This window comes from Micromonospora chersina (genome assembly GCF_900091475.1).
GTDB classification, from domain to species: Bacteria; Actinomycetota; Actinomycetes; order Mycobacteriales; family Micromonosporaceae; genus Micromonospora; species Micromonospora chersina.
On record NZ_FMIB01000002.1, the window covers coordinates 4,229,381 to 4,453,822 of the forward strand.

A 224,442-nucleotide genomic window follows, 5' to 3' on the forward strand; every position below is an offset into this window, starting at 1 on the left:
CTGCTGCCGGCGGAGCCGTACCGGACCAGCGGGCGGTGGACGGAGTACGGCGACGACATCTTCACCCTCGAAGACCGGAAGGGCGCCGAGCACCTGCTCGCCCCGACCCACGAGGAGATGGCCGCGCTGCTGGTGAAGGACCTGTTCAGCTCGTACCGGGACTTCCCGGTGACGCTGTTCCAGATCCAGACGAAGTTCCGGGACGAGGCGCGGCCCCGGGCCGGGCTGCTGCGCGGGCGCGAGTTCCTCATGAAGGACGCCTACTCGTTCGACCTGGACGAGGCGGGGCTCCAGGCCGCCTACGACCGGCACCGCGACGCGTACCAGCGGATCTTCACCCGGCTCGGGCTGGACTTCACCGTGGTGCGCGCGATGTCCGGGGCGATGGGCGGCTCGGCGTCGGAGGAGTTCCTGGCCGCCACGCCGGTCGGCGAGGACACCTACGTCGGCTGCACCACCTGCGACTACGCCGCCAACACGGAGGCCGTGGTGACCCGCGCGCCGGCGGCCGGCGACCCGGACGCGCACCCGGCCCTGGAGGTGCACGACACCCCGGAGACGCCGACCATCGCGTCCCTTGTCGACCTGGCCAACGCCCGCGCGCTCGGCGGCCGGACCGGCTGGACCGCCGCGGACACCTTGAAGAACGTCGTCCTGGCCGTGCGCCGGCCCGGTGCCGAGCAGGCGGAGCTGCTGGTGATCGGCCTGCCGGGGGACCGGGAGGTGGACCTGAAGCGGGTCGAGGCGGCGCTGCACCCGGCCACCGTGACGGTCTTCGAGGACTGGGCGGCGCATCCGGAGCTGGTCCGCGGCTATCTGGGGCCGCAGATCCTGGCGAAGCACGGGGTCCGCTACCTGGTCGACCCGCGGGTGGTCACCGGCACCGCCTGGTTGACCGGGGCGAACGAGCCGGGCCGGCACGCCACCGACGTGGTGTGCGGGCGCGACTTCGTGCCGGACGGCACCATCGAGGCGGCCGAGGTGCGCCCGGGCGACAGCTGCCCGGCCTGCGGCGACGGGGAGCTGACCATGCGACGCGGCATCGAGGTGGGCCACATCTTCCAGCTCGGCCGCCGGTTCACCGATGCCTTCGCGGTCGACGTGCTCGGCCCGGAGGGCAAGCCGGTCCGGCCGACCATGGGCTGCTACGGCATTGGCGTCTCACGGGCCGTCGCGTCGGTGGCCGAGCAGCACCACGACGACCGGGGGCTGGTGTGGCCGGCCGAGGTCGCGCCGTGCGACGTACACCTCGTGGCGGCCGGGAAGGGTCCGCAGCTCGACGCGGCGCTGGACCTCGGCGGGCGCCTCTCCGCGGCGGGCCTGCGGGTGCTGGTCGACGACCGCACCCACGTCTCGGCCGGGGTGAAGTTCACCGACGCGGAGCTGATCGGCATCCCGCGCGCCGTCGTGGTCGGTCGCCGCCTGGCCGAGGGGTACGTCGAGCTGCGCGACCGGGCCTCCGGCGAGCGGATCGAGTTGCCGGTGGACGGCCTGGTCGAGCGCCTGCTCGACGAGGCGCGCGGGGCGCGCCGCGGCGGGGTGTAGCGGACGCGCCACGGGGTACCGCAGTCGGATCGACCGAGGTGTTTCGGAGGCTCTCATGTACCGGGTCAGTGACGTGATGACCAAGCAGGTGGTCTACCTGCCCGCGGAGACTCCCCTGGACGAGGCGGCCAGGGTGATGAAGGAGTCCGACATCGGCGACGTGGTGGTCACCGACGGGGCCACCCTCGCCGGCATGCTGACCGACCGCGACATCGTGGTCCGGGCGGTGGCCGAGCGGGCCGACCCGACGAGCACGACGATCGGTTCGATCGTCACCCGCGAGGTGGTGATGATCGAGCAGCACTGCACCGCGGGCGAGGCGGCCGCGCTGATGCGCGAGCGCAACATCCGGCGGGTGCTGGTCTGCGACAACGAGCGCAAGCTGGTGGGCATCGTCTCCCTCGGCGACCTGGCGATGCAGCTCGACCCGAACTCCGCGCTGAGCGACATCAGCGAGGCCGCCCCGAACCTGTGAAAGCAGGGGCCCCTTCTTAACGCCTGCGGTAGAGGAGGGGCCCCTTCTTAACCGGCCGGCTCGGACGGCGACGCTGCGCTGCGGATAGCCTCGGGGAATGTCCGAGATGCCGAGCAAGCTGGCCGAGATCGTCGACGAGTTCGCCGCCGCCCCACGTGACCTGGTGCTGGAGATGCTGCTGGAGTTCTCCGACGTGATCCCGCCGCTGCCCGAGGGCGTGGACCGGGAGGACCTGGAGCAGGTCCCGGAGTGCCAGACCGCGTTCTTCCTGCGCGCCGAGGTCAACCCGGACAAGACGGTGAGCACGATCTTCGACTGCCCGCCGGAGGCGCCGACCACCCGGGCGTTCGCCGGCATCCTGGCGGAGGGGCTGGCCGGGGCCAGCGCCGAGGAGGTGCTGGCCGTGCCGGACGACCTCTACCAGCGGATGGGCCTGGCCCAGGCGATCAGCCCGCTACGCGTACGCGGGGGCACGGCCATTCTGGCGCGGTTGAAGCGCCAGGTCCGGGAACAGATCTCCTGATCGACGGGTTGTCGCTGGTCATGGAGATCGAGATCTACGCCGACGTGGTCTGCCCCTGGTGCTGGATCGGCAAGCGCCGGCTGGAGCAGGCCCTCGCGGGCTACGACGGCGAGGCGACCGTCCGGTTCCGGCCGTTCCAACTCGACCCGACGCCGGTGACCGAGCCGAAGCCGCTCATCGAGGCGCTGGGCGCGAAGTTCGGCGGCCGCGACAAGGCCGAGGGCATGGCCGCCCACGTCACCCAGGTCGCCAAGGGCGCGGGGATCGACATGCGGTTCGACCGCGCGGTGGCCGCGAACACCTTCGAGGCGCACCGGCTGGTCCGGTTCGCCACCGAGCGGGGCCGGGCCGCCGAGCTGGTCGAGCGGCTCTACCGGGCGCACTTCCAGGACGGGATCGACGTCGGGTCGACCGACGCGCTGGCGAAGCTCGCCGGCGAGGTGGGCCTGGACGAGGCCGAGGCCCGGGACTACCTGGAGTCGAACCTCGGCCGGCGGGAGGTGGCCGCGGACCTGAGCGCCGCACACCAGCTCGGCGTCTCCAGCGTGCCGACCTTCGTGCTGGCCGGCAAGTACGCCGTGACCGGCGCCCAGGAGCCGGAGACCCTGCTGGCCGCCCTGCACGAGGTGGCGCAGCGCGAAGCCGCCGCGTGATGTTTCACGTGGAACAAGATCGATGCGAGTGATGGCCTAGGCCGGTCGGGCCAGGTCCTCCACCACAGTTGCCCCGGGCAGGGCGCCCAGCGCCGGCCCGGGCAACGCGATCTTGCTGTGCCGTACGCCGGACCCGATGATCACGTGCGGCACGGCGATCACCCGCGAGTCGACAAGGATCGGCCAGTCCTCGGGGAGCCCGATCGGGGTGATCCCGCCGTACTCCATCCCGGTCAGCTCGACCGCGTCGGCCATCGGCGCGAAGCTCGCCTTGCGCACGTCGAGCATCCGGCGGACCACGCCGTTCACGTCGGCGCGGGTGGTGGCGAGCACCATGCAGGCCGCGTACCGGATCTCGCCGCCCCGCTTGCCGGCGACCACCACGCAGTTGGCCGACTCCTCCAGCCCCACCTCGTACGCCGCGCAGAACGCCGCCGTGTCGGCCAGCTCGGCGTCGATCGGGGCGACCAGCACGTCGTCCACGTCCACCGGCGCCTCGGCCGGCCACCGCTCGATCGCCGCGGCGACCGGCGCCGCCAGCAGGTCCAGCCGGGTACGGGCGGGCTCGGTCTTCAGCGTCCCCATCACGGGTGCGATCCTCGCACCCGCCGGGCGGCGCCGCTCGCCGACGTCCCGGCCGGCCCGGATGCCGGACGTCAGCTGCCGGTGAGGAAGGCGTTCTCGCGGGCGAAGGTGCGGTCCTGGTGGGCCGCCAGCTCCTCGGCCCGCACCTGGTTGACGCGGTGGGTCTCCACGTCCTCGATGCCGTGCCGGACCCCGAGCCGGATCACGCCGTAGAGGAAGACGAAGCCGAAGACGTACAGGATCACGGTGGTGACGAAGACCAGCATGCGGCCACGGTAGGGCGGCCCGGAACCGCAGAAGGTTTCATCTCCGGCCGGTTCCCCCGTACGTGTCGGCCAGGTGGTCGGCCCAGGTGCGGGTGCCGGTCGGCGTGGCGGTGGTGGTGAGCCCGCCGGCACGCAACTCGCGGCCGAGCCGCCCTGGGATCCGGACCGGCAGGAGTGGGCGTCGCGATCCTCTGGCCGCGCGCCAGGCGCGGACCGCCTCGTCGTAGCGCAGCACCTCCGGGCCGCCGAACTCCTCGATCCGGCCGGTCGGGCCGGCGGCCAGCATCGCGGTGAGCCGGCCCGCCACCTCGCCGGGGTCGACCGGCTGGGCGAGCACCGCCCGGTCCCCGACCACCGGGCCGAGCCGGCTCGCGGACCGCAGCAGCTCGTCCAGGAACTCCGGGAACTGCGTCGCCCGCAGCACGCTCCACGGCACCGGCCCGGCCGCCACCACCTGCTCGGCCGCCAGCTTGTGCCGGTAGTAGCCGAGCGGCACGCGGTCGACGCCGACGATCGAGACGTACACGAGGTGGCCCACCCCGGCGTGCCCGGCGGCCAGCACCAGCCGGCGGGTGCCCAGCACGTCGATCTGGTGGGTGCGCCGGTCGGGCGAGGAGGCCAGGTGCAGCACCGCCTCGACCCCGTCGACCGCCGCGGCCAGCCCCTCACCGGTGGCCAGGTCGGCCGCCACCCACTCCACACCCGCGTCGCTCCGGGCCCGGCGGCTCACCGCTCGCACGGTGTGCCCCTCGTCGCGCAGCCGCGGCAGCGCCACCCGTCCGAGCCGTCCGGTCGCCCCGGTCACCAGCACCCGCACAGCGTCCTCCTTCTCCACGCACTCACACCCCCGTCGACGGGGACCCCCGGCCCGACGTGACCGGCTGTGCGCCGGTTCACCCCCGGCGGCTCGACTCCACGAGGTCGAGGACGGTCACCAGCGCGAAGAACGCGATGACCACCTCGCTGACCACCCAGCCGTGCCTGTCGGTCCAGGCCCGAAGGCGGGGCAGCGCCGTCGCGGCCCGCCCGCGGGCCAGCAGCAGGATGAGCAGGGGCACGGCGAGCAGCCCGAGGGTCAGCAGGACGAACGGCAGCAGGTGCCACCACGCCAGGTCGTGCCGGGCCACGCTGGCGCCGACGGCAGCCATCGTGAGGTCGTCGGTCGGAGCGGTGGCGACGAGCACCACCCCGAGCCGCAGGGCGTATCCGGGATCCGCCCGCCGCAGCCGGCCCATCCAGCGGGGCGGGCCGGTCCGGTGCCGGCGCAGGTAGACGATCACCGCCAGGACGGCCAGCAGCGCCAGCACCGCCCAGTCGATCCGGCTCGCGGTCCGTTCGAACCGGACGACGTCGGTCTCCGCTCTCGCCTCCGGACCACGGAGCGCCCTGGTCAGCAGCCAACTCAGCGTCACCCCTGTGACGACCACCGCTCCCGCACCGGCCAGGTACCCGAGCGACGCGGCCCGAGGCTGCTCGGCCGAGGCGAGGAGCACCGCGGCGACCACCTGCGTACCGGCCACCATCACCACGGCCAGCGGCAGGATGGTCAGGAAGTTCATCGCCCGCCCATCCTCCCGGCGCGTCAGCCGGCCCGGGCCGCTTTCGCCCGATCACCGGTCAGCACCACCCGGCCGGCGAGCAGCACGCCGAGCAGCCCGCAGCCGGCCGCCACGGCCAGGGTGGTCGCGTAGCTCGCCCGGCCGGGCGCCGAACCGGCGGCCAGCACGGCCCCGGTCAGCGCCAGCACGGTGGCGGCCGAGAGCGAGTCGCCCAGTTGCAGCGCCGAACTGTTCCGGCCCTGCTCGGCGGGGGCGGACAGGTCCAGGGTGAGCACCGACAGCGACGGGTAGAGCAGCCCCATGCCGAGTCCGGCGACCGCCCAGGCCAGCACCGCGAGCGCCACCGGAAGGGCCGGCAGGAGGGCCAGCGCCACGCCGGCCGTGCCGACGGCGATGCAGGTCAGCCCGACCCGGGGCAGCGTGGCGGCCGAGCGCGGCGCGGCGATCCGGCCCTGGATCCAGGAGCCCACCGACCAGGAGAGCGCGCCGACCGTCAGCACCAGCCCGGCCGCCGTCGGCGAGAAGCCCCGCTCCCGCGACAGCATCAACGGGATCACCACCTCGGCCCCGGCGAACGCCGCCGACGCCAGGCCACGCAGCCCGATCACGGTCGGCAGGCCGCGCGCGGCCCGCAGGAACCCGGCCGGCAGCAGCCGCGGCACGCAGGCCAGCAGCCCGACCAGCGCCGCGGCGATCAGCCCGGCGGCGAGCACGCCGCGCTGCTGCCCCCCGTAGTGCAGCAGTGCGGCGCTCGCCCCCGCCCCGCAGGCCCAGCCGATCCGGGCCAGCGCGCCGGCCGGCGGCCGGGTCGGCACCGCCGCGCCCAGCGCCCGCAGGCCCGGCTGGATCAGCAGCACCGCCGGCACCGCGACCGCCGGCACCGCGAGGAACACCCAGCGCCAGCCCAGGTGCTCGACGATCAGCCCGGCCACGGCCGGACCCACGAGCGACGGGACCACCCACGCGGCGGCGAACGCGGCGAACACCCGCCGCCGCAACTCCTCCGGGTACGCCTGCGCCACGATCACGTAGAGCGCCACGGAGAGCAGGCCGGAGCCGAAACCCTGCACGACCCGCCCGACGACAAGTACCTCCATGGTGGGCGCGGCGCCCGCCACCAGGAGGCCCGCCACGAACCACGCCACGCCGTGCCACATGGCCGGGCGGGGACCCCGCGCGTCGCACCAGATGCCGGAGGCGACCATGGCCACGACCCCGGAGGCGAACGGGCCGCCGAAGGCCAGGGCGTAGAGGCCGAGCCCGTCCAGGGTGCGGGCGACCGTGGGCATCGCCGTGCCCACCGCCAGTGCCTCGAAGGCGAGCAGCGACACGAGGGCGACGCTGCCCACGGTCATGGCCCGCAGGCGCGGCGACCAGAGGTGTGCGGGCGGGGCCGGCGGTGCGGCGGTGGCGGTCGACATGGGCTCAAGCCTCGGGCCTCAACCGGGGTTGAGGTCAACGGTGAGCCCCGTCTCGTCAGGCCGACTCCAGCGCCTCGCCCACGCCCTTCACCAGGCCCGAGTAGTGCTGGTCGGCCAGGAGGTGCCCGGCGGTGACGACCAGGGCCAGCGGCCACTCGATGACCTGGAACGCGGCCAGCACGCCCAGCCCCGCGTAGTAGGCCAGCTTGTCCGGCGGGGGCACCGCCACCTCGCCCAGGACCGGGATCTCCACCCGCCGGCAGTACGTCTTCATCATCTCCCGCGACCCGCTGAGGTTCCGTGTCAGCGTGCTCATGGGGCCTCCCGGTTCCGACGACGACATCGCTGTCCGTGCGGCATTCCACCGGCCTGCCCGTCCATGCCCCGGGCAGTGCGGAAACTTCCCCCGCTCGAGGGGCATAACGGACGCCGCGCCGGGAAGTCGGGCCGCCGGGACGAGGCCGCGGGAGGCGAGATGGCGTACGGCTACGACGACGGCGGGAGCACCGGGGAGCGGGGCCGGCAGCCCGGCCGTACGCCTCGATGACCTCGCTGGGCCGTGTCGCCGGCCTCCTCCTGTCGCCGGCCGCCGTGCCGGACGCCGTGGCCCGGGTCGCCCGCGGGGTCGCCACCGCCCTGCCGGACACCGCCCGTACCGTCGGATCCGCCCTGCCGGGCACGGCCCGGAACGCCGTGCCGGGAAGCGTGGCCGAGGCGGCGGGAAGCGTGGGCGCGGCGGCGACCCGGCTGGCCCGGCTGGCCGGGCTGACCCGGCGCCGGGTCTGGTCCCGCGACGGCCGGCACCACATCGAGGTGCACGGCGTCTGCCAGGACGGCGGGGACCGGCTGGCCCGGCAGGTCGAGGCGGCGCTGGAGGCGCTGCCCGGCGTGGCGTGGGCCCGGGTCAACGCGCCGTCGGGCCGGGTGATCGTGGCGGTCGAGGAGCCGAAGCCGAAGCTGCGCGACCTGATCGCCACCGTGGCGCGGACCGAGCGGGTGTGCCCGCACGAGCCGGACCCGGAGATCCCGCCGCCGCACCCGCCCGAGGAGGGGCCGCGCACGCCCCGTGCCCTGGGGGCGCTGGCGTCCGACGCGCTCGGCCTGACCATCTCGGCCGCCACCCGGATCCTGCCGTTCACCCCGGTGCCCGGCGAGGTGGCCGGCTTCCTCGCCGCGGTCGACCTGCACCCGAAGCTGCACGCGCTCGCCGACCGGGGCCTGCGGGCCGACCCCCGCGCCGAACTGATCTTCCCGCTCGCCGAGGCGGTGGTCCAGGGGCTCACCGGCGGCTGGGCGGGCATCGTGCTCGACGGCGCGCAGCGGGTGGTGCGGTGGGGCGAGGCGCAGGCCCAGCTCGCCGCCTGGACGAAGGCCGAGCCGAGGTTGACGGGCGACCCGGACCGGGCGGTCGCCCGGGTGCCGGACGGCGAGCGGCCCTGCCCGGTCCCGGACGGTCCGGCCGAACGCTATGTGAGCCGGATGCTGGCCGCGGGCGCGGCGGCCGGGGCGGCCGCGGTGCCGGTGGCCGGCGGGAAACGGGCCGCCGCGCTGGCCCTGTCGTCACTGCCGAAGGCGCCGGGCAGCGGCCGCGAGGGGTACGCCGCCCAGCTCGGCCGGATGCTCGGCCGGCGGGGCGTGATCGCCATGGACCGCAGCGTGCTGCGCGAGCTGGACCGGATCGACACGGTGCTGCTGGACGCCGCGGTGCTCGGCTCCGACCGGGGCGTGCTGGCCGACCTGGCGCCGCTGGCCGGTGCGGACACCGGTCAGGTGGCCGCCCGGTCGTTCGCCCTGTTCGACCCGGCCGCCCCGGACGCGGTCCGGAACGCGGACGGCTGGCGGCTCGGTCCGCTGGACCGGATGGACGTGACGGACCCGGGGGACACCCCGGACAGCGCGCGGCTGCGCTCCGACGGCGGGCGGCTGCTCGGGCTGGCCGAGGGCGGCCGGCTCGCCGCCGTGCTGCGGGTCGAGCCGGAGCCCGTCCCGGGGGTGGACGCCCTGGCCACCGCGGCCCGCCACGCCGGCCTGCGGCTCGTGGTCGCCGGTGACGACGACGGCCGGTACGACTTCGCCGACGCCCTCGTGCCCGGCGGTTCCCGCCTCGCCGAATCGGTCCGTGAGCTGCAACGCGAGGGCGCGGTGGTGATGGTGGTCTCCGGTGACCGGGCCGCGCTCGGCGCCGCGGACTGCGGGCTGGGGGTCTCCGGCCCGGAGGACCTGCCACCCTGGGGCGCACACCTGCTGGTGGGTGACGACCTGCGGATTCCCGCGCTGCTCATCGACGCGACCGGGGTGGCCCGGCGGATGACCCGGCAGAACATCCGGATCTCCATGGCCGGCACGGGGCTGGGAGCGCTCGGCGCGTTCACGGCCGAGCGGGAGCGGCTGCCCGGCCGGGCCCTCGGCGCGGTGAACGGCGCCGCCGCCCTCGCCTTCGCACACGGCGTCTGGCGGGCCCGGCGGCTGCCCGACCGGACCCGTACGCCGGCGCCCGCACTCACCGCCTGGCACCTGATGCCGGTGGACACCGTCCTCGACCAGCTCGGCACCCACGCGGAGGGGTTGACCGGCGAGGAGGCGGCCCGCCGCCGGCGTGCCGTCACCGGCGACGGCCAGGGCCCGCCCGGGCTGCTCCGCGCGTTCGTCGACGAGCTGTCGAACCCGCTCACCCCGGTGCTCGCCGCCGGGGCGGTGCTCTCCGCCACGTTCGGCTCGCTTGTCGACGCCGCGCTGGTCGGCGGGGTGGTGGGCGGCTCGGCGCTGATCGGTGCGGTGCACCAGCACAACACCGAGCGGTCGCTGGCCGAGTTGCTGTCCCGCTCGGCGGTGACCGCCCGGGTGCTGCGCGACGGCGCGGAGCAGGTGGTGGCCGCGGAGGAACTGGTGGCCGGCGACGTGGTCGCGGTGGGGCCGGGCGACGCCATCCCGGCCGACTGCCGGGTGCTGACCAGCGACGGGCTGGAGACCGACGAGTCGTCGCTGACCGGCGAGTCGCTGCCGGTGGGCAAGACCGCCGAGCCGGTGGTGGCCGCCGCGGTGGCCGAGCGGCACTCGATGCTCTACGAGGGCACCACTGTCGCGGCCGGCCACGGCACCGCCGTGGTGGTGGCCACCGGCCAGGAGACCGAGGCGGGGCGGAGCCTCGCCCTGGCCCGGGAGGCGCCCCCGGCCAGCGGGGTGGAGACCCGGCTCGGGAAGCTGACCAGCGCCGCCGTGCCGCTGGCCGCCGGCTCGGCGATCGCGGTGGCCGGGGCGGGACTGCTCCGGGGCGTACCCCTGGCGGAGACGGCGGCGACCGCCGCGAACCTGGCCGTGGCGTCGGTGCCGGAGGGGCTGCCGTTCCTGGTCAGCGCCGCGCAGCTGGCGGCGGCGCGGCGGCTCGCCGAGCACGGCGCGCTGGTCCGCAACCCGCGGACCATCGAGGCGCTGGGCCGGGTCGACGTGCTCTGCTTCGACAAGACCGGCACCCTCACCGAGGGGAAGCTGCTGCTGGCCGGGGTGGGCGGCGGCGACGACCGGTACGCCCCACCGGACCGGCTGGACGAGCCGCTGCGGCTGACCCTGGCCGCGGCGCTGCGGGCCACTCCCGCGGCGACCGACCCGGACGAGCTGCCCCAGCAGACCGACCGTGCGGTGCGCCGCGGCGCGGGCACGGCCGGCGTGCTGGAGTGGACCGGCGCACCGGACTGGACGGCGGTGGGCGGGCTGCCGTTCGAGCCGTCCCGGGGCTACCACGCCACGGTCGGCCGGACCGCCGGCGGGCTGCTGCTCAGCGTGAAGGGCGCGCCCGAGTCGGTGCTGCCGCGCTGCGCGGCGCGGCGGACCGCCCAGGGCGACATGCCGCTGGATCGGGCCGGCCGGGACGCGCTGCACGCGATGCTCGCCGAACGCGCCGGGGCCGGGCACCGCATCCTGGCCGTGGCCGAGTGCCCGGTGGGCGCCGAGTCGGTGACCGACGAGCAGGTCGACGGGATGGTCTTCGTCGGCTTCCTGGCCCTCGCCGACGGGGTGCGGGAGAGCGCCGCGCCCGCGGTGCGGCGGATCCGGCAGGCCGGCGTGCACACCATCATGATCACCGGGGACCACCCGGCCACCGCCGAGGCGATCGCCGCCACCATCAGCCCCGACCACGGCGAGCAGCGGGTGGTCACCGCCACCGAGCTGAACCGGCTCGACGACGAGGCCCTCGCGGAACGGCTCATGGCCACCGACGTGGTGGCCCGCTGCACCCCGGCGCACAAGGTGCGGATCATCCAGGCGCTGCAACGCCGGGGGCGGACCGTGGCGATGACCGGCGACGGCGCCAACGACGCGCCGGCCATCCGGCTCGCCGACGTGGGCATCGCGCTCGGCCAGCGGGGCACCCCGGCGGCCCGCGCCGCCGCCGACCTGGTGGTCACCGACGACCGGCTGGAGACCATCATCGCGACCCTGGTGGAGGGTCGGGCCATGTGGTCGTCGGTCCGCCACGCGCTGAGCATCCTGGTGGGCGGCAACCTCGGCGAGATCGCGTTCAGCGTGCTGACCGCCGCCAGCACCGGCCGGTCGGCGCTCACCGGCCGGCAACTGCTCCTGGTCAACCTGCTCACCGACCTGGTGCCGGCGCTGGCCATCGCGGTCCGCCCGCCCGCCGCCGACGGGGCCGACCACCTGCTGCGGGAGGGACCGGACACCTCGCTCGGCGAGACGCTGACCCGGGAGATCGCGCTGCGGGCCGGCGCCACCACGCTGGGGGCGACCGCCGGCTGGACGCTCGCCCGGTGGACCGGCCGGGAGCGGCGGGCGGGCACCGTCGCGCTCGCCTCGCTTGTCGGCACCCAGCTCGGGCAGACCGTGCTGGCCGGCGGCACCAGCCCCACCGTGCTGGCCTCCACGGCCGCGTCGATCGGCGTCCTGGTCGCCGTCGTGCAGACGCCCGGGGTCAGCCAGTTCTTCGGCTGCACCCCGCTCGGCCCGGTGGGCTGGACCATCGCCGCCGGCTCCGCGCTGGGCGCCACCTTCGCCAACGGCGCGCTGACCCGGCTGGTCGACCGCCTCCCGCAGCGCGGCGCCGCTCTGCATGGGGAAACCGATCAGGGGTACGGCGAGGAGCATGACGCCTGAGGTCACCTTCATCGGTACGGCCACGACGGTCCTGCGGCTCGGCGGGTTCACGCTGCTCACCGACCCGAACTTCCTGCACCGGGGCCAGCGGGCCTACCTCGGCAAGGGGCTCTGGTCGAAGCGGAGCACCGACCCGGCGCTGACGATTCCCGAGCTGCCCGCGCTGGACGCCGTGGTCCTGTCCCACCTGCACGGCGACCACTTCGACCGGGTGGCCCGGCGCGGCCTGGACCGCGCCCTGCCGATCGTCACCACGCCGCAGGCGGAACGGAAGCTGCGGCGCTGGGGTTTCCGGGCGGCGGAGGGGCTGCCCACCTGGCGCTCGCACGAGCTGCGCCGCGGGGACGAGACGCTGCGGCTGACCGCCCTGCCCGGCCAGCACGGGCCCGGCGTGCTGGACCGGCTGCTGCCCGACGTGATGGGCACCCTGCTCGACCTGGAACGCGCCGGCGAGCGCCGGTTCCGGCTCTACGTCACCGGGGACACCCTGCGCCGGCCGCAGCTCGCCCAGATCCCCGAACGGTTCCCGGACATCGACGCCATGCTGATCCACCTCGGCGGCACGAAGGTCGCCGGCATCCTGCTCACCATGGACGCCCGGCAGGGCGCCGACGTGGTGGAGCTGATCCGGCCCCGGCTCACCGTGCCGATCCACTACGACGACTACCCGGTGTTCCGCTCCCCGCTGCGGCACTTCGTCGAGGAGGCCCGGCGGCGCGGCTTCGTCCGGCAGGTCCGCACCATCCACCGGGGCGAGACCGTGCCGCTGACCCCCTGACGCGGCTCGCCGCCCTCCCCGGCGCGGGCCGGAGAGGACGGCGAACGGTCGTCGGCGGCTACGGTCAGGAGCGCTCGGAGATCGCCTCGATGAGGTCGCCCACCGGGCGTTCCGGCAGCGACCGGGCCACGTCGGCGACGGCCACGATGCCGACGAGGTCGTGCCCGTCGATCACCGGCAGCCGGCGTACCTTGTGCTGGCCCATGGTCCGCAGGATCTCGGCCGCGTCGTCGTCCGCGCCGATGGTCACGGCCTCACCCTGGGCCAGCTCACCGGCGGTCACGCTGGCCGGGTCCTTGCCCTGGGCCAGCACCTTCACCACGATGTCGCGGTCGGTCACCATGCCCTTGAGGCGGTTGTCGTCGCCGCAGATGGGCAGCGAGCCCACCCCGAGCTCGGCCATCCGCCGGGCGGCGGTCCGGAGGTCGTCCTGCTCCCGGACACAGCTCACGTCGCTGGTCATGATCTCGCGTGCGGTCGGCATTGGCATGACACCTCACTTTCGGGGGGTTGTTACCCGTACCTCCTACCCCCGGCGGCCGGCGCCATGCCGCCGACATGGACGGCGGACCGGTGGGAACACGGCCGGTGGAGGTGATGGAGATGCCGTTCGTGCAGGTCGTCGAGTACCAGACGGACCGCCCCGACGAGGTGCGCCGGCTCAGCGAGGAGTGGACGCGCGAGCACCCGTCCCCCGGGCCCGCCCGGGTGACCTTCGCCGAGGACCGGGAGCGGCCCGGCCATTTCGTCATCGTCGCCGAGTTCGACAGCTACGAGCAGGCCATGGCGCACAGCGGCCGCCCGCAGACCGGCGAGTACGCCGAGCGCATCCGCCAACTCGCCAGCGGCGAACCGCGGTACCTCAACCTGGACGTGACGCAGCAGCAGACGTGACCGGGCGGGCCGGCCGGCAGCGCGCCGGCCGGCCCGCGGTACGGCCGCCGAGCGACGGATTGACTACCTTGTGTGGGTGGTCCACGACGAGCAGCACCCGCTCCCGTCTCCCGCGCCCGGTGTGGGATCGGGCCCGGCTGGAAAAGGTGACGTCGTGTCGCGACGTCTGCTGAGTGGCCGGTACCAGTCCGAGGAGCTGCTGGGCAGCGGCGGCATGGGTGAGGTGTGGCGGGGCCGGGACCTGCGGCTGGACCGGCCGGTCGCGATCAAGGTGCTCACGGCGGCCGGCGTGCGGGAACCGATGGCCGCGGAACGCTTCGACCGCGAGGCCCGCACGGCGGCCCGGCTGACCCACCCGCACATCGTCGGCGTCTACGACTTCGGCACCGAGGACGACCACTCCTACCTGGTCATGGAGCTGGTGGAGGGTCGGACGGTCGGCGACCTGGTCGCCGCGGGCCCGCTGCCGGTCGACCAGGCGCTGTCGATCGCCGTGCAGACCTGCGACGGGATCGCCGCCGCGCACGCCGCCGGGGTGGTGCACCGGGACATCAAGCCGGGCAACCTCATCGTCACCCCGGCCGGCACCGTGAAGATCTGCGACTTCGGCATCGCCCGGCTGCCCCGGCTGGCCGGGCAGAACACCCTCACCGGCCCGGCGACCAAGCTCGGGACCAGCTCGTACATGTCCCCGGAGCAGGCGCTCGGCGGTCCCGTGGACCCCCGCACCGACCTGTACGGCCTGGGTTGCACTCTCTACGCGATGCTCACCGGCGCCCCGCCGTTCGCCGGCGACCCGCTCAGCGTGCTGCACCAGCACGTCAACGAGCCACCCCCGCCGCTGCGGGACCGCCGGCCGGACGTACCTGTGGAACTCGACGCCCTGGTGTCCGAACTGCTCGCGAAGGACCCGGCCGACCGGCCCACCGACGCCGGCGTGGTCCGGGAGCGCCTCGCGGCCCTGCTGCCCCGCGCCGGCACGCCGCTCGCGGTCGTCGCGGTGGACGCCGCGCCGGCCGGGCCTGAGCCGCCGCCCGCACCCGGACCGGCCGCGCCGGTCGCGGCTCCCGGCGACCGGTCGGCCCGGTCCCGACGCAACCCGCTGCTGGTGCTGGCCGGGCTGGTCGGCCTCGCGCTGCTCGCCCTGGCCGGTGTCACGCTGCTGGACCGGGACGGCGGGAAGCCGCTGGCCGCACCGACCGCCCCGGCCACCACCACCACCGCGGCCGCGCCGAGCGCGCCCGTGGTGCCGGTCACCGTGGCGCCGACCACGCCCCGCCCGCGGACGGTGGCGCCCACGACCCGCAGCCCGGTGGCCACACCCGAGCCCAGCCCGTCGCTCGCCTCGGCAACGCCGAGCGCCGTCCCGCCCCGGGACCCGATCGTCGCCCTGCGGCTGTCGATCCAGGAGCAGGTGGACGCCGGGCAGCTGAACCCGGACGCGGCCAAGGACCTGCACGCCAAGGTGGACGCGATCGCCAAGGAGACCGCCGAGGGCGACACCGATCAGGCGCAGGAGCAGATCAAGAAGCTCCGCGACAAGCTGAGCGAGTTGCTCCGGGGCGGCAAGCTCACCGCCGGCGGCTACGACGCGCTCAGCGCGGACGTCGACCGGGTCGCCGCCGAGCTGACCTGAAACCGGTCGAGTCCGGTGCGGCCCGGCGGCCAGGGTGCCGCCGTGCCGTCACCACGTCTCGAAGAGATCACCCCCGACAACGTCCTGGCCGCCTGCGCGATCGCCGTCCGTCCCGACCAGGAGGGGCTGGTCGCCCCGGTGGCCCGGTCGCTCGCCGAGGCGTACGCCCAGCCGGCGGTCGCCTGGCCCCGGCTCATCGTCGACGGCGACCGCCCGGTGGGCTTCCTCATGGGCTTCCTCGACATCAAGTGGGGTCAGGACCCGGCGGACGTCCGGTCCGGCCTGTGGCGGCTGAACATCGCCGCGGACCAGCAGGGCCGGGGCTACGGGCGGTTCGCCGTGGCGGCGCTCGCCGACGAGTTGCGTCGCCGGGGTGCGGACCGGATGTTCGTCACCTGGGCGCCCGGCCCGCACGGCCCGGAACGCTTCTACGGCCGCCTCGGCTTCCGGCTCACCGGTGAGCGCAGCGGCGACCAGGTGGTCGGCGAACTGGCCCTCTGACGGGTCAGCGCCAGGTGGCGGCCGCCCGCCGCAGCCGGTCGTTTATCGCCCGGCCCACGCCGACCTCGGGAACGGGCTCGGCCACGATCTCGGTCACCCCTGTCGCGTCGAGCCGGTGCAGGGCGTCGAAGAGCCGCGCGGCCGCCGCCGTCAGGTCACCCTCGGGCGACAGCACCTCCACCGCCGCCCAGTCACCACCAGCGGGCCGCTCCCGGAAGGCCAGGAATCCCCGCCGGCCGCCGTCCCCCTCGGCCGCCGCGCCCAACCGCAGAGGGGTACGCGGGGCGTAGTGCGCGGCCAGCGTCCCGGGCGCCACCGGCTGGCCCGAGTTGCCCTGGCGTACCTCCACCGGGCCGACCGCGTCGACCAGCGCCTCCACCGGCAGCGCGCCCAGCCGGAGCACCACGGGCCGCTCGCCGCGCGCGTCCACGATTGTCGACTCGATCCCGCACCGGGTCGGCCCGCCGTCGAGCACCACTTCCACGGCCCCGCCCAGCCCGGCCACCACGTGCTCGGCGCGGGTGGGGCTGAGCTGCCCGAACCGGTTGGCGCTCGGCGCGGCCACCGGCACCCCGGCGGCGGCGATCAACGCCCGCGCGGACGGCTCGTCCGGCACCCGGACCGCCATGGTGTCCAGGCCGGACGTGACGATCGGCGGGATCACCGCCGGCCGGTCCACGATCAGCGTGAGCGGGCCGGGCCAGAAGCGCTCCACCAGCGCGGCCACCGCCGGCGGCACCGCGCCGACCAGACCGGGCAGGTCGGCGGCGTCGGCCAGGTGGCTGATCAGCGGGTCAAAGCTGGGTCGGGCCTTCGCCTCGAAGATCCGGGCCGCGGCGCGGGCGTCCAGCGCGTTCGCGCCCAACCCGTAGACCGTCTCGGTGGGGAAGGCGACCAGCCCGCCGGAGCGCAGGACGGCGGCGGCCTCGGCGATGCCGCTCTCGGCCGGCAGGACGCGCGGGGATCCGGTGCTCACGCACCCGACGCTAGCCTGCCGGGGACGCCGCCCCGGCACTACCCTGCCCCACGTCGACCGTCACCGCCCCGGCCGCCGGCAACTACCGCCTCACCTGCCGGCTCGATCCCGACGCGCCCGGCCAGCAGCAGGCCGTGACCCGGGAACCGGACCGCCGGCTCGCCCTGCGCCTGCGGCTGGCCCGGTGGCGGGGCCCGCCACCGGCAGGCGCCGCCACCGGCTGGCCCGGTGGCGGGGCCCGCCGGTGGCGGCGCTGCCGGGCGGCCTGGTGCTCTCGGCATGACGCTCACCTGGCGCCGCCGGCCGGACTGAACTCGTTTGCGGCCCGTGCCGGGGCCGATCCAGGATGGTCGCCGTGATCCGGACGAAGATGCACGCCGACGAGGTGCTGACCGACGCCGACCTGGTCCGGCGGCTGCTCGCCGGGCAGTTCCCGCACTGGGCCGACCGACCGCTCCGCCTCGTTCCCTCGTACGGGACGGACCACGACATCTACCGGCTCGGCGACGACCTCGCGGTACGGCTGCCCCGGATCGGCTGGGCCACGAGGCAGGCGGCCCGGGAGGCCGAGTGGCTGCCCCGGCTGGCCCCGCACCTGCCGCTCGCGCTGCCCGTGCCGGTGGCCATGGGCCGCCCCGCCGAGGGCTACCCCTTCGACTGGTCGGTCTGCGAGTGGCTGCCGGGAGAGAACGCCAGCACCGCCCGGTTCGACCCGGACACGGCGGCGGTCGACCTGGCCGCCTTCGTCGCCGCGCTGCGGCGGATCGACACCACCGACGCGTACCCCCGGCCGCCCCGCGCCCGGGGCGCCGACCTCGCCGAGTTGGACGACGGGGTCCGGGACGCGGTACGCCGGCTCGGCGACCGGGTCGACGGCGGCGCGGTGCTGCGGGCCTGGCAGGAGTCACTGGACGCGCCGGCCTGGGACGGGCCGGGGGTCTGGGTGCACGGCGACCTGCTGCCCGGCAACCTGCTGGTGGTCGACGGCCGGCTCTCGGCGGTCATCGACTTCGGCGGGCTGAACGTGGGGGACCCGGCCTGCGACCTCCAGCCGGCGTGGAATGTCTTCGCCGGTCCCAGTCGCGCCCGGTTCCGCACGGAACTGGCGGTGGACGACGCCTCCTGGCTGCGCGGCCGGGGCTGGGCGCTGCTCCAGGCGGTGATCGCCCTGCCCTACTACTGGGACACCAACCCGGGGATCGTCCGGCAGACCTCCCACGCGCTGCGCGAGGTGCTGGCCGACGCGGCCGGCGGCTACTGACCGCCGTCCCGGTCGGCCGGATCCCGGTCGGCCGGGTCACGGGCGGCCGGGTCGCGGTCGGTGTCCGGGAGGGTGGGCGCGTCGGTGGGGTAGAGGCCGGCGACGAAGCCGTACACCTGGTCTCCGGACCGGGGGATCTGGGCGAAGCGGCGGGCGAGCGCCTGCACCTCCGCCCAGAACGTCCGCACCTCCTCGATGGGGATGCGCGCGTGGACGAGCGTGCACCGCAGGTCGTCGGCGGCGTGGGCCGGCGCGGCCTCGGCGGCCGCCTCGGCGAGGCCGTTGATGCGCGCCACGACCTGCTTGTCCTCGGGCCGGTTGAGCACGCCGACGTAGAAGGTGCGGGCGACCCGGCCGTAGAACCGCTCCTCGATCGCGCGGACCCGCCGGGTCCGCACCACCTGGAGCAGGCCGGCGTCGACCAGCAGGTTCACGTGATAGGCCACGCTGCTCTTGGGGCGCTCGACCGCCCGGGCCATCTCGTTCACCGTGGCGGCCCGCTCCAGGAGCAGCTCCAGGAGGGTGGCGCGCAGCGGGTCGGCCAGCGCCCGCAACTGTTCGGGCGCGGTGACCACGAGCATTTCGTCGAGGTCGTAGTCCGGGATCTGCTGATTGACCGACATTTCTCGACCGTTCTAGAATTCTGGATCATTCGATCGCTCTGGTTCGTTGACAGGAGTCTAGAGATGGCCGACGTCGTTCTCTTCCACCACATCCAGGGGCTCACCGACGGCGTGCGGGCTCTGGCCGACCAGTTGCGCGCCGGCGGGCACACCGTGCACACCCCCGACCTGTTCGACGGCGAGCGGCCGTCGACCATCGACGAGGGTGCCGCGCTGACCCGGCGCATCGGCGGGGAGGTGCTCGACGAGCGCGCCGACCGGGCCGTGGCCGACCTGCCGACGGACCTCGTCTACGCCGGCGTCTCCTGGGGTGCCGCCACCGCGCAGCGGCTCGCCCAGACCCGGCCCGGCGCCCGTGGCGCCCTGCTCTACGAGTCCTGCCTGCCGGTCACCGGCGAGTGGGCCGTCGGCCCGTGGCCCGAGGGCGTCCCGGTGCAGATCCACGGCATGGACAAGGACCCGTTCTTCGCCTTGGAGGGCGACATCGACTCCGCCCGCGAGCTGGTCGGGATCGTCGGGCCCGAGCGGGGCGAGCTGTTCGTCTACCCGGGCGACGCGCACCTGTTCACCGACAGCACCCTGCCGTCCTACGACGCGGACGCGACGGCACTGGTGGTACGGCGTTCCCGGGAGTTCCTCGACCGGCTGGGCTGAGCCGTCAGCGCCAGCGGCCTCTTCCCGGTCTCAGCACACGAGGACGGCTGCGGCGACCGGCGTCTCCTGGTTCCTGACCGGCCTGCTCACCTGCTTCGTCACGCACGGCGGCATGCCCGTCGCCACGCCCGCCGCCCGGCGCCGGTAGGCGCTGGGTGGCACACCCACCAGCTCCGTGAAGCGGCTGCTGAAGGTGCCGAGCGACGAGCAGCCGACCGCGAAGCAGACCTCGGTGACGCTGAGGTCGCCGCGACGCAGCAGCGCCGCCGCGCGCTCGATCCGCCGGGTCATCAGGTAGGCGTACGGCGACTCGCCGTAGGCCAGCCGGAACTGGCGGCTGAGGTGCCCGGCCGACATGTTCACGTCGTGGGCGAGCGCCTCGACGTTCAGCGGCTCGGCGTACTCCCGGTCGATCCGGTCCCGGACGCGGCGCAGCCGGGTGAGGTCGTTCAGGCGCTGCGCGTGCGCGCGTGCGCGCCCCCACGAGGGGTGACACATGAGGGGAGGTCCTTTCCTCGGTGCCCGAGGCGCCGGCCTTGGACGGGCGGGACGGATGACCGGACGGGTCAGCGAAGCTCCTGGATGCGGACCAGATTGCCGGCCGGGTCGCGGAAGGCGCAGTCGCGGATGCCGTACGGCTGCTCGGTCGGCTCCTGGACGACCTCGGCGTCGCTGGCCTGCACCTTCTCGAAGGTGTCGTCGAGGTTGCGGGTGGCCAGCAGGATCCAGCCGTAGGTGCCCTTCGCCATCATCTCGGCGATGGTGCGGCGCTCGTCGTCGGTGATCCCGGGATCGACGGCCGGCGGCGCCAGGAGGATGGACGTGTCGGGCTGGCCGGCGGGGCCGACCGTGATCCAGCGCATCTTGCCCCGGCCGACGTCGTTGCGGACCTCGAAGCCGAGGACGTCGCGGTAGAAGGCCAGCGACTCGTCCGGGTCGACGTGCGGCAGGAAGCTCGTGTGGATGGTGATGTCCATGACGATCATGCTAGGCACGGCGTCGTGCCCGGGCTTCTTGATTCCTGATCGATCCGCCCCGGTGTTTCGCCGAACGGCCCGACGGAACCGCCCTGCGGACGGCTCCTCCCGCCGGCCCTGGTGACGCGAATGGTGGAGCCCCGGAGACCTGACCGCCTCCCGCGCTCCGGATCCCTATTCTCGGAACGTGGCGGATGACGACGCGGAGCTGCTGACCCTGTTCCGGAACGCCGTTCGGCGGGTCCGCCAGGCCGCGGTGCGACACGAGGACGAGGAGTTGCACCGGGCCGCCGCGGAGATCGGCTACGCGGTGTGCACCGTACGGCGCGGTCATGGGCAGCCCTGCCTGGCGCCCGAGGACATGTGCGACTGCCCGGTCTGCGGCGCTCACCCGGGCCAGAACTGCGTCTCCCTCCCGGGCCATCCCCTGGGTGACCGGCCGTTCCACACCGAGCGGCAGCACCAGTGGGAGAAGGATTAGGCCCTCCCGCGGCAGCGGCGGCTCAGCGGTCCGGCACCAGTGCCGCTCGCGGTCGATCCGACGGCGCTCCGGCCGAGGCGCGCCACCAGCGGCGCGACGCCAGCGAGGCCAGCCCGGCGCCGGCGGTGTTGAGCAGCACGTCATCCACAGAGGACACCCGGCCCAGCCGCAGGGCGTACTGCGCGACCTCGACCAGGACCGAGCAGCCGGCCGCGAGCGCCAGGATCCGCGGCACCGACGCCAGCGCCGCGAACCGCAGCGTGGCGAGGAACCCCAGCGCCGCGAACACCAGCAGGTTGCCGACGATCTGGACCGTCACCGTCAGCGGCCCGGCCCCGAGGATCGTGAACAGATCCCGCCCGTTGAACGTGCCGAGCCAGCCGTGCCAGCCCCGGACCATGCCACCCCCGCTTGCGGTGCCCGTCTGCACTCGGATCGTACTGGTTGATCTAGCAGCCGTACTCGGCCTGACCGTGGCGCACCTCTGGTTGTTGCAAGCGCGGGCCACAATCCAGCACGTGGCACCGTCGCGCTCCCACCCCGGCACCGCGCGTCGCCACCGGCTTTCCCTGATCGCATGCTTCACGGCGCCCGGCGCGGTCGCGGCGCTCACCAGCCTGTTCGCCTGGTCGGGGTGGCTGGCCATCATCTCGTCGGTCGTAGCACTGGTGATTGCCAGCCAACTCGTGTTGACCCAAACCATGTGGCAGCGGGCCTCGCTCGCGGTGAAGGCCGTGGCGATGGCCGCCTTCGTCGCGTCGCTCTTCTGGGTCATCGCCATGATGTTCGCCCCTCGGCTCACGGTGCTGGATCTGCGGGGGCAGCCGGTGGTGGCGACAGTCGTGGACCACGACGTCAACCGCTACCACGGCCGTGGGGGCAAACAGGAAGAGCACTGCTACCGCCTACAGCGCACCGATGCCAGCCCCGTCTTCGGCAAGATCTGCCGGGACTGGGATGAATTCGCCGTAGGCGAGACGCTGACGGTGCTGGTCGACCCCAGCGGCCTCATCGCATCCGAGACCCCGGGCGAGGTTGCCGCCGCGCGCTTCTGGCAGATCCCCGGGCTCGTGAGTCTCGTCGCGACCCTCGTCCTGTGCTGGGTGACCGGCGGACTCACACCCCGTGTGGCCAACGGTCACCTCGTTCGACGGCGACTCCCTCGTCCACCACGATCCAGGCATCGCAGCAGGTACGAGCTCTGATCAATCACTGCTCGCACAGAGTCTGGTGGATGTCCGCGACGATGCTCTGACCCTCGCGCTTGCCCGCGATCGTTACCGTCCAGCCTGTGGTCGACGTCCAGGAAACCTACCGGCGGCTGGAGCCGGTGCATCTGGTGTTCGCCCTCGTGTGGGGCTTGGGCATGTCGTTGCCGATAGCGGCCCACTGGTCCACGGGACCTGCCATGGTGGCCTCCTTGTTCGCCCTGGACGCTGCCGGCCTCGCCCTGGTGCACCTGAGCGGCCCAGCGGCCTCGATCGTCGTCACGCCGAGACACGTGATCGTCAGGAACCCCTTCCGGCGATACGTCATCCCCCGCTCCCTGGTCGAGGGCGTGGACACCGACACCCACTTCACCCCGCATCTTCTGGTGCGCGACGCACGTTCGATCCGGCTCGCAGCTCTCAACCTCAACCTGCCCCGGGGCTACCAGATGAACGCAGGGCGCCACCAACGGCAGGGGGTGACGTCCATGCTTGACCGAGTCCCCGAGGAGCCGAACGGCGGCCCGGTGGAGCGCTGCATCCGCTACGGGTACCTCGTCCTGGCCGTAGCCGCAGTGGGTTCCGCAGTAGCCGCATGTCGCTACCTGCTGTCGATCGACCCGATGTAGGACCGAACCGCAGGTGCGGAGTGAAGATGGTGGAGCCCAGGGGACTTGAACCCCTAACCCCTGCCTTGCAAAGGCAGTGCTCTGCCAGTTGAGCTAGGGCCCCGAGACGGGCGGAGTCGCCCGGTGCCGGCAGTCGGAGGAGGCGCGGTCAGCGCAGGTCGGGCGCGGTGGTCGCCTCGTGCCAGAGAGCGCGCTCGTCGTTCGAGGCCTTGATCTTCTTGGCCACGACGGCGGCCACGCCGACGACGCCGACCAGGATCAGGAGCTTCTTGAACATGGGCTTGACCCCTCGCGCTCGACTATCGTCGGACGATGTGCGGTGGGGCTAGCTGGAATCGAACCAGCGACCTCAGAGTTATCAGCTCTGCGCTCTAACCGACTGAGCTATAGCCCCGCGTAGCGACGAGCAAGGTTAACCCATCGCCGCCGTGGCTCCCAAATCGGGGGGCCCGTGGCGGCGCGGCTCACCCACGCCACCTTCGAACCTACCCGGACACGCGACGCCGGGGCGACCGCTTTACGCGGTGCCCCGGCGTCGTCGGGTTCAGTCGCGCTCGGCGAGCGTCAGCTCGATCCCGCCGACCAGGTCGGCGCAGACGTTGTAGACGAACGCGCCCAGCGTGGCCAGCGCGGTGAAGAGCACCACGTTGACCAGGCCGATCAGCGCCGAGCTGAGGATCACGCCCTTGGCGGTGATCCGGAAGCCGCCGCCGCCCTGCCCGCCGCCGGCGTTCACCAGGTCGGTGAGGCTGTCGTTGACGCTCTTGAACACGCCCATGGCGTCCAGCGCCAGGTAGAGCACGGAGGTGGCGACGACAACCACGATGAAGAGCACCACGGAGACCGCGAACGCGAACTTCATCACGGACCACGGGTCGATCCGCTTGAGGTTCAGCCGGGCCCGGCGCGGCCCGCGCGACGCGGCCGAACTGACCGAGGTACGCGCGGCGCGTACCGCCTCACCCACGCGGGCGGCCCCGACGGCCGCGGCACCGCTGATGCCCGGCGGCAAGCCGCCCCCGTTGGCGGGGCGGCCCGGGGTGCCGGGACGCGCGCCGTCCGGCGACGGCTTCGGTGCCGTGCCGAGGCCGGCGCCGACACGCGGCTGGGTACCGGTGGTGCCGGTGGACGGCCGGGCGGCCGCCGCCGGCTTGGCCGGCTGCGGGGTCGTGGCGGTCGTGGCGGGCTTCGCCGCCGCCGGGGCGGCCAGGCCGTCGGCCGACGTCGGGGCGTCGACCTTCGTCTCGGCCTGGTCGGACGGCCGCGAGTCCTCGCCGGGCTTGTCCGGTGGCGGTGCCATGCCGGGGGCCCGGGTGAACTTCGGGGCAGGCGCGTCGGCGGGGACGGTGGCCCGGCCCACGGCCGCGCGGCCGGTCGCTGGTGTACCGCCCTGTGCGGCCTCCTCGTCGACCGGGTTGGCCGAGGTCCCCTTGTTCCCCGACTTCGCCTGTGTCTCCGTCATCAACTAGTCCTGTTCGTCAGGCTCGTCGGCATTGCGAGCAATCGCCACGATAGTCACGCCGTCCGGGAGGTCCATCAGCTTGACCCCCATTGTGTTCCGGTCCCGCGTACGGCGTACAGGCTTCACCGGAGTCCGGATGACGCCACCGTTGCTGGTGATGGCGAACAGCTCGTCGTCCGGGCTGATCACCACGGCACCGACCAGACCACCGCGTCGCTCGGTGATCTTCGCAGTCAGCACGCCCTTACCTCCCCGGCCCTGGACCGGGTATTCCTCGATCGGGGTACGTTTCGCGTATCCCCCGTTCGTCGCGACCAGCACGTCCATTTCCATGCCCTCGCGGACGACCTCCATCGCGAGCAGGACATCCTCCTCGCTGAACCGCATGCCGATCACACCCGAGGTGGCCCGGCCCATCGGGCGCAGCGCCTCGTCGCTGGCGTTGAAGCGGATCGCCTGGGCGTTCTTGGAGACCAGCAGCAGGTCGTCGGTCGGGGCGACGAGGGCAGCACCGACCAGCTCGTCCTCATCGCGCAGGTTGATCGCGATGACTCCGCCGGAACGGTTGGAGTCGAACTCCTCGAGCCGCGTCTTCTTCACCAGGCCGTTCTTCGTGGCCAGTACCAGGTAGGGCGCCACCTGGTAGTTCGGAATTTCGATGATCTGCGCGATCTGCTCGTCCGCTTGGAAGGCGAGCAGATTGGCCACGTGCTGGCCCTTGGCCACCCTACTGGCTTCGGGAAGCTCGTAGGCCTTGGCCCGGTAGACCCGGCCCTTGTTCGTGAAGAACAGGATCCAGTCGTGGGTGGAGCATACGAAGAAGTGGCTGACGATGTCGTCCTGCCGCAGTGTCGCCCCGCTGACGCCCTTGCCGCCGCGCCGCTGCGAGCGGTAGAGGTCGACCTTGGTGCGCTTGGCGTATCCGGTGCGCGTGATCGTGACGACCACGTCCTCGCGGGCGATGAGGTCCTCCATCGAGACCTCGCCGTCGAACGGCACGATCTTGGTGCGCCGGTCGTCGCCCCACTTGGCGACGATCTCGCCCAGCTCCTCGGAGACGATCCGCCGCTGCCGCTCCGGCTTGGCCAGGATGTCCTTGAGGTCCGCGATCTCCAGCTCCAGCTTGGCCAGGTCGTCGAGGATCCGCTGGCGCTCCAGGGCGGCCAGCCGGCGCAGCTGCATGTCGAGGATCGCGGTCGCCTGGACCTCGTCGATCTCCAGCAGCCGGATGAGGCCCTGGCGGGCGTCCTCGACCGTGGGCGAGCGCCGGATGAGGGCGATCACCTCGTCGAGGGCGTCCAGCGCCTTGGCCAGACCCCGCAGGATGTGCGCCCGCTCCTCGGCCTTGCGCAGCCGGAACGCGGTCCGCCGGCGGATGACCTCGATCTGGTGCTCGACGTAGTAGCGGATGAACTGGGCCAGGTTGAGCGTGCGCGGCACGCCGTCGACAAGCGCCAGCATGTTGGCGCCGAAGGTCTCCTGGAGCTGGGTGTGCTTGTAGAGGTTGTTCAGCACCACCTTGGCGACCGCGTCGCGCTTGAGCACGAGCACGATCCGCATGCCGGTGCGCCCGGAGGACTCGTCGCGGATGTCGGCGATCCCGCCGAGCTTGCCCTCCTTGATCAGCTCGGCGATGCGCTCGGCCAGGTTGTCCGGGTTGACCTGGTAGGGCAGCTCGCTGACCACCAGCGCCGGGCGGCCGCGCTTGTCCTCCTCGACCTCGACCACGGCGCGCATCCGGATCGAGCCACGCCCGGTCCGGTAGGCGTCCTGGATGCCGGCCTGGCCGACGATCAGGCCGTGGGTCGGGAAGTCCGGGCCCTTGACGATCTCCAGCAGCGCCTCGAGGGTGGTGGCCTCGTCGGCCTCCGGGTTCTCCAGGCACCACTGCACGGCCGCGCCGATCTCGCGCAGGTTGTGCGGCGGGATCTTGGTGGCCATGCCGACCGCGATGCCCTCGGAGCCGTTGATCAGCAGGTTGGGGATGCGGGACGGCAGGATGGTGGGCTCCTTGGCCCGGCCGTCGTAGTTGTCCTGGAGGTCGACGGTGTCCTCGTCGATGTCCCGGAGCATCTCCATGGCCAGCGGGTCGAGCTTGCACTCGGTGTACCGCATGGCCGCGGCCGGGTCGTTGCCCGGCGAGCCGAAGTTGCCGTTGCCGTCGACCAGGGGGTAGCGCAGCGACCAGGGCTGCGCCATCCGCACCAGCGCGTCGTAGATGGCCGAGTCGCCGTGCGGGTGGAACTGACCCATGACGTCGCCGACGACGCGGGAGCACTTCACGTAGCCGCGGTCCGGCCGGTAGCCGGAGTCGAACATGGCGTAGAGGATCTTGCGGTGGACCGGCTTGAGCCCGTCCCGGACGTCCGGCAGGGCCCGCCCGACGATCACGCTCATCGCATAGTCGAGGTAGGAGCGCTGCATCTCGACCTCGAGCCCGACCGGCTCGATCCGGTCGTGCGCGACGACCGCGGCGAGTGTCTCCGGGGTCTCCGGCTCGTTCGGCGTGGACTCGGGAGTATCGGTCACTGTTAACCCTTATCAGACTCAGAGTCGTTTTCGTGCTGTGGATAACCGCTGTGGAAACCGGCCAGACTGTGGATAACTCTGTGGACCGCCGGGCCGGCCGGTGGATCTCCGGCCGACCCGGCCCGGTCCGTCAGATGTCCAGGAACCGCACGTCCTTGGCGTTGCGCTGGATGAACGACCGGCGCGCCTCGACGTCCTCGCCCATCAACACGCTGAACAGCTCGTCGGCGGTTGCGGCGTCGTCGAGGGTCACCTGGCGCAGGGTGCGGGTCGCCGGGTTCATCGTGGTCTCCCACAGCTCGGGATAGTTCATCTCGCCGAGACCCTTGAACCGCTGGATGTCGTCCGGCCGGGCGTTGGGCTTCTTCTGCTGGCGCAGCGCGATGAGCCCGTCCCGCTCCCGGTCCGAGTACGCGTACTGCGCGTCGTCGCCCTTCTTGTTCCACTTGATCTTGTAGAGCGGCGGGGCGGCCAGGTAGACGTGCCCCAGCTCGACGAGCGGTCGCATGAAGCGGAAGAGCAGGGTGAGCAGCAGCGTCTGGATGTGCTGGCCGTCGACGTCGGCGTCGGCCATCAGCACGATCTTGTGGTAGCGCAGCTTCTCGATGTCGAAGTCGTCGTGGATGCCGGTGCCCAGGGCGGTGATGAGCGCCTGGACCTCGTTGTTCTTCAGCACCCGGTCGATCCGGGCCTTCTCCACGTTCAGGATCTTGCCGCGGATCGGCAGGATCGCCTGGGTACGCGGGTCACGCCCCTGCTTGGCCGAGCCGCCGGCGGAGTCACCCTCGACGATGAACACCTCGGACTCGCGCGGGTCGGTGGACTGGCAGTCGGCCAGCTTGCCCGGCATCGAGCCGGACTCCAGCAGCGACTTGCGCCGGGCCAGCTTGCGGGCCTGCTGGGCGGCGATGCGGGCCCGGGCCGCCTGGGACGCCTTCTGGATGATGGTCTTCGCCTCGGCCGGGTTCCGGTCGAACCAGTCGACCAGCCGGTCGTTGCAGACCCGCTGCACGAAGCTCTTCACCGGGGTGTTGCCCAGCTTCGTCTTCGTCTGGCCCTCGAACTGCGGGTTGGTCAGCTTGACCGAGATGATCGCGGCGAGGCCCTCGCGGATGTCCTCCCCGGAGAGCTTCTCGTCGCCCTTGAGCAGCTTCTTCTCCGCGCCGTAGCGGTTGACCACGCTGGTCAGCGCGGCCCGGAAGCCCTCCTCGTGGGTGCCGCCCTCGTGGGTGTTGATGTTGTTGGCGAAGGTGTAGACCGACTCGCCGTACGACTCGTTCCACTGCATGGCGATCTCGACCGACATGCCCTCCTCCTCGGCGCCGAACTCGACCACCGTCTTGTGGATCGGGTTCTTGGAGGCGTTGAGGTGCCGGACGAAGTCGGCGATGCCGCCCTCGTAGTGGAAGGTCACCTCGCGCGGCTTGCCCTCCTCGTCCTCGGCGACCCGCTCGTCGAGCAGGTGGATGGTGAGGCCACGGGTGAGGAAGGCCATCTCCTGGAGGCGCCGGTAGATGGTCTGGAAGTCGAAGTCGACGGTCTCGAAGACGTCGGCGTCGGGCCAGAAGGAGACCGCCGAGCCGGTCCGGTCGGTCGCCTCGCCCTTCTCCAGCGGGGTGGGCTTGGAGTTGTGGTATTCCTGGCGCCAGACGAAGCCGTCCTTGTGGATCTCCACGGCCATCTTGGTGGACAGCGCGTTCACCACCGACACGCCGACGCCGTGCAGGCCGCCGGAGACCGCGTACGCCTTGCCGTCGAACTTGCCGCCCGCGTGCAGCACGGTCAGCGCGACCTCGACACCCGGCTTCTTCAGCTTGGGGTGGAGGTCGACCGGGAAGCCGCGACCGTTGTCGGTGACCCGGACGCCACCGTCGGCCAGCAGCACCACGTCGATGGTGTCGCAGAAGCCGGCCAGCGCCTCGTCCACCGCGTTGTCGACGACCTCCCACACGAGGTGGTGCAGGCCGCGTTCACCGGTGGACCCGATGTACATACCGGGCCGCTTCCGGACCGCCTCCAGGCCCTCGAGAACGGTGATCGACTCGGCGCCGTACTTCTTGTTGTCCTCCGCTGCCACCCTCGGCCACTTTCTCGCACCGGCCGCGCCAGGGCGCGGGGCGCGGGTTCGGCGGACAGGACGCGACGTCGGCGCGCACGGACCGGTCCCCGGATGTCCAGGTCACGGATCGCGTACGCCGGTCGCCGCGGTTGCCCGCGGATCGCGATCGGCTCGACCCGATGCGGGACAATGATCAAGGGCCCTGGGGCCCTTGTCCGCCGCTCCGTGTCGGGTCTTTCGTCTCGCGGTCAATCTTACTCTGCGCAGCCGACCAAACCGCCACTCGGCACCCCCTCCGGGGCGGCTGAGAATGCCGTAGCGGCCCGAACCGCTCTGTCCGCGACTCCCCCTACACGCGACCGAGGGCTTCCGGTCGCGGCGCGGCATCAGACCCGTCGAGCTGAAGTCGTCGTTGCCCTGATCGAGGGCGCGGCCGGCACGGATCGGTACCGGCCGGTGACCGACCGGGGGTCGCGGTGGGACCTGCCGTGCCGTACCTTTTGCGGCGCCGCCGCCTGCGGTCTTGATCTTTCGGGGACGGAACCGGGACGATCGACCCGACCGGTCGGACAACGTGCTTGCTGAGAGGTGACGCCAGATGGGGCTGGACAACGTCGCGGTGCACTGGCCGCGGACCGGCCGCTTCTACGACCCGGTCGCTCCGGCCGAGTTCGTCGACTTCGGCGAGATCGTGGACATGCCACGCATCTCGGCACCGACCGCCGCGCTCGCCGAGCTGATCGCGAAGACCGGCACGGTGCGGGCGACCGCGTACACCGAGCTGGTCGACCTCATCCTCGGGCTGGAGAATGTGCTCTACGCCACGGAGAACTCCGCCGAGGACGAGGACCCGGTGATCGACCCGGACGGCTGCTCCTGGATCGCCGAGGGTGTGGAGAAGTTCGTGGCCCGGCACCGCCCGTTCGGCGAGGCGGTCACCTTCGAGTCGGTCAGCGAGGTGCTGCGCTCGCTGCTCGGCGACGGGCGCCTGGCCGAGCAGCAGCTCCGCTGGCTCGACAGCCGACTCGACAAGCTGCGCGACGAGAGCGGCGAGCCGCCGCAGTGGAACTTCACCTGCGCCGAGCTGAGCGTGCTCGCCGCCTTCTACCGGCGCTGCGCCGAGCGTGGCTTCGCGGTCTACGCCGACGCCTGACCCGGCTGCCCGGCGGCGCCGGGCTCGGCCGTCGCGGCCCGGTTGGCCGCCGCGATCACCTCGGTGAGCACCGTGTGCAGGTGCCGCAGGTCCGCCAGCGGCAGGCCGAGCCGCTGCACGATCGCCGGGGGGATCCGCTCGGCCTGCTCCCGGAGGGCCTGCCCGCTGGCGGTGAGCGAGACGGCCAGGCTGCGCTCGTCCGAGGCGTCCCGCTCGCGCCGCACGTAGCCGGCCGCTTCGAGGCGCTTGAGCAGCGGCGACAGCGTGCCGGGGTCGAGCTGGAGCAGGCGGCTCAGCTCCCGCACGGACAGCGGCGCGTACTGCCAGAGCGCCAGCATGACCAGGTACTGCGGATGGGTGAGCCCCATCGGCTCCAGGAGCGGCCGGTAGACCGCGACGACGCCGCGCGCGGCCACGGAGAGCGCGAAGCACACCTGCTGCTCCAGCGCCAGGGGATCGCCCTCGAGCTGGTCGGCCACCCTCGTCCTCCTCGTCGTCGTTGCGATCGTAGCAACGATTGGTGTACCAATTATTGGCGTACCAATCATGCCTGGTCGGTGAGGGAGAGTGCGGGCGGATGAGCGACGACGAGCAGGTGGGCGACGCCTCCGGCAAGGGCGGCCGCCTCATGGGCTGGGTGTTCCGCAACCTCGCCGGCCCCTCCCAGGTGCAGGGCGCCGTGCAGGGCGGCTCGCAGCTGGCGCGCGAGGCGTGGAAGCAGGACCTGGAGCGGCGCAAGCAGTGGAGCCGCGAGCAGCGGGAGCTCAAGCGCGCCCAGCGGGAGGCACGCCGCGGCGACCGGTGACGGTCAGCCGTAGGTGTCGCGGGGGCCGCGGCCGCGCACCCGCCGTGGACCGCGCGACCAGGACGGCGCGGCCGGGCCGTGGATGTGCAGCTTGCGCACCACGTTGTGGCCCACCTCGCTGGCGATCTGCTTGAGCAGCGAGCCGGCGAGCAGCCGCAACTGGGTGGCCCAGGCCGTCGAGCGCGCCTCCACGGTCAGCTCACCGTTCTCCAGCTTCACCGGTCGGCTGTGCTGCGCCACCTCGGGCCCGACCACCCGCTCCCAGGCGCCGAAGACCGTCGCCTCGGCCGCCGGCTGCTGCCAGCCACGGGCCTTCACCAGCTTGTCCAGCACGGCGCCGAGCGGCTGCGGGTCGCGCGGGTCCGGCCCCGGGCCGGAGTAGCCGCGCAGCCGCTTCTCACCGTCGCCCCGCACCGCGCTGCGCCGCCGGGTGCCGGCGGCCGCCTGCCGCCGGGCCTTCGCGGCGTCCAGCACCGCCCGGGCCAGCTCCGGCCCGGCCGCACCCTCCGGCAGGCCCGCACCGGCCTCACCGCCCGGCTTCGCCTCCGGCCCCTCAGGGGTACGCCCACCGCGTCCCGGCCCCAGCCGTGCGGGCGGGAGCTGCACCTCATCCGACACGGCGTACCGTCCCCTCGCCCACCGCGTACCGGGTGCCCCGCAGGGTCGCCGGCACGTCGTCGTCCACCGCGCACGTCACCAGGAGCTGGCTCGCGCCGCCCACCAGCTCGGCCAGCCGCTCCCGCCGGCCGGCATCCAGCTCGGCGAAGACGTCGTCCAGCACCAGCACCGGCTCGATACCGTCGGCGCGCAGCAGGTCGTACCCGGCCAGCCGCAGCGCCAGCGCGTAGGACCAGGACTCGCCGTGGCTGGCGTAGCCCTTGGCGGGCAGCGGGCCGAGGCTGAGCGCCAGGTCGTCGCGGTGCGGGCCGACCAGGGTGGTGCCCCGCTCGATCTCCGCCGACCGGCTCGCGGTCAGCGCCGCGGCGAGCGCCTCCACCAGCGCCGCCCGGTCCGTGGTCGACTCGGGCAGCTCCACCGACGGCCGGTACGCGATCCCCGCCGCGCCCCGGCCCGCCGCCACCGCGTCGTACGCCTTGGCCACGTGCGGGGTGAGTGCGGCGACCAGCTCCAGCCGGCCGGCCAGCAGCTCCGCCCCGTGGTGCGCCAGGTGGGTGTCCCAGACCGCGAGGGTGGACAGGTCCCCGCCCCGCGAGCCGCCCGTCTTCCGGGCCAGGTACGCCGTCCGCAGCAGCGCGTTGCGCTGCTTCACCACCCGCTCGTAGTCGGCGCGCACCCCGGCGTACCGGGGCTGGCGGGTCACCAGCAGGTCGTCCAGATAGCGGCGGCGCTCCGCCGGGTCGCCACGGACCAGCTCCAGGTCCTCCGGGGCGAAGAGCACCAGCCGCAGCGCGCCCAGCACGTCCCGGGCGCGGCGGGCCGGGGAACGGCCCAGCCGGGCCCGGTTGGCCTTGCCCGGGACGATCTCCAGCTCGATCAGGAGTTCCCGGCCCTCGTGCACCACCGCGCAGCGGATCACCGCCGAGACGGCGCCCATCCGAACCAGTGGGGCGTCCGTGGCGACCCGGTGCGAGTCCAGGGTCGCCACGTAGCCCAACGCCTCGACCAGGTTGGTCTTGCCGACGCCGTTCGCGCCGACCAGCACGTTCGGGCCCGGCTCCAGGTCGACGCCGACCCGCTCGTACGAGCGGAAGTCGACAAGTTCGAGCCGGCGGACGTACACAGGCTGTGGATACCGGTCAGCGCTTGTGGACGGCGTGGCCGCCGAACTGCTGGCGCAGCGCGGCGACGGCCTTCATGGCGGGCGAGTCGTCCTGCCGGGAGGCGAACCGGGCGAACAGCGAGGCGGTGATGACGTTGAGCGGCACGGCGAGCCGGACCGCCTCGTCGACCGTCCACCGGCCCTCGCCGGTGTCCTCGGTGTAGCCGCTCAGCTCGGCCAGCTCCGGGTCCTCGTCCAGCGCCCGGTCCAGCAGGTCGAGCAGCCAGGACCGGACCACCGTGCCCTCGCGCCAGGACTTGAAGACGCCCGGCACGTTTGTCACCAGCTCCGAGGCGGCCAGCAGCTCGTAGCCCTCGGCGTAGGCGTGCATCAGGCCGTACTCGATGCCGTTGTGCACCATCTTCGCGTAGTGGCCGGCGCCGACCGGGCCGGCGTGCACGAAGCCGAACTCGCCCGCCGGCTTGAGCGCCTCGAAGATCGGCATGAGGCGCTCGACGTGCTCCTGGGCGCCGCCGACCATCAGGGCGTACCCGTTCTGCTTGCCCCAGACGCCGCCGGAGACGCCGACGTCGATGTAGCCGATGCCCTGCTCGTTGAGGCGCTCGGCGCGCGGGGCGTCGTCGCTGAACCGGGAGTTGCCGCCGTCGATGATGATGTCGCCCTCGCCGAGCACGCCGGCGAGCTCGTCGATGGTGGCGTCGGTGACACCGGCCGGGACCATCACCCAGACCGCGCGGGGCGACTCCAGCTTGTCGGCCAGCTCCGCGAGGCTCGCGACGTCGCTCAGCTCCGCGTTGCGGTCGTAACCGACCACCTCGTGACCGGCGGCGCGCAACCGCTCGCGCATGTTGCCGCCCATCCGGCCGAGTCCTACCAGGCCGAGCTGCATCTGCTCCTACCTCCGTACGTCTGGGTGGTGCTGCCGTCGATCAGCGGGACACGCGGATCGGCATGATGAGGTACCGGTACCCCGGGATGACCTCGCCATCCTCGCCCGCCGGGGAAATCACCGCGGGCTTGAAGGCGTCGACGAACGCCAGCTGGGCGAACTGGGCGCCCAGGTTGCTGAGGCCGTCGATCAGGTACTGCGGGTTGAAGCCGATGGTCAGCGGGTCGCCCGTGAAGGTCGCCTCCATGGCCTCGCTGGCCCGGGCCTCCTCGGTGCCGCCGGCCTCGACCACCAGGCCGTCGGAGCTGAAGCTGAGCAGCACCGGGGTGGTGCGCTCGGCGACCAGGGCCACCCGCTTGACCACCTCGATGAGCGTGGCGACCGGGACCCGGGCCTCGGCGTTGTGGCTGGCCGGGAAGAGCGAGCGCACCGGCGGGTAGTTGGCCCCGTCGAGCAGCCGGCTGGTGGTCCGGCGGGTGCCGCCGGAGAAGCCGATCATGCCCTCGCCGGCGCCGCCCTGAGACAGCGCCATGGTGACGTGGCCGCCGAGCGGGCCGAGGGCCTTGGCGGTGTCGTGCAGCGTGCGGGCGGGCACCAGCGCGTTGAGGCTGATCTCCGGGTCGTCCGGGTTCCACTCCATCTCGCGCAGGGCCAGGCGGTAGCGGTCGGTGGCGAGCATCGCCAGCGTGCTGCCGGACAGCTCGATCCGGACGCCGGTCATCATCGGCAGCGTCTCGTCGCGGCCGGCGGCCACGGCCACCTGGGCCACCGCGGCGGCGAACGCGGCCGCGTCGACGGTGCCGGCGCTCTCCGGCATCTCGGGCAGGGTCGGGTAGTCCTCGACCGGCATGGTCGGCAGGGTGAACCGGGCGCTGCCGCAGACCAGTTCCAGGTGCGCGCCGACGGCGGCGATGTCCACCGGCTTGGCCGGGAGCGCCTTGGTGATCTCGGCGAGCAGCCGGCCGGAGACCAGGGCGGCGCCGTCGGCGTCACCCTGCACCTCGACGGTGACCTGGCTGGAGACCTCGTAGTCGAAACCGGAGACCTGGAGGTTGCCGTCGGTGACGCGGAGCATCACCCCGGCCAGCACCGGTACGGAGGGTCGGTTGGGCAGGCTCTTGGCGGTCCACGCGACCGCCTCGGCGAGCGCGTCGCGCTCCACTCGGAACTTCATCAATGCCTCCGCGTCGACGTCAGCGACAACTCTCTCATGCCGACCGCTGCCACCCGTCCCGCCCGACCGTGCGGGTACCCATCGCACCTTAGGGCGCGTGGGCATCGGCTGTGCGCCCGACCCCGTGGATCCAGGTGCCCGGGCGACTGCCGGCGGCAGTGCTCCGGCCCGATCCACAGGAAGTCCAACGGTGATGATTGGTTTTTGTTGTTTAGAAGAGATAACTCATCGTCTTCATCGCACCTGTGCAAACTGTGGAGAACCAGCGTCCGCCCAGGTCAGACAGGTTATCCACCGGTGGTTTCGCTGTGGAGAACCAGGGGTACAACCCGTGTCCGGGTCCACAGCCGTCGCCAGCCGCCGGGTTTTCCACGGCTGTCCACCGGTTGTCCACCGCTAATCCACCGGGTTTCTCCCCAGTGTTGTGGACAGCGCCGACGCCGTCGACCGTCGTCGTCCCCAGAACCTTCAACAGGCCACCCACAGGCCGACCGTCGTCGGTGGACAACCCGACCGTCGTCCCCAGGCGTCCACAGCCTCGTCCCCAGGGGTTGTCCACAGTCTGTGGGTAACCGGACCGGAACCGAGCGTGGTTATCCACCGCCTGTGACACAGGGGATGTGGACAAGCGGACCGAGTTGTGGATGAACACGACTCTGATCGTGGGCCCTGAACCGGGTCGAGGGTCAAGCCCCGGCTGTGCACAGGCACGAAAAAGCCCGGCCGGTGAGCCCGGCCGGGCGTCGTGTCGGCGTACGGATCAGGTGGTCTGCTTGATCCGGTTGGTCAGCTCGGCGATCTGGTTGTAGAGCGAGCGCCGCTCCGCCATCTGCTGGCGGATCTTCCGGTCGGCGTGCATGACCGTCGTGTGGTCCCGACCGCCGAACGCCTGCCCGATCCGGGGCAACGACAGGTCGGTCAGCTCCCGGCACAGGTACATGGCCACCTGGCGGGCGTTGACCAGCACCCGGGACCGGGAGTGGCCGCGCAGGTCCTCCAGGCTCACTCCGAAGTAGTCCGCGGTGGAGACCATGATCTGGTCGGCGGTGATCTCCGGGCCGGCGCCGTCCGGGATGAAGTCCCGCAGCACCTCCTCGGCCAGCGACAGCTCCACCGACGAGCGGGTGAGGCTGGCGAACGCGGTGACCCGGATCAGCGCGCCCTCGAGTTCCCGGATCGAGTTCGACACCCGGGAGGCGATGAACTCCAGCACGTCCGGCGGGGCGAACAGCCGCTCCTGCGCCGCCTTCTTCTGGAGGATCGCGATCCGGGTCTCCAGGTCCGGCGGCTGGATGTCGGCGAGCAGGCCCCACTCGAAGCGGGTCCGCAGCCGGTCCTCCAGCGTCGCCAGCTGCTTGGGCGAACGGTCCGAGGTGATCACGATCTGCTTGTTGGCGTTGTGCAGGGTGTTGAAGGTGTGGAAGAACTCCTCCTGGGTCCGCTCCCGGTTCTCCAGGAACTGGATGTCGTCGATCAGGAGGATGTCCACGTCCCGGTAGCGGCGCTGGAACGCGCTCGTCTTGTCGTCCCGCAGCGAGTTGATGAAGTCGTTCGTGAACTCCTCGGTCGAGACGTACCGGACCGAGCGGGCGTTGCCCAGCGTCGTGGCGTAGTGCCCGATGGCGTGCAGCAGGTGGGTCTTGCCCAGCCCGGAGCTGCCGTAGATGAACAGCGGGTTGTACGCCTTCGCCGGCGACTCGGCCACCGCCACGCTCGCCGCGTGGGCGAAGCGGTTGGACGAACCGATGACGAACGTCTCGAACATGTACTTCGGGTTGAGCCGGTTGCCACCGCTCTCCGCACCGCCGGGCAGCCGCCGGTCGGACTGGCCGCCGGGACGGTGGTCGGGGGCGCCGCGACCCGGGCCGCTGTCCGTGGCGCCGTCGCGGGGCAGGCCGCGCAGCGGCGGGGCGTCGGCCGGGCCGGCCGCCTCCCGGTAGCGGGGCTCGTAGCCACCGGCGTCGGGGGCGGGCGCCTCGACCCGGGCCCGCTCGTCGAAGGCCCGGCGCTCGGGGGCGGCGCGCAGCGGTTCGGCGAAGGCAGCGCTGAAGAGCGTGTCCTGCCCGTCGCGGCTGGCCGGGATGAGCTGGGGGCGGGCGCCGTCGGCGGTGCGCTGCCGGGGGGCGGGCTCCTCGGCCGGCGGCTCCGGGCGCGGGTCGGCGTACGCGGGGGCCTCCGGCCGGGCCGGCGGGAAGCCCAGGTCGGGGAAGCCCGGAGCGGTGTCCGCCGGAGCGGGCTGCTCGAAGCCGGCGAGCAGGTCCGCGGGGCCGGCCAGGGGCTCCGGGCCGCTGCGGTAGACGGTGCCGGCCGGACGGCCGCCCGGATCCTCGGCGACGCGCACGGTGACGGCGACCTGGATGGGCCGGCCGAGCCGGCGGCTCAACGCCTCGGTGATGGCCGGGCGGAGGCGGGACTCGATCACGTCCCGGGTGAACGCGTCCGGTACGGAGAGGAGCGCGGTGTCCTCGACGATCGCCCGGAGCCGGGTCAACCGGAGGTACGCCCGCTGCTGCGCGGAGATGATCTCGTCGGCGAGCTCGTCGGTCGTCGCCGTCCACACCGCGGCAAGGTCGTTCGATCCGGTCACCGTCGTGCCACCCCCTCGCCTCTCCTCACGCCCGCCCGGACGGCTGACCGGTCGTCATCCACAAGTTATCCACAGCCTGTGTGTACCGACCGATTGTGGCCGCCCACCGGACGCGGGTCGGACCTGCCCCCCTGGTTTCCGGAGGCGCTGAAGCGGGTTCACCGTGCCGAACGATTCACTACCTTGTCCGGTCTTGCCGGTCAGCGACAAACTCGGACCCCCCGACGCTGACCGCAATCGGGCACGCTAACAGCGCGGACCCCGCGCCATCAACCGTCGACACCGGGGCAGCCTTGTCAACATCAGTGAAAACCGCCCCTTCGGTCGCGCTTCCCGCGCTGGTCGGGGCCCGGGTGTGAGGTTTGACGGTCATTGCCGCCCTGCGTAGGCTGGAGCGGCTGCTCTCTCGCCCTCTGCTAGGGTGATGGGTGCTTGCTGTCCGCGGTCGCTTCCCCGCATCGCCGAGGTCCCGCGCCGCCGGGCAGCACCGATCGGAGGCCACCCCCGAGGTGGCCTGGACCACCACACGACCCCGGGCGATCCCCCGCGCGGGGCGTACGACAACGGAGAGCCTGACGTGAGCAAGCGCACCTACCAGCCGAACAACCGCCGGCGCGCGAAGACCCACGGCTTCCGGCTGCGCATGCGCACCCGTGCCGGCCGCGCCATCATCTCGACCCGTCGCGCCAAGGGCCGCGCCCGCCTGTCGGCCTGAGGCCGACCGGTCCGGTCCGGGGACGTGGGCAGTCGTGCTGGCCGCCGCGCAACGACTGCGGCGCAGTAGCGACTTCGCCGCAGCGGTTCGGGGTGGCCGCCGCGTCGGCCGTGGCGCCGTCGTGGTCCACCTGACGCTCCCCACGCAGACCGGATCCACCGCGACACCCTCGCCGGAGCCGGCGCGGAGAAGCGGTGCGGATACCTCCGCACCCCGCCGCGCCGGCTTCGTCGTGTCCAAGGCCGTCGGCAACGCCGTGGTCCGGAACAAGGTCCGCCGCCGGCTCCGCCACCTGGTCCGCGAGCGGCTGGCCGACCTGCCCGCCGGCAGCACCCTCGTGGTACGCGCACTGCCCCCGGCCGCCGACGCGTCGTACGCCCGGCTCGGCGCCGACCTGGACGCCGCCCTCGCCGCCGCGCGCTCCCCCCGGGGTCGGCGGTCCCGGTGACCGAACACACTGCCGCGCCGCGGCCCACCACCGGTGCCCGCATGCTGCTGGCGCCCATCATCGCGTACCGTCGGTGGATAAGTCCGGCACTGCCGGCCCGCTGCCGGTTCTACCCGTCGTGCAGTGCCTACGCCGTCGAGGCGGTGTCCCGGCACGGTGCGCTGCGGGGAGCCTGGCTGACGGTCCGGCGGCTGTCGCGCTGCCACCCCTTCCACCCAGGTGGACACGACCCGGTGCCGGAGCCGGGCGACCGCCGCCGTTCCGACGTGACTGGAGCCTGAGTGTTTAGTCTCGACTGGATCTACTACGCGATCTCGTGGATCCTGCTGACCTGGCACTCGGCCTGGGACGCCATCGGGGTCTCGGTCGACGCCGTGATCGGCACGAACTGGGCCTGGATCCTCTCCATCATCTTCCTGGTGGTGACGGTCCGGGTGATCCTGTTCCCGGTCTTCGTCAAGCAGATCAAGTCGCAGCGGGCCATGCAGGCGCTCCAGCCCAAGGTCAAGGAGCTGCAGGAGAAGCACAAGGGTGACCGGGAGACGCTCCAGAAGGAGATGATGGAGCTCTACCGGAAGGAAAAGGCCAACCCGCTCATGGGCTGCCTTCCGATGTTCCTCCAGATCCCGGTCTTCCTCGGCCTGTTCCACACGCTCAAGCGGCTCAACCCCGACAACCAGGGCAAGACCCTGTACGGCTGGACCGTCGAGCAGTTCAACAGCGCCTCGAACGCGAAGCTCTTCTCCGCCCCGATCTCCGGGAAGTTCGGCTCCACGGCCGCCGAGATGGCGTCGCTCGGCGCGAACCTCACCACCGTGAAGATCGTCGCCGGCGTGCTGGTCTGCATCATGATCGCCACGACCTACCTGACCAGCCGGCAGATGATCCTCAAGACCGGTTGGGCGGAGGACCCGCAGCAGCGCATGGTGCAGCGGCTGATGCTCTACGGCATCCCGTTCTCGCTGCTCATCTCCGGCGCCATCTTCCCGATCGGTGTGATCATCTACTGGGTCACCAACAACCTCTTCACCCTCGGCCAGCAGCAGTGGGTGCTGCGGAAGTTCCCGCCGCTGGTGCCGCCGAAGAGCAGCACCGCCGGGAAGGCCACGGCCGGCAAGACCGCCCAGCCGGCCAAGGCCGGTGGCCTGCTCGGCCGCAAGACCGCCCAGCCGGCCGTCAAGGCCCCGGCCGCCGCCCCCAAGGTGGCCGGCCCGAAGCCCGGCGCCAAGCCGGTCAACCCGAAGAAGAGCGGCGGCCGCCCCGCCAAGCGACAGGGCTGAGCCCACCGGGCCGCCGCCGGAGATCCGGTGGCGGCCCGTTCCGGCCCCCGAGCTGCCACCGAGAGGTCGGCGCCGGGCCGGAACCGCCGCGCGGAGCGCGGTCACGGGCGAAACTGGCCCGTACAGACGTGCCCGAGGGCACCGGCGAAACCTCCCGCCGGCCCCGGGAGACCAGCGGACCCGACGGTCCGGCCGAGCGAGTACGGAGATGAGACCGTGACCGACACCAGCATCCCCAGCGCCGACCAGTCCCTGGACGAGGAGAACGCGCCGGCCGCCACCCCCGAGGAGGCCGAGGAGACCCAGGGCGAGGCCCGGGAGAAGAAGGCCCCCGCCGACAGCGACCTGTTCCGCCAGAGCGAGATCGCCGCCGACTACGTCGAGGGCCTGCTCGACATCCTCGACTACGACGGGGACATCGACGAGCTGGTCTCCGGCGGCCGCCCGGTCGTCGAGGTGGTCGGTGGCCGCCTCCAGAACCTGGTCGGCCAGCGCGGCGCCACCCTGGAGGCGCTGCAGGAGCTGGCCCGGCTCGCGGTGTTCCGGCAGACCGGTTCGCCGAGCCGCCTGCTGCTCGACGTCGGTGGCTACCGCGCCGCCCGGCGCAAGGAGCTGGCCGCCGTCGCCAAGAACGCGGTGGAGAAGGTCAAGGAGTACGGCGAGCCCGTCCGCCTGGAGCCGATGTCCGCCTTCGAGCGCAAGTGCGTGCACGACGTGGTCAACGCGATGAGCGGCGTGGAGAGCGAGTCCGAGGGCGTCGAGCCGAACCGCCGGATCGTGGTCCGGCCGGTGGCGGACTGAGCGGGTGGCTTCCGACGAGACGACGGCGGATGCCGTGACCGGCCCGGGCGGCGCGCCGCCCGGGCCGTCGCCTGTTCATCCCGACCCGGCCGTCGACCCCGTCTTCTCCGCCGGCGAGGTCGCGGCCGATCCGTCGGTGCCGGCGGGACCCGCGACCCCGGCGGATCCGACCTTCTCCGGCGAGTCCGGTCCGGAGCCGGTCGTGGCGGCGGACCCGGCGGTGGAGGTGACTCCGGCTTTCCTCAGCGAGCCCCTGCCGGCGGGTGGGACCCCGGCACCGGAGCCGGCCGCACCGGGCGGACCTGTCGACCCGGTGTTCGCCGAGCCGACCGCCGCCGCTGGGCCGCCCTCCGGTGACCGGGGCGCCGCAGCGGGACAGTCCTTCATGGACGGTGCGGACCGGTCCGCCGGTGAGCAGCCATCCCCGGCGGGGGCGACGTTGCCGCCCGAGTTGGCGGACGCCGCCCGTACCCTCTTCGGCGACCGGCTCGACCTGGCCGCCGCGTACGCCGAACTGCTGGCCACGGACGGGGTGGTGCGCGGCCTGATCGGCCCCCGCGAGACGCCCCGGCTCTGGGACCGCCACCTGCTCAACTGTGCGGCCATGGCCGAGCGGATCCCGGAGGGCGCCAGCGTCATCGACGTCGGCTCCGGGGCGGGCTTGCCCGGTCTGGTGCTGGCCATCGCGCGCCCCGACCTCACGGTGACCCTGGTCGAGCCGCTCGCCCGGCGGACCTCCTTCCTGATCGAGGCGGTGCAGCACCTCGGGCTGACCCGATCGGTCCGGGTGTTCCGCGGACGTGCCGAGGAGGCCGCCACGGGGTCGCGCGACCGGGAACCGCTGAGCGCCGACATCGTCACCGCGCGAGCCGTGGCGGCGCTGGACCGGCTCGCCGCCTGGTGCCTCCCGCTGGCGGTGCCCGGCGGCCGGTTGGTGGCGCTCAAGGGCGCCTCCGCCGCCGAGGAGATGGCCGAGCACGCCGCGGCGGTGGCCCGGCTCGGTGGCGGCGAGCCGGAGTTGCACCGGTGCGGGGCCGACGTGATCGATCCGCCCGCCACGGTGATCGAGGTGGTCCGCGAACGGGTGGTCGGCCCGGCCAGGAAGAAGGGGCCGAAGCGCTCGCGGGGCGGGCGCCGCCGCGGCTCCCACGGTCGGGATCGCTGACGCGGCAAGGCTTTCCGCGCGCCCACCCGGTCGTTGGACCGGGTGGGCGTGAGCTGATCGATCAGAACCCGACGTGGACCCGCTGCGCCCGTCGGCCGTAGGCTGGCCGCGCGTCGATAGTGTGGAGCGGCGGTGCCGGGCGGCACCCGAACCCGACCGTTCCCACCGGGCCGGTGACGCCGCGCGGTGAGCGTGGGGGCCTGAATGACGGGGTGCGGACCGACCATCCGGAGCGGGCAGGGATGACAGGTGCATGACGACGGCAGGTACGACGATCGACGGGTGACCGGGCCTGGAGGGCAGCCCTCCGCCACCGGCCCCGTTTCACGTGAAACCACCTACCAGGGCTGGCCGGCGAGCGGCGAGCCCGACGACCCGTCCACGCGTCCCCCGGACTGCGATCCGGTGGTGCGCCGGGAGGCGCCGTCGACGGGTGCCGTGCGACCGGTCTCCTCCGTACCGGCGAACGTGCCGCTCGCCCGGGACCCGCACGACCCGAACGGCGGACCGGCGAACGCGCCCACCCCTCGTCCCGCCGCCGCGCGCGGGAACGCGGCGGTTCCCGCGCGCTACGAACCGCAGCCTCCGGTGGTAGCCGTGCCGCAGCAGCCCACCCCGGAAGCCGCGCCGGACGTGGCCGCGGGTGTGGCTGCCCCTGCCGACACGCCACCGGCCGCCGGCTACGACGACGAACCCACCGCGAGCACGTACGTTTCACGTGAAACCCCGACGCGCGAAGAGGATGACCCACCGTTGGCTATGGAGGCTATGCGCGCCGTGCAGATCCTGAATCCCAGTGGTGAGGTCACCATGCCCCGCCCCGAACGGACCCGGGTGATGTGCGTCGCCAACCAGAAGGGCGGCGTGGGCAAGACCACGACCACGGTGAACCTGGCGGTGGCGCTCGCCCTGCACGGCAACCGGGTGCTGGTGGTCGACCTCGACCCGCAGGGCAACGCCTCCACGGGGCTCAACGTGCCGCACCACACCGGGGTGCCGGACGTCTACGACTGCCTCATCGACAGCGTGCCGCTGGAGGAGGTGGCGCAGGCCGTCGAGGGCATCCCGAACCTGTGGTGCGTACCGGCCACCATCGACCTGGCGGGCGCGGAGATCGAACTGGTCTCGGTGGTCGCCCGGGAGTCCCGGCTGGCCCGGGCCATCGCCGCGTACCCGGGGCACTTCGACTACGTCTTCATCGACTGCCCGCCGTCGCTCGGCCTGCTGACCGTCAACGCGCTGGTCGCCGCGCAGGAGGTGCTGATCCCCATCCAGTGCGAGTACTACGCGCTGGAGGGCCTCAACCAGTTGATCCAGAACATCAACCTGGTCCGGCAGCACCTCAACCCGAAGCTCGAGGTCTCCACCATCCTGCTCACCATGTACGACCGGCGTACCCGGTTGGCCGACGCCGTGGAACAGGACGTCCGGAACCACTTCGGGGACAAGGTGCTCCAAGCCGTGATCCCCCGGAACGTACGAGTCTCCGAGGCACCCAGCTACGGGCAGTCCGTGATGACCTACGATCCCGGTTCGCGGGGGGCCACGAGCTACTTCGAGGCCGCCCAGGAAATCGCCGAGCGAGGCGTCATGGAGCCGGTGAGCCGGAATGCGTAGTGCGGAGAAGTCGCTGGGAGGCGTCGCATGAAGAACCGTCCTCGCGGCGGACTGGGCCGGGGGCTCGGTGCCCTCATCCCCACCGGACCCGTGCCGGGCAGCACCCCGGCAGCCGCCGAGACCGAGAACGGTACGGCGACAGCCGTCCCGGTAGCCCCCGCCAGCGGTGCGGCGGCAGTCACGACCGGAGCCCTCGGCGCCGGTGAGGTGACCACCTCGGGTGCCCCGCCCGCGGAGCCGGAGCCGCAACTGAGCCCCGTCCCGGGTGCCCGCTTCGCCGAGATCCCGGTCGACAGCATCGTGCCGAACCCGAAGCAGCCCCGGCACGTCTTCGACGAGGAGGCGCTGGAGGAGCTGAAGACCTCGATCCAGGAGGTGGGTTTCCTCCAGCCGATCGTGGTCCGCCAGCTCGACAGCGAGAAGTACGAACTCGTCATGGGCGAGCGGCGCTGGCGTGCGGCCCAGGCGGTCGGCCGGGAGAACATCCCCGCCATCGTCCGGGACACCAAGGACGACGCGATGCTCCGGGACGCGCTGCTGGAGAACATCCACCGGGCCAACCTCAACCCCCTGGAAGAGGCGGCCGCGTACCAGCAACTGCTGGAGGAGTTCGGCGCCACACACGAGGAGCTTGCCCGCCGGATCGGCCGGAGCCGGCCGCAGATCTCCAACACCATCCGGCTGATGAACCTGCCCGCCCAGGTGCAGCGGCGGGTCGCCGCAGGGGTGCTGTCCGCCGGCCACGCCCGTGCCCTATTGAGCCTCGACGACGCCGACGCGCAGGAGCAGCTCGCCAAGCGCATCGTCGCCGAGGGCATCTCCGTACGCGCCACCGAGGAACTCGTCGCGCTGGCACTCGCCGACGGCCCGGCGAAGACCCCGGCCGCGAAGCGCCGACCCAAGGCGCACGCGCCCGCGCTGACGGACCTCGCCGACCGGCTCTCCGACCGCTTCGACACCCGGGTGAAGGTCGACATCGGCCGGAGCAAGGGGAAGATCACGATCGAGTTCGCGACGGTCGACGACCTCGAGCGGATCGTCGGGATCATCGGCGTGGGCCAGGAGGAGCAGCCTGGGGAGTGACTCCTTCCTGTCGGTCTCGGCCGCGTGGTCCCTGCGGGGGCGACGCGGCCGAGCCGTTTTGAGGGGCTCGCCGGCCGCTGCGGATCTCGTGGCCGGACCTCTCCCAGATGGTGCCGGGGCTCGGACTGTTGAGGCCCGGTTTGGAGGCCCGGGGCGCGAGCGGACGGCAGGGGCCGGGCGGGAGTCCTCCCGGCTTGCTCCCCCGTCGCGGTGCCGGGCCGAACGAGTGCTGTGTCTGGACCTACCTGGTGGTGCTGATGGGTTGTCGCGCGGGCTGCATGGTCGCGCGGCCCGATGCCGCTAAGAGTGCTGGCGCGCGGTGTGTTTCACGTGAAACGGTGGCGGGGCGCTGGACTCGGTTCCACGAGGAATCCCCGCACCGGTCGTTCCGGCCGCTTCTCACTGCTGGTCATGGGGTGGCCCGCCTTCCCGGTCGCTGGGGGGTTGGCCGCTCATCGGCCAGGCCGGTGTCGACGGCCCCGTGGCGGCCTTCCCCGTTCTGCCGCCAGGCGGGGGTCCTGCCCCGGTGGCGCCGTTTGCCCGGCGGCGCGCCGGCTCGATGAGGCTCTCGCCAGGGCGACACCGCGGTCTCTCTGGTGGCGCCGTTTCTCCGGTGGCCGTCCGTTCTCTGATGGCGTCGTCCTTCTGATGGCGCCGCCTCCGGTGGGACCGCCTGTTCGGTGGGACCGCCTCTCGGGTGGGACCGCCTGTCCGGTGGGACCGCCTCTCGGGTGGGACCGCCTGTCCGGTGGGACCGCCTGTCCGGTGGGACCGCCTGTCCGGTGGGACCGCCTCTCTGGTGGGACCGCCCCTCCATGGGACCGCCCCTCCGGTGGGACCAATGCGCCGGGCACTGTTACCTCCCCGATCCGCACTGCTGCCCCGGTGGTGTCCCCTGGCCGGCGGTGTCCCCTCCGCCGGCGGTGGCCCTTGCGCGGGTGTCAGTCGGCGCTCGGCGTCCTCGCCCTGGGCCGCAACCCACCGCGAAGGCTCATGACGATGTCGTCCGCTGGCGGGCGCCCGCTCGCTCGGGTCGCCGTCGCTCCTCCGCAGCTTCCGGGAATCGCCTCGTGTTCAGCAGACCACTCTTCCCGGGGCTGTGTGACCTTCTGAAGCCGTCCGTCGTCAGCCTTGGTGTCTGGCGAGTCCGTTCCCATCTGGAGCCGGCTCTGGGGCTCTGGACGGGCGCGAGGGCTCATCCCATGTCACCGCACTGCTCCGGCCTTTCGTTCGCGGTCCCGATGAGGCCGGGCCCGAGTCAACGCGCCGAAAGGCCACGCGCCGCTTCATGCCTAGAAGGAGTCCGAACCGTGAGCCGAGACGGTGTGGCAGGTCCGCGGTCGACTTCCCGTCGCAAGCAAGGCGGCCGGTCCGGGTCCGAGGGATTCCCCGAGTGCACGGTGGATTGAGGCCGGTCCGCCGCCTTCGGATGATCCGGCCTCGATGAGCAGAAGAGGCGTCTCGGTCCATGAACAGAAGAGAGGTCTCGGTACCGGCGCCCCGGAGCGGGGTGGGCCTCTGGCCAACAAACCTCGCTGCCGCCTCGCTGTTTCACGTGAAACACCGGAACCGCGCCTCCGCCAGCCGGTGAGCGGTCCTTCTGCTCGACGTGACCATCCGAGGCTGGACGGTCCGGACCGTGACCGGAGGGGGCGGCTGCCCGCTCGGACGAGCCTAGGAAAATCCGCTCCCCGGGAAGCCTCGCGGTTCGAACCGGTGGGTGTCCGCGGGTGCCTCACGCGGCTGCCCCGACTCCCCGCAACCGCCCTGCCCGTCAGAGACGCCCGTCCCCCGGCCGGCATCGCGGGCCACGTGGGGTCAGGCCCTGCGGAAGATGTCTGCGCCGGAGGCCGCCCCGCCGGTCTGCGCCGGCCCGGAGGAGTCGCCGGTCGAGCAGTGGGCCGGTGAGGAGTCGGTCGGTCAAGGAGCGAACCAGTCCACCGGCGGGTTCGCCGAAAAGCGGCTTGGCCAAGCAGCGAGATCGGTCTGGTAGCGAGTCGGTCCGGTGGCAAGGGTCCATCGGGTGGCAGGTTCGGTCGGGTGGCAGGTTCGATCGGGTGGCCACCTCGGTCGGCAGCGGGCTCGGTCGGGTGGCGGGCTCCGTCGGCAGCGGCTCGGTCGGGTGGCGCGCTCGGTCGGCAGCGGGCTCGGTCGATAGCGGATCCGTCGGACAGCGAGGTCGGTCGGACAGCCGAGGGCCGGGTCGAGAGCGGGGTCGATCGTGGGCCGGCCGAGGGTCGGCCGAGAGCGGATCGGTCGACAGACAGCCGGTTCGGCCGGCTGGGACGCGGCTGTTCGTCGGGATGCCAAGCGCACCGGAATTGCGGTCACCGCCGTCGACCGGGCCACCGCACCGCCGTCAACCAGGCCGCCGCGAGGCACGCACGGGCCGACGGCGGCCGGCGCGGTGACGACCCCGGAGCGGTGCGGGAGGGCTGAGACGAGCGCTACGGATTGCCTCCGCTGGAGTCCCGTCGATCCGCTCCTAGGCGACGAAGGACAATCGGCTGACGGCGACCCGGCGCTCCCACGAGCCCACCCCGGGAGGAACCGTTTCACGTGAAACCGGCCCGCACCGCGGCGTTCCGATCCCTCCCGACGAGCGCCTCAATAAGAAGCCGGAGAGCCGAGAAGCAGGCCGGTGCGGATGGCCGGCTCGCTCGTTAGGAAGGAAGGACCGAGCCACCCCGCCCCCCCTGCACAGCCACCCGTCGTTATCCACAGCTGTTTTCCACAGGCCCTCACCGTTTCACGTGAAACAGCGCGCGAAAACCCTTGCTGAGCAGTGGATGACGCCGTGTGGTGGTGATCTCAGCGCCCTGTGGACAACGCGGTGGACAACCCGTTGTGGATCGACGAGGAACGCTCGCCTGCCCGGCGGTCAGGTAGGGACAGGCGTCGCCAACTCGGTTAGGGTCAGCGTCGTGCAGGACACCCCTCCCTCAGTCCCGGACTTCACCCAGTGGCCCTCCTTTCCCTTCGAGGGCGATCTACGAGTCAAGCAGCTCGACGAGCCGGTCCCGGTCGAGCCTCCCCGCCGCGGCGAGGGGCACCGGGAATGCACCGCCTGCAACGCGCCGGACGAGGCGTACATCTGGGTGGGTGAGCGATGGCGGGTCCGGGCGATGGACCGACCCACCGGCCTCCCGATGGTGCTGATCCTGGAGTCCCGGTCGCACCTCGACCTCGGCGACCTGCCGAACCTGCTCGCCGCCGAGTTGGGCGTGATGACGGTGCGCCTGGAGCGGGCCATCCGCTCACTGGACGGTGTGGCCCGAGTGCACGTCAACCGCTGGGGTGACGGGTCGGCGCACCTGCACATGTGGTTCCTGGCGCGGCCGTACGGGCGGCTGCAACTGCGGGGCACGTTCCTGTCCCTGTGGGACTCGATCCTGCCGCCGATCTCCGAGGCGCAGTGGCGGGAGAATCTGGCGATGGTCGCCGCGTGGCTCGCCGAGTTCGGTGGCCGTCCGCTGGCCGAGCCTCCCCGCATCCAATGGCAGGCGCCGTCGAGCCTTGCGGCGCAGTCGGCCGGCGAGGCCGTCGAGGAGCCGGAGGAGGAGACCGCCTCGGTGATCGAGGCAGCGGACGAGATTCCGGAGGCCGAAGTGGCGGAGGCGCCCGCGACCGAGGATCCGGCGAAGGCGAGCACACCGGGGGAGCCCGAGGAGCCGGAGGAGGCCGAGGAGCCGCGGCGGACCCAGGCGCCGACGTAGGCCGCACGGGTGGTTGCCGGCGGCGGGACAGCGGTGGCGGTCGTCGGTGCCGCGACGGCGGTCAGCCGGACGTCAGGGGCGGCGGGCGGCGGCGCGGGTGACGAGAGTGCCGAGCGCCCGCCCGAAGTCCAGCCCGGCCGCCTGGACGGCGAGCGGGAGCAGTGAGGTCTCGGTCATCCCCGGGGAGACGTTGACCTCCAGCACGTGCGGCTGCCCCTCCGCGTCGACGATCAGGTCGACCCGGGAGAGGTCGCGCAGGCCGAGTGCGGTGTGCGCGGCGAGCGCCACCTCGGCCACCCGCTCGGTCGTCGCGGGGTCGAGCCGGGCCGGCGCGTGCCAGGTGGTGCGGCCGGCGGTGTAGCGGGCCGCGTAGTCGTAGACGCCGTTGCGGGGCACGATCTCGACCGGCGGGAGCGCCTGCGGGCCCTCGCCCAGGTCGAGCACGGAGACCGCCACGTCCATCCCGGGCACGTAGCGCTCCACGAGCGCGGTCTGGTCGTACGCGAAACAGCCGACCATGGCGGCCGGCAGCGACGCGGCGTCCCGGACCACGGCGGCGCCCAGCCCGGAGCCGCCCTGCGCGGGCTTGACCATCAGCGGCAGGCCGAGCCGGTCGGCGATCCGGTCCAGGACGGCCACCGCGCCGAGTTCGGAGAAGCGGTCGTGCGGGAGCGCCACCCAGTCGGGCGTGGGGATGCCGGCCTCGCGCAGCACCGTTTTGGCGGAGGGCTTGTCCCAGGCGAGCCGGGACGCGCGGGCGTCACAGCCCACGTAGGGCACGTCGCAGAGGTCGAGCACGCCGCGCAGCGAGCCGTCCTCGCCCGTGGCGCCGTGCAGGGCGATCACCACGGCGTCCGGCGGGTCGGCGGCGAGAGCGGGCAGGAGCGCCACGTCGGCGTCCCGCAGTTCGGCCTCCACGCCGACGGCGCGCAGCGCGTCGAGCACCCGCCGGCCGGACCGGAGCGAGACGTCCCGCTCGTAGGAGAGGCCGCCGGCGAGCACCAGCACGTGCAGTTCGTCGGTGGCGGCGGATCCGGTCACGGGAGTGTGTGCGGCAGGGCTGACGGCCATGCGGGAATCATGCCAAGTCGGGACCGGGCGCGTCCGAGCCGCCCTGCCGACGCCGCGGACCCGCGCCGCCGACCGCCCCGAAGACCTTGCGCATGGCGATCTCCTGCTCCATCACGCCGGCCAGCCGGCGGACGCCCTCCCGGATCCGCTCCGGGGGCGGGAAGGAGAAGTTGAGCCGCATGTTGCCGCTGCCGGTCCCGTCGGCGTAGAAGCCGGTGCCCGGCACGTACGCGACCCGGGCGGCGATCGCCCGCGGCATCATCGCCTTGGAGTCCAGGCCGTCGGGCAGGGTCGCCCAGACGAAGAGGCCGCCGGCCGGGGTGGTCCAGGTGGTGCCGTCCGGCATCAGGTCCGCGAGCGCGTCGAGCATGGCGTCGCGGCGCTCCCGGTAGACCTCCCGGTAGACCTTGAGCTGCTGCCGCCAGGGCATGGTGCCGAGGTACGTCGAGACGGCGGCCTGCGCGTAGCCGCTCGGGCAGAGGATCTGCGCCTCGCTGGCGATGACCAGCTTGTCGCGGACGGCGTGCGGGGCGAGGATCCAGCCGACCCGCAGGCCGGGCGCGAACGTCTTCGAGAAGGTGCTCAGGTAGAAGACACCGTCGCGGCGCCGGGCCCGCAGCGGCGCGGGCGCCTCGCCCTCGAAACCGAGCTGGCCGTACGGGTCGTCCTCCACCACCAGCAGCCCGGCGCGCTCGCAGATGTCGAGCACCCGCTCGCGCCGCTCCTCGCTCAGCGTCACGCCGGTCGGGTTCTGGTAGGTGGGGATGGTGTAGAGGAACTTGACCCGCCGGCCGGCCCGGGCCAGGTCGGCGATGGCCGTCTCCAGCGCCTCCGGGATGAGCCCCTCGTCGTCCATCGGCACGTGCGCCACCTGGGCCTGGGCGGCCTGGAACACCCCGAGTGCGCCGACGTACGTCGGGCCCTCGGCGAGCACCACGTCCCCCGGGTCCAGGAAGAGGCGGGCCACCAGGTCGAGCGCCTGCTGGCCGCCGACGGTGACCACCACGTCCTCGGGCGAGGCGCCGCACGACGCGTCGATCCCGGAGAGCGCCATCACCTCGCAGATCCGCTCGCGCAGCTCCGGGGTGCCCTGGCCGATGCCGTACTGGAGGGTGGTGGCGCCGTGCTCGGCGCCGAGCCGGCCGAGCATCTCGCCGACCGCGTCGAGCGGCAGCGCCGCGATGTAGGGCGCCCCACCGGCGAGCGAGACGACCTCCGGCCGGCTGGCCACCGCGAACAGTGCCCGGATCTCGGAGGCCGTCATCCCCCGGACCCGCCGGGCGTACCGGTCGGTGTAGTCGTCGAGCGTCGTGCCGGTCATGACATCACCTCGATCGGGTGTCGGCGGGGCTGCCGCCCGGTGTGGTACCCGCGATGCCGGCATCCATGGCGGCGCGCGGGACGCCGGTTGGTCGATCGTAGTCGCCGCCGTCCAGGACCGGGCCCACCATGTGGGTACGTCCACATCCCGGACCGGCCGGCTGCCCGCCACGGGTGGGCGTTCGCGCGTCCACTCCCGTAGCGTCAGGTGGGGGCGTACGATCGCTCGTCGGGGGCAGGAAGGCGGCGGGTGACCGCGGTGGTGCCCGCTGGCGAGCCATTGGTGGGGTGCTCATGTCGCGACGTCTGGTCAGTCTGACCCTGGACACGCTGGAGGACCTGCCCCGCTCCTGCCGGCAGTGCGTCTACTGGGAGCTGGACCCGGTCTCCGCCGAGCGCGCGTGCGCCGCCGGCGACCCGGGCCTGGAGAAGGAGGCCTGGGTCTCCCAGACGCTCCTGGAGTGGGGTTCCTGCGGCAAGCTCGCGTACGTCGACGGCATGCCGGCCGGTTTCGTCATGTACGCCCCACCGGCGTACGTCCCGCGGTCGATGGCCTTTCCCACCTCGCCGGTCTCCGCGGACGCCGCGCTGCTCATGACCGCCCACGTGGTGCCCGCCTTCGCGGGCGGTGGGTTGGGCCGGATGCTGGTGCAGGGGGTGGCCCGGGATCTCACCAAGCGGGGCATCAAGGCGATCGAGGCGTTCGGCGACGCGAAGTTCGGCGACGACGGGGACGACCCGACCCGGGCCTGCCTCGCACCGGCCGACTTCTTCCTGTCGGTGGGCTTCAAGACGGTCCGCCCGCACCCGCGCTACCCCCGGCTGCGGCTAGAGTTGCGCACCGCGCTGAGCTGGAAGTCCGACGTCGAGTACGCGCTGGAGAAGCTGCTCGGCTCGATGAGCCCGGAGACGCTGCTCCGCCCGGTCCGGCCGGCTCCGGCCACCCGCTCGACCAGCTGACGGGGCCCGGCGGGCTCAGTCCACCACCGTGCCGGCGGCCACCACCGCCCGCAGCTCGCTCACGTCGATGGAGCCGGTGGGCACGTCCCGCTCGATCGGGAAGTACATCCGCTGCACGGCGGCGACGATGGCCTCGACCACCCGGTCCCGGAACCGGGGGTCCACGAGCCGGCCCCGGTCGGCCGGCGAGGTCAGGTAGCCCACCTCGACGCGTACCGCCGGCATCCGGGTCAGCCGCAGCAGGTCCCACGCCTTGGCGTGGGTGCGGCAGTCCCGCAGCCCGGTGCGCGCCACGATCTCCCGCTGGACCAGCCCGGCCAGCCGCTCCCCGGTGGCCGAGGTGACGCCGTTGTCGGTGCCGTAGTGGTAGGTGGCCACCCCGTCGGCCTCCGGGTTGGCGTGCCCGTCGGTGTGCAGCGAGATGAAGACGTCGGCGCCGAGGGAGTTGGCCAGTTGGGCGCGGTCCGCGTCCGGCAGGCAGGTCCGCGGGGACGGGCCCCGGGTGAGCTGCACCCGTACGCCGGCCGCGGCGAGCCGCCCCTCCAGGCGGCTGGCCAGGTCGTGCACGATGTCCGCCTCGCTCCAGCGCAGCGGGCCGTCGGGCACGACCACGCCAGGGTCGGTGCCGCCGTGCCCCGGGTCGATCACCACGGTCCGCCCGACCAGTGTGGGCCCGGCCTGTCGGATGGCGTCGGACTCGCGGAGCCACTGCGGCCGCCCGCCGACCACCTTGCGGCCGAGGCGGCGGAGCGCGTTGATGGTGTGCGGCCCGCACGCCCCGTCCGGTTTCAGCCCCATCTCCCGCTGGAACTGGGCGACGGCGCGGGAGGTGCGGACGCCGTAGATGGCGTCGGCGCGGCCCACGTCGTACCCCATCTCCAGGAGCCGTTCCTGGAGCGACCGGACGTCCTCGCCGATGAGCGGCTCGGGGACCGCGTGGTAGAGGGTGCGCGCGCCGAACCGCCAGCGGGCGGCGTCCAGCGCCTGCCAGGTCTCCGCGCCGACCCGCCCGTCCACGCTGAGGCCGCGGGACTGCTGGAACGCCCGGACCGCGCGTTCGGTCTCCGGGTCGAACTCGTCGCCCCCGCCGCCGGCCGGGAGCAGTTCCAGGCCGGTGAGTACGGTGCGGATCTCGGCAACGGCGGGTCCCCGGTCACCGGGTCGGATGGGACGCACGACGACCCCCCTCTGCACGGACGCTGGCTGGCCGGGCACCCCGACGGGGGTTGCTTCCCGCCGCCGAACGCCTAACGGAGCGTACCGTGGCCGGTCACCGAGCGGCCCGGGTTCGGGGCAGGTCAGGAAAGGCGGAACCCCCGTCACCCGGGGCGGGTGGACGGGGGTTCCGGCGGTGTCGGACGTCGGCTCAGAGCGCCGACTCGATGAGCTTGACCAGCTCACCCTTCGGCTTGGCGCCGGCGATGGACTGCACCGGCTCGCCGTTCTTGAAGATGGTCAGGGTCGGCACGGACATCACCCGGTAGGTGCGCGCCGTCTCGGGGTTCTCGTCGATGTTGAGCTTGACGATGGTGACCTGGTCGCCCATCTCGCCCGCGATCTCCTCCAGCAGCGGCGAGACCTTGCGGCACGGACCGCACCATTCCGCCCAGAAGTCGACCAGAACCGGCTTGTCGGACTTCAGCACGTCGCTCGCGAAGCTCGCGTCCGTGACCGCCTTGGTTGCTCCCACTATGAACCCTCCTCCGGGACCTTTTCGTACGTTTTTTCAGCCTTGCAGGGTGGCGATGAAGCGCTCGGCGTCCAGGGCGGCGGCACACCCCGTGCCGGCCGCCGTGATCGCCTGCCGGTAGGTGTGGTCGACCACGTCACCGGCGGCGAAGACACCCGGGATGCTCGTCCGGGTGCTGGGCGCCTGCACCTTCACGTACCCCTCGTCGTCGAGTTCCACCTGGCCGCGGAACAGCTCACTGCGCGGGTCGTGGCCGATCGCCACGAAGACGCCGGTGACGTCGAGCACCTTGGTCTCGCCGGTGTGCACGTTGCGCACCCGTACGCCGCTGACCTTGCCGTCCTCGCCGAGGATCTCCTCGATCACGCTGTTCCACTCGACCTTGATCTTCTCGTTGCCGAGGGCGCGGGCGGCCATGATCTTGCTGGCGCGGAACGAGTCGCGGCGGTGGATGATCGTCACCGACTCGGCGAACCGGGTGAGGAAGCTGGCCTCCTCCATCGCCGAGTCGCCGCCGCCGACCACCACGATGTGCTGGTTGCGGAAGAAGAAGCCGTCACAGGTGGCGCAGGACGACACGCCGTGGCCCAGGTACTCCTGCTCGCCCGGCACGCCCAGCGGGCGCCAGGCCGAGCCGGTGGAGAGGATGATCGCCTTGGCCCGGTAGGCGGTCTCGCCGACCCAGACGGTGCTGACCGCGTCGGAGCCGGTCTCGCCGGTGTCCTTGAGCTCGACCCGGGTCACGTCGTCCGTGAGGAACTCGGCGCCGAACCGCTCGGCCTGCTTGCGCATGTTGTCCATCAGCTCGGGGCCGAGGATGCCGTCCGCGAACCCGGGGAAGTTCTCCACCTCGGTGGTGGTCATCAGCGCGCCGCCGGACTGCACGCCCTCGATGACCAGCGGATTGAGGTTGGCGCGCGCGGCATAGACCGCCGCCGTGTAACCGGCCGGCCCGGAGCCGATGATGATCAGGTTGCGGACCTCGTCCACTGCCGTCTCCCGATGTGTGTGTTCGTCACCGGCGCGCACCGATGTCGATCCCGAGTGCCGACGGCTCAGCGGCGCCGGCGCCTGACTTGCAGAACGTCATCGTACGAAGCGGGGATTCCCGAGCCGGTCATCCGGTGGGTCACGTCACGTGGCGGGACACGACGGGGTGACCGTGACCTCACCCTACCCGCGTGGTGAACCGGGTGTCCGCGCCGGATCCGGGAACCCCGCACTCGGGTCCGCTCACCCACGCCCACCGTGCGCCGCCCGCGTCCGTGAAGGTGACCACCAGCGCCGGGCTGCCCCGGAACCGGGCGTAGTCGACCAGGTCGACGGTGAGCGGGGCTGCGCCGTGCTCGGCGCCGATCTCCGACAGGCAGGCGGCCAGCGCCTCGGGGCGGGCGAGCCGCTCCAGCCCGAACGCCTCCGAGAGCCGCCCTCCGTCCTGCCCCTCGGCGGAGTTCGCCTTGCCGCTCTCCAGCGTCGAGGGTCCGGTGACCCCGGTCCGCATCCCGAGGAAGCTGTCAACGGTGTAGTCGGTGCCGCTGTGCCGAGCCGGCCCGGTGGTCCGAAACGGCGCGGCGGCCAGCGGGGCGGCCTGGTCGTCGGCCCGGCTGCCCGCGTTGTCGGCCGCACCGGTGACTCGGCCGGCCCCCGCGTCGACCAGGTGGCTGACCCCGAACCCGACAGCGGTCACCGAGGCGGCGGCCAGCACGACCGGACCGGCGATCCGGGCCCAGCGCCGCGAACGGCGCCCCGGTCCGGTGTTCCGGCCCGGCCGGTCGGTCACGCCGGTCGGATGGGTGTTCCGGCTGGGCTGCGCCGGCACGACGGCCGGCGCCGGGCCCGGCTCGGCCGGGTCGGACGCCGGTTCGCCGGTCGGGGCCGGCCCGGCGCCGGCGAGCGCCGCGTTGATCCGGTCCGCCACGGTGGGCGGCAGCTCCGGGGCGGGCTCGGCGGCCCACGCGGCCAGGTCGGCGTCGACCAGCTCGACCGCCCGGGCCAGGGCGCTGTACGCCTCGGCCCAGGTCGGGTCCTGCTCGACCAGCCGGGCGACGGTGGCCTGCTCCGGGGTGCCGTCCAGCGCACCGCCGAGGTAGTCGGCGAGCAGGTCGTGGTCGACCTCGCTGAACTCCCGGGAAGTCACGTCTCCTCCTGGCTGGCGTCCCGCCGGGACCAACCCGACGTGGATCCGACGCCCTCGGGCGGCCGCGGGTTCCCGCTGGTGACCGGGGGCACGTCCGCCGGCTCGTCGGAGCCGGTCCGCAGGTGCCCCAGGAGTACGGCCAGCCGGGCCCGCCCCCGCGCGCACCGGCTCTTCACCGTCCCCTCGGCGACGCCGAGCATGCGGGCCACCTCGGCCACCGGGTAGCCCTGCACGTCCACGAGGACCAGCGCGGCGCGCTGCTCGGCCGGCAGCGCGGCGAGGGCCTGCCGGACCACCAGGGCGGTGTCGTGGTCCCGGGCCGGCGCGGCCGGCTCCACCCCGCCGGTGTGCCGGCCGGGCTCCCCGTCGGTGTGCACCCCGTCGGGCAGCGGGACCGTGGCGTGCGTCTGGCGCCGCCGGATCCGGTCCAGGCAGGCGTTGACCACGATCCGGTGCAGCCAGGTGGTGACCGCCGAGTCGCCCCGGAACCGGGCGGCGGCGCGGTGCGCCGACAGCAGGGCGTCCTGGAGGGCGTCGGCCGCCTCCTCGCGGTCGCCCACCGTGCGCAGGGCCACCGCCCAGAGCCGGTCGCGGTGCCTGTGGAACAGCTCGGTGAAGGCGTTGCGGTCGCCGGCGACGTGCGCCCGCAGCAGGTCGAGGTCGGACACCCCGGCCGGCGGGCCGTCCCCGGTCGCCGGCCCGGGCGTACGCCCACCGCGACCCGCCATCACCACGTCCGACGGAGGCGGTGCACCGGGTGCGGCGAGCGGCTCACGAGCCCTGGACCGTGATTTCCTGGACGCCGAGCTTCCAGCCGCCACCGCTGTCCTTCTCCGGCAGCTCGGTGATCCAGAAGAGGAGGTACTGGTACTTCGCCTCCGGGTTGAACCCGTCGAAGGTCATCGTGGTGCCGTCGTGCTCCTCGAACGGCTGCCCGATCCGCTCGGTGTAGGCGGCGACCAGCTGCTTGTCGCCCGAGGAGCTGGACGGGAACTCGTTCTTGCCCGCGCGCAGCTCCGCGGAGGCGCCGGTGGACGACAGGGTGGCCTGGATCGACTTGACCGTGCGCGGGGCACCGAGGTCGATCCAGATCCCCATGCCCTTCTTCAGGCCGCCGAACTTGCCGTTGTTCCGGTAGCTGGCGGTCTCCCAGCCCTCGTTCGGGTCGCCGTCGATCACCTTCTCGGCGTTCCGCACCTCGGCGCGGTCCCGGCTCTCCGGGTCGATGATCCGGACGTCCTGGATGGTCAGCTTTCGGACCGGCGCGGCCGGGGCGCTGGTGCCGCCGCCGGCGGGGGCGCTGCTGGTCGGCTGAGAGACCGGCTCCTTTGTCTTGTCCTTGTCGTCGCCGCCGAGGGCGCTGATCCCGATGAGCAGACCGACCAGGGCCACCGCCAGCAGGCCGGCGATGCCCAGGGCGACCTTGCGGCCGCCGGCCGCGGCCAGCGGTGAGGGCTCGTCCTCGGTGTCGGCGGTGAAGCGCAGCGGACCGGCCTGCTCCAGGAAGTGCTCGTCGGCGGGGATGTCGAGCCGGTTGAGCTCGGCCGACAGCACGTCCGACGAGGGCGGGGCGATCTCCGGGTCGAGCAGGTCCATGGTGAGGTCGTCGAGGTACGCCGGCACCCCGGCCCGCACCTGGCGGGGCGCGGCGATGGCGCCGCCGGCGTCGCGGACCGCGTCGGGGAGGGCGGCGCGGCCGTGCCCGGCGGTGGCGCCGTGCAGCGGGGCCTCGCCGTGCGGCCAGTGCCCGGTCAGGGCGAAGTAGAGCACGCCGCCGACCGCCCGGAGGTCGTTCTCCTGGCTGTCCGCCCCGTCGGTCCGGGCGTCGGCCAGGACCACGCGGGCGTCGTCGCTGATCATCACGGTGCCGGGGTGGACGTTGCCGTGCACCATGCCGGTGGCGTGGACGGCGGCGAGGGCGCTGGCCACCGCGCTGCCGATGGCGGTGGCCCGGGCCGGGTCCAGCGGACCGTCGGCGGCGACCAGTTCCCGCAGCGACTGGCCGTCCACCCACTCGCGGACCACGTAGGCCCGGTCGTCCTCGTCGATCGCGTCGTAGACGCCGACCAGGTTGGGGTGGATCACCCGGCTGGCGGCGACGGCGGCCTGGAGCATCTCGGTGGCGGAGTCGCCACCCGGGTAGCGGAGGACCACCGCGACGGGACGGCGCAAGATCACGTCGACCCCGCGCCAGACGAGCCGGCCCGCGCTGTCGTTGTTGATGTGCTCGACCAGCTCGTACCGCTCGGCAAGGACCTCACCGGCCGTGGGAGCACCGAAGGTCACGACCGGAGGAGAGGTCTCCTCCGCCTCCTGACCCTCGCCGACCTGGGTCACCCGTCCTCCCTCGGTGATCGTGTCGATCGATGGACCCGTGCTGCTGGGCATGTGGCTTCCCGCTCTGCCTTGGATGGAACCGGCAGACCGGTGTCGACGCCCACGTCGGCACCTGCCGTGCCCGTCGAGAGCGACCTTACCCGGGATGCCCGGTTCTCCGACATGTCATCTTCCCGCCGGAGCCGTCGGGACACCAGTGACGCCGGGCATCGGCCGGGTAACGGCCGCGTCCGGCCAGGTCGCCGGGACATGCACGCCCAATCTAGAGGTTGACGGCAAGTAGTCGGCGCAGGGGCGACCGGTGTGGCGGCCGCCCGTGAGCCGGCGTGGGTTTCCCCGGCTCCGGCCTGGCCACCCTCAGCCGTACGGTTGGTTGTCCACAGGCCGAGAGGCCCATTGGGCGGCGGAACCCGGGGTTATCCACAGCCGTATCCCCAGGCTGGTGATCCTCGTTCACCGTCCGTCATCGGCGCCGGTCGAGGTCAGCGCCCGAGCCGGCGCCGGACCATCCCGACCACCTCGGTGATCTCGCCGATCCGCAGCGCCATGGCCAGCCCGAGGTAGGTCACGCCGATCACCGCGCCACCGATCACCAGCTGGACGGCGGCGGCCAGCCAGCTCAGGTGCGCCGGATCGCCGGGGAGCAGCTTCACCACCAGGAGGCCGACCAGGGCCGCGCCCAGCGCGGCGATCACCACCCGGCCCATGGTCCGCATGATCCCGCCCAGCCCGATCCGGCCCACCCGCGGCCGCAGCAGCATCGCCGAGATGATCGCCGCGGCCACGTAGGAGATCGCGTTGCCGAGCATCATGCCGGCCGCCGCGAAGGTGGCCGAGAAGGCGAGGAAGAGGCCGACCTGGAGGAGCACCCGCAGCGCCACCACCGGGATGTTGACAAGCGCCGGGGTGCGGGTGTCCGGCAGCGCGTAGAAGGCGAAGGTGAAGAGCTGGCTGATCGCGAACGGGACCAGGCCGAGCGCCGCGACCAGCAGCACGGTCGAGGTGGCCACCGCGTTGTCGCCGGTGAAGGCGCCGTACCGGAAGACCACCACGGAGATCGGGCCGGCGAGCACCGCGTAGCAGACGGCGATCGGGGCGAGCACCGCGGTGACCATCCGGGTGCCCCGGGACAGGTCGGCGGTGACGTCGCGGAACCGGCCCTCGGCGGCGGCGGCGCTCATCCGTGGCATCAGCGCCGTGATGATCGAGACGGCGATGATGCCGTGCGCCATCATCAGCAGGAGGAAGACGTTGTTGTAGATCAGCAGGCCGGCGTTCTTCGACCCGGCGGCCCGGGTCAGCAGGTTGACCACCACGAACAGGCCGAGCTGGTTGACCCCGACGTAGCAGAACATCCAGCCACCGAGCCGGGCCAGCTCGCGAAGGCCGAGTTCGCGGAAGTCGAACCGCCACTTCCACCGGAAGCCGACCTTGCGCAGCGCCGGCAGCAGGCCCAGCGTCTGCACCGCCACGCCGAGCAGGGTGCCGCCGCCGACCAGCAGGATCCGGCCCGCGCCCATCTGGTCCGGCTGGAGCGCCCGGGCGCCGTACAGGGCGACGTACAGCCCGAAGGTGCCGATGACCACGAGGTTGTTGAGGATCGGCGCCCACATCGGGGCGGCGAAGTGCCCCCGCGTGTTCAGTACCGCGGCGATCAGCGCGCTCACGCCGGTGAAGAACAGCATCGGCAGCATCAGGTAGGACAGGTCGTTGACCAGGCCCTTGTACGTGTCGTCCTTGCCGGCCGCGTAGATCGCGGTGAGCACCGGGGCGGAGACCATCGCCAGCAGTGCGGTCACGGCCAGGGCGAGCACCGCCAGGGAGAGCAGCCGCTGGGCGTACGCCTCGCCCCGGTCCGGGTCGACCTTGCGGCGGCGGACCAGCACCGGGATCAGCACGCTGGTGAGCACGCCGCCGAGGAGGAACTCGTACACCTGGTTGGGCAGGAACTGCGCCGTGGTGTACACGTTGCCGACCGCGTTGCCGAGGGCGGCGCCGATCATCAGGTTGCGGATGAAGCCCGTACCCCGGCTGACCAGGCTGCCGATCGCCATCACCGCGCTGTTCGCCGCGGCGCTGGTCTCCGCGACCACCTCCTGCGGCGGCGCGGTGGCCTCCACGGCCGGCTGGTTGAGCGGCTCGGCCGAGATGAATGTCGCCTCGTCGTCCGGCGGCTGGCTGCCGCCGTGCGCGTTGGCGCTGCGGTACAGGCCGCCGCTCATCTCCAGCCTCCAAGGGGTACGTCGCAGCCGGACCTCCGGGCCCGTACACCCGAGACCTTAGTCAACCTCGGTGGCATACCCGCGCCCGGCGCAGTTGATCGGGCCCCGGCCCGATAGGCTGGCGGTCCCATGTCCGAAGTCTCCGCCTCCCACGCCGCCGAACGCCGCGAGCTGACCGCCGCGCAGCGCAACGCCGTCGCCGAGCTGCTCCGCGTCTCGCCCGTCGCCGACGAGCTGGGCCGGCGTTTCGCTCAGGCCGGTCACGAACTGCACCTGGTGGGCGGTTCGGTCCGGGACGCCCTGCTCGGCCGCCTCGGTGACGATCTGGACTTCTGCACCGACGCCCATCCGGACGAGACCATCCGGATCATCCGGGGTTGGGCCGAGTCGATCTGGGAGACCGGGCGGGAGTTCGGCACCATCGGTTGCCAGCGCGACGGGCTCCGGCTGGAGATCACCACCTTCCGCGCGGAGGCGTACGACCAGGTCAGCCGGAACCCGATCGTCGAGTACGGGACCAACCTCGTCGACGACCTGAAGCGCCGGGACTTCACCGTCAACGCGATGGCGGTAAGCCTTCCCGACCACCGGTTCACCGACCCGTACGGCGGCCTGGCCGACCTGGCCGCCAAGATCATCCGTACCCCCGGCACGCCGCAGGAGTCGTTCCGGGACGACCCCCTGCGGATGCTGCGCGCGGCGCGGTTCGCCGCCCAACTCCGTTTCACGGTCCACCCGGACGTCGGCGAGGCGATGGCCCGGATGGCCGCCGACCTGGACCGGATCACCGCCGAGCGGATCCGGGACGAGTTCACGAAGCTGCTCTGCGGCGCCGACCCGATCACCGGGCTGCGCCTGCTGGTCGACACCGGGCTGGCCGACCGCTTCCTGCCCGAGCTGACCGGGCTGAAGCTGGAGATCGACGAGCACGCCCAGCACAAGGACGTCTACGAGCACACGCTGACCGTGGTCAGCAACGCCATGTCGATGGAGGAGGACGGCTGCGACTTCGTGCTGCGGATGGCCGCGCTGATGCACGACGTCGGCAAGCCGGCCACCAAGGCGGTCGGCCCGGACGGCCGGGTCAGCTTCCACCACCACGAGGTGGTCGGCGCCCGGCTGACCAAGGCCCGTATGAAGGCGCTGCGCTACCCCAAGGACGTGACCTCGCAGGTGGTCAAGCTGGTCGGCCTGCACCTGCGCTTCTACGGCTACGGCCGGGGCGAGTGGACCGACTCGGCGGTCCGCCGCTACGTCACCGACGCCGGTGACCTGCTGTCGCGCCTGCACAAGCTGACCCGCTCCGACTGCACCACCCGCAACCGGCGCAAGGCGGCCCAGCTCGCCGCCGACTACGACGCGCTGGAGGAGCGGATCGCCCGGATCGCCGCCGAGGAGGACCTGGCGCGGGTCCGTCCCGACCTCGACGGCAACGCGATCATGGAGCTGCTCGGTGTGCCGCCGGGCCCGGTCGTCGGGCGGGCCTGGCAGCACCTCAAGGAGCTGCGGCTGGAACGCGGCCCGCTGGAGCGGGACGAGGCCGAGGCCGAGCTGCTGCGCTGGGCCAGGGAGCAGGGCGTCGTCGGCTGACGGCTGACGGCGATACGCCGGCGTTTCGACCGAACGGTTGACGCGCATGATCGATCTGTCCCCCATGATGTTGGTCATCACCGGCCTCCCGCTTCGAGGGTGAGGCTGTTCTGATCGCATCCGCCCGTCCGATCCGGACGGTCCCTGGAACGGGGAGAACACTTCGTGACACGCCACGGCGCGCTGCGCCGATCCGCGCTGGTGGGGCTCGCCCTCACCTCGGCCACCTCGATCCTCTGCGCCGCCACCGGCGGCCCCGCCCTGGCCGACCCGACCGACCCGCCGCGGGCCGAGGTCCGGGGCGCTGGCACCGCGGACGCGGTGCCGGACCGCTACATCGTCGTCCTCAAGGACGGCAAGGCCACCCCCGCCGAGGTGCGGGCCAGCGCCTCGGCGCTCACCGACGAGCACGGCGGGTCGGTGCGCCGGGTGTTCAGCAAGGCGCTGCACGGCTACTCGGCCAGCATGAACCGCCGGCAGGCGGAGAGGCTCGCGGCCGACCCCGACGTCGCGTACGTCCAGCCGGTCCAGCGCTGGTCGGCCACCGGCAGCCAGAGCGGCACGCCGTCCTGGGGCCTGGACCGGATCGACCAGACCACCGCGAAGGCCGACGGCGTCTACACCTACCCGGCCACCGGCGCCGGGGTGACCGCGTACGTCATCGACACCGGCATCGACATCGAGCACCAGGACTTCGGCGGGCGGGCCAGCTACGGCTACGACGCCGTCGAGCAGGACACCGTCGCGCAGGACTGCGACGGCCACGGCACGCACGTGGCCGGCACCATCGGCGGCACGAAGTACGGCGTGGCCAAGGACGTCAAGCTCGTCGCCGTACGGGTGCTGGACTGCGAGGGCGGCGGCACCACCGAGCAGGTGCTGGCCGGCATCGACTGGGTCACCGCGAACGCCGTCAAGCCGGCCGTGGCGAACATGAGCCTCGGCTTCGGCGGCACCGACCAGGCCGTCAACGACGCGGTCAACCGTTCGATCTCGTCCGGCGTCACGTACGCCGTCGCGGCCGGCAACAGCATGCAGGACGCCTGCGGCGTCTCGCCGGCGAACGTGCCGGCGGCCATCACGGTGGGCGCCACCGACCGGGTCGACTTCCGGGCCTGGTTCTCCAACTACGGCCGCTGCCTCGACACCTTCGCGCCGGGCACCGGCATCGTCTCCGCCGCCATGGGCACGACCAGCGGCTCGGTGGCGATGAACGGCACCTCGATGGCCTCGCCGCACGTGGCGGGCGCCGCCGCGCTGCTGCTCGAGGCGCACCCGGCCTGGACCCCGCAGCAGGTGCGCGACTCCATCGTGACCACCGGCGTGGGCGGCGCGGTGCACGACACCATGGGCTCGCTGGACCGCCTCCTGCACGTCGGCGCGGTCCCCACCGCCCGCGGCTCGTACGGGCTGAAGGCGCGGGTCAACGGCCGTTACGTGACCGCGGAGACCGCGGGCACCAAGCCGCTGATCGCCCGGGGCACCGGCGTCGGGGCGTGGGAGAAGTACGACGTTGTCGACGCCGGCAGCGGCCTGGTCGGGCTGCGCGCCCGGGTCAACAACAAGTTCGTGACCGCGGAGAGCGCGGGCGCGAAGCCGCTGATCGCCCGCTCCACCGCGATCGGCGCCTGGGAGAAGTTCCAGATCATCGACAACACCGACGGCACGATCAGCCTGAAGGCGGCCGTCAACGGCCGGTACGTCACCGCGCCGAGCACCACCACCCCGCTCATCGCCAGCAAGACCGCGATCGGCACGGCCGAGAAGTTCGACTTCGACGCGGCGGCCCCCGTCGTCGGCATCAAGTCGCTGGCCAACGGGAAGTTCGTCACCGCGGAGAGCGGCGGCAGCCTGCCGCTGATCGCCCGGTCCGCCACCGTCGGGGCCTGGGAGAAGTTCGAGATCGTCAGCGTCGGTGACGGCTTCTTCGGCCTCAAGGCGCTGGTCAACGGCAAGTTCGTGGCCGCGGAGAGCGCGGGCGCGAAGCCGCTGATCGCCCGGTCCGCCTCGATCGGCACGTGGGAGACGTTCGACTTCCTCGACTACAACCCGGACGGCTCGATCTACCTGCGGGCGTACGTCGACGGGCAGGCGGTCACGGCCGGCAGCACCGGCGCCAGCCAGCTCATCTCCAGCCGTACGGTCGACTGGAACAGCCCGACCCTGGGCCTCGGCACCGGCGAGAAGTTCGTCGTCGCGGTCATCTGACCCGCCCACACGAGAGCGCCCGCCGGAATTCCCCGACGAGGGGATCCGGCGGGCGCCGTCGTTTCGTCCCGGATCAGTGCTCCACGGTGCTGCCGTCCACCGCGGTCCGGCCGTTGCCGCTGCCGCCGGCCGCGCCGCCCAGCTTGGCGAGCAGCCCGGCCAGGTCGATGCCGGTCAGGTCGCTGCCGAGCTGGAGGCCCTGTGCCACGTTGCCGGCGACCGACTTGGTCAGCGACGAGGCGCCGTCGGTGGAGATCACCGTCATCTTGTCGATCGCGCCGATCGGGGCGCTGGCCGCCTCGACCACCTGCGGCAGCACCTTGACCAGCAGGTCCAGCACCGCGGCCTCGCCGTACGCGGCGAACGCCTCGGCCTTGCGCGCCATCGCGTCGGCCTCGGCCTGGCCCTTGGCCAGGATGGCCGCGGCCTCGGCCTGGCCCTCGCGCTCCACCGCCTCCGCGATCGCGGAACGCCGGCGCTGCTCCGCCTCACCCTCCTTGGCGCCCTCGATGGCGTTCGCCTCGGCCAGCGCGGCACGCCGGGCCCGCTCGCCCTCACCGGTGAGCCGGGCCTGCTCGGCGGCGGCCTGGGCGGCCGCGATGGTGGCCTGCCGCTGCGCGTCCGCGTTGAGCACCGCCGCGTTGCGGGCCGCCTCGGCCTCCTGCTCGACCTTGTAGCGGGCCGCGTCGGCCGGCTTGCGCACCTCGGTGTCGAGCTGGCGCTGCTTCAGCTCGGCGTTGCGCTCGGCCACCTTCTGCTGCTCGGAGAGGATCGCCTGGTCGCGCTCGGCCTGGGCGAGCGGGCCGGCCGCCGCCGACTTCGCCTTGGCCGCGTCGATCTCGGCCTGGATGGCGGCCTGCTTGAGCGACAGGTTGCGGTTCGCCTCGGCGATCGCCTCCTCGGCGAGCAGCCGCTCCTGCTCGGCCTGCTGCCGGGCCCGCGCCTCGGCGATGGCCGCGTCCTTGAGCACCCGGGCCGCCTCGGGCCGGCCGAGGTCGGACAGGTAGGACCCCTCGGCCAGGATGTCCTGGAGCTGGAAGGTGTCGAGCACCAGACCCTGGTTGGTCATCGAGTGCTCGGCCTCCTCGGCAACCGCGCTCGCGAACGCGGCCCGGTCCCGGATGACCTCCTCGACGGTGAGCCGGCCGACGATCGAGCGCAGCGCGCCGGCCAGCACCTCCCGGGTGAAGTCCTCGATCTCGTCCTGCTGGTGCAGGAACCGCTGGGCGGCCGCGCGGATGGCGTCCTCGGTGCCGCCGACCTTGACGATCGCCACGCCGTGCAGGTCGGTGCGGATGCCCTGCTTGCTCACGGCGCCCTTGATGCCGACGTCGATGCGCCGGCTGGACAGGTCGAGGGACTGGAGCTTCTGCACCACCGGCAGCACGAAGACCGACGCGCCGAGCACGACCTTCTGCCCGGACATGTCGGTGGAGCGTCCGCCGTCGGCGGTCTGGGTGGTCCGGCCCTTGCGGCCGGTGACGATGAACGCCTCGTTCGGGCCGGCCACCTTGATCCGGGAGAGCACGAAGAGGACGAGGACGACGGCGAGGAGGACCGCGCCGCCGATGGCGACGAGCAGGGGCATGGGAGTTCCCGTCTGTGCTGGGGGAATCAGTAGGTCTCGACGTGCACGCTGGTCTCGCTGAGCGCTTCGACCACGAAGATCCGGGCGCCGACCGGGATGGGATGGTCGGCGCGGGCGTTGAGTTTGACCGGCTGGCCGGCGAGGCGTACCCGGACCTCGCCGTAGCCGGCGGCGGGGACCGGGGTCACCACCAGGCCGATCGCGCCGACCAGGTGGTCCCGGGTCGGCGTGGCGTCCGTGCGCATGTTCCGGGCCGCGCGGCTGAGCCGGGCCGCCAGCCAGCCGGTGGGCACGGCGGCGAACGCGCCGCCGGCCACCGCAGCCGCGATCATTCCGGGGGTACGCCCACCGAGCAGTTCGTTGACTATCGCGGCGCCGAAGCCGAACGCCCCGGTGAACCCGGCGACCGCCTCCAGCGACACCGGCCCGTCGACGTCCGGATGGCCGAGGTGGAGCACGCCCGACCCGAGCAGGGCGAGCGTCAGCACGCCGACCCCGGCCCCGCCGATGATCAGGAAGATGAGCGTCCCCGTGGCCACGACCTGCACGGTATCGACGTCGCGCAACATCAACGACCGCCCGAACGGTCAGCGGGGAGCGACACTCACCTCAAGATCGACCAGCTGCTTCGGCAGCGGCTGGCGGACCAGTTCGCGGCCGGACGTGTCGGCGAGCACGAAGTCCCGCGACCCGTGCGGCCGCCGGTAGAGCAGCCGGTCGTCGGTGACCCAGACGACGTCGGCGGCGGGCAGCGGGTTCACCACCCGGCCGGTCGCCGCCTCGACCAGCAGCGGCTCCTGCTGGCCCTGCACGACCACGAGCCTGCCGTCGGGCGACCACGCCCACGGGCCGGCCGGGTCGCCGGGCACGGGAAGCAGCCTGGTGGGCCGGCCGTCGTCGGCGGAGAAGAGCTGCACCCCCCGCCGCTCGTCCCGCACAGCCTCGTTGTGGCCGCTCCCACCGGTCTGCGGCAGCGCGACCTCCCGGGCGTCCGGCATCCAGGTGAAGTCGCAGTGGTCGGTGCAGAAGTACGCCCGCCGATCCACCCGGTAGGTGTGCTTCGTGCCGTCCACCTCCAGCACGATGAAGCCCTCGTGGTCGAGCTGGGTCGTGGTGAACAGCAGCCGCCGTCCGTCCGGCGACCAGCGCGGCACGGAGAGCGCGCGGCCCACCTCGTGCCAGCGGGTCTTTCCGCTGGCCAGGTCGAACAGGCCGATCTCCCGGGGCCGGTCGTCCTCCCGCACGGCGACGAGGGAGCCGGTCGGCGCCGGGAAGATGCCGTCGTAGCGGTCGGTGCTGAAGTAGCGACCCCGTTTCCGGTCGAGCAGGACCCCGTTACCGGAGCCACCGGTGCCCTGCGCCCGGGTCACCACCCAGTCGCCGGGCAGCACCAGCGGTCTCCCGGCCCAGTCCGCGCCGGGCGTCGGCCGCATCGCCGGCGACGGAACAGCGGTCACCGGTGGCGTCGTCGGTGGCGGAGCCGGCCGGGGCCGGAGCAGCACGAACGGCAGGGTGACGGCCACGACCGCGACCACTGCGGCGCCGGCCGCGGCCATTCTCCGCCGGCGGCGCAGCCGCCGACCCCGGCCGAGCGCCCGGGCGGCCAGGTCCGGCGCGGGGCCGGCGTGGTCCGCGAGCTCGCGTACGGCCGCCCGGAGGGTCTCGTCCAGCGACGTGCTCATCGGGTCACCTCCGTTCGGCTGGTCCGCTCGTCCAGCCCCGGCACCAGCTGGCGGAGCTTGGCCAGAGCCTTGGCGCTCTGGCTGGCCACCGTGCCGGTCCGGCAGCCGAGCAGCGCCGCGGTCTGTTCGACGCTCAGGTCCTCCAGGTAGCGCAGGGTCAGCACGGCCCGCTGCCGGGGAGGCAGTGCCCGCAGGGCGTCCCGGAGGAGCAGCCGCAGGTCGCTGTCGTCCTCGCCGGTCACCGCCCGCTCCGGCAGCTCCGCCAGCGGCACCTCCGGGCGCCGCGCCCGGCGCCGCCAGCCGGAGACCTGGTCGTGGTAGAGGATCCGTTTCACGTACGGCTCGGCGTCGCCGCGGATGCGGGGCCAGCGGGCGTACGCCTTGGCCAGCGCGTTCTGGAGCAGGTCCTCCGCCGCGTGCTGGTTCCCGGCGAGCGCGTACGCGACGCGCAGCAGGGCCGCTCCCCGTTCGTTGACGAACGCGGTGAACTCCCCGTCGACCTCTGCCACCGCCCACCTCCGTAGCTCAGACGCCCGGGGCGGGAGGAACTTTGCCTCATGGCGCGGGACAATGGGCGACATGCGTTGGACCGTGCTCGACTCGCCCATCGGGGAGTTCTCCGTCGGCACCGACGCCGACGCCGTCCGCGGGGCGCACTTCGGCCGGGTGGCGTCGGCGACCGAGGAGCCCGGCGACGAGGTCGCCCGGCTGGCGGTGGCCGAGTTGCGGGCGTACTTCGCCGGTGAGCTGACCGGGTTCACCGTGCCGGTGGTGGCGCCGCGCGGCTCGGAGTTCGAGCGCGCGGTGTGGCGGGAGATGACCCTCATCCCCTACGGGGAGACGAAGACCTACGGCGAGGTGGCGAAGGCGGTCGGCGATCCGGGGGCGGCCCGGGCGGTCGGGGTGGCCTGCAACCGCAACCCGATACCCGTGATCGTGCCCTGTCACCGGATCGTCGGGGCGGGCGGCAAGCTGGTGGGCTTCGGCGGCGGGCTGCCGCGCAAGGTGACCCTGCTGGAGTTGGAAGCCGCCGTGGCGCTGCGGCACGCCTGGTCCTGACGTACACACAAAAAGAAGGCCGGGTCCGTGCGGACCCGGCCTTCCTTCCGTTGCTCAGCGCGTCAGCGCTCGACCTCGCCGGCGATGAACGCCTCGACGGCGGCGTGCGCGTCGTGGTCGGCGTACTGCTGCGGCGGGGACTTCATGAAGTACGAGGACGCGGAGAGGATCGGGCCACCGATCTTCCGGTCCAGCGCGATCTTCGCGGCCCGGACGGCGTCGATGATGACACCTGCCGAGTTCGGGGAGTCCCACACCTCGAGCTTGAGCTCGGCGTTGAGCGGGGTGTCACCGAAGGAGCGGCCCTCCAGGCGGATGTACGCCCACTTGCGGTCGTCCAGCCACGGCACGTGGTCGGACGGGCCGATGTGCACGTCGCTCTTCTGCATCTCGTGCGGGATCTGGGAGGTCACCGACTGGGTCTTCGAGATCTTCTTCGAGACCAGGCGGTTGCGCTCCAGCATGTTCATGAAGTCCATGTTGCCGCCGAAGTTGAGCTGGTACGTGCGCAGCAGCTCGACCCCGCGGTCCTCGAAGAGCTTCGCGAGGGCGCGGTGCACGATGGTGGCGCCGACCTGGCTCTTGATGTCGTCACCGACGATCGGCAGGCCCGCGTCCTCGAACTTCTTGGCCCACTCCGGGTCGGAGGCGATGAAGACCGGCAGGGCGTTCACGAACGCGCAGCCCGCGTCGATCGCGGCCTGGGCGTAGAACTTGTCGGCCTGCTCGGAGCCCACCGGCAGGTAGGAGACGACCACGTCGACCTGCGCGTCGCGCAGCGCCTGGGCCACGTCGACCGGCTCGGCGTCCGACTCCTCGATGATCTCGCGGTAGTACTGGCCGAGACCGTCGAAGGTCGGGCCGCGCTGCACGGTGACGCCGGTCGGCGGCACGTCGCACAGCTTGATGGTGTTGTTTTCGCTGGCCACGATGGCCTCGGCGAGGTCCATGCCCACCTTCTTGGCGTCCACGTCGAACGCCGCGACGAACTTCACGTCCGAGACGTGGTAGTCGCCGAAGGTGACGTGCATGAGACCCGGGACGCGGTCGTTCGGGTCGGCGTTCCGGTAGTACTCCACGCCCTGCACGAGGGACGAGGCGCAGTTACCTACACCGACGATGGCGACGCGGACGGAGCCCATAACGTCTGCCTCCTTCTTCTTCATCACGGCCGCTTCGTCCTGGACTCTCCAGGCGGGGGCGGGCTGTCGTTTTCTCCTCGGCCGCCGGTCGTCCCGGGTTGGGGGACCGTCGGGGCTCGGCCGGAGCGCTCGTTGGCGATGAGCTCCTCCAGCCAGCGGACCTCGCGCTCACAGGCGTCGAGCCCGTGGCGTTGCAGTTCCAGGGTGTACGCGTCGAGCCGCTCGGCTGCCCGGCCGAGCACGTCACGAAGGCCCTCGCGACGCTCCTCGATCTTCCGGCGACGACCTTCCAGGATCCGGAGCCGGGTGGCCTGGTCGGTCCGGGCGAAGAACGCGAAGTGCACGCCGAAGCCCGTGTCGTCGTACGTCTCGGGTCCAGCCTGCGCTATGAGCTGGGCGAAGCGTTCCTTGCCCTCCGCGGTAATGGTGTAGACCACCCGACCGCGTCGGCTGGTCAGCGCGGGAACCTCCTCGGCGGTCGCGGGTGTCTCGGCGGCTTCGATGATCCATCCCGCCGCCTGCAGCCGGCGCAGGGTCGGGTAGAGCGAGCCGTAGCTGATCGCCGCCCGGATCGCGCCGAGCTTGGCGGTCAACTCCTTACGCAGCTCGTAGCCGTGCATCGGAGCCTCCTGCAGGAGGCCCAGGATGGCGAGTTCGAGCACGGGCCATCCCTTCTTACCCCCGGCGCGGAGTGGTAACCGCCGCGATGTATCGAACCGATACATCGCACGTTAGCGGAGACGCATGATCAGGGCAAACCCCCGATTACGCGGTTCTGTCGTCACGGATCGTGACGGTGGTCGCCTCGTCCCGCCGGACCGCGTACCCTTTGCCGCATGCGTACGCAGCGCCAGGTGGTCGACTACTCGCTCCAGAAGCGAGCGGTGCTGCGTGAACTCCTCGCCGGGCGGATCGGCACGTACGACGTCTGCGACGCCTCGCCGTACCTGAAGAACGCCGCCCGCTTCCACGGCGAGCCCACCGACCAGCGCTGCCCGATCTGCCGCAGTGAGAACCTCATCCACGTCCACTACATTTACGGCGACGAACTCAAGCAGTCGGCCGGCCAGGCGCGTACCCGGGCGGAGTTGCCCGTCCTGGCGATGACCCTGCGTGAGTTCCAGGTGTTCGTGGTGGAGGTGTGCCCCGGCTGTGACTGGAACCATCTCGTCGAGCAGTTCCTGCTCGGCCGGGACGGTCTGGCCGGCGGCACGGAGGATGCGGTGGAGCAGGAGACCGCGACCGGCTCCACCCCTCGGCGAAGGCGAGAGGCCCAACGGTGAACCCGGCTGTCCCGATCGATCCCGACCTGATCCATGGGCGGGGCGAGCGACAGCTGCTAGGTCTGATTGGTCCGAATAGGTCGGATTTGACGCCTGCGCCCCGGCACGCCCGGGGTGTAGCGTCTCGTGTTCCATCTCACGGCAACCCGGTGGCGGCGCGTCCGCGCCCCACCGCGACCGGCAGGGTGTGAGGAATGAACTACGGCGATCCCAGTTCTTCGCGTGGGCGGGCCCAGATCCCGGGCCCGAACGGCGACCCGCACGGGAACGGCTGGTCCTCCGGGTCCGAGGGCGCTGCCTCGGCCCGGGCCTCCGTGACGCCGCGCGGCTCCGCGTCCGGCGGCCGGGCCTCGGTCGGCGGCGCGGCACCGGCACCCCGCGGTGCCGCGGGCTCGGCCTCCGTGGGCCGGGCCGGCCCGGGACGCGCCTCGGTGCCCGTCTCGCCAGCACCCGGCGGGCGGGCTTCCGTGCCGGTGTCCCCGGGAGCACCGGCCGGGCGTGCGTCCGTCGGCGCGGCGAGCGTCGGCACGGCCGGGCGGGCGAGCGTCGGCTCGGCGGCCGTGGGCGGCCGGGCCACGGTGGCCCGGGCCGGCGTGCCCGGCATGGCCGGTGGCGGCCCCGGTGGGCCCGGCGGTCCGACCGGCCCCGGCCGGGGTGGTCGCGGCGGGCGCGGGGACGACCCGGCGTCGCGGGCCCGGGCGAAGAAGCGCCGGCGCATCAACATCATGATCGCCGGGTTCGCCGTCTTCATCATGCTCGCCGGCATGGGCGTGGTCGGCTTCACCTGGTACTCGCAGAAGGTGCCGCTGCCCGAGGACACCATCCCGCCGCTGTCGACCACCATCTACGACAGCACCGGCAAGACGGCCATCGCCAAGATCGGTGACCAGAACCGGCAGCTGGTCACCATCGAGCAGATCCCGGAGTGGGTCCAGCACGCCGTCGCCGCGGCCGAGGACCGGAACTTCTACCGGCACTCCGGTGTGGACTACAAGGGCATCGCCCGGGCCGCCTGGAACAACATCAGCGGCGGCGACAAGCAGGGCGCCTCGACGATCACCCAGCAGTACGCCCGCAACGCGTTCGACAACCTGAACCAGGACACGTACGGCCGCAAGGTGAAGGAGGCGATCCTCGCCTCCAAGCTGAACGACAAGTACGACAAGCGCACGATCATGCAGCACTACCTGAACGTGATCTACTTCGGCCGCGGCGCGTACGGCATCCAGGCGGCGGCGCAGACGTACTTCAAGAAGGACGTCTCCAAGCTGACCGTGGCGGAGGCGGCCGTGCTCGCCGCGCTCATCAAGCAGCCCGAGCCCGACACGAGCACGGGTCACAAGGGTTACGACCCGGCGATCAACCCGCAGGCCGCGCTGGACCGGTGGAACTACGTCATCAACGGCATGATCACCGAGAAGTGGCTCGACGCGCCGAACATGCCGCAGCATCCCACCGAGTACCCGACCAAGACGCTGCAGAAGCCCACGAAGAACAACGGCGGCGGCTTCGGCATCGACACCCCGTACGGCAACGTCGTCAACTATGTCTCGCAGGAACTGCGCGAGATGAAGCTCTGCACCGACAACGAGGCCGAGGTGACCGACAAGAAGCCGCTCTGCGCGAAGGCGTTGAGCCGGGGCGGCTACAAGATCACCACCACCATCAACAAGAAGATGCAGGAGGCGGCGCTCGACGCCGCCCAGCGGGCCAAGAAGGGCTCCGAGCTCTACGGGCAGCCGAAGAACCTGATGGCCGCCGTGGTGTCGATCGACCCGAAGACCGGGCGGGTGCTCGCCTACTACGGCGGAGACAACGGCACCGGCACCGACTACGCCGGCAAGAACAACGAGAACGGCGTGGTCAGCGGCGGGCACTCGCCGGGTTCAAGCTTCAAGATCTACACGCTGGCCGCGGCGCTCAAGGCGGACATCTCCATCAAGTCGCGGTGGAAGGGCTCGGCGTTCACCCCGGAGGGCACGAAGTTCAAGGTCAGCAACGCCGGTGCCGACAAGGTCTCCTGTGGCGACTCCTGCACCCTTGAGCAGTCGACCCTCAAGTCGCTGAACGTGCCGTTCTACTACATCACCGAGCAGATCGGCCCGGACAAGGTAATTGACATGGCCAAGCAGGCCGGCGTGACCACGATGTGGCAGACCGACACCAATCCGGCGACGCCGCACGACCTCACCAAGGCCGACCCGAAGGACCTGGCCCCGGCACCGTTCTTCCACGTGGTCGGCTACGGCCAGTACCCGATCACCGTGCTCGACCACGCCAACGGCGTGGCGACCTTCGCCAACCAGGGTGTCTACAACAAGGCGCACTTCGTGAAGCTGGTGCAGAAGCAGAACACGGTCACCGGCAAGTGGGACACGGTCGGCGGGGAGAAGCTCAAGGGACAGCAGCGGATCGACAAGGGCATCGTCGCCGACGTCACCTCCGTGCTCGAGCAGTACCCGGGCCACGTGAACCGCCGCCTGGACGACGGCCGCAAGGCCGCCGAGAAGACCGGTACCTGGGAACTCGGTGACGGCAGCACCCGCAACGGCGACGCCTGGATGATCGGTTACACGCCGCAGCTCGCCACGGCCGTCTGGGTGGGTAACGTCAAGGACCGCAAGGCGATCAAGGACAAGAACGGCAACGACATCAGCGGTGCCAGGATGCCCGGCGCGATCTTCCAGCGCTTCATGAACGAGGCGCTCAAGGGCCAGGAGCAGGTGGACTTCCCGCCGGCCGCGCACGTCGGCAAGGACGACGCCGGCAACGGCGAGCCGCCGCCGCCGGACCCGACGCAGCCGGGCCAGCAGCCGGGCTGCGACCCGCTGGGCCTGTTCTGTCCCGGCGGCACCCCCGGCGGTGGCACCCCCGGCGGTGGCGGTCCGGGTGGCGGCGGCCCGGGTGGCGGCGGCCCCGGTGGGGGCGGTGGCGGCCTGCTGCCGAGCACACCACCGACCCGGCAGGCCTACTGACGCCCACGGCCTGACGACGGCGGCCGGACCAACCTGGTCCGGCCGCCGTCGGCGTTCCGCGTACCGGAATTTCTGCGCGCGAGGCGCGACGGCGGGGCCCGGCGTACGGCAGGATGCCTCTCCATGAGCACCGAGTCGACCGCAGGCATCGACGAGAACGGGTCCGACCGGCAACTCCAGCTCGGCACGTCCGCGTCCGCGGGACGACCTGGAGCCGTCGTGGACCACCCGTCCCGCTCGGACGGCTTCGTCCGCGGCGCCGCCGGGCTGATCGGCGGCCCGCTGGGTGACCACGCCGTCGCCCTGGACCGGCCCGCCGGCCGGGAGGGCCGGTTCTGGACCGCGGCGCGGATCGTGCTGGCCCTGGTCTGCCTGACGCTGGCCCTGCACTGGGTGCAGAAGTCGCCCTGTCAGGACGGCGCCTGGCAGAACAACGTCCAGTACACGCGGATGTGCTACACCGACGTGCTGGCCCTCTACTACGCCGAGGGGCTCAACGAGGGCAAGGTCCCGTACGCCGACCACCCGGTGGAGTACCCGGTGCTGACCGGCTACTTCATGGGCGCGCTCGGCCTGCCGGTGCACGCCCTCGGCGTCGACAACCCCGGCATCAACCAGGGGCAGTGGTTCTACAACCTCAACGCGCTGGTGCTCAGCGCGTTGGCCGTCGCCACCGTCGCCGTGATCCTCAGCCTGCGGCGCCGACGACCCTGGGACGCCGCCCTCTTCGCGCTCTCACCGGCCCTCGTGCTCACCGCCACCGTCAACTGGGACCTGCTCGCCGTCGGGCTGGCCGCCTTCGGGCTGTGGGCCTGGGCGCGCACCCGACTCGACCTCGCCGGTGTCCTGCTCGCCGGTCTGGCCGGGGTGCTGCTCGGACTCGGCGGCGCGGCGAAGCTGTGGCCACTGTTCATCCTCGGGCCGATCCTGGTGCTCGCGGTCCGCGCCGGCCGCATCCTGCACGCCGTCGTGTCCGTCGGCGCGGCCGCGCTGACGGTCGTGGTGGTGAACCTCCCGGTGGCGATCCCCTACCCCGAGAGCTGGGGCAGGTTCTTCGACCTGAACACCACCCGGCCGATCGACTGGGGCACGCTCTGGTACATCGGCCGCTACCTCGACGGCCGGGTCAGCCCGTCCGCGCCCGGCGACCTCGGGCCCTTCGAGTGGCTGAACGTGCACATCTCCACCCTCAACTGGGTGTCGTACCTGCTCTTCGGCCTGGCCTGCGCCGGCGTCGCCGCGCTGGCGCTGCTCGCACCGCGCCGGCCCCGGCTCGCCCAGCTGGCCTTCCTGGTGGTCGCCGCCTTCCTGATCTTCAGCAAGGTCTGGTCCCAGCAGTTCGTGCTGTGGCTGCTCCCGCTGGCGGTGCTCGCCCGGCCACGCTGGGGCGCCTTCCTGGCCTGGCAGGTCGCCGAGGTCTGCTACTTCGCCGCCTTCTACGGCGAGCTGCTCGGCGCGGCCACCACCCGGCCGGTCTTCCCCGAGGGCGTCTTCGTGCTGGCCGCCAGCCTGCGCCTGATCACCGTGGCGGTGCTCTGCGGCTTCGTGATCCGGGACATTCTGCGCCCCGAGCGGGACGCCGTCCGGGACACCTACGCCGACGACCCCGACGGCGGCGTGCTCGACGGCGCCGAGGACGCGCCCTGGTACCAGCGCTGGCGGCACCGCCCCGCCGCCGTCGACCGACCCGCCGAGCCGGTCACCGCCTGACCGGGGACCCGGTCAGAGGCGGTAGACCACCGCGTCGCCGACCTCTTCCCGGGTCACGCCCAGCCCGTCGACCGGCCGGTCGAGCATCCCCTCCCACGGGGTGCCGCCCAGCCGGTCGCGGAGCACCACCACGTTCTTCACGCCCCGCCGGCGCAGGTAGTCGACGCTGGCGAAGTCGGGGAAGCTGACCGTGAACTCGCGTGCCTGGGCCTGGGAGTCCGGGGTGAACCCGCTGCCGCCGTTGACCATCCGCTGGAACCGGTCGGTCGACCAGAGCATCACCGGCTGGTCCAGGTTCTGGCTGCTCGGCAGCACCAGCATCGGGCCGTCCACCGTGCGCATCACCGCGGGCTGCCGCGGCACCACCGGGTGCGGGGTGACGTTCAACCCCTCCACCACGACCAGCAGCAGCGGCACCAGGGTGGCCAGCCGCAGCCACGGGCCCGGCCACGGCGGGACCCGCTCGGCGGCGAGTTCGCGTACCCGGGCGCAGAACGCGGTCACCGCGCCGGCCGCGAGCAGGCCGAGCAGGAGGGTGGCCCAGAGCATCATCCGGCCCGGCGTGCGCAATCCGTTCCAGCCCGGCAGGTGCTCGAAGAGCGGCACGTAGGTGAACCGGCCGCCCAGGAACCGGGTGCCCATGGCCAGCGCCATCGTGACCAGCACCCCGGCCAGCAGGAAGAGCCGGTGGCGGACCCGCCAGACCGAGAAGAACAGCCCGCCGGCGGCCAGCGCGTAGAGCACGAAACCCGGCAGCAACGTCATCTCCGGGTGCCAGGGCAGCGCGGCCCGGGCCCCCTCGTGCAGCTCACCCCAGATCCGCGACTCGGCCGGAGCGGTGAAGAACCCGCTGGCCGGCGGCGAGTAGAGCTGGATGTCGCCCAGCGTCCGCGCGGCGTTCGGGTGCAGCTCCGCCACCTTGAAGTACGGCACGGCCAGCGCGGCGCCCACCGCGGCGAAGACCAGCCCGCCGAGCAGGTCGGCCAGGAACAGCCGCCGGCCGAACGGGCGCTTCACCCGGCGCCGCACGAACCAGACGACCGCCGAGACCAGCACGACAGCGGCCAGCAGGTACGCGAACGGCAGCCCGATGCCGAAGCCGAGACTGAGCTGCCACGCGGCCACCAGCCAGCCGGCGAACGCCCAGCCGGCGTGCCGGCGCCGCGGCCGGTAGCCGTGCCGCAGCGACCAGCCGTGCCCCCGGGCCAGCATGGCCAGCGCCAGCGGGATGCCGCCGTTGGAGAGGATGTGCAGGTGCCCGGCCTGGGCCAGCAGCCACGGGGCGTAGGCGTAGCTCGCCCCGGCCACCGCGCTGCCGATCCGGCCCGCGCCGAGCTGCCGCGCCAGCGCGTACGCCCCGAACGTGGCGAGCGCGTGGGCCAGCACGAACAGGATGTTGTAGCGCAGCAGGGCGTCCTCGGGGCCGACCCCGATCATGCCGGCCGGGGCGTACCCGAGCAGGGTGTCGGAGAAGGCGAAGCTCCACGGCTCCGGGAAGAACGTGTTCGAGCTCCACAGCTGCCCCGGGTCGGTCAGCAGGATGTGCCCGGACCAGGCGACCTGCCAGGACTGGAGGCTCGGGTCCCAGTAGTCCTGCGGCAGGGTGTAGCGCGGGTAGCGCAGCGTGGGCCAGGTCATCAGCACGGCCAGCGCCAGGGAGCCCACGGCGGCCAGGGTCCACTCGTGCACCAGGAACCGGCCCACGGCGCGGACGGCCCGGCGGGGCCGGGTGAGCACGGGGTCGGGGGCCGGACCGAACGCGGTCCAGGGATCCCCGGCCTCCTCCCCGTCCTTATCGCCGCGTTTGGCCGCGTCGCCGGCCTTCGCCTTGTCGCCGGTCCCGGACCGGCCCGCCTTCGCCTCGTCGCCCGCCTCGGCCTGGTCGCCCGTCTCCGCCTTGCTGTCGGTTCGGGCCTTGCCGTCGGTCCCGGCGCTCGCGATCTCGGCCTTGCCGGGCTCGGCGCGGCTGTCCGGGGTCGTGTCGGGCGGGGTGTCGCCGGCCGCCGGTCGCGGGGCGCTGCCGGCCCGGCCGCCGGCCGCGTCGGACTGCTCGGTGGTCATGCCGCGGCGCCCAGCTGTCCGCGCAGGAAGGCGATGTCGGCGGCCTGGCCCTCGACGCCGCCGGGGGTCTCCACGATCACCGGCGCGCCCGCCGCCCGGATCACCGCGACGACCAGCTCCGGGTCGATCGTCCCGCCGGTGAGGTTGTCGTGCCGGTCCTGGCCGGAGTTGAACGTGCCCTTGGAGTTGTTCGCGTGGATCAGGTCGATCCGGCCGGTGATCGCCTTCACCCGGTCGACCAGCCCCAGCAGCTCCTCGCCCCCGGCGTGGGCGTGGCAGGTGTCGAGGCAGAAGCCCACCTCGTAGTCGCCTAGCGCGTCCCAGAGCCGGGCCAGCGCGTCCAGGTGCCGGGCGCAGGCGTTGTCGCCGCCCGCGGTGTTCTCGATCAGGATGGGGAGCGGGAAGCCGCCGGAGTCCGCCGCGTACGCGAAGGTCTTCCGCCAGTTGTCGAAGCCGGCGGCGAGGTCGTCACCGGCGTTGACGTGCCCGCCGTGCACGATCAGCCCCCTGGCGCCGACCGTCGCCGCGGCGGCGGCGTGGCTGAGCAGCAGCTTGCGGCTCGGGATGCGGATCCGGTTGTTCAGGGTGGCCACGTTGATGACGTACGGCGCGTGCACGTAGAGGTCGACGTCGGCCGCGCGCAGGCGCTCGGCGTCCTCACGCGGCTTCGGGGCCTTCCAGCCCTGGGGGTCGGCGAGGAAGAACTGCACCGCCTCGGCGTCCCGGGCGGCCGCCTCGGCCAGCGGGTCGGTCGGATCGACGTGGGCTCCGATTCGCATGCAGGGCAGCCTACGTCGCGCCTCCGACGCACGGGGCTCGCGCACGCGGGGGTTGCGGGAACGGATCGCGTCACCACCCGGCCCGGCGGTCGTTGTCCGAGGTGGGATCGATGGTCGACGCTCCACCCGGACGCGGGTCCACAGCGCGTACGGGTGAAGGGGAGGCCCCCGGCAACGGGACGCCCCGCCGTGCGGCCCGGCACGACGGGGCGGGATCCGGCTCGTCAGACCCGACGGCTCGTCCGCGAGCCAGCTGGGGCGAATTCCTCCATTTCCCCCAAGAGGTGACGAGAGCCGTTGTATGGTCAGACCAGGTAACAACACGATAAAGCTCCGCGGGGCGTCCTCGATCCAACCTCATCGGTGTGGTCGTTCCTCCCCAGGTCCCACCCAAGGAATGCGGACGGGACGCCCCGCGGCCCTGTGGACAGGGGTCCACCTTCCGGTACGCGAGCCGGAGGTGGGCCCCTGTCGCCGCGCCCGGACCCATGGACGACCGGCCCCGGGCATGATCGTCCGGACCGGGTATCCTGGTCCGGTTGTCCGCGTCCGGCCGGGTTCCCCCGGCACCGGTCACGGGCAGCGACGCACGACCTCCTGCCACGGAAGGACCGTGGCCGCTTAGCCCACAGGAGGTGAGCACGTCTTGCGTCATTACGAAGTCATGGTGATCCTCGACCCCAGCCTCGAGGAGCGCACCGTCGCCCCGTCGCTCGACACGTACCTGAACGTGATCCGGACCGCGGGTGGCTCGGTGGAGAAGACCGACGTGTGGGGCCGCCGGCGCCTCGCGTACGAGATCAACAAGAAGGCCGAGGGCATCTACGCCGTCATCGACCTCCAGGCGTCGCCTGAGGCCGTGGCTGAGCTGGACCGTCAGCTCCGACTCAACGAGTCGGTGCTGCGCACCAAGGTCATCCGCCCGGAGATGCGCTGAGCATCTAGACCCGGCACGTCCGGATCAAGCCTCATCGACGCTGTCGGAGGGCTCTGAGAGCCTGTACGGCACAGAGATGAGTGCGCGAGGAGATGGTCATGGCAGGAGACACCACCATCACGGTCATCGGCAACCTGACCGATGACCCCGAGTTGCGGTTCACCCCCTCCGGGGCGGCGGTCGCCAAGTTCCGGGTCGCTTCGACGCCCCGCTTCATGGACAAGGCGTCCGGCGAGTGGAAGGACGGCGAGCCGCTGTTCCTCTCGTGCACGGTCTGGCGGCAGGCCGCCGAGAACGTCGCCGAGTCGCTGCAGCGCGGCGCCCGGGTGATCGTGTCCGGCCGGCTGCGTCAGCGGTCGTACGAGACGCGTGAGGGTGAGAAGCGCACCGTCATCGAGCTGGAGGTCGACGAGATCGGCCCGTCCCTGCGCTACGCCACGGCGAAGGTGCAGAAGATGTCCCGCTCGGGCGGCGGTGGCGGCGGCTTCGGTGGTGGTGGTGGCCAGGGTGGCGGCGGAGGCAACTTCGACGACCCCTGGGCCTCGGCTGCCCCGGCCCCCTCGCGCGGTGGTTCGGGCGGAAACTTCGACGAGGAGCCCCCGTTCTAATGGCGCCGAGCGCCCGCGATCGCAAACCAGGAGCAAGAGCAATGGCCAAGGCTGCGGCACTTCGCAAGCCGAAGAAGAAGGTGAACCCGCTCGACAAGGACGGGATCACCTACATCGACTACAAGGACACCGCGCTGCTGCGCAAGTTCATCTCCGACCGCGGCAAGATCCGCGCTCGGCGGGTGACCGGTGTGACCTCGCAGCAGCAGCGGCAGATCGCCCGTGCGGTCAAGAACGCCCGCGAGATGGCGCTCCTGCCGTACACGGCCACGACCCGCTGAGAGGAGGCACCGACATGAAGATCATCCTGACTCAGGAGGTGTCCGGCCTCGGTGCCCCGGGCGACATCGTCGAGGTGAAGGACGGCTACGGCCGTAACTACCTGCTTCCGCAGGGCTTCGCGATCGCCTGGACCAAGGGCGCGGAGAAGCAGGTCACGGTCATCAAGCGGGCCCGCTCGGCCCGGGAGATCCGCGACCTCGACCACGCCAACGAGGTCAAGGCCCAGATCGAGGGTCTGAAGGTCAACCTGAAGGCCCGCGCCGGCGACGGCGGCCGGCTCTTCGGCTCGGTCACCTCGGCCGAGATCGTCGACGCCGTCAAGGCGGCCGGCGGCCCGACCCTCGACCGTCGTCGGCTGGAGCTGCCCAGCCACATCAAGTCGCTCGGCGCCTACCCGGTCAGCATCCGGCTGCACCCCGAGGTGACCGCCAAGTTCGACCTGAACGTGGTCAAGGGCTGACACCCGCACAGCACGACGGAAGGGCCCGCACCGGCATCCGGTGCGGGCCCTTCCGCATGTCGAGCGACGACGCCGGTCGCCGCGTCACCCGATCGGCTGGCCCGTCACCGCACTGATGATCACCGTGGACAGGCCGCCACCCACCACGGCAGCCGCCAGCGCCACAGTGGCCGACCGCCAGGTCGTGCCGACCCGGCGCAGCACCACCGCCACCACGAGACTGCTCAGCAGCGCCAGCCCGAACCGCGGCGCGCCCGCCACCAACGAGGCGACGGCATGCGCCCGCGGTGAGTCACAACCGCCCCCGGTGATGTCCGTGACACACCCCGCCGGCGGCTGCCCGTCGAGGAACAGCAGCCCGACGAAGAGCAGCAGGGCCGGCACCAGGTAGCACGCGGCCGTGTAGGCCAGCGGCCGCAGCGGCCCACCCGGATCCGGGTCGAGCAGGTCGTCCTCCAGCCGGCGGCTCCACGAACCGCCGCCGATGGTCTCCACCCGCTGCCGCAGCGTCGACGCCCCGGCCCGTCCCGCCCGTACCGGCTCCACCGGCCGGCGGCGCGGCGCCGGCCGCGGCGCCGTGTAGGCGACCATCGGCGACCGGGGGGCCGACGACGGGGTCTCCGTCCAGCGGGGATCGTCACCCGCCAGCCGCGTCCCCGACCAGAAGCCCTCGGCCTGCTCCGGCGACGCCCAGCCCTCCCGGGTCGGCACCGGCGGCGCCGTCCGGTCCCACGCGTCGACCTCCGCGTACCGGTCCCAGGCCCCGGTCTCCCGGACCCGGTCCCACTGGCCCGTGTCGGCGTGCCGGTCCCACTGGCCGGTGTCCGTGAACCGGTCCCACTCGCCCGTCTGCTCCGTGCGGTCCCAGCGGCTCCCCGCCTGCTCCCACCGGCGGTCGGCGGAACGGCCCCACGCGTGCACACCCGACGCGTCCCACGGGTCGACCGCCGGCTGCTCCGCCGGATCCGGCTCGGCCGCCCGGCCCCGCTGCCACGGGTCGACCGCCGGACGCGACCACGAATCCGCCGCGCGCCGGCCCCGCCGGGTCGGCCGCTCGGCCGCCCACCGGTCACCGTCGTCACCCGACGCGGGCGCCTCCTCCAGGCCCGACCAGGTCACCTGCGGGCGCCGGGTCGCCGCGCGTCGCGGCCGGCTCCGCGGGCCCACCCCGGAGACCGGCTCGCCCTCGATCCCGTCGGCCCGCCGGCTCCCGACGTACCCCTGGTCCTGCGGGGTCTCCAGGGTCCACTCGGCGGTGTGCTCCGACACCGGGCCCGCGCCGATGGCCCGCAGGTCGCGGCGATCGTCCTCGCGGCCCCAGCCGGCGTCCGCCCGCCAGCCCCCACCCGGGGGGTACGACGGCTCGACGTCGGCGCCGTCGTCCGGCGCGGCGTGCCGACCCCCACCGTCCGCCCGGCGGATCCCGGACTCCAGCGCCCACCGGGGAAGATAGCTGTCGACCGGCTCGCCCTGGCCGCGCTCGACAGCGCGCCGGCGGCTCGGTGTGCGGTAGCCCTCGGGAGCTGACGACTCGACCGGGAGCGGATCGGCGGAAGCGTCCCAGGAGGCGCTAAGCCGGCGCTCGCGCGGGCTGTCCTCCCCGCTTCCCCAGTCCCGGTGTCTCACGGCCGGAGCGTGACCCTTCTCAACCGAAAGTGCAATCCGCTGTCCAGGTGTAGCCGTTCGCAGAGATAGTACGGGACGAACGTCGCCAAGGCTCGACCCGAAATCTTCCGTCCACAGGGTGGGGATCGTAAAACTGCAGGTCAGCGCCGTGGGGCCCGGAATTCCCCATCACTTATCCACACCCTGTGCACACCCTGCGCACATGACTGTCCACCGGTGTCCACAGGTTGTCCCGAGGCTCGTCCACCGGTGCTGTTGAGCGGCTGACCTCGGGTTCCGTATCGTGGTCCCCCGACCGTCCGGCCGATGGCCCCCGATCGACCGGAGGGTCGTCGGAAGTTGTCACACCCCGGCGGTAGAGCTGGAACCGATCCGACGCAGCAAGGGGGGACCCGTGTCGGTCACCGACGAGACGCGCTCGGAGCGGGCCGGGGGGCAAACGCCCGCACCCGCGCCGCGGGACGGCCAGTTCGAGAAGACCCCGCCTCAGGACGTGGCCGCCGAGCAGTGCGTCCTCGGCGGCATGCTGCTCTCCAAGGACGCCATCGCGGACGTCGTCGAGATCCTCAAGTCGAACGACTTCTACCGCCCGGTGCACGCCACCATCTTCGACGCGATCCTCGACATCTACGGCCGGGGCGAGCCCGCCGACCCCATCACCGTGGCCGCCGCGCTCGCCGACTCCGGCGACCTGGCCCGGATCGGTGGCGCACCCTACCTGCACACGCTCATCGCCAGCGTCCCCACCGCGGCCAACGCCGCGTACTACGCCCGCATCGTCGGTGAGCGGGCGGTGCTGCGCCGGCTGGTCGAGGCCGGCACCCGGATCGTCCAGTTGGGCTACGGCACCGGCCAGGGTGGCAGCCGGGACGTCGACGACATCGTCGACCTCGCCCAGCAGGCCGTCTACGAGGTGACCGAGAAGCGCGTCAGCGAGGACTTCGCCGTCCTGGCCGACATGCTCCAGCCGACGCTCGACGAGATCGAGGCGGTGGGCGCCCAGGGCGGGGTCATGACCGGTGTGCCCACCGGGTTCAGCGACCTCGACCGCCTGCTCAACGGCCTGCACCCGGGTCAGCTCATCATCGTGGCCGGCCGGCCTGGCTTGGGCAAATCGACCGCATCTATGGATTTTGCCCGAAATGCCGCTATCCGCTTCAATCAGGCGTCGGCGATCTTCTCGCTGGAAATGAGCAAGGTCGAGATCGTCATGCGACTCCTCTCGGCCGAGGCGCGCGTACCGTTGCACGTGCTGCGCAGCGGCCAGCTCTCCGACGACGACTGGACCAAGCTGGCCCGCTGCATGGGCGAGATCAGCGAGGCGCCGCTCTTCGTCGATGACACGCCGAGCATGAACCTGATGGAGATCCGGGCGAAGGCCCGGCGGCTCAAGCAGAAGCACGACCTCAAGCTGATCGTGGTCGACTACCTCCAGCTGATGACCTCGCCGAAGCGCACCGAGAGCCGGCAGCAGGAGGTCGCGGACCTGTCCCGTGGCCTGAAGCTGCTGGCCAAGGAGGTCGAGTGCCCGGTGATCGCGGTGAGTCAGCTGAACCGTGGCCCGGAGCAGCGCACCGACAAGCGCCCACAGCTGTCCGACCTGCGTGAATCGGGCTCGATCGAGCAGGACGCCGACGTCGTCCTGCTGCTGCACCGCGACGACTACTACGACAAGGAGTCGCCGCGGGCGGGCGAGGCGGATTTCATAATCGCCAAGCACAGGAATGGCCCGACCGACACGGTCACCGTGGCGGCTCAACTCCACCTGTCGCGCTTCGTGGACATGGCCATCGTATGACCAGGGTTGGTCGCCGGCTGACTCCCGCCGAACGGGAGGAGATCCTTGCCCGGGCGACCAGCGGTGACAGCATCACCGCCATCGGCGTGCGTTACGGGGTGACGAGGCAGGCGATCCGGGGCCTCCTCCGTCGCAACGGAGTGCCGCCCCGCCGCGCGGGCACATTGACGGACGCCCAGAGATCCGAGGTCGTCCGCAGATTTCTCGGTGGAGCGTCGCTCAGCCAGATCGCTGCGGACTTCGGTGTGACAGCCCCGTCCGTTCGTGGTCTTGTCCTTCGCCGAGGCATCCAGATCCGGTCGGTGTCTGAGGGTCTGCGGCACGATGCCTTCGACAGCTTCGAGCCGGACACCTGTTACTGGATCGGGTTCCTGTTCGCGGACGGATGTGTCAGCTACCGCCCGGGTCACATTCCCCAGATCTCCGTCGGCCTGGCCGAGCGGGACCGAGACCACCTGGTGGCCCTCCGGAGCTACCTGGGCTGCGACAACAGCATCTCGCGTACGAGCCCGACTCACGGGTCGTGCCAGTTCTCTGTGCGCTCACACCGGCTGGCGGACCGCCTCGTCGAGTTGGGTCGGTACAAGCAAGCGATCGACGAACGGCTGGTCGCCTCTCGCGACTTCTGGCGTGGCGTTGTGGACGGCGACGGATCGCTGGGCATCTACCGGCGCCCTGCCCCGAGCACTCGGTCCTTTGCCCAGTTCAGAGTGGTGGGCCGGCGCCACGTGCTGGATGCGTTCGTAGCGTTCCTCGAAAACGAAGGGATAACCGGCCTGTCGGTGCGGCCGCACCGGAGCATCTTCACGGTGGGGACCACCTGTGGGCCGGCCGAGCGGATTGCCGCGCTGCTCTACGCCGGTGCCGCGACAGCTCTTGCCCGTAAGGCCGAGACCGCCGCGCGGATGATTGGGCGGCAGCGCGAGGGCGCGTGAATCGAACGTCCGAGGTCAGCCGAGCAGGGGGAACCAGCCGGCGGCCTCGCCCAGTTCCAGCCGGTCGCGGTCGGTGAGCGGCACCCGGCCGGTGGCCTTGAGCAGGTAGTCCCGGTCGTCCCAGCCGGTCGGCCGGACCGCGTCGTCGCTGAGCAGCCCGTCCACGGTGGCCACCGCCACCCGCGTGGGCGCCGCGGCGGGGAGCGGGGCGTCGGGCAGGTCCACGACCAGGTCGAGGTGGTGGATGACCGCCTCGGTGGTCAGGGTGGCGAGGAGATCGGGTACGCGCAGGACGTGCCCCTGCGTGGTCACGTACCCGTCGGGGTCCGCGGCGGCGGCGGCCCGGGCGGCGGCGGGCGCGGTGTCGGACCAGATCCGTACCACGCCGCTGGGCCGGTCGAAGGCGGCGGCCGAGCGGCGGGCCCACCAGGCGTGCTTCACGCTCGCGTCGTCGTCGCCGCCCGGGGTGAACGCGCGCCAGTAGCTGACGTCGTCGACGTCGGCCGGGCCGGTTGCGGGGCTGGCGAGGGCGACAAGTGCCCGTTGCGCGTCGCAGAGCACGTGGAAGAGCAGGTCGGCGACGAGCCAGCCCCGGCAGCGGGTGGGTCGTTGCAGGCCGGCGTCGTCGAGTGGGGCCACGACGGCGGTGATGCCGTCGTACGCCTGCGCCAGCGCCTCGTGCTGCCGGATCGCGGTCATGTCGTGCAGCCTGCCACGGCGTGGCGGGGTCGGCACGACGGCGACGCCGGGCCGGTGGGTCGCCGGCCCGGCGTGGCGTCGGTCAGTCGAACAGTTCGCCGAGGAAGCCGTGGTGCTTCTTCTTCCGCCGGTAGTGGCCGTGGTAGCCGTAGTGCTGCTGCCCGTAGGCGGGCTGCGGGTAGCCGTGGCCGGGCGGCGGCGGAGGGGGCGGGGGGACGGCGCCGTAGCCGGGCTGGTGCGGTGCCGCGGCGGGCGGGGGCGGCGGGGGCGGGGTGTAGCCGGCACCGGCCGGGGCGGCCTGCCGCGTGCCGTGCTGCTGGTTCCAGTTCGCCTCGGCCTCGAACAGCTTCTCGAGCTCGCCGCGGTCGAGGAAGATGCCGCGGCATTCGCCGCACTGGTCGATGATCACTCCGCTGCGCTCGTACTGGCGCATCTCTCCGTGGCATTTGGGACAGGTGAGCTGCATGACACCGAAGGTACCCGGTGGATTCACGCGGTGGCGGTGAGCGCCTGCGTCACCTCGTCGTCGGAGACCTCGTGGAAGTCGTCGTAGTACGCCCCGACGGCGGCGAAGTCGGGTGGGACCTGGGGGCAGATCACCTGGTCGGCTTCCTGGGCGAGCATCTCGTACGCCTGGTCGGAGCCGACCGGGACGGCCACCATCACGCGGGCGGCGCCCAGGTGCCGGGCGACCTGCACGGCGGCGCGGGCGGTGGCGCCGGTGGCCAGTCCGTCGTCGACGATGACGGCGGTGCGTCCGGTCAGGTCGAGCTGCGGGCGGCCGCCCCGGTAGAGCCGTTCGCGGCGGTCGAGTTCGGTCTGCTCGTTCCGGCGTACCTCGGCCCGCTCGTCCTCGCCGATCCGGCCGGCGACCATCTCGTTGAGCACCTGCACGCCGCCGGGGCCGAGCGCCCCGTACGCCACCTCGGGGGCCCAGGGCACGCCGAGCTTGCGGACCACGAGCACGTCAAGTGGCGTGCCGAGCCGTTCGGCGATCACCCGGGCGACGGGTACGCCGCCGCGCACCAGCCCGAGGACGATGACGTCGGGTCGGCCGGCGAGGTCGCCGAGCCGGTCGGCGAGCATCCGTCCCGCCTCGGCCCGGTCGCGGTAGGTGGTCATTCCTCAGGTCTACGCCTTCGGGCCGGGCCGTGCCGGCGAGTTGCGCGGAAAGCCGGTCAGGGTGCGACGTCGGGGCGGCGTTCGGCGAGCGCCAGGGCGGGGGCGGTGACCAGCAGGGCGAGGGGGTAGAGCAGGTAGCCGAAGCGGGTCGAGGGCATCAGCAGGATCGCGGCGAGCAGCCCGTACCCGCAGATCAGCGCGGTGGCGGCGGCGGTGCGCGGCGGGCGGCGCAGCAGCCGGGCGGCGATCGCCACGGCGACGGCGACGAGCAGCGCGGCGGCGATCAGGCGGCCGGCGGGCAGCGCGGCCGCGATGAGGTGGCCGGGGAACGGGGACTGCGCGGGGCTGGTCACCAGCCCGTGCCCGAGCGGGAAGCGCAGGACGTTCTCCACGAGGGCGTCGCGGTCGACAAGCAGCACGGGGAGGAGCGCGAGGACCGGCAGGCCGAGGGCGCCGAGGGCGGTGCGCAGGCCCGCCCGGCGGGTGACGGCCCAGCAGACCAGCACGACGGCCACGGGCCAGGCGAAGAGCTTCAGCGCGCCGGCCGCGCCGACCGCGATGCCCGCGCGGCCGGGCCGGCCGGCGGCGGCGAGGGCCAGGGCGAGCAGGCAGAGCGCGAGTACGGGCAGGTCGTCGCCGCCGGTGGCCAGGGTGAGCGCGCAGATCGGCAGGACGGTGGCGGCCTGGACGGCGCGCAGGACGGCGGCGTCCCGCCGGGGTGCGGCGGGGCCGGCGGTGGTCCGCAGGGTGAGGACGGCGGCGGCCAGCGTCAGCGCGGTGACCAGGGCGAACCAGACCCGCGCGTCGGTCCACCAGGCGTCGGTGGCGGCCCGGGGCAGCCCGAACAGCGCCATTCCGGGCTGGTAGGGGGTGTAGCCGAGCAGTTGCTCGGCGGGGGGCAGGGCGGCGATCGCGTCGTGGCCGAGGTAGGGGGTGCCGTGCTCGGCGAGCCGCGCGCCGGCGTGTTCGACAACGACCACCTCCTCCTGCGCCCGGTCGGTCCGCCCACCGGCCCGTTGGATGCTCTGCGCGACGACCGGCAGGAGGGCGGTGGTGGCCCAGGCGAAGCCGGTGACCGCCCAGCGGGCGGGCAGGCCGGTGAGGGGGGTGCCGGCGCGCCGGCGTCGGGCCAGGAGCTGGCCGGCGGCGGCGAGGGCCGCCAGCGCGTACCCGATGGTGGCGAGCGTGCCCCAGGCGCGGTGCGGCAGCAGCGTGGAGGTGGCGGCGGTGACCGCGGCGAACAGCGCGGAGACGGCGTAGAGGCCCAGGTCGAGGGGGAGGCCGCCGCCGGCGGTGTCGACCGCCTGCCAGCGGCGGGCGGCGGGGGTGGTCCGGTCGGCGTCGGCGGTCACGCCGGCCAGTCTGGCAGACCCGCGGATCTTGGTGGGTCGCCGTGGTCAGGGAGCGGGGGTGGCGGTGCGGTTGCGGCCCCCGCCGGTGCGGCGGCCGGGCAGGCGGATCACCGCGCCGGCGTCGTGCAGCGGCGGCGCGAGGGCGCCCGGGCGGCCGCCCGCGCCCCGCTGGAGGGCGGCGAGCAGCGTGCCGGACGGCAGCGGCCGGGCGAACAGGTGGCCCTGCCCGGCGGCGCAGCCCAGCTCCCAGAGGGCCCGCCGCTGCGGCTCGCTCTCCACGCCCTCGGCCACCACGGTCAGATCGAGGCTGCGGCCCAGGTCGAGGGTGGAGCGGATCACGGCGGCGGCCTCGGCCGTGCTCTCCATCGCGGTGACGAAGCTCCGGTCGATCTTCAGTTCGTGCACCGGGATCCGGGAGAGCAGCGAGAGGGAGGAGTAGCCGGTGCCGAAGTCGTCCAGGGCCAGCCGTACGCCCGAGTCGCGCAGCCGGCTGAGCACCCGGTCGACCACGTCGAGCTGGCTGAGCGTCAGGGTCTCGGTCAGCTCCAGCACGAGCCGGTCGGGCGGCAGGTCGTGCGCCCGCAGCCGGGCCAGCACCGCCCCGGGGAAGCGGGCGTCGAGGAGGCTGCGCGGCGACACGTTCACCGAGACGGGCAGGTCGAAGCCGGCGTCCCGCCAGGAGCCGGCGGCGATCAGCGCCTGGTCGAGGATCGCCTCCGCGAAGGCGGGCAGCAGCCCGGAACGCTCGACCGCCTCCAGGAACCGCAGCGGGTCGATCATGCCGTGCGTCGGGTGGTGCCAGCGGGCCAGCGCCTCCGCGCCGATCACCTCGCCGCTGCCCAGGTCGACGATCGGCTGGAAGTTGACGGTGAACTCGTGGTCGGCGACCGCCCGGGGCAGTTCGCCGCCGAGGGTGAGCCGGCCCAGGTCGGCGGTGTCGTGGGTCGGGGCGTACGTGGCGATGCGCTGGCCGGCCCGCTTGGCCTGGTACATGGCCACGTCGGCCCGGCGCAGCAGCTCGGGCATCCCGCCGCTGGCCGGGGCGACCGCGATGCCGCCGCTGGCCTCCACGCTGATCCGCATGCCGTCCAGGTCGAGCGGCTCGTGCAGCGCGGCCAGCAGCGCCTCGGCGCGGTGCGCGGCGACCGCCGGGGCGGGCAGGCCGCGTAGCAGGACGGCGAACTCGTCGCCGCCGAGCCGGGCCACCAGGTCGTCGGGGCGGGCCGCGGCGCGCAGCCGGTCGGCGACCTGCGTCAGCACCCGGTCGCCGGCGCCGTGTCCGAGGGTGTCGTTGACCTCCTTGAAGTGGTTGAGGTCGATCAGCACCAGGGCGGTGACGCCGTCGGCGTGCCGGTTGGTGAGCTGCTCGGTGCCCTCGTCGAGGAGGTGCCGCCGGTTGGAGAGCCCGGTGAGGGCGTCGTGGGTGGCGGCGTACGCGTGCTCGTCGGCGATCCGGGCCAGCTCGGCGTACGCCTGCGCGTTGCGGACCGCGGTGCACAGCGCAGAGGCGAAGGTACGCAGGGTGTACTGCTCCCGCTCGGACAGCTCCACCGGCCCGGCGAACCGCAGCCGCAGCACCCCGATGTCGGCGGTCTGGTCGTGCCCTTCGAGGCGGGTGGTGAGCACCGAGCCGTCGATCGCGCTGGGCGTGCCGGCCGGTCCGCGGAAGGTGATGAGGCCACCGGCGCCCCGCACGACCCGCCCCTCCTCGCGAAGCTCGATGTCGACCTCGTCGGCGGAGAAGAGTTCGGTGGCCTGGGTGACCGCCGTGGTCAGCACCTGGTCGAGGTCGACCACGTTGAGCGCGTCCGTGGTGCGCGCCAGGCGTTGCCACGCCTCCCGCTCCGCCCTGTTGCGTACGCGGCTGGAGTAGGCGAGATGCAGGCTCAGGATGAGCGGTGGAACGACGATGAGGAAGCTCGGGTTGCTGCGAAGGATCAGGAGCGTCGAAAGGATGACCACAAAACGGGCGACCATGCTGGCGACCCGTAGGTCGACATGTTCCCGGAAGAGGTGGACGAGACGCGTCCCGGTCGCGAGAGCGATGACCGGCAGGGTGAGCAGTTCATCCAGGACCACGACAGCCAGGTAGGCCAGCGCGAGGGCCGGAAGTGAGCGCGTGATCGGGCCGGTCCACGGCCAGCTCCACCCGGCGACGATCAGCACGGCCCCGCCCACGGCGGCGAGCATGGTGTCCTTGGCGACGCCGAACGCCAACTTGATGGGGGGCAGCCGGGGTATCGCCCGAGCTATCCCGACCCCCAGACCGGTAGCGATGATCACCCACGGGACGGGTGCGACCGCAAGGCCGACCACGGAGGCCACCTCGGTCCACGACACTCCGTGGTTGGTTGCGCGGATGCGAATGCGCACATTGACCGTCGCACCGACCGCGACCAGGAACGTCACGGCTGCTGCTCGTGCAAGATCACGTGGCGTCGTCAGGCCGCTCAGCAGAACTGATCGGAAGCTGAGGAGGACGGCAATCGCGGCCGCAAACACGACGAGACCGACAAGCAGCACGAGCCGCCGATCGGTCCCATTGTCGCGTGCGATGGCCTTGGTCACCCTGCCTCCAGCGCGCTCATTCGGTAGCGCTGTGTGTCCCGGTACTCTACGGCCCGCTGACGGGTACCGGGAAGGCTGCTCACAACCAGTCGTGGGTACGCATCCGTCTCACCTTTCGATGGCCACTTGCCGGGCGCTTCAGCCCTGAGGACGTAGCCATCTTATGGCGTTTAGCCAACGTTGGTACCGTTAGATGTCCATATGCGCATATTGCGCTAATGCTGCCGCGTGATGTCACGGTGTGTCTTTGACTGGAAACTAAATGCGTATTCAGTCATGTCGTCTCGTGTGATTATCGGATCCTGACGAGAAGGTGTCTCTCCCCGCTTTGGCGCGGCCTTGGCTTCCTACGCCCCGTTGCCACCGACGGCCGTACTGCAGTTCGACGCACCGGAAAAATGTCGTCGCTCTCTGATATCTTTTGAAGTCGTGCGGCGGATCGCGCACTATCTTCCTTTAGGGATGCTTACGCATATCCTGGCTGTAAATGCATCGGTTATTCGATATCAGCGTCACGGCGGAGGAAGGATTGGCGGAGGTCCGGCTCCTGGGGGCACCCGAGGCGTGGTGCGGGTCGTCCCGGCTACCGCTGGGGACACCGAAACAGCAGCTCGTGCTGGTGATGCTCGCCCTGCACGGCGGGCGTGTCGTTACGACCGACGCTCTCGTCGACGAGCTGTGGCCGGAGCAGCCGCCGCGTTCCGCGCTGGCCAACGTGCGGACGTACGCCGGCAATCTCCGGCGGGCGTTCGAGAGGCAGGGCGGCCCGACCATAGTCCGGCTCCCCGGCGGCTACCGGATCGACCTGACCGACGAGCAGGTGGACGTACCTCGCTTCGAGCATCTTGTCGACGCTGCGGCGACCGCTTGGTCGCGCGGTGCCGTCGAGAATGCCGGCGCGCTGCTCGCGCAGGCCGAGCGGGTGTGGCGCGGGTCCCTGGCGGCCGGGCTGCCGACGGGCCCGGTCCTCACCGCACGCCGAGCGGCCCTAGACGAGCAGCGCCTGTCCGCGATCGAGCTGCGGGCCAGGCTGGAGCTCCAGCTCGGCCGGACCAGAACCGCGGTCACCTTTCTTACCGACCATGTGGTGGCCCACCCCTACCGCGAGCAGGCGCACGCCCTGCTCGCCCGTGCCAGGTACGCGGACGGCGACCCCGTCGGGGCGCTCGCCGCGGTCCGCCGGGCGGAAGCCGTACTCGCCGAGCAGCTCGGCATCGAGCCGGGCATCGAGTTGCGCACGCTCCACCAGGCCCTGCTCGACGGGGAGCCGATCGTCACCGTGCCGCCAGCCGACGACGCGGGTGCCGCCCGGGCGGCCGGGCGGACCGAACCGACGGCGGGGACGCCGGCGTCCGGCAACCACCTGCCCCGGATGGTCAGCGACTTCGTCGGTCGGCGGGAACTCGCCGAGCGCTTGATGGCCGAGATCGCGGCCGCCGACGCACGTACGTCACCGGTCCGGGTGATCGACGGGATGGCGGGCAGCGGCAAGACGACGCTCGCCGTTCACCTGGCCTACCGGCTCGCCGGGCGGTACTCCGACGCGCAGCTCTTCATCGACCTGCGTGGTCACGCGGAAGGCGTCCCGGTTGATCCGGCGGACGCACTGACCGCCCTGCTGCGGCAGCTCGGGGTGCCCGCCGGCCGGATCCCCACCGACCACGACTCCCGGGCCGAGCTGTGGCAGCGCGAGCTGAGGGGCCGCCATGCCGTCATCGTGCTGGACAACGCGGCCGGTGGGGACCAGGTACGACCTCTTCTGCCCGCCGGGCCCGGGTCGGTCGTGCTGGTGACCAGCCGACGGCGGCTGTCGACCGGGGACGTCGGACCGCCCGTCCCGCTCCCGGTGCTCACTCCTGCCGAGGCGGTCCAGCTGCTGGCCCGGACCGTCGGCGAGGAGCGGGTCGGCAAAGAGCCGGAGGCGGCCGCCGAGGTGGTCCGGCGCTGCGGTCACCTGCCGCTGGCCATCCGGCTGGCCGGCGGGCGTCTCGCGCACCGACCGGCCTGGCAGGTCGCCGACCTGGCCGACCGCCTGAGCGCCGGGGGCACGGTGCTCCGGCAGCTCGCGGTCGAGCAGCAGACGGTCGCGAGGGCGTTCACCGCCTCCTACGAACCGCTTGCGGAGCCGGTCAAGCGACTGTTCCGGCTCGTGAGCGTCCACCCCGGCGACCGGTTCGACGCGCCGATGGCGGCCGCCCTCGCCGACCTGCCGCTGGATCGCACCGAGGGGATGCTGGACGACCTCCTCGACCAGCACCTGATCGAGGAGATCGGCCCAGGGCGTTACCGGCTGCACGACCTGATGCGGCAGTACTCGGCCGAGCTGTCCCGCGAGCCGGCCGAACGCCGCGACCGGGACGAGGCGGCCGGGCGGCTTCTCGACCACGTGCTGCACGAGGTCGCGAGGCGTGCGCAGTCGTTGGATCCGCTGGCTCTGCGCGCTCACCTCCGTCTGGATCCGCCGCGTCGCCCCGACCTGCTGGGCCCCGGACCGCCGGACGTCGAGTGGTTGGAGCAGGAACGGTCCGACCTCGTGGCCCTGGTCCGCTTCGCCGAGCAAGCGGACCTGTACGGGTACGGGTGGCGGCTGGCCCGCGCCCTGTGGCGGTTCTGTTACATGCGCGGATACTTCGACGAAATCCTGGTCACCCATCGCGCCGGGCTGACCGCCGCGGAGCGGAGCGGCGACCGGGCGGCGCAGGCGGTCATGCACAACTATCTGGCCTCCGCCTACACCCGCACCGGGAGCTACCTGGACTCGCTGCGGCACCTGGAGGTGGCGGTGGCCATCTCCCGGGAGCTCGGCGACCACGGCAACGAACACCGCTACCGGGCCAACCTCGTGGTCGTCCACTGGCTGACCGGCGATCCCGCGCGCTCGGTCAGCCTCGGACGGCAGCTCCTCAGGGACTGGCCGGGCGGCGTCGACCCGGTCCCGTCACTGCCGAACCTCGGCTACGCCCTGACCACACTGGGTCGATACGCGGAGGCGCTCCGGGCGCACCGCCAGCACCTGTTCCTCGGGCGCTGCCAGGGCAGTGGCTACCACATCTCGAACGCCCTCGGTCACATCGCTTCCGTCGAGAACCGGCTCGGTCACCACGCCAAGGCGGTCCGGCTCATCACGGCGTCCCTCCGGCTGCGCGACCGCACCGGGCACCGGTTCGGTGAGGCGGAGGCGCGCAACGACCTGGGCATCGCGTACCGGCACCTGGGCCGGCTCGACGCGGCCCGGGAGCAGCACGAGCTGGCCCTCGACCTCGCGCGGGACTCCGGGGAGCGTCATGTGCAGGCCGCCGTCCTCAACGATCTCGGCCTGACGCTGACCGAGTCGGGACGCACGGGCGCGGCGGTCGCCGCCCATCGGAGCGCCCTCGCGCTCGCCACCCGCATCGCGCATCCGTACGAGCAGGGCCGGGCGCTGGCGGCGCTGGCCGACCACCTCGGCGACGACGAGCGCGATGAGGCGTTGCGATTCCGGCGACGCGCCCTTGCGATCTTCCGCCGCATCGGGGCACCCGAGCGGAGGGACCTGGAGCGGCGCCTGTCGCCAACCGCCACCGACCCGGACTGAGCCGGTTTATCGATTTCTTATCGCCGGGCCCGTTAGCGTCGCCGGCATGTCGACCAACGGGGGCGGTCCACTCCACGGGGGACCCGGTCGACGAGGCCCCCGCCGTCAGATTTCCCCCCAGCGAGTCGACGGTGGGCAGGTGAGGGAGGGGTGTCGTGTCGACTGATCGGCACCGGACGCGACGCCCCTCCCCGCCGACGGCCCGGAGCGCGCGCCCGGTCGTACCCGACGGATAGGCTCGCGCCGTGACCGAACCCGCGCAGCTCACCCACGTCGACCAGGCCGGCGCGGCCCGGATGGTCGACGTCTCCGCCAAGCCGGTGTCCGGCCGGCTCGCGGTCGCCGCCGGCCGGCTCCGCACCACCGCCGAGGTGGTCGACCTGCTGCGCCGCGACGGCCTGCCCAAGGGGGACGCCCTGGCGGTCGGCCGGCTCGCCGGGATCATGGGGGCCAAGCGCACCCCCGACCTGATTCCGCTCTGCCACCCGATCGCCCTGCACGGCGTCGCCGTCGACCTGCGTCTCACCGACGACACTGTCGAGATCACCGCCACGGCGCGGACCGCCGACCGGACGGGGGTCGAGATGGAGGCGCTCACCGCGGTGGCCGTCGCCGGGCTCGCCCTCGTCGACATGGTGAAGGCTGTCGACCCGGCCGCCTCGGTGGACGCCGTCCGGGTGCTGCGCAAGGAGGGTGGCAAGACCGGCGAGTGGGTCCGGCCGGAGAACCGGCCGTGATCCGGGCCCGGGTGATCGTCGCCTCCAACCGGGCCGCCGCCGGGGTCTACGCGGACACCAGCGGCCCGCTGCTCGTCGCCGGCCTGCGGGACCTGGGCTGCGAGGTCGACGAACCGGTGGTGGTGCCCGACGGTGCGCCGGTCGGCGAGGCGCTGCGGGCGGCGCGCGACGAGGGCGTCGACGTGGTGTTGACCAGCGGCGGCACGGGCGTCACCCCGACCGACCGCACCCCCGAGGTCACCCGCGCCCTGCTCGACTACGAGATCCCCGGCATCGCCGAGGCGATCCGGGCGTACAGCCGCGACGCGGTGCCGACGGCCGCGCTGTCCCGGGGGCTGGCCGGGGTGGCCGGCCGGATGCTGGTGGTGAACCTGCCGGGCTCGCGCGGCGGGGCGAAGGACGGGCTGGCCGTGCTCGGGCCGATCCTGCGGCACACCGTCGACCAGCTCCGCGGCGGCGACCACTGACCACGCGCGGCCACCGGGCCGGCGATAGGCTCGGTCGATGAGCACGGAAACCGCCGCCGCCGCCGAGGTCGTCGCGCTGCCGCCGGCCGGGTGGGAGGAGGCCCGTTCCCGGGTGTACGCGGTGGGTCTCGCCGCCGCGCTCCCCGCGGTCAGCCGGCCGCTCGCCGACGCCGACGGGCACACCCTGGCCGAGCCGCTGACCCCGCGGACCGACCTGCCGGCCTTCCCGACCTCCAGCGTGGACGGCTGGGCGGTGCGCGGGGACGGCCCGTGGCAGGTGGTCGGCCGGGTGCTCGCCGGGCACACCCCGCCCCCGCTGGAGGCCGACGGCAGCACGGTGGAGATCGCCACCGGCGCGATGGTCCCCGAGGGCACGACGGCGATCCTGCGCATCGAGGAGTCGACCCGGACGGCCGACGGCCGGGTGGCCGGCACGCCCCGCCCGGCGCCGGAGTGGCGGGAGCCGGGCGAGGAGGCGTACGCCGGGGAGGAGCTGTTGCCCGCCGGCACGCCGGTCGATCCGGCGGTGCTCGGCCTGGCTGCCTCCTGCGGGCACGACACCCTGCGGGTCCGCCGCCGGCCCCGGGCCGCGCTGCTGGTCTTCGGTGACGAGCTGCTGACCTCGGGCCCGCCGGGGGCCGGCCGGGTCCGCGACGCGCTCGGTCCGTCGGTGCCGGCCTGGCTGCGCCGGTACGGCTGCCAGGTGCGCCCCGCCGACGTGGTGGGTCCGGTGGCCGACACGCTGCCCGCCCACGTGGCCGCGTTGCGCGCCGCCCTGGCCGACGCCGATCTGGTCTGCACCACCGGCGGCACCATGCACGGCCCGGTCGACCACCTGCATCCGACGCTGGAGGCGCTCGGCGCCGACTACGTGGTGAACACCGTGGCGGTCCGGCCGGGCTTCCCGATGCTGCTGGCCCGGCTGGTCGACGACGACGGCCGGGTGCGCTTCGTGGCCGGGCTGCCGGGCAACCCGCAGTCCGCGGTCGTCGCGCTGGTCTCGCTCGTCGCGCCGCTGCTCGCCGGCCTGCAGGGTCGGCCGATGCCGGTGCTGCCGCAGGTCACGCTCGCCGAGCCGGTCGCGGGGCGGGGCGATTACACCCACCTCGCGCTGGTGCGTTTGGATCGGGTCGCGGGCACCGCGCACCCGGTCCGGCACGTCGGCTCGGCGATGCTGCGCGGCCTGTCCGGCGCGGACGGCTTCGCGGTCATCCGGCCGGGCACGAGCGGCGCGGCCGGCGACCGGGTGCCGGTGGTGCCGCTGCCGCTGACCCCCGGGGAGCGGTCGTGGTGAGCGCGAGGAGTGAGCCGGGGTTGCGAGCCCCGCAGTCGCGAACGGAAGGCGGCGTGGTGAGCGCGAGGAGTGAGCCGGGGAAGGTGGGCGTGGTCCTCGGTGCGGTGACGGACCGGCCGTTGGACCTGGCCGCGCACGAGGCGGCGGTCGCCGACCGCCGGGCCGGCGCCGTGGTCTCGTTCCAGGGCGTGGTCCGCGACCACGACCACGGCCGCACGGTCGATCTGCTGGAGTACGAGGGCCACCCGACCGCCGAGGCAGTGCTGCGCGAGGTGGCGGCCGAGGTCGCCGCCGACCCGGAGGTGTACGCGGTGGCCGTGTCGCACCGGATCGGTCCGCTGGAGATCGGCGATGTGGCCCTGGTGGCGGCGGTCAGCACGGCGCACCGGGCGGCGGCCTTCGCGGCCTGCGCGCGGCTGGTCGACGAGGTGAAGGCGCGGCTGCCGATCTGGAAGCGGCAGGTGTTCGCCGACGGGACCGAGGAGTGGGTGAACTGCCCCTGACGGTCAGCGTCGGGCGGCGAGCTGTGCCGTCCGGGCGAGCCTGTCGTGGTAGAACGCCGGCTCGGCGCCGGGCCGCCACGGCAGTGCCGCGACAAGCACGATCAGGGCGATCGCCAGGGAGTTCTCCATGAGCGCGCCGAACAGGCCGTCCTGGTAGTGGGACACTTCGGGGAGCTGGTGCTCGTACGGCCAGATCGGTGAGATCAGGAAGAGCAGGTAGAGCCCGAGCGCGCCGACCCCGTGCCGGAGCCCGGTCAGGGTCGGGTACCAGATGGGCGGGCGCAGGGCCGGCACTCCGGTGGCCGGCGGCGTGGCGGTGGCCCGGGGCAGCAGGCCACGGGTGGCCTCGCGGCGGCGTACCGCGGCGTCGGCCAGCACGATGACGGCCGGGATGACCCAGACCAGGTGGTGTGACCAGGAGATCGGGCTGATCACGTTGGCGGTGAGCCCGACCAGGGTGAACGCGGTCAGCTCGTCCCCGTCGGCGCGGGCACTTGCCGCCCGGGACAGCCCCAGCGCCAGCATCAGCACCGAGAACGCCAGCCAGAGCAGGCCGGGCGTGTCGATCGAGTCGTACAGCCGGGCCAGCAGGCCGGCGAGCGACTGGTTGGCGGTCATGTCCGCCGCGCCCACCCGCTCGGTCTGCCAGAGCACGCTGGTGAAGTAGGTCCGCGACTCGGCGCCGACCAGCCCGAACGTCGCGATGGTGACGCCGACGGCGGTGCCGACCGCGGTGAGGGCGGCCCGCCACTGCCGGGTGATCACGAGGTAGCCCACGAACAGTGCCGGGGTGAGCTTGACCGCGGTGGCCAGCCCGATGCCGACCCCGGCCCAGGCGCCGCTGTAGACGAACCGGGCCAGCGCCGAGTCGGCGGTCTCGTAGTGGGTGCCGCGGCGGGCCCGCCAGCGCAGGCCGACCAGGTCCGCCATGATCAGCGCGAAGAGCAGCAGGTTGACCTGGCCGTAGCCGAGGGTCTCCCGGGACGGCTCGATGGCCGCGGCAAGCGGGGTGGCGATGCCGACGGTGAACCAGAGCGACCAGCCGAGCCGGTCGACGATCGGGCGCAGCAGCGCGGCCAGCACGACGGCGAGCGCGGCGATGCTGGCCAGCGCGTTGAGCCAGCCGGCGGCGTCGACCGGCAGCCAGGACATCGGCAGCATGGCCAGGCCGGCGAAGGGCGGGTACGTGAAGCCCAGGGTGGTCGACGGTGCGATGAAGTCGTACAGCTCGTTGCCGCTCGCCCAGTACACGACGGCACCGTGGTAGATCTTCATGTCGAAGAAGTTGTACGGTCGCCCGAAGGCGCCGACGGCGAGCCAGGCGGCGTAGGCCACGGCGGCCACGATGCCGGTCCGGGTGGCCGTCCTGCGGTCGATCCCCCGCGTCACGCGCTGGAGGGGAGCGAGGCGGTCCGTCCGTCTACCGACTGTCGTCGGCATGGCGTGGCCACCCCCGTACCAAGGTCGTCGTCCTGCCCGTCCAGGTCCAGCACGGAGCCTAGAACGGCGCCTCACGTCACTGCCTCCCGCGTTATGCGACCGTGTCCGATCCCACACGTGTTTTTGACATTTCCGCCGGGTTAACGGGTCTCGGACGGTTCAGGTGATTGGTGGCCTTGCGGGGGGTGGTGGCCGTATAGATGCAGGTCAGCCTGGGATTCGACGGGCGGTGGCCGCCGAGCGTACGGCGATCTTCGCCTCGCGGCGGGCGGTGCGGACCGCGCGCTGCACCGAGCGGCGCGAGTGGTTGATCCGGTGGCCGGTGCGCCAGCGGAGCCCCGGCTTGCCCTCGGTGTCGGCGGCGGCGAGCAGGAGACCGCCGAAGAGCCCGAGGTTCTTCAGGAAGTGGATCTGGTTGTTGTTCCGTGCCGCCGGGTCGTCGTTGTTCCAGAAGGGATGGCCGGCGGCGGTGGTCGGCACCAGGGTGGCGGCGAGGACGAGCGCGGCCGGCCGGGTGAACTTGCCGGTCGCCAGCATCAGCCCGCCGATCAGCTGGGTGGCCGAGTTGGCCCGGACCAGCGTCGCGGTGTCGGTGGGCAGGCGGGGGTTGAGGTTCTGGATCAGCGGCGTGACCTTGTCGGTGATCGGCTGCGCGGCCGGGACGAGCCGTCCCGGGTTCCGCAGGTTGCGGGCGCCGCTGACCACGAAGATGCCGCTCAACATGACGCGGGCGAGGGAGCGCACGGGCTTCATGGCTCAGTCATACCCCGTCGCGGCGCTCGGCACCCCTGCAACACCCGAAAGGGATCGGCCGACGTGGACGTCCGCGCGGTATTGATTTCAGCGACCGTCGCGGATGGACGGCCTCCGCGCGGTAAGGTCGCGCGGGTGACGACCCTGCGACTCCGACCGGAGGACCCGGCAGACGAGGCGCCGGTCGCCCGGGTGCTGGCCGCCGCGTTCGCCCGCCCCGAGGTGACCACCCCGCCCGAGGTGGGGCTGGTCGAGGACCTGCGGCGCAGCGACGCCTGGATCCCGGAGCTGGCCATGGTCGCCGAGTACGGCGGCGAGGTGGTGGGCTACGCGCTGCTCACCCGGGTGCGGGTGCGCACCGACGGCGGCACCTGGCCCGCGCTGGCGCTCGGCCCGGTGGCGGTCGCCCCGCACCGGCAGCGGATCGGGCACGGCGCGGCCGTGGTGCAGGCCGCCCTCGACGCCGCGACCGAACTGGGCGAGCGGCTGGTGGTGGTGCTGGGCGACCCGGCGTACTACCGCCGGTTCGGGTTCGGCCCGGCGGACCGGCTGGGGCTGACCAGCCCGTGGTCGGGGCTGGGGGAGCCGTGGCAGGCGCTGGTGCTGCCGCCGTCCACCAGCGACGAGCCGCCGCCCCCGTCCGGCGAGGTGGTCTTCCCGGCGCCCTGGTCCAAGGTCTGACCGGCGGTCAGGCCGGCTGGGTGCGCAGGTAGCGGCCGAAGTGCGGGACGGTGAACGCGACCGTCCCCCGCTCGCCGGAGTAGATCAGCCCCTTCTTGATCAGCGCGTCCCGGGCCGGCGAGAGGCTGGCCGGCTTGCGGCCGAGCGCGCGGGCGATCTCCGCGGTCGGCACGGCCGCGTCCATGTCGTCGCGGCCGCTCTCCTCCCCGTCCACAAGCGCGAGCGTCGCCATGGCGCGCATGTACTCGCGTTCGGCCGGGGTGGCCCGTTCGAACCGGGAGCCGAAGAAGCCCACCGCCAGCTCGGCCTCCGCCTCGGGCGCGGCGACCCGGACGTCCGCCGCGGTGATCGGCGAGCGGGGCGCATGGTCCCAGGTGGCCTTCCCGTACGCCTGGACGAAGTACGGGTAGCCGCCGGACTTCTCGTAGAGCAGGTCGAGGGCCTTCTGCTCGTACTCGACCTCCTCCCGCTCGGCGGGGGCGCAGAGCGCCTGGTCGGCGGCGATGCGGTCCAGCCGGTCGATCCGCTGGTAGCGGAAGAGCCGCTCGGAGTACGACTTCGCGGCGCTCAGCACGGCCGGCAGGTGCGGCAGCCCGGCGCCCACCACGATGAGCGGCGCGCCGAGCTGGGACAGCTCGTGGCAGGCGGCGCAGAGCGCGGAAACGTCCTCAGGGCCGAGGTCCTGCATCTCGTCGATGAAGATCGCGATGCCGGTGCCCACGTCGGTGGCCACCGCGGCGGCGTCGGTGAGCAGCTCGACCAGGTCGATCTCGATGTCCCCGGAGTCGGCGCGGCCGCTGCTGGCCGGCACGTCGATGCCGGGCTGCCAGCGGTCGCGCAGCTTCGGGGCGGCCCCGCCGCGCCCGGCCGGCGCGGCCCGCTGGGCGAACGCCTTGAGCACGCCGAGGAAGGCGTCGATCCGGTCGGGGGCGCGGTGCCGGGGAGCCAGTTCGCGGACCGCCATGTGCAGGGCGGCGGCGACCGGCCGGCGCAGCGACTGGTCGGGCCGGGCCTCGATCTTGCCGGTGCCCCAGAGATGGTTGATGGCCTGTGAGCGCAGCGTGTTGAGCAGGACGGTCTTGCCGACGCCGCGCAGCCCGGTGAGCATGAGGCTGCGTTCCGGCCGGCCGCGGGCGATCCGCTCCAGCACCACGTCGAAGACGTCCAGTTCCCGCCCCCGCCCGGCGAGTTCGGGCGGGCGCTGGCCGGCGCCGGGGGCGTACGGGTTGCGGACCGGATCCACGAATCGCACAGTATCGGGCCGTCTAGCGGCGGGGCTAGACATGCGTAGATGCGACTACCGCGTGTCGGGACCGTCGAGACAAAACTAGGGCTGTCTAGCGTTCAAGCTAGACAGCCCTAGTTTTGGCTACCGGTCCTATCGCCGCTTGAGGCAGAGCACGAAGTCGAGCGTGTCGAGCTGGCTGTCGAAGAAGTACCAGTCGGTGTAGCCCTCGACCTTGGCGCACTTCGCCTCGGCGTCCTTCTTGCCGCTTGTCGACCCGTCGATGCGGCGCAGGACCTGGTAGGTCTTCGCGCCGCACTCGGTGATCACCAGCTTCGGCTGGGCGGAGCCGCCCTCGTTGGCCACGCACTGACCCGCCTTCACGAACCGCGGGTCGGTCGAGGACGCCGGGGCCGGCGGGGTGGTCGCCGCGTCGGCCGGCTCGCTCGCCGCCCCGGTCGGCCCGGCGGCCGGCGCGGAGGAGGACGCCGTCCCGCCCGTCGGGGTCGCGTCGTCCCGGCCGAGCACCCAGTACGCGCCGGCGCCGCCGAGCAGCAGCACCGCCAGCACGACAAGCACCACGAGCAGCGGCCCCTTGCCGCGCTTCGGCGGCGTCGGCTCGGCGTACGGCGGCTGCCCGGCGTATCCCGGGTCGGCCGGGTAGCCCTGGTAGGGCGGGGCGGCGGGCGGCGGGCCGGCGTTCCAGGCGGGAGCCGGGTCGTAGCTCTGGGTCGGCTGGTCGTAACGCTGGGCGGGCGGCTCGTAGTGCTGCGTCGGTGGCTCGCCCCAGCCGCCCGGCTGTCCGCCGTACCCCGGGTCGTAGCGCGGATCGGCCGGCGGCGCGTACCCGTCGTCGGGGCGCCGCCCACCCCACGGCTCGGGGGAGCCGCCGCCCGGTGGTCCGAAGTTCGACATGAACGCCCTCCTGCGTACGCCAGTGCTGAGAGGCCGGCCACCAACGGGGGACGCCGACGCCGTGGTCACCGTAGCGTGGTCCACCGATGAGCTCACGCCCCACGAGTGCGACGTCCGCACCCGACCGCCCCGCCGTCCCGACCCGCCCGGCCCTGATCTGGACCGCGCTGGTCCTCGTCTACGTGCTCTGGGGCTCGACCTACCTGGGCATCCGGGTCGCCGTCGAGTCCCTGCCGCCGCTCACCTCCGCCGCGCTGCGGTTCGCCGCCGCCGGAGCGGTGCTCGCCCTGGCGCTGCGGCTGCGCCGGGGGCCCGGCGCGCTCCGCGTCGACAGGCGGCAGCTCGGGTCGGCCGCGCTGGTCGGCGTGCTGCTGCTGGCCGGCGGCAACGGTCTCGTGGTGCTGGCCGAGTCCGGCCCCGAGGGCACGGCGCTGCCCTCCGGCATCGCCGCGCTGCTGGTGGCGACCGTCCCGCTCCTCGTGGTGCTGCTGCGGACGGCCGGCGGCGACCGGCCCCGGCCGTGGACCTTCGCCGGTGTGGCCCTCGGCTTCGTCGGTCTCGTGCTGCTCGTCCTGCCGAGCGGCGGGTCGGGGAGCGTGCCGCTCGTCGGCGCGCTGACCGTGGTCGCGGGGGCGGTCAGCTGGTCGGTCGGTTCGTACCTCTCGAACCGGATCCGGATGCCGGACGACCCGTTCGTGGCCACGGTCTACGAGATGGTCGCCGGCGCGGCGGCGCTCGCCGTGATCGCCACGGTCCGGGGCGAGCTGCACGGCTTCTCCCCCGCCGAGGTGACCGGCCGCTCGTGGGCGGCGCTGGTCTACCTCATGGTGGCGGGCTCGCTGGTGGCCTTCACGGCGTACGTCTGGTTGCTGGCCCACGCCCCGATCTCCCTGGTCTCCACCTACGCGTACGTGAACCCGGCGGTCGCGGTGGCGCTCGGCGCCCTGCTCGCCGCCGAGCCGGTGACCGCGCAGGTGCTGCTCGGCGGGGCGGTGATCGTGGCCGGCGTCGCGGTGGTGGTGAGCACCGAGCGGCCCCGCCGGTCCGCGGCACCAGCCGTCGACGGGGCGGCCCCGGAGGCGGCCCGCCGGTAACGTTCCGGCCCGTGTCGGCCTGGCTGGTGACGGGTGTGGCGCTCCTCGGCGCGCTGGCCGGCCGGGCCGCCGTCCCGCTCGCCCGGGTCTTCACCACCGCGACGCCGGCCGTCCGGTCCGCCGGGCCAGTTGGTCCCGTGTCCGGCCATGAGCTGGCCAGTGTCGCCTTCGGCAGCGGGCGCCCCGACGACGACCTCCGGACCGGCCGGCTCGGGGCGGCGGCGCTGGCCGGAACGCTGGTGTTCGGGGGGCTCGCGGTCGCGCGGGGCGGTGACCCGGCGCTGCCGGCGTTCCTGGCGGTGGCCACGGTCGGGTTGGCGCTCGCCCTCGCCGACCTCGCCTGCCTGCGGCTGCCCGACCCGCTGGTGGCCGCCTCGGCGGCGGCCGCGCTCGGCCTGGTCCCGGTCGCGCTGGCCGGCGGCACCCCGCAACGACTGCTCACCGCCCTCGCCGGCGCGGCCGTCTCCTTCGCCGCGTACGTGCTGCTCGCCCTGCTCCCCGGCTCGCGCCTCGGCTTCGGCGACGTCAAGCTCGCCGCCGCGCTCGGCCTGCCGCTCGGCTGGCTCGGCTGGCCGGCCCTGGGCCTCGGCCTGCTCCTCCCGCACCTGCTGAACGGGGTGGTCGTCCTCGTCCTGCTGGCCACCCGCCGGGTCCGCCGGGACACCCCGCTCCCGTTCGGCCCGGCGATCCTGGCCGGCGCCTGGCTGGCGGTCCTGCTCGCGTGACCGGGGTCGGTCCGGCCGCGCCGGCTCGGCGCCGTGAGGTCGGGATGCCGCCGGCTCACCAAGCTGAATCGGGATCCCGACCCCCCGGCGAGCCGGCGTCGAGGCTCAGATCAGCCGGAGCTGGCGGTCCTTCGGGCGGCGGGGTTCGGTGTCGCCGAAGCGCTCGAACAGCCCCGGGTCGATGACGTCGAGGAACGGGGAGGGGCGGCACTCGCGCTCCGACCCGTGCCGCGTGCGCCGGGCGGCGTGGCTCACGTAGAGCCGGTCCTGGGCCCGGGTCAGCCCGACGAAGAACAGCCGTCGCTCCTCGGCCACCGCGTCGTCGTCCGGCTCCTGGCCCGGCCAGCGCAGCGGCAGGAGCCCGTCCTCGGCGCCGACCAGGAAGACCACCGGGAACTCCAGCCCCTTTGCCGCGTGCAGGGTGAGCAGGGTGACCGCCTCGGCGCGCGGGTCGAGGGCGTCCACCTCCGCCCCGGTCGCGAGCTGGGCCAGGAACAGCCCGAGGTCGTCGCCGCAGCGCCGGGCCAGCGGGGTGAGCAGGTCGACAGCGGCGCGGACGTCCTCGGGGCGTACCGCGCCGGAGCCGTCGAGGGTCGGCACGGCGAAGCGCTCCGCCACGAGCTGGCCGGCCAGCCGTACCCGGGCGGGCAGGGAGCCGTCGAGCCCGGCGTGCCGCAGCTCGCGGGCGATGGCCGTCACGCCCGGCCGGTCGCGCAGCCGGTCGTGCGAGCGCTTCTGCACGGGGATGTTCGCCCGGGCCAGCGCGTCCACGATGGGCGCGGCCTGCGAGTCGGTGCGGTAGAGCACCGCGATGTCGGAGAAGGACAGCGACGTGGCCCGCCCGTCGATCCGCCCCGAGTCCAGCGAGCGGTGGGAGAGGCCGCCGACCAGGTCGTCGATGGTTCGTACCAGGAAATCGGCCTCGTCCGCGACGGAGGTCGCGGCGTAGCGACCGACAAGCGGGGCCTCCGGGTCGAGCCGGGCCGGGTCGAGGCGCCGGCCGCGGACCAGCGACGACGGCGCGATGGCCTGCACGGCGGCCGCCAGGATCGGCGCCGACGACCGGTAGTTGCGGTTCAGCCGGACCAGCCGGGCGTCGGTGAAGTCCTGGGAGAAGCGCAGGAAGTAGCCGACGTCCGCGCCCCGGAACGAGTAGATCGCCTGATCGGGGTCGCCGATCGCGCAGAGGTTGCCGTCGGCGGGGCTGAGCAGCCGGAGCAGGTCGTACTGGACGGCGTCGACGTCCTGGTACTCGTCGACGAAGATCCACTTCCAGCGCTCGCGGTACTCCTTCACCAGCTTCCGGTCGCCCTTCAGCAGCGCCACCGGAAGGGTGAGCAGCTCGTCCAGGTCGACCAGGTCCCGCTTGCGCAGCAGCGCGGCGTACCGCTCGTCGTCGTCGCCGGCCTCCGCGCGGGCGGCGGCCCGGTCGGCGTCGTCGGCGATCCGGAAGTCCGCCGGCAGCCCGGCCGCCTGCGCGTTCTCCCGCAGGATGGTCAGGCCCAGCGAGTGGAAGGTGCCGACCGTGACGTCCTCGGCCACCGGGCCGAGCAGCCCGTCCAGCCGGTGCCGCAGCTCCTCGGCGGCCCGCCGGGTGAAGGTGATCGCCAGGCACTGCTCCGGGAAGACGTTCAGCTCCGCGCAGAGGTAGGCGATCCGGTGGGTGAGCGTGCGGGTCTTCCCGGTGCCCGGTCCGGCCACGATGAGCAGCGGACCGCCCGGCGCGGAGGCCGCCACCCGCTGCATCGCGTCGAGCCGGTCCAGCAGGCCCGTGCCGACCTCCTCCATCCCGGCGAGCATCGGCTCGAACGGCTCGTGCGGGGAGGGCGCCGGCGCGATCGGTGGCGGGGGCGGTGGGGCCGGCTTGCGCTTCGGCTCCGCCTTGGCCGCCGCCGGGCGCCGGGCCTTCGGCTTCGGCGCCGGCTCCGCGGGCTTCCGCTGCGCGGGCACGGGTACGTCGAAGAGCGCGTCCTGGCCGCCGCCCCCGGCCGACGAGCCCAGCTCGGCCGGGTCGAACAGGGTGATCACGCCGTACTCGCCGTCGTAGCCGGGAACCCGGCGCACCTCGCCGCGGCGCAGCCGGCCGATGCCCTCGGCGAGCAGCTCACCACCGACCCGGCCGATCTCGTCCAGCGGGGTGCGGGTGAGGATGTCCAGCTCCGGGCCGAGCGCGGCGATCAGCTCGTGGAGCTTCCCCTCGACCTTCTTGGAGCGCGCGCCGACCCGGTTGAGCTCGCCGAGGATCTCGGCCAGCGGCACGAGGTGGGTCACCTCCCGGGCGTGCGCCGGCCGGTGCCCCTCGGGCCGGTCGGCCAGTTCCGCCACCCGGCTCAGTACGCCCACCGTCAGCGGCTTGCCGCACTCCGGGCAGCGGCCGCCGGCCTCCCGGGTGCGCTCCGGGGACCAGTTCACCCCGCAGAGCCGGTGCCCGTCGGCGTGGTACTTGCCCTCCTCCGGGAAGAACTCGATGGTGCCGGCCAGCCCGTCGCCGGTGCGCAGCGCCTCGCGGATCGCGAAGTAGTCGCGGGCCGAGTTCAGGACGGTGGCCTCCCGGGCCAGCGCCGGCGGCGAGTGCGCGTCCGAGTTCGACACCAGCTGGTAGCGGTCCAGGCTGCCGACCCGCCAGTTCATCTCCGGGTCGGAGGACAGGCCGGTCTCCACGGCGAAGATGTGCTCGGCCAGGTCGGCGTAGCAGTCGGCGATCGCGTCGAAGCCGGACTTCGAGCCGAGCGCGGAGAACCAGGGCGTCCAGATGTGCGCCGGCACCAGATAGCCGTCCGGGCTGGCCTCCAGGGTGATCTCCAGCAGGTCGCGGGAGTCCAGCCCGAGGATCGGGCGGCCGTCCGAGCCCAGGTTGCCGATCCGGCCCAGCGCGGCGTTGAACCGGGCCACCGCGTCCAGGTCCGGCAGGTAGATGAGGTGGTGCACCTTCCGGGTCCGGTCGTCCCGCTTGTAGATCGTGGAGATCTCCACGCTGAGCATGAACCGGACCGGGTCCGCCTCCGCCTCGCTCGCCAGCCGGGGCGGCAGCCGCCGGGCGATGTCCCGCTCCGCCTCCGGGCTGAGCCGGTAGAGGCCCGGCTCGGCCGGGTGCAGGGTCTCGCGCAGGTGGTCGTACCAGGCGGGATGCGTGAAGTCACCGGTGCCGAGCACGCCGATGCCCTTGCGTCGGGCCCACCAGCCGAGGTTCGGCAGGGTCAGGTCACGGCTGCACGCGCGCGAGTACTTCGAGTGGATGTGCAGATCCGCGACGAATGGCGGGAGGCCACCGGGGGGTGCGGCGCTGAACGGAGGCACGCCGCATCCTGTCACGGCCGGTCCCCTGCCCGCCCGCCGCCACGCGTACGCGTGACCTGAGCAATGCGGTGCTGGACCGGGCGGCCGGGACGCGCTATGGGGCGCGCAGCTCGACCAGGGTCACCTGCGGTGGCGCGCCCACCCGGACCGGCGGGCCCCAGAAGCCGGCGCCGTTTGTCACGTAGACCTTGGTGCCGTCCACCTCGCCCAGCCCGGAGACCACCGGCTGCTGGAGCTTCACCAGCAGGTTGAACGGCACCATCTGGCCGCCGTGGGTGTGCCCGGAGAGCTGGAGGTCCACGCCGAACTTCGCGGCCTCGTGCGCGGCCACCGGCTGGTGGGCCAGCAGCACCACGGGCCGGCTCGGGTCGCGGTCGCCCAGGGCGGCGGCGTAGTCGGCGGGGGCGGCCAGCCCGGTGCCGGCGGCGGTGACGTCGTTGACGCCGGCCAGGTCCAGCACGCCGCCCCGGGCCCGGATCTCCTGGCGCTCGTTCTGGAGCACCCGCAGGCCGAGGCGGTCCACCTCCCGCACCCACTCCTCCACGCCGGAGTAGTACTCGTGGTTGCCGGTGACGAAGAAGCTGCCGTAGCGGGAGCGCAGGTCGCGCAGCGGTTCCGCGGCCGCGCCCAGCTCGGCCACCGAGCCGTCGACCAGGTCACCGACGACCGCCACCAGGTCGGCGTCGAGCCGGTTGATCATCGCGACGATCCGCTCGGTGTGCGCCCGGCCGCGCAGCGGCCCGAGGTGGATGTCCGAGACGGTGGCGATGCGCAGCCCGTCCATGCTCCGGGGCAGCCTGGCCAGGGGGATCCGCACCCGGTCCAGGCGGGGCGGTCCCATCGCGGTGCGTACGCCGTACCCGGTGACACCCGCGGCGGTGAGCCCGGCGAAGATCGCGGCCCCCCGGGCGAGCAGCAACCGGCGGGACGGGTCGTGGTCCGGCCGGCCCCCCGCGGCCCGCGGCCCGCTGTCCCCGGCGACCGGCGGCTCGGCGGACCCCACCTCCACCGGCGCGGCGGGCGGCTCCGCGAGCGCGACGGGCGACGTGGCGGTGGGGCCGGTCGCCGCCGGTTCCGCGACGTTGCCCGTCGTGGCGGTGTCCGCCCGGCCGGTGCCACCCGCCGGCACCGGCGCCGGCTCGCCGGCCGCGCCGGTCGCGGCCCGCTCGCGGCGCCGCAGCACCAGCTTCGCCACCGCCACGGGCACTTCGAGGACCAGCAGCAGCACGAGCAGGTAGAACATCAGGGCCAGCCACAGGTAGCCCGGCCAGGCCAGCCAGTACGAGCCGTTGCGGGTGCCCACCATGGTCGCCGGCACGAGCAGCGCCAGCAGCAGCGCGGCCACCCCGCCGGCCCTGCGCCAGCGCCCCGGCCGGGTGGTGTCGCGGACCAGCCGTTTCCACAGGTAGAGGTGGATCAGGGCGGTGACGAGCACAGCGAAGCCCACGAAAGTCGCCATCGCCAGCACGGGAGCCTCCTCAGCCGCCCGCGAAGGGCGGCAGCACGTCCACCGTCGCCCCGGCCGGCAGCGGTGCCTGACGATCATGGCAGGCCAGCCCGTCGACCAGGAAACTCGCCGCCTTCAGCACCACGGCCAGCCGATCGCCGTGCCGCTCGGTCAGCTCGTCGAGGAGTTCGTCGAGCGACCGGCCGGCGGGCGCGTTCTCCTCGGCGCGGCCGGCCGCGGCCCGCGCGCCGGCGAAATAGCGGACGGTGAGCTGCACCGGTCAGCCTCCGATCGCCGACATGGGGCGGGTGGGTTGCAGGAAGGTGGGGTCGTCGATGCCGTGCCCGGCCCGCTTGCCCCAGGTCGCGGCCCGCCACCGCCGGGCGAGCTCCTCGTCGTCCGCCCCGGCGCGCAGCGCGCCGCGCAGGTCGGACTCCTCGGTGGCGAAGAGGCAGTTGCGGACCTGGCCGTCGGCGGTGAGCCGGGTCCGGTCGCAGTCGCCGCAGAACGGCCGGGTCACGCTCCCGATCACACCGACCCGGGCCGGCCCGCCGTCCACCAGCCAGGTCTCGGCCGGGGCCGCGCCCCGCTCGCCCGGGTCGGCGGTCAGGACGAACTCGGCGCGCAGGGCGGCGAGGATCTCCTCGGCGGTGACCATGGTGGACCGGTCCCAGCCGTGCTGGGCGTCCAGCGGCATCTGCTCGATGAACCGCAGCTCGTAGCCGTGGGTCAGGGCGAACCGGAGCAGCGCGGGCGCCTCGCCGTCGTTGACCCCCCGCATCAGCACGGAGTTGATCTTCACCGGGGTCAGCCCGGCCGCCGCCGCGCCGGCCAGCCCGGCCAGCACGTCGGCGTGCCGGTCCCGCCGGGTCAGCTCGGCGAACCGGGACCGGTCGAGGGTGTCCAGCGAGACGTTGACCCGGTCCAGCCCGGCGGCGCGCAGGGTGGGCGCCAGGCGGTCCAGGCCGATGCCGTTGGTGGTCAGCGAGATGCGCGGGCGGGGCTCCAGCGCGGCCACCGCCGACACGATGCGGGCCAGGCCCGGGCGGATCAGCGGCTCGCCACCGGTGAAGCGGACCTCGGTGACGCCGAGCCGCTGCACCGCCACCCGGATGAGCCGGACGATCTCGTCGTCGTCGAGCAGCTGCGGCCCGGCCAGCCAGGGCAGCCCCTCGGCCGGCATGCAGTAGGTGCAGCGCAGGTTGCACTTGTCGGTAAGCGAGACCCGCAGGTCCCGGGCGATCCGGCCGTACCGGTCGACGAGGACCCCGTCGGTCGTCATCGGCGCGGCGGTCACCCGTCGACCGTAGCGCGTCCGGTGCCGCGCAGCGCGGCGCGGGCGGCGGAGTCCACGGCCGCCCGGTACGCCGCGCCGAACAGCGCGGTGTGCACCAGCAGCAGGTGGAGCTGGTGCAGCGGCACCCGCTCCCGCCAGCCGTCGGCCAGCGGCCACGCCTCCCGGTAGGCGGCGGTGATCCGGTCGAGGTGCGGCGGGCCGCCGAAGAGGGCGAGCTGGGCCAGGTCGGTCTCCCGGTGGCCGCCGTGCGCGGCGGGGTCGACCAGCCAGACCCGGTCGTCGGCGCCCCAGAGCAGGTTGCCGGGCCAGAGGTCGCCGTGGATCCGGGAGGGCGGCTCGTCGCCGCCGAACTCGGCGATCCGGTCGACCAGGTCCTCGACCGGGCCGGACTCCGCGCGGGTGAGCGCGCCGTTGTCGACCGACATCCGCAGGTACGGCAGGAGCCGCCGCCGGGCGAACCACTCCGACCAGGGGCCCGGGTCGGGGGTGTTGTCCTGCGGCAGCAGGCCGATGAACCCCGGCCACTCGGCGCCGAAGGCGGGCGCCCCGGCCCGGTGCAGCCCGGCCAGCTCGCGGCCGAACAGCTCGGCCGCCTCCGGGGTGGGCTCGTCGGGCTCGACCCAGTCGAGCGCCAGCAGCTCCGGCAGCGCCACAACCACCTCCGGCACGGCGACCGTGCCCGCGTCACGCAGCCAGCGCAGCCCGGCCGCCTCGGCGGCGAAGAAACCCTCGGGCACGGCCCGTTCCGCGTGCTCCGGCCAGGTCTTGGCGAAGACCGAGTGCCCGTCGTCCAGGGTGAGCCGGGACGCGGCGCAGCTGTCCCCGCCGGAGACCGGCGTCTCCCGGATCCGCTGGTGGGTCAGGAAGGTCGGCAGGTGCTCCGGGTGTGCCCGCAGGTACGCCAGGTCCATGAGCGCAACGTAGCCGGTCCGCGGACCCCGCGCGGGCCGTGCCCGGCTCCGGGGCGTGCCGCTCCTCGCCGACCTGGACCGATACTCTCCGTATCTGTGGACAACCCGCGTGTCGTCCACAGGGCCTGTCGCGGCGGCATCGCTCCGCCGCAGGCTCCCCGGCATGAACTCCACCGAGCGTCCCCGCCTCGCCGTCCGCTCGCCCGGCGACCTCGTCGCCGCCGTGCCGTACCTGCTCGGCTTCCATCCCGCCGACAGCGTCGTGGTGGTGGCGGTACGCGGCCGCCGGGTCGTCTTCGCCGCCCGGGGTGACCTGCCGGAGCCGGGCGTCGACCCGCGTCCGGCCGCCCGGCACCTGGCCGAGGTGGTCGCCCGGCAGGGCACCGACGCCGCCACGGTGATCGGCTACGGTCCGGCCGCCCGGGTCACGGCCGCCGTGGACGCGGTCGGCGAGGCACTGGACCGGACCGGCCTGATCGTCCTCGACGCGCTCCGGGTCACCGACGGGCGGTGGTGGTCCTACCTCTGCGCCGAGCCGGAATGCTGCCCGCCCGAGGGCACCCCGTACGACCCGGCGGCCAGCGAGGTCAGCGCGGCGGCCGTCTTCGCCGGTCAGGTCGCGCTGCCCGACCGGGCCGCGCTGGCCGCGCAGGTGTCCCCGCTCGGCGGGCCGGTCCGGGTGGCCATGCGCCGGGCCACCGCCCGGGCCCACCGCCGGCTGGCCGGGCTGGCAGGTGAGGCGGCCTCGGTCCGCTCGGCCGGGGTGGCGGCGGTGCGCACCGCGTTCCGCCGGCACCGGCGGGGTGAGCGGCTCGGCGACGACGAGGTGGCCTGGCTGACCGTGCTCCTCACCCACCTCCCCGTACGCGACCACGCCTGGTCCCGCACCGACGGCCGGGACGCCGATATCGGCCTCTGGACCGATGTGCTGCGCCGGGCCGAGCCGGAGCTGATCGCCGCCCCGGGCAGCCTCCTGGCCTTCGCCGCCTGGCGGGCGGGGCACGGCGCGGTGGCCGCCGTCGCCCTGGAACGGGTGCTCGCCGCGCATCCCGGCTACTCGCTGGCCGTGCTCCTCGACGACGCGCTGCGCCGTGGGTTGTCCCCCGCCGAGCTGGACGGCTGGCCGGTGACCGCCGGCCCGGTGCTGCGCCCCCGCAAGCGCCGTCCGCGCCGGTGACCGGGTCATCCGGTCACGCGCTGCGCCCCCGTGTAGACGTTCATGGTCCCGCCGCGCAGGAAGCCGACAAGCGTCATCCCGGCCTCGTCGGCCAGGTCGGCCGCGAGCGTGCTGGGCGCCGAGACCGCGGCCAGCAGCGGCACGCCGGCCATCCACGCCTTCTGGGTCAGCTCGAAGCTGGCCCGGCCCGACACGAGCAGCAGGTGCCCGGTGAGGGGGAGACGGCCCTCCCGGACCGCCCAGCCGACCACCTTGTCCACCGCGTTGTGCCGGCCGACGTCCTCGCGCAGCACCACCAGCTCGCCGTCGGCGGTGAAGAGGCCGGCCGCGTGCAGGCCGCCGGTCCGGTCGAAGGTGCGCTGGGCCGCGCGCAGCCGGTCGGGCAGCGCGGCGAGCAGTTCGGCGCTCACCGCGAGCGGGTCCTCGTCCACGGCGAAACGCGAGCGGGTCCGGACGGAGTCGATGCTCGCCTTGCCGCAGACCCCGCACGAGCTGGTGGTGTAGAAGTTGCGGGCCGGGTCGGTGGCCGGCTCGGGCACGCCGGGCGCCAGGACCACGTCGACCACGTTGTAGGTGTTCGGGGTCTCCGCGCCGGCGCAGAGCTGTGCGGTGCGCACGTCGTCGGCCGACCGGATCAGCCCCTCGGTGAGCAGGAAGCCGATCGCCAGGTCCAGGTCGTCGCCGGGGGTCCGCATGGTCACCGCGAGCGGCCTGCGCCGGCCGGGCCCGGCCGCACCCACCCGGATCTCCAGGGGCTCCTCCACGACCAGGGTGTCCTGCCGGCGCAGCCGTGCCCGCCCGTCGGCCCCCGCGTCGAGGTCGATCCGGAGCACGCCGCGTCGGTCAGTCGCCCGTCCCATGCCGCCATCCTGCCCCGCGCCCCGCGACACCCGCACGCCGACGCCGCCCCGGCCCCGACCACCCACGTGGCGACGCCACACGGCCCGGCTGCCCGTGTGGCGACGGACCACCCGCACGGCGGCACCGCCGCGGTCCCGGCTCCGGGCACGGCGACGCCGCCCCGGTTACCGTGGCGCGGTGACGGCGTACGCGGCGGTGGTGCTCTCCGGTGGCGCGGCCCGCCGGATGGGCGGGGTGGACAAGCCGGCCCGCCCGGTCGGCGGCCGGCCGATGCTGCACCGGGTGCTGGCGGCGGTGGCCGACGCGGGCACCCGGATCGTGGTCGGCCCGGCCGGTCCGGTGCCCGAGGGGGTCCGGGTGACCCGTGAGGAGCCGCCCGGCGGCGGCCCGGTGGCGGCGACCGCGGCGGGGCTGGCCCTGCTCGACCCGGGCACGGACACCGTCGCCCTGCTCGCGGCCGACCTGCCGCTGCTCACTCCGGCGGCGGTGGCCGAGCTGCGGCGCGCGCTCGACGGCTCGTCCGCCGGAACGGCCTGCTACGTCGACGGCGACGGCCGCCGGCAGCAACTCTGCGCGGTGTGGCGGGTGAGCGCGCTGCGGTCCGCCCTGGACCGGCTGGCCGCCGAGCGCGGCGGCGCCGTCGACGGGGCGCCGGTGCGGGGGCTGCTGGCCGGCACGACCGTGCGGGAGGTGTCCTGGTCGGGGTCCGGGCCGCCGCCCTGGTTCGACTGCGACACTGACGAGGACGTACGCCGGGTCGAGGAGTGGACGAGATGACGGTGATGGACGACTGGGTCACGGCGGCCTGCGCGGAGCTGGGGCTGGACCCGGCCAAGGTGCCGGTGCCGACCGTGCTCGACCTGGCCAAGGACGTGGCGCACCAGGTGCTGCGCCCGGGGGCGCCGGTGAGCGCGTACCTCCTGGGGGTGGCCGTGGGGCGCGGCGCGGAACCGGCCGCGGCGGCCGCCCGGCTCAGCGCGCTGGCCGGCACCTGGCCGGTGGAGCTGGACGGGACGGCTCCCGCCGGGTAGCACTCCGCCGGCCGCTGTCCGATCCCGGTCGGGGTGATTCGACCCCCACCGTCCGTGGGTAGGGTGGCGAGGACGGACGGAGGCGATCATGACGGCAGACCACCCCTCGGCGCCGGCTGCTGAGCCCGCCGGCGCGACGCCGGAGCAGCACGAGTCGGTCCTGCTGGACGAGCCGACCACGGCCGACCTGCGGGCCAAGGTGACCGAGGCCTGGCGGGAGTTCGCCCGGGCGCTTGCCGTACGGCTTCGCGGCCTGCCCGCCGGTGCGCACCTGGAGGTCACCCTCGACCCGACCGCCTCCGGCACCGGCGACGCCGTCTACTCGGTGAGCGTGGACGCCGGCGAGGAGGGCAGCCTGTCGGCCCGGGCGGTCGGCAACGCCACCCTGCCGCAGGGCTACCGGCTGGACCGGGCCGCGGTGGCCGACATGATCGCGCTCGGCTGGTCCCCGCCCGGTGTGGTGCCGGGCTCCGGCGAGCAGTTCGGCCTGGACTGCGTGGCAGACGAGGCCACCCGGTTGTCGGCCGTGCTGTCCCGCACCCTGCGCGACGTCTACGGCGCCCCGCACCCCGCCTTCCTGGTCTACCTGGTGCACGACGCCGAGGGGGAGCCGCTGCCGGTGGAGCCGCTCGGCACCGCGCGCAGCGAGTTCGGCCCGGACCGCGACGTGGAGGCCGACCTCGACGAGGCGCTGGCGGCGGCCGCTGCCGCCCAGGCCGGCGAGAACGACGTGCTGGCCCTGGAGGAGCGGGTACGCACGGTTGTCTCCACCATGCTGAAGTCCAAGGCCGACCAGGTGCAGGTCGACTCGGACGGCGACATCAACATCCGCGCCGGCTCGGCGATGGTCTTCGTGCGGGTCCGCGACAACCCGCCGCTTGTCGACGTCTTCTCCCCGGTGCTCACCGAGGTCGAGCCGACCGAGCGTCTCTACGTGAAGCTCTCCGAGCTGACCAACCGGATGCCGATCGGCCGGCTCTACTGCGCCGACGACACGGTGTGGGCCTCGATCCCGGTGTTCGGCCGCAACTTCCAGGCCACCCACCTGATGCTCGCCGTGCAGGTGATGACCGGGCTGGCCGACGAGTTGGACGACCGGCTGCACGGGGAGTTCGGCGGCAAGCGCTTCTTCGGCGAGGGGGACAAGCCGTCCCGGGCGCAGGAGCACCGCACCGGCATGTACCTCTGACGCCGCCCGTCAGCGGACGTCGAGGAGGGTCTTGCCGACCGTGGCCCGGGACTCGATGGCGGTGTGCGCGTCGGCGGCCCGGTCCAGTGGAAAGCGCTGCCCGATGAGCGGCCGGAGCCGGCCGGCGGCCCCCTCGGCGAGGGCCTGCTCGGTGAGGGCGCGCAGCTCGTCGGGCGTGCCGCCGGCGCGGACCAGGAGCACCCCGCGGGCGGCGGCCTCCTCCTCGGGGAGGTCCGCCCAGGCGCCGCTGGCCAGCCCGAAGCTGAGCATCCGCCCGCCCCGGTCCAGCAGGTCGAAGGCCGCCCGGGCGAGCGGCCCGCCCACCCCGTCGAAGACCACGTCCACCCCGCCCACGGCGGCCCGGACCCGGTCGGTCCAGTCCGGCTCGCGGTAGTCGACGACCGGGTCGAGGCCGCGCCCGCGCAGCAGGGCGACCTTGCGGGGGCCGCCGGCCGCGGCGACCACCCGCGCGCCGGCCGCGGTGGCGATCTGGGTGAGCAGGCCGCCCACCCCGCCGGCCGCCGCCTCGACCAGCACCCGCTCGCCGGGTCGCAGCGCGGCCGCCCGGGCCAGCATCAGCGCGGTCCGGCCGTCCGCGAGCAGCGCCACGGCGGCGTCCAGCGGCAGCCCGTCCGGTACGGGGATCGGCGCGCCCCGGGCCACGACGACGCGCTCGGCGTACCCGCCGGAGCCGCCGGTGGCGCTGACCACCCGCCGGCCGACCAGCGCCGGGTCCACCCCGGGACCGACCTCGGTGATCGTCCCGCCCACGCCGTTGCCGGGGATCACCGGCAGGGTCGCGGCGAACGGGCCGAACCCGGTCGCCCGGAACATCGTCTCGACGAACGTGATGTTCGCGTGTGCCACCTCGACGAGCACCTGCCCCGGACCGGGCACCGGATCGGGGGCCGGTCCCGGGACCAGCACCTCCGGCCCGCCGAACTCCCGTAGCCACACCGCTCGCACGTCGCCTCCCCGCTGTCCTGTCCCACGCCCGCGGTCCAGTGGACGACCTGAAGTGCGGTTGAGGTCAAGCCGAGGAGGGGCCGACGCCGGGGGACTCGACCAGCCGGGACAGGACGATGGTGCTGCGCGACGAGGTGACGAAGGACTCGGCCCGCAGCCGCTCCAGTGCCTCCTCGAGGTGCGCGATGTCGGCGGCCCGCAGGTGCACGAGCGCGTCCGCCTCGCCGGAGACCGTGTACGCCCCGACGACCTCGGGGTGCCGGCGGGCGGCGGCGCCGATCTGGGCGGGGGTGGTCCGGCCGGCGCAGAACAGCTCGACGAACGCCTCGGTGGTCCACCCGACGGCGGCCGGGTCGACGACCGCCGTGAAGCCCCGGATGACCCCCGCCGATCGGAGGCGGTCGACCCGGCGCTTGACCGCGGGGGCGGAGAGTGACACCCGGGTGCCGATGTCCGCGTACGAGGCGCGGGCATCTGCCACGAGCAACGCAATGATTCGCTGGTCAACCGCGTCGATCTGCAACGTTCCGCCTCTGGGAAGCAATGGTTGTGGCTGTTACCAAAGTTGTACCGTACCTACTCTTGGTGACCGTGAACCAGCAGCGAGTCCCGCGAAAGCGGACATATCTCATGTGCTCGCCCGAGCACTTCGCGGTCGAGTACGCCATCAACCCGTGGATGGACGTGACCGCCCCGGTCGACGCCGAGCTGGCGGTCAAGCAGTGGGACCGCCTGCGCGAGACCCTGGTCGGTCTCGGCCACGAGGTGCACCTGCTCACGCCCGAGCGCGGGCTGCCGGACATGGTCTTCGCCGCGAACGGCGCGTTCGTGGTGGACGGCACGGTCTACGGCGCCCAGTTCAAGCACGAGCAGCGGCACGCCGAGGCCGCCGCGCACCGGGCGTTCTACGAGGCGAACGGCTGGCGGTTCATCGCGCCGAGCGAGACCAACGAGGGTGAGGGCGACTTCGCCTACCTGCCGGAGGCGCACGGCGGGCTGATCCTCGCCGGCCACGGCTTCCGCACCGAGACGGCCGCGCACGCCGAGGCGCAGGAGGCGCTCGGCCGGCCGGTGGTCTCGCTGCGCCTGGTCGACCCGCGCTTCTACCACCTGGACGTGGCGCTCGCCTCGATCGACGACGAGAACATCGTCTACTACCCGGGCGCCTTCTCGGCGGCCAGCCAGCGGGTGCTCACCCAGCTCTTCCCCGACGCGGTGATCGCGGACGACGAGGACGCCCTGGCCTTCGGCCTCAACCTGGTCAGCGACGGGCTCAACGTGGTGCTGAACAGCGAGGCGACCCGGCTGGCCGGCAAGCTCAAGGCGGCCGGCTACCACCCGGTCCCGGTCGAGCTGGCCGAGCTGAAGAAGGGCGGCGGCAGCGTGAAGTGCTGCATCGCCGAGCTGCGCCACTGACGCAGGAGAAACGGGCGGTCTCCCCGAGGGGAGGCCGCCCGTTTCGCGTACGCGGGGAGGGTCAGCCGAGCGTGGCCAGCTCGCTGATCACGACGTTGGAGAGCAGCCGGCCGTCGAGCTGCACCTTGCGCAGGTACCACTTCTGCTGCGGCGTACGCGGCTGGTTGAACTGCCAGGCGCCGCGCGGGCTGTCGATCTGGCCGATCTTGCCGAGGGCCAGGTTGACCTGCTGCGGGGTGGGGTTGCCCCCGACCAGCCGGATCGCCTTGTCCAGCACCTGCGCGGCGTCGTAGGAGGCCATCGCGAAGGTGGTCGGCGAGGCGTTGTGCGCCTTGCGGTACGCCGAGGCGAACACCCGGTTGGCCGTGTTGTTGAGGTCGGCCGAGTAGTTCAGCGCGGTCTCGATGCCGTACTTCTGGATCAGCGCGCGCTCCTCGCCCTTCTCCCCGTCGTCGAGCTGGCTGAGCACGGTGCCCTCGGTGAGGAAGCCCGGCGCGTAGATCGGGCCCCGGTAGCCCTGGGCGTAGAGCTGCTTGATGAACTGCACGGCCTGCGCCCCCGAGTAGTGGCAGAAGACCGCGTCGGGCCCGGGCCGCCGGTCCAGGGCCTTGCGGATCGAGCCCGTGTAGACGCTCTTGCCGGGGTTGGGGTAGTCGGGGGTGAAGATCGGCTCCTCGGTCAGCCGCCGGCCGCCCTGCTCGTACTCGTTCCGGAGGCCGTCGATGACGTCCCGGCTGCTCTGGCCCTGGGTGCCGAAGATGGCGATCCTGCTGGACGGGTCGAGGGTCTGCCGCAGGTACTGCCCGAGCGCCTCGCCCGGCTCGTTCAGCACGTACGACGTGCGCCAGATGTAGACGACGCTCTGGAGGCTGATGGGGGAGGCGTTGGAGCCGATCAGCGGCACCCGCGCCTGCTCCACGGCGTCGCGGATGCCGGTCATCACGACGGAGCTGACCACGCCGGTGAGCGCCAGCACGCCCTCCTTGAGCAGCTGCTCGACGGCGGCCTGGCCGGTCTTGGCGGTGTCGCCCTCCTCGGCCGGCACCACGGTCACCGGGTGGCCGCCGAGCTGCCCGTCGTTGAGGGCGAGGAAGAGTTGGAACCCGTTGGTGATCTCGTCACCGATGACCTTGTTCGGGCCGCTGCCCGGAACGATCAGACCGATCTTGATCGGGCTGCCGGGCTTGGTCTCCTCCGCGGTGTCGGTCCCGGACCCGCAGCCCGCCGCCAGCCCGGTGGTACCCAGCGCGGCCAGCAGTTGTAGCGCCCGCCTGCGGTTCATCTGCGACACCGATTTCCTTCCCGATGGAGCGGCCAGGGTGCAACGCCCCTTCGGCGTTCTACCTGCTTGGCGACGCTGCGTCAATGCCCTGAAGATCATCGTGCAGGGACCGCAACGCGGTGACCACCTGCGGCCAGGCGGCCGAGTCCGGTGCGATCAGCCCGAAATGTTCGCATTCGGGCAGCTCAACCAGCGTGGCGGGACTGCCGGTGGCCCGGGCCGCCGCGACCCAGGAGCGGCTGATGCCGACCGGAACCTGCGCATCGAGCGCCCCGTGGATGACTACGGTGGGTGTTCGGGTCGGCACCAACGACGATGGATCGGCCGCCGCGTACCGGTCGGGGAAATCGGCCGGGCCACCGCCGAGCAGCGCGGCCACCGCACCGGAGTCCAGGTCCAGCCGGTACGCCTCGGCGAGGTCCGCGACCGGCGCCAGGGCCAGCACGGCGCCGACCGTGGACGGGGCCTGCGCGGCCACGTACAGCGCCAGGTGCCCGCCCGCCGAGTGGCCGACCAGGATCGGTGGGGCGGCCGCCACGAGCCCGGGCAGCGCGGCAGCGGCCAGCCCCGGCAGCGCCGCCACCCCGGCCAGCACGTCGGTGAGGGTGTGCGGCCAGCCCCCGCCCGGCTGGCCGGTGCGCCGGTACTCGACCTGGGCGACCGGGTAACCGAGCGCGGCCAGGGCCGCCGCCATCGGACCGGTGTGGGTGCGGTCGTACTCGGCCCGCCAGAAGCCGCCGTGCACCACGACCACCAGCCGCCGGGGCGGTCCGTCGCCGGCCGGCCGGCGCAGATCGGCACACTGGTCCGGGTGGTCGCCGTAGGCGACTGTGGCGTCCGGCGGCGGGGCCGGCCGGGTCAGCACGTCGCGCGGGTCTGCGGGCATGAGGGCGACGGTAGCGCGCCCCGGCCGGGTGGTTCCGCGCCGGCAGCCGGTCCGGGCGCGTGCGCGTGGTGGGGGTGGGTAAAGATGGGTCCCATGACCGAAGCGCGCTCCGCCGGACAGGACGACGAACAGGGCAACGATGGCATCCCCGGCACCGTGGTGGTGGTCGGGCCGGACGGCCGGCCGGTCGGCACCGTCCAGACCGACGAGGGCCAGGGGGAGGATCCGACCCGCCTGGTCGAGCAGCCCGCCAAGGTGATGCGGATCGGCAGCATGATCAAGCAGCTGCTGGAGGAGGTCAAGGCAGCCCCGCTGGACGACGCCAGCCGGCACCGGATGCGCGAGATCCACGAGCGCTCCATCGTCGAGCTGAAGGAGGGCCTCGCCCCCGAGCTGCGCGAGGAGCTGGAGCGGATCTCACTGCCCTTCACGGAGGACCAGGCGCCCAGCGAGGGTGAGCTGCGGATCGCCCACGCCCAGCTGGTCGGCTGGCTGGAGGGGCTGTTCCACGGCATCCAGGCCGCGCTGGTCGCCCAGCAGATGGCCGCCCGCGTCCAGCTGGAGCAGATGCGCTCCGGCCGGCAGGCGCTGCCCAGCGGCCCGGGCGGGGTGCTGCCGGGCATGCCGGGAATGCCGCAGACCAACGAGGGCCACGCCCCCGGCCAGTACCTCTGACCCACGCCGGCGAACGCTGACCGGCCGGGAGACCGGCCGGTCAGGCCACCCCGAAGACCTGCTCCAGATACGCGGCCACGCCGTCCTCGGTGTTCGCCCCGGCCACCTCGTCGGCGATCGCCAGGACGGCCGGGTGCGCGTTGGCGACCGCCACCGCCCGCCCGGCCCAGGTCAGCATCGGCACGTCGTTCGGCATGTCACCGAAGGCCAGCACGTCGCGCTCGTCGATGCCGAGCCGCGCCGCGTACCAGGCCAGGCCGGCCGCCTTGGTCACCCCGGCGGCGGAGATCTCCACGAGCCCGCTGTACGACGAGTGGGTCGCCTCGGCCAGACCCTGGAGGGCGCCGGCCACCACCCGGACGAACACGTCGGGGTCCTGCTCGCCGGCCCGGGCCAGCAGCTTCACCGCCGGCACGGCGAGCAGTTCCTCCGGCGACTCGATGGCGCGGATCGCGTCGGCGTCGGCGTCCCAGCGCAGCGGGTAGTGCGCCTCGTGCCGCATCTGCCGGCTGTCCACGATCTCCACGGCGAAGCTCACGTCCGGCACCGCGGCCCGCAGCCGCCGGGCCACCTCGGCCAGCAGCTCCGGGGCGAGCGGGTCGGCGCGGAGCACCTTGTCGGCGACCGGGTCGTACACGACGGCGCCGTTCGCGCAGATCGCCGGCAGCGGCTCGGCGAGCTGGTCGTACACGAGCTGGAGCCAGCGGATGGGACGGCCGGTGACCAGCACTACCGGCGTGCCCGCCGCGGAGATCCGGGCCAGCACCCCCGCGGTGCGCGGGCTGAGCGTCCGGTCGTCCCGGAGCAGCGTGCCGTCGATGTCGGTCGCGACGAGCCGAGGTGCCTCTCCCATCACCGGGAGAGTAGTCGGTCCAGGTAGACCGCGACGCCGTCGTCGTCGTTGCGCAGGGTGATCTCGTCGGCCGCGGCGCGCACGTCCGGGTGGGCGTTGGCCACCGCCACCCGGCCCCAGCCGGCCCAGCCGAACATCGGCAGGTCGTTCGGCTGGTCGCCGAAGACCAGCACCTCGGCCGGGTCGACGCCGAGCCGCTCGGCGACCACGGTGAGCCCGGTGGACTTGTCCACCCCGGGCGGGCAGATCTCGACGAAGCCGAGCCCCGCCTGGGTGAGCGTGGCCAGCTCGGCCGGGACGATCCGGCGGGCCACCGCCAGCAGCTCGTCCACGTGGTGGTCGGCGGTGCGCGCGAACGCCTTGAGCACGTCGCCGGAGAGGCACTCGGCGCGGCTGCGTGCCTCGAACCGGTCCTGGTAGGGCCAGCTCGGGTGGTAGTCGCCCCACAGCGGCGCGTCGTGCTCGTCGGACGCCTCCACCATCACGGTGAGCGGGCCCACGGCGGCCTCCAGGTCGGCCAGGATGCGGGCCAGCACCGCGCCGGGGAGGCGTTCGTCACGCAGCACCAGCGGGCCCGCCGGGTCGCTCTGGTCGACCACCCGGCCCCCGCCCGCCATCACCAGGAAGTCGGCGGCGCGGATGTCGTTGCGGGTCAGCTCGGTGAGGCGCGGCCCCCGGCCGGTGGCGCCGACCACCGGGATCCCCGCGGCCCGCACCCGGTCGAGCACCTCGTGGGTGTACGCGGAGACGGTCTCGTCGCTGCGGACGAGCGTGCCGTCGAGGTCGGTGGCGATCAGCTTGGGCAGTCCCGGGCGGGTCATGGTTCCTCCTTCGCCCGCCGCCGTCGCGTCGGCCGTCCAGGTCCTCGGTGCCGCGGCCACCGGACGGCGGGCAGCAACCGTATCTCGCGCAACGGGTCGCAACCATGGCTTTTCGGCGAATCGGACACCAACCCGCGGCGGCCGTCCGGTGTCCCGCCACGGCCGGCCGGCGCGGTGGCGCGCGGGCGGTCCGGAGGCGACCGGGAGGACCGCCCGCGCCCGGTCAGCGGGGCGGTTCGGGGCGGGCGAAGGGCGTCGTGGGCTGGACGCTCAGGTCCGCCGGCGCGGGTGGCAGCTCGTCCTCGGTCGCCCGGCGCCGGCCCCGGCCGGACCGGCTGTCCGCGAACCCGGTGGGCGGCTCCGCCCCGGGCTCGCCGGCCCGGTCGGCCGACTCGGCGCCGGCCCGGCCGGACAGGTGCAATGCGGCGGCGAGCAGCACGACGGCGAGGAAGGCGGTGACCAGGCCGCGCCCGTGCTCCACCTGCAACCGCTGCTCGGTGGGGAAGAAGAAGTTGCGCCGGGCCAGCTCCTGGAGCGAGGAGGCGGTCGCGACCAGCATGGCGAGCAGGGCCGCCGCGAGGCCGAGACCGGCGAGCCGGGCGTGCTGCCGGACCGCCGGCGCGCCGCGCGTCGCCAGGGCCACGGCGACCGCCAGGCCGAGCAGTCCCACCAGGTACGCGACACCGAAGCCGCCGACCTGCGCGGCACCGCTCGGCAGCCGGACCGAGGTGCTCCCGTCCGGGCCCTCGTTGGGCACGGTCATCACCAGCCACTCGCCGATCAGCGAGGCGACCGCGGCCACCGCGCCGAGACCGGCGAGCACCGGCGGAAGGCGACGGTCCCGGCCCAGGTCGGCGAGCGAGCGCCCGACCCGGCCCGACCTGGCCGGCTCGGCGTCTCCCCACTCCACGACCGTGGTGCCGTCGGACCGGTTTTCCTGCCTGGGGATGGGGAGATCCTGGGACATGGGCCACCCTTCCCGTACGCGGGGCCTGCGTCGAATCATGACACAGCCGACACCCGGTGACGGGTACCGCAAGCGCACAGGCCGGTGCGGGGCGGGCCGCTTTCGGTTAGCGTCGGTGCCATGCCTATCCGTACCGCTTCCGCTCGTTGGCAGGGCAACCTCACCGAGGGGTCCGGCACCGTCCGCACCGGCAAGGGCGGCCTGACCGGTAACTACTCCTTCAAGTCCCGCTTCGAGGAGGGCGAGGGCACCAACCCCGAGGAGCTGATCGGCGCCGCGCACGCCAGCTGCTTCTCGATGGCCCTCTCCAAGCAGCTCGCCGACGCGGGCGCCACCGACACGTCGGTGGAGACCACCGCCAAGGTCCACTTCGACAAGACCGACGCGGGCATGACCGTGACCCGGATCGACCTGGAGACCGTCGGCCAGGCTCCGAGCCTGGACGAGGCCCAGTTCACCAAGCTGGCCGAGGCGGCCAAGGAGAACTGCCCGATCTCGCGGCTGCTCTCCCCGGGCGCGCAGATCACGCTCAACGCCCGCCTGGCCTGACCACGCGCGACACGGCGAGGGTGCCCCGTCGGGCACCCTTGCCGTGCTGCGTGCCGATCGTGAAGGGGTGACCGGGCGGCGTGGCCGTGCAGATGACCCGGGAGCGGTTCGAGGAGCTCGTCGGCGAGGCGCTCGACGAGGTGCCCGAGGAACTGCTCGGGCTGATGAGCAACGTGGTCATCCTGGTCGAGGACGACCCGCCGCCCGGCGAGGACCTGCTCGGGCTCTACGAGGGGCACGCGCTCACGTCGCGGGGCTGGGACTACGCCGGCGTGCTGCCCGACCGCATCCTCATCTTCCGGAACCCCATCCTGGCGATCTGCGACACCGAGGACGACGTCGTGGACGAGGTGGCGGTGACCGTGGTGCACGAGATCGCCCACCACTTCGGCATCGACGACGACCGGCTGCACGCCCTCGGCTGGGGCTGACCGGGCCCGCGTCGCGCCCCGCTCGGCCGATCCCCGCTGTTGCGCGGGTCCCCTAACCTCCGGTGCAGGCACACCCCGATGCAGGAGGAAACCCATGCGCAGCGCGCTGTTCTCCGCGGAGAACCTTGAGAAGGAGTCCCAGCAGCCGGGCATGCGGCTGCAGAACTCCAAGATGCTGAAGATCGAGCTGAACGGCGAGGCGATGGCCCGGGTGGGGTCCATGGTCGCGTACCAGGGTCAGGTGCAGTTCCAGGCGCTCGGCTCCGGCGGCATCGGCAAGTTCATCAAGCAGCGGCTCACCGGTGAGGGTGTGCCGCTGATGAAGCTGACCGGCCGCGGCGACGTCTTCCTGGCCGAGCTGGCCAAGGACGTGCACATCATCGACCTGGAGCCCGGCGACGCCCTGTCGATCAACGGCTCCAGCGTGCTGGCCTTCGACTCCACCCTCCAGTACGACATCAAGATGGTCGGCGGCGCCGGGATGGCATCCTCGTCCGGCCTGTTCAACTGCGTCTTCACCGGCTACGGCCGGATCGCGATCACCACCAAGGGCACCCCGGTCGTGCTCAACGTCGACCAGCCCACCTACGTCGACCCGCAGGCCGCGGTCTGCTGGTCGGCCAACCTCCAGACCGGCTACCACCGGGCCGAGCAGCTCGGCCTCGGCACGCTGCTCGGCCGCAGCACCGGCGAGGCGTTCACGATGAGCTTCGCCGGGCAGGGCTTCGTCGTGGTCCAGCCCTCGGAGGAGCCTCCGGTGCAGGGCAGCGGCGCTCAGCAGCAGCAGGGCGGCCTGCTCGGCGGCCTGCTGCAGTGACAGTCCGGTGCGCGGGGCGCCCGCTCGGGCGCCCCGCCCACCGTCAGTTCAGCTCGCCGGCGCGCAGCCGGGACAGCCAGGCCGCCGCGTCCGCATAGTCGGCGTCGGAGAGGCCGGCCGGCGCGGGGACCGGCCGGTCGCTCGCCGCCGGGTTCCAGCGGTGTCGGGGGTACGAGCCGAGGAAGCGCACGTCGGCGCAGACCCGGCGCAGCCCCTGCAACGCCTCGCCGAGGCGTACGTCGGCGACGTGCCCGGTGCAGTCGAGGAAGAACACGTACCGGCCGAGCGCCTCGCCGGTCGGGCGGGACTCGATCCGGCTCAGGTTCACCCCGCGGGTGGCGAACTCCGTGAGCACCGACAGCAGCGCGCCGACCCGGTCGTGCGCGATGTAGACCGCCAGCGAGGTGACGTCGTCGCCGGTCGGCGGCGGGGGCGGGCCGGGGCGGGAGACCAGCGCGAACCGGGTCACCGCGTCCGGGTGGTCGGCGATCTTGTCGGCGAGCACGGTCAGCCGGTGCCGGGTGGCGCCGATCGGGGCGCAGATGGCGGCGTCGTACTCGCCGCTCGCGGCGCCCGCCGCGGCGGCGCCGTTGGACAGCACGTCGACAACTGTGGCGTCGGGCAGGTGGTCGCGGAGCCAGCCCCGGCACTGGGTGGACGCCTGCGGGTGGGCGGCCACGCCGCGCACGTCGGCCAGCGCGATCCCGGTGCGGGCGGCGAGCACGAACTCGACCGGCAGGATCACCTCGCGGGTGATCACCAGAGGCTCCCCCTCGGCCAGCTCGTCCAGGGTCACCCCGACCGCGCCCCCGATGGAGTTCTCCAGCGGCACGAGCGCCGCGTCCGCCTCCCCGGCCCGTACGGCGTCCAGCGCCTCGCCCACGCTGCGCGCCGGCGTGCGGTCACCCCGTTCGGCGGCGGGGACGGTGCGCAGCGCCTGCTCGGCGAAGGTGCCCTCGGGACCCAGGTAGACGAAGCGGGTCGGCGGTGTTCCCGGCATGTCGACCAGACTACGCACCCGGGGTGCCGTCGCAGGCCAGGGTCCGGATGCCGGACGGGGCGGTGGCGCGTACCTCCACGCCGCACACGTCCGTGCCGGCGGTCACCAGCTCCAGCGCGGTGGGCCGCCCCCGGGTGACCACCTGGAGCTCCTCGTGCCCGCTCACCGCCAGCACCGTGTACTGCCAGTCCTCCGCGCAGAGCGGCCCGGTCCGCACGGTGACCCGGACGTCCCGGGGCAGCACCCGCGCCGCACCGCGCAGCAGGGCGACCACGCGGTCGCCGGAGGGGCCGGACCGGCAGGGCGTGGCGGTCAGGTCCGGCATCGGCACTGTGCGGGCCGGCCGGGTCGGGGTCAGCGGTGCGGGCGGCGTCGGGCTGGAGGTGGGGGTGGCGGAGGCGGTCGGCGCGATTGTCGCGGACGCGGTGGGGTGGCGCAGCTCGGGCGGCGCCCCGCAGCCGGCGAGGGCGAGCAGGGCGGCCAGCGCCACCGGGAGGTGTCGGCGGGCGGGGCGGGGCGGGGTGCAGGGCACGGTGCGATCCTCGGCATCGAGGGACGTCGTCGTGGCCGGTCGGCCGAGCCCATCGTAGGAGGATCACCCGATCGGGTGAAGGTCACTTGTGGACCCGGTGCCCGGCGCGCTCCAGCGCGCTTGTCGCCTCGGCCAGCCGCACGGTGGGCACCAGCACGTGGTCGGTGTCGTACGTGGAGAAGGCCACCACGTCGACCCGGGCCCGGGTGAGCGGGTCGACCAGGGCGGCGAGGGTGCCGGTGACCACCGCGTCCAGCGGGCCGACCAGCCGCAGGCAGCGCCACTCGGTCTCGACGTCCGCCCCGGCGGGCACCCGCTCGGCGGGGCAGATCACCGAGACGCCGTCGGCGGTCCAGCTCACCGTCACCACGTCGCGCCCGGCAAGCCCGCCCCAGAGCCGTGGGGACAGCACGGTGCCGGCCGGCAGGCGGCACACGGCGTACTCGCCCGGCAACAGAGCGACATCGAGCATGAGGGCACCCTACGGCCTCGGCGCGTCCGGGCCCCAGCACCGGCCGGTGCGGCGATCGCCACACGTCGTCGCAGGTCAGACGGCTGAGAAGAAGGTGAGCGAGCCGGCCACCTCGCCGTCGGTGAGCACCGGCGTGGAGATGGCGTCCACGGTCGTGCCGGCGTCGGCGCCGGGCCCCTGGACCCGCAGCAGGCCGCGGGCCAGCCGGCCGGAGAGCAGCGCGAGCAGCGGCGGGATCTTGTCGGTCTCCTGCTCGGTCAGCTCGCTCGGGCTGGCGGTGAAGTCGACGAGGCGCAGGCCGCCCTCCAGCAGCGGCCGGCCGATGACGTCCTCGGGGGCGCCGAGGCAGAGCAGGTCGCAGCCGGACGAGGAGATCGCCACCACTGTGGTGTCGGCGTCGATGAGCAGGCAGGGCTCGGCGGCCCGGGAGACCGTGCCGGACCACTGCCCGAAGTTGTCGGACTCCTGCTCGGTCGGTGTCGCCGCCGCGGGCACGAACACTTCCGAGAGCGAGAGTTCGACGTGGGCCACCGCGCCTCCTATGTACACCGACGGTCTGTCCACGCTAGCCGGTCGTCTCGACGACCGCCCGACCGCGCCGGGTCCGGTCACCGGAGCCGCGCGGGGATCCGAGCGCTCGAAGGGGACCGGGGACAGGGGTCGGTGCGACGGGTGCCCGGTGTCGGGCGGCCGGCGACGGCGCGGGCCGACGGGACCACCGGGGCGGAGCCGCGGACCGCGTGGCGTCGCCGGAGACGTTACCGGCGGGCGGCCCGCTTGTCAGCGGCCGTTCGGCCCTCCTCGTACCACCGGTAGTCGGCCGCTGGACGGTACGTGCCGTTGAGCCACGTCGACGGGGCCTGGGCGACACGGGAGAGCTTCTCGGCGGTGGCCGGACTGATCCGGTTGCCGCCCGCCACGAGCAGGCGGTCCAGCTCCCGGTGGGTGGCCATGAGGCAGTCCTTGGGCAGGCCGTAGACGCTGATGACCCCGGAGCCGACGAAGGTCAGCACCGGGGTCACCGGGATCGGCAGGCCGACGGCGTCGGAGAGGGCCTTGGCGGCCCGCTTGGCGTCGCGGCGGGCCTCGGCCACATAGGGCGGACGCTTGCCGTTGATCTGCACGACGTCGCCCGCGACGAGCACCCGGGCCCGGCCGTGGTCGGCGACGGTGACCGCGAAGAGCCCGCTCGGCCCGATGGCGAGGAACCCGGCCCGCTCGTCCTGGGTGCGGTCGAGGAGCACGTCCGCGGCGTCCGTGCGGGGCCACTCGATGACGTGCCAGGCGGGGCCGAGGTGGTCGAGTTGGCCGAGCGCGCGGGCCCCGGCCGCCTCCAACCTGCGGGCCCCCCGCTCGGCCCGGCGGCGGCGGGCCCACTCCAGTGGAGTCGGTCGGGCCGGTTCGAGCACCGAGGTGGACTCGACCCGGGGATGCGGCACCGAGACGGGCGGCAGTGCCCGGGTCGGTACGGCTCGGCGAGCGGGAAAGACAGTCATCGCGACCTCCGGCAAAAGGTCTCTCGAAGTTATGTCTCCACTACCCTACGTTGCGCACCCCGGTGCTCGGCAAGTTGGAGCGCCGGAATGAGTGCGGATGAATGCCATATTCATTCACACTTCTTTTCCCGGATGGTGCGGAACCCTGCCCTACGCTGCGAGGGTGACCCACTACGTGGACAGCGAGGTCGGTCGGCTCGGCACGGTGCTGCTGCACCGCCCGGGGCCGGAACTCGCCCGCCTCACCCCACGCAACAACGACTCCCTCCTCTTCGACGCTATCCCATGGGTGGGGAGGGCGCAGGAGGAGCACGACGCCTTCGCGGCGGCCCTGCGGTCCCGCGGGGTGGAGGTGCTCTACCTGGCCACCCTGCTGGCCGAGACCCTCGCCGTGCCGGACGCGCGGGCCGAGCTGACCGACCTGGTGCTCCGCTCGCCCCGGCTGGGCGACACCCTGCGCCGCCGGGTCGCCGACCACCTCACCTACCTCGACCCGGCCGCCCTGGCCGACGTGTTCGTGGCCGGGCTCGCCCACGAGGAGGTGCGGATCGGCCCGGACCGCCCCGGCGGTCTGGTCTGGACGCTGATGGACCGGCACGACTTCGTCATCGACCCGCTGCCCAACCTGCTCTTCACCCGCGACTCGTCGGTCTGGATCGGCGACCGGGTCGGTGTGACAAGCCTGGCCATGCCGGCCCGCCGCCGGGAGACCACGCTGACCGACGCGATCTACCGCTACCACCCGCGCTTCGTCGGCACCGAGTTCGTCTACCACCCCGAGCTGGAGCACCTGGAGGGCGGCGACGTGCTGCTGCTCGCGCCGGGGGTGCTCGCCGTCGGCGTGGGCGAGCGGACCACGCCCGCCGGCGCCGAGCGGCTGGCCCGGCAGGTCTTCGCCGCCGGGCTCGCGCACACCATCCTGGTGGTGCCGATCGCCCAGGAGCGGGCCACCATGCACCTGGACACGGTCTGCACGATGGTCGACGTCGACGCCGTGCTGATGTACCCGAACATCGCCAGCGAGCTGTCCGCGTACACGGTCATCGCCGGCGCGGACGGCGAGGATCCGCGGGTCGACGGCCCGGCGCCGTTCCTGCGGGCCGCCGCCGACGCCATGGACCTCGACCAGCTACGCGTGATCGACACCGGTCTCGACCCGGTCACCGCCGAACGGGAGCAGTGGGACGACGGCAACAACACCCTCGCCCTGGCGCCGCGGCTCTGCGTCGGCTACGAGCGGAACGTGGAGACCAACGCCCAGCTGGAGCGGGCCGGCATCGAGGTCATCCCCATCGCCGGATCGGAACTGGGCTCGGGCCGGGGCGGCCCACGGTGCATGTCCTGCCCGCTGGTCCGCGAACCGCTGCGGATGTGACGCACGACGGGCCCCGGTCGACGACCGGGGCCCGCGACGCAGATCGGGTCAGCGCAGGGTGAGCTGGCGGCCGAGCAGGCCCTGGCGGGCACGGCGCCCGGCGGCGTCCAGCGGCTCCCGCTCCTCCAGCGCCTCGGCGTACCGCTTGGCGAACCCGGTCACCGGCTCCTCCCAGTCGGCGGCCGGCGCGTCCTCGGGCAGGTCCCACACCGGCACCAGGCGGCCGTGCGCCCGGAACATGCCGGCGAACCGGGTGTCGTCGCCCAGGGTCAGCGTGCCGGCCACGCTCAGCCGGGACAGCGCGTCCAGCGCCACGTCCTCGTCCTCCGGCAGCACCAAGCGCACGTGCGCCTTCTCCGGCACCTGGCACCAGTACGCGGCCCGCGCCGCGGCCAGCTTCACCGTCGGGTAGATCGCGGCGTTGGCCCGCTCCAGGGACGCCTGCACGTTCGGGTCGTCTGCGGCGCCCGGGTCGAGCCAGAACTCGAACCCCTCGTGCATGCTGATCTCCAGCGGGCCGTCGACCAGGATGTCCTGGAGGCGGGGGCCCGGCCCGGGCAGCGGCGGCACGCTCACCTGGCCGCCCGGCTCGGTCCGCAGCGCGCAGAGCAGCGCGTCGGCCAGGTCCCGGGAGACGTCGCCGGACTGCTGGTGCCGCTGGAGGCCGATGAAGACCCGACCGTCCGGCTTGGTCATCGCCGGGGCGGCCATCGGCAGCACGGTGGCCAGGGTGACCGGGCGGTCGCCGTACTCCTCGACCAGTTCCGGGGTCAGCCGCAGCGGCGCGGAGGCGGCCGGCACCAGCTCACGCAGGGCGATCCACTCCGGCTCGTCGACCAGGCCCTCGAACGGTCGGGGCACGAAGACGTCGCGCACCTTCTCCCGCTTCGGGGTGGCTTCGGCCCGCTGGCTCTTTCGACGCTTGCTCACGGCGAGACAGCCTAGATGCCGGACCGGACGGCCGTGGGCGCAACCCGCCACCGCGGTCGGCTCAACCCGCCACGACCAGGTCCGACCGGGTCGCGCCGGCCGGGTCGAACTCCGCCCAGACGCTCTGGCCCAGGCCGTCCCGTTCGACGCCCCAGCGGCTCGCCAGCCCGGCGATGATGTGCAGGCCGCGCCCGTCGGCGGCGTCCGGGGCGGCGATCCGCATCAGCGGGCCGGAGGCGCCGCCGCCGTCGGTGACGCGGAGCTGGACGGTCGGCCCGCCGGCCGTCGCCCGCAGCCGCCAGGCCACCCGGACCACGCCCCCGGGCAGCGGGTCGGCGTGCCGCACGGCGTTGCCGACCAGCTCGGCGAGGACCGCGACCAGATCGGCCAGCAGGGTCGGGGGTACGACGTCGGCCAGCTCGTCGGCGAGCCGGTGCCGGGCCAGGCGCGCGCCGGTGGCGTGGTGGGGCACCACCACGCACCACGATCGTTCGGCCGAACCCGTCGACACCGTCGTTCCTTCCCACCCCCGTGCGGGCCGGGTTCACCCCCGTGGCAGCCGCACCTCTGCGACGGTACCCCCACCGGCTCTCGGTCGGAGGGATACCCATCCATTCTGCTGTTCAACGATCTGCCGGACGAGATAGAGCCCCAGACCGGCCCCCGGGTAGCGCCGCCGGTCACCGGACTCCCCCTGCCAGAACCGGTCGAACGCCCGCTCCACGTGCTCCGGCCGGATGCCGATGCCCCGGTCGGCGACCCGGAAGGAGACGGTCCGCTCGTTGGCCTCGGCGCAGACCTCGATCGGGGTGTCCGGCAGCGAGTACTTGCCGGCGTTGGTGCTCAGCTCCGTGAGCACGGTGGCCAGGCTGTGCCGGTCGCCGAGCGCCTTGGGCAGGTCGGCCGGCAGGTCGAGGACGATCCGGTGGCGGACGTCCGCCGGCAGGTCGGGCACCGCCGACCGCAGCGCGTCGCCCAGGTCGAACGGGGCGGCCGGCTCGCCCCCGGGGCGGTTCTCGGTGGCGGCGGTGAGCAGCCGGTCGACCAGCCGGGCCAGCTCGTTGGCGCGCTGCCCGATGATCCGGGCGGCCTGCCGCCGGTCGTCGTCGCTGAGCGACTCCCAGTGGTCGGTGAGGGTGTCCGCGTACCCCTTGATCACGGTGACCGGGGTGCGCAGCTCGTGGCTGGTCACCGCCACGAAGAGGTCCCGGTCGTGGTCGCGCCGCTGCTGGTCGGTGATGTCGCGGAAGGTGACCACCCGCAGGGTGCCCGGCCCGGGCAGCTCGCCCGAGGTGATCCGCAGCCAGCGACCGTCCGCCAGCCGGTGGTCGAGGACCTGCCCGGGCGGGGGGAGCGGGAACGGCAGCGGCCGGCTCAGCGCCTCGTCGGCCGGTCGCCCGGTCACCTGAGCGGCGGCCGGGTTCCAGAGCCGCACGTGGTGCTCGCGGTCTACCACCGCCAGCCCGTCGGCGAGCGCCGCCACCACCGGGCCGTCGCCGTGCACCGGCAGGCCGGTCTGGTCGCCGTACATGTGGGCGATGCAGGCGGCCACGTAGCCCATCACGGCGCGCTGGGTGGCGTCCCGCGGCTCACCTCCGGAATAGAAGGCGTGCAGGCTGCCGACGGTCAGGCCGCCGATCTCGGCGCGCGCCAGGATCATCCGGCGCAGCCCGCGCGCGGTGAGCTCGTCGGCGATCGCGCCGGGGATCGCGTCGACCCCGACCTCGCGCACCGGCGGACCGGAGAGCAGGCAGACGGTGGCCGGGTGGGTGGCCGGCAGCGGGCGGCCCGTGACGAACTCGGCGCTGCCGGTCGCCGCGATCACCCGGCCGCCGGCGGGGGCGAACTCCACGAACACCAGACCGGCCGCGCCGACGGCCGGCTCGACCTCGCGGAGCAGGCGGGTGAGCACGGGGAGCCCGGACTCACCCGAGTTGATCATCTTGATCACGCTGGTGTGGCCGGCGATGAGGGCGGTGAAGTCGGTTCGCTCCGGCATGTCCCGAGTGTGCCGCGCCGCCCGGCCCGGGGACACCCCCTGGCCGGGCGACCGGCCACCGGTCGGACCGGGGGCTCACCGGCCCAACCGGGCCAACGTCCGGGCGGGCCGGTCGGTGATCACCCCGTCCACCCCGGCGGCCAGCACCAGTTCCAGGTCCGCCGGCTCGTTCACCGTCCAGACGTAGACCTGGTTGCCGGCGGCCCGCAGCGCGGGTACGAGCTGTGGGCGGGCCCGGACCAGGCCGATCCCCGGCCCGGCGATCCGGGTGCCGAACGGCAGCCGGCCCAGCCGCAGCCAGCGCGGGAGCACCTCCAGCAGCAGCACCGTGGGCAGCGCCGGCGCGAGGTCCCGGATCCGGCGTACGGCCAGCGGGGAGAACGACATCACGGTGACCCGGACCGGGTCGTCCGGCCCGGGCTCGGCCAGGCCGTACCGGCGCAGCACGGTGACCAGGCGGCGCTCGACGTCCCGGCCGTACCGGGAGGGGTGCTTGGTCTCGATGAGCAGCCGGACCGGCCGCCCGGCGGCGAGCACCGCGTCGAGCAGCCGCTCCAGCGTGAGCAGCCGGGTGTGCGACTCGTCGAGCGGTTCGTCGCCGTCGGCCGCCGACCCGCCGGGGTGCCACGAGCCGAAGTCGAGCGCCTCCAGTTCGGCGAGGGTGCGCGCGCTGACCAGCCCGTGACCGTTGCTGGTCCGGTCCAGCCGGCGGTCGTGGACGCAGACCAGGTGCCCGTCGCGGGTCAGCCGGACGTCGCACTCCAGCCCGTCCGCGCCCTCGTCGAGGGCGCGCAGGTAGGCGGCGAGCGTGTGCTCCGGCAGGTCGTGGGAGGCGCCGCGGTGCGCGAAGACCAGGGGGGTGGTCATGGCCGCGTCGCGCCTCAGGCGACCCGGCCCGGCTGCCCGTCGTCGGTGACCACGGGACGGCCGGCGGCGGCCCAGTCGCCCATCCCGCCCTCGACGTTGCGGACCTGGTCCCAGCCGTTGCGCATCAGGTACGCGACAACCTGCGCGGACCGTCCGCCCGAGCGGCAGATCACGGCCACCTCGCGGTCGTCCGGCACCTCGGCGATCCGGGCGGGCAGCTCGGTCATCGGCAGGTGGTGGGCGGTCGGCGCGTGGCCGGCGCCCCACTCGTCGTCCTCCCGGACGTCGAGGAGGTAGATGTCGTCGGGCACGGCCGACGCGGGCACGCTGGGAACCTGGGGTCCGAACACGAGGACCAAGCCTAGCGGCCCGGCCGGGTCAGAGCCGGGTGACCCAGCGGGGGTGGGCGAGCGCCCATTCCGGCATCCGGGTGCCGCGCAGCGCGTCGAAGAGCCCGCCGCCGCCGTTGTCGAGCACCACGTACGAGACCTGGTCGATGGTCTGCGGGTAGGAGGGCACCTGGACCCCGTGCAGGGCGTCCGCGGGCAGCCCGCGCAGCGCGAGGAGCAGGTCCTCCAGGGGTACGCCGTTGCTGTCCAGGGTCAGTGCGCCGCCGACCGCCCGGAGCACCCGGTCCAGCTTCACGGGGTCGCTGCGCAGGTGGGTCTCGCCGGCCTTGTCGAGCACCGCCCGGAGCATCTGCTGCTGGTGACGCTGCCGGTCGTAGTCGCCGTCGGGCAGGCCGTAGCGCTGCCGTACGTAGTCCAGCGTCCGGGCGCCGTTCATCTGCTGGCAGCCGGCCTCGAACAGGGTCTTCGTGTGGACCGACCGGACCGGGGTGTCGACGCACATCCGGATGCCGCCGAGCAGGTCGATGACCTGCTTGAAGCCGGAGAAGTCGACGAGCGCGGCGCCGTCGAAGCGCACCCCGGTGAGCCGGGTCAGGGTGGCGCTGAGCAGCCGGGCACCGGCCTCGCCCCCGCCGCCGTGCTCGTACGCCGCGTTGACCTTGTCCTGGCCGCCGCCGAAGCCGGGCGCCGCCGGGATGGCGACCAGCAGGTCGCGCGGCACGGAGATCAGGTACGCCTGCCGCAGCCCGGCCGGCACGTGCACGATCAGGATGCTGTCCGAGCGCTGGTCCTCGGGGTTCGCGCCGGGCCGGTGGTCGGAGCCGATCAGCAGGTAGTTGAGCGGACCGGACAGGTTGGTGCGCTTCTGCCGGGCCGACGCGTCGAGCAGTTGTTCCTTGGTGACCGTGCGGTCGTAGCGGTTGGTGAGCCAGTGCAGGCCGGCCACGCCGAGGGTGGCGAGCAGGAGCAGGGCGAGACCCGCGCCGAGCAGGAACCGGGACCAGCGGGCGGACCGGGTCCGCCCGCGTGCGTTCCGTGCTGGCCTGGACGTGACGTTCCCCCCGTAGCCGCGACATGAGACCCGCTCACGTCAGGCTACGGGGGGAACCGCCGGGCGGTGCCGCTTTCGCTGCGGCTACCGGCCGGTCACCAGGTCATTTGCGAGTGGAGAGGACGTTCGGATTCGCGACCACGAAGTCGGCGAGCTTGTCGTTCTTGACCGCCCTGAACATGTCCATGCTCAGCTCGTTGAGCGATTCCTTGCTGTGGTCCGCGTTCGGGCTGTATGTGCCGCCGTTGGTGCGCAGGGTGACCAGGTCGTTCCCGCTGACGCCCTTGAGCGTGAAGATGAAGTCCGCGATCGGCACGCCGCCGGTGTCCAGAATGAAGGCCTTGCCCGCCGCCTTGATCAACGAGTTCAGCTTGATCGGGTTGGTCAGCATGCCCTTGTCGGTGGCCTTCTTCGCCATCGCCTTGATCAGCTGCTGCTGGTTCTGCTGGCGGTCGTAGTCGCTGTTCGGCAGGCCGTAGCGCTGGCGGGCGTAGTCGAGGGCCTCCCAGCCCTCCATCTCCCTGCAGCCCTTCTTGTGGACCACCGGGGTGTACGACTTCCCGGTCTTCTTCGCGTCCGCGTTCCACATGGGCTTGCCGTCGACCATCGACATGTGGTGCGACTTGACCTCGTGGCTCACGCAGATGCGCACCGTGCCGAGCGCGTCGATCACATTCTTGAAGCCGCCGAAGTTGATGATCGCGGCACCGTCGAAGCTGATCCCGGTCATCGACTTGATCGTCTTGGCCATGAGCTGGGCGCCGCCCTCCCAGCCGCCACCGTTCTGCGCCCCGTGGAAGAAGGCTGCGTTGATCTTGTCGGTGCCGCCCCGGTAGCCGCTCTTCTCGAACGCCGGGATCCGGGCCTCGGTGTCCCGGGGGATGGAGATCAGGTAGGCCTGATCGTGGCTGGCCGGGATGTGCAGGATGATGATCGTGTCCGAGCGGACGTCGTCGGCGGCCCAGCGCTGCCGGGCGTCCACGCCGAGCAGCAGCATGTCGATGGGGCCGTCCAGGCTGTTGCCGCCCTCGGCGTTGGTCTTGCCCGCGTCACCGAGCAGGTTGCCCTGGTCGATGCTGCTGGTGGCCTGGCCGATCACCGCCTTGCTGCCGACGATCGCGAGGCCGCTCGTCATCATCAGGACGGCGCCGAAGATCACCGTGAGCTTGGCCCAGAGCGGGTCCTTGCGCTTGGTGCGCTTGTTCCCGCCACCCGGGCCGCGGCCGCCGGGGCCGGGCTGCGTCGGGATGATCGGGGGAACCCGCCCGGGGGATCCGGGCTCCAGTGACTGAGGGCGACGGCTGGTCTGGACCGGCATGCGTGCTCCAGCTCGGTGATCGGGGGCGGGACCACTGTACGTATCTGTTCCCGTTCTCGCGACCTCGTGCGAGGGCTATTCCCGTCAATCTCGGCCAATGGCTCAGGGTTGTGGCCGAACGGCCAATTGAAAGGATCCGGTCGGCGGTTGGCTCACTGCGGGACGAGCCTTGACCGCCGACCGGATGCGCCACCATCGCGGGGGTGGCGTCAGCCGCCGCTCCCGTCGGTGTCCGTCTTCTGGTTGGCCTTCAGCCAGTCGGCCATGGTGTCCGCGGAGATGGCCTTGTACATCGCCAGCGCCTTCTCCCGGTCGGAGACCACCACCGACTGGCCGTCGATGGTCTGGCCGCCCAGGTTGGGGCTCGTGACGAACGTCAGGTTCTCCCCGCGCAGGCTCCGGAACTGCAGCGCCATGTCGGTCAACGAGAATCCCTGGTCGACCGTGACGGCGGCGGTGACCGCCTTCAGGAAATCGTTGAGCTTCCTGGGGTTGGTCAATGTCCCGGTGCTGGCCGCCTTGTCCATGAGCGCCTTCAGGAACTCCTGCTGGTGGCGCATGCGGGCGAAGTCGCCGTCCGGGAACTGCTTGCGCTGGCGGACCCAGTCCAGGGCCTCGGCGCCGTTCATGTGGTTCACGCCCTTGGTGAACGTCCGGTACGGCTTGTGGATCGAGGTGATGGTCCGCTCCACCTTGAGGTCCACCCCGCCCAGGGCGTCGGTGACCTCCTTGAAGCCGGCGAAGTCGATCGCCATCACGTGGTCGATCCGGACGTCGCTGAAGCACTCCACGGTCTTCACGGCGAGCGGCAGGCCGCCGAACGCGAAGGCGGCGTTGATCTTGTTGCGCGAACCGGTGTCGCAGGACGCGCCGGCGTTCTCGGGGATCGGCACGTACAGGTCACGCGGGATGGAGACCAGGTAGGCGTGCTTGTGGTCGGCCGGGATGTGCATGACGATCAGCGTGTCCGCCCGCCACTTGCCGGCGGCGTCCACCTCGGCGTCCGGATCCCGGGAGTCGCTGCCCACCAGCAGGATGTTCAACGCGCCCTCGACCTGCTTGGCCGGCCGCCCACCGGTGATCTGGGAGAACGGGTCGGTGCGGGCCAGGTCGCCGTTGAGGTTGCGGGCGTAGAGCCACGCGCCGGCGCCGCCCAGCAGCGCCAGCACCAGCACGGCGACGCCGGCCACCAGACCGATCCGTCCCCAGCGGGGACGGGGGCCGCGCCGGCCGGGACCGCCCGCGCCGCCGCCCGGCCCGTCCGGGCCGGTCGGTCCACCCGGGCCGCCGGGCCCGCCGGAGCGCGGCTCCTCGTCGTACGAGGGGTACCAGCGTGCGTCGGTCGCGCGGGCACGCCCAGTGGTGCCCCGGCCGGAGCCGGGAACCTGGGCGCGGCCCGCGCTCCGGCTCAGGGGTGCGGGGAACGGGACGCCGGCAGACGAGGTCGCTGACATGTAACCGAGGGTAGGTCGGTCGAGCCACCCGCGCCCTGAGGCGCAGCCGGGTGTCAGCCTCTTCCCAGCGGGACTCAGTACCCTAGCCGGCCGCGGAAGTACTCGATCGTGCGTCGGAGACCGTCTTCGGGCGCCACGGTGGGTTCGTATCCCAGCAGCTCACGGGCGAGGGTCAGATCGGGGCGGCGCATCTCCGGATCGTCGGCGGAGCGGGTGATGTAGCTCACCTCGGAGCTGCTTCCGGTGAGTGACACGATCGTCTCGGCCAGTTGCCGCATCGACATCTCGTGCTCGGTGCCGCAGTTGATCGGGCCGGTCTCGGTCGAGTCGAGCAGCAGCAGGATGCCGCGCACCAGGTCGTCGACGTAGCAGATCGACCGGGTCTGGTTGCCGGTGCCGTGCACGGTGATCGGCTCGCCGCGCAGCGCCTGGGAGATGAAGGTCGGGATGGCCCGGCCGTCGTCCGGGCGCATCCGCGGGCCGTACGTGTTGAAGATCCGGACGATCGCGGTGTCGGTGCCCCGGCTGCGGTGGTAGGCCATGGTGGCCGCCTCCGAGAAGCGCTTCGCCTCGTCGTAGACACTCCGGATGCCGATCGGGTTGACGTTGCCCCAGTACGTCTCGCGCTGCGGGTGCTCCTTCGGGTCCCCGTACGCCTCGGAGGTGGAGGCCATCAGGAACCGGGCGCCGTCGGCGGTGGCCCGCTCCAGCAGGTGCAGGGTGGCCACCGAGCCGACCCGCAGGATCTCCACCGGCAGCTTCTCGAAGTCGGTGGGGCTGGCCGGGGAGGCCATGTGCAGGATCGCGTCGAACCGCTCGGCCATCGCCGGGTGGTCGGTCGGCAGCCCCTCGGAGATGTCCGCCTCGACAAGCGAGAAGGTCGGCTTCTCGAGCAGGTGCGCGATGTTGTCCTTGGAGCCGGTGACGAAGTTGTCCAGCACCACGACCGTGCAGTCGCGCTCGATGAGCCGGTCGACCAGGTGCGACGGGACGAAGCCGGCGCCGCCGGTGACGAGGATGCGATGTCCGGAGCCGAAGCGGGGAGCGACCTTCATGCCGGCCAGCCTACTCAAGCCGGTGGGCCGGAGCCGACGACGGCTCCGGCCCACCGGGGTGGGGGGTGTGGTCAGTGCGCGCCCGCGCCGGTGAGCGAGCGCACCTCCAGTTCGGCGTACTTCTCCTCGTCGTGCTCCTTCGACAGCAGCGTGCCGATCCAGCCGCAGAGGAAGCCGAACGGGATCGAGATGATGCCCGGGTTCGACAGCGGGAACCAGTGCCAGTCGTGGTCGGGGAACATGGCCGTCGGCGCCCCGGAGACGACCGGGGAGAAGAAGACCAGCACCACGGCGGCGAGCAGGCCGCCGTAGATGGCCCAGACCGCGCCCGACGTGTTGAACCGCTTCCAGAACAGGCTGTAGAGGATCGCGGGCAGGTTGCCCGACGCGGCGACCGCGAAGGCCAGCGCCACCAGGAACGCCACGTTCAGGCTCTGCGCGAAGATCGACAGCACGATGGCCACCAGGCCGATCACCAGGGCGGAGATCCGGGCGACGGTCACCTCCTGGCGCTCCGACGCCTGCCCGTTCTTCAGCACGTTCGCGTAGAAGTCGTGCGCCAGGCTCGACGACGAGGCCAGGGTGAGCCCGGCGACCACCGCCAGGATCGTGGCGAAGGCGACCGCCGCGATGATCGCCAGCAGCGTCGCCCCGCCCAGGTTCCCGCCGAAGAAGTCCTTGCCGAGCGCCTCGGCGAGCTGCGGGGCGGCCGTGTTGCCGGCCTTGTCCTGCGCGGTGATCGCCGTACCGCCGACGAGCGCCGCCGCGCCGAAGCCGAGGGCCAGGGTGAGCAGGTAGAAGGTGCCGATGATGCCGATGGCCCAGAGCACGCTCTTCCGGGCCGCCTTCGCGGTCGGCACGGTGTAGAAGCGGATCAGGATGTGCGGCAGGCCGGCGGTGCCGAGCACGAGCGCGATGCCCAGCGAGAGCAGGTCCATCTTGCTGTAGAAGGTCTTCAGCGCGTCGCCCTGTGTCTCGACGCCGTAGCGCAACCCGGGTTCGAGGAAGGCCGCTCCCTTGCCCGAGGCATCGGCCGCGTCGCCGAGCAGCGAGGACAGGTTGAACTTGTACTTGGCCAGCACCAGCAGGGTCATCACGATAGCGCCGGTCATCAGCAGGAACGCCTTGACGATCTGGACGTACGTGGTGCCCTTCATCCCGCCGACCGTGACGTAGATGATCATCAGGGCGCCGACCAGGAAGATCGTCGCGGCCTTCGCGGTGTCGGCGTCCATGCCCAGGAAGGTCGTGCCGGGCTTGATGCCGAGCAGGAGGGCGACGAGCGCGCCCGCACCGACCATCTGGGCCAGCAGGTAGAAGATCGACACCGTGATGGTGGAGACCGCGGCCGCGGTGCGGACCGGACGCTGGCGCATCCGGAAGGCCAGCACGTCCGCCATCGTGTACCGGCCGGAGTTGCGCAGCAGTTCGGCGACGAGCAGCAGCGCCACCAGCCAGGCGACCAGGAAGCCGATCGAGTAGAGGAAGCCGTCGTAGCCGTACAGGGCGATGATGCCGGCGATGCCCAGGAAGGACGCGGCGGACATGTAGTCGCCGCCGATCGCCATGCCGTTCTGGAAGCCGGAGAAGGACCGGCCGCCCGCGTAGAAGTCGGTGGCGGTCTTGGTCTGCCGGCTGGCCCAGACGGTGATCGCCAGCGTGATCGCCACGAAGACCAGGAACAGCGTGATGGTCAGGTTGCGGGCCGTGGTGCTGCCCGCCTCAGCCGCGAGGACCGTGCTCATGGGTCACCTCCCCCACCTCGGCGCGGAGCCGGTCGGCCACCGGGTCGATCTTCCGGTCGGCGAACCGCGAGTAGAGCCAGGCGATGACGAACGTGGAGACGAACTGGAGCAGGCCGAAGACCAGGGCGACGTTGATGTTGCCGACCAGCTTCGTGCCCATGAAACCCCGCGCGTACGCGGAGAGGATGACGTAGAGCGCGTACCACAGGAAGAACGCGACGGTCATCGGGAAGACGAAGCCGCGCAGCGCGCGCCGCAACCCGGCGAACTCGTCCGACCGCTGGACGGCGAGGTACCGTTCCGCCGCCGACTCGGCGGGTGCGGACGCGGGTGTGTCCGTGGACATCTGTGGATCACCACCTTCGCAGGCGTGGGGAGTTTTCGCGCACGGTAGAGAGCGCGCTCCCCGCCGGGGAAGGCTCGGATCGGCGACGGTCGACGGCTGCGCCGAACGGCAGTCCGGCTGCGCCGAGTGACCCAGGTCACTCCGCTCACCGGTCGGTGGTCAGTCGGTCAGACCCCGGTAGCGGCCGCGGTAGTGCAGCAGCGGCGGGGTGTCCTCGGCCAGGTCGACCGCCTCGATGGTCGCCTCGACCAGCAGGCCCCAGCCGTACTCCCGGGTGGCGTCGAGGCGGCACCCCGCCCAGCCGCCGGCGTCCGCGGGCACCGGCCCGTACGGCGTGTCGGTCCAGGAGTCGAGGGCGAACAGGCCGCCCGGCGACGGGAAGAGGCCGGCGAACCGGTCGGCGAGCTGCCGGTGCTGCGGGCCGAGCGGCGCGACCGCGAACCGGCCCGCCTCCTCCACCGCCGCCCACAGGTCCGACTCCGGGTCGACCAGCCCGAGCAGCCGGTCCGGCTCCCCCTCGGCCACCAGGGTGGACGAGACGGTCAGCCCCGCCGGGCCGGGCGCGGTCCAGAGCGTCACCGCGGCGGCCAGCCGGCCACGCAGCCGGCGGACCGGCGAGCGCTGCCCGGCCGGCACGGCGAACGGGTCGGTGTGGTGGATCTCGGCGCCCGGCTCATGATTCACGTGAAACATTGTGCCGCCCCGGCCCCGCGCCCAGCCCAGGAAGCGCCGGTGCAGGTCCCGGGCGCCGGGAAGCTGCTCGGTGGCCTCGGCCAGAAGGCGGCCCAGGAAGAACAGCAGTGCGGTCCGGTCGTGCCGGTACTCCACCAGCAGCGCGAGCCGCGCCGGCTGGCAGGGCCAGTGCGCGCCACAAGCCCGACACCGCCATGCCGGCCGCATGGCGACGTGCGCCGGAACCGGCCTCTTCCAGATCTTGGACGAATTGAGCCCCTCTGAGGGCCGTTTCCGACCAAGATCTCGGCGGTCGTTCCCCATCAAGCGCCTCCCGGGATGAGGGTCGCCCCGGCCGGGGGATGGCCGGGGCGACCTGCCGCAGGACCGGCCGCCGGGTCATCGCCTCCACCAGCCGGGCCGCGCCCCTCCACCCTGGACTCGGCGGGATCGGCGCGGGAGGATGCCAGGGCTTACTACCGAGCGCGACCACGTACTTACCGGGGACGTAAGGATGAACATCGAGGTGTGGATCCGGGCATTGAAGGCCGCTCGGGCCGGTGCGGACGTCTCCCAGGAAGGGCTGGCGGCGGAGATCAGGTGGAGCCCGTCAACAGTGGCCGCCATCGAGACCGGGCGACGCCGGCCGACAATGGAGTTCGCCGTCGCCGCCGACCAGGCCCTCGGCACCGGCGGCCTCCTCGCCCAACTGTTGAAGGCCGCCGACCAGGAACGCGGCCCGTCATGGTTCGTGCCCTGGCGTGGCTACGAACAGCAGGCGGTCAGACTTCGCGCCTTCGAGGCATGCCTGGTCCCGGGACTGTTGCAGACCGAGGACTACGCCCGTGCGGTGATCTCGACGGGCGGCCTGCATCCGCCCGGCACCGCTGACGAACTGGTGGCCGTCCGGCTGGAGCGGCAACAACTGCTGCACCGGGACGAGCCGCCGCACTGTGTGTTTCTGCTGGACGAAACCGCCGTCCGGCGACCGGTCGGTGGGCCGGCGGTGCTCGATGCTCAGCTCGCGCGCCTGCTGGAGGTGGCCGAGCTGCCGGCTGTGCGGCTGCATGTCGTCCCGCTTGCTGTAGGCGAGCATGCCGGGCTCGGTGGCGGCTTCGTGCTGGCCGAGTTGCCGGACTCCGAGCGGGTGCTCTACCTGGAAAACGCCGCGCGTGGACACGTCATCGACGATCCCGAGACCATCGGCTTGATCGAGCGGAAGTGGGATAGCCTCCTCGGCGAAGCGCTGTCCACGGGAGCCTCACTGGATCTCATCCGGAAGTTGAAGGTGACGCCATGACCACCGCCGAGCCCCGCTGGCGCACGTCGTCGCGATCGACGGACTCCGGCGGCAACTGCGTCGAGGTGGCGGACAACATGCCCGGGGTGGTGCTGGTGCGGGACAGCAAGGATCGGTCCGGGCCCACGCTCGCCTTCACCCCGGACGCCTGGCGCGCCTTCGTGAACGCTGGCCTCCCGACCTTGGAGACTTTCCGTTCGAGGTGAACGGAAAGTCGCCAGGATTTACCGGTGGCCCTCCGGGAGGGAGCGGCGGGCGGCGGCCAGCACCTCGGGGTCGGCGCAGCCGGCGGCGTACCCGGCGATCCGGCGGCGGATGTCCCGGCGCAGCAGCCAGACACCGATCCGCTCGGCGACCGGCCGCAGGAACGCCGGCCGGCACCGGAAGTTGTACCGCCAGGTGGCCACTGTCGTGCCCGGCTCCGGGCCGGGTGCGAACCGCCACCCACCGCCGAACCGCTCGAAGAACCAGGGCCCGCGGACCATCTTCATGCCCACGTTCGTGGGCGGGGCCCAGGAGACGTACTCGCTGACCATGACGAGGCCGTGCCGGGAGCGGGTGAAGGTGCGCACGCCCCGGCCGGGGCGGGTCGCCCCGTCGACGAAGTGCTGCTCGCGGACGAACGGGTCCCAGCGGTAGCGGACCGGCGCCACGGTCTGCGACACGGCGAAGGCCACCTCCGGGGGGACCGGAACGGTGGCCACCGCCTCGACGACCGGCATCAGCGCCTCGGGGTTACGGCGGCCAGCAGCTCCGGCTGCCGGTGGTCCAGCACGTCCCCGGCCAGGTACGCGCCGAGCAGCGCGGCGCCGAGCCCGTACGCCAGGCCGACCGGCAGGGCCAGCCAGAGCCAGACGTCGCCGAGCAGCGCGGCGGCCACCACCACGGGCAGCCCCGCCACCGCCGAGGTCACCATCGACACCAGGGCGTACAGGCTCTTCGCGATCCCGGAGCCGGTGTTCATGGCGAACGGGTTGCTGGTCTCCGGCAGCGCGTAGCCGCCGAGCACCGAGACCGTCGCGTTGATCGCCAGCCCGCAGCCGTACGCGGCGAACAGCCCGCCGGCCATCACGCCGAGCCAGCCGGGTCGCCCGAGCACGACGGCCAGCACCACGGCGACCGCGGCGAGGATCGGCACCACGTAGAGCGAGAACGCGACCATCCGGGCCCGCAGCTCCACCCGACCCGGCACGCCCGCCACCACGTTGGCCGCGTACGCGCTGCCGTCGAAGCCGAACTGGTTGGCCAGGGTCACCGAGGCGAGCACCCCGACGAACAGCATCGATAGGCTGACCAGCACCGGGGACGAGTTGGCGGTGGCCTGACCGAACGCGGCCCCGCCCTCGGTGGCGAACCGGGAGCCGCCCAGGTTGACCATCACCGGCACGAAGATGCCGACCACCGCCACGGTGATGAGGTTGGCCCGCCGCCGGGCGTCCCGCCACCAGTAGCGGCACTCCCGGGCGACAAGCGCCCCGAACCGGTCCCGCTGCGCCCAGCCGACCGCCCGGGGGAAGAGCTGCCCGACCGCGCCAGCGGCCGCCGCGCCGCGCCGGTCCCGGGCCGGCCCGGCGCTCGCCGCGCCCACCATTGCCGACTCCAGCGACCGCGACCACCAGAGCAGGAGCACGCCGATCGCCGCCACGGTGATCAGCAGCTTCAGCACGGCCGCGACGGGATGCCCCCCGGCCACCTCGACACCGGCCGTCCAGGGCGCCCCGAACGGCGTCCAGCCCACCACCCGGGCCACCCCGGTGAGGCGGTCCCAGTCGGCCTGCTGGACCGCGCCGACCACAAGCAACTGCAACGGGCCGAGCAGCGCGGCGAGCACCGCGAGCAGCACGGCGGCCAGGTCGCGTACCCGGCGGGAACGGAGCATGGTGGCGAAGGCGCTGGTCACCGCGCGGGCGCCGGCCACGCAGAGCAGCAGGCCGAGGAGCACCCCGAGCACCGCGACAAGCGCGGCGAACGAGCCGCCCAGCGCGCCGGCGGTGACCACCAGCCCGGCGACCGTCACCAGTGTCGCCAGCACCGGGACGCTGACCAGGGCGGCCGCGAGCAGGCCGGTGACCAGGGTGCGGCGGGAGAGCGGGAGCAGCGCGAACCGGGCCGGGTCCAGGGTCTCGTCCACGCCGAAGAAGACCAGCGGCAGCAGCAGCCAGCCGAGGGCCAGCAGGCCGCCGCCGAACGCGGCGGTCATGAGCGCGTACCGGGACTCACCGGCCAGGCCGGGCGCGGCGAACAGGAAGAAGCCCCCGACGGCGAACCAGAGCCCGAACAGCACGCCGCCCACGAACAGCGCGATCCGCCACGCCTGGGCGCGGAAGTTGTTGCGCAGCACCCGCAGCTTGAGGCGGACGAAGTGCCGGGGCGAGACGGCCCGGCCCGGCCGCTCGGCCGCGGTCACCGGGACAGCCACGACAGCTCCTCGCCCGTCGCCGTACGCCCGCCGACCACCTCGACGAAGACCTCCTCCAGCGACCGGTCGCCGCGCACCTCGGTGAGCGTGCCGACCCGCTTGATCCGGCCGTCGGCAAGGATCGCCACGTGCGAGCAGAGCCGCTCGACGACCTCCATGACGTGGCTGGAGAAGATCACCGTGCCGCCGCCCACGACGTAGCGGTGCAGGATGTCCCGGATCAGCGCCGCGGACACCGGGTCGACGGCCTCGAACGGCTCGTCCAGCACCAGCAGGCGGGGGCCGTGCAGCAGCGCGCAGGCCAGGCCGATCTTCTTCTTCATGCCGGCCGAGTAGTCGACCACCAGCGTGCGGCCGGCGTCGGTGAGCGCCAGCACGTCGAGCAGTTCCGCCGCCCGCTGGTCGACCACCGCCGGGTCCATGCCGCGCAGCAGACCCTGGTACGCCAGCAACTCCGCCCCGCTGAGCCGGTCGAAGAGGCGTACCCCGTCGGGCATGACGCCGAGCAGCCCCTTGGCGCGCACCGGGTCGGCCCAGACGTCGTACCCCAGCACCCGGGCCTGGCCGGCGTCGGGCCGCAGCAGGCCGACGGCCATGGAGAGGGTCGTCGTCTTGCCGGCCCCGTTCGGGCCGAGCAGCCCGTAGAACGAGCCGGTCGGCACGTCGAGGTCGACGCCGGCGACCGCCACCTTGGTGTCGAACCGCTTGGCCAGGCCACGGAGGGACAGCGCCGGGTGCTGATCGGTCATGCCCCCGACCGTAGCCCGCCGCCACCAGCGGTCGGTCCGGCCGAAGGATGATCTTCCCGTCCTCCTTGACGCGTACCTGACAGTGCGTGTGCAACCGGTGGCTGTCGTGGAGGGTGTCAGAGGCACAACCGCCACGGGGAGGGACAGTGGATGAGCCGGACGGGTTCGAGGAGTTCTATCGGGCCACCAGACAACGCGTCGTCACGGTGCTCTACGCGCTCGGAGGCGACCTGGCCGAGGCCCAGGACGCCGCCCAGGAGGCGTACGTGCGGGCCTGGCAACGCTGGTCCCAGATCAGCGGGTACGACGACCCGGAGGGGTGGGTCCGCACCGTCGGTCACCGCCTCCTGATCAACCGGTGGCGCAAGATCCGCAACGGCCTGGTGGCGCAGCGGCGCCAAGGCCCACCACCGGCCGCCGGGCCACCGTCGGAGAACACCGTGGCGCTGGTCGCCGCGCTGCGGCAGCTTCCGGCGGACCAGCGCCACGTCATCGTCCTGCATCACCTGGCCGATCTGCCGGTGGCCGACATCGCCGTACAGACCGGGACGCCGACCGGCACGGTCAAGGCCCGCCTCGCCCGTGGTCGCAGAGCCCTGGCGGCCCTGCTCGACGTCACGCTGCCCGAGGAGGTCAGCAATGCCTGATCAACTCTTCTCCGACCTGTACCGCGACACCGACGGCCTGACCTGGGCCCCGGTGGAGGAGGTACGCCGCCGTGGCCGGCAGCGGACCCGGCGCGTGCGTGTCACCGGCGCGCTGGCCGTCGCCGTCGCGGTCGGTGTGCTCGCCTCGGGTGCTGCGGTGCTGGCCGGCCAGCGGGACGCCACGCCGCCACTGCCACCCGCCACCGTCGTGCCCACCACCCCCGACGCCGACCCCACGGTCTCCCCGACGCCGCCGGCCGAGTCGAGCCCGAGCCACTCCGCGCAGTCGAGCCGCCCGCCGACCAGTGGCGGCCCGTCCAGCCGGCCACCCAGCCGGACCGTGCCGGCGGGTGCGACCCTGCAACTCGCGGACCTGCCGCCCGGCTTCACCATGTCGCAGGGCAGGGTCAAGACCGACTGGACGCTGGAAACGGCGGCCGTCTCCTGCGCGAACAAGCTGCCGGCACTGTCGGTCGGCGCGCTGGCCGACCGCTTCGCGGTGTTCGACTCGCCCACCGACTGGCTGGCCGAACGGGTCACCCGCCACTCCCGGGCGGATGCGGTGACCTCGATGAAGCGGGTGCGGCGCATCGTCGCCGACTGCGTGCCGGGCCGCCCCGGCGACTCACTGTCGATCCTCGCGGAGGGGTTGGGCGGCGACGACGGGTTGCTGGTGGGTGGCGAGATCAAGGGGATCCCGGCCCGTTGGCTCTTCGTCCGGCAGGGTGACCTCGTGGCGCAACTCCGACTCGACCACCAGACGACGCCGGACGAGGCCCGCCGCTTCGCGACGTCGGTGGCGGACCGGCTCTGCGCCGGCACCGACGCCTGCTGAACACGCACGCCCCGGAGCGCTACAGGCGCAGCGCCTCCGGGGTGTGCAGGCGGAGCATCGTGACGCCGACGTCGCGGGGCAGCCGCCGCCGGGTGGCCATCGACACCGCCACCATCACGGTGAACGCCAGCGGCACCGTCCACGCGGCCGGCTGGGTGGTGAGCGTGGCCGGCCAGCCCGACAGCGGCGGGCCGAGCACCGTGAGCAGCACCGCGCCGATCGCGGCGCCGCCGCCGACCAGCACCCCGGCGGCGGCGCCCAGGTCGGTCAGGCCGCGCCACCAGATGCCGAGGACCAGCAGCGGGCAGAAGCTCGACGCGGCCACCGCGAAGGCCAGCCCCACCACCTGGGAGACGTCCAGCCCGGAGACGTTGAGCGCGAGCACCGCCGGCACCCCGCCGGCGATCACCGTGGCCAGCCGGAAGCCGCGGACCGAGCCGCGGCCGAGGACATCCGTGGAGATCACCCCGGCCACGCTCGTGAGCAGGCCGGACGACGTGGAGAGGAAGGCCGCGAACGCGCCCGCGGCCACCAGCGCGGCGAGCAGCCGGCCGGTGGTGCCGTCGCCCAGAGTCGCACCGGGCAGCAGCACCACCACGGCGTCGGTCTGCCCGGTGACCAGCAGTTGTGGCGTGTAGATCCGGCCCAGCACGCCGTAGATCGTGGGCAGCAGGTAGAAGACGCCGACCAGGGCCAGCACCACGAGCGTGGTGCGCCGGGCGGCGGCGCCGTCGGGATTCGTGTAGAAGCGCACGAGCACGTGCGGCAGGCCCATGGTGCCGAGGAAGGTGGCCAGGATCAGCGAGTACGTCCCGAACAGGCCCCGGTCGTCGTCGCCGGCCGTGTCCGGCAGCAGCCAGTCGGTGGCGTCGATGGCCGTGCCGGAGACCTCCGGCACCGGGTCACCTGCCGCGAAGTCGAGACGGTCGCCGGGGCGTACCTCCCGGATGTCGCCGTCGGGCAGGGTGAGCGTCGCGCGGTGCTCGACCACCACGGTGGTCGCGGTCCGGAACATCGGCCCGTCGGGCGGGGTCACCGCCGGGCGGGCGTCGGCCTGCCACTGCAACGCCAGGAAGATCGCGGGTACGGCGAGCGCCGTGAGCTTCAACCAGTATTGGAAGGCCTGCACGAACGTGATCGCCCGCATGCCGCCCAGCGCCACGTTCGCGGTCACCACCACGGCGACGAGCAGCGCCCCCACCGGGTAGGGCGAGCCGGCCACCGTGGCCAGGGTCAGCCCGGCGCCCTGGAGCTGCGGCACCAGGTAGAGCCAGCCGATGAAGATCACGAAGACGGTGGCCAGCTTCCGCAGCCGCCGCGAGCCCAGGCGCACCTCGCAGAAGTCGGGCAGGGTGAACGCACCGGAGCGGCGCAGCGGGGCGGCCACGAAGAGCAGCAGCGCCAGGTAGCCGGCGGCGAAGCCGACCGGATACCAGAGCACGTCGACGCCGTACTTGAGGATCAGCCCGGCCACGCCCAGGAAGCTCGCCGCGGACAGGTACTCCCCGCCGATGGCGGCGGCGTTCCACGTCGGGCTGATCGCCCGGGAGGCGACCAGGAAGTCGGAGGTGGTGCGGGCCAGCCGCAGCCCGTAGAAGCCGATCCCGACGGTGACCAGGGTGACCGCCACGATCGCGGGGACCACGTAGCCGTTGCCCATCAACGCTCCGGCCGCTGGACCAGGTCGGTGAAGTCCTGCTCGTTCCGTTCCGCCAGCCGCACGTACGCCCAGCCGACCCCGATGAGGAACGGGAAGGCGACCACGCCGAGCAGCAGCCAGGGCAGGTTGACGCCCAGCAGGGTGACCCGGCCGACCGACGGCGCGATGGCGAAGAGCCACGGCAGGCCGCCCAGCCCGATCACCACCAGCAGGCTCAGCCGCAGGGCGAGCGAGAGCTGGGCCCGCATGAGCCCCCGCACCAGCGTCTCGCCGACCCGGGTCTGCTGGGTCAGCTCGGAGCGGGTGCGGTCGGCGCGGCTGGCCGGCCGGGAGACCTCGGCCAGCACGACGCGGGTCCGGGCCGGCTGCGGGGCGCGCGGGACGGGCACCGGAGCCGCCTGCGCGGGCCGCCCCGGAACGTCCCGCTCCTCCGCTCCGGTCATCCCCGGCAGTCTCGCCTGCTCAGCGGGAATGTCAAGAGCGCCGGGACGGAGCTGTGCACAACTTGTGGATAACGCTTCACTCCTGTGGACAACCCGGTGGATGACGGCCGCCTCGTTGTGGACGACGGAGCGGGATGACATCTTCTGAGCGTTCCCCGGAACCTTCCGTCCGCCTGGTGAGTGGGACAGGTGGAGAGGGGAGGTGACGGTGTCCGACGGCGAGCTGATCTCCGAGCTGTACGCCGGCTGTTTCCGCCGGCTGGTCGTCCAGTTGTACGCGGTGACCGGTGATCTGAGCGAGGCGCAGGAGGCGGTCCAGGAGGCGTTCACCCGCGCGCTGGCCGCGCCCCGGCGTCTCGCCGGCCTGGACAACCCGGAGGCATGGCTGCGCCGGGTGGCGGTGAACGTCGCCCGGAGCCGACACCGGCGGCGCCGGGTGCTGGACACCCTGTTGCGGCGGCTCGGTCCGCCGCCCACCGTGGCCGACCGGTCGCCCGAGCATCTGGCCCTGCTCGCCGCGCTGCGGGCGCTGCCCGAGGGGCAGCGGCAGGCGCTGGCGCTGCACTACCTGCTCGACCTGCCGGTGGACGAGGTCGCGGTGACGCTGGGTGTCTCCCCCGGCACGGTCAAGTCCCGGCTCTCCCGCGGTCGCCAGGCCCTGGCGGCCCTGCTCGCCGACTCCGACACCGCCGACACCAGCATCGGGAGGATCGATGTCCGATCGTGAGTTCACCGGCTTCGACGTCGACACCGTGGCAGAGGCGGTACGGCAACCGCCCCTGGCCGACCTGCGGGCGGCGGCCCGGTCCCGCCGCCGGCAGCGGTCGGCGGTCCTGGCGGTGACCGTACTCGTGGCGCTGGTCGGCCTGGCGGCGGTGCCGTTGACCGCTCGGTCCGGCGGGACCGACTGGGGCGGCCCGGACCAGCCGCCGGCCCGTCCCACCCGCGCCGGCGAGTTCGTGCTGACCGGCCCGGAATCCGGGGTCGCCGTGGTCCGGTTCCGCTGCGAGGTCTGGTTCGCGCACTCCGACGACGGCGGCCGGAACTGGTCCGACTGGCACGCGGCCCGCTACCGGCCCAGCACCTGCGAGTCCGACGACAGTCCCGCAGACCTGGAGTACGCCGTGCTCGCCGAGGGGGTCTACCTCGTCCGCGAGGAGGGCGGGTCGCGCCTCTCCACCGACGCCGGTCGCACCTGGCGGGACGCGGACCGGGCCATCGTGCCGGTGGCGGCGTTCCCGGCGAAGGCCCGCCCGGTCTTCTGCCAGCAGGGCTGCGGGGCGGTACGGGAGCCGCTGGCGGTGGCCGGGTCCACGGTCTACCGGCTCACCGGGAAGCCGCCGTCGCCGTACCCGCCGTTCAGCATCTATCCGGCGGCGGACGGGACGGTCTGGGTGACGTACTGGCCGGGGGAGATCGACCGGCCGACGGTCGTCGCCCGCAGCGCCGACCGTGGCGCCACCTGGACCACCTGGCGGCCCGAGGTCCGCACGAACGTGGTGGCGGTCGTGGGAGTGGACGACCGCGAGGCGTACCTGCTGATCGAACCGGCACCGCCGGCCGGGTCGACCACGCCGACCGGCCCGGCGACACTGCTGCGCACCATCGACGGCGGGAAGACCTGGGCGGACACCGGCACCGACCTGCCGGCGACGCAGGAACTCCCGGGCCTTGCCATCGGGTCGGACGGGTCACTGCTGGTGCCGATGTCCGGCCACGACGATCCGGAGATCGTCGCGCGTCTCCTGGTCAGCCGCGACGATGGTCGGCGTTTCACGATCGCCCGTGAGTACCGGCGCCTTGAGGGCGCCGTCGGCTCCGGTCCGGGCGCGGCCTGGCTCTACGGGCGGGACGACCGGTCGGACGCCGCCCCGGACCACGTGGTCGTGACCGCCGACGGGGTGGGCTGGACCCGGTTCCCGCTGCCGCGCTGAGTGGGGCGTCGGCGCGGCCCCACCCGGGGGCCGCGCCGAGGCCGCGCTCACTCCAGTCCGACGCGTACCGGGTCGGCGGTGGCCGAGCCCAGCCAGGTGTGCGGGTTGCCGAACCAGCACCAGCCGAGCTTCGGCGCGCCCTGGCTGATCCAGAGCGCAGGCACCCGCTTGTCGCCGCAGCGGGAGCCGACCAGCGAGAAACACCGGTTGCTGGCCAGCGCCGGCGGGTGCAGCGTGACGAAGGCGAGGCCCTCGTCGATGGTGATCGGCAGCCGGCCCCGCTCGGTCATGTCCGCCAGGGCGGCCGAGGGCGGCTGGTTCCGGTACTCCTCACCCCGGTCGACGTCGAAGAGCAGGTACGCCGGCCCGGCCGGCACCTCCAGCTCCTTGATCGGGTCGAACGTCGGCAGGTCCTCGGCGGGGAAGTTCCGGTCGAGGATGCCGGGCTTCCGCTTGCCGGCGAGCGTGGTCAGCGCAATCCGCTCCTGCACGGGCACCAGCTCGCGGGTGGTCACCAGCAGGAAGGGCACCCGCCCGTCGGTGGGTGCGGGCAGGTCGGCCGCCCGGGCGACGGCGGCCCCGCGAAGCGGGGTGAGCAGGTCCCGGAAGGCGTCCTCGGTCAGCCCGGCCAGGGCCGGGTAGCCGAGCTGGACGAGGCGGTCGAGTTGGCGGTCGAATTCGGTAGCGGCGTCGTAGCGGCTGTCGGGCAATGTGGCCTCCACTTGTCGTACGGCGTCCCGTACAGCGTACGACAACGGGCGCGTATTCCCGACCGGCGGAAACAATTCCTGGATCAGCGGTTCCAGTCCTGCTTGGCCGCGCGGACCAGCTTGTCCTTCAGCTCCCGGGTGTGCCGGCGGCTCACCGGCAGCTCGGTCCCGTCGATCACCACCACGTAGCCCGAGTTGACAAGCCGCAGCTCGGCGATCAGCTTGAGCTGCACCAGGTAGGACCGGTGGATCCGGACGAACCCCGCGTCGGCCCAGCGCTCGGCCAGGGTCGCCAGCGACACCCGGACCAGGTGCGAGCCGTCCGACGTGTGCAGCCGGGCGTAGTCGCCCTGCGCCTCCACCCAGCGCACCGCCGAGCGGGGCAGCATCCGGGTGGTCCCGGCCAGCTCGATCGGGATGGTCGGGTCCTCCTCGGCCCGGGCCAGCGCCGCCGGATGCGACGGGACCACCCGCGCGCCGATCACCCGGCGCAGCGACTCGGCCAGCCGCTCGGCGCGGACCGGCTTGCGCACGTAGTCCGTGGCACCCAGGTCGAAGGCGTCCACCGCGCCGTCGTCGTACGCGGTCACGAAGACGATCGCCGGCGGCCGGGCGAACCGGCGCAGCACCCGGGCCAGCTCCATGCCGTCCAGCCCGGGCATCCGGATGTCCAGGAAGACCACGTCCACGTCGCTGTCGCGCAGCACCCGCAGCGCCTCGGTCGCGTCGCCGGCCGTGTCCAGCCGGGCCACCCGGGGATCGGCCCGCAGGTGGTACGCCAGCTCGTCCAGCGCCGGCGGCTCGTCGTCGACCGCCAGCACGCGCAGAAACCCGGTCGCGGCGTTCATGAGGTCGCCCGTACCCCGGGGTGGAACTTCGGCACCCGCATGCTGACCTTCGTACCCGAGCCCAGGCCGGTCTCGACGACCAGGCCGAACCGGTCCCCGAAGGCCGACCGGAGCCGCTCGTCGACGTTCGAGAGGCCGACGTGCTGGCCCGGGTCGTCGGCCGGGTCGCTGCCGGCGCCGGAGACCTCGGCGATGCCGGCGGTCAGCGTCGTCGGATCCATCCCCACCCCGTCGTCCTCCACCGTGATGTGGCACTCGGCGCCCGCGTCCCGGGCCTCGATGCTCACCATGCCGGTGCCCGGCTTGCGGGACAACCCGTGGCGGACCGCGTTCTCCACCAGCGGCTGGAGGCAGAGGAACGGCAGGGTCACCGGCAGCACCTCCGGCGCGATCTGGAGGCGCACCTGGAGCCGCTCGCCGAAGCGGGCCCGCTCGATGGTCAGGTAGCGGTCGATCGAGCGCAGCTCCTCGGCGAGCGTGGTGAACTCCCCGTGCGCCCGGAACGAGTAGCGGGTGAACTCGGCGAACTCCAGGATCAGCTCGCGGGCCCGCTCCGGGTCGGTCCGGACGAACGAGCCGATCGCGGTCAACGCGTTGTAGATGAAGTGCGGGCTGATCTGGGCGCGCAGCGCGCGTACCTCGGCCCGGGCCAGGCGCTCCCGGGAGGAGTCCAGCTCGGCCAGGGCGAGCTGGTCGCCGGCCCAGTGCGCGGTCTCCAGCGTCGCCTGCACGAGACCCGGGGCCGGCTGCTCGTCGGCCACCGCCACCAGCGCCCCGACCACCCGGCCGTCGGCGCTCAGCGGGGCCACCACGGCGCCCCGGACCGGGCAGTCGACCAGGTCGCAGTGCAGCTCCGACTCGCGCAGCACGGTCGAGCGCCCGACCCCGACCGCCTTCCGGGCCGCCGCGAGCAGCTGGTCGCCGTGGTGCGCCCCCTGCCCGTCGAGGGCCAACAGGACCTCCCGGTCCGTCAGGGCCATACCGGCCGCACCGACAAGGGCCCGCAGATGGCGTACGGCCTTCGCCGCGCCCGCCGCGCTCAGGCCACCCCGCAGCGGCTCGGCGGCGAGCCCGGCGGTGTGCAGCACCTCGTACGTGGCCCGCTGGGTGGCCGTGGCGATGCCCCGGCGGGCGCGCAGCCGCAGCACCGCCCAGAGCGCCGCGGCCAGCGCGGTGACCAGCGAGACGACGCCGAACACGGCCGAGAGATTGCCACCCACGACACAGATCCTGGCCGGTGCCGGCCGCCACGCCAACCCGGCCTCGTTCGCCGGGCGCCCAGCGGCCGGATCACAGCGCCGGGACGACGCCGCGCAGCGGATCCGCCAGCAGTTCCGAGAAGCCCAGCTCGGCCGCGCCGACCAGGGTGGCGTCGTCACCGAGTGCCGAGGTACGCAGCCGTACCCGCTCCCTGGCCACGGGCAGCACGCTGGCCGCGATTCGGGCGCGGACCGGTTCCGCCGCGGCGGGGTAGACGTCGCGCAGCATCCCGCCGAAGATCACGATGCCCGGGTTGAAGAGGTTGATCAGATTGGCCACGCCGACTCCGAGCCAGTCGCCGATGCGGTGCAGCGCCTCGCGGGCTGCGGGGTCGCCACGACCGGCGTCGGACACCACGTCCCGCAGGGCGCCGCGACCGAACAGGTCAGCCGGCCGGCCGGCGGCGTCCAGCAGGGCCCGCTCGCCCACCTCGGCCTCCAGGCAGCCGTGGGAGCCGCACCCGCAGGGCCGCCCATGATGCGGATTGACCACCATGTGCCCCAGCTCGCAGGCGTAGCCGCCGTCACCGTCGAGCAGCTTGCCACCGACGATGATCCCGCCTCCCACGCCCACATCCCCGTGCAGGTAGATCATGTTCTGGAAGCCGAGGCCCGCGCCGCGTCGCTGCTCGGCCACCGCCCCGAGATGAGCCTCGTTGCCCACCGGCACCGGCCGGGCCAGGCCCAGCCGGCGGCCGAGCTCGGGACCGAACGCCTGGTCCACCCATCCCAGGTCCGGCCCGAACCGGACCGTCCCGTCGCCCGGACGGATCATCCCGCAGTACGACGCGCCGACCCCGACACACACCGCCTCCGGCGGCGCCGCCTCGTGCAGTTGGCGACCGAACCCGGCGAGAACCCCGACCACCCGGTCGAGGTCGGCGCCGGCGCGGGGGCGGGCCGCCCACCGGCGGTCCAGAATGACGCCGCCCAGCCCGACGCGGGCGGCGGTCAGCCAGTCCACGGCCACGTCGAACGCCAGCACGTACACCCCGGTGGTCCGCGGTCGGACCACCAGTGACGGCCGGCCGCTCCGGCCGGTGTCCGTCGGCGCGTCCTCGCGAACCAGCCCGGCGGCGGTGAGTTCCAGCGTCAGGGCCATGATCGTGCTGCGGTTCAAGCCCATCCGCTCGGCCAGCGCCGCACGGGAGACCGACCCGTCGAGATGGACGTGCCGGAGCAGGGTGCCGAGGTTGCGCCGGCGGATCTCCTCCTGGAGCAACGTGACCTCCCGCGTCGGTCGCTCCGGCCGCTCCGCCTAGTACGCGCCCTTACGGGCGAGCACCACCCCGACGGTCCGCCACAGGATGCTCAGGTCGTACGCCAGCGACCAGTTGTCGACGTAGTAGAGGTCGAGCCGGACCGCCTCGTCCCAGGAGAGGTCGGAGCGGCCGGAGACCTGCCACAGCCCCGTCATGCCCGGACGGACCAGCAGCCGGCGCCGGACGTCGCCCAGGAAGTCGCCGTCGTCGGCGGGGAGCGGGCGCGGGCCGACCAGGGACATCTCGCCCCACAGCACATTGATCAGCTGGGGCAGCTCGTCCAGCGAGGAGGCGCGCAGGAAGCGGCCCACCGGGAAGACCCGGGGGTCCTGCTTCATCTTGAACAGCATGCCGTCGGTCTCGTTCTGGTCGACCAGGCCGGCCAGCCGCTCCTCGGCGTCGACGTACATGGTGCGGAACTTCCAGACCCGGAACGTCCGCCCCTCGTGCCCGACCCGGGGCTGCCGGAAGAAGACCGGCCCGCGGTCGGAGATCCGGATGGCGATGGCGATCGCGACGAAGAGCGGGGCCAGCAGCACCAGGCCCAGCCCGGCGGCGACCCGGTCCATGAGGCTCTTGGCCAGCAGCGCCGGCCCGGACAGGGTCGGCTCCTCGACGTGCAGCAGCGGGAGGCCCTCGATCGGGCGGATGTGCACCCGCGGGCCGGCGATGTCGGTGAGCTGGGGCGCGACCACCAGGTCGACGCCGGAGCCCTCCAGCTGCCAGGCCATCCGGCGCAGCTCGCCGGGCTCGGCGCTGGCCGAGCCGCAGACCGCGATGGTGTCCCCGCCGACCTCGCGCACCAGGGCGAGCACGTCCCGGCCGGCGTAGACCGGCACCGGGGTCTCGATGCCGCGGGCGGCGGCGTAGCCGTCGGTGAGGTGGATGGCCACCGGGACCAGGCCGGCCCCGGGGTTACGGGTGACCGCCGTGTAGACCTCCAGGCACTCCGGCAGGGTGCCGACCAGCACCATCCGGTGCCCGGCCTGGCCGACGCGGCGGCGGACGGCGTGCAGCGTCATCCGGGCCAGCATCCGGACCAGCAGGATCAGCAGCATCGCGCCGAGCAGGGCGAAGCCGACAGTCCACCGCGAGAGCGAGTAGGTCTTCGTGGCGAACGCGATGAAGGAGACGGTCGCGGCGACGGCCACGCCGGCCCGGGTCACCCGCTTGAACTCGTCCGGCCCGAGGCCGAGGTAGCGCCGGTCGTAGGCCCGGTTGCCCCACAGGATGAGCAGCCAGCCGAGCGGCAGCAGGACGAACGCGACCGTGTAGAACCACGACTGCGGCGCGTGCCGGAAGCCCGAGTCGGCCTGCTCGAAGATCTGGATGGCCAGCAGGCTGGCCAGCGCCGCCGCGCCGAAGTCGAGCAGCAGCAGGATCGCGATGTAGGGGCGATGCCAGCGGGACACCCGGCGGCGGGCACGGGCCCACGCCAACCGGGGTACGCCGTTGTGCGACGGCGGAGTCGGCGGCTGGATCTCGAAGCTGTCGACGTGCCGCACGCTCTTGCTCCGGCCTGTGTTGGTTACCGGGCGCTGGAGGCTTGTCGTCACCTCAACCAGTGTCCTCCCGCATGACGCGCGCCCTCACTCGCCGTGAGGGCCCGGGTCGCCCACCGTCCCAGTCTCCCACGCGGGCCCGGCCCGGACCGCCCCCCGAGGGAGAAGCCGTCCGATGGTGCTCGCGGAGATCTGGCCGGCTTCGAGTCGGTTGTGAAGCCGGGGACCGAGCCACTATACCGATGGATGGCGGCCCCGGTAGAGGTGCGGAGTGGGACCTTCCGCGATCCCGGGACGATTCCTCTCCGTAATCGCGGAGTGCGGTTACTCACCGTACGAGGCGGGACAACCGTCGGTCAGCCAGCGGCTTGCCGCCGGTCTGACAGGTGGGGCAGTACTGGAGGCTCGAATCGGCGAACGACACCTCCCGCACCAGGTCGCCGCAGACCGGACACGGGAGCCCCTTCCGGGCGTGCACCTTGAGCCCGGAGCGCTTCTCGCCCTTGAGCTCCGCGGCCCGCTGCCCCATCGAGCGCCGGACCGCGTCGCCGAGCACCGCCCGCGTCGCCGCGTGCAGCGTGGCGAACTGGTCGTCGGTCAGCCGGTCGGTGATCGCGAACGGGGAGAGCTTCGCGGCGTGCAGGATCTCGTCGGAGTAGGCGTTGCCGATCCCGGCCAGCACCGACTGGTCGGTCAACACCCCCTTTACCTGCCCCCGGCGGCTGCGCAGCCGGGCCGCGAAGGTGGCCAGGTCGGCCTCCAGGGCGTCCGGGCCCAGCTTGCCCACCCCGGGGACCAGGGCCGGATCGGTCACCAGGTACGCGGCCAGCTTCTTCTGCGTGCCCGCCTCGGTCAGGTCGAAGCCGGAGCCGTCGTCGAGGCGGACCCGCAGGGCGATCGGGCCCTTCCCCGGGCGCAGCGGGGCGGCCGACGGGAACGCCTCCCGGTAGTGCAGCCAGCCCGCCCGGGCCAGGTGCACCACCAGGTGCAGGCCCTCGTCGAACCGGACATCCAGGAACTTCCCGTGCCGGCCCGCGCCGGTGACCGTCCGGCCGGCGACCGCGCTCGGCGGCGGGTCGTACGTCTTCAGCGCGCTGATCGCGGCCACCTCGACCCGCTCGACGCGGCGGCCGACCGCCCGCTCGCGCAGATAGCCGGCGAGCGCTTCCACCTCCGGTAGTTCAGGCACGCCACAACGGTAGCCTTCTTTCCCGTGAGAATCGTGGTGGCGCACAACCGGTACCGGGAAGCACAGCCCTCCGGCGAGAACACCATCGTCGACGCGGAGATCGCCCAGCTCACCGCGGCCGGGGTGGAGGTGCTGCCGTTCCTGCGCAGCTCCGACGAGATCCCCGCGATGTCGAAGCCGGCCAAGGCGCTGCTGCCGATCTCGCCGATCTGGGCCCCGAAGGCCCAGCACGACCTGGACCGTCTGCTCACCGAGCACCGGCCGGACGTGCTGCACCTGCACAACCCGTACCCGCTGCTCTCGCCCTGGGTGGTGCGGACCGCGCACAAGCGTGGGGTGCCGGTGGTGCAGACGGTGCACAACTACCGCCAGGTCTGCTCCTCCGGGCTCTACTTCCGCGACGGGGTGATCTGCCAGGACTGCCGGGGCCGGGCGCTGGGCGTTCCGGCGATCGTGCACCGGTGCTACCGGGGCTCGCGGGCGCAGAGCGCGCTGATGGCCACCACGCTGGCCGTGCACCGCCCGACCTGGAAGTCGGTGGACCGGTACATCGCGCTCACCACGGCGGTCGCCGACCACCTGCGGGACTACGGCATCCCGGACGAGCGGATCGTGGTCAAGCCCAACGCGGTGCCCGACCCAGGGACCCCGGCGCCGCCCGGGGACGGGTTCCTCTTCATGGGCCGGCTGAGCCCGGAGAAGGGGCTCGACCTGCTGCTGACGGCGTGGCGGCGGCACCCGGTGGGTTCGCTGGGCCCGCTGCGGATCGCCGGCGACGGCGAGCTTCGACCGCTGGCCGAGGCGGCCGCCGCCGACCGGCCCGACGTCGTCTACCTGGGCCAGCTCGACCGGCCCGGGGTACGCGCCGCGCTGGCCGACAGTGCCGTCGTGCTGGCCACCTCCACCTGGCACGACGTGCTGCCCACCGTGATCATCGAGGCGCTGGCCAGCGGCCGGCCGGTGCTCGGCACCGCGCTGGGCGGCATCCCGTACCTGGTCGGCGCCGACGATCCCCGGGAACCCGCCGGCACCGGCCCGGCCGAGGTGGCCACCGCGGCGCCCGGCGACGGGCACGTCTCCCTGCCGACCGGGGTGCAGCGCGGCGAGGCCGGCTGGGTGGTGGCGCCCGATGCGGAGGCGCTGGCCGCCGCCCTCCCGGTGGCCCGCGCCGGCGCGGCGACACTCGCCCCGGCGGCCCGCACCCGCTACGAGCGCACCTTCCACCCCGACGTGGTCACGAAGCGCCTCATCGACATCTACGCCGACGTCGCCCGCACAACCCGCCGCTGACCGCGGCGCCGCCCCGCGCGCCGCGCCTCGCCTCGCCTCGCCGTCCCTCGCCGCCCTGACGCGGCGATCATGAAGTTAGCGTCTGGGAACGCGCTTTCCGCTGACGCTAACTTCATGATCAACGAGGTGGGTGCGGGGCGGGCGCCGGGGCGGGTGCGGGGTGGGCGCGGGTGGGCCCGGCGTGCGCCGGTCAGCGGAGCGAGGCGCGGGCGGAGAAGGCGATGCTGGCCAGGAGGAAGCCGCCGTTGACGATCGTGAAGGCGACGATCACCCAGACGGTCAGGGCCGGGGCGAAGGTCAGCACCAGGCCGGCCAGGAAGATCACGGCGCCGTAGTCGCGGACGAGCTTCGCCAGGCGGACCGGGAGGCTGGTCGAGGTGACCATGCTGGCCGCGTTCGGGCCGGCCTGCATCACCGAGGTGACCAGGTTGACCATCCAGGTGCCGGCGAAGACCGCGATCAGCCAGGTGGGCGTCGAGGGGCGCTGCGCCACGGCGGTCGCCCCGAGCGCGGTGACCAGGGCGATCTGGGCAGCCACGTCGCAGAGCACGTCGACCCGGGCGCCAGCAGGGTTGTTCTGCTTGGTCACCCGGGCGAGCTGACCGTCCGCGCAGTCCAGCGCGTACGCGATCTGCCAGGCGACAAGAGCGAGCAGGCCGACCGCCCAGGCCGGCACGGAGCCGGCGGCGACCTTCGGGGCGAGCGCGACCACGGTGACCGAGGCGGCCAGGCCGAGCACCAGGTTGGTGATGGTCAGCGCGGTCGGGCGCAGGCCCAGGCGCTGGGCCACCAGCGCGAAGACCGCGCCGATCCACTGGCTGATCGACTCGCTGAACAGGCCGCCGCCCCGGTTGACCCGGTGGAAGTCGGCGACGGACGGGCGGGACGGCTCAGCCAAGGTCGCGGAGTGCACCGGCGTAGTCTGCCAGCCGCTCCCGCGTCTCGGTAGGCGACATCGCCAGGTGTTCGAGGATGGTGTAGCGGTCCGGCCGGGTGGCCGGCGCGAACTGCACCGCCTCGACGAACCGCTCGTCGCTCAGGCCCACGTCGGCGGGGAGCCGGGGGAGGCCGTGCCGGGCCAGGCAGGCCGACATCTCCGCGAACCGGCGCTCGTCGCCGCGGAGGAACGTGCAGAACAGCGCGCCGAGCCCGGCCAGCTCCCCGTGCGAGGCAGTGCCCGGGTAGAGCGCGTCGACCGCGTGCATGATCTCGTGGCAGCCGCCGCTGGCCGGGCGGCTCGTGCCGCAGACCGCCATGGCCAGGCCGGTGGAGATGAGCGCCTCGGCCAGCACGGTGACGAACGCGTCGTCGCCCATGTCGCCCCGGTGGGCGAGCACCGCCTCGGCGCCCATCCGGGCCAGCGAGGCGGCCAGGCCGTCCACCGGCTCGCCGCGGACCTGCCGGGCCAGCTCCCAGTCGGCCAGCGCGCTGATGTTGCTCACCACGTCGCCGATGCCGGCCCGGTTGTGCCGCTCCGGCCCCGCCTCGACGAAGTCCAGGTCGACGATCACGGCGATCGGGATGTGCACGCCGTAGGAGCCCTTGATCCCGTCGGTGACGAGGCTGGCCACCGGCGAGGCGATGCCGTCGTTGGCGAGCGCGGTCGCCACGGTCACCATGGGCAGCCCGCGTCGGGTGGCCGCGTACTTCGCCACGTCGATGGTCTTGCCGCCGCCGATGCCCACCACCGCGTCGTACGACCGGTGGCGCAGCTTCGCCCCCAGGTCGTCGGCGGCGTCGAGGGTGCCGCCGGCCACCGTGAACACGTCCGCCGACCGCAGCGAGGGGCGGATCAGCTCGGCGATCTGCTCGCCCTGCCCGGGGCCGACCACCACCGCCACGTCGCCGCCGGCGGAGATCCGCCCGTCGACGAGGATCGCGGCGAGGTCGGCCACCGCACCCCGCCGCACGTCGATGTGCAGCGGGGTGAGGATCGTCCGGGCTAGTAGCGGCACGCGATCTCCCGCGCCCGGGCCAGGTCGTCGTGGTTGTCGACCTCGACCCACGAGACGTCGCCGATCGGGGCGGCCCGCACCTCGCCGCCCCGATCGGCGAACTCCTGGTAGCCGTCCTCGTAGTAGAGGTTCGGGTCGCGCCGCCAGGTCGCCTCCAGGGCGTCGGCGAGCGCGCCGGCCACCTGCGGCTCGATGAGCGTCGCGCCGATGTACTCCCCGTACGCCTCGCCCGGGTCCATCAGCTTGGTGATGCGGGTGAGCTGGCCGGCCGCGTCGAAGGTCGTCTTCATCTCCTCCTCGGCCAGCGTCTTGATGTTGTCGATGGCCAGCAGGATGCCCGGGCCGCGCTCGGCCAGCAGGGTCTTCTCCACGCTCACCGGGTGCACGGTGTCGCCGTTGACCAGCAGCACGCCCCGGGAGAAGTGCTCACGGGCCAGCCAGAGCGAGTACGCGTTGTTCCACTCCTCGGCCTTGTCGTTGTGCACGAGGGTGATCGTGACGCCGTACTTCTCCTCCAGCGCGGCCTGCCGCTGCCGGACCGCGTCCGCCGCGTAGCCGACCACGATCACGACCTCGGTCAGCCCCACCTCGGCGAGGTTGCGCAACGCGATGTCGAGGATGGTGGTCTCCCCGTCGACCGGCACCAGGGCCTTGGGCAGGGTGTCGGTGTACGGGCGCAGTCGCCGCCCCGCACCGGCCGCGAGCACCATCCCGATCATGCCGGCACCATCCTCTTCTCGACTCCGCTCCACCGGGGGAGGATATCGTCGCGCCGCCGCCCGCCGTGGTTCAGCCCGGCAGGGCGGCCAGGTCGGCGAGCAGTTCCAGGCGTTCCTCCGCAGCGAGCACCGCCCACGGGCCGGCCCCCCTCCGGTCCGTCTCCTGCTCGATCGCCAGCCGCTCCGGCCCGTCGGGCAGCTCGACGACGCTCGCCGCCGTGTGCCCCGCCGCCGTCCACGCCGCCGCGTGCGCGTCCGCCCGGTGGTAGCGCAGCGTGCCCAGCCGGTTGAGCAGCAGCACCCCGGGCGGGGTGCCGTCCGGCTCGTACGGCGGGGCCATCGTCGCGAAGGCGCCGGGTTCCGCCGACGCGAACGCGTACGCCAGCACCCGGCCCAGCGCCGGAACCAGCCGCGCCACCCGCTCGTCGTGCCCCGCCCACAGCTCCTCGGTCACCTCGCCGTGCACGCCGAACAGCTCGGCCAGGAAGGCGAGCCCACGCTCGGTGGCGCAGAAGCCCCCGTCCGGGAAGCGCTGGATCATGCCGTACGCGACCTGCTTGTCCAGCGCCCGCTGGCAGGCGGCCGCGTCCCGGTAGCGGGTCACCGCCGCGAAGCCCTCGGCGTCCACCGTGCCGCCCGGCACGGCCAGCCGGGTGCGGAACTCCACGAGGAAGCCGGTGGCGGCCGGTCCCCCGTACCGGGAACTCAGCTCCGCGCCGCCGCCGTCGCGGCCGGCGAGCATGCCGGCGACGAAGGCCCGGTCGACGGCCGGGGCGACCAGCCCCGCGAACCGGTGCGGCGGCAGCTCGACGCCGTCGCCCGCTGTGACCCGGTGCGTCGGAGACCGCGGCGCGCCGCGACCGGGAATCGTCGCGCTCACAGACCGATCGAACGCAGGGCGGCGAACGCGTTCTCGGCGATCCGCCGGATCAGCCCGTCGTTGACGTCGCGGTGCTCGTCGAGCAGGTCGACGTCCCGCTCCGCCAGCCAGCGGAACTCGGTGTGCTTGCCCGCCTCCAGCCGGGGCCGGCTCAGGTCGCCGTCCACCCGGACCAGGAAGTCGGTCTCCACCCGGGTCAGCCCGTCGTCGCCGGGGTACCGGTATTCGCCGACCTGGCCGAGCACGTGCGAGACGGTCCAGCCGGTCTCCTCGGTGACCTCCCGGCGCAGCGCGTCCTCCACCTCCTCGCCCGGTTCGAGGTGGCCGCCGACGATGTCCCAGCAGTTGGGGAAGAGGCGCCGCTCGGGGGACCGGCGTTGGATGAAGATGCGGCCGTCGTCGTCCACGATCAGCGCGCCGGCGCAGCGGAGGGGCTCGGTGGGCACCTCACGACAGTAGCGATCACGCGCCGTTCGTGGCGATGCCCGGTCTTGTCCCGATCCGCATCGATGGCCCACCATGTCCGTACCGAGGCCGCCGTCCCACAGGGGTGATGTGATGCAGGTACGGGAAGCGATGTCCAAGGAAGTTCTCGTGGTCGGCCCGGAGCACACGCTCCGCCAGGCGGCCCGGATGATGTCGGCCCGGCGGGTCGGGTCGGCGGTCGTGATCGACCCGGACTCCGAGGGGGTCGGGATCATGACCGAACGCGACGTGCTCAACGCGATCGGGGCCGGGCTCGACCCGGACGTCGAACGCACCGGAGCCCATCTGACGTGGGACGTGGTCTACGCGGGCCCGGACTGGACGGTGGAGGAGGCGGCCGCCGCGATGGCCCGGGGCGGTTTCCGGCACCTGGTGGTGCTCGACGGTCGCGAGGTGTCCGGGGTCATCTCGGTACGGGACCTCATGCGGGTCTGGGCGCGGGAGCACACGGCACCCCGCGTCTGAACCGACGACGAAAAGGGCGATGGCCCGGCCGATACCGGCCGGGCCATCGTCGTGTCGTGCCGCCTTCGGCTCAGGGGCCGACGAAGACCGACGTGCCGCGCCAGTCCACGTTGTCGACACCCGGGCCGCTGCGCACCGTGGCGGAGCCGGTCGGCGCGCCGTCGGACCAGTTCATCGAGGAGAGGTTGCCGGTGCTCCGGGAGACGACGTAGAGGGTGCTGCCGTCCAGGAACAGGCCGCCCGCGTCGGCGAACGCCGTGGTGCCGGTGACCGTGGCCCGCTCGGCACCGACGACGCCGGTGTCGGGCGCGAACCCACGCCAGAACAGGGTGCCCTGGCCGGCCAGCGTGTAGTAAATGCGGCCGCCGGTGTAGAACATGGCGGTCACGTTCGGCAGCTCGGCCGAGAAGTTGACGGTCATGCCCGCGTAGGTCTGGCCCTCCGGCGCGGAGCCGGTGACGACGAGGTCCCACTTGGCGTCGTGGTACGGGTCGAGCTTCTTCGGGGTGCCGAACGCGGTGCCGTCGAACGAGCGCTTGTAGAGGTCGCCGTTGACGCCGTAGAACAGGTCACCGCCGACCCAGAAGGCCCCCTTGACAGTGGACCACTTGGTGTTGTCCGGGTTGGCCACCGAGCTGGCGTTGCCCACCGTGCTCGCCCCGTCGTACGACCGCTTGGTGATGCTGTCGAGCGTGGTGGCCGGCGGCACCGGCGGGATCTTGACGACCTCGATGCCCTGGACGAGCGGGTTCTCCAGGACCCGACCGAAGTCGATGTCGATGTTGCCGTCGCTGGTGAGCGCGAAGGCCCGCATGGTGCCCCGGTTGGTGCCGCCGGCGCCGACCACCGGGTCGAAGTCGTTCAGCTTGAGCACGCCGTCGACGCTGACGTCGAACTTGCGCGCGCCGACGACGCCCGTCTTGGCGTAGCGGTTGGCGAAGTAGAGCCGCACCTGCACCGGGGTGCCCGCCGGGACCGGGAAGTCCCACTGCATGTCCGGCGTGGTCGACTGGTCCCACCGCTCGCTGTTGAACAGCGCGACCGGCGTGCCGGCCGGCACGGTGGCGTCGAGCGTCGCGTCGGTGGTGTAGGTCGAGACGCTGCTGCCCGTGTTGTGGTAGGCGCTCGGCGCCAACGCGGTGTCGGTGGCCCAGGCCGGGCCGCTCGGCGCGGCCAGCTGGTCGCCACCGGCGTTGACCCGGTAGAGGACGTCCGCCGCGTCCGGCGTCGGCGCGGTCTTGACGATCTCGATGCCCTGGATCAGCGGGTTCTCCACGACCCGGCCGAAGTCGATGTCGACCACGCCGTCACTGACCACGGAGACGGACCGCATGGTGCCGCGGTCGGTGCCGCCGGCGCTGGCCACCGGGTCGAAGTCGTTCAGCTTGAGCACGCCGTCGACGCTGACGTCGAACTTGCGCGCGCCGACGACGCCGGTCTTCGCGTACCGGTTGGCGAAGTAGAGCCGCACGTCGACCCGGGTGCCCGCGGCGACCGGGATGTCCCACTGCATGTCCGGGGCGGTCGACTGGTCCCACCGCTCGGCGTTGAACAGGGTCGCCGGGGTGCTCGCCGGCACCGTCGCGTCGAACGTCGCGTTGGTGGTGTACGTCGAGACGCTGCTGCCGGTGTTGTGGTACGGGCTGGGGGCCGTGGCGCTGTCGCCGGCCCAGTCCGGACCGCCGTCGGTCGCCGGGATGGCCGGACCGCCGGCGTTGACCCGGTAGAGGACCTCATTCTGCGCCGCGCGGCCGGCCTGGTAGACGTCGCCCGGCAGGCCCTTGGTGCTGGTGGAGTGCGGGGCGTTGCCGCCGGTCAGCGGGAAGAAGGCGAGCCGCTTCCGCTGGTAGTCGAAGTTGCCGATGTATTCCTGGTCGCTGCCCAGCCAGAGGCCCTCCGGGGTCACCATCATCTCGGTGACGCCGTAGCCGCGGGGGTGGCGGCCGGGGTTCCAGGACAGCGGCAGGCCGCTGGCCGGGTCGAGGGCCGCGATGCTGGCCCGCGGCACCGCGCCGGGGCCGGCCTTGTCGCGGGCGAGCGGGTTGTTCGACCAGCGGAAGTGACCGCCGACGTAGACGGCCTCCTCGCTGATGCCGGTGGAGAGGAAGGTGTCGCCGCCGCTGAAGTTGGTCCAGGTCGGCTGCTGGCCGTTGCCGCTGGCGTCGGTCTCCCAGCGGGCCGCCGAGTCGCAGAGCGTCCCCGGGTAGGAGGCGCCGGTGGTCACCACGACGAAGTACTTGCCGCTCGGGGCGAACTGCACGTCGCGCACCCACGAGTCGAACGCGGTGTACTTGCAGGCCGCCGAGTAGCTGTCGGTGTTCCAGTCGGCGATGGTGGCCGCGCTGTCGCCCAGGTCGATCCGGACGATCTGGTCGTGGACGGCGCCGTTGGCCTTCTTGAAGTTGCCGATGACCACGAGGTGCTTGCCGTCCGGCGAGACGGCCAGCTTCTCGACGCCGACGCCGGCCTTCGCGCCGCCGTTGGTGCTGGTCCAGTTGTGGTTCTCGGTCAGCGCCACGGTGAGGTAGTCGGTCACCGCGCCCGTGGTGGGGTTCAGCGACGCCAGCCCGTTGCGGGTGGTCGTCGCGGTCACCGTGGAGAAGATGCCGCCGACCAGGAGCCGCCCGTCGACCAGGGCGATGTCGCTGACCGTGCCGTTGAACGCCGGGCCCTTGAAGCCGGCGACGGGCGTGCCGTCGGCGACGTTGAGCAGGGCGAGCTTCCGGAAGTTGGTGCCGTTGACCTGGTTGAAGGTGCCGGCCAGGTAGACGGTGCCCGGCGTCGGGCCAGCGATGATCGCCGTGACGTCGCCGTCGAGCACCGGGGCGAAGGCCTCGTCGAGCTTGCCGGTCGCCTTGTCGAAGGCCAGCACGCCCTTCCGGGTGACCTCGGTGGTCGACGCGCCGCGGTTCTGCGCCTTGGTGAACGAGCCACCCACGATCACCTTGGTGCCGGCGTCGTAGATGGCGACGACGTTGCCGTCGTTGATGTTCGGCGTCTTGTCCGTCGGCACCTCGCTGACCATCGTGGTGTGGTCCGGCGCGGGCGCGGCGAGCGCGGGCACGGGGGTGAACAGGGTGGCGATGCCGAGCACGGCGACGCCGAGGGCGGACACCGAGCGGTGTCTCAGGATCGAGGAAGCCACAGGCTACTCCGGAGGAAATGTCGGAGGCGCTGCGGTCATGGCCGTTACCGGTGCGAGGTGGGGCGCCGTACGGCCGACCGCAGACGTGAGAGCAACACCTTCTCGCATCCGCCCGTCGCCCGTCCACCCGGGATCGGCCTTTTTGACCGAGGAAACGCCCCAGGTCACACGAAAAGACGAGGGAAGATCATCGACTCGGTACGGAGGGTGGCGCGGAGGACACGCTGAGGTCCGGCGGCGGGGGGTTGAAGTACGGATCGGTGGCCATCTCGCGGAACACCGCCGCGCTCTCCGGGTCGTTGCCGAACGTGCTGTCGTACAAGGGTTTCGTGGTCTGCCGGGCGGCGAAGTAGACGGCTGCCTTGATCTGCGGGTGCTTCTTCAGGTACGGGCCGACCTCGCGCATCCAGTTGGCCCGCTGGCCGGGCCGGCCCTCCTGGGTGAGCCCGAACTCGCCGATGACCACCGGCCGCGGGTGCTTCTGCGCGAAGGCCATGAAGTGGTCCATCCGGTCCGTGAAGCTGTTCCACTCCGGGCCGGGATAGACGTCGGCGCAGAGCCAGTCGACCTGGTCGTCGCCCGGGTAGTAGGCGGCGGCGTCCCGGTCGGGTTCGGCGAAGCCGTCCGCGTGCGGGCACCACACCCAGGCCGCGTTGGTGACGCCGACCTCGGTGAAGATGGCCCGGACGTGCTTCCAGGCGGCGACGTAGTCCTCCGGGGAGTGCATGCTGGCGGCCAGGTTCGGCCGGTCCATCTCCCACCGGTAGCGCAGCAGCACCGGCACCCCGAACTCCTTGACGTCGACGGCCCGCTGGCGGATCAGCGAGTCGTAGACGCCGCTGACCGTCGACCGGGTGTCGGTGCCCTGCCAGGAGATCATCTGGAGCTTCCCCTGGGCCTGGAAGGCCCGCTCGGTGGCGCCCGGGAACGCCTCGTTCCACTCGTGGAACATGTGCGCGATGGTCAGCTCGCCGCCGGCCGCGCGGTTGAAGTCGTCGAACGCGGCCGCCCGCCCGGTGGCGTTGTGGAACTGCGGCTTCACCCAGGCGCCCACCCAGGCGCCCTTCTCCGGCAGTTCCGGCCCGCGCCCGGTGGTCCGGACCGGGCTGGTCCGGGGCGTCACCGTGGGCGGGGGCGCCGCCGCCGTCGTGCCGCCGTCCGGCCGGTCGGCCGAGCCGACGTCACAGGCCGCCACCGCCGGAACGAGGCAGGCCAGGGCGAACACGGCCGCCATCGTCCGTCGTAACCGTCGTACCACCGCAACCTCTCCCCAGGATGGTCGCCGGCCCCACGGTCGTCGGCCCCGGCGGCGCCGCGTCAGCGGAGCGGCGCACCGGGACGGGCGGGCGACCCCTGGCACTCTACCGGCGCGGCGGTCCGGCGCGACGGCCCTTACGCGGTGTAGCCGAGTTCCCTGAGCAGCGGCCCCGCCTCGGCGAGCACGTCGGCGAGGTCCTGTTCGGCCAGTTGCTGACGCCAGCGGCCGACCGAGTTCGGCCGGGCCTTGGCGAACCGGGCGTGCAGCGCCTCCCGGCCCGCCGGGTCGTCGACCGCCAGGAAGCCGGCGACCACCTCGGCCGCCTCGGCCGGGCGGCTGACGATGTCCTCGTAGCGGAGGTGCCGGACCCGGTCCGCCGGCACGCCGGCGAGCTGGGCCAGCGCGCTGCTGGTGAAACGACGCCACATCCAGGCCGAGCGGCGCAGGTCGGAGACCTGGCTGAACTCCTCGCGCCGCTCCGGCTCCACCCAGAACCGGGGCGCGGCCCCCCACGGCGTGCCGCCGCGGCCACTCTTCCCGGTGCCCGTCGAGGCGGCGTTCAGCCACGGCTGCTCGGCGTGCGACACCGCCACGTCCCGGCCGTCCCGGTAGACGTGCAGGAAGACCGCGTCGGGGAAGACCTCGGTGAGGAAGGGCACGATGAAGCAGTTCTCCGGGTCCTTCTCGGCGAACCGCAGGCCACCGTGGCCGGAGGCGGCGAGCAGTGCCCCGTAGTAGCCGCGGAAGTAGCGGGCCGCCCGCTGCGGGGTCCAGGTCCCCTCGTACACGCAGCGGGCCACCGCCTTGGTCAGCCGGGGCTCGAAGTGGTACGACACGTCCGGCAGCGCGCCCACGCAACTGCCCAGGAACGTGGTGCCGGAGCGGGGCGCGCCCAGGATGAAGATCGGCCGCTCGACCTTGAGGGTGAGCCTGCGGCTGGCGGCCTCCACCGGCCGCTCCAGCTCCCGGCGTTCCTTCCGGTCCGCCAGCAGGCCGACGGCGGCGAGCTTCGCGGCCTTGACGGTCGACAGGCCGGAGTGCGGGGCGAGGGGCGTGCTGCTGGTCATCGGGGTCCCATCGGTAGGCGGGAACGGGTCAGGACTGGGCGGCCGGGTTCGCGCCGGTGCGGTTCCGGCCCCGCCGCAGCGCGCGCAACGCGTCGAGGTGCAGGGTGGTCCGCCAGCGCCAGGCGCCGGCCAGGTACGCCGCCACGCCGACGGCCGCCACCAGGGCGAGCACCGGCGTCGGGGCGTCGAGCAGGCTGGCCACCCCGAGCGGCACGCCGAACGCGGCGACGGCGAGCGCCATGGCGGCCCGGGTGCCGGCGCCGAACGGGTGCAGCCGCATCGACCACCAGAGCTGGCCCAGCGGCACCAGGTTGGTGACCAGGATGGAGACGGTCCAGGCCAGGGCCGCGCCGAGGATGCCGTACCGCGGGATGAGCAGGAGGTTGGCGACCACGTTGAGCACCGTGCCGGCCATCGCGTTGTAGAAGGTCCAGGCGGTCCGGCCGGCCATGTTCAGCACCATGTCGACCATGCCGCAGCCGGTGGCCACCAGCATGGTCAGCGCGAGCAGCAGCACCACCCGGTGACCGTCCCCGTAGCCGGAGCCGAACAGCGCCAGCATCGGCGTGGCGAACGCCGCGAAGAGCAGGTACGCCGGCCAGGAGAGCAGCACCAGCCACCCGGTCGCGGCCTGGTAGAGCTGCCGCGCCTCGGCCCGGTCGTCGCGGGCGAAGGCGGCCGCCAGCCGGTGCTGCACCGAGCTGGAGAGCGCGACGCTGGAGAGCTGGCCGAGCGCCAGGAAGCGGGTCGCCGCCGTGTAGATCGCCGCGTCGGCGGGCCCGCGCAGGGCGCTGAGCAGCACGATGTCCAGTCGCTGCACCACGATCGCGGCCAGGCTGCTGACCGCGCGCGGCCCGGTGAACCGCCAGAACGGCCCGACCAGCTCACCGGTCGGCACCGGCCGGGTCACCTGCCGGCCGGCCCGGCGGACCAGCCGGCCCAGCCAGGCCAGCGCCACCACCGCGGCGAGCAGGTAGGGCACCACCCAGGCCAGCGGCAGCGCCACGGTGGCGGAGAGCCCCAGCCAGGCGGCCACCGCCACGGCCAGGAACTGCACCAGGGTGCGGCCCAGCCGTTCCACGGTGAGCAGCGGCCGCATCTGGCCGAAGCCGCGGCAGGCGGCCAGCGCGTAGTCGTTCAGCGCGGCCAGCGGCACGAACGCCAGCAGGATGCGCAGCGCGGTCACCGCGCCGGGACCGGCCTCCGGCATGGTGACCTCGGCCAGGGCGGGGGCGGCCAGCCAGCCGACCGCGCCGAGCAGCGCGCCGACCGCCAGCACCGGCAGCAGCCCGGCCAGGATCGTGCCGCGGATCCGGTCCCGCTGGTCGAGCGTCCGGTGCCGGCTGACGAAGTAGACGGTCCCCACGTCGGTGCCGAGCCGCGCCGCCGACGCCGCGATCATGAAGGCGCTGGTGGCCGCGAAGAACATGCCGGCCTCGCGGACCGACCAGCCGCGGGCGATGACGATGTTCAGCCCGAAGCCGGCCACCGCCGCCAGGCCCACACCGACCAGGTTGGCGAAGCCCTGCCGGGCCGCGCCGCCGAGGCCCGCGCCGGGTCCGCCGGCGGCGCCGGTTCCGCCGGCCGGTGCGGTGAGCGTCGGGGTGCCGCCGGCGTCCGCCCGGGTCACCGCCGCCACGACGGCACGCGTCCCCACCAGGTGGCCAGCCGCTCGTCGTACGGGGCGAAGTGGTTCTCCAGCCGCGTCCGCAGCTCGGCCGACATGGGCGAGCGGGACCGCGAGTTGTGCTTGCCGAAGGCGATGTCCGCCCACCGGGGCAGGCCGAGGAAGTCACAGACCGCGTCGAAGGAGGGCCGCGGATCGGCGAAGAAGTCGTCGCTGTCGATCACGTGCAGCCGCTCCCGGCCGACCAGCGCCTCCAGCCGCTCCACCTGCTCGATGTACCGCCCCCGGGCCAGGTACGCGTTGTGCTGGAGGTGGTGGCTCGCGTACGTCGGGTCGGCGGTCATCCGCTCCCGCTCGCCCGCCGTCCGCTCCTCCTCCAGCGCCAGCGCCCGCTCGAAGTCCGGCTCGGTCTCGTAGCCCCGGGCCAGCTCGTGGGAGTGCGCCGAGTAGGCCCGCTCCACCGGGTCGCGGAGCAGCACGAGAAGCTTCACCGAGGGCAGGTCCTTGGCGATCCGCTGCGCCGCCAGCGGGTGGAACATGTAGTACGGGCTCGACTCGCCGGTGATCCCGCGTACGCCGACCTGCTCCTTCACCGCCTCCGCCTTCGCGGTGGTGGGGAAGTGGCCGAGGTACCAGTTCATTCCGCGGCGGTAGTCCACGTCGAAGTAGTGCACGCCCTTGTGGTAGGCGGGCGGCAGCACCCCCGGGTGCTGGGAGAGCGTCTTGAACAGCGAGGTGGTGCCGCAGCGCTGCGCCCCCACGATCAGGAATCCCGGCACCATGCGCGACCCGGCGGTCAGCCGACCGACCGTCCGGCTCACCGACTTCACCGCGCGGAGCGCCTGTTCCTTGGCCAGCGTCACGTCCCCACTCCTCACTCTCACCGGGCCCGACGGGCCAGGTGTTCCTCCACGGCGGGCAGCAGCCAGGCGTCGACGTGCCCCAGTCGCGCACCCGCCTCCGCCTGCCGGTCCCGCAGATAGCGGGCCGCCAGCTCAACCAGGTAGAGCACGGCGACCAGGTCGGCGCCCCGCCCGTCGGGGTCGAACGGCGCGAGCGCCCGGTCCGCCCCGGCGATCAGCGCCCGCGCGGCCTCGACCGGCTCGACCCCGTCGTTGCCGATCGCGGTCTGCACCGCCCGGTGCAACTCGTCGTAGCCGACCGGCACGTCCGCCTCGAACCGCTCCCAGTCCCAGACCAGCACGCGGCCGTCGGCCAGCACGGCGCTGTTGCCGCCGTTCCAGTCCCCGTGCCAGGCGCCGAAGGCCACCGTCGGGTCCAGGTCCGCGACCGTCTTGAGCGCCGCGCGCAGCCGCCCGGCCTCCGGTCGCGCGCCGAGCGCGTCCACCGCGTCGGCCAGCCGGGCCGCGTGGTCGCTCCCCGCCCACGACCGCCGGCGTACGCCGAGACAGCCGGCGACAGCCACCATGGCCGCCCGTTCGGCCGCCTCGGCGGCGGCCGGGGTGGCCCGGGGCAGCCGCACCGGCAGCGCCTCCTGCACCAGCAGCGCGTGCCCGTGCCAGTCGCCGTGGTGGCGTACCCCGGCGACGGTGACCGGGCCGAGCGGCAGGTCGGCCAGCCGGCGCAGCGCGTCGGCCTCCGCGTCGACCAGCGCGCGGGTCAGCGGGTCGACGCCGAGCTTCGCGTAGCCGAGGGCCCGGCCGTCCGGGGCGAGCAGCTGCAGCACCGGCTTGCGGTTCGCCCGGGCCGGCCCGATGTGCAGGCTGACCAGCGCCGGCTCGCCCAGCACCTCGGCCAGGTACGCGTCCAGCCCGCCGCCGGTCACCACCAGCCGGTCGCGGAACACCACCGGCCCCAGTCCGAGCCGGAACGCGGTGGCCAGCCCCTGCCGGACCAGCCTGGCCTTGCGGCCGACCGCCTCGGTGGAGTGCCGGACCGCGCTCGCCGCGGCCCGGCCGGAGCCGGTGGGCACCAGGAGCCGGGGGCGGGACGCCGAGGGCACCACCACCCAGCCGGCGCCGCCCCTGCGCAGGGCGGGCTCGGCCGGCTCGGGCCAGATCAGCCCGGCCAGCTCACCGAGGTAGGCGGAGCGGCCGTCGCCGTCCGGGGGTACGCGGAACGCCATCAGTGGTCACCGGCTGCTTCCAGTCGGGCCCGCAGCCCGGCCACGGTGCCCTGGGGTGGCGCCGGCGCGAGCGCCCGGCGGAGCCGGTCGTTGCGGGCGAGCAGGGCGACCGAGATCAGGCCGTAGGCGAGGGTGGCTTCCAGTGCCCCGTAGGTGAACTGGAAGAAGAGCATGAGGATGAGCACCAGACTGCCGGCGATGCCGATCGCGCTGTGGTCGCGGCGGTAGCGCCAGAGGCAGTAGAGGAAGAAGCCGTTGTAGCAGATCGCGCCCACGTAGCCCTGGCCGACCAGCAGCGCCCAGAGTTGGCCGTTGCTGCCCAGTTCCCGGTTGCCGCACTGCTTGCAGTCGTCGGACTTGCCGATGGCGATCGACCGGTTGCTGCCGATCAGCGCCCGGTTGCCGCCGTAGCCGAGGATCGGTGAGTGGTTGGCCGCGGTGACCGCGCCCTCGGAGAGGGTGGTGCGGATGTCGTCGCTGTGCCCGTTCTGGAGTCGCTCGTCGAAGGTGCGGCCCAGTGGTGTGGCGATGATCAGCACCCCGATGAGCCCGACCGCCAGGGCGAGCCCTCCGAGCACCACCATCCGCCCGCGCAGGGCGAGCCGGACGGCCACGTAGACCGCGGAGATGCCGAGGCCGATCCAGAGGCCGCGGTTGAGCGAGTAGATGATCGGGAAGATCGCGGCCAGCGCGATCGCCACGCCGGCCACCCGGCGCAGCGGCCGGCCCAGCACCACCCACCCGACGATCAGCCAGATGAGCAGGATCGCCGTGTTCTCGCCCCACGAGTTCGTGTAGGTGAACGGCGCGGACGGCCGGGGCGAGCTGGCCTCGCCCTCGAGCACCTGCTGGACCTGGGCGAACTTCACGTCCATGAGCGAGGCGACGAAGGGTTGGCTGGCGATCGAGTGCGGCAGGATGAACCGCAGCGGTGCGACGAAGCCGAGGGTCGGGAAGAGCGAGCCGAGCCAGCCGCCGATCACCACGACCACGCCCATGAACCCGAAGAGCCGGACGACCCGGCGCCGGGACAGCTCGCGCTCGCCGAGGTTGTAGACGTAGAGCATGACCACTGTCATGCCGACGAAGTTGGCCAGCCGGATGGCCCAGCCGATGTACCGGCCGCCCCCGCTCGGCGGCAGCGTGTTCGGCGCGGTGAGGCCGAGCATCGCGGCGGAGAGGACCAGCCAGAGCAGCAGGAGCAGCCAGATCCCGAAGCCGGGCGGCACCCGGACCGGGCCCCGGCGGACCATCTGCACCAGCATCGGCACCGAGAAGATGACGAAGACGAAGCTGGACACCCCGAGCGCCCACCACAGCGGGTAGAGCACGAAGAGCGCGATCAGCGGCCACGCCGTGGGCAACCGCAGCGACCAGCCCTTCGGCCGCACCGTGGCCGGCGGGAGCCGGGTCCCGGCGGGCGGCGGTGCCGCCGCGTCGACCGGGGCCGACCCGCGCGCCGGGCGGGGCGGGGTGACAGTGCTCATTTCACGGTGACCTTGGCGGTGGTCGGCGCGTAGACCACCCAGGCGTTGCCGGGCTGCGGGTGCAGGAGGTCGCCGCCGCTGTCGGCGAGGGTGCAGACCATGCCCTGGCCCGGCTTGCGCCACCGGCCCTTCGCGCTCGACGGCCCGGAGACGGCGACCACCGCGCCCTCGCCGAAGACGTTCGCCGACGGGAGGGACCGCGGCGACGGGTTCCGCACGTCGAGCGTGCGGTATTCCATCGTCAGCACGATCACCGACGCGGCGGTCACCGTGGCGGTGCCGACCTTGCCCACCCAGAGCGACTTCTGCTGGTCGTACCGCCAGACCATGGGCGGCCCGCCGGAGACGGTGACCGACAGTTCGGTGGCCGGGACGAGGTCCCGCGCGGCCAGCGCGGCGCCGTCGGTGGCGTGGTCGAGAGGCGGCGTGGGCGGCTGGCCGCCCTTCGGCGCGGCCTTGAGCAGCGCGGCCGTCGAGGTGTAGCCGTCGTCGATGGCGTCGCCGTCGTCCGGCGTGACCCCGGCCAGGCCGGACTTCTCGAACTGGGTGAGGAAGCCGGTGGGGCCGCCGGCGTAGCCGACGACCGGGTGCAGCACGCCGACCGACCGGATGTCGACCGGACGGATCTCGGCGACCGGACCGATCTTCTTGGCGTCACGGGAGTGGAACACCGCGGTCAGGTGCAGCGTGTCCGACTCGGCGAACTCGGCGTAGACCAGGTCGGCCGCGTCCAGCCCGGCCGGCGTGGTGGAGGGACTGACCCGCAGCGGCACGGCGACCGCCTGGCGGCCGGCCAGCGGCGCCGCGCTCACCGGCGCTCCGGTCAGCGGGCCGGCCGGGAGGCTCGGGGTCGGGCTCGGCGCGGGCGTCGGCGGGATTTTGCCCGGGTCGACCACGTCGACGCTGCCCGTGTCGGGCTGGGGCTCGCTGCAGGCCGTGCCGAGGCCGACCAGGAGGGCCGGTGCGAGGGCGGCGCGGAGCATCTGCCGGCGGTTCACCCCAGGTCCTCGCCGGAGTCCAGCGCGTAGCTGCGGCCGTCGCCGTCACCCCGGGACCGGTAGGTGCCGCCGCCGCCGTTGACCGGCATCGGCTTGCCCGGCGCCGGCGGCTTGACCGGGGCCGACGCCTTGCCCGGTGCGGGTGGGTTCGCCGACCCGGCGGTGGTGCCCGACCCGGCGGAGGCGCCCGACGCGGACGGGTGCATCCGGGGCAGCACCATCGTGGACTCGGCGGACGGGCCGGGGCTGGGCCGGGGCTTGGGCCGGTTGGCCGGGGCCGCCGGGCGGGTGGCGCCGGGCGCCGGCGCGGGCAGGCGCGGAGCCAGCACGGCGCCGATGACCGGTGCGTTGACCTGCTCGAACTGCTGGAGCGCGGCGGTGATCTCACCGCTGCGGGTTCGCCCGCTCTCGGCGACCACGATCACGGCGTCGACGTGCCGGCCCAGCGCCTGGGCCTCCACGGCGAGGGTCGGCTGGGCGGTCTCGATGATCACGTGGTCGAAGCGCGCGGACAGCTCGCGCAGGATCTCCAGCAGGCCGGAGACGGGCAGCTCGACCTCGGCGTCCAGGTCGCCCGGGACGAGTACCCGGAGCTGGCCGAGGCCGGGCAGCGGGGCCAGCGCCTTGAGCGCCGGCACGTCCCGGCGGAGCACCGAGGCCAGGCTGTGCCGGCCCTCGGCCACGCCGGTGATGGCGCTCAGCGCCGAGTCCGGCTTGGTGGTGATCAGGGCGACCTGCTGGCCGGTGCGGGCGTACGCGGCGGCCAGGTTGGCCGCCACGAACCCGGCGGCGGTGCCGGCCGAGCCGTCGCAGAGCAGCAGTTGGCGCCCCCGACCGGCCTGCGCAGGCTCGGGCACCGCGGAGAGCAGCACGTTGCGCAGCCGGCCCAGCTCCCGGGAGATCTTGTGGGTGGCCGGCAGCACCGTCAGCGACGGGGTGCGCGTGGGCAGTTCCAGCAGCAGCGGCAGGCCCACGCGGTCGGAGATGTCGCGCCCCCGGCGGATGCGGGTGTCGAGCCGGTCCAGCACCAGCGCCAGCACGATGCCGAGCAGCAGGCCGGCCCCCATGCCGCTGGCCAGGTTCAGGGTGCGGTTCGGCGAGCTGGGGCTCTCCGGCAGCCGGGCGTCCGAGATGATCTCGCCCGGGTCGCTGTCGGCGGAGAGCAGCGGGCTGAGCCGGTTGTTCAGCGAGGTGAGCTGGTTGGTCAGCACGTTCCGGTCGGCCTCGGCGCGCTCCCGCTCCGGGCTGTTGGCCGGCGCCGCGGCGATCCGCCCGGCGACCGCGCTGAGCTGCTTGTTCACGTCGGTGATCTGCTGCTTGAGCGCGGTGGTCTCGTTCTCCAGCGCCTTCTGCGCGGTGGCCTTGCGCAGGTCCAGGTAGGCCTGCGCGAAGGCGTGCGACCCGGCCTGCGCCTGGGCGGGGCTGTCGGCCTCGTAGGCCACCTGGAGGATCTGGCTGTTCGGCGGGACGGTGACCGTCACCGACTTCACCAACTGGTCGGCCCCGGTGTCGACCTTCATGAGGCCCTTGGCCCGCTCGGCCACGACCAGCGAACGGACCACCTGGGCCTCGGTGTCGAGGTTCACCTTGGCGTTGGGGTTGCTCTCCGCGCCGGCGCTGAGCGGGCGGACCAGCAGCGACGTGCCCGACGTGTAGCGGGCGTGCTGGAGCTGGCTCACCGCCAGGCCGCCGGCCAGGCCGAGGACCGCGGCGAGCACGAGGATCCACCAACGGCGCCGCAGCCAGCCCAGGTAGGCCATCAGGGCAAGACCGTCGGAGTCGCTCTCGGCCAAATGGGGTGAGGGCATCAGAGTCTGTCGCTCCCTTTCGACCGAGCCGGGCAGTCCACGGCGCAGCTGGACCTGACCGTGACCTTGAGTGTCCCCGATCCGAACGATGAGGGAAAGTCTGCTCACGTTCCGGTAAGCCTGCCCAGGTGTAGGCAGCCCGCGTAGATATGGCCGATCGGCGCTGGCCATTCGGCGGGTTTCCCGGCATCGGGCCCGACCTGCCCCCGTGGCCGGCGTCGCCGCCGGCCCTGTGCGGAGCGGTGACGGAATCCTGACACATACCGGGCCCGCATGGTTGGCCCGGCCCGGCGTGCCGGTCGAGACCCGGCTGACCTCGGCGGTCGCACGTCCGGTCGGATCCTGGCGACGGGATTCCCGGGGTGACCCGACCGGTGGGTGGGGATCCGTCCAATGGCCCCTTCAGTTGGCCACCCCCGCGCCAGTAGGTTGTCATGACGCGTCCGAGGGCCATTCACGAAAATCCGGACGCGGTCGCGGCCTACGGGGAGGAACGTTTTGGTGAGCGGGTCAACCGACGACTCGGGGCAGGTTCTGCTCGTCGGCTCCAGCGGCGGGCATCTCGCCCAGCTCCTGGCGCTGGAGCCCTGGTACCGGGAGCGGCGACGGGCGTGGGTCACCTTCGACACCCCGGACGCCCGCTCGCTGCTCGACGGCGAGGACGTGGTCTGGGCCCACCACCCCACCACCCGCAACGTCCGGAACCTCGTCCGCAACGCCTTCCTCGCGCTGAAGGTGATCCGCCGGCGCCGGGTCGACGCCGTGGTCACCACCGGTGCCGGCGTCGCCCTGCCGTTCGTGGTCGCGGCCCGGCTGCGCCGGATCCCGACGGTCTACATCGAGGTCTACGACCGGATCGACAGCGCCACGCTCACCGCCCGGCTCTGCCGTCCCTTCCTCTCCGCGATGCTCGTGCAGTGGGAGGAGCAGCGCCGCATGTACCCGGAGGCGACCGTCGTGGGGAATCTCCTGTGAGCGCGAGGAGTGGGCCGGTCCTGCGAGCCCCGCAGTCGCGAACGAAGGTGGCGCTGTGACTCTCAACCTGCCGCGGCAGCGCGACGGGCGCACGCCGTACGTGCTGGTCGTCGTCGGCACCGACGTGCACCGGTTCGACCGCCTCGTGGGCTGGCTGGAGCGGTGGCACGCCGAGCGGCCCGGCGTGCGGCTCGTCCTCCAGTACGGTCACAGCCGCACCCCGGCGCTGCCCGAGGCCACCCCGTTCCTCGGCCACGAGGAACTCCAGCGGGCGATGGCCGAGGCGACGCTCGTGGTGAGCCACGGCGGCCCGGCCACCATCACGGAGGCCCGGCGCACCGGCCACCTGCCGATTGTGGTGCCCCGCGATCCGACCCACGACGAGCACGTCGACAACCACCAGCAGCTCTTCTCCCGGCGCCTGGGCGCGGCCGGCATGGTGCGGCTCTGCGAGACCGAGGCCGACCTGGTCGCCGCCCTCGACGAGGGCCTGGCCGACCCGGCCCGGTTCGTCCTGGCCGCCGACCCGGACCGACCCGATCCGCGCGCCGAGGCGGTGGCCCGGGTCGGCGCGGTGATCGACGACCTGGTGGCCCGCCGGGTACGCCAGCGCGCCGGCGGGCGGCGCGGGTGAGCGCCGCGGACACGGGCCAGCCGCGCGTCCTCTTCGTCGGCGGCCTCGGCCGCAGCGGCTCCACCCTGCTGGAGCTGCTGCTCGCGCAGAGTGCCGACGTGTGCGCGGTCGGTGAGGTGGTGCACCTGTGGGAGCGGGCGCTCGGCGCCGACGAGCGGTGCGGCTGCGGCGAGCGCTTCACCGCCTGCCCGTTCTGGCGGCAGGTGGGTGAGCAGGCCTTCGGCGGCTGGTCCGCCGTCGACCGGGACGACGTGCTGGCGCTCAAGGACCGGGTCGACCGGACCCGGCACATCCCCCGGCTGGCGAAGAACTCGCTCTCCCCGGAGCAGCTCGCCGACGTCCGCCGCTACGCCGACCTCTACACCCGCATCTACCGGGCCGCGCTCGCGGCGACCGGCGCCCGGGTGGTGGTCGACTCCAGCAAGCACGCCTCGCTCGCCTTCGCGCTGAGCTGGGCCGAGGGGCTCGACCTGCGCGTGCTGCACCTGGTGCGGGACAGCCGGGCGGTGGCGTACTCGTGGGGCAAGCAGGTGCGCAGGCCCGAGGTGGTCGACGGCGAGGACTTCATGCCGACCTTCTCGCCGTTCGAGGTGAGCAAGCTGTGGACCGCGCAGAACGCCGCGTTCCACCTGCTCGCCGCCCGGGCGAAGGTGCTCCGGCTGCGCTACGAGGACTTCACCGCCGACCCGGCCGGCACCGTCCGCCGGCTGCGGGAGTTCGCCGACCTGCCGGACGACCCGGAGGCGCTGCGGATCCTCACGTCCGACGACTCCAGCTCGGCGCGTCTGACGCCGCGCCCCGACCTGGAGCCGTCGCCCCCGGCCGCCCCGTTCCGCGCGCACAGCGTCGCGGGCAACCCGCTGCGGTTCAGTGGCGGGCCGCTGACCGTGCGGCGCGACGAGGCGTGGCGGAGCCGCCTGCCGCGCCGCAGCCGGGCCGTGGTCAGCCTGGCCACGCTCCCCTTCCGAGTCCGCTACGGCTACCTGGGCCAGCGGGGATCCGACGAGTCCGTGGAGAAAGCATGAGTGGGCCGAGCATCTCGGTCGTCGTACCGACGCGGGACCGTCCGGAGCTGTTGCGCGCGGCGCTCGACGCGATCCTCAGCCAGGCCCACCCCGGCCTGATCGAGGCCATCGTGGTCTACGACCAGTCCGAGCCGGACCGGTCGCTGGAGCTGGACCGGGGCGACCGGCGGGTCCGGGTCATCACCAACACCCGCAGCCCGGGCCTGGCCGGGGCGCGCAACACCGGCATCGAGGCGGCCACCGGCGACTGGGTGGCGTTCTGCGACGACGACGACGAGTGGCTGCCGGGCAAGCTCGCCGCCCAGTTCGGCGCGCTCGACGCGCACCCGGACGGGGCGCTGGTCAGCTGCGGCATCCGGGTCAGCTACGACGACCGCACGGTGGACCGCTCGCTGGACCGGTCCCGGGTGTCGCTGGAGGCGCTGCTCCGTGACCGGCTCACCGAGCTGCACCCGTCCACCTTCCTGATCCGCCGGGCCGCCCTGCTCGACGCGATCGGGCTCGTCGACGAGCAGATCCCGGGCAGCTACGCGGAGGACTACGAGTTCCTGCTCCGCGCCGCCCGGTACGCGCCGCTGGTCAACGTGGACAGCCCGTACGTGCTGGTCCGCTGGCACAAGCGGTCGTACTTCGCGCAGCGCTGGGAGACCATCTCGACCGCGCTGCAGTGGCTGCTGCGCCGCTACCCGGAGTTCGCCACGGTGCCGCACGGCGAGGCGCGGGTGGCCGGCCAGATCGCCTTCGCGCAGGCGGCCATGGGCAACCGGCGGGACGCCGTGCGCTGGGCCCGGCGCACCCTCGCCCGCAACCCGCGGGAGCCCCGCGCCTACCTGGCGCTGGCGGTGGCGAGCCGCGCCGTGCAGGCCGACCGGGTCCTGCGCACCCTGCACAAGCGCGGCCGGGGCATCTGAGCCGCACGCGGAACGGGCGGGCGACCAGCCGGTCACCCGCCCGTTGCCGTGCGTGGGGTCAGGCCACGCAGAAGGACTTCCACGCCTGGATGCTCGGCTGGTCGAGCAGCCGGAAGTCGCCCTGGCTGACCACCTGGTTGTAGTAGGCCACGAACTCCGGCCGCTGGCCGTTGAGGAAACCGGTCATCGAGCGGATCCAGGTCGCCCGGCCGCTGCCCGCGTCGCCCGGCACCAGGTCACTGCCGGTCTCGGCGACACCCCAGGGCTTGCCCAGAGCCTTGGACTTGCTGATCATCTCGCCGTAGATCTCCTGCGGCGAGGCGTACCGCTTCCACTTGGCGCCCCAGTTGTAGCAGTCCCAGCCGAGCGTCTCGATGACGTCGCCGCCGGGGTAGAACGCGTCGAAGCTGCGCCCGGACTTCGGGTCGAGCGTCCAGCACATCAGGATCAGCGTGTTGATCAGCTTCGGGTTGTTGGCCCGGTTGGCCAGACCGGCGACCCGCTTCCAGGCCGTCCGGTACGCCGCCGTGGTGAACGCGCCGCGCTCGACGTCGTCCTCCGGCTCGTGGAAGTACGACCAGTACACGTTGTGCTCGCGCGGGATCGAGGCGAACCAGGAGGCGAGCCGGGAGTCGTACTTGCCGGAGTTGATCTCCTGCGGGGACGCCTTGAAGGAGACCACCACGGTCCGGTCCACCACGTCGGCCCGGCTGCCGTTCCACGCCGGCGGCAGCCCGGGGAAGAAGACGCGGGCCATGCGCAGCTTGCCGAAGGTCCGGTCGGAGCGGCTCAGCGCCTGCCCGAAGGTCTCCCCGTTCTGCACGCCGATCGACGCGCCGGGGAGGGTCAGCCGGGTCCCGGCGAAGCCCGGGACGGCGGTGGAGGCCGAGGGCGACACGGCCGGCTTGCCACCGAGGCCCTGTTCGGCGCTCGGGGTCGGCGCGCCGGGCGTGGCCGCGCCGCTCGGGCCGGCCGACTGCGCCGGGGCGACGGTGCCCGGCGCCTCGCCGGCCTGCCGGGTCTCGTCGGGACGCAGGGTCGCCACGGCGACGCCGCCGCCCGCGACTGCGAGCACGAGGGCCGCGGCGATGGCGACCCGCCAGCGGCGCCGGGAACCCCCGGGCGGCGTCGGGGCCGGCGCGACGGGTGGAGGCGGCGGCTGGCCGGCGCCACCGGTTCCGGTACGCGGCTCGGCCCAGATGTCCTCGGGGGACGGCCCGGGCAGCGTGGCGGTGGCGGTGGGCGATCCCTCGGTCCAACCGGCCTCCGGGCCGGGACCGGCCGACGGCCCCCAGCCGCCCTGCCCGACCGGTGCGGTCTGCGGCGCGAGGCCCACCGGACCGGCGTGCAGGGTTTGCTCCGGGTCCCCGGCCTGCGGCGCCCAGCCGGCATCCGCGGCGTGCGGCGCCCGGTCGCCGGGCCCAGCGGCCCAGCCGACGTCCTGTGGCGCCCAGTCGGCGTGCCCGGCGGGGCCGGCCTGCCGCGCCGGCCAGGCGTGTCCCCGGTCGGCGCCGGCCCACCGGGGATCGGCGTGACCGTCGGCCGGCCCGGTCTCCGGCCAGGGCAGGCCGGACCGCGACTCGGCCGGCGGCACCGGCGGCGCGGCCTCGGGCCAGGGCAGGGACGGCGCGCCCTGCTGGCGCGGTACGTCCTGCCCCGGCCAGAGACCGGTCGGCTGTTCGAAGGCGTTGTGCTGGTCTCGCTCGGCCGGCATGACCCTCCCTGGCTGGCGGCGGCCCGTCTCTCGGGGCTCAGGTCGGACGTGCATTCCGACCGACGATAGCCTCCGTTCACCTGGGCCGTGCGTACCGCAACACTCAGCCGAACGCCCCACCCGGGGTGTCGGTAACGGTCGAAGCGGGCATCTCGACCCCGGTGCGCGCGATCGCGTCGAGCAGTTGGTCGGCCAGCTCGGGGCGGCAGACCAGCAGGTCGGGCAGGCGCGGGTCGGCCCGGTTGTAGCGCAGCGGCGACCCGTCGATCCGGGACGCGTGCATCCCGGCGCCCAGGGCCACCGCCACCGGAGCGGCGCTGTCCCATTCGTACTGGCCGCCCGCGTGCACGTACGCGTCGACCTCACCGGTCACCACGGCGCACACCTTGACCCCGGCGGAGCCCATGGGGACGGCCTGCGCGCCGAGCAGCTCGACCAGCTCACCGACGAAGGCCGGCGGGCGGCTGCGGCTCACCGCGATCCGGATCGGCCCCTCGACGGCCTTCGGGGTCGGGCAGCCGGTGCCGAGGATGAGCTGGTCACCGTCCACCGTGGTGCGGGCCGGCATGCCGACCGCGCCGGCGACCAGGGCGCCGTCCGGGGCGGCGGAGCGCTGCCAGAGCGCCACGTGCACCGCCCAGTCGTCCCGGCCGGCCTCGGAGAACTCCCGGGTGCCGTCCAGCGGGTCGATGATCCAGACCCGGTCGGCGTCGTGCCGTGGCGCCCGCTCGCCGTCCGCCCACGCCCGGCGCGAGTCGGCCTCCTCCTCGGAGAGCACGGCGTCCGCGGGCCGCCAGCGGGCCAGCGCCGCGGTCATCAGCTCGTGCGACGCGCGGTCGCCGGCGTCCTTGAGCGCCTTCGGGTCCGCGAAGCCCTGCCGGTCCCGCAGCGCGGTGAGCGCCTCGCCCGCCCGCCCGGCCAGCCACTGCGCGAACTGCTGGTCGTCGAGCCGTCCGGCCTCGTCCTCGGTCACGAGCCTCACCACCTGTCTCCCCGGGTCTGCCGCGACCCGCAATCCTTCGGCGGCCGGTGGTCCCGGCGCCAGCTTCCGGTCGGATGGTAGACAGCCGTGAAACCGGTTCGGATCTCCGTCGGCCCTGGTGGACGGAGCGGCCGCCCGCATGTTGAACTTCGCGTGTATGGCGGTCGGACCCGCCGGGCCAGGCCCTAGGCTCGTGCGCATGACCGCCGAGCAGCTGATCTCCTTCGCCCGTGGCGCTCCCTCGCTGGACATCGTCGATGTCGAGGGGCTCAAGGCCGCCGCCGTCCGCGCCTTCGACGCCGACCCCGCCGGGATCACGGCGTACGGCACCTCCGTCGGCTACCCGCCCCTGCGGAAGTGGATCGCGGAGAAGCACGGCGTCGAGGCCGACCAGGTCCTGATCACCAACGGATCGCTGCAGGCCGACGCGTTCCTCTTCGACCACCTGGTCCGTCGGGGCGACGCCGTGGTGGTCGAGCGCCCGACGTACGACCGGACGCTGCTCAACCTCCAGCAGATGGGCGGCGAGATCCACGGCGTGACGATCCAGCCGGACGGCCTGGACACCGCCGAGCTGCGCAAGCTGCTGGAGTCCGGGGTCCGGCCGCGGCTGGCCCACGTCATCCCGAACTACCAGAACCCGGCCGGCGTGACCCTCTCCCTGGAGAAGCGTCGCGAGCTGCTCGACCTGGCCGCCGAGTACGGCTTCACGATCTTCGAGGACGACCCGTACGCGGACATCCGGTTCCGGGGCGAGCCGCTGCCCTCGATGCTGTCGATGGACACCCGGGGCGTCGTGGTGCACGCCTCCAGCTTCACCAAGACGGTCTGCCCGGGCGTCCGGGTGGGCTACCTGGTGGGCCCGGCCGACGTGATCGCGACGATCGCCAAGCGGGCCACCAACCTCTACATCTCGCCGGGCATGGTCTCCGAGGCGATCGTGCACCAGTTCTGCGTGTCCGGGGAGATCGAGCGGTCGATCCACACCGTGCGGACGGCGCTCGGCGAGCGTGCCGTGGTGCTCGCCGAGTCGCTGCGCCGGCACATCCCGGAGGCCCGGTTCGTGGAGCCGGACGGCGGCTACTTCCTCTGGGTGGAGCTGCCCGAGGACGTGGAGGTCGACCGGCTCGCCCCGGCCGCCGCCGAGCGCGGCGTGGCGGTGGTGAAGGGCAGCGACTTCATGATCGACGGCGGCCGGCACGCGCTGCGGCTGGCCTTCTCCGCGGTGACCGCCGACCGGATCGACGAGGGCGTCCGGCGGCTGGCCGAGGCCATGGCGGCCGTCCGCGGCTGATTTTCTGTCGGGTTTCTGACAGAACGGCGATACCGGCCGGCCCGGGTCTCCCGCTGGGCCGGCCGGCGGCCCACAATGCTGCGAGCGCCGCTCAGCTTTCGCCGGTGACCGGTCCGCCGACCGGCAGCCGCCCGGGCCGCCCCCGGCCCGGACCGTCGGCGCTCGCAGCAGAACTCCCGCCCCCAATGGGTGCCGGGTGGGCCGTGTCGCCCCTCACCCCCCTGACGCGGCCGGCCCGCCCGGCGCCGTCACCGTCTCCTGCCGGGTGTGACGCGGGTCGCAGCCCGTTCGCCCGCCCCGCGTTCGCCCCCGCTGCGCCCCGCGCTGACCGGCGTAACCTGCAAGCCGCAGCTTCGTGGAGAGGGGGCGAGATGACGGACCGGGTGGCACGCGACCGCAGCGCCGGGCAGAACGGCGACCGGGCGCCCAGACCACGGGCCTGGGCGGCGCCGGTACGCGCGATGTCGCGCATCCTCAACGCCGACGGCTCCCCCCGTACGCCCCGGCCCGCCGGCCCCGGCCGCAGCGGGATCGTCGACTGCGGCCTCTACGTCGACGGCGAGCGCCAGCCGGGCGAGTGGCACTACGCCGACGCCCTGGCCGCCGCGCGCCAGGAGCGGAACGGCTTCGTCTGGCTCGGCCTGCACGAGCCGGAGCTGGACGAGATGACCGCGATCGCGGCCACCTTCGGCCTGCACGAGCTGGCCGTGGAGGACGCGGTCAAGGCCGAGCAGCGGCCCAAGCTGGAGCGCTTCGGCGAGGTGGTCTTCCTCGTGCTGCGCACCGCCCGCTACTGCGAGCACACCGAGCTGACCGAGAACTCCGAGGTGGTGGAGACCGGCCAGGTGATGCTCTTCATCGGGCCGAACTTCCTCATCAGCGTCCGGCACGGGGACGCCTGCCGGCTGTCGCCGGTCCGCGCCGACCTGGAGGCGAAGCGGGACCTGCTGGAGCACGGGCCGTGGGCCGTCGCGTACGCGGTCACCGACCGGGTGGTGGACCTCTACCTGGAGGTCGCCGACCGGTTGGAGGACGACCTCGACGTGCTGGAGGCGGACGTCTTCGACCGGCAGAGCAGCGGGCGGATCCAGCGGATCTACCAGATGAAGCGGGAGCTGGTGGAGTTCAAGCGGGCCGTGGTGCCGTTGCAGCGCCCCCTGCTCACCCTCACCTCGCAGGTCAACCGGGAGGTGCCGCAGGAGGTGCGGCGCTACTTCCGGGACGTGCAGGACCACCTCAGCCGCACCGTCGAGCAGGTGAACTCCTACGACGACCTGCTCAACTCGATCCTCCAGGCGCGGCTGGCCCAGGTCACCGTCGACCAGAACAACGACATGCGCAAGATCGCGGCGTGGGCGGCGATCGGCGCGGTGTGGACCGCCATCGCGGGCATCTACGGCATGAACTTCAAGTACATGCCGGAGCTGAGCTGGACGTACGGGTACCCGGGCGTGTGGGCGCTGATGCTCGTCTCGTCGTTCACCCTCTACCGGCTGTTCCGCCGCAACGGCTGGCTGTAACCGGCAGACGGAAGCGCCGGCCGCGCGGGGCGTACCCGCGCGCGCCGGCGCTTTCCGTGACCGCGCGGGTCAGCGGCGGCCGCTGGCCTTGGCGGTGTTCTTCCCGTTCTGCATCGCCTTGGTGACGTCGTCGGCCGGGCGGCCGGAGACGTCCCGGGCGCCCTCGGCGACCGAGGGGACCTTGTCGTTCGGGTGGATCTTGGGCTGGGTGCCCGGGGTGGTGGTCGAGGCGCTGTCGCCCCCGGCCACCGCCGAGCTGCCGGCGCCGGTGGGGCCGCCGGCCACGCCCGAGCTGCTGGACATGGTGGACGCGTCGGTCACCTTCGCGGTCGCGTCGGGGGTCTCCACCACGATGGTGTCCACGTCCTCGCGCATCGGCTCCAGCTTGCCGGCCGGGTCGTACTCGGCCCACTCCTGCTGCTCGCGGCGGCGCCGCATGGCCATCGCGCCGGCCAGGCCGGCGACCGTGCCGGCGAGCAGCAGGCCGGTCGTCATGCCGCGCGACTTCTTCTGCTTCTTCTTCGCGGCCTTCATGTTCTTCGCCTTCACCTTCTTGCTCATGGCGGCCTGCTTGGCGGTGGCGGCCTTCCGGCCGGTCAGGGCCTTGCCGGCGGCCTCGGCCTGCGCGTTGCGCATCGCCATGAGCAGCGGCGCGAGTGCGGCGGCCGTCGATGCGACACCGCTCGACGCCCGGTCCCGGACGACGATCGCGGTGGGCACGACGGCGCCCCGGGCTGCCTGGACGCGCGGGCCGACCGTGGCGCCGGCACCCTTCGCCGCGTGTGCGGCGGCCTGCCTCAGGTGACCGATGCCCTGGTTCAGCTCGGCCTTCGCGAGCTGCCCCTGGGTCCTACGCCGCCCGATTCCAAACACGGTCCCACCTCCTGGGAGTTGTTCCTTCGTCATCCTCCACCTTCGGATGCCTCCGCATGGCCAGATCGGGCACATGGGAGGATCCGCATGGAACTGACCAACGAGTGAGGAGTACCCGTGGCCGAGGCTGTCTACGCCACCTTGCACACCAACGCTGGCCCGATCCGGCTGGAGCTCTTCCCGAACCACGCGCCGAAGACCGTCCGCAACTTCGTCGAGCTGGCCGAGGGCACCCGCGAGTACATCGACCCGCGTACCGGCCAGCCGGGCAGCGGGCCGTACTACGACGGCACCATCTCGCACCGCGTGATCAGCGGCTTCATGATCCAGATGGGCGACCCGACCGGCACCGGCCGCGGTGGCCCGGGCTACAAGTTCGCCGACGAGTTCCACCCGGAGCTGCGCTTCGACCGGCCCTACCTGCTCGCGATGGCGAACGCCGGGCCGGGCACCAACGGCTCGCAGTTCTTCATCACGGTGGGCCCGACCCCGCACCTGAACAACCGACACACCATCTTCGGTCAGGTCGCGGACGAGCAGTCGGCGAAGGTCGTCGACTCGATCGCGAACACCCCGACCGGCCCGAGCGACCGTCCGCTCCAGGACGTGGTCATCGAGCGCGTCGAGATCGAGCGCAAGCCGGCCTGAGCGTCACGCGGGTACCTTTGCTCGCATGACTGAGCGCTCCGGGCAGGCAGGTGACGCCACAGGCGGGCCGGCGCCGACCACTCCGGTCTGCTACCGGCACCCCGATCGGGAGACCTACGTCCGGTGCACCCGCTGTAACCGGCCGATCTGCCCGGAGTGCATGCGGGACGCCTCCGTCGGCCACCAGTGCCCGGAGTGCGTCAGTGAGGGACGCCGCAGCGTGCGGCCGGCGCGTACCGCCTTCGGGGGCGGTGCCGCCGGCCGCCAGGGCTACGTCACGAAGACCCTGATCGCGCTGAACGTGCTGGTGATGATCCTGTCCATCGCCTCGGCCCGCAGCGGGAGCGCGGTGGCCGGCGGTGGCCTCGGGGGCCTTATGGGCAACTCGACGCCGCTGACCGACTGGGGTGCGGTGCTGGGCCTGGCGCGCTTCAGCGACGGCACCATCGGCGGGGTGGCCGAGGGCGAGTGGTACCGGCTGGTCACCGCGATGTTCCTGCACTACGGCGTGGTGCACCTGCTGCTCAACATGTGGGCGCTCTGGGTGCTGGGCCGCACCCTGGAGGCGGTGCTCGGCCCGCTGCGGTTCCTGGCGCTCTACCTGATCGCCGGGCTGGGCGGCAACGTCGCGGTCTACCTGTTCAGCGCCCCCAACTCGCCCGCCGTCGGGGCGTCGACGGCCATCTTCGGCCTCTTCGCCGCGATCTTCGTGATCATGCGCCGGCTGGGCCGGGACACCTCGGCCATCGTGCCGATCCTGGTGATCAACCTGATCTTCACGTTCACCGTGCCGGGCATCTCGGTGGCCGGGCACCTCGGCGGGCTCGTGGTCGGCGCGCTGATGGCCCTGGTCCTTGCGTACGCCCCGCGGATGCGGCGCACCGCCTTCCAGTCCGCCGGCGGGGCGATCCTGCTGGTGGCGCTGCTCGGGCTGGTCCTCGTCCGCACCGCCGCGCTGACCGGCTGACCGGCGCCTCAGCGGGCGGCGGCGCGGGCGGTCTCCAGGGCGGCGGCGACCTCCTCGGGCGGCGCGTCCAGGTCGTAGCGGCCGAACAGGTGCAGCGACTCGCCAGCGTCGATCTCCAGCGTCTCGGCGGTGATCCCGCGCCGGGTGCGCCGCTCCACCCGGATCGACTCCACGGCCGCCCAGGGCAGCCGTCGGCGGCGGGCGAAGCCCTGGACCACGGTGATCCCCTCCGGGTCGGCGGCCAGCCGGACCGGCGCGACCAGGTCGCGCAGCGCCCAGGCGAGCAGGCCGGCGGCGGCCAGGCCGGCGAGCACGAGTTGGACCCGGTCCTCGCCCGCGAACAGCAGGCCCAGCGCGACCAGGACGAGCGCGCCGAGCGCCTTCACCGCCGGCAGCACCTGCGGCACCCGCCACTGCCGGGCCGGGGACGACTGTGGATTCACCGCCCCAGCATGCCAGCCGGGTGGCGCGGAACCGGGGGAGGACGACCGGTCGGGTCAGCACGTAGTATCGGAGCAAGCCAGGTTACCGGGGAGTAGACATGAGTGACGCGGTCATCGTCGGTGCGGTACGGACCCCGGTCGGGCGGCGTAAGGGCAGCCTCGCCGGCGTGCACCCGGTCGACCTCTCGGCGCACGTGCTGCGCGCCCTCGCCGAGCGGACCGGCATCGACCCCGTCGACGTCGACGACGTGGTCTGGGGCTGCGTGTCGCAGGTCGGCGAGCAGTCGTGGAACGTCGCGCGCAACGCCGTCCTCGCCGCCGGCTGGCCCGAGTCGGTCCCCGGCACCACGCTCGACCGGCAGTGCGGGTCCAGCCAGCAGGCGCTGCACTTCGCCGCCGCCACCGTGCTCTCCGGCCAGGCCGACCTGGTGGTCGCCGGTGGCGTGGAGTCGATGACCCGGGTGCCGATGGGCTCCAGCGTGGCCGGCGGGATGCCGTTCAGCCCGGCGATCCTGGAGCGCTACCGCGGCGTCGAGGGCGTCGCCGAGGACAGCCCGCTCCCGTTCAACCAGGGCGTCGGCGCCGAGCTGATCGCGCAGCGGTGGCGCTTCTCGCGCACGCAGCTCGACGAGTTCGCGCTGGCCAGCCACGAGAAGGCGGCCGCCGCGCAGGACGCCGGGGCGTTCGACCCCGAGCTGGCTCCGGTGGCGCTCGCCGACGGCGGCAAGTTCACCGCCGACGAGGGCATCCGGCGGGACACCTCGCTGGCCAAGCTCGGCGAGCTGGCCACCCCGTTCAGGGCCGACGGCGTGGTCACCGCCGGCTCGGCCTCGCAGATCTCCGACGGCGCGGCGGCGCTCGCGGTCACCACCAGCGAGTGGGCCAGCCGGCACGGCCTGCGCCCGCTGGCCCGGGTGCACACCGCCGTGGTCGCCGCCGACGACCCGGTCACCATGCTCACCGCACCCATCCCGGCCACCGCGAAGGCGCTGCGCCGCGCGGGGCTGGGCATCGAGGAGATCGGGGTGTACGAGGTGAACGAGGCGTTCGCCCCGGTGCCGCTGGCGTGGCTGGCGGAGACCGAGGCGGACCCGGAGCGGCTCAACCCGCGCGGCGGGGCCATCGCGCTCGGCCACCCGCTCGGCGGGTCCGGCGCGCGGATCATGACCACGATGCTCCAGCACATGCGGGACAACGGGATCCGCTACGGCCTCCAGACCATGTGCGAGGGCGGTGGCATGGCCAACGCCACCATCGTCGAGCTGCTCTGAATTCGCTGGCTGACGTCGGGGCCAGCGCCTAGCGTGCGCACCGTGACGACACCCGAGTGGACCGATCAGCGGTGGCGGGACGCCGCGCTGGCCTGGATCGGTGACGCCCTGGGCCGGCACGGCCGGCGGGTGACCGGGGCGGTCGAGCCCCGGGTGCGCCCCTGGTCGCTGGTCTGGCGGGTGCCCACCGAGGCCGGTCCGGTCTGGTTCAAGGCCAACAACCCGGGCACCCGCTACGAGGCGGGCCTCCTGGCCGAACTGGCCCGGCTCGCCCCGGGGACCGTGCTCGACCCGCTCGCCGTCGACACCGCGCGCGGCTGGTCGCTGCTGCCCGACGGCGGCCCGAGCCTGCGCGACGTGCTCGCCGGGGACCTCACGCACTGGGAGCGGGTGCTGCCCGCGTACGCGGCGCTGCAGGTCGCGGTCGCGCCCCGGGTCGACCGGCTGCTGGCCGCCGGGGTGCCCGACCACCGCCTCGAGGTGATGCCGGAACTCCTCGACCGGCTGCTCGACGACTCCGACGCCCTGCTGCTCGGCGAGCCCGACGGGCTGACCCCGGACCTGCACGCTCGGCTGCGGGCGCACCGGCCGGAGTTCGCCGCGACCTGCCGGCGCCTGGCGGAGTTCGGCGTACCGGCCAGCGTGCAGCACGACGACCTGCACGACGGCAACGTCTTCGTCACCGACGCCGGCTACCGCTTCTTCGACTGGGGTGACGCCTCGGTGGCCCACCCGTTCGGCACCCTGCTGGTGACACTCAACTCCGTGGCCCACGGCTCCGGCCTGGCGCCCGGCGACCCGGTGCTGGGCCGGCTGCGGGACGCCTACCTGGAGGCGTGGACCGACCGCCACGACCGGGCCGCTCTGCGGGAGGCCGCCGGCCTGGCCATGACGGTCACCACGGTGAGCCGGTCGCTGTCCTGGCGGCGCGCCCTGGCCACCCCGGATCCGGCCCGCGCCGAGTACGCCGCCGCCGTCCCCGGCTGGCTGGGCGAGGTGTTCGCCGACCCGCCCGCCTGACCGGCGCCGATGTCGCACCGGGGGTGCGATTTGCACGGGTGGAAGTTCCAGAAATCGGGAGTGACCCATATCACCCCCGCGCACCTGCTCGTTGCATCTTGCATGGACGTGTTCTCGCGAACGTTCCTTCCGGCCGCCGCCGACACCGGCCTGGCGACCCAGACCGTCAGCCGGCACATGCCGGTCTTCCGCCGGTGCGTCGGCTCCGGCGACGCCACCATCCTGGTCACCCGGTGCAGCCGCCCGGACCACCCGATCGGTGGCGACTACCTGATGCTCCTCACCCACCGCCGCCTGGTGGTCACCCGGCAGACGCGGGTGCTGCACCGGCTGCGCCTGCACCTCAACACCGAACTGCGCGAGCTGAGCAACGTCACCTGGAGCCCCGACCCCCGGTCGCACAGCCTGGAGCTGGCGGCCACGGCGATCGACGGGGTCCGGGAGCGGTTCCTCATCCGGACCCACCACCCGAAGCAGGTGTGGCAGCTCGACGCGCTGCTCAACCACGCCTTCCGGACCCGGCTCCGGACGCCCGCGGAACGGCTGGTCGCCACCATCGGCGAGCCGCCGGCCGCCGCCCGCCCGGCCGTGTTCCGCCCCGCAGCGGTCCGCTGACCGGCTCCTTACCGAACCCGAACATTCCCCTGACCTTCCGGGCGGTCCCCGGTCGGTAATCATGGGCCGGTGACCGCCGACGACGCACCGCGCGGGCTCGTCCTCGTGGTGGAGGACGAGCCGGCCATCGCCGACCTGGTCCGGCTCTACCTGACCCGGGACGGCTTCGGCGTACACCTGGAACGGGACGGGACGGCCGGGCTGGCTGCCGCGCGGCGGCTGCGCCCGGTGGCCTGCGTGCTCGACATCGCGCTGCCCGGCCTGGCCGGCACCGAGATCTGCCGGCGGCTGCGCGAGGCCGGCGACTGGACGCCCGTCATCTTCCTCACCGCCCGGGACGACGAGGTGGACCGCGTCGTCGGCCTGGAACTGGGCGCGGACGACTACGTGACCAAGCCGTTCAGCCCGCGCGAGCTGGTGGCCCGGGTGCGGGCGGTGCTGCGCCGCACCGCCGGCGCGCCCGCCGTGGCCGAGCGGCCCCGGGTGGTCGGCCCGGTCACCCTCGACCCGGCCCGCCGCACGGTCACCGCCGCCGGCGCCCCGGTGCAGCTCACCTCCACCGAGTTCGACCTGCTCGCGCACCTGATGGCCCGGCCCGGCCGGGTCTTCACCCGGGAGGAGCTGCTGGCCGGCGTCTGGGGGTACGCGGCACACGCCGGCACCCGGACCGTCGACGTGCACGTGGCGCAGGTCCGCGCGAAGCTCGGCGCGGCCAGCGTCATCCGCACCCACCGCGGCGTCGGGTACGCGGCCGATGCCTGAGCAGCCCACCATGGCGTTGCCGGTCGTCGGGCCCGGCCCGTCGGCCCCGCCCCGGCGGCGGTTCGCGCACACCCTGACCGCCCGCGCGGTGCTCGTCACCTGCGCGGTGGCGCTGGTGTCGGTGCTGGTCACCGCGCTGGTCGCGGTCCCCTTGGCGGTGCGCGGCGCGGAGCGCCGCGACCAGGTCGCGCTGGCCGCCCAGGCCCGGCTCGCCGCCGACGTGCTCCGCGTCCGGGCGGTACGCCAGCGGGACACCGCCGGGGACCGGCTCATCCGACAGCTCCGCCAGCAGCAGATCGAGGTGTACCTGATCCGGGCGGGCCAGGCCGACCGCGCCGGACTGCCCCGGCAGGTGGTGAACCGGGTGGCGGCCGGCCGGGACGTCTCCGGCCGGCGGATCGTCGGCGGCCAACGGGCCCTGGTCGAGGGCCGGCCGCTGCCCGGGGGGGACGGCGTGGTGCTGACCCGGTCGACCCGGAACGGGCCGTGGGGGCAGGTGCTGCTCAGTCTCTGGCTGCCGCTGCTCGCCGGGCTCGCCGCCGGGGCGGTCGCCGGCCTGTTCCTCGCGCGCCGGCTGGCCCGGCCGATCCGTACCGCGGCCACCGCCGCGGCCCGGCTGCGCGCCGGGGACCGGGCCGTCCGGGTGCCGGTCGAACCGCCCGACGAGGTGGCCGACCTGGCGTACGCGCTGAACGGGCTGGCCGCCGCGCTGGCCACCAGCGAGGGGCGGCAGCGCGAGTTCCTGCTCTCGGTCTCGCACGAGCTGCGCACCCCGCTCACCGCCATCAAGGGCTACGCCGAGGCGCTGGCCGACGGGGTGATCGAGGCCGACGCCGTGCCGGCCACCGGCCGGACCGTGCTCGCCGAGTCCGAGCACCTGGACCGGCTGGTCAGCGACCTGCTGGCGCTGGCGCGGCTGGAGGCCGCCGACTTCCCGCTGGAACCCGGTCCGGTCGACCTGACCCGGCTCGCCGCCGACGCGGCCCGCACCTGGACCGACCGGTGCGCGGCGGTCGGCGTGCCGTTCCGGGTGGAGGCGCCGGCCGCGCCGGTGCCCGCGTACACCGATCCGGGGCGGATCCGGCAGGTGGTGGACGGGCTGCTGGAGAACGCGCTGCGGGTCGTACCCCCGGGGGCGCCCGTGGTGCTCGCGGTCCGGCCGGCCGGCGCGGACCCGGCGGTGGGCGGCCTCGTCGAGGTCCGCGACGGCGGGCCCGGCTTCACCGACGACGACCTCGCGGTGGCCTTCGAGCGGGGGGCGCTGCACCAGCGGTACCGGGGGGTGCGCAAGGTGGGCAGCGGCCTGGGGCTGGCGCTCGCCGCCGGGCTGGTCCGCCGGCTCGGCGGCGAGATCACGGCCGGGCACGCCCCGGAGGGCGGCGCGGCCTTCACCGTCCGGCTGCCCGGAGATCCTTACCTGACCCGAACATCGGCCTGACGATCCGCTCGTGCGCGTGGGGAAGGCTGAGGGCACCACGGACGAGAGGAACACTGATGGCACGTCAGGGAATCGTCACCGGCGTCACCGCGCTGCTCGCGGCGGCCGCGCTCGGCCTCGCCGGCTGCGGCCCGGCCCAGGTCGCCCGGGACTCCGCGACGGAGACCGCCGTCGAGGTGGCCGCCGCCATGGGCGCGGACGGCCAGGCACTGGCCGCGCTCGGCGTCGACGCCGGCGACCTGGACGTCGACCCGGTCGCCGCCCCGGCTCCCTCGGCCTCCGGCGCGCCCGGTGAGCAGGCCGGCCCGCGGGACAAGCGCGGCGAGCGGGCGCAGGAGTGGCGCAAGCGGCACCGCGCCCGGGTGCTGCTGCGCAAAAACACCCTGCACGGCGAGGTCGTGGTGCAGACCAGGGACGGCGGGACGAAGACCGTCGCCGTGCAGCGCGGACAGGTGACCGCGATCGACGGCACGTCGATGACCGTGAAGTCCACCGACGGCTTCACCATGACCTGGACCTTCGACGAGAAGCTCCGGGTGGTCGAGCGGCGCACCACAGTGCAGTCGAGCGACATCAAGGTCGGCACGACCGTCGGCGTGGCCGGCGCCAAGGACGGCGACAACGGGGTGGCCCGGCTGATCGTGGTCCCGTTCACGCAGAAGTGAGCCGGGAGCACCGGGGCCGGGCGCGCTCGCGCCGGCCCCGGTGCCGTTCCTCAGTAGACGCGGGACCCGATGAAGTCGTCGTGGCCGTAGCCGACCGGGTTGGCGTACGACCGGGACTCGAAGGACCACTGCTGGCGGGCGCTCGACGAGCAGGCCGCCAGCCGCAGCCGCGGGGTGCCCAGCCAGGGGTTGTCGAAGGCGACGCAGAGGTTCGTCGCGCCGGCCGGCTTGAGCTGGTTGCCGGCGAACACGAACCTCTGGTTGGCCCCGCCGTGGCAGTCGTAGATGTTGACGGTGGTGTTGGCGGTCAGACTGCCGCCGCTCACGTCCAGGCAGCGGTCGTGGGACAGCTCGGAGTGCAGCGACTGCCGGGCCGGGTCGTACCAGAAGCCCTGGTTGCGGCCGCCGTGGCAGGCGTACGACTGCTGCGCCGTGCCGTTGCGGGAGTCGTACCCCTTGCCGTCCACACAGGTCCCGGTGGCCGCGTTGCGCAGCTGCCGGAACTCCAGCAGCCCGTCGACGAGCACGCCCTGCCCGGTGCTGGCGGGGTCGACGCAGGTGGCCCGCTGGGCGCCCGAGTTCCAGAACTGCGTGACGCACTGGGCGAACATGCCGTGCCCGCGGTAGTTGGGGTGGAACGACTGCCGGGCGGCGTTCTCGTCCCAGATCCCGACCTCGATGAAGAGGCCGCGGACCGAGGTGTTGTCGGTGCACACCTCGTGGCCGTGGAAGAGCCGGCTGGCGTCCAGGTAGCGGGTGCCGGTGTGGGTGGCGGCGGCGCGCAGCGCCGACTCGAACATCGGCACCGCCTTGTTCCGGGCGAACGCCATGTCGGCCAGGTAGAGCAGGCAGCCGCCGGAGTACCAGCCGGGGAAGTTCGGGTTGTCCTCGACGTCCGGGCTGCCCGGGCTCGGGTACGACATGAGCACCAGCTCGTAGTCGGAGCGCAGGTAACCGGCGGCGGTCATGGTCTGCCGGATCGAGTTCAGCGCGTCCTCGACCGCCTGCCGGCTGCCGTCGGTGCGGATCGTCCACTGGTCGGTGTAGGTGGGCCAGCACGCGCCCTGGAAGAAGACCCGGCGTACCGCGCAGTCGGTGGCCACCGGCCCGAACTGGATGGTGCCGTCGCCGTTCGCGCCGACCACCACCCAGATCAGCCTGACGTGCGTGTTCCGCGCCTTGATCGCCAACTGGTCGCCCTGGTTCAGCTCGTTGTGCTGGGTCGGGCCGCCGGCGATCAGGTTCCACGGGGTCGCCCCCGAGCAGGCCAGGTTGTACTTCTCGTCGGCGGGGATGCCGGTGCGGAAGACGGCCTGGTCGTACGAGCGGTCGCACCAGTTGCCGGGCTGGTGGGTGCCGGGCACGTAGTTGCCGACGCCCTCTCCGGAGATCTCGCTGTCACCCATGGTGACCAGGGCGGTGCGCCGCTGTTCCAGCGGCCGGATGTCGGGGGAGCCGTAGAGGGCGGTGGCCTCGGCGGCGCGGACGGTCTCCAGCGCGGCGGGGAGCGGCTGGACGGCGGGCCGGTCGGCGGCGGCCGCGGGGGCGGCCGGGCCGAGCAGCAGCGGCAGGGCGAGGGCGGCGGCGGACACGGCGGCCAGGGTGCGGCGTCGGGTCGTCCGTGCGCGCCTGGTGGGGATACCAGACATCGACGCACTCCTTTCGCCTCAATCGCGGGACGTCGATTGAGTTACCAGAAGGTAACCGTCTGGTGGAGAGATGTGAATGCGTCTCGGAAACGTTGCGGCCGGGCGCGGAAGGGCACTTCTCCGGCAGATCGGGCGGGCCGGTGCCCGTGCGTCCGGCCAGGTCGGGGGCAGGCTGTGGTGACCTCGACGACCTGCCGGGTTACGCTAGGCCCCGACTTGCCGTCGCCACCGTGGAGAACCCGTGAAGCTCTCGATCCTCATGCCGGTCTACAACGAGGAAGAACGCATTGCGGATGCCCTCAAGCAGGCCCTTGCGGTGGACTACCCCTGCGAGATCGAACTCGTCGTGGTGGACGACGGCAGCCGCGACGGCACGGGCGAGGTGCTCGGCCGGGTGGACGACGCCCGGCTGCGGGTGATCACCCACCAGCGCAACGCCGGCAAGGGCGCGGCCATCAAGACCGCCGTCGACAACGCCGAGGGTGAGTACATGGTCATCCTCGACGCCGACCTGGAATACGACCCGCAGGACATCCCGCGGCTGCTCGAGCCGGTGCTCGACGGGCGGGCCACGGTGGTCTACGGCAACCGGACCTTCGGCAGCCACAGCTCCTACAGCTTCTGGTATGTGATGGGCAACAAGGGCGTGACCCTGGCCGCCAACGTGCTCTACAACTCCTACATCGGCGACCTGGAGACCTGCTTCAAGCTGATGCCGCTGGAGCTCTACCGCTCGCTCCAGGTCCGCTCGCGCGGCTTCGGCATGGAGGCCGAGGTCACCGGCAAGCTGCTGCGCCAGCGCATCCGCCCCTACGAGGTCCCGATCAGCTACCGCGCCCGGGGCCGCGAGGAGGGCAAGAAGATCACCTGGAAGGACGGCGTCGAGGCGATCTGGATCCTGGCCCGCGAGCGCGCCCGGCGCCGCCCGGTCGGCCCCGCCGCCCGCTGACGCCCCACCGCGCGACACGGACCCCGCACCCCGGCCAGGCCGGTGTGGCGGGGTCCCGTCGTCTCGTCGCTCAGGCGGCGGCCCGGGCCGGGGTGAGGAACGCGTCGACCGAGCGGCGGAGGCCGGCCGCGTCCAGGCCGTGCCAGCGGTCGTGGTCCTCGGGCGAGCCGTAGCGGCGCAGGTCCGACCGGCCCACCCCGAGAGCGAGCAGCCGGTGGGGCCGGTCCGCCAGCGCCTCGCCCACCACCCGGGTCGAGGTGCCCGCCAGGTACGGCTCGACCAGGATCACCTCGGTGCCGGCGAGCGTCCGCAGCCCGGCCGTGTCGAACGGGCGCGGCCGGTGGGTGTACGCCACCGTGACCGGCCGGTCCGCCATCGCCGCGAGGGCCGCGTCCAGCACCGGCCCGACGGCCACCAGCAGCGGCGCGCCCGGCCCGGCGTCCCGCACCACCCGCAGTTCACCCGCCTCCGGGTACGCCCGCGCGTTCGCCTGCGTGGACAGCCGCAGGTACGCCGAGTCCCGCCCGCACACCAGATCGCGTAGCAGCCCGGGCACCTCGTCCGGGTGGCCCGGCACGTGCACGGTCCAGTCGCGCAGGGTGTCGATCAGCGCCACGTCGGCCGGCGCGAGGTGGGTCCGGCCCGCCGCCGCCCGGTCGTACGACGCGCCGACGCTGACCAGCACCGCCCCGACCCCCTGGTGGTCGAGGTCCAGCTTGATCTGCTCGTACGCCCGCTCGACGAGGAACGGCGCGTAGCTGTGCACGATGGGCCGCTGGCCGGTCAGCGCCAGCCCGCCGGCCACACCCACCATCAACTGCTCCCGGATGCCGACGTTCACCACCCGGCCCGGATACCGGGCGGCGGCCGGGGCGAACGCGGCGGCCGAGATGTCGGCCAGCACGACAGTGGTGCGGGGATCCGCGAGGACCTCCTCGGCGGCGGTCACGAAGGTTTCACGCATGCCCATGGTCACTCCCCGTCGGTGACGACCGCGACGACGACGTGCGGCCGGTGGTGGTCGTGCCCGGTCAGGGCGGTGTGCAGGGCCGCGTGGTCCCGGCCGTCGACGGTCGCGGCGGTCCACCCGTTCACGGTGAACCGGCTCGCCGCGCCGCCCGGCCAGCCGTGGCTCGCCGACCGGTTGTCCAGCACGATCGCGGTCAGGTTGCCGAGCCCCGTGGCGCCCGCGTACGCGATCGCCTCGTGGTTCGAGCCCTCGTCCAGCTCGGCGTCGCCGAGCAGCACGTACACCCGGGGGTCGGTGCGGCCCTGGGCGCGCAGCCCCAGCGCGGTGCCCACCCCCAGGCCGAGACCGTGGCCGAGCGACCCGGAACCGATCTCCACCCCGGGCACCAGCACCCGGTCCGGGTGGTCGCCGAGCCGGCTGTCCGGGCCGCCCTGGTCGTCCAGCCAGGTCACCGGGATGAAGCCCTTCGCGGCCAGCAGCGCGTAGTAGCCGGCGACCGCGTGCCCCTTGGAGAGCAGGAAGCGGTCCCGGTCCGGGTCGTCCACGGTCGCCGGGGTGATCCGGAGCACCCGGTCGTAGAGCACCTGGAGCACGTCCAGCGTCGAGTACACGTTGGCGCCGAACTCGCGGCCGGCGCGCACCCGGTCGAGCAGCGCCCCGAGCACCGCGGGGTCGGTGGCGGTCGTCGTCGTCATGCGGATAGCCTCGGAGTTGAAGCACACTTCAACTCAAGGCCCTGTGATGCACGAAGCAACATTGACCATCGGGCAGCTCTCCGAGCGCAGCGGGGTCGCCCCCTCCGCGCTGCGCTACTACGAGCGGCTCGGGCTGATCCGCGCCGAGCGGACCGGCGGCAACCAGCGCCGGTACGCCCGCACCGAACTGCGCCGGGTGGCCTTCATCCGGATCTCCCAGCAGGTCGGCGTCTCGCTGGAGGAGATCCGGGAGGCGCTCGACTCGCTGCCGTCGTCGCGTACGCCCACGCCGGACGACTGGGCCGCCCTGTCGAGGAGCTGGCGGGACCGGCTGGACGAGAAGATCCGGCTGCTCGGCAAGCTCCGCGACGACCTGGACGGCTGCATCGGCTGCGGCTGCCTCTCGTTGCAGCGCTGCACCCTCTACAACCCCGGCGACGCGCTCGCCGCCGAGGGCCCCGGCGCCCGCCTGATGCTCCCCCGCGAGGGCTCCGGCGCGGCCTGACCGGTCAACGGACCAGCAGCACCTTGCCCAGGTGGTCGCTGCTCTCCACCAGCCGGTGCGCGTCGGCGGCGTCGGCCATCCTCGCCCGCGCGTGCACCACCGGCCGGATCTTCCCCGACTCGACAAGCGGCCACACCTGCTCGCGGACACCCCGGACGATCTCCGCCTTCTCGGCGACCGGGCGGGACCGCAGCGCCGTCGCGTGCACCGAGGCCCGCTTCGCCAGCAGCATCCCCAGGTCCAGCTCGCCCTTGCGGCCGCCCTGCATGCCGATCACCACGAGCCGCCCACCGGTGGCCAGCGCCGCCACGTTCCGCGGCAGGTACGAGGCACCCATGATGTCCAGGATCACGTCCGCGCCCCGGCCGTCGGTGACCCGGCGGACCTCCTCGACGAAGTCCTGCTCCCGGTAGTCGACGGCGTGCGCGGCGCCCAGCTCGCGCAGCCGCTCGTGCTTCGCGGCCCGGGCGGTCACCACCACCGTCGCGCCCAGCGCCACACCGAGCTGGATGGCGAACGTGCCGATCCCGCTGCCGCCGCCGTGCACCAGCAGCGTCTCGCCCTCGGCCAGGCGGGCCAACTGCACCACGTTCGAGAAGACCGTGCAGGCCACCTCGGGCAGCGCCGCCGCGTCGACCGGATCCACCCCCGCCGGCACCGGCAGCAGCTGGCCGGCCGGCACCGCCACCCGCTCCGCGTACCCGCCGCCGGCCAGCAGCGCGCAGACCTCGTCGCCGACCGCCCAACCGGTCACCCCCGGACCGAGCGCGGCCACCACCCCGGCACACTCCAACCCCGGGTACGCCGGGGCTCCCGGCGGCGGCGGGTACTGCCCCTGCCGCTGGAGCAGGTCGGCCCGGTTCACGGCGCTGGCCCGCACCTCGACCACCACCTCGCCCGGGCCGGGCTCCGGGTCGGGCACCGCCGCCCAGACGAGCGCCTCGGGTCCACCGGGTTTCGGGATCGTGATCGCGTGCATGACCCAGTCTTACCCGATCCGACCGGCCGTCCACGCCCGGGCCAGGATCTCGTCCACCGTCTCCTCGGGCGTCTGCGCCGACGTGTCCAGCCACAGCCCGATGCGGGGCGTGCCGGCCCGGAACCCGGCGTCCAGGTCGGCGACCGGCCAGTCGCCGTACCCCTGCTTGGGCCGGTCCCGCTCGCGGGCGGCGACCACGTCGGCGCGGGGCGCGAGCACCACGACGGCGAGCGGCCGGTGCCGGATCCGGTCGACCACGGCCGGCAGCTCCGCGCCGAGGATCACGTCCTGGAGCACCACGGTGAAGCCGGCGGCGGCGTAACGGTCCGCGGCCGCCGCGGCGAGGTCGTAGCGGAGCCGGAGCTGCCGCCACGCCTCGTCGCCGAAGTCGGAGGTCATCTCGGCCCGCCCGCTGACGATCATGCGGCGGAACACGTCACCGCGCAGGTGCACGGCGCGGGGCAGCCGCCGGGCCAGCAGCTCGGCCACAGTGGACTTGCCGGCCGCCATGATTCCGCTGATCAGCACCACGGACGGGGTGTCCCACACGGGAGCATCCTGCCACCAGGGGTGGGACGGCGGCTCGCCCGCTCCGCCGTCCGTGGCAGACTAGGCACGGCCACGCACCCCTCGGGGACGTGGCAGGGAGGGTTCGCCTAGTGGCCGATGGCGCTGGTCTTGAAAACCGGTAAGGCAGCGATGTCTTCGTGGGTTCGAATCCCACACCCTCCGCTTTCACGTCCGGGGACCGCTCAGCGGCCGCCCGGATACTGCTCCCGGACGATCTCCTCGATCGCGCACAGCTCCGGTGAGCCGCGGTGCGCCTCGTACGCGAGCGCGACCTGGTGCGGCGTGAGTCCGTCCACCGGCCGGTGGGTCACATCCGGGCGGGTGTAGAACCGGGCCGTGGACTCGGGCAGGATCACGATCCCCCGCTCGCCGGCGACCAACTCCAGCTTCTCCTCGACGGTCCGGCCTCGGAGCGGGCGGGACTCCACGCGTCGGCCGCCGGCCCGGAGCGCGGCGGACGCGTCCCGCCACTCGGGCACCGCGTCCGGCTCCTGGAGTAGGTCGAGCAGCGCCAGGTCGGCGAGGCCCACCCGCTCCCGGTCGGCGAGCGGATGCCCGGCGGGCAGCACCACCACCCGGGGCTCCGTGTAGAGCGGGATGACGGTGAGCCCGCGGGGGTCGATCGGGAACCGGACGAAGCTGGCGTCGATCCGTCCGTCCAGCACCATCTCCGTCTGGTCGTCCCAGCAGGTGCGGACCACCTCGACCCGCAGCTCCGGGAAGCGCTCACGCAGCGCCCGCACGGTCGCGGTGGGCAGGATGCCGGGCATGAAACCGATGGTCAGCTCCGACCCGCCGCGGGCGGTCTGGCGTACCCGGCGCTGGGCGGCGGTCGCGGAGCGCAGGACGGCGCGGGCCTCGTCCAGGAATTCCGCGCCCGCCGGGGTCAGCCGGGTGCCCCGCGTGGAGCGGGTGAACAGCTCGACGCCCAGCTCCCGCTCCAGCACCTTGATCTGGCGGGTGAGCACGGGCTGCGCGATGTGCAGCCGCTCGGCTGCGCGGATGAAGCTCAGCTCCTCGGCGACGGCGACGAAGTAGCGGACCTTGCGCAGGTCGAGATCGTCCGGCACCGGCCACCACCCCCCGTCATACCTGGCGAGTATCAACTCTGCCACGAAGAGGTCTTGGACGGCCCGCCGCCCGGGGAGTGAGGGTTGAGCCGAACCCCATCGAAAGGATCGGCAATGACACTCGACGGAAACCGGGTCCTCGTCGTGGGCGGCACCTCCGGGCTCGGCCTCGCGGTGGCGCAGGCCGCGGCCGCGCGCGGGGCCACCCCGATCGTCGCGTCCCGCAGCCGCGCCAACGTCGACCGGGCGCTCGGCGAGCTGCCCGCCGGTGCGGAGGGCGCCGTCCTCGACCTCACCGACCCGGATTCGCTGGCCCGGCTGGTCGAGCGCGCCGGGGCCATCGACCACCTGGTCTACACGGCCGGAGAGCCGCTGCGGCTCACCATGCTGCCCGACCTCACGCCCGAGGTGGCGCGCGCCTTCTGGGAGACCCGCTACTTCGGCGCGCTCGCCGTGGTCCGCGCGGTGACCGGCGCGAGGTCGCTGCGCGACGGTGGCTCGATCGTGCTCACCGGCGGCAACGCCGGCCGGCGTCCGGCGCCGGGTTGGGCGCTCGGGGCCAGCGTGTGCGGGGCCATGGAGGCGCTCACCCGCCAGCTCGCCCTGGAACTCGCCCCGGTCCGGGTCAATGTGGTCGCGCCCGGCGTCACCCGCAGCCCGCTCTGGGCCGGTATGGCCGCCGAGGAGCAGCAGGCGATGTACGACGGCATCGCCGCCACCCTGCCGGTGGGCCGGGTCGGCGAGCCGTCCGACGTGGCGCTTGCCTACCTCTACGCCATGGAGCAGCCGATGGCGACCGGCACCTCGATCCTGGTCGACGGGGGCGCGGTGCTCGTCTGAGCGGCGGCTCGGCCGGCGGCGAGCCGGACACGGGGCGCTTCGGGTTCGATCCGGGCGGCGGAGGGGGTATGAAGGGGCGCAGGACATTCGCGTGCACCCGGAAGGACCGTTTCGATGAGCCTGGAACGACCGATCGCCCCGGACCCGTACGAGCTGCTGCCGACCGTGCCGTCGTTTCACCTGACCAGTGACGACGTGCACAACGGCGAGCCGATGGACGCCCGGTACGCGCACGGCAGCACCGGCGGCGAGAACGTCTCACCGCACCTGGCCTGGTCGGGCTTCCCGGACGAGACCAAGAGCTTCGTGGTCACCTGCTTCGACCCGGACGCGCCGACCGGCAGCGGCTTCTGGCACTGGGTGCTGGTGGACGTGCCCACCTCGGTCACCGAGCTGCCCACCGGGGTCAAGGAGAGCGACCTGGGGGCCGCCTTCAGCATCCGCAACGACTACGGCGACACCGGCTACGGCGGCGCCGCCCCGCCGCCCGGCGACCGCCCGCACCGGTACGTCTTCGCGGTGCACGCCGTGGACGTGGAGCGGCTCGACGTGGGCAAGGGGGCCAGCCCGGCGTACGTCGGCTTCAACCTGGCCTTCCACACCCTGGCCCGGGCGGTGATCCGCCCAACGTACCAGGTCAAGGACTGAGGTGACGGGGCCTCCGCGGACGCGGAGGCCCCGTTCCGGTCAGCCCGGTACGCGGGCGACCGCGAAGACGGACTGGCCGAACGGCGGCCGGACCCGCTGCTCGGCGGCCTTGGTGGCGGGGAGGACCAGGGTGTCGTAGACCTTCACCATGGGGCCCTCCTTCGGCATGAGCCGGAAGACCTTGGTGGCCATGAAGTAGCCGATCAGGCCGAGCGCGTTCGCGTAGTGGATCTTCTCGACGGTGAGGCCCGCCTCGGTCATGGCCGCGGCCAGGGTCTTCTTCGTGTAGCGCCGGACGTGGCCGGTGGCGACGTCCGCCGGGCTCATCGCGAACTGGAACGCCGGGACGATGATGATCACGGCTCCGCCGGGGCGGACCAGGTCGCGCATGCTGCGCAGCGCGCTCACGTGGTCCTCGATGTGCTCCAGCACGTTGTACGACACGGCCGCGCTGTAGTCGCCGCGCTCGGAGTGCGGCAGCAGCATCTGCCGGACCTCGATGCCGGGGTGGTCGGCCAGCCGCTCCTTGAGCCGGACCAGGCGGTCCGGGTCCGCCTCGGTGGCGGTGATCCGGGGCAGGCGCTCGGACCATTCCAGGGCGTAGTCGCCCAGGCCGCTGCCGATCTCGATGGGGTTGTCACCGAGGTAGGGCACGGCGAGCTCGACGAACCACCGGCGGTGGTTGACCGCCGTGGCGAGGCCCTCGAGCACCTCCGACTGAACCCGCTGATCCCCAGTGATATCTGCCATGCGTCGATTCCTCACGATATGACTGACCCGCGCCTGGACCGACAGAGTCAACCATCCGAAGGGATGGCGGGGGAATCGGGGCACCGGGGGTGGCCGAAATGCGGTCGGGGGTGGGCACGTGATCGGCGGTCGGCGAACCCGGCACATAGTACGCCAGTACCCAGAAACATGTCACGTCCCTGCCATACCCTGACTACGCTCTGAATTGCCATGACTACTCCTGAATCGGACGCCGCTCCGGGTGGTGCCGCCGATGACGGGCTCGACGAGGGCGGACGACCGGGGCAGGACAGGCGGGTCGACGCCCTCGCCGTGCTCAGTTTCCTGCTGCTCGCCTTCTGGGTGACCGCCCGGATCTGGTGGGACCCGGCCAACGGCGTCCGGGACAACCGCACCGATCAGGCGCAGTTCGAGTGGATGATGGCGCACGGTGCGCGGGTGGTGACCGATTTTGCCTACCCGTTCACCTCGGACCGGATGAACGTGCCCGACGGCGTCAATTTGATGGCCAATACGTCCGTATTATCCATTTCACTGCCAATGACGCCCGTCACCGTCCTGTTCGGGCCCCGCTGGTCATTCCTGCTCTTTCTCACGCTCGGAATGGCCGCCACGGGTGTGGCCTGGTATTTCGTTCTCTCCCGTGTGCTGATCGGGTCCCGCGGGCCGGCCTGGCTGGGCGCCGGCTTCTGCGCGTTCGCGCCGGCCATGGTCTCGCACGCCAACGCCCACCCCAACATTGTCAGCCAGTTCGTGGTGCCGCTGCTCGTCTGGCGGACGCTGCGCCTGGCCGAGCCGGGCCGCTGGCTGCGCAACGGCGTGCTGCTCGGGCTGCTCATCGTCTGGCAGGCGTTCCTCAACCTGGAGATCCTGCTGATGACCGCTCTCGGCCTCGGCGTCGTGGTGCTGGCGCTCGCCCTCGGCCGGCCCGAACTGCGTCCGGCCGTTCGGCCCTTCGCCGCGGGGCTCGGGGTGGCCGCCGTGCTCGCCGGCGCGCTGCTCGCGTACCCGCTCTCGGTGCAGTTCTTCGGACCCGGGGCCTACCAGGGGCTCTCCACGTTGATCCGGGGTTACCGCACCGACCTCGCCTCCTACGTCGCCTGGTCCCGCGAGTCCCTGGCCGGCGACGCGCGCGCCACCGTCTGGCTGGCCAAGAACGCCACCGAGGAGAACGCCTTCTTCGGCTGGCCGCTCGCCGTGCTCGTGATCGCGCTGGTCTGGTGGCTGCGCCGCAACGCCGTGGTGCTCGGCCTGGCCGCCGTCGGCGCGGTGTTCGTGCTGTTCTCGCTCGGCCGTGAGATCCGCTTCGACGGGCGGGACACCGGCATCCCGGGCCCCTGGGCCGCGCTGGAGCACCTGCCGATCCTGCACTCGGTGGTGCCCACCCGGTGGTCGCTGGCGCTCACCCCGATCGTCGGCATCCTGCTCGCGCTCGGCGCCGAACACGTCCGGCGGCTGGCCCGGCGGCACCCGGCGGCCCGCCCGCGGATCCGGTTCGTCACCGCCACCGTGCTGACCATGGCGCTGCTGCCGCTCCTGCCCACCCCGCTTCCCGCGGTGCGCCTCGACCCGACCCCGGCCTTCGTCACCTCCGGCGCCTGGCGCCCGTACGTCGCCGGCGGGCACAGCATCGTGACGCTCCCGCTCCCCGACACCAATTACGCCGTCCCGCTGCGCTGGTCGGCGGAGACGCGGCTGGACATGCCGCTGGCCCGGGGCTACTTCCTCTATCCGGACACCCGGCCCGGCGCCGGCCGGGTCGCCCTCTTCACCGCCCCGCCCCGCCCCACCAGCACCTTCTTCACCACGATCCGGAAGACCGACGCCGTTCCCCCGATCACCCCGCAGGACCGGGTGGCCGCCGTCGACGACCTGCGGTACTGGCGGGCGGGCGCGGTGGTCCTCGACCCGCGGCTGCGACAGGCCGGATCACTGCACCGGGGGATGACCGAGCTGACCGGGATCCGGCCGACCCTCACGGGCGGGGTCTGGCTCTGGGACGTGCGGCCCCTGGTGGACTGAACGAACCGGCCGGGTCAGGCCTGGCGGACGCAGCAGCCCTGGCAGATCTTCGGCCGGGGCAGGGTGAACGCCAGGCAGCAGGTGCGCCGCTGCACGGTCGGCTCGCCGGCCGGGCCCGGCACCAGGTCGACCAGGTCGCTCACGTCGAGAGCGTCGAGCAGCGTGCCGATGGTCGCGGTCGAGGAGCCGGGGAGCGCGTCCGAGGCCCGCAGGATGCCGTGCGCGATGCCGGAGGCGACCGAGCCGAGCAGCGTACGGGTGCCGATCCGCACCTCGCCCTGGATGGCCGCGATCAGCGGGGCGAAGTGGGCGTCGAGCAGGGAGGCGCGCAGCGCGTCGAGCAGCGCCGCCTCGTCGGCGACCACCCGGACCCCCGGCACGCCGGCCAGCGCCAGCGGGTCGCCGGGCAGCACCGCGACCGCGGTCGAGCTGCGCAGGCCGAGGGTCAGGAGCTGGTGGTGGTCCTCGAAGTGGACCAGCACGTCGGCCGGGTCGAGCAGCGGCACCCGCCGGGCCGAGGCCCAGCCGAGAACGGCCGGCAACGCCGTCCAGTAGCTGTAGGACTTCCAGGCCAGCGCGGCGCAGGCGTGCGGGGTGCCGCCCCAGCGCCGGCCCGCCGCCCGCAGGAACTCGGGGAGCAGGGTGCCGTCGACCAGCCGGGTGGCCGGGCTCCAGTGGGGCGCGCCGTCGGTGACCAGCAGGCCGGGCGCGAGCCCGGGCAGGTCGTCGGTGCCGAACATGGCCCGCAGGGTCGCGGTCACCGGGGCGAACGGGGAGGCGACGTCCCGCCCCGGCATCACCGCAGTCACCTGGCCGTCCCCTGTCTGGTCGCCCCACCGGCCGGCGTACGTCGGCCGGACTAAGGCTAGCCTAACCACAGCTTCCCTTCGAGGGGAAGTCGTCCCGAGGGCTCCGGGGAGAGGTCCCGGTCACTCCGTCGCCCGTCGCGTACTACCCGGCGACGTGGGCGGAAAACGCCGCCCAGCGGGGCGGCGGACCGCGCAAGCATCGACGGACGCCGTTGAATTGTCAAGGTGAGTGTCGAATACGAGGCAGTTTCCGTACACGTTCGGCCACCGAACGTGAAAATGGTCTTCCCGCGTACGAGGAAGCCGATGACGACCTCACCGATCGAGCGTGCCGCCGACTCGTTCGCGGCCGAACTCGCCCGGCACCGCACCGGCCGAGGGCTGTCCAAGAAGCAGTTGGCGACGCTGATGGGCTTCGACCCGTCGTACGTCAGCCACGTCGAGGGGCGCCGGCACCGGCCCACCGAGGACTTCGCCCGCCGCGCCGAGGCCGTGCTGGAGGCGAGCGGCGCGATCTGGCAGCGCTTCCGGGAGTACGACGAACTGCGGCACGGCCGCTCCGGCGGGGCGCACCGGGACCCACCCGTGCCCGGCCAGTGGCTGCCGCCCGGCACCGGGCTGGTGGTCGAACGCGAGACGGCCACCCTCACCCACATCGACGACGGCTACCACTGCGCCATCCGCCGCGAGCTGTACAACGCCGGCACCGAACCGGTCACCCGCTACCTGGTCCGGGTCGCCGTCGACCGCTACCCCAACGACCCCGGCCGCTCCAACCGGCACCACCGCGAGCACCCGCTCACCTTCGCCGAGCTGCGACTGGCGGCCTACCGGGACGACGGGGGCGTGCGGGAGCCGATGCACTGGCGGGCCAAGCACGACCGGGACGCGTTCAAGGAGATCTGGCTGCTCTTCGAGAACGACGAGGGGCGCTTCCCGCTCTACCCCGGCGACCGCGCCACCATCGAGTACGCCTACCGCGTCGGGCGGGACAAGTGGGGCCCCTGGTTCCAGCGCGCCGTACGCCTGCCCACCCGGCACCTCGCCGTCCGGCTCGACCTCCCCGCCGACCTGGACCCCAAGGTGTGGGGCGCGGAGACCTCCCTCTCCGCCGAGGAGGGGCCGCTGCGTACCCCGATCCAACGCAGCGACGACGGCGGCCGGGCGATCTTCGACTGGGCGACCGACGACCCCCCGCTGAACGCCCGCTACCGGATGCAGTGGCGCTTCCGCAGCCAGCCCCCCGACGTCGAACCCGAGGGGCCCGCCCCCGGCGCCCGGGTCCGGGCCAGCGACCGGATGCGCGCGGTCGGCATCCTCCAGCGCGGTGACGACCTGCTCCGGCAGCCCGCCCGGCAGTTCGACCTGCCGCGCGAGGAACAGCTCGCCCGGGACGTGGTCGACCGGCTCGCCGGCCTGCTGGTCCGCCTCGACGAGCTGCACCCGTTCAGCAAGGGCGTCGGCATCGCCGCGCCGCAACTCGGGCTCGGCTGGGCCGCCGCCCTGGTCCGCCCCGCCGACCGGGTGGCCGAACCTGTCGTCCTGCTCAACCCGCGGGTGGTCGACAGCGCCTCCGACACCGACGAGCAGTACGAGGGCTGCCTCTCGTTCTTCGACCACCGGGGGCTGGTGCCCCGGCCGCTGCGGATCGACGTGGAACACGCCCTGTGGGACGGCAGCCGGGTCATCACGTCCTTCGAGTACGCCATGGCGCGGCTGGTCGCCCACGAGATCGACCACCTGGAGGGCCGCCTCTACGTCGACCGGATGGCCCCCGGCGTGCCGCTGGTGCCGGTCGAGGAGTACCGGGAGACCGGCAACCCCTGGCGCTACTGACGCCGGAACTCCGGTGCGCGGGCCGGTTGCCGGCCCGGCCCGCGCACCGGCGAACGGGGGGCCGGGTCGCGTGCCCCAGGGGGCAGGGGCACGCGACCCGGCTCGGGGGGAGCAAGGTCTACAGGTTGCCGAAGGTGTCGTAGCGGATGTTGTCCGGCGGCACGTCGTCGGCGGCCAGCGCGCGCAGCGTCGCCCGGACCATCGCCGCGGAACCGGAGACGTAGCAGTCGTGCGTGGTCCACGGGCCGTAGCGGGTGACCACCTCGGAGATGTCGCCGATCTCGCCGTCGAAGCCCGGGTCCTCGCTGCACGCCGGCGTCACCGACAGCCACGGGTGGGCGGCCACCAGCTTCTCCAGGCCGGGCAGCCCGTACAGCTCCTCCGGCCGGCGGGCCCCGTAGAAGACGTGCACCCAGCGGGTCCGGTTGACCCGGGTCAGCTCCTCCACCAGCGCCTTGATCGGGGCCAGCCCCACCCCGCCCGCCACGCAGAGGATGTCGCGGGTGGAGGCGCGGTCCAGGGTCATCGAGCCCATCGGCGCGGCCACCCGCAGCAGGTCGCCCGGCCTGGTCCGGCGGACCAGCGCCCCGGAGACCCAGCCCGCCGCCCCGGCCGGCGTCCGCACGTGGAACTCCAGCACGTTCTCCTCGTTCGGGGCGTTCGCCACCGAGTACGTCCGCCACACCCGCGGGTGGTGCCGGGGCGCCTCGACGCTCACGTACTGGCCCGCCTGCCAGGTCATCGGATGCTGGAGGGCGCGCACGGTCAGCACGGCGGTGTCCGGGCCGTGCCGCTCGTGGGTGAGCACCTCGGCATGCCAGAACGGCGGGTTGTCGTCCGCCGCCGCGCCGGCCAGCATCCGCGCGCTGATGCTCGCGTACGCCTCCCGCCACGCCTGGTCGTACTCCAGGTTCCAGCCGTCCCCGGCGGTGCTGCGCAGCGCGTCCAGCAGGGCGACGCCCATGGTCTCGTAGTGGCTCGCCTCGACGTGGAACTTCCGGTGGTCCCGGCCCAGCGCGCGCAGGTACTCGTCGAAGCTCTCCGGGTCGTCCACCGTCTGGGTGGCGGTGACGATCGCCTCCAGGATCCGGTCGCCCTGGCCGGTCATCTGCACCGGGAAGAGGGCGCGCAGCGCCGGGTCGAGAAGGAACAGCCGGGCGTAGAAGTGACCGCTGAGCCGCTCCCGGTCCTCCTCGACAAGGGTCCAGCTCTCCTTCAGCAGCCGCGCGAAGTTCTCCACGAGGGCACGCTCCTTCTCCTGACGGGCGGATCGGCCCCCATAGAATCTCCACGGAGCGTGCGCACCGGTCGCACACAATGTGCGATCGGCTCACCTGGCCGCCGGGACGTGCCGACGGGCCCCGGAGTGCGGCACAGTGGTCCGGTGACGGTTGACGAGCTGACCCGCCCGGTCTCCCGCCGGACCATGGGCACCGAGACGCTGCTCGTGCTCGGCCTCTCCCTCGGCCAGTCGGCCGTGTACGCCCTCGTCTCCCTGGTCGCCAAGCTGACCGCCGCGGGCGGGCTGTCCAAGCAGACCGCGTCGCTGAACAACTCCGTGTCAGCCCGGCCCTACCTCGACCTCACGTACCAGCTGCTCGGGATCCTCTTCGCGCTGCTGCCGGTGCTGCTCGCCGTACACCTGCTGGCGCGCGACCCCGGCGACCCGGCGCGGACGCTCGGCGCCGACCTCACCCGGCCCGGGCCGGACCTGGCCCGGGGCGCGGGCCTGGCGGCGCTCATCGGCCTGCCCGGGCTGGCCCTGTTCTGGGCCGCGGCCCAGCTCGGCATAAACGCGACACTGGTCCCGGCCGCCCTGCCGCACCTCTGGTGGGCGGTGCCCGTGCTGATCCTGGCCGCCGTGCAGAACGCCGTCCTGGAGGAGGTGATCGTGGTCGGCTACCTGTTCACCCGGCTGCGGCAGCTCCAGTGGCGGGTCGGCGCGGTGCTCGCGGCGAGCGCCCTGCTGCGCGGCTCCTACCACCTCTACCAGGGCTTCGGCGCGTTCCTCGGCAACGCCGTGATGGGCGTGATCTTCGGCCTGTTCTACCTGCGCACCCGCCGGGTAGGGCCGCTGATCGTCGCGCACACAGTCCTCGACGTGGTCGCCTTCGTCGGCTACGCCCTCCTGCCAAAGTCCTGGTTCGGCTGGCTCTGACCCACCCCGGACCCCCGGCGATCTTGCACTTTGCGCCCCGACAGAAGGGGCCAAAAATGCAGAACGCGGGCCCAAACTGCAAGATCGCGGCGCGGGCTCAGCGGCGGGGCGGGCGGTACAGGGTGATTGCCCGGGCTGCCAGGCGCTCGGTGGAGGCTCTGTCGCCGGTCGCCGCGGCCAGCGCCGCCGCCCCGGGAAGCAGCCGTGCCGCCAGCCGCAGGCCCAGCCAGCCGACGGCCTGCGCCGCCAGCGGGGTGGCCAGCCGCCAGGCCGCCTCCGCCGCCCGCGACCAGGACCCCTCCGCCGGAGCCCCGGCCGAACGAGCCGCGTCCAGCGCGGCGCGGGCCGTGCCGCCGTCCGGGTGCACCTGGGTCAGCACCAGCAACTCGGCCACCCGGTCCGGGTGCGCCGGATCCCGGCCGTAGACGGTGGCCAGGTGCAACACCAGGTTGGCCTGGGTCCAGAGCACCGCCGAGAGCTCCGCCACCGGCGCGAACAACCCGGCACCCGCGGCGAGCGCGCCGCCCGTACCGGCCAGCCGGACGAACCGGCGGGTCACCAACCGGGCCAGCCCGTCGGCGTCCGCGTCCGGGTAGGCGTCGCGGGTCCGCTGCACCCAGTCGGCGGCGCGCGGCCCGAGGGCGTCCACCGCGGCGAGGGCCAGCAGCTCCGGCGCGAAACCCGGATGATCGAGTACGCGCACGCCCACCGCCCGCCAGCCCGGCCCGGCGTCGTGGGCCTCCGGCTCCGGGGTGACCTGGGCGGGCTCGACCGGAATGACCTGGCCGACGGCCGTCCGTGTCGCGGTCGGCTCGGCCTTTGCCTGCGCCTGCGGGTCCCGCTGGCCGGCCTGGTCGGTAACCGGTTCGGTCGGGGGCTGCGCGGGGGTGGGCTCGGCTGGGGCGCGCTCGGTCGGGGCTTCTGTGGCGGTGGGTGCCGCCGGGCGCTGGGCGGCGGACGGCCGGCGAGCGGGTGTCCGCTTCGTCGGTGTGGCCTTCTTCGCCGGGGCTTTGGGGCTCTTGCGTGCCCGACCGGCCAGCGTCGCCTCGACGGCTTCCGCCGGCGCGCCGGCAGACTCCGGAGACGGGGGCTGGGGTGCGGGGGTCCTGGGCGAGGGTTGGGGTGCGGGCGTCCTGGGCGCCCCATCCTCCGCGGGCGCTGCGATCCCGGGGGCTGTGATGTGGGACGCAGCGATCTCGGGCGCCGTGGTCTCGGGGTGCTTGATCCCGGCTGCCGGCAGAGCCTCGGGCGTTGCGATCTCAGGCGTTGCCATCCCGGGCGTTGCGATCTTCCGCGCCGCCGGTGCTTCGGGCGCGGTCGTGGACTTCCGTGCTGCCGACGTGGCCTTCTTCGTCGCTGCGGCCTTCTTCGCGGCCGGCGCCCGGCGCGGTCGCTTCGGGGCCTCCTCAGGCACCGGCTCGTCGACCAGCGGCTCGCCGATCACCGGCTCGTCGGCGGCGAGGGTGGCCGGCGGGGGCGGACCGGCCGGCGTACCCGGATCGGTGCCGGCCGTGACCCCGGCGGACGGGCGCGGGCGTGGGGTCGCCGGCACCTCGGCGACGGACGGTGTGGCCTGCGCGGGGTCGGGTGGCTGGAAGAGGACGGTCGGCGCGACCTTGGCCCGCCGGGGTCGCGGCGGTGTGTCGCCCGCCACGTCGGCGCGAGCGGGCTCGGGCGCTGGTGGCGGGGTGAAGGTCGGCTTGGTGGAGCGGCTCCGCCGGGTCTGGGCGGCGGGCTCGCGACGGGGCGGATCGCTCGGCGGCTGCTCCTGCATATCGATGGAGCGTAGACCCGAGCGTGACGTGGCACACGACGAAAACGCAGGGGGCCGAGCCTTCCCGGTAGTCGCTTTGCTCCGGGTGGGTACGGACCTGTATCCTCGGGCGCGGTGGTCTCCGGGCCACCAGGGAGACTTCGCCTAGTCTGGTCTATGGCGCCGCACTGCTAATGCGGTTGGGGTCTTAAAGCCCCTCCCGGGTTCGAATCCCGGAGTCTCCGCGCGAAAGCCGGTGTGTAGACTGGCCGAGCAGCAAGCGCCCGTAGCTCAATGGATAGAGCATCTGACTACGGATCAGAAGGTTAGGGGTTCGAGTCCCTTCGGGCGCGCAGGTTGAGCAGGAAGAATGCCCATCCGTCCATCGACGGATGGGCATTCTTTATGGCCCCCGGGGGGCATGCGAGTCAGATGCTTGGGGGGTCGCTGCTCCAACTTGCCGTACTCACCCTCGCCACCGGACGATGAGCCTCGCTGCGGCTCCGTATGCGGGGTCTTCGCCCCAACGCCCGATCCCGCAGGGGCGGGGTGGCGGGACTAACCTAGGTCGACTTGGCAGTACGACGGGGTGAGGACCGAAGCTACGTGATCACCGGTGAATTGAAGAGCAAGATCGACCGCGTCTGGGATGCCTTCTGGTCCGGTGGCATCTCGAACCCGTTGGAGGTGATCGAGCAGATCACCTACCTGCTTTTCATCAAGCGGCTCGATGACCTGCACACGCTGGAGGAGAACAAGGCGAACCGGCTGGGCAAGCCGATGGAGCGCCGGATCTTCCCGGAGGGCTGCGACGACCAGGGACGCAAGTACGACGACCTCCGCTGGTCGCACTTCAAGAGCGCTGCGCCAGCCGAGATGTTCGAGATCGTCGGACAGCGGGTCTTCCCGTTCCTCCGGACGCTCGGCGGCGACGGGTCGACGTACTCGCACCACATGAAGGACGCCCGGTTCACCATCCCCAACCCGGCGCTGCTCGCCCGCGTGGTCGACATGCTCGGCCAGATCCCGATGGAGGACCGGGACACCAAGGGCGACCTCTACGAGTACATGCTCGGCAAGATTGCCACGGCCGGGCACAACGGACAGTTCCGCACGTCACGGCACGTCATCCAGCTGATGGTCGAGATGACGGCGCCGACACCGACCGACGAGATCTGCGACCCAGCCTGCGGCACCGCGGGCTTCCTCGTCGAGGCTGGCGAGTACGTCCGCCGAACACATCCGAATGCGCTGTTCGACGCCGTGCAGCGCAAGCACTTCCACGAGAGCATGTTCCACGGCTTCGACTTCGACAGCACCATGCTGCGGATCGGCAGCATGAACATGCTCCTGCACGGCGTGGAGAACCCCGACATCCGCTACCGCGACTCGCTGGCCGAGAACGTCAGCTACGAGTCGGAGAAGTACTCGCTGATCCTGGCCAACCCGCCGTTCGCCGGTAGCCTCGACTACGAGAGCACGTCCAAGGATCTCCAGCGGATTGTCAAGACCAAGAAGACGGAGCTGCTCTTCCTGGCGCTCTTCCTCCGGCTGCTCAAGCCCGGCGGCCGGGCGGCGGTCATCGTGCCGGATGGCGTGCTCTTCGGATCGAGCAAGGCGCACAAGGAGTTGCGTCGGATGCTGGTCGAGGACCAGAAGCTCGATGGTGTGGTGAAGCTGCCGGCTGGAACCTTCAGGCCCTACTCGGGCGTCTCCACGGCGATCCTACTTTTTACCAAGACCAACAGCGGTGGGACTGACAACGTCTGGTTCTACGAGGTGACCGCCGACGGCTGGAGCCTCGACGACAAGCGGACCCCGCTGCTGCCGGCGGGGAAGCTCGGGCCTACGCCGGACGTGGCGTTGACCGAGGACGAGCACACCAGGAACAACCTTCCGGACGCGCTGGGGCGGTGGTTCCGGCGTGACGGCGACGAGTTGCAGCGGGCGCGGACCGAGCAGAGCTTCTGCGTACCCAAGGCCGACATCGTCGAGCAGGGCTACGACCTCAGCCTCAACCGCTACAAGGAGGTCGTTCACGAGGAGATCGAGCACCGCTCGCCGCTCGACATCCTGGCCGACCTGGAGCGGTTGGAATCCGAGATCCGGCAGGGCATGGCCGACCTGAAGGCGATGCTCGGATGACGAATTGGCCAGCAGTACCGCTTTTGGCTGCAGTTTCAGACAAGACATCGGGCAATCCGAAGACGCCTCAATCGGAATATCTGAGGACCGGCCGGTACCCTGTGGTCGACCAAGGCAAGAATCTGATTGCCGGCTTCACCAACGATCCGGGGTTGCTGCACGGCGAGAGCGGGCCCGTTATCGTCTTTGGGGACCACACCCGCTGCTTCAAATACGTCGACTTTCCGTTCTGCATGGGTGCCGATGGCGTGAAGGTGCTCAAGCCGCAGGCTGGCTGGGATCCCAAATTCCTATACTATTACTTGGCCTCCTTGCCTATCCCGAGTGCTGGCTACTCGCGGCACTTCAAGTTCTTGAAGGAGCAGGTGGTTGCCCAGCCTCCGCTCGAGGAGCAGCGGAGGATTGCGGAGGTGCTGGATCGGGCGGACGAGCTGCGCGCCAAGCGCCACCAGGCCCTCGCCAACCTCGACGACCTCCCCCAGTCCATCTTCCTCGAAATGTTCGACGAGCCTGCAACGAACAGGCGAGGGATGGAGTTGCGCACCCTCGGCGAGCTAGCCAAGCTGAAAAGTGGATCCTTCCTGCCTGCGAGCCGAATGGTCAAAAATGGACAACACGCGGTGCTGGGCGGGAACGGGATCAGTGGCTATCACGACGAGTACATGTTCGAGGAAGCGAAGCTGGTTGTCGGACGCGTGGGCGCGTACTGCGGCTGCATCCATATGTCGCCGCCCCAATCATGGGTGACAGACAATGCGCTCTACGTCAGCGAGTTGGACCCGTCCGTCACGATTACGTATCTCGCCCATGCACTTAAGCGTGCGAGTTTGAATCAGTATGCAAGCCAGAGCGGCCAGCCGCTCATCTCGGGATCGCGGGTCTACCCGACGCCTGTGCTTGTGCCGCCTATCCCACTGCAGCGGCAATTCGCTGACCGCGTCAATGCAGTCGAGATGCTGAAGGCGAAGAATCAGACAAGCTTGGCGGAGTTGGACTCCCTGTTTGCGTCGTTGCAGGATCGGGCCTTCCGGGGGTTGCTCTGACGTGAGAAGATCAAGGGCTGTCGACTGTGGGGAGTTGGCGCTCGGATGAGCAACTTCGCGTTCCTGCGGGCTGAGTGGCCCGTGCTGTTTGGCGAGGCCCTGCGGGCGGAGCGGCTGGCCGTCGCTGATCCGCGGGCCTCGTGCTTCTACGCCCGGCGGTCGCTCGAACTCGCGCTTACCTGGCTCTTCGAGGCTGACAGCACGCTGAACAAGCCGTACAAGGACGACCTGTCGGCGATGATCCACGAGCCGTCGCTGCGCAACCTGGTGGGCAACAGCCTGCAGGCGAAGATGAACATCATCCGCAAGCAGGGCAACACGGCCGTCCACAAGAGCACGCCGGTGACGCCGAAGGAGGCGGTGCCGGTCGTCCGCGAGCTGTTCCACGTCATGTACTGGATCGCCCGGCACTACACCCGCGACCAGGCCAAGGTGCCGGCCAGCGCGCTCGCCTTCAACCCGGACCTCATCCCCCGGCCGGTTCCCTCGCAGGTCCGGCAGCAGACCCAGGCTGAGCTCAAGGCGCTGGCTGACAAGCTCGCCGCCCAGGATGCGGCGCTGGCGGCCGAGCGGGAGAAGTCCGCGACCCTCGACGCTGAGTTGGCGAAGCTGCGGGCCGAGATCGCCGCCGCGAAGGCCGCCAACGAGGCCCGCCCCGACGACCACGACTACGACGAGGCGCAGACCCGCGACCTCTTCATCGACCTCATGCTGCGGGAGGCCGGCTGGCGCCTCGACCGCCCGGAGGACCGCGAGTTCGAGGTCACCGGCATGCCCAATGGCACGGGCACCGGGTACGTCGACTACGTCCTGTGGGGTGACGACGGCAAGCCGCTCGCGGTGGTCGAGGCCAAGCGCACCCGCCGGGACGCCACCGTCGGTCAGCAGCAGGCCAAGCTGTACGCCGACTGCCTGGAGCAGCGGTACGGCCAGCGGCCGGTCATCTTCTACACCAACGGCTACGAGACCTGGCTCTGGGACGACACCGCCTACCCTCCCCGCCCGGTGCAGGGCTTCTACACCAAGGATGAGCTCCACCTGCTGATCCAGCGCCGCGACACCCGCAAGCCGCTCGCGGACGTGCCCATCAACCTGGAGATCGTCGAGCGGTACTACCAGCACCGGGCGATCCGGGCCATCGGCGAGGCGTTCGAGACGCAGCGGCAGCGCCAGGCGCTTGTCGTGATGGCCACCGGCGCCGGCAAGACCCGCACCGTGATTGCCCTGGTCGATCTGCTGATGCGCGCGAACTGGGTCAAGCGGGTGCTCTTCCTCGCCGACCGCAACGCGCTGGTTAACCAGGCGGTCAACGCGTTCAAGGCGCACCTGCCGGACGCGGCGACGGTCAACCTGGTCACCGAGAAGAACACCGAGGGTCGGGTGTACGTCTCGACGTACCCGACCATGATGGGCCTGATCAACGAGACCGCGAGCGGTGAGCGTCGCTTCGGCCCCGGCTACTTCGACCTGGTCATCATCGACGAGGCGCACCGGTCGGTCTACCAGAAGTACCGGGCGATCTTCTCCTGGTTCGACAGCCTCCTCGTCGGGCTCACCGCGACCCCGCGCAACGAGATCGACCGCAACACCTACAGCCTGTTCAACCTGGAAGACGGCGTTCCCACCGACCACTACGACCTCGACGACGCGGTCAACGAGGGCTTCCTTGTGCCGCCGCGGGCGGTCTCCGTACCGTTGAAGTTCCAGCGCGACGGCATCCGGTACGACGACCTCACCGAGGAGGAGAAGGACGACTGGGACGCCATCGACTGGGGTGAGGACGGACCGCCGGACAGCGTCGACCCGGACGCGGTCAACAAGTGGCTGTTTAACGCCGACACCGTGGACAAGGTGCTGGAGACGTTGATGACCCACGGCCATCACGTCGCGGGCGGCGACCGGATCGGCAAGACCATCATCTTTGCCAAGAACAACGCCCACGCGGACTTCATCCAGAAGCGGTTCGACCTCGCGTACCCGATGCACCGAGGCCACCTGGCCCGGGTCATCACCCACAAGACCGAGTACGCCCAGAGCCTCATCGACGCCTTCTCGGAGAAGGAGAAGGACCCGCACATCGCGGTCTCGGTGGACATGCTCGACACCGGCATCGACGTGCCCGAGGTCGTCAACCTGGTCTTCTTCAAGATCGTGCGGTCGAAGTCGAAGTTCTGGCAGATGATCGGCCGCGGCACCCGTCTCTGCAAGGACCTCTACGGTCCCGACCAGCACAAGCAGGACTTCTTCATCTTCGACTTCTGCCAGAACTTCGAGTTCTTCAACCACAACCCGAAGGCGGCCGAGGGCACGCTGGGCGAGTCGCTGACCGAGCGGCTGTTCAAGGCCCAGCTCGAACTGATCTACCGCCTCGACCAGCGAATCCCCTGCGACGCCGGCGCCGAGACGGAGGCCGACGGGACGCAGAGCGAGGCGGCGCTGCGCTGGGACCTCGCCCGCAACCTGCACCGCCGGGTGGAGAACATCCACCTCGACAACTTCGTCGTACGCCCCAAGCGGCGCCTGGTGCAGTACTACGTCGACTTCGAGCACTGGCACCGGCTCACCCCCGAGGCGGTGGACGAGATCGGCAGCAACCTCGCCGGCCTGCCCACCGCCGTGAAGGACGAGGACGAGGCCGCCAAGCGGTTCGACCTGCTGGTGCTGCGCCTCCAGCTCGGCCAGCTCGACGTGGAACCCGCCTACGACCGGCTGCGCCGGCAGGTGCAGGACATCGCCTCGACGCTGCTGGAGCAGACCAGCATCCCGGCGGTCCGCGAGCAGCAGCAACTCCTCGACGAGGTGGCCGGCGACGAGTGGTGGCAGGACATCACCCTGCCGATGCTGGAGCTGATGCGCCGCCGTCTCCGTGGGCTGGTCAAGCTGATCGAGAGGTCCAAGCGGGCCATCGTCTACACCGACTTCACCGACGAGCTGGGCGAGATCTCCGTCGTCACGTTGAATGACATCAAGATCGGCACGGAGTTCGAGCGGTTCCGCGCGAAGGCCCGGGTGTACCTGCGCGCTCACGAGGATCACCTGGCGTTGCAGAAGCTGCGCCGCAACAAGCAGCTTTCCCCGACCGACCTCGATGAGCTGGAGCGGATGCTGGCGGCCAGCGGCGGCGGCACGGAGGACATCGATGAGGCCCGCCGCTCGGCCCACGGGCTCGGCCTGTTCATCCGCTCGCTGGTCGGACTCGACAGGGAAGCGGCCACCGAGGCGTTCGGCGAGTTCCTGGCCGGCCGGACCCTGACCGCGAACCAGATCAACTTCGTCAACCTGATCATCACCCACCTCACGCAGAACGGCGTGATGGAGCCCGCGCGGCTCTACGAATCCCCGTTCAGCGACATCGCCCCGCACGGGCCGGACTCGATCTTCCCGTCCGCCGACGTCGACCACCTGATCACGATCCTCAACTCCGTCCGAGACACCGCCGCCCCTGCCGCCGAGGTGGCTTAGCCAGCCCGAGAGACGCAGCCGCTCACGTTGCCGAATTAGTCCGGGAGGATCAACGCGGCCCGCAAGCCGGCCGTGCTGGCCCTGCCCGGGCCGCTGGCGACCTTCGACCGGCATCGTCCGCGCCGCCCCGACGCCAGCCGTCGGCGGCGACCTTGTCTTGGTGGCCTGCGGCAGGCAGCTGAACAAGAATGACGCGTGAGGGGCCCCAAGACGCTCGGAGGGGATCATGAAAGCGACTCGTGAAGATATCCAGCGGGCTATGAACGCGCGGGTGACCGACTGGATCTACCAGGCCGAGGTGGAGTACGAGCCCCGCCCGGCGACAGCGGCATACACGGCGGAGCTGAGCCCCGACGACCTTGCGTGGCTGTTCGAGGAGGCCGAACGCCGCAACGTCAGCCCGTCGACGGTGATCCAGGACCTGGTGAGCCAGGCGCGCGAGCGGTCGACTCCTCGCTAGCGGATCAAGAAGCGGACGATTGACCAAGACCCCAGGCGGTCGATCGGTGAATAGAGGCACGCCGCTGCCTACCAACGCTCGACCAGCGGCAGTCGCGATCGCCTGCCCAGTTGATCGAAGCATTTGCATTGACCGTGCCCCCTGGGGGGCGCCTCGTGGGTCGGAAACGCCGTCTAGTGTCACGTTCCGTTGCTACTGCTACATACCGAATCCGGACAAACCTGCAAAACTCCATGTCAGGGCCACCTTCTCATTACGACTACGGATCAGAAGGTTAGGGGTTCGAGTCCCTTCGGGCGCGCAGGACAGGAAGAAGCCTCCGACCAGCCGAAACGGCAGGGTCGGGGGCTCTTCCGTATCCACCGCGATCAGCTCCTGGGCTCTCCGGGGGAGCCAGGTCCGGCACTGCTTGTCGGTCTCATATCTGCTGGCCCGTACGGCTGGCGGGTCAGGTTGCCCGGTCGCGACAGGATCGCCGCGGACACCCGGTGCCCGAGTGCGCATCACCGGCCGCCAGTCCCGCCTGCAAGGCGGACAGGAAGTCCAGCAGCTGACGCCGTGCAGCGTGGTCGGGCGTGCGGTGGTTGAGGAAAGCCGACTCGACGCGGTGCGAGCGGTCCTCGACCATCTCGATCAGCTCGGCGAGTTGAAGCCGAGCCTCGACCACCGTGTCCGACCCCACCTCGCGGCACCACGCCTCGACAACGGCAGGATCGGTGGAGACGGCGTCGATCCCGCAGCAGTCGCGGACACACTCGATCTCACAGAAGATGATGCACTGGCTCAGGGGCGACGGTACGTCGACCGACACGTACGCCATTGCCGCTCCTTCCGCTGGCCCGCCGCGACGCACTGCACTCCTGCGGGCATGCACTGATCTTCGTCCCAGGAAGTAGCGGTTTAGTTTTTCTGCCGCGGGCGGACACGATCACGTGATGTGGTCAAACTGGCATGGCTGCGGCGTGCGTGCTGGCGAGCTCGTGGAGACGGGCGGGGTCGCCCAGCGGGCGGATTCCTCCTGCGCCGACGGAAACGTCCCTCGGGTCCAGCGTGGCAGTGGCCTGGAGCGAGCGGACGCTTCGGCCGGCGCGGTCAACGAGAACGAGCGCGGTGGCGGTGAAGCCTTCCAGCAAGGACCTGAGGATCGTGTGGCTCGAGGACAGGTACTGCGCCACCAGCGCATCCACGAAATCGGCGAACACGTCGAGGTCGATGTCGTACTCGTCGGCCTGCATGGGCCCGATCCCGGTCGGTCTGTCAACCAGGTCGGCGACCGCGTTGCTGGTCCGGACGAACAACTCGGCCACCCGGTTTGAAGGGTTCCACAGGACGAGGTCGCCCGCCTGAAAGTACTGACTCATATTCACAGGATCACGGATTGGTGATCAGGTGTTCGCCCCGCCCCGGCGACCCCTCCGCTCGATGTCTCGCACCGGGCGGATCATGCACTGTCACCGTGCCCAGCCGCACGAGTCGCGGCCCGCACTCTCGAAGTCGCTCCACGGTCTCGCGCAGCCCGGCCGTCGGTCGGCCTGTTGCCCGAGCGTGCCGTTTGCGGCGCGGACCGATTGCTCCATCTTCTTCTAGTCCCGGGGCTGGTTCCGGGCGTCGTCGGGAACGTAGCCGTCCGGGGAGAGGACCGACAGGCGGAAGCCCATCGGCACCCGCTGGTGGCGAGGCAGGCCGAGCACCGTGTAGGCGACCGCGAGGTTGTCGAAGAACAGCCCTGAACCGGGAGCCATCTCCACGTCCGGGATCGTGATCGTGACGAAGACCGGCAACTCCGTGCCCGCCCCCACTCTCATCGACCGGAAGGGTGTCGCCGCATCCGGGTCGAACATGGCGTTGGCCTCGGCGGTGTGGTTGACCGCCAGGCGGACGACCTTGAACACGTGCTGGTCAGCGGGGCCGTCGTTGACCGCGACGCCGGTGATCGTCACCGGCCACGGGCCGGGATTGCGGATGGACGCACCGAATGTGATCTGCCCTCGGGGGCTGAAGGCGAACCGAATCTCCGTCCTGGGCCCTTCGGTGAGGGTCTCCGCGTCGGCCCCGTGCCACCACGAACTGCCGTGGTCGAGGCGATGCCCCATGGTCACCGACGGGTACCCGGCGCACAGCGCGACAGCCAGCGTCGCGGCGCCCAGCAACCGCCAGCGACGTGCCACAGAGGGCGTCCGGGTGGATACGCGCACCGGCGCCAGCTTCATGACAGCGCACGCTACAACGCGCCTCGGCACCGCGCTGCCCGCCTCCCGGCGGCGGAGAGCTGGACCCGGAGACGAAGGCCGAGGGCCGGCCTCCCGTTCGGGGAGACCGGCCCTCGGGTCAGCAGGGTCAGAAGGTGCGGGTGGGGTCCCACTGCCGGTTGGCCTCCTCGGCCGCCCGGCGACGCTCGACGGCTGCTCGCTTGCTCGCGTCCGCTCCGCGCATCGACGCGCCGACCGCGACGGCGCCGAGCCACGCCACGGTGCCCATCACGGCGACGGCCCGGAAGCCGCCGGTGATCCAGCAGGCGAGGATGACGGCGAGGCCGCCGGCGGCGATGCCCCAGCCCCACTGGGTGGGCAGGTGCCGCAGCGCCGAGGCGACCAGCACGGCCAGCGCCAGCGAGGCGATGGGGCTGGGCTCCTGCGGCAGGTCGGCGACCTGCGAGACGAGGATCGCCACGGCGACCACGACCAGGCCGGCGACGGCCGTCCAGGTGCGGTTGATCCGGCGACCCAGCGCGAGCAGGGACACCACCGCGGCCACGGCGGTGTCGAAGACCGCGTAGCTGCCGCCCCAGCTGTCGCTGATCATGTAGGCGGTGAAGGCCATGCCCAGCACGGCTGCCAGGGCGAAGGCGATGTCGAAGGCGATTCCGGCCCCGCGGGCCGACCGGTCCGAAGTGTCCATGCGACCCACGCTAGGTATTCGCCCGGTCGACCGAACCGGTCAAAAGTACGGTCCGGGGCGCGGTGAACCGTGCTTTGGGCCGATGTTGGGCGGCGGCCACCTCTCCAGGATGTGGTCATGCCTATTGATGAGTCGTGTCCGTTGCCGCGGGTCGAGGTGCCGCGATGATCTGGATGAGTTGGCGGCAGTTCCGCACCCAGGCCCTCGTCGGCGTCGTCGCGCTGGCGCCGCTGGCGGCCTACCTCCTGTTCACCGGTCTGGACATCCGGCAGGCGTACGACCGCTACCAGGACCGGTGCGCGGTCGCCGACCGGTGCCTGGACGCGATGAGCCAGTTCCAGGACGACTACCGCACCCGGCTGCTCTTCCTCGCCCTGCTGCTGGCGATCATCCCGGCGGTGCTGGGCGTGTTCTGGGGTGCGCCGCTGATCGCCCGGGAGTTGGAGTCGGGCACGCAGCGGCTGGTCTGGAACCAGAGCGTCACCCGGCGCCGCTGGCTGGCGGTCAAGCTGCTCTTCGTCGGCCTGGCCAGCATGGCGGTCGCGGCCCTGGCCAGCCTGCTGCTGACCTGGGCGGCGAGCCCCTACGACAAGGTGTCCGGGGAGCGGTTCGCGGCGCTGGCGTTCGGCGCCCGCAACCTGACGCCGATCGCGTACGCGGCGCTGGCCTTCGTGCTGGGCACGGTCATCGGGCTGCTGATGCGCAAGACGGTGCCGGCCATGGCGTTGACGATCCTGGCCTTCACACTGCTCCAGTTCCTGATACCGAACATGGTCCGGCCGCACCTCATGGAGCCGGTCACCGTGACGAAGGCGATGACCGCCGACGCGCTCCGCGAGCTGCGTGGGGTGGGCACCGACGCCACGGTGAAGGGCCTGAGCATCCCGAACGCCTGGGTGACCGGCACCAGCAAGCTGCTCACCGCCGGCGGGCAGCCGGTCGACGCCCGGACCATCGACACCTGTCTGACCAGGCCGCAGTCGGGGGGCGCCGCGGACACCGCGGCCTGCCTCGGCGAGCGGAACCTGCATGTCACGGTCGACTACCAGCCCAACAGCCGCTACTGGTCGTTCCAGTGGATCGAGTCGGCGCTCTACCTGGCGCTCGCGGGGCTGCTGGCCGGCTTCGGCCTGTGGCGGATCCAGCGCCACGTGAGCTGACCGCCCGTTCGTCACGGCGGCGTCAGGGAACCCGTTTCCCCGGCGCCGCCGCGCGTGCTTTTCCGCCGTCGGGGGCGGGCCGAGGGAAACCAGTCAAAAGTACGGTAGCCAGAAGCGCCGACCCTACTTTGGACCGATGCTGCGGCGGACGGCGATCCGCAGGATTG

At 73.0% G+C, this 224,442-nt stretch carries 212 protein-coding genes and 6 tRNA genes (1 of these 218 running past the window's edge); 94 read left to right on the forward strand and 124 right to left on the reverse strand.

Translation table 11 applies throughout. The features are described from left to right. The 4 genes from GA0070603_RS19660 to GA0070603_RS19675 form a co-directional block, all read left to right on the forward strand. On the forward strand, positions 1 to 1,545 hold the 3' portion of the coding sequence (locus GA0070603_RS19660) for a proline--tRNA ligase (RefSeq protein ID WP_091316215.1). 225 nt of this gene lie to the left of the window's left edge; the window shows 1,545 of its 1,770 coding nt (coding positions 226-1,770); its start codon lies off the left edge, out of view; it ends in the stop codon at positions 1,543 to 1,545. A 55-nt stretch (positions 1,546 to 1,600) separates the two neighbouring features. Then, the gene (locus tag GA0070603_RS19665; protein ID WP_091316216.1) at positions 1,601 to 2,020 is read left to right on the forward strand and encodes a CBS domain-containing protein; all 420 of its coding nucleotides are present in this window, start codon (positions 1,601 to 1,603) and stop codon (positions 2,018 to 2,020) included. 97 nt (positions 2,021 to 2,117) lie between these two features. Beyond that, a complete protein-coding gene (locus GA0070603_RS19670; RefSeq protein WP_091316217.1) occupies positions 2,118 to 2,543 on the forward strand; it encodes a SufE family protein in 426 nt (141 codons plus the stop codon). Positions 2,544 to 2,563: 20 nt separating this feature from the next. After that, a complete protein-coding gene (locus tag GA0070603_RS19675) occupies positions 2,564 to 3,196 on the forward strand; it encodes a DsbA family oxidoreductase (RefSeq protein ID WP_091322121.1) in 633 nt (210 codons plus the stop codon). A 36-nt stretch (positions 3,197 to 3,232) separates the two neighbouring features. On the opposite strand, the gene GA0070603_RS19680 is transcribed toward GA0070603_RS19675, so the two are convergent. The 6 genes from GA0070603_RS19680 to GA0070603_RS19705 all read right to left on the reverse strand — a co-directional run bounded on the left by GA0070603_RS19680 (position 3,233) and on the right by GA0070603_RS19705 (position 7,343). Further along, a complete protein-coding gene (locus GA0070603_RS19680; protein ID WP_091316218.1) occupies positions 3,233 to 3,781 on the reverse strand; it encodes a YbaK/EbsC family protein in 549 nt (182 codons plus the stop codon). A 71-nt stretch (positions 3,782 to 3,852) separates the two neighbouring features. Further along, positions 3,853 to 4,047 (reverse strand): hypothetical protein, encoded by a 195-nt coding sequence (locus GA0070603_RS19685; protein ID WP_091316219.1) that lies wholly within the window; start codon positions 4,045 to 4,047, stop codon positions 3,853 to 3,855. Between the two features lie 37 nt (positions 4,048 to 4,084). After that, complete coding sequence (locus GA0070603_RS19690; RefSeq protein ID WP_244282561.1) at positions 4,085 to 4,882, reverse strand: SDR family oxidoreductase; 798 nt, start codon at positions 4,880 to 4,882, stop codon at positions 4,085 to 4,087. 58 nt (positions 4,883 to 4,940) lie between these two features. Further along, complete coding sequence (locus GA0070603_RS19695) at positions 4,941 to 5,606, reverse strand: GAP family protein (protein WP_091316221.1); 666 nt, start codon at positions 5,604 to 5,606, stop codon at positions 4,941 to 4,943. Positions 5,607 to 5,629: 23 nt separating this feature from the next. Continuing rightward, on the reverse strand, positions 5,630 to 7,027 hold the full coding sequence (locus tag GA0070603_RS19700; RefSeq protein ID WP_091316222.1) for an MFS transporter: 1,398 nt from the start codon (positions 7,025 to 7,027) through the stop codon (positions 5,630 to 5,632). 55 nt (positions 7,028 to 7,082) lie between these two features. Next, complete coding sequence (locus GA0070603_RS19705; RefSeq protein WP_208862917.1) at positions 7,083 to 7,343, reverse strand: hypothetical protein; 261 nt, start codon at positions 7,341 to 7,343, stop codon at positions 7,083 to 7,085. Positions 7,344 to 7,570: 227 nt separating this feature from the next. Between GA0070603_RS19705 and GA0070603_RS19710 the strand changes: the two genes are divergently transcribed. Continuing rightward, a complete protein-coding gene (locus tag GA0070603_RS19710; RefSeq protein ID WP_091316224.1) occupies positions 7,571 to 12,133 on the forward strand; it encodes a cation-translocating P-type ATPase in 4,563 nt (1,520 codons plus the stop codon). Then, positions 12,123 to 12,911: an MBL fold metallo-hydrolase gene (locus GA0070603_RS19715; protein WP_091316225.1), complete on the forward strand. Its 789-nt coding sequence runs from the start codon at positions 12,123 to 12,125 to the stop codon at positions 12,909 to 12,911. Before GA0070603_RS19710 ends, GA0070603_RS19715 begins: the two co-directional genes overlap by 11 nt. 64 nt (positions 12,912 to 12,975) lie before the next feature. On the opposite strand, the gene GA0070603_RS19720 is transcribed toward GA0070603_RS19715, so the two are convergent. After that, positions 12,976 to 13,395: a CBS domain-containing protein gene (locus tag GA0070603_RS19720; protein WP_091316226.1), complete on the reverse strand. Its 420-nt coding sequence runs from the start codon at positions 13,393 to 13,395 to the stop codon at positions 12,976 to 12,978. 119 nt (positions 13,396 to 13,514) lie between these two features. Here GA0070603_RS19720 and GA0070603_RS19725 point away from each other — a divergent pair, with 119 nt between their 5' ends. The 3 genes from GA0070603_RS19725 (at position 13,515) to GA0070603_RS19735 (ending at position 15,942) form a co-directional block, all read left to right on the forward strand. Continuing rightward, the gene (locus GA0070603_RS19725; RefSeq protein WP_139131901.1) at positions 13,515 to 13,805 is read left to right on the forward strand and encodes an NIPSNAP family protein; all 291 of its coding nucleotides are present in this window, start codon (positions 13,515 to 13,517) and stop codon (positions 13,803 to 13,805) included. A 154-nt stretch (positions 13,806 to 13,959) separates the two neighbouring features. Next, entirely contained in the window at positions 13,960 to 15,441 is a 1,482-nt protein-coding gene (locus tag GA0070603_RS32385; RefSeq protein ID WP_091316228.1) for a serine/threonine-protein kinase, read from the forward strand. 42 nt (positions 15,442 to 15,483) lie between these two features. Next, positions 15,484 to 15,942 carry a GNAT family N-acetyltransferase gene (locus GA0070603_RS19735; protein ID WP_091322125.1) on the forward strand — a complete coding sequence of 153 codons (459 nt, stop codon included), beginning with the start codon at positions 15,484 to 15,486 and terminating at the stop codon, positions 15,940 to 15,942. A gap of 4 nt (positions 15,943 to 15,946) precedes the next feature. Here GA0070603_RS19735 and GA0070603_RS19740 read toward each other — a convergent pair whose 3' ends face one another. After that, entirely contained in the window at positions 15,947 to 16,894 is a 948-nt protein-coding gene (locus GA0070603_RS19740) for an L-threonylcarbamoyladenylate synthase (protein ID WP_091322123.1), read from the reverse strand. A 379-nt stretch (positions 16,895 to 17,273) separates the two neighbouring features. Here GA0070603_RS19740 and GA0070603_RS19745 point away from each other — a divergent pair, with 379 nt between their 5' ends. Then, positions 17,274 to 18,179 carry an aminoglycoside phosphotransferase family protein gene (locus GA0070603_RS19745; RefSeq protein WP_091322127.1) on the forward strand — a complete coding sequence of 302 codons (906 nt, stop codon included), beginning with the start codon at positions 17,274 to 17,276 and terminating at the stop codon, positions 18,177 to 18,179. Here GA0070603_RS19745 and GA0070603_RS19750 read toward each other — a convergent pair. Then, positions 18,173 to 18,802, reverse strand: a complete 630-nt coding sequence (locus tag GA0070603_RS19750) for a winged helix-turn-helix domain-containing protein (RefSeq protein WP_091316229.1) — start codon at positions 18,800 to 18,802, stop codon at positions 18,173 to 18,175. The two genes, GA0070603_RS19745 and GA0070603_RS19750, sit on opposite strands and share 7 nt — an antisense overlap. 63 nt (positions 18,803 to 18,865) lie before the next feature. On the opposite strand from GA0070603_RS19750, the gene GA0070603_RS19755 reads away from it, so the two are divergent. Continuing rightward, positions 18,866 to 19,456: a dienelactone hydrolase family protein gene (locus GA0070603_RS19755; protein WP_091316230.1), complete on the forward strand. Its 591-nt coding sequence runs from the start codon at positions 18,866 to 18,868 to the stop codon at positions 19,454 to 19,456. A gap of 30 nt (positions 19,457 to 19,486) precedes the next feature. Here GA0070603_RS19755 and GA0070603_RS19760 read toward each other — a convergent pair whose 3' ends face one another. Both GA0070603_RS19760 and GA0070603_RS19765 read right to left on the reverse strand, forming a co-directional pair. After that, entirely contained in the window at positions 19,487 to 19,954 is a 468-nt protein-coding gene (locus GA0070603_RS19760) for a helix-turn-helix transcriptional regulator (protein ID WP_091316231.1), read from the reverse strand. A 68-nt stretch (positions 19,955 to 20,022) separates the two neighbouring features. Then, a complete protein-coding gene (locus GA0070603_RS19765) occupies positions 20,023 to 20,433 on the reverse strand; it encodes a VOC family protein (RefSeq protein ID WP_091322129.1) in 411 nt (136 codons plus the stop codon). Between the two features lie 187 nt (positions 20,434 to 20,620). On the opposite strand from GA0070603_RS19765, the gene GA0070603_RS19770 reads away from it, so the two are divergent. Then, complete coding sequence (locus GA0070603_RS19770) at positions 20,621 to 20,914, forward strand: hypothetical protein (protein WP_091316233.1); 294 nt, start codon at positions 20,621 to 20,623, stop codon at positions 20,912 to 20,914. A gap of 22 nt (positions 20,915 to 20,936) precedes the next feature. On the opposite strand, the gene GA0070603_RS19775 is transcribed toward GA0070603_RS19770, so the two are convergent. Beyond that, positions 20,937 to 21,344 carry a VanZ family protein gene (locus GA0070603_RS19775; protein WP_244282562.1) on the reverse strand — a complete coding sequence of 136 codons (408 nt, stop codon included), beginning with the start codon at positions 21,342 to 21,344 and terminating at the stop codon, positions 20,937 to 20,939. An 88-nt stretch (positions 21,345 to 21,432) separates the two neighbouring features. Here GA0070603_RS19775 and GA0070603_RS19780 point away from each other — a divergent pair, with 88 nt between their 5' ends. After that, positions 21,433 to 22,119: a hypothetical protein gene (locus GA0070603_RS19780; RefSeq protein ID WP_139131902.1), complete on the forward strand. Its 687-nt coding sequence runs from the start codon at positions 21,433 to 21,435 to the stop codon at positions 22,117 to 22,119. 86 nt (positions 22,120 to 22,205) lie between these two features. Beyond that, positions 22,206 to 22,751 carry a PH domain-containing protein gene (locus tag GA0070603_RS19785; RefSeq protein WP_139131903.1) on the forward strand — a complete coding sequence of 182 codons (546 nt, stop codon included), beginning with the start codon at positions 22,206 to 22,208 and terminating at the stop codon, positions 22,749 to 22,751. A gap of 27 nt (positions 22,752 to 22,778) precedes the next feature. On the opposite strand, the gene GA0070603_RS19790 is transcribed toward GA0070603_RS19785, so the two are convergent. The 6 genes from GA0070603_RS19790 to gyrB form a co-directional block, all read right to left on the reverse strand. Further along, positions 22,779 to 22,854 (reverse strand) — tRNA-Ala (locus GA0070603_RS19790). 45 nt (positions 22,855 to 22,899) lie between these two features. Continuing rightward, positions 22,900 to 23,028, reverse strand: a complete 129-nt coding sequence (locus tag GA0070603_RS31790) for a DLW-39 family protein (protein WP_208862918.1) — start codon at positions 23,026 to 23,028, stop codon at positions 22,900 to 22,902. A 43-nt stretch (positions 23,029 to 23,071) separates the two neighbouring features. Further along, a tRNA-Ile gene (locus tag GA0070603_RS19795) sits at positions 23,072 to 23,145 on the reverse strand. A gap of 150 nt (positions 23,146 to 23,295) precedes the next feature. Next, positions 23,296 to 24,213 carry a DUF3566 domain-containing protein gene (locus GA0070603_RS19800; protein WP_091316242.1) on the reverse strand — a complete coding sequence of 306 codons (918 nt, stop codon included), beginning with the start codon at positions 24,211 to 24,213 and terminating at the stop codon, positions 23,296 to 23,298. Between the two features lie 3 nt (positions 24,214 to 24,216). Next, a complete protein-coding gene (gyrA, locus tag GA0070603_RS19805) occupies positions 24,217 to 26,742 on the reverse strand; it encodes a DNA gyrase subunit A (RefSeq protein ID WP_091264894.1) in 2,526 nt (841 codons plus the stop codon). A gap of 130 nt (positions 26,743 to 26,872) precedes the next feature. Next, positions 26,873 to 28,819, reverse strand: a complete 1,947-nt coding sequence (gene gyrB / locus GA0070603_RS19810) for a DNA topoisomerase (ATP-hydrolyzing) subunit B (RefSeq protein ID WP_091316244.1) — start codon at positions 28,817 to 28,819, stop codon at positions 26,873 to 26,875. A gap of 580 nt (positions 28,820 to 29,399) precedes the next feature. Between gyrB and GA0070603_RS19815 the strand changes: the two genes are divergently transcribed. Further along, entirely contained in the window at positions 29,400 to 29,954 is a 555-nt protein-coding gene (locus GA0070603_RS19815) for a hypothetical protein (protein ID WP_091316247.1), read from the forward strand. On the opposite strand, the gene GA0070603_RS19820 is transcribed toward GA0070603_RS19815, so the two are convergent. Then, on the reverse strand, positions 29,939 to 30,433 hold the full coding sequence (locus GA0070603_RS19820; RefSeq protein ID WP_091316250.1) for a MarR family winged helix-turn-helix transcriptional regulator: 495 nt from the start codon (positions 30,431 to 30,433) through the stop codon (positions 29,939 to 29,941). The genes GA0070603_RS19815 and GA0070603_RS19820 overlap by 16 nt on opposite strands. Positions 30,434 to 30,531: 98 nt before the next feature. Between GA0070603_RS19820 and GA0070603_RS19825 the strand changes: the two genes are divergently transcribed. Further along, a complete protein-coding gene (locus GA0070603_RS19825; RefSeq protein ID WP_091316256.1) occupies positions 30,532 to 30,759 on the forward strand; it encodes a hypothetical protein in 228 nt (75 codons plus the stop codon). 3 nt (positions 30,760 to 30,762) lie between these two features. Here GA0070603_RS19825 and GA0070603_RS19830 read toward each other — a convergent pair whose 3' ends face one another. The 5 genes from GA0070603_RS19830 to dnaA form a co-directional block, all read right to left on the reverse strand. Continuing rightward, complete coding sequence (locus GA0070603_RS19830; RefSeq protein ID WP_091316259.1) at positions 30,763 to 31,377, reverse strand: DciA family protein; 615 nt, start codon at positions 31,375 to 31,377, stop codon at positions 30,763 to 30,765. Beyond that, positions 31,367 to 32,500 carry a DNA replication/repair protein RecF gene (gene recF / locus GA0070603_RS19835; RefSeq protein ID WP_091316262.1) on the reverse strand — a complete coding sequence of 378 codons (1,134 nt, stop codon included), beginning with the start codon at positions 32,498 to 32,500 and terminating at the stop codon, positions 31,367 to 31,369. The genes GA0070603_RS19830 and recF overlap by 11 nt, the downstream gene beginning before the upstream one ends. 16 nt (positions 32,501 to 32,516) lie before the next feature. After that, positions 32,517 to 33,389: a phosphogluconate dehydrogenase (NAD(+)-dependent, decarboxylating) gene (gene gnd / locus GA0070603_RS19840; RefSeq protein ID WP_091316265.1), complete on the reverse strand. Its 873-nt coding sequence runs from the start codon at positions 33,387 to 33,389 to the stop codon at positions 32,517 to 32,519. 40 nt (positions 33,390 to 33,429) lie between these two features. Further along, on the reverse strand, positions 33,430 to 34,563 hold the full coding sequence (gene dnaN, locus GA0070603_RS19845) for a DNA polymerase III subunit beta (RefSeq protein ID WP_091316268.1): 1,134 nt from the start codon (positions 34,561 to 34,563) through the stop codon (positions 33,430 to 33,432). 760 nt (positions 34,564 to 35,323) lie between these two features. Next, entirely contained in the window at positions 35,324 to 37,150 is a 1,827-nt protein-coding gene (dnaA, locus tag GA0070603_RS19850; protein ID WP_091316270.1) for a chromosomal replication initiator protein DnaA, read from the reverse strand. A gap of 577 nt (positions 37,151 to 37,727) precedes the next feature. Here dnaA and rpmH point away from each other — a divergent pair. The 9 genes from rpmH to GA0070603_RS19895 all read left to right on the forward strand — a co-directional run bounded on the left by rpmH (position 37,728) and on the right by GA0070603_RS19895 (position 47,975). Continuing rightward, a complete protein-coding gene (gene rpmH, locus GA0070603_RS19855; protein WP_013736606.1) occupies positions 37,728 to 37,865 on the forward strand; it encodes a 50S ribosomal protein L34 in 138 nt (45 codons plus the stop codon). Between the two features lie 34 nt (positions 37,866 to 37,899). Then, positions 37,900 to 38,313 carry a ribonuclease P protein component gene (gene rnpA / locus GA0070603_RS19860; protein WP_091316273.1) on the forward strand — a complete coding sequence of 138 codons (414 nt, stop codon included), beginning with the start codon at positions 37,900 to 37,902 and terminating at the stop codon, positions 38,311 to 38,313. A gap of 41 nt (positions 38,314 to 38,354) precedes the next feature. Further along, positions 38,355 to 38,594 carry a membrane protein insertion efficiency factor YidD gene (yidD, locus tag GA0070603_RS19865; RefSeq protein WP_013477538.1) on the forward strand — a complete coding sequence of 80 codons (240 nt, stop codon included), beginning with the start codon at positions 38,355 to 38,357 and terminating at the stop codon, positions 38,592 to 38,594. Next, positions 38,595 to 39,593 carry a membrane protein insertase YidC gene (gene yidC / locus GA0070603_RS19870; protein ID WP_091316275.1) on the forward strand — a complete coding sequence of 333 codons (999 nt, stop codon included), beginning with the start codon at positions 38,595 to 38,597 and terminating at the stop codon, positions 39,591 to 39,593. Positions 39,594 to 39,809: 216 nt separating this feature from the next. Continuing rightward, the gene (locus GA0070603_RS19875) at positions 39,810 to 40,394 is read left to right on the forward strand and encodes a Jag family protein (protein WP_091316278.1); all 585 of its coding nucleotides are present in this window, start codon (positions 39,810 to 39,812) and stop codon (positions 40,392 to 40,394) included. 385 nt (positions 40,395 to 40,779) lie between these two features. Next, positions 40,780 to 41,559 carry a 16S rRNA (guanine(527)-N(7))-methyltransferase RsmG gene (gene rsmG / locus GA0070603_RS19880; protein ID WP_208863052.1) on the forward strand — a complete coding sequence of 260 codons (780 nt, stop codon included), beginning with the start codon at positions 40,780 to 40,782 and terminating at the stop codon, positions 41,557 to 41,559. Positions 41,560 to 42,204: 645 nt separating this feature from the next. Further along, complete coding sequence (locus GA0070603_RS31550; protein WP_244282734.1) at positions 42,205 to 43,176, forward strand: ParA family protein; 972 nt, start codon at positions 42,205 to 42,207, stop codon at positions 43,174 to 43,176. A 27-nt stretch (positions 43,177 to 43,203) separates the two neighbouring features. Further along, positions 43,204 to 44,259, forward strand: a complete 1,056-nt coding sequence (locus tag GA0070603_RS19890; protein ID WP_091316286.1) for a ParB/RepB/Spo0J family partition protein — start codon at positions 43,204 to 43,206, stop codon at positions 44,257 to 44,259. 2,924 nt (positions 44,260 to 47,183) lie between these two features. After that, positions 47,184 to 47,975: a hypothetical protein gene (locus GA0070603_RS19895; protein WP_091316288.1), complete on the forward strand. Its 792-nt coding sequence runs from the start codon at positions 47,184 to 47,186 to the stop codon at positions 47,973 to 47,975. Between the two features lie 72 nt (positions 47,976 to 48,047). On the opposite strand, the gene GA0070603_RS19900 is transcribed toward GA0070603_RS19895, so the two are convergent. Together GA0070603_RS19900 and GA0070603_RS19905 are read right to left on the reverse strand one after the other, a co-directional pair. Then, positions 48,048 to 49,046, reverse strand: coding sequence for a D-alanine--D-alanine ligase family protein (locus GA0070603_RS19900; RefSeq protein ID WP_091316290.1), 999 nt, complete (start codon positions 49,044 to 49,046; stop codon positions 48,048 to 48,050). Positions 49,047 to 49,053: 7 nt separating this feature from the next. Further along, complete coding sequence (locus tag GA0070603_RS19905; protein WP_091316292.1) at positions 49,054 to 50,367, reverse strand: aminotransferase-like domain-containing protein; 1,314 nt, start codon at positions 50,365 to 50,367, stop codon at positions 49,054 to 49,056. A 293-nt stretch (positions 50,368 to 50,660) separates the two neighbouring features. On the opposite strand from GA0070603_RS19905, the gene GA0070603_RS19910 reads away from it, so the two are divergent. Then, complete coding sequence (locus GA0070603_RS19910) at positions 50,661 to 51,326, forward strand: GNAT family N-acetyltransferase (RefSeq protein WP_091316295.1); 666 nt, start codon at positions 50,661 to 50,663, stop codon at positions 51,324 to 51,326. A 15-nt stretch (positions 51,327 to 51,341) separates the two neighbouring features. Here GA0070603_RS19910 and GA0070603_RS19915 read toward each other — a convergent pair whose 3' ends face one another. From GA0070603_RS19915 to murJ, 7 genes are all read right to left on the reverse strand, one after another. Beyond that, a complete protein-coding gene (locus GA0070603_RS19915; protein ID WP_091316298.1) occupies positions 51,342 to 52,502 on the reverse strand; it encodes an N-acetylmuramoyl-L-alanine amidase in 1,161 nt (386 codons plus the stop codon). A 190-nt stretch (positions 52,503 to 52,692) separates the two neighbouring features. Then, on the reverse strand, positions 52,693 to 53,016 hold the full coding sequence (gene trxA, locus GA0070603_RS19920; RefSeq protein ID WP_073836974.1) for a thioredoxin: 324 nt from the start codon (positions 53,014 to 53,016) through the stop codon (positions 52,693 to 52,695). A 36-nt stretch (positions 53,017 to 53,052) separates the two neighbouring features. Beyond that, positions 53,053 to 54,006 (reverse strand): thioredoxin-disulfide reductase, encoded by a 954-nt coding sequence (gene trxB, locus GA0070603_RS19925; RefSeq protein ID WP_091316301.1) that lies wholly within the window; start codon positions 54,004 to 54,006, stop codon positions 53,053 to 53,055. A gap of 178 nt (positions 54,007 to 54,184) precedes the next feature. Continuing rightward, complete coding sequence (locus GA0070603_RS19930; RefSeq protein ID WP_091316304.1) at positions 54,185 to 55,153, reverse strand: RsmA family anti-sigma factor; 969 nt, start codon at positions 55,151 to 55,153, stop codon at positions 54,185 to 54,187. Then, a complete protein-coding gene (sigM, locus tag GA0070603_RS19935) occupies positions 55,150 to 55,881 on the reverse strand; it encodes an RNA polymerase sigma factor SigM (protein ID WP_091316307.1) in 732 nt (243 codons plus the stop codon). Before sigM ends, GA0070603_RS19930 begins: the two co-directional genes overlap by 4 nt. A 43-nt stretch (positions 55,882 to 55,924) precedes the next feature. After that, positions 55,925 to 57,541 (reverse strand): protein kinase family protein, encoded by a 1,617-nt coding sequence (locus GA0070603_RS19940; protein ID WP_091316310.1) that lies wholly within the window; start codon positions 57,539 to 57,541, stop codon positions 55,925 to 55,927. Positions 57,542 to 57,972: 431 nt separating this feature from the next. Then, entirely contained in the window at positions 57,973 to 59,712 is a 1,740-nt protein-coding gene (gene murJ / locus GA0070603_RS19945; RefSeq protein WP_091316313.1) for a murein biosynthesis integral membrane protein MurJ, read from the reverse strand. A gap of 129 nt (positions 59,713 to 59,841) precedes the next feature. On the opposite strand from murJ, the gene GA0070603_RS19950 reads away from it, so the two are divergent. Next, positions 59,842 to 61,302: a CCA tRNA nucleotidyltransferase gene (locus GA0070603_RS19950; protein ID WP_091316316.1), complete on the forward strand. Its 1,461-nt coding sequence runs from the start codon at positions 59,842 to 59,844 to the stop codon at positions 61,300 to 61,302. Between the two features lie 165 nt (positions 61,303 to 61,467). Next, positions 61,468 to 63,510 carry a S8 family serine peptidase gene (locus tag GA0070603_RS32390; RefSeq protein WP_091316319.1) on the forward strand — a complete coding sequence of 681 codons (2,043 nt, stop codon included), beginning with the start codon at positions 61,468 to 61,470 and terminating at the stop codon, positions 63,508 to 63,510. A 73-nt stretch (positions 63,511 to 63,583) separates the two neighbouring features. On the opposite strand, the gene GA0070603_RS19960 is transcribed toward GA0070603_RS32390, so the two are convergent. The 4 genes from GA0070603_RS19960 to GA0070603_RS19975 are packed head-to-tail and all read right to left on the reverse strand — an operon-like array spanning position 63,584 to position 67,289. Continuing rightward, entirely contained in the window at positions 63,584 to 65,098 is a 1,515-nt protein-coding gene (locus tag GA0070603_RS19960; RefSeq protein ID WP_091316320.1) for a flotillin family protein, read from the reverse strand. 26 nt (positions 65,099 to 65,124) lie between these two features. Beyond that, positions 65,125 to 65,667 carry an NfeD C-terminal domain-containing protein gene (locus tag GA0070603_RS19965; protein WP_091316323.1) on the reverse strand — a complete coding sequence of 181 codons (543 nt, stop codon included), beginning with the start codon at positions 65,665 to 65,667 and terminating at the stop codon, positions 65,125 to 65,127. An 18-nt stretch (positions 65,668 to 65,685) separates the two neighbouring features. After that, on the reverse strand, positions 65,686 to 66,780 hold the full coding sequence (locus tag GA0070603_RS19970) for a TolB family protein (RefSeq protein WP_091316325.1): 1,095 nt from the start codon (positions 66,778 to 66,780) through the stop codon (positions 65,686 to 65,688). Further along, positions 66,777 to 67,289 carry a SigE family RNA polymerase sigma factor gene (locus tag GA0070603_RS19975; RefSeq protein WP_244282563.1) on the reverse strand — a complete coding sequence of 171 codons (513 nt, stop codon included), beginning with the start codon at positions 67,287 to 67,289 and terminating at the stop codon, positions 66,777 to 66,779. The genes GA0070603_RS19970 and GA0070603_RS19975 overlap by 4 nt, the downstream gene beginning before the upstream one ends. A gap of 70 nt (positions 67,290 to 67,359) precedes the next feature. Here GA0070603_RS19975 and GA0070603_RS19980 point away from each other — a divergent pair, with 70 nt between their 5' ends. After that, positions 67,360 to 67,839, forward strand: coding sequence for a methylated-DNA--[protein]-cysteine S-methyltransferase (locus tag GA0070603_RS19980; RefSeq protein ID WP_091316329.1), 480 nt, complete (start codon positions 67,360 to 67,362; stop codon positions 67,837 to 67,839). A gap of 62 nt (positions 67,840 to 67,901) precedes the next feature. Here GA0070603_RS19980 and GA0070603_RS19985 read toward each other — a convergent pair whose 3' ends face one another. Both GA0070603_RS19985 and GA0070603_RS19990 read right to left on the reverse strand, forming a co-directional pair. Further along, complete coding sequence (locus GA0070603_RS19985) at positions 67,902 to 68,981, reverse strand: inositol-3-phosphate synthase (protein ID WP_091316331.1); 1,080 nt, start codon at positions 68,979 to 68,981, stop codon at positions 67,902 to 67,904. 23 nt (positions 68,982 to 69,004) lie between these two features. Next, complete coding sequence (locus GA0070603_RS19990) at positions 69,005 to 69,643, reverse strand: PadR family transcriptional regulator (protein ID WP_091316333.1); 639 nt, start codon at positions 69,641 to 69,643, stop codon at positions 69,005 to 69,007. A gap of 174 nt (positions 69,644 to 69,817) precedes the next feature. Between GA0070603_RS19990 and GA0070603_RS19995 the strand changes: the two genes are divergently transcribed. The 3 genes from GA0070603_RS19995 to GA0070603_RS20005 all read left to right on the forward strand — a co-directional run bounded on the left by GA0070603_RS19995 (position 69,818) and on the right by GA0070603_RS20005 (position 74,949). Then, positions 69,818 to 70,264: a DUF5318 domain-containing protein gene (locus GA0070603_RS19995; RefSeq protein WP_091316336.1), complete on the forward strand. Its 447-nt coding sequence runs from the start codon at positions 69,818 to 69,820 to the stop codon at positions 70,262 to 70,264. 194 nt (positions 70,265 to 70,458) lie between these two features. Further along, on the forward strand, positions 70,459 to 73,239 hold the full coding sequence (locus GA0070603_RS20000) for a transglycosylase domain-containing protein (protein ID WP_091316339.1): 2,781 nt from the start codon (positions 70,459 to 70,461) through the stop codon (positions 73,237 to 73,239). A gap of 123 nt (positions 73,240 to 73,362) precedes the next feature. Continuing rightward, positions 73,363 to 74,949 (forward strand): glycosyltransferase family 87 protein, encoded by a 1,587-nt coding sequence (locus GA0070603_RS20005; RefSeq protein ID WP_091316342.1) that lies wholly within the window; start codon positions 73,363 to 73,365, stop codon positions 74,947 to 74,949. A gap of 12 nt (positions 74,950 to 74,961) precedes the next feature. Here GA0070603_RS20005 and GA0070603_RS20010 read toward each other — a convergent pair whose 3' ends face one another. Together GA0070603_RS20010 and GA0070603_RS20015 are read right to left on the reverse strand one after the other, a co-directional pair. Continuing rightward, positions 74,962 to 77,010, reverse strand: coding sequence for an ICP22 family protein (locus GA0070603_RS20010; protein ID WP_091316345.1), 2,049 nt, complete (start codon positions 77,008 to 77,010; stop codon positions 74,962 to 74,964). Further along, positions 77,007 to 77,789, reverse strand: coding sequence for a deoxyribonuclease IV (locus tag GA0070603_RS20015; protein WP_091316347.1), 783 nt, complete (start codon positions 77,787 to 77,789; stop codon positions 77,007 to 77,009). Before GA0070603_RS20015 ends, GA0070603_RS20010 begins: the two co-directional genes overlap by 4 nt. A 646-nt stretch (positions 77,790 to 78,435) precedes the next feature. On the opposite strand from GA0070603_RS20015, the gene rpsF reads away from it, so the two are divergent. The 4 genes from rpsF to rplI all read left to right on the forward strand — a co-directional run bounded on the left by rpsF (position 78,436) and on the right by rplI (position 80,076). Next, positions 78,436 to 78,726, forward strand: a complete 291-nt coding sequence (rpsF, locus tag GA0070603_RS20020) for a 30S ribosomal protein S6 (protein WP_046563719.1) — start codon at positions 78,436 to 78,438, stop codon at positions 78,724 to 78,726. An 80-nt stretch (positions 78,727 to 78,806) separates the two neighbouring features. Then, a complete protein-coding gene (locus GA0070603_RS20025; RefSeq protein WP_018788497.1) occupies positions 78,807 to 79,334 on the forward strand; it encodes a single-stranded DNA-binding protein in 528 nt (175 codons plus the stop codon). Positions 79,335 to 79,375: 41 nt separating this feature from the next. Continuing rightward, on the forward strand, positions 79,376 to 79,615 hold the full coding sequence (rpsR, locus tag GA0070603_RS20030) for a 30S ribosomal protein S18 (protein WP_013289355.1): 240 nt from the start codon (positions 79,376 to 79,378) through the stop codon (positions 79,613 to 79,615). A 14-nt stretch (positions 79,616 to 79,629) separates the two neighbouring features. Further along, positions 79,630 to 80,076: a 50S ribosomal protein L9 gene (rplI, locus tag GA0070603_RS20035; RefSeq protein WP_091316349.1), complete on the forward strand. Its 447-nt coding sequence runs from the start codon at positions 79,630 to 79,632 to the stop codon at positions 80,074 to 80,076. A gap of 84 nt (positions 80,077 to 80,160) precedes the next feature. Here rplI and GA0070603_RS20040 read toward each other — a convergent pair whose 3' ends face one another. After that, positions 80,161 to 81,702 (reverse strand): hypothetical protein, encoded by a 1,542-nt coding sequence (locus GA0070603_RS20040; protein ID WP_091316352.1) that lies wholly within the window; start codon positions 81,700 to 81,702, stop codon positions 80,161 to 80,163. Positions 81,703 to 82,096: 394 nt separating this feature from the next. Here GA0070603_RS20040 and dnaB point away from each other — a divergent pair, with 394 nt between their 5' ends. Both dnaB and GA0070603_RS20050 read left to right on the forward strand, forming a co-directional pair. Then, a complete protein-coding gene (dnaB, locus tag GA0070603_RS20045; RefSeq protein ID WP_091316355.1) occupies positions 82,097 to 83,500 on the forward strand; it encodes a replicative DNA helicase in 1,404 nt (467 codons plus the stop codon). Continuing rightward, positions 83,497 to 84,435 (forward strand): helix-turn-helix domain-containing protein, encoded by a 939-nt coding sequence (locus tag GA0070603_RS20050; protein ID WP_091316357.1) that lies wholly within the window; start codon positions 83,497 to 83,499, stop codon positions 84,433 to 84,435. The genes dnaB and GA0070603_RS20050 overlap by 4 nt, the downstream gene beginning before the upstream one ends. A gap of 15 nt (positions 84,436 to 84,450) precedes the next feature. On the opposite strand, the gene GA0070603_RS20055 is transcribed toward GA0070603_RS20050, so the two are convergent. The 5 genes from GA0070603_RS20055 to GA0070603_RS20075 all read right to left on the reverse strand — a co-directional run bounded on the left by GA0070603_RS20055 (position 84,451) and on the right by GA0070603_RS20075 (position 90,176). After that, on the reverse strand, positions 84,451 to 85,134 hold the full coding sequence (locus tag GA0070603_RS20055; protein WP_091316359.1) for a maleylpyruvate isomerase N-terminal domain-containing protein: 684 nt from the start codon (positions 85,132 to 85,134) through the stop codon (positions 84,451 to 84,453). An 82-nt stretch (positions 85,135 to 85,216) separates the two neighbouring features. Next, positions 85,217 to 85,600, reverse strand: coding sequence for a TFIIB-type zinc ribbon-containing protein (locus GA0070603_RS20060; RefSeq protein ID WP_091322132.1), 384 nt, complete (start codon positions 85,598 to 85,600; stop codon positions 85,217 to 85,219). Positions 85,601 to 85,623: 23 nt separating this feature from the next. Then, on the reverse strand, positions 85,624 to 86,256 hold the full coding sequence (locus GA0070603_RS20065) for a phosphoribosyltransferase (RefSeq protein ID WP_091316362.1): 633 nt from the start codon (positions 86,254 to 86,256) through the stop codon (positions 85,624 to 85,626). A gap of 56 nt (positions 86,257 to 86,312) precedes the next feature. Continuing rightward, complete coding sequence (locus tag GA0070603_RS20070; protein ID WP_091316363.1) at positions 86,313 to 87,608, reverse strand: glycosyltransferase 87 family protein; 1,296 nt, start codon at positions 87,606 to 87,608, stop codon at positions 86,313 to 86,315. 45 nt (positions 87,609 to 87,653) lie between these two features. Then, positions 87,654 to 90,176, reverse strand: coding sequence for a putative bifunctional diguanylate cyclase/phosphodiesterase (locus GA0070603_RS20075; RefSeq protein ID WP_244282564.1), 2,523 nt, complete (start codon positions 90,174 to 90,176; stop codon positions 87,654 to 87,656). Positions 90,177 to 90,663: 487 nt separating this feature from the next. Between GA0070603_RS20075 and GA0070603_RS20080 the strand changes: the two genes are divergently transcribed. From GA0070603_RS20080 to GA0070603_RS20100, 5 genes are all read left to right on the forward strand, one after another. Next, positions 90,664 to 93,750, forward strand: coding sequence for an AfsR/SARP family transcriptional regulator (locus GA0070603_RS20080; protein WP_091316366.1), 3,087 nt, complete (start codon positions 90,664 to 90,666; stop codon positions 93,748 to 93,750). 245 nt (positions 93,751 to 93,995) lie between these two features. Next, positions 93,996 to 94,487 carry a cyclic pyranopterin monophosphate synthase MoaC gene (moaC, locus tag GA0070603_RS20085; protein WP_091316369.1) on the forward strand — a complete coding sequence of 164 codons (492 nt, stop codon included), beginning with the start codon at positions 93,996 to 93,998 and terminating at the stop codon, positions 94,485 to 94,487. After that, complete coding sequence (locus tag GA0070603_RS20090; RefSeq protein WP_091322136.1) at positions 94,484 to 94,954, forward strand: MogA/MoaB family molybdenum cofactor biosynthesis protein; 471 nt, start codon at positions 94,484 to 94,486, stop codon at positions 94,952 to 94,954. Before moaC ends, GA0070603_RS20090 begins: the two co-directional genes overlap by 4 nt. A gap of 37 nt (positions 94,955 to 94,991) precedes the next feature. Next, positions 94,992 to 96,248 (forward strand): molybdopterin molybdotransferase MoeA, encoded by a 1,257-nt coding sequence (locus GA0070603_RS20095; RefSeq protein ID WP_091316371.1) that lies wholly within the window; start codon positions 94,992 to 94,994, stop codon positions 96,246 to 96,248. 83 nt (positions 96,249 to 96,331) lie between these two features. After that, a complete protein-coding gene (locus GA0070603_RS20100) occupies positions 96,332 to 96,751 on the forward strand; it encodes a molybdenum cofactor biosynthesis protein MoaE (protein ID WP_091316373.1) in 420 nt (139 codons plus the stop codon). 3 nt (positions 96,752 to 96,754) lie between these two features. Here the strand turns inward: GA0070603_RS20100 and GA0070603_RS20105 are convergent, their stop codons facing one another. Together GA0070603_RS20105 and GA0070603_RS20110 are read right to left on the reverse strand one after the other, a co-directional pair. After that, entirely contained in the window at positions 96,755 to 98,191 is a 1,437-nt protein-coding gene (locus tag GA0070603_RS20105; protein WP_091316375.1) for a glycosyltransferase 87 family protein, read from the reverse strand. A gap of 207 nt (positions 98,192 to 98,398) precedes the next feature. Beyond that, positions 98,399 to 98,944, reverse strand: a complete 546-nt coding sequence (locus GA0070603_RS20110; protein WP_091316377.1) for a DoxX family protein — start codon at positions 98,942 to 98,944, stop codon at positions 98,399 to 98,401. A 135-nt stretch (positions 98,945 to 99,079) separates the two neighbouring features. Here GA0070603_RS20110 and GA0070603_RS20115 point away from each other — a divergent pair, with 135 nt between their 5' ends. Then, positions 99,080 to 99,625 carry a GNAT family N-acetyltransferase gene (locus GA0070603_RS20115; protein WP_091316379.1) on the forward strand — a complete coding sequence of 182 codons (546 nt, stop codon included), beginning with the start codon at positions 99,080 to 99,082 and terminating at the stop codon, positions 99,623 to 99,625. 7 nt (positions 99,626 to 99,632) lie between these two features. Here GA0070603_RS20115 and GA0070603_RS20120 read toward each other — a convergent pair whose 3' ends face one another. Both GA0070603_RS20120 and GA0070603_RS20125 read right to left on the reverse strand, forming a co-directional pair. Beyond that, positions 99,633 to 100,868 carry an ATP-binding protein gene (locus GA0070603_RS20120; protein WP_091316382.1) on the reverse strand — a complete coding sequence of 412 codons (1,236 nt, stop codon included), beginning with the start codon at positions 100,866 to 100,868 and terminating at the stop codon, positions 99,633 to 99,635. Positions 100,869 to 101,003: 135 nt separating this feature from the next. Further along, positions 101,004 to 101,765: an LppU/SCO3897 family protein gene (locus GA0070603_RS20125; RefSeq protein ID WP_091316384.1), complete on the reverse strand. Its 762-nt coding sequence runs from the start codon at positions 101,763 to 101,765 to the stop codon at positions 101,004 to 101,006. Between the two features lie 86 nt (positions 101,766 to 101,851). Here GA0070603_RS20125 and GA0070603_RS20130 point away from each other — a divergent pair, with 86 nt between their 5' ends. Continuing rightward, the gene (locus GA0070603_RS20130; protein WP_091316386.1) at positions 101,852 to 102,859 is read left to right on the forward strand and encodes an EamA family transporter; all 1,008 of its coding nucleotides are present in this window, start codon (positions 101,852 to 101,854) and stop codon (positions 102,857 to 102,859) included. 11 nt (positions 102,860 to 102,870) lie between these two features. Continuing rightward, complete coding sequence (locus GA0070603_RS20135; protein WP_091316389.1) at positions 102,871 to 103,584, forward strand: prepilin peptidase; 714 nt, start codon at positions 102,871 to 102,873, stop codon at positions 103,582 to 103,584. A gap of 105 nt (positions 103,585 to 103,689) precedes the next feature. Here the strand turns inward: GA0070603_RS20135 and GA0070603_RS20140 are convergent, their stop codons facing one another. The 5 genes from GA0070603_RS20140 to GA0070603_RS20160 form a co-directional block, all read right to left on the reverse strand. Further along, positions 103,690 to 106,881, reverse strand: a complete 3,192-nt coding sequence (locus tag GA0070603_RS20140; RefSeq protein ID WP_091316391.1) for a UvrD-helicase domain-containing protein — start codon at positions 106,879 to 106,881, stop codon at positions 103,690 to 103,692. A gap of 94 nt (positions 106,882 to 106,975) precedes the next feature. Then, positions 106,976 to 108,349 (reverse strand): metallophosphoesterase, encoded by a 1,374-nt coding sequence (locus GA0070603_RS20145; protein WP_425270458.1) that lies wholly within the window; start codon positions 108,347 to 108,349, stop codon positions 106,976 to 106,978. A gap of 10 nt (positions 108,350 to 108,359) precedes the next feature. Continuing rightward, positions 108,360 to 108,605: a MoaD/ThiS family protein gene (locus tag GA0070603_RS20150; RefSeq protein WP_091316394.1), complete on the reverse strand. Its 246-nt coding sequence runs from the start codon at positions 108,603 to 108,605 to the stop codon at positions 108,360 to 108,362. A 3-nt stretch (positions 108,606 to 108,608) separates the two neighbouring features. Beyond that, positions 108,609 to 109,610 (reverse strand): GTP 3',8-cyclase MoaA, encoded by a 1,002-nt coding sequence (moaA, locus tag GA0070603_RS20155; protein WP_244282736.1) that lies wholly within the window; start codon positions 109,608 to 109,610, stop codon positions 108,609 to 108,611. A gap of 11 nt (positions 109,611 to 109,621) precedes the next feature. Beyond that, entirely contained in the window at positions 109,622 to 110,536 is a 915-nt protein-coding gene (locus GA0070603_RS20160) for a fructosamine kinase family protein (protein WP_091316400.1), read from the reverse strand. 163 nt (positions 110,537 to 110,699) lie between these two features. Between GA0070603_RS20160 and GA0070603_RS20165 the strand changes: the two genes are divergently transcribed. Further along, positions 110,700 to 111,713, forward strand: a complete 1,014-nt coding sequence (locus tag GA0070603_RS20165; RefSeq protein WP_091316402.1) for a DUF4192 domain-containing protein — start codon at positions 110,700 to 110,702, stop codon at positions 111,711 to 111,713. A 5-nt stretch (positions 111,714 to 111,718) separates the two neighbouring features. On the opposite strand, the gene fdhD is transcribed toward GA0070603_RS20165, so the two are convergent. Then, positions 111,719 to 112,573 (reverse strand): formate dehydrogenase accessory sulfurtransferase FdhD, encoded by an 855-nt coding sequence (fdhD, locus tag GA0070603_RS20170; RefSeq protein WP_091316404.1) that lies wholly within the window; start codon positions 112,571 to 112,573, stop codon positions 111,719 to 111,721. A 178-nt stretch (positions 112,574 to 112,751) separates the two neighbouring features. On the opposite strand from fdhD, the gene mobA reads away from it, so the two are divergent. From mobA to GA0070603_RS20185, 3 genes are all read left to right on the forward strand, one after another. Next, entirely contained in the window at positions 112,752 to 113,351 is a 600-nt protein-coding gene (gene mobA / locus GA0070603_RS20175; protein WP_091316408.1) for a molybdenum cofactor guanylyltransferase, read from the forward strand. Beyond that, positions 113,348 to 113,605 (forward strand): DUF6457 domain-containing protein, encoded by a 258-nt coding sequence (locus tag GA0070603_RS20180; RefSeq protein WP_091322140.1) that lies wholly within the window; start codon positions 113,348 to 113,350, stop codon positions 113,603 to 113,605. The genes mobA and GA0070603_RS20180 overlap by 4 nt, the downstream gene beginning before the upstream one ends. A gap of 88 nt (positions 113,606 to 113,693) precedes the next feature. After that, a complete protein-coding gene (locus tag GA0070603_RS20185; RefSeq protein WP_091316411.1) occupies positions 113,694 to 114,794 on the forward strand; it encodes a T3SS (YopN, CesT) and YbjN peptide-binding chaperone 1 in 1,101 nt (366 codons plus the stop codon). Positions 114,795 to 114,803: 9 nt separating this feature from the next. Here the strand turns inward: GA0070603_RS20185 and GA0070603_RS20190 are convergent, their stop codons facing one another. Together GA0070603_RS20190 and GA0070603_RS20195 are read right to left on the reverse strand one after the other, a co-directional pair. Beyond that, a complete protein-coding gene (locus GA0070603_RS20190; RefSeq protein ID WP_091316414.1) occupies positions 114,804 to 115,760 on the reverse strand; it encodes a zinc-binding dehydrogenase in 957 nt (318 codons plus the stop codon). A gap of 64 nt (positions 115,761 to 115,824) precedes the next feature. After that, positions 115,825 to 116,283, reverse strand: a complete 459-nt coding sequence (locus GA0070603_RS20195; protein WP_091265141.1) for an Lrp/AsnC family transcriptional regulator — start codon at positions 116,281 to 116,283, stop codon at positions 115,825 to 115,827. Between the two features lie 59 nt (positions 116,284 to 116,342). Here GA0070603_RS20195 and ddaH point away from each other — a divergent pair, with 59 nt between their 5' ends. After that, positions 116,343 to 117,176, forward strand: coding sequence for a dimethylargininase (gene ddaH, locus GA0070603_RS20200; protein ID WP_341864936.1), 834 nt, complete (start codon positions 116,343 to 116,345; stop codon positions 117,174 to 117,176). Positions 117,177 to 117,237: 61 nt separating this feature from the next. On the opposite strand, the gene GA0070603_RS20205 is transcribed toward ddaH, so the two are convergent. Together GA0070603_RS20205 and GA0070603_RS20210 are read right to left on the reverse strand one after the other, a co-directional pair. Next, positions 117,238 to 118,467, reverse strand: coding sequence for an ABC transporter substrate-binding protein (locus tag GA0070603_RS20205; RefSeq protein WP_091316419.1), 1,230 nt, complete (start codon positions 118,465 to 118,467; stop codon positions 117,238 to 117,240). Between the two features lie 49 nt (positions 118,468 to 118,516). Next, positions 118,517 to 119,344, reverse strand: coding sequence for an alpha/beta hydrolase family protein (locus GA0070603_RS20210; protein WP_091316421.1), 828 nt, complete (start codon positions 119,342 to 119,344; stop codon positions 118,517 to 118,519). An 84-nt stretch (positions 119,345 to 119,428) separates the two neighbouring features. Here GA0070603_RS20210 and GA0070603_RS20215 point away from each other — a divergent pair, with 84 nt between their 5' ends. After that, positions 119,429 to 120,019 carry a bacterial proteasome activator family protein gene (locus GA0070603_RS20215; protein WP_091316424.1) on the forward strand — a complete coding sequence of 197 codons (591 nt, stop codon included), beginning with the start codon at positions 119,429 to 119,431 and terminating at the stop codon, positions 120,017 to 120,019. A gap of 40 nt (positions 120,020 to 120,059) precedes the next feature. Here the strand turns inward: GA0070603_RS20215 and GA0070603_RS20220 are convergent, their stop codons facing one another. The 3 genes from GA0070603_RS20220 to GA0070603_RS20230 form a co-directional block, all read right to left on the reverse strand. Further along, positions 120,060 to 120,872 (reverse strand): HAD family hydrolase, encoded by an 813-nt coding sequence (locus tag GA0070603_RS20220; RefSeq protein WP_091316426.1) that lies wholly within the window; start codon positions 120,870 to 120,872, stop codon positions 120,060 to 120,062. Further along, positions 120,872 to 121,693 carry an HAD family hydrolase gene (locus tag GA0070603_RS20225; protein WP_091316429.1) on the reverse strand — a complete coding sequence of 274 codons (822 nt, stop codon included), beginning with the start codon at positions 121,691 to 121,693 and terminating at the stop codon, positions 120,872 to 120,874. The genes GA0070603_RS20220 and GA0070603_RS20225 overlap by 1 nt, the downstream gene beginning before the upstream one ends. Positions 121,694 to 121,916: 223 nt before the next feature. Next, the gene (locus tag GA0070603_RS20230) at positions 121,917 to 122,660 is read right to left on the reverse strand and encodes a hypothetical protein (protein ID WP_091316432.1); all 744 of its coding nucleotides are present in this window, start codon (positions 122,658 to 122,660) and stop codon (positions 121,917 to 121,919) included. A gap of 120 nt (positions 122,661 to 122,780) precedes the next feature. Between GA0070603_RS20230 and GA0070603_RS20235 the strand changes: the two genes are divergently transcribed. From GA0070603_RS20235 to GA0070603_RS20245, 3 genes are all read left to right on the forward strand, one after another. Continuing rightward, positions 122,781 to 123,209 (forward strand): OsmC family protein, encoded by a 429-nt coding sequence (locus GA0070603_RS20235; protein WP_091316434.1) that lies wholly within the window; start codon positions 122,781 to 122,783, stop codon positions 123,207 to 123,209. Between the two features lie 86 nt (positions 123,210 to 123,295). Then, positions 123,296 to 123,640 (forward strand): metallopeptidase family protein, encoded by a 345-nt coding sequence (locus GA0070603_RS20240; protein WP_208863054.1) that lies wholly within the window; start codon positions 123,296 to 123,298, stop codon positions 123,638 to 123,640. A gap of 94 nt (positions 123,641 to 123,734) precedes the next feature. Next, positions 123,735 to 124,457: an AIM24 family protein gene (locus GA0070603_RS20245; protein ID WP_091316437.1), complete on the forward strand. Its 723-nt coding sequence runs from the start codon at positions 123,735 to 123,737 to the stop codon at positions 124,455 to 124,457. Positions 124,458 to 124,500: 43 nt separating this feature from the next. Here GA0070603_RS20245 and pheA read toward each other — a convergent pair whose 3' ends face one another. From pheA to GA0070603_RS20270, 5 genes are all read right to left on the reverse strand, one after another. Beyond that, entirely contained in the window at positions 124,501 to 125,457 is a 957-nt protein-coding gene (pheA, locus tag GA0070603_RS20250; RefSeq protein WP_091316439.1) for a prephenate dehydratase, read from the reverse strand. 10 nt (positions 125,458 to 125,467) lie between these two features. Further along, a complete protein-coding gene (locus GA0070603_RS20255; protein WP_091316442.1) occupies positions 125,468 to 125,989 on the reverse strand; it encodes a hypothetical protein in 522 nt (173 codons plus the stop codon). Positions 125,990 to 126,071: 82 nt separating this feature from the next. Beyond that, complete coding sequence (locus GA0070603_RS20260) at positions 126,072 to 126,461, reverse strand: ACT domain-containing protein (protein WP_091316444.1); 390 nt, start codon at positions 126,459 to 126,461, stop codon at positions 126,072 to 126,074. Between the two features lie 75 nt (positions 126,462 to 126,536). Then, positions 126,537 to 126,992, reverse strand: a complete 456-nt coding sequence (locus GA0070603_RS20265) for a hypothetical protein (protein ID WP_091316446.1) — start codon at positions 126,990 to 126,992, stop codon at positions 126,537 to 126,539. A gap of 227 nt (positions 126,993 to 127,219) precedes the next feature. Further along, on the reverse strand, positions 127,220 to 127,957 hold the full coding sequence (locus GA0070603_RS20270) for a hypothetical protein (RefSeq protein ID WP_091316449.1): 738 nt from the start codon (positions 127,955 to 127,957) through the stop codon (positions 127,220 to 127,222). A gap of 163 nt (positions 127,958 to 128,120) precedes the next feature. On the opposite strand from GA0070603_RS20270, the gene GA0070603_RS20275 reads away from it, so the two are divergent. Then, positions 128,121 to 129,332: an arginine deiminase gene (locus tag GA0070603_RS20275; RefSeq protein WP_091316452.1), complete on the forward strand. Its 1,212-nt coding sequence runs from the start codon at positions 128,121 to 128,123 to the stop codon at positions 129,330 to 129,332. Between the two features lie 48 nt (positions 129,333 to 129,380). Here GA0070603_RS20275 and GA0070603_RS20280 read toward each other — a convergent pair whose 3' ends face one another. The 12 genes from GA0070603_RS20280 to GA0070603_RS20335 form a co-directional block, all read right to left on the reverse strand. After that, positions 129,381 to 130,262, reverse strand: coding sequence for a DUF5926 family protein (locus tag GA0070603_RS20280; RefSeq protein ID WP_091316454.1), 882 nt, complete (start codon positions 130,260 to 130,262; stop codon positions 129,381 to 129,383). A 61-nt stretch (positions 130,263 to 130,323) separates the two neighbouring features. Next, a complete protein-coding gene (locus tag GA0070603_RS20285) occupies positions 130,324 to 130,740 on the reverse strand; it encodes an ATP-binding protein (RefSeq protein WP_208863055.1) in 417 nt (138 codons plus the stop codon). Positions 130,741 to 130,806: 66 nt separating this feature from the next. After that, positions 130,807 to 132,261 (reverse strand): sensor histidine kinase, encoded by a 1,455-nt coding sequence (locus GA0070603_RS20290; RefSeq protein ID WP_091316459.1) that lies wholly within the window; start codon positions 132,259 to 132,261, stop codon positions 130,807 to 130,809. Positions 132,262 to 132,336: 75 nt separating this feature from the next. Continuing rightward, positions 132,337 to 133,128: a glycerophosphodiester phosphodiesterase gene (locus GA0070603_RS20295; RefSeq protein WP_091316462.1), complete on the reverse strand. Its 792-nt coding sequence runs from the start codon at positions 133,126 to 133,128 to the stop codon at positions 132,337 to 132,339. Between the two features lie 14 nt (positions 133,129 to 133,142). Next, on the reverse strand, positions 133,143 to 133,478 hold the full coding sequence (locus GA0070603_RS20300; protein WP_091316463.1) for a rhodanese-like domain-containing protein: 336 nt from the start codon (positions 133,476 to 133,478) through the stop codon (positions 133,143 to 133,145). A 28-nt stretch (positions 133,479 to 133,506) separates the two neighbouring features. After that, positions 133,507 to 134,424 (reverse strand): LCP family protein, encoded by a 918-nt coding sequence (locus GA0070603_RS20305; RefSeq protein WP_244282565.1) that lies wholly within the window; start codon positions 134,422 to 134,424, stop codon positions 133,507 to 133,509. Positions 134,425 to 134,632: 208 nt separating this feature from the next. After that, on the reverse strand, positions 134,633 to 135,847 hold the full coding sequence (locus tag GA0070603_RS20310; protein ID WP_091316468.1) for an LCP family protein: 1,215 nt from the start codon (positions 135,845 to 135,847) through the stop codon (positions 134,633 to 134,635). Between the two features lie 209 nt (positions 135,848 to 136,056). After that, a complete protein-coding gene (locus tag GA0070603_RS20315; RefSeq protein WP_091316471.1) occupies positions 136,057 to 137,301 on the reverse strand; it encodes an LCP family protein in 1,245 nt (414 codons plus the stop codon). A 74-nt stretch (positions 137,302 to 137,375) separates the two neighbouring features. After that, positions 137,376 to 138,356 carry an NAD-dependent epimerase/dehydratase family protein gene (locus GA0070603_RS20320; RefSeq protein WP_091316474.1) on the reverse strand — a complete coding sequence of 327 codons (981 nt, stop codon included), beginning with the start codon at positions 138,354 to 138,356 and terminating at the stop codon, positions 137,376 to 137,378. A 71-nt stretch (positions 138,357 to 138,427) separates the two neighbouring features. Beyond that, positions 138,428 to 140,101, reverse strand: a complete 1,674-nt coding sequence (locus GA0070603_RS20325; RefSeq protein ID WP_091316476.1) for a monocarboxylic acid transporter — start codon at positions 140,099 to 140,101, stop codon at positions 138,428 to 138,430. Further along, complete coding sequence (locus GA0070603_RS20330; protein ID WP_091316479.1) at positions 140,079 to 140,447, reverse strand: DUF485 domain-containing protein; 369 nt, start codon at positions 140,445 to 140,447, stop codon at positions 140,079 to 140,081. The genes GA0070603_RS20325 and GA0070603_RS20330 overlap by 23 nt, the downstream gene beginning before the upstream one ends. A gap of 159 nt (positions 140,448 to 140,606) precedes the next feature. Next, on the reverse strand, positions 140,607 to 141,275 hold the full coding sequence (locus GA0070603_RS20335; protein WP_244282566.1) for a flavin reductase family protein: 669 nt from the start codon (positions 141,273 to 141,275) through the stop codon (positions 140,607 to 140,609). A gap of 358 nt (positions 141,276 to 141,633) precedes the next feature. Between GA0070603_RS20335 and GA0070603_RS20340 the strand changes: the two genes are divergently transcribed. Both GA0070603_RS20340 and GA0070603_RS20345 read left to right on the forward strand, forming a co-directional pair. Continuing rightward, a complete protein-coding gene (locus GA0070603_RS20340) occupies positions 141,634 to 142,419 on the forward strand; it encodes a helix-turn-helix domain-containing protein (protein ID WP_091316484.1) in 786 nt (261 codons plus the stop codon). Next, positions 142,416 to 142,625 (forward strand): DUF397 domain-containing protein, encoded by a 210-nt coding sequence (locus GA0070603_RS20345; RefSeq protein ID WP_091316487.1) that lies wholly within the window; start codon positions 142,416 to 142,418, stop codon positions 142,623 to 142,625. The genes GA0070603_RS20340 and GA0070603_RS20345 overlap by 4 nt, the downstream gene beginning before the upstream one ends. 18 nt (positions 142,626 to 142,643) lie before the next feature. Here GA0070603_RS20345 and GA0070603_RS20350 read toward each other — a convergent pair whose 3' ends face one another. Genes GA0070603_RS20350 through GA0070603_RS20360 form a run of 3 tightly spaced genes read right to left on the reverse strand, consistent with a single transcriptional unit; the run spans position 142,644 to position 145,587 of the window. After that, positions 142,644 to 143,141, reverse strand: coding sequence for a type II toxin-antitoxin system RatA family toxin (locus tag GA0070603_RS20350; protein ID WP_091316490.1), 498 nt, complete (start codon positions 143,139 to 143,141; stop codon positions 142,644 to 142,646). After that, on the reverse strand, positions 143,141 to 144,838 hold the full coding sequence (locus GA0070603_RS20355) for an ABC transporter permease (RefSeq protein ID WP_091316493.1): 1,698 nt from the start codon (positions 144,836 to 144,838) through the stop codon (positions 143,141 to 143,143). The genes GA0070603_RS20350 and GA0070603_RS20355 overlap by 1 nt, the downstream gene beginning before the upstream one ends. Next, positions 144,823 to 145,587 carry an ABC transporter ATP-binding protein gene (locus tag GA0070603_RS20360; protein ID WP_091316495.1) on the reverse strand — a complete coding sequence of 255 codons (765 nt, stop codon included), beginning with the start codon at positions 145,585 to 145,587 and terminating at the stop codon, positions 144,823 to 144,825. Before GA0070603_RS20360 ends, GA0070603_RS20355 begins: the two co-directional genes overlap by 16 nt. A 146-nt stretch (positions 145,588 to 145,733) precedes the next feature. On the opposite strand from GA0070603_RS20360, the gene GA0070603_RS20365 reads away from it, so the two are divergent. Both GA0070603_RS20365 and GA0070603_RS32110 read left to right on the forward strand, forming a co-directional pair. After that, the gene (locus GA0070603_RS20365; RefSeq protein ID WP_091316497.1) at positions 145,734 to 146,234 is read left to right on the forward strand and encodes a SigE family RNA polymerase sigma factor; all 501 of its coding nucleotides are present in this window, start codon (positions 145,734 to 145,736) and stop codon (positions 146,232 to 146,234) included. Then, positions 146,227 to 147,069: a hypothetical protein gene (locus GA0070603_RS32110; RefSeq protein ID WP_244282567.1), complete on the forward strand. Its 843-nt coding sequence runs from the start codon at positions 146,227 to 146,229 to the stop codon at positions 147,067 to 147,069. The genes GA0070603_RS20365 and GA0070603_RS32110 overlap by 8 nt, the downstream gene beginning before the upstream one ends. Before the next feature lie 19 nt (positions 147,070 to 147,088). On the opposite strand, the gene GA0070603_RS20375 is transcribed toward GA0070603_RS32110, so the two are convergent. Beyond that, positions 147,089 to 148,729: a sodium/solute symporter gene (locus GA0070603_RS20375; RefSeq protein ID WP_091316499.1), complete on the reverse strand. Its 1,641-nt coding sequence runs from the start codon at positions 148,727 to 148,729 to the stop codon at positions 147,089 to 147,091. Further along, a complete protein-coding gene (locus GA0070603_RS20380) occupies positions 148,729 to 149,172 on the reverse strand; it encodes a hypothetical protein (RefSeq protein ID WP_244282568.1) in 444 nt (147 codons plus the stop codon). Before GA0070603_RS20380 ends, GA0070603_RS20375 begins: the two co-directional genes overlap by 1 nt. Positions 149,173 to 149,374: 202 nt before the next feature. On the opposite strand from GA0070603_RS20380, the gene GA0070603_RS20385 reads away from it, so the two are divergent. Further along, on the forward strand, positions 149,375 to 149,899 hold the full coding sequence (locus tag GA0070603_RS20385; protein WP_091316502.1) for an RNA polymerase sigma factor: 525 nt from the start codon (positions 149,375 to 149,377) through the stop codon (positions 149,897 to 149,899). Then, positions 149,886 to 151,106, forward strand: a complete 1,221-nt coding sequence (locus GA0070603_RS20390) for a sialidase family protein (protein ID WP_091316505.1) — start codon at positions 149,886 to 149,888, stop codon at positions 151,104 to 151,106. The genes GA0070603_RS20385 and GA0070603_RS20390 overlap by 14 nt, the downstream gene beginning before the upstream one ends. Positions 151,107 to 151,153: 47 nt before the next feature. Here GA0070603_RS20390 and GA0070603_RS20395 read toward each other — a convergent pair whose 3' ends face one another. The 6 genes from GA0070603_RS20395 to GA0070603_RS20420 all read right to left on the reverse strand — a co-directional run bounded on the left by GA0070603_RS20395 (position 151,154) and on the right by GA0070603_RS20420 (position 157,876). Continuing rightward, on the reverse strand, positions 151,154 to 151,816 hold the full coding sequence (locus tag GA0070603_RS20395) for a DUF5701 family protein (RefSeq protein WP_139131904.1): 663 nt from the start codon (positions 151,814 to 151,816) through the stop codon (positions 151,154 to 151,156). A gap of 83 nt (positions 151,817 to 151,899) precedes the next feature. Then, positions 151,900 to 152,664: a LytR/AlgR family response regulator transcription factor gene (locus tag GA0070603_RS20400; RefSeq protein ID WP_091316510.1), complete on the reverse strand. Its 765-nt coding sequence runs from the start codon at positions 152,662 to 152,664 to the stop codon at positions 151,900 to 151,902. Then, on the reverse strand, positions 152,661 to 153,884 hold the full coding sequence (locus GA0070603_RS20405; RefSeq protein WP_091316512.1) for a sensor histidine kinase: 1,224 nt from the start codon (positions 153,882 to 153,884) through the stop codon (positions 152,661 to 152,663). The genes GA0070603_RS20400 and GA0070603_RS20405 overlap by 4 nt, the downstream gene beginning before the upstream one ends. A gap of 70 nt (positions 153,885 to 153,954) precedes the next feature. Further along, positions 153,955 to 155,145, reverse strand: a complete 1,191-nt coding sequence (locus GA0070603_RS20410) for an ROK family transcriptional regulator (RefSeq protein WP_091316515.1) — start codon at positions 155,143 to 155,145, stop codon at positions 153,955 to 153,957. A gap of 36 nt (positions 155,146 to 155,181) precedes the next feature. Then, positions 155,182 to 156,690, reverse strand: a complete 1,509-nt coding sequence (locus tag GA0070603_RS20415; RefSeq protein ID WP_091316517.1) for a sugar transferase — start codon at positions 156,688 to 156,690, stop codon at positions 155,182 to 155,184. Between the two features lie 325 nt (positions 156,691 to 157,015). Next, a complete protein-coding gene (locus GA0070603_RS20420) occupies positions 157,016 to 157,876 on the reverse strand; it encodes an Fpg/Nei family DNA glycosylase (RefSeq protein WP_091316520.1) in 861 nt (286 codons plus the stop codon). A 24-nt stretch (positions 157,877 to 157,900) separates the two neighbouring features. On the opposite strand from GA0070603_RS20420, the gene GA0070603_RS20425 reads away from it, so the two are divergent. Next, complete coding sequence (locus tag GA0070603_RS20425) at positions 157,901 to 159,166, forward strand: glycosyltransferase (protein ID WP_091316523.1); 1,266 nt, start codon at positions 157,901 to 157,903, stop codon at positions 159,164 to 159,166. Between the two features lie 190 nt (positions 159,167 to 159,356). Here GA0070603_RS20425 and GA0070603_RS20430 read toward each other — a convergent pair whose 3' ends face one another. The 5 genes from GA0070603_RS20430 to GA0070603_RS20450 all read right to left on the reverse strand — a co-directional run bounded on the left by GA0070603_RS20430 (position 159,357) and on the right by GA0070603_RS20450 (position 163,166). After that, on the reverse strand, positions 159,357 to 160,079 hold the full coding sequence (locus tag GA0070603_RS20430; protein WP_091316525.1) for a CDP-alcohol phosphatidyltransferase family protein: 723 nt from the start codon (positions 160,077 to 160,079) through the stop codon (positions 159,357 to 159,359). Beyond that, the gene (locus GA0070603_RS20435; RefSeq protein ID WP_091316528.1) at positions 160,057 to 161,121 is read right to left on the reverse strand and encodes an iron-containing alcohol dehydrogenase family protein; all 1,065 of its coding nucleotides are present in this window, start codon (positions 161,119 to 161,121) and stop codon (positions 160,057 to 160,059) included. Before GA0070603_RS20435 ends, GA0070603_RS20430 begins: the two co-directional genes overlap by 23 nt. Next, on the reverse strand, positions 161,109 to 161,840 hold the full coding sequence (locus GA0070603_RS20440) for a phosphocholine cytidylyltransferase family protein (RefSeq protein ID WP_091316531.1): 732 nt from the start codon (positions 161,838 to 161,840) through the stop codon (positions 161,109 to 161,111). The genes GA0070603_RS20435 and GA0070603_RS20440 overlap by 13 nt, the downstream gene beginning before the upstream one ends. Positions 161,841 to 161,910: 70 nt before the next feature. Next, complete coding sequence (locus GA0070603_RS20445) at positions 161,911 to 162,720, reverse strand: hypothetical protein (protein WP_244282569.1); 810 nt, start codon at positions 162,718 to 162,720, stop codon at positions 161,911 to 161,913. Further along, positions 162,717 to 163,166, reverse strand: coding sequence for an NUDIX hydrolase (locus tag GA0070603_RS20450; protein ID WP_167544566.1), 450 nt, complete (start codon positions 163,164 to 163,166; stop codon positions 162,717 to 162,719). Before GA0070603_RS20450 ends, GA0070603_RS20445 begins: the two co-directional genes overlap by 4 nt. A 112-nt stretch (positions 163,167 to 163,278) precedes the next feature. On the opposite strand from GA0070603_RS20450, the gene GA0070603_RS20455 reads away from it, so the two are divergent. Then, positions 163,279 to 163,671: a CBS domain-containing protein gene (locus GA0070603_RS20455; RefSeq protein ID WP_091316534.1), complete on the forward strand. Its 393-nt coding sequence runs from the start codon at positions 163,279 to 163,281 to the stop codon at positions 163,669 to 163,671. 70 nt (positions 163,672 to 163,741) lie between these two features. Here GA0070603_RS20455 and GA0070603_RS20460 read toward each other — a convergent pair whose 3' ends face one another. The 9 genes from GA0070603_RS20460 to GA0070603_RS20500 all read right to left on the reverse strand — a co-directional run bounded on the left by GA0070603_RS20460 (position 163,742) and on the right by GA0070603_RS20500 (position 177,147). Then, positions 163,742 to 166,816: a malectin domain-containing carbohydrate-binding protein gene (locus GA0070603_RS20460; RefSeq protein WP_091316536.1), complete on the reverse strand. Its 3,075-nt coding sequence runs from the start codon at positions 166,814 to 166,816 to the stop codon at positions 163,742 to 163,744. 187 nt (positions 166,817 to 167,003) lie between these two features. Next, positions 167,004 to 168,050, reverse strand: coding sequence for a glycoside hydrolase family 26 protein (locus tag GA0070603_RS20465; RefSeq protein WP_091316539.1), 1,047 nt, complete (start codon positions 168,048 to 168,050; stop codon positions 167,004 to 167,006). Positions 168,051 to 168,208: 158 nt separating this feature from the next. Further along, positions 168,209 to 169,141 carry a sulfotransferase family protein gene (locus tag GA0070603_RS20470; protein ID WP_091316541.1) on the reverse strand — a complete coding sequence of 311 codons (933 nt, stop codon included), beginning with the start codon at positions 169,139 to 169,141 and terminating at the stop codon, positions 168,209 to 168,211. 28 nt (positions 169,142 to 169,169) lie between these two features. Then, on the reverse strand, positions 169,170 to 170,798 hold the full coding sequence (locus GA0070603_RS20475) for an oligosaccharide flippase family protein (RefSeq protein WP_244282570.1): 1,629 nt from the start codon (positions 170,796 to 170,798) through the stop codon (positions 169,170 to 169,172). Further along, on the reverse strand, positions 170,768 to 171,631 hold the full coding sequence (locus GA0070603_RS20480; protein WP_091316544.1) for a sulfotransferase family protein: 864 nt from the start codon (positions 171,629 to 171,631) through the stop codon (positions 170,768 to 170,770). Before GA0070603_RS20480 ends, GA0070603_RS20475 begins: the two co-directional genes overlap by 31 nt. A 17-nt stretch (positions 171,632 to 171,648) precedes the next feature. Further along, positions 171,649 to 172,854, reverse strand: a complete 1,206-nt coding sequence (locus GA0070603_RS20485; protein ID WP_091316546.1) for a hypothetical protein — start codon at positions 172,852 to 172,854, stop codon at positions 171,649 to 171,651. Further along, complete coding sequence (locus GA0070603_RS20490) at positions 172,854 to 174,341, reverse strand: O-antigen ligase family protein (RefSeq protein ID WP_091316549.1); 1,488 nt, start codon at positions 174,339 to 174,341, stop codon at positions 172,854 to 172,856. Before GA0070603_RS20490 ends, GA0070603_RS20485 begins: the two co-directional genes overlap by 1 nt. Next, on the reverse strand, positions 174,338 to 175,339 hold the full coding sequence (locus GA0070603_RS20495) for a DUF3048 domain-containing protein (RefSeq protein WP_091316551.1): 1,002 nt from the start codon (positions 175,337 to 175,339) through the stop codon (positions 174,338 to 174,340). Before GA0070603_RS20495 ends, GA0070603_RS20490 begins: the two co-directional genes overlap by 4 nt. Continuing rightward, positions 175,336 to 177,147, reverse strand: a complete 1,812-nt coding sequence (locus GA0070603_RS20500; RefSeq protein WP_091316554.1) for a Wzz/FepE/Etk N-terminal domain-containing protein — start codon at positions 177,145 to 177,147, stop codon at positions 175,336 to 175,338. Before GA0070603_RS20500 ends, GA0070603_RS20495 begins: the two co-directional genes overlap by 4 nt. A 498-nt stretch (positions 177,148 to 177,645) precedes the next feature. Between GA0070603_RS20500 and GA0070603_RS20505 the strand changes: the two genes are divergently transcribed. From GA0070603_RS20505 to GA0070603_RS20520, 4 genes are read left to right on the forward strand one after another with little or no spacing between them, the layout of a single operon-like run. Next, a complete protein-coding gene (locus GA0070603_RS20505) occupies positions 177,646 to 178,122 on the forward strand; it encodes a glycosyltransferase family protein (protein WP_091316556.1) in 477 nt (158 codons plus the stop codon). A 55-nt stretch (positions 178,123 to 178,177) separates the two neighbouring features. Continuing rightward, positions 178,178 to 178,756: a glycosyltransferase gene (locus GA0070603_RS20510; RefSeq protein ID WP_091316558.1), complete on the forward strand. Its 579-nt coding sequence runs from the start codon at positions 178,178 to 178,180 to the stop codon at positions 178,754 to 178,756. Then, complete coding sequence (locus GA0070603_RS20515) at positions 178,753 to 179,781, forward strand: sulfotransferase family protein (protein WP_091316560.1); 1,029 nt, start codon at positions 178,753 to 178,755, stop codon at positions 179,779 to 179,781. Before GA0070603_RS20510 ends, GA0070603_RS20515 begins: the two co-directional genes overlap by 4 nt. Beyond that, positions 179,778 to 180,692, forward strand: coding sequence for a glycosyltransferase family 2 protein (locus tag GA0070603_RS20520; RefSeq protein WP_091316562.1), 915 nt, complete (start codon positions 179,778 to 179,780; stop codon positions 180,690 to 180,692). The genes GA0070603_RS20515 and GA0070603_RS20520 overlap by 4 nt, the downstream gene beginning before the upstream one ends. 58 nt (positions 180,693 to 180,750) lie before the next feature. On the opposite strand, the gene GA0070603_RS20525 is transcribed toward GA0070603_RS20520, so the two are convergent. Together GA0070603_RS20525 and GA0070603_RS20530 are read right to left on the reverse strand one after the other, a co-directional pair. Beyond that, a complete protein-coding gene (locus GA0070603_RS20525) occupies positions 180,751 to 182,406 on the reverse strand; it encodes a hypothetical protein (protein WP_091316564.1) in 1,656 nt (551 codons plus the stop codon). Between the two features lie 103 nt (positions 182,407 to 182,509). Next, a complete protein-coding gene (locus GA0070603_RS20530) occupies positions 182,510 to 183,388 on the reverse strand; it encodes a 3'(2'),5'-bisphosphate nucleotidase CysQ (protein WP_091322152.1) in 879 nt (292 codons plus the stop codon). A 199-nt stretch (positions 183,389 to 183,587) separates the two neighbouring features. Between GA0070603_RS20530 and GA0070603_RS20535 the strand changes: the two genes are divergently transcribed. Next, on the forward strand, positions 183,588 to 184,682 hold the full coding sequence (locus GA0070603_RS20535) for an aminotransferase-like domain-containing protein (protein ID WP_091316567.1): 1,095 nt from the start codon (positions 183,588 to 183,590) through the stop codon (positions 184,680 to 184,682). 371 nt (positions 184,683 to 185,053) lie between these two features. Beyond that, entirely contained in the window at positions 185,054 to 186,202 is a 1,149-nt protein-coding gene (gene corA / locus GA0070603_RS20540; protein ID WP_091316570.1) for a magnesium/cobalt transporter CorA, read from the forward strand. Between the two features lie 69 nt (positions 186,203 to 186,271). Here the strand turns inward: corA and GA0070603_RS20545 are convergent, their stop codons facing one another. Further along, complete coding sequence (locus GA0070603_RS20545) at positions 186,272 to 187,108, reverse strand: hypothetical protein (RefSeq protein WP_091316572.1); 837 nt, start codon at positions 187,106 to 187,108, stop codon at positions 186,272 to 186,274. An 84-nt stretch (positions 187,109 to 187,192) separates the two neighbouring features. On the opposite strand from GA0070603_RS20545, the gene GA0070603_RS20550 reads away from it, so the two are divergent. Both GA0070603_RS20550 and GA0070603_RS20555 read left to right on the forward strand, forming a co-directional pair. Then, positions 187,193 to 187,723 carry a peptidylprolyl isomerase gene (locus tag GA0070603_RS20550; protein WP_091316574.1) on the forward strand — a complete coding sequence of 177 codons (531 nt, stop codon included), beginning with the start codon at positions 187,193 to 187,195 and terminating at the stop codon, positions 187,721 to 187,723. 25 nt (positions 187,724 to 187,748) lie between these two features. Further along, positions 187,749 to 188,690: a rhomboid family intramembrane serine protease gene (locus GA0070603_RS20555; RefSeq protein WP_091316578.1), complete on the forward strand. Its 942-nt coding sequence runs from the start codon at positions 187,749 to 187,751 to the stop codon at positions 188,688 to 188,690. An 8-nt stretch (positions 188,691 to 188,698) separates the two neighbouring features. Here the strand turns inward: GA0070603_RS20555 and GA0070603_RS20560 are convergent, their stop codons facing one another. Then, a complete protein-coding gene (locus GA0070603_RS20560; protein ID WP_244282571.1) occupies positions 188,699 to 189,133 on the reverse strand; it encodes a PH domain-containing protein in 435 nt (144 codons plus the stop codon). A 98-nt stretch (positions 189,134 to 189,231) separates the two neighbouring features. Here GA0070603_RS20560 and GA0070603_RS20565 point away from each other — a divergent pair, with 98 nt between their 5' ends. The 6 genes from GA0070603_RS20565 to GA0070603_RS20590 all read left to right on the forward strand — a co-directional run bounded on the left by GA0070603_RS20565 (position 189,232) and on the right by GA0070603_RS20590 (position 194,904). After that, positions 189,232 to 190,404: a thiolase family protein gene (locus GA0070603_RS20565; RefSeq protein ID WP_091316584.1), complete on the forward strand. Its 1,173-nt coding sequence runs from the start codon at positions 189,232 to 189,234 to the stop codon at positions 190,402 to 190,404. A gap of 42 nt (positions 190,405 to 190,446) precedes the next feature. Beyond that, the gene (locus GA0070603_RS20570) at positions 190,447 to 191,424 is read left to right on the forward strand and encodes a phosphotransferase (RefSeq protein ID WP_244282572.1); all 978 of its coding nucleotides are present in this window, start codon (positions 190,447 to 190,449) and stop codon (positions 191,422 to 191,424) included. 102 nt (positions 191,425 to 191,526) lie between these two features. Beyond that, on the forward strand, positions 191,527 to 192,039 hold the full coding sequence (locus GA0070603_RS20575; protein ID WP_091316589.1) for a hypothetical protein: 513 nt from the start codon (positions 191,527 to 191,529) through the stop codon (positions 192,037 to 192,039). A 69-nt stretch (positions 192,040 to 192,108) separates the two neighbouring features. Continuing rightward, complete coding sequence (locus tag GA0070603_RS20580) at positions 192,109 to 192,801, forward strand: response regulator transcription factor (protein ID WP_091316592.1); 693 nt, start codon at positions 192,109 to 192,111, stop codon at positions 192,799 to 192,801. Next, on the forward strand, positions 192,794 to 194,239 hold the full coding sequence (locus GA0070603_RS20585) for a sensor histidine kinase (protein WP_091316595.1): 1,446 nt from the start codon (positions 192,794 to 192,796) through the stop codon (positions 194,237 to 194,239). Before GA0070603_RS20580 ends, GA0070603_RS20585 begins: the two co-directional genes overlap by 8 nt. A 56-nt stretch (positions 194,240 to 194,295) precedes the next feature. Next, complete coding sequence (locus tag GA0070603_RS20590) at positions 194,296 to 194,904, forward strand: hypothetical protein (RefSeq protein ID WP_091316597.1); 609 nt, start codon at positions 194,296 to 194,298, stop codon at positions 194,902 to 194,904. Positions 194,905 to 194,954: 50 nt separating this feature from the next. Here GA0070603_RS20590 and GA0070603_RS20595 read toward each other — a convergent pair whose 3' ends face one another. Next, positions 194,955 to 196,496, reverse strand: coding sequence for a ricin-type beta-trefoil lectin domain protein (locus tag GA0070603_RS20595; protein ID WP_244282573.1), 1,542 nt, complete (start codon positions 196,494 to 196,496; stop codon positions 194,955 to 194,957). 298 nt (positions 196,497 to 196,794) lie between these two features. On the opposite strand from GA0070603_RS20595, the gene GA0070603_RS20600 reads away from it, so the two are divergent. Continuing rightward, positions 196,795 to 197,502, forward strand: a complete 708-nt coding sequence (locus GA0070603_RS20600; RefSeq protein WP_091316602.1) for a glycosyltransferase family 2 protein — start codon at positions 196,795 to 196,797, stop codon at positions 197,500 to 197,502. Between the two features lie 70 nt (positions 197,503 to 197,572). Here the strand turns inward: GA0070603_RS20600 and GA0070603_RS20605 are convergent, their stop codons facing one another. Both GA0070603_RS20605 and GA0070603_RS20610 read right to left on the reverse strand, forming a co-directional pair. Next, entirely contained in the window at positions 197,573 to 198,466 is an 894-nt protein-coding gene (locus GA0070603_RS20605; protein ID WP_091322154.1) for a transketolase family protein, read from the reverse strand. 8 nt (positions 198,467 to 198,474) lie between these two features. After that, entirely contained in the window at positions 198,475 to 199,167 is a 693-nt protein-coding gene (locus GA0070603_RS20610) for a thiamine pyrophosphate-binding protein (protein ID WP_091316605.1), read from the reverse strand. A gap of 46 nt (positions 199,168 to 199,213) precedes the next feature. Between GA0070603_RS20610 and soxR the strand changes: the two genes are divergently transcribed. Continuing rightward, positions 199,214 to 199,672 (forward strand): redox-sensitive transcriptional activator SoxR, encoded by a 459-nt coding sequence (gene soxR / locus GA0070603_RS20615; RefSeq protein ID WP_091316607.1) that lies wholly within the window; start codon positions 199,214 to 199,216, stop codon positions 199,670 to 199,672. 4 nt (positions 199,673 to 199,676) lie between these two features. Here the strand turns inward: soxR and GA0070603_RS20620 are convergent, their stop codons facing one another. Beyond that, positions 199,677 to 200,651: an NAD(P)H-quinone oxidoreductase gene (locus GA0070603_RS20620; protein ID WP_091316609.1), complete on the reverse strand. Its 975-nt coding sequence runs from the start codon at positions 200,649 to 200,651 to the stop codon at positions 199,677 to 199,679. A gap of 9 nt (positions 200,652 to 200,660) precedes the next feature. Then, positions 200,661 to 201,200: an AAA family ATPase gene (locus GA0070603_RS20625; protein WP_208862919.1), complete on the reverse strand. Its 540-nt coding sequence runs from the start codon at positions 201,198 to 201,200 to the stop codon at positions 200,661 to 200,663. Positions 201,201 to 201,296: 96 nt separating this feature from the next. Between GA0070603_RS20625 and GA0070603_RS20630 the strand changes: the two genes are divergently transcribed. Continuing rightward, a tRNA-Ser gene (locus GA0070603_RS20630) sits at positions 201,297 to 201,383 on the forward strand. Between the two features lie 20 nt (positions 201,384 to 201,403). Here the strand turns inward: GA0070603_RS20630 and GA0070603_RS20635 are convergent. After that, positions 201,404 to 202,291, reverse strand: a complete 888-nt coding sequence (locus GA0070603_RS20635) for a LysR family transcriptional regulator (protein ID WP_091316612.1) — start codon at positions 202,289 to 202,291, stop codon at positions 201,404 to 201,406. Positions 202,292 to 202,405: 114 nt separating this feature from the next. On the opposite strand from GA0070603_RS20635, the gene GA0070603_RS20640 reads away from it, so the two are divergent. Both GA0070603_RS20640 and GA0070603_RS20645 read left to right on the forward strand, forming a co-directional pair. Further along, entirely contained in the window at positions 202,406 to 203,131 is a 726-nt protein-coding gene (locus GA0070603_RS20640) for an SDR family oxidoreductase (RefSeq protein ID WP_091316614.1), read from the forward strand. 114 nt (positions 203,132 to 203,245) lie between these two features. Next, positions 203,246 to 203,779 carry a YbhB/YbcL family Raf kinase inhibitor-like protein gene (locus tag GA0070603_RS20645; RefSeq protein WP_091316617.1) on the forward strand — a complete coding sequence of 178 codons (534 nt, stop codon included), beginning with the start codon at positions 203,246 to 203,248 and terminating at the stop codon, positions 203,777 to 203,779. A 39-nt stretch (positions 203,780 to 203,818) separates the two neighbouring features. Here GA0070603_RS20645 and GA0070603_RS20650 read toward each other — a convergent pair whose 3' ends face one another. After that, a complete protein-coding gene (locus GA0070603_RS20650; protein ID WP_091316619.1) occupies positions 203,819 to 204,529 on the reverse strand; it encodes a class I SAM-dependent methyltransferase in 711 nt (236 codons plus the stop codon). Positions 204,530 to 204,739: 210 nt separating this feature from the next. On the opposite strand from GA0070603_RS20650, the gene GA0070603_RS20655 reads away from it, so the two are divergent. Beyond that, positions 204,740 to 206,551, forward strand: coding sequence for a glycosyltransferase family protein (locus GA0070603_RS20655; RefSeq protein ID WP_208862920.1), 1,812 nt, complete (start codon positions 204,740 to 204,742; stop codon positions 206,549 to 206,551). 14 nt (positions 206,552 to 206,565) lie between these two features. Here the strand turns inward: GA0070603_RS20655 and GA0070603_RS20660 are convergent, their stop codons facing one another. Further along, on the reverse strand, positions 206,566 to 207,348 hold the full coding sequence (locus GA0070603_RS20660; RefSeq protein WP_091322158.1) for a hypothetical protein: 783 nt from the start codon (positions 207,346 to 207,348) through the stop codon (positions 206,566 to 206,568). A 318-nt stretch (positions 207,349 to 207,666) separates the two neighbouring features. On the opposite strand from GA0070603_RS20660, the gene GA0070603_RS20665 reads away from it, so the two are divergent. Further along, positions 207,667 to 209,196, forward strand: a complete 1,530-nt coding sequence (locus tag GA0070603_RS20665) for a peptide deformylase (RefSeq protein WP_091316623.1) — start codon at positions 207,667 to 207,669, stop codon at positions 209,194 to 209,196. Positions 209,197 to 209,314: 118 nt separating this feature from the next. Here GA0070603_RS20665 and GA0070603_RS20670 read toward each other — a convergent pair whose 3' ends face one another. Beyond that, a complete protein-coding gene (locus GA0070603_RS20670; protein ID WP_091316626.1) occupies positions 209,315 to 210,436 on the reverse strand; it encodes a globin domain-containing protein in 1,122 nt (373 codons plus the stop codon). 144 nt (positions 210,437 to 210,580) lie between these two features. On the opposite strand from GA0070603_RS20670, the gene GA0070603_RS20675 reads away from it, so the two are divergent. Next, entirely contained in the window at positions 210,581 to 211,354 is a 774-nt protein-coding gene (locus tag GA0070603_RS20675; protein ID WP_091316628.1) for a CPBP family intramembrane glutamic endopeptidase, read from the forward strand. 97 nt (positions 211,355 to 211,451) lie between these two features. Here the strand turns inward: GA0070603_RS20675 and GA0070603_RS32115 are convergent, their stop codons facing one another. Continuing rightward, complete coding sequence (locus tag GA0070603_RS32115; RefSeq protein ID WP_244282574.1) at positions 211,452 to 213,128, reverse strand: hypothetical protein; 1,677 nt, start codon at positions 213,126 to 213,128, stop codon at positions 211,452 to 211,454. A 133-nt stretch (positions 213,129 to 213,261) separates the two neighbouring features. Between GA0070603_RS32115 and GA0070603_RS20685 the strand changes: the two genes are divergently transcribed. The 7 genes from GA0070603_RS20685 to GA0070603_RS31555 all read left to right on the forward strand — a co-directional run bounded on the left by GA0070603_RS20685 (position 213,262) and on the right by GA0070603_RS31555 (position 220,518). After that, positions 213,262 to 213,352, forward strand: a tRNA-Ser gene (locus tag GA0070603_RS20685). 35 nt (positions 213,353 to 213,387) lie between these two features. Then, positions 213,388 to 213,460: transfer RNA gene (locus GA0070603_RS20690), tRNA-Arg, on the forward strand. Positions 213,461 to 213,713: 253 nt separating this feature from the next. Further along, entirely contained in the window at positions 213,714 to 215,252 is a 1,539-nt protein-coding gene (locus GA0070603_RS20695; protein ID WP_091316630.1) for a type I restriction-modification system subunit M, read from the forward strand. Further along, the gene (locus GA0070603_RS20700; protein ID WP_091316633.1) at positions 215,249 to 216,295 is read left to right on the forward strand and encodes a restriction endonuclease subunit S; all 1,047 of its coding nucleotides are present in this window, start codon (positions 215,249 to 215,251) and stop codon (positions 216,293 to 216,295) included. Before GA0070603_RS20695 ends, GA0070603_RS20700 begins: the two co-directional genes overlap by 4 nt. Positions 216,296 to 216,340: 45 nt before the next feature. Then, positions 216,341 to 219,757, forward strand: coding sequence for a DEAD/DEAH box helicase family protein (locus tag GA0070603_RS20705; protein WP_091316637.1), 3,417 nt, complete (start codon positions 216,341 to 216,343; stop codon positions 219,755 to 219,757). A 259-nt stretch (positions 219,758 to 220,016) separates the two neighbouring features. Continuing rightward, positions 220,017 to 220,217 carry a hypothetical protein gene (locus GA0070603_RS20710; RefSeq protein WP_091316639.1) on the forward strand — a complete coding sequence of 67 codons (201 nt, stop codon included), beginning with the start codon at positions 220,017 to 220,019 and terminating at the stop codon, positions 220,215 to 220,217. A 148-nt stretch (positions 220,218 to 220,365) separates the two neighbouring features. Then, a tRNA-Arg gene (locus tag GA0070603_RS31555) sits at positions 220,366 to 220,518 on the forward strand. A gap of 147 nt (positions 220,519 to 220,665) precedes the next feature. Here the strand turns inward: GA0070603_RS31555 and GA0070603_RS20715 are convergent. The 4 genes from GA0070603_RS20715 to GA0070603_RS20730 all read right to left on the reverse strand — a co-directional run bounded on the left by GA0070603_RS20715 (position 220,666) and on the right by GA0070603_RS20730 (position 223,115). Further along, a complete protein-coding gene (locus GA0070603_RS20715; protein ID WP_091316641.1) occupies positions 220,666 to 221,037 on the reverse strand; it encodes a DUF6331 family protein in 372 nt (123 codons plus the stop codon). A gap of 121 nt (positions 221,038 to 221,158) precedes the next feature. Next, positions 221,159 to 221,578, reverse strand: coding sequence for a DUF6086 family protein (locus GA0070603_RS20720; RefSeq protein WP_091316644.1), 420 nt, complete (start codon positions 221,576 to 221,578; stop codon positions 221,159 to 221,161). A 222-nt stretch (positions 221,579 to 221,800) separates the two neighbouring features. After that, positions 221,801 to 222,427: a hypothetical protein gene (locus tag GA0070603_RS20725; protein ID WP_139131905.1), complete on the reverse strand. Its 627-nt coding sequence runs from the start codon at positions 222,425 to 222,427 to the stop codon at positions 221,801 to 221,803. 127 nt (positions 222,428 to 222,554) lie between these two features. Further along, a complete protein-coding gene (locus tag GA0070603_RS20730) occupies positions 222,555 to 223,115 on the reverse strand; it encodes a hypothetical protein (RefSeq protein ID WP_091316649.1) in 561 nt (186 codons plus the stop codon). Between the two features lie 164 nt (positions 223,116 to 223,279). Here GA0070603_RS20730 and GA0070603_RS20735 point away from each other — a divergent pair, with 164 nt between their 5' ends. Beyond that, positions 223,280 to 224,275, forward strand: a complete 996-nt coding sequence (locus GA0070603_RS20735) for an ABC-2 membrane transporter-related protein (RefSeq protein ID WP_091316651.1) — start codon at positions 223,280 to 223,282, stop codon at positions 224,273 to 224,275. Positions 224,276 to 224,442 lie beyond the last annotated feature (167 nt).

Excerpts from the sequence above, each read along its gene's own strand:
- GA0070603_RS19665 (WP_091316216.1), top strand. The coding sequence starts at position 1,601 with ATGTACCGGGTCAGTGACGTGATGACCAAGCAGGTGGTCTACCTGCCC.
- GA0070603_RS19670 (WP_091316217.1), top strand. The coding sequence starts at position 2,118 with ATGTCCGAGATGCCGAGCAAGCTGGCCGAGATCGTCGACGAGTTCGCC.
- GA0070603_RS19675 (WP_091322121.1), top strand. The coding sequence starts at position 2,564 with ATGGAGATCGAGATCTACGCCGACGTGGTCTGCCCCTGGTGCTGGATC.
- GA0070603_RS19680 (WP_091316218.1), bottom strand. The coding sequence starts at position 3,781 with ATGGGGACGCTGAAGACCGAGCCCGCCCGTACCCGGCTGGACCTGCTG.
- GA0070603_RS19685 (WP_091316219.1), bottom strand. The coding sequence starts at position 4,047 with ATGCTGGTCTTCGTCACCACCGTGATCCTGTACGTCTTCGGCTTCGTC.
- GA0070603_RS19695 (WP_091316221.1), bottom strand. The coding sequence starts at position 5,606 with ATGAACTTCCTGACCATCCTGCCGCTGGCCGTGGTGATGGTGGCCGGT.
- GA0070603_RS19700 (WP_091316222.1), bottom strand. The coding sequence starts at position 7,027 with ATGTCGACCGCCACCGCCGCACCGCCGGCCCCGCCCGCACACCTCTGG.
- GA0070603_RS19705 (WP_208862917.1), bottom strand. The coding sequence starts at position 7,343 with ATGAGCACGCTGACACGGAACCTCAGCGGGTCGCGGGAGATGATGAAG.
- GA0070603_RS19710 (WP_091316224.1), top strand. The coding sequence starts at position 7,571 with ATGACCTCGCTGGGCCGTGTCGCCGGCCTCCTCCTGTCGCCGGCCGCC.
- GA0070603_RS19715 (WP_091316225.1), top strand. The coding sequence starts at position 12,123 with ATGACGCCTGAGGTCACCTTCATCGGTACGGCCACGACGGTCCTGCGG.
- GA0070603_RS19720 (WP_091316226.1), bottom strand. The coding sequence starts at position 13,395 with ATGCCGACCGCACGCGAGATCATGACCAGCGACGTGAGCTGTGTCCGG.
- GA0070603_RS19725 (WP_139131901.1), top strand. The coding sequence starts at position 13,515 with ATGCCGTTCGTGCAGGTCGTCGAGTACCAGACGGACCGCCCCGACGAG.
- GA0070603_RS19750 (WP_091316229.1), bottom strand. The coding sequence starts at position 18,802 with ATGTCGGTCAATCAGCAGATCCCGGACTACGACCTCGACGAAATGCTC.
- GA0070603_RS19755 (WP_091316230.1), top strand. The coding sequence starts at position 18,866 with ATGGCCGACGTCGTTCTCTTCCACCACATCCAGGGGCTCACCGACGGC.
- GA0070603_RS19760 (WP_091316231.1), bottom strand. The coding sequence starts at position 19,954 with ATGTGTCACCCCTCGTGGGGGCGCGCACGCGCGCACGCGCAGCGCCTG.
- GA0070603_RS19765 (WP_091322129.1), bottom strand. The coding sequence starts at position 20,433 with ATGGACATCACCATCCACACGAGCTTCCTGCCGCACGTCGACCCGGAC.
- GA0070603_RS31790 (WP_208862918.1), bottom strand. The coding sequence starts at position 23,028 with ATGTTCAAGAAGCTCCTGATCCTGGTCGGCGTCGTCGGCGTGGCCGCC.
- GA0070603_RS19800 (WP_091316242.1), bottom strand. The coding sequence starts at position 24,213 with ATGACGGAGACACAGGCGAAGTCGGGGAACAAGGGGACCTCGGCCAAC.
- GA0070603_RS19815 (WP_091316247.1), top strand. The coding sequence starts at position 29,400 with ATGGGGCTGGACAACGTCGCGGTGCACTGGCCGCGGACCGGCCGCTTC.
- GA0070603_RS19825 (WP_091316256.1), top strand. The coding sequence starts at position 30,532 with ATGAGCGACGACGAGCAGGTGGGCGACGCCTCCGGCAAGGGCGGCCGC.
- gnd (WP_091316265.1), bottom strand. The coding sequence starts at position 33,389 with ATGCAGCTCGGCCTGGTAGGACTCGGCCGGATGGGCGGCAACATGCGC.
- dnaN (WP_091316268.1), bottom strand. The coding sequence starts at position 34,563 with ATGAAGTTCCGAGTGGAGCGCGACGCGCTCGCCGAGGCGGTCGCGTGG.
- yidD (WP_013477538.1), top strand. The coding sequence starts at position 38,355 with ATGCTGCTGGCGCCCATCATCGCGTACCGTCGGTGGATAAGTCCGGCA.
- rsmG (WP_208863052.1), top strand. The coding sequence starts at position 40,780 with ATGGACGGTGCGGACCGGTCCGCCGGTGAGCAGCCATCCCCGGCGGGG.
- GA0070603_RS19890 (WP_091316286.1), top strand. The coding sequence starts at position 43,204 with ATGAAGAACCGTCCTCGCGGCGGACTGGGCCGGGGGCTCGGTGCCCTC.
- GA0070603_RS19900 (WP_091316290.1), bottom strand. The coding sequence starts at position 49,046 with ATGGCCGTCAGCCCTGCCGCACACACTCCCGTGACCGGATCCGCCGCC.
- GA0070603_RS19905 (WP_091316292.1), bottom strand. The coding sequence starts at position 50,367 with ATGACCGGCACGACGCTCGACGACTACACCGACCGGTACGCCCGGCGG.
- GA0070603_RS19910 (WP_091316295.1), top strand. The coding sequence starts at position 50,661 with ATGTCGCGACGTCTGGTCAGTCTGACCCTGGACACGCTGGAGGACCTG.
- sigM (WP_091316307.1), bottom strand. The coding sequence starts at position 55,881 with ATGGCGGGTCGCGGTGGGCGTACGCCCGGGCCGGCGACCGGGGACGGC.
- GA0070603_RS19940 (WP_091316310.1), bottom strand. The coding sequence starts at position 57,541 with ATGCCCAGCAGCACGGGTCCATCGATCGACACGATCACCGAGGGAGGA.
- murJ (WP_091316313.1), bottom strand. The coding sequence starts at position 59,712 with ATGAGCGGCGGCCTGTACCGCAGCGCCAACGCGCACGGCGGCAGCCAG.
- GA0070603_RS19950 (WP_091316316.1), top strand. The coding sequence starts at position 59,842 with ATGTCCGAAGTCTCCGCCTCCCACGCCGCCGAACGCCGCGAGCTGACC.
- GA0070603_RS19960 (WP_091316320.1), bottom strand. The coding sequence starts at position 65,098 with ATGCCCCTGCTCGTCGCCATCGGCGGCGCGGTCCTCCTCGCCGTCGTC.
- GA0070603_RS19965 (WP_091316323.1), bottom strand. The coding sequence starts at position 65,667 with ATGTTGCGCGACGTCGATACCGTGCAGGTCGTGGCCACGGGGACGCTC.
- GA0070603_RS19970 (WP_091316325.1), bottom strand. The coding sequence starts at position 66,780 with ATGAGCACGTCGCTGGACGAGACCCTCCGGGCGGCCGTACGCGAGCTC.
- GA0070603_RS19980 (WP_091316329.1), top strand. The coding sequence starts at position 67,360 with ATGCGTTGGACCGTGCTCGACTCGCCCATCGGGGAGTTCTCCGTCGGC.
- GA0070603_RS19985 (WP_091316331.1), bottom strand. The coding sequence starts at position 68,981 with ATGGGCTCCGTCCGCGTCGCCATCGTCGGTGTAGGTAACTGCGCCTCG.
- GA0070603_RS19995 (WP_091316336.1), top strand. The coding sequence starts at position 69,818 with ATGCGTACGCAGCGCCAGGTGGTCGACTACTCGCTCCAGAAGCGAGCG.
- GA0070603_RS20000 (WP_091316339.1), top strand. The coding sequence starts at position 70,459 with ATGAACTACGGCGATCCCAGTTCTTCGCGTGGGCGGGCCCAGATCCCG.
- GA0070603_RS20005 (WP_091316342.1), top strand. The coding sequence starts at position 73,363 with ATGAGCACCGAGTCGACCGCAGGCATCGACGAGAACGGGTCCGACCGG.
- GA0070603_RS20010 (WP_091316345.1), bottom strand. The coding sequence starts at position 77,010 with ATGACCACCGAGCAGTCCGACGCGGCCGGCGGCCGGGCCGGCAGCGCC.
- GA0070603_RS20015 (WP_091316347.1), bottom strand. The coding sequence starts at position 77,789 with ATGCGAATCGGAGCCCACGTCGATCCGACCGACCCGCTGGCCGAGGCG.
- rpsR (WP_013289355.1), top strand. The coding sequence starts at position 79,376 with ATGGCCAAGGCTGCGGCACTTCGCAAGCCGAAGAAGAAGGTGAACCCG.
- rplI (WP_091316349.1), top strand. The coding sequence starts at position 79,630 with ATGAAGATCATCCTGACTCAGGAGGTGTCCGGCCTCGGTGCCCCGGGC.
- GA0070603_RS20050 (WP_091316357.1), top strand. The coding sequence starts at position 83,497 with ATGACCAGGGTTGGTCGCCGGCTGACTCCCGCCGAACGGGAGGAGATC.
- GA0070603_RS20055 (WP_091316359.1), bottom strand. The coding sequence starts at position 85,134 with ATGACCGCGATCCGGCAGCACGAGGCGCTGGCGCAGGCGTACGACGGC.
- GA0070603_RS20060 (WP_091322132.1), bottom strand. The coding sequence starts at position 85,600 with ATGCAGCTCACCTGTCCCAAATGCCACGGAGAGATGCGCCAGTACGAG.
- GA0070603_RS20065 (WP_091316362.1), bottom strand. The coding sequence starts at position 86,256 with ATGACCACCTACCGCGACCGGGCCGAGGCGGGACGGATGCTCGCCGAC.
- GA0070603_RS20080 (WP_091316366.1), top strand. The coding sequence starts at position 90,664 with ATGCATCGGTTATTCGATATCAGCGTCACGGCGGAGGAAGGATTGGCG.
- GA0070603_RS20095 (WP_091316371.1), top strand. The coding sequence starts at position 94,992 with ATGAGCACGGAAACCGCCGCCGCCGCCGAGGTCGTCGCGCTGCCGCCG.
- GA0070603_RS20105 (WP_091316375.1), bottom strand. The coding sequence starts at position 98,191 with ATGCCGACGACAGTCGGTAGACGGACGGACCGCCTCGCTCCCCTCCAG.
- GA0070603_RS20110 (WP_091316377.1), bottom strand. The coding sequence starts at position 98,944 with ATGAAGCCCGTGCGCTCCCTCGCCCGCGTCATGTTGAGCGGCATCTTC.
- GA0070603_RS20125 (WP_091316384.1), bottom strand. The coding sequence starts at position 101,765 with ATGTCGAACTTCGGACCACCGGGCGGCGGCTCCCCCGAGCCGTGGGGT.
- GA0070603_RS20130 (WP_091316386.1), top strand. The coding sequence starts at position 101,852 with ATGAGCTCACGCCCCACGAGTGCGACGTCCGCACCCGACCGCCCCGCC.
- moaA (WP_244282736.1), bottom strand. The coding sequence starts at position 109,610 with ATGACGACCGACGGGGTCCTCGTCGACCGGTACGGCCGGATCGCCCGG.
- GA0070603_RS20160 (WP_091316400.1), bottom strand. The coding sequence starts at position 110,536 with ATGGACCTGGCGTACCTGCGGGCACACCCGGAGCACCTGCCGACCTTC.
- GA0070603_RS20165 (WP_091316402.1), top strand. The coding sequence starts at position 110,700 with ATGAACTCCACCGAGCGTCCCCGCCTCGCCGTCCGCTCGCCCGGCGAC.
- fdhD (WP_091316404.1), bottom strand. The coding sequence starts at position 112,573 with ATGGGACGGGCGACTGACCGACGCGGCGTGCTCCGGATCGACCTCGAC.
- GA0070603_RS20180 (WP_091322140.1), top strand. The coding sequence starts at position 113,348 with ATGACGGTGATGGACGACTGGGTCACGGCGGCCTGCGCGGAGCTGGGG.
- GA0070603_RS20185 (WP_091316411.1), top strand. The coding sequence starts at position 113,694 with ATGACGGCAGACCACCCCTCGGCGCCGGCTGCTGAGCCCGCCGGCGCG.
- GA0070603_RS20210 (WP_091316421.1), bottom strand. The coding sequence starts at position 119,344 with ATGCCCGCAGACCCGCGCGACGTGCTGACCCGGCCGGCCCCGCCGCCG.
- GA0070603_RS20215 (WP_091316424.1), top strand. The coding sequence starts at position 119,429 with ATGGGTCCCATGACCGAAGCGCGCTCCGCCGGACAGGACGACGAACAG.
- GA0070603_RS20220 (WP_091316426.1), bottom strand. The coding sequence starts at position 120,872 with ATGGGAGAGGCACCTCGGCTCGTCGCGACCGACATCGACGGCACGCTG.
- GA0070603_RS20225 (WP_091316429.1), bottom strand. The coding sequence starts at position 121,693 with ATGACCCGCCCGGGACTGCCCAAGCTGATCGCCACCGACCTCGACGGC.
- GA0070603_RS20230 (WP_091316432.1), bottom strand. The coding sequence starts at position 122,660 with ATGTCCCAGGATCTCCCCATCCCCAGGCAGGAAAACCGGTCCGACGGC.
- GA0070603_RS20235 (WP_091316434.1), top strand. The coding sequence starts at position 122,781 with ATGCCTATCCGTACCGCTTCCGCTCGTTGGCAGGGCAACCTCACCGAG.
- GA0070603_RS20245 (WP_091316437.1), top strand. The coding sequence starts at position 123,735 with ATGCGCAGCGCGCTGTTCTCCGCGGAGAACCTTGAGAAGGAGTCCCAG.
- pheA (WP_091316439.1), bottom strand. The coding sequence starts at position 125,457 with ATGCCGGGAACACCGCCGACCCGCTTCGTCTACCTGGGTCCCGAGGGC.
- GA0070603_RS20260 (WP_091316444.1), bottom strand. The coding sequence starts at position 126,461 with ATGCTCGATGTCGCTCTGTTGCCGGGCGAGTACGCCGTGTGCCGCCTG.
- GA0070603_RS20270 (WP_091316449.1), bottom strand. The coding sequence starts at position 127,957 with ATGACTGTCTTTCCCGCTCGCCGAGCCGTACCGACCCGGGCACTGCCG.
- GA0070603_RS20290 (WP_091316459.1), bottom strand. The coding sequence starts at position 132,261 with ATGCCGGAGCGAACCGACTTCACCGCCCTCATCGCCGGCCACACCAGC.
- GA0070603_RS20295 (WP_091316462.1), bottom strand. The coding sequence starts at position 133,128 with ATGACCACCCCCCTGGTCTTCGCGCACCGCGGCGCCTCCCACGACCTG.
- GA0070603_RS20310 (WP_091316468.1), bottom strand. The coding sequence starts at position 135,847 with ATGCCGGTCCAGACCAGCCGTCGCCCTCAGTCACTGGAGCCCGGATCC.
- GA0070603_RS20315 (WP_091316471.1), bottom strand. The coding sequence starts at position 137,301 with ATGTCAGCGACCTCGTCTGCCGGCGTCCCGTTCCCCGCACCCCTGAGC.
- GA0070603_RS20320 (WP_091316474.1), bottom strand. The coding sequence starts at position 138,356 with ATGAAGGTCGCTCCCCGCTTCGGCTCCGGACATCGCATCCTCGTCACC.
- GA0070603_RS20325 (WP_091316476.1), bottom strand. The coding sequence starts at position 140,101 with ATGAGCACGGTCCTCGCGGCTGAGGCGGGCAGCACCACGGCCCGCAAC.
- GA0070603_RS20330 (WP_091316479.1), bottom strand. The coding sequence starts at position 140,447 with ATGTCCACGGACACACCCGCGTCCGCACCCGCCGAGTCGGCGGCGGAA.
- GA0070603_RS20340 (WP_091316484.1), top strand. The coding sequence starts at position 141,634 with ATGAACATCGAGGTGTGGATCCGGGCATTGAAGGCCGCTCGGGCCGGT.
- GA0070603_RS20345 (WP_091316487.1), top strand. The coding sequence starts at position 142,416 with ATGACCACCGCCGAGCCCCGCTGGCGCACGTCGTCGCGATCGACGGAC.
- GA0070603_RS20350 (WP_091316490.1), bottom strand. The coding sequence starts at position 143,141 with ATGCCGGTCGTCGAGGCGGTGGCCACCGTTCCGGTCCCCCCGGAGGTG.
- GA0070603_RS20360 (WP_091316495.1), bottom strand. The coding sequence starts at position 145,587 with ATGACCGATCAGCACCCGGCGCTGTCCCTCCGTGGCCTGGCCAAGCGG.
- GA0070603_RS32110 (WP_244282567.1), top strand. The coding sequence starts at position 146,227 with ATGCCTGATCAACTCTTCTCCGACCTGTACCGCGACACCGACGGCCTG.
- GA0070603_RS20375 (WP_091316499.1), bottom strand. The coding sequence starts at position 148,729 with ATGGGCAACGGCTACGTGGTCCCCGCGATCGTGGCGGTCACCCTGGTC.
- GA0070603_RS20380 (WP_244282568.1), bottom strand. The coding sequence starts at position 149,172 with ATGACCGGAGCGGAGGAGCGGGACGTTCCGGGGCGGCCCGCGCAGGCG.
- GA0070603_RS20390 (WP_091316505.1), top strand. The coding sequence starts at position 149,886 with ATGTCCGATCGTGAGTTCACCGGCTTCGACGTCGACACCGTGGCAGAG.
- GA0070603_RS20400 (WP_091316510.1), bottom strand. The coding sequence starts at position 152,664 with ATGAACGCCGCGACCGGGTTTCTGCGCGTGCTGGCGGTCGACGACGAG.
- GA0070603_RS20440 (WP_091316531.1), bottom strand. The coding sequence starts at position 161,840 with ATGATCGGGATGGTGCTCGCGGCCGGTGCGGGGCGGCGACTGCGCCCG.
- GA0070603_RS20455 (WP_091316534.1), top strand. The coding sequence starts at position 163,279 with ATGCAGGTACGGGAAGCGATGTCCAAGGAAGTTCTCGTGGTCGGCCCG.
- GA0070603_RS20465 (WP_091316539.1), bottom strand. The coding sequence starts at position 168,050 with ATGGCGGCCGTGTTCGCCCTGGCCTGCCTCGTTCCGGCGGTGGCGGCC.
- GA0070603_RS20470 (WP_091316541.1), bottom strand. The coding sequence starts at position 169,141 with ATGACCAGCAGCACGCCCCTCGCCCCGCACTCCGGCCTGTCGACCGTC.
- GA0070603_RS20485 (WP_091316546.1), bottom strand. The coding sequence starts at position 172,854 with ATGGCGTTCCGCGTACCCCCGGACGGCGACGGCCGCTCCGCCTACCTC.
- GA0070603_RS20490 (WP_091316549.1), bottom strand. The coding sequence starts at position 174,341 with ATGAGCACTGTCACCCCGCCCCGCCCGGCGCGCGGGTCGGCCCCGGTC.
- GA0070603_RS20500 (WP_091316554.1), bottom strand. The coding sequence starts at position 177,147 with ATGCCCTCACCCCATTTGGCCGAGAGCGACTCCGACGGTCTTGCCCTG.
- GA0070603_RS20520 (WP_091316562.1), top strand. The coding sequence starts at position 179,778 with ATGAGTGGGCCGAGCATCTCGGTCGTCGTACCGACGCGGGACCGTCCG.
- GA0070603_RS20525 (WP_091316564.1), bottom strand. The coding sequence starts at position 182,406 with ATGCCGGCCGAGCGAGACCAGCACAACGCCTTCGAACAGCCGACCGGT.
- GA0070603_RS20535 (WP_091316567.1), top strand. The coding sequence starts at position 183,588 with ATGACCGCCGAGCAGCTGATCTCCTTCGCCCGTGGCGCTCCCTCGCTG.
- corA (WP_091316570.1), top strand. The coding sequence starts at position 185,054 with ATGACGGACCGGGTGGCACGCGACCGCAGCGCCGGGCAGAACGGCGAC.
- GA0070603_RS20545 (WP_091316572.1), bottom strand. The coding sequence starts at position 187,108 with ATGACGAAGGAACAACTCCCAGGAGGTGGGACCGTGTTTGGAATCGGG.
- GA0070603_RS20555 (WP_091316578.1), top strand. The coding sequence starts at position 187,749 with ATGACTGAGCGCTCCGGGCAGGCAGGTGACGCCACAGGCGGGCCGGCG.
- GA0070603_RS20565 (WP_091316584.1), top strand. The coding sequence starts at position 189,232 with ATGAGTGACGCGGTCATCGTCGGTGCGGTACGGACCCCGGTCGGGCGG.
- GA0070603_RS20575 (WP_091316589.1), top strand. The coding sequence starts at position 191,527 with ATGGACGTGTTCTCGCGAACGTTCCTTCCGGCCGCCGCCGACACCGGC.
- GA0070603_RS20585 (WP_091316595.1), top strand. The coding sequence starts at position 192,794 with ATGCCTGAGCAGCCCACCATGGCGTTGCCGGTCGTCGGGCCCGGCCCG.
- GA0070603_RS20590 (WP_091316597.1), top strand. The coding sequence starts at position 194,296 with ATGGCACGTCAGGGAATCGTCACCGGCGTCACCGCGCTGCTCGCGGCG.
- GA0070603_RS20605 (WP_091322154.1), bottom strand. The coding sequence starts at position 198,466 with ATGCGTGAAACCTTCGTGACCGCCGCCGAGGAGGTCCTCGCGGATCCC.
- GA0070603_RS20610 (WP_091316605.1), bottom strand. The coding sequence starts at position 199,167 with ATGACGACGACGACCGCCACCGACCCCGCGGTGCTCGGGGCGCTGCTC.
- soxR (WP_091316607.1), top strand. The coding sequence starts at position 199,214 with ATGCACGAAGCAACATTGACCATCGGGCAGCTCTCCGAGCGCAGCGGG.
- GA0070603_RS20620 (WP_091316609.1), bottom strand. The coding sequence starts at position 200,651 with ATGCACGCGATCACGATCCCGAAACCCGGTGGACCCGAGGCGCTCGTC.
- GA0070603_RS20640 (WP_091316614.1), top strand. The coding sequence starts at position 202,406 with ATGACACTCGACGGAAACCGGGTCCTCGTCGTGGGCGGCACCTCCGGG.
- GA0070603_RS20645 (WP_091316617.1), top strand. The coding sequence starts at position 203,246 with ATGAGCCTGGAACGACCGATCGCCCCGGACCCGTACGAGCTGCTGCCG.
- GA0070603_RS20650 (WP_091316619.1), bottom strand. The coding sequence starts at position 204,529 with ATGGCAGATATCACTGGGGATCAGCGGGTTCAGTCGGAGGTGCTCGAG.
- GA0070603_RS20655 (WP_208862920.1), top strand. The coding sequence starts at position 204,740 with ATGACTACTCCTGAATCGGACGCCGCTCCGGGTGGTGCCGCCGATGAC.
- GA0070603_RS20660 (WP_091322158.1), bottom strand. The coding sequence starts at position 207,348 with ATGCCGGGGCGGGACGTCGCCTCCCCGTTCGCCCCGGTGACCGCGACC.
- GA0070603_RS20665 (WP_091316623.1), top strand. The coding sequence starts at position 207,667 with ATGACGACCTCACCGATCGAGCGTGCCGCCGACTCGTTCGCGGCCGAA.
- GA0070603_RS32115 (WP_244282574.1), bottom strand. The coding sequence starts at position 213,128 with ATGCAGGAGCAGCCGCCGAGCGATCCGCCCCGTCGCGAGCCCGCCGCC.
- GA0070603_RS20700 (WP_091316633.1), top strand. The coding sequence starts at position 215,249 with ATGACGAATTGGCCAGCAGTACCGCTTTTGGCTGCAGTTTCAGACAAG.
- GA0070603_RS20705 (WP_091316637.1), top strand. The coding sequence starts at position 216,341 with ATGAGCAACTTCGCGTTCCTGCGGGCTGAGTGGCCCGTGCTGTTTGGC.
- GA0070603_RS20710 (WP_091316639.1), top strand. The coding sequence starts at position 220,017 with ATGAACGCGCGGGTGACCGACTGGATCTACCAGGCCGAGGTGGAGTAC.
- GA0070603_RS20715 (WP_091316641.1), bottom strand. The coding sequence starts at position 221,037 with ATGGCGTACGTGTCGGTCGACGTACCGTCGCCCCTGAGCCAGTGCATC.
- GA0070603_RS20720 (WP_091316644.1), bottom strand. The coding sequence starts at position 221,578 with ATGAGTCAGTACTTTCAGGCGGGCGACCTCGTCCTGTGGAACCCTTCA.
- GA0070603_RS20725 (WP_139131905.1), bottom strand. The coding sequence starts at position 222,427 with ATGAAGCTGGCGCCGGTGCGCGTATCCACCCGGACGCCCTCTGTGGCA.
- GA0070603_RS20730 (WP_091316649.1), bottom strand. The coding sequence starts at position 223,115 with ATGGACACTTCGGACCGGTCGGCCCGCGGGGCCGGAATCGCCTTCGAC.
- GA0070603_RS20735 (WP_091316651.1), top strand. The coding sequence starts at position 223,280 with ATGATCTGGATGAGTTGGCGGCAGTTCCGCACCCAGGCCCTCGTCGGC.